The sequence below is a fragment of the Acidisarcina sp. genome (assembly GCA_035539175.1).
GTDB lineage: Bacteria > Acidobacteriota > Terriglobia > Terriglobales > Acidobacteriaceae > JANXZS01.
This window is the reverse complement of the sequence record DATLIY010000007.1, coordinates 115,343-346,028: the sequence shown is the minus strand read 5'-3', so window position 1 is coordinate 346,028 and position 230,686 is coordinate 115,343. Positions and strand designations below refer to the sequence as shown.

195 protein-coding genes, 2 tRNA genes and 1 pseudogene (2 of these 198 cut by a window edge) are annotated in these 230,686 nt (G+C 57.5%); 89 read left to right on the top strand and 109 right to left on the bottom strand.

Annotated features, from left to right (window positions below; translation table 11 throughout):
• From VM554_04155 to VM554_04120, 8 genes are all read right to left on the bottom strand, one after another.
• Positions 1 to 1,242, bottom strand: partial view of a dipeptidase gene (locus VM554_04155; GenBank protein HVJ07551.1) — the 5' portion only. Its footprint begins 72 nt before the window's first position; only the first 1,242 of its 1,314 coding nucleotides appear in the window; the start codon lies at positions 1,240 to 1,242; its stop codon lies beyond the left edge, outside the window.
• A 213-nt stretch (positions 1,243 to 1,455) separates the two neighbouring features.
• A complete protein-coding gene (locus VM554_04150; protein ID HVJ07550.1) occupies positions 1,456 to 2,082 on the bottom strand; it encodes an SDR family oxidoreductase in 627 nt (208 codons plus the stop codon).
• A gap of 166 nt (positions 2,083 to 2,248) precedes the next feature.
• Positions 2,249 to 2,998: a succinate dehydrogenase iron-sulfur subunit gene (gene sdhB / locus VM554_04145; protein ID HVJ07549.1), complete on the bottom strand. Its 750-nt coding sequence runs from the start codon at positions 2,996 to 2,998 to the stop codon at positions 2,249 to 2,251.
• 20 nt (positions 2,999 to 3,018) lie between these two features.
• Entirely contained in the window at positions 3,019 to 4,800 is a 1,782-nt protein-coding gene (gene sdhA, locus VM554_04140; protein ID HVJ07548.1) for a succinate dehydrogenase flavoprotein subunit, read from the bottom strand.
• A 61-nt stretch (positions 4,801 to 4,861) separates the two neighbouring features.
• Positions 4,862 to 5,638 (bottom strand): succinate dehydrogenase cytochrome b558 subunit, encoded by a 777-nt coding sequence (locus tag VM554_04135; GenBank protein ID HVJ07547.1) that lies wholly within the window; start codon positions 5,636 to 5,638, stop codon positions 4,862 to 4,864.
• A gap of 153 nt (positions 5,639 to 5,791) precedes the next feature.
• Positions 5,792 to 6,427 (bottom strand): non-canonical purine NTP pyrophosphatase, encoded by a 636-nt coding sequence (locus tag VM554_04130; protein ID HVJ07546.1) that lies wholly within the window; start codon positions 6,425 to 6,427, stop codon positions 5,792 to 5,794.
• A gap of 63 nt (positions 6,428 to 6,490) precedes the next feature.
• Positions 6,491 to 7,219, bottom strand: coding sequence for a hypothetical protein (locus VM554_04125; protein ID HVJ07545.1), 729 nt, complete (start codon positions 7,217 to 7,219; stop codon positions 6,491 to 6,493).
• Positions 7,216 to 7,608: a tetratricopeptide repeat protein gene (locus VM554_04120; GenBank protein ID HVJ07544.1), complete on the bottom strand. Its 393-nt coding sequence runs from the start codon at positions 7,606 to 7,608 to the stop codon at positions 7,216 to 7,218. The genes VM554_04125 and VM554_04120 overlap by 4 nt, the downstream gene beginning before the upstream one ends.
• A gap of 37 nt (positions 7,609 to 7,645) precedes the next feature.
• Here VM554_04120 and VM554_04115 point away from each other — a divergent pair, with 37 nt between their 5' ends.
• Positions 7,646 to 8,062 carry a secondary thiamine-phosphate synthase enzyme YjbQ gene (locus VM554_04115; GenBank protein ID HVJ07543.1) on the top strand — a complete coding sequence of 139 codons (417 nt, stop codon included), beginning with the start codon at positions 7,646 to 7,648 and terminating at the stop codon, positions 8,060 to 8,062.
• On the opposite strand, the gene VM554_04110 is transcribed toward VM554_04115, so the two are convergent.
• From VM554_04110 to VM554_04100, 3 genes are all read right to left on the bottom strand, one after another.
• Positions 8,034 to 8,879, bottom strand: a complete 846-nt coding sequence (locus VM554_04110) for a flagellar motor protein MotB (GenBank protein ID HVJ07542.1) — start codon at positions 8,877 to 8,879, stop codon at positions 8,034 to 8,036. The two genes, VM554_04115 and VM554_04110, sit on opposite strands and share 29 nt — an antisense overlap.
• Complete coding sequence (locus VM554_04105; protein ID HVJ07541.1) at positions 8,876 to 9,649, bottom strand: flagellar motor protein; 774 nt, start codon at positions 9,647 to 9,649, stop codon at positions 8,876 to 8,878. Before VM554_04105 ends, VM554_04110 begins: the two co-directional genes overlap by 4 nt.
• A 67-nt stretch (positions 9,650 to 9,716) precedes the next feature.
• The gene (locus tag VM554_04100; GenBank protein HVJ07540.1) at positions 9,717 to 10,067 is read right to left on the bottom strand and encodes a flagellar FlbD family protein; all 351 of its coding nucleotides are present in this window, start codon (positions 10,065 to 10,067) and stop codon (positions 9,717 to 9,719) included.
• A 348-nt stretch (positions 10,068 to 10,415) separates the two neighbouring features.
• Between VM554_04100 and VM554_04095 the strand changes: the two genes are divergently transcribed.
• The 3 genes from VM554_04095 to fliS all read left to right on the top strand — a co-directional run bounded on the left by VM554_04095 (position 10,416) and on the right by fliS (position 13,277).
• Positions 10,416 to 11,231 carry a flagellin gene (locus VM554_04095; GenBank protein HVJ07539.1) on the top strand — a complete coding sequence of 272 codons (816 nt, stop codon included), beginning with the start codon at positions 10,416 to 10,418 and terminating at the stop codon, positions 11,229 to 11,231.
• A gap of 149 nt (positions 11,232 to 11,380) precedes the next feature.
• On the top strand, positions 11,381 to 12,754 hold the full coding sequence (fliD, locus tag VM554_04090; protein ID HVJ07538.1) for a flagellar filament capping protein FliD: 1,374 nt from the start codon (positions 11,381 to 11,383) through the stop codon (positions 12,752 to 12,754).
• Positions 12,755 to 12,776: 22 nt separating this feature from the next.
• Complete coding sequence (gene fliS, locus VM554_04085) at positions 12,777 to 13,277, top strand: flagellar export chaperone FliS (protein ID HVJ07537.1); 501 nt, start codon at positions 12,777 to 12,779, stop codon at positions 13,275 to 13,277.
• 34 nt (positions 13,278 to 13,311) lie between these two features.
• Here the strand turns inward: fliS and VM554_04080 are convergent, their stop codons facing one another.
• The 8 genes from VM554_04080 to VM554_04045 all read right to left on the bottom strand — a co-directional run bounded on the left by VM554_04080 (position 13,312) and on the right by VM554_04045 (position 23,335).
• Positions 13,312 to 15,078, bottom strand: coding sequence for an ABC transporter ATP-binding protein (locus VM554_04080; protein ID HVJ07536.1), 1,767 nt, complete (start codon positions 15,076 to 15,078; stop codon positions 13,312 to 13,314).
• 41 nt (positions 15,079 to 15,119) lie between these two features.
• Positions 15,120 to 17,441, bottom strand: a complete 2,322-nt coding sequence (locus VM554_04075; GenBank protein ID HVJ07535.1) for an LptF/LptG family permease — start codon at positions 17,439 to 17,441, stop codon at positions 15,120 to 15,122.
• Between the two features lie 242 nt (positions 17,442 to 17,683).
• On the bottom strand, positions 17,684 to 18,043 hold the full coding sequence (locus VM554_04070; protein ID HVJ07534.1) for a metal-sensitive transcriptional regulator: 360 nt from the start codon (positions 18,041 to 18,043) through the stop codon (positions 17,684 to 17,686).
• Positions 18,040 to 20,325 (bottom strand): heavy metal translocating P-type ATPase, encoded by a 2,286-nt coding sequence (locus tag VM554_04065; protein HVJ07533.1) that lies wholly within the window; start codon positions 20,323 to 20,325, stop codon positions 18,040 to 18,042. Before VM554_04065 ends, VM554_04070 begins: the two co-directional genes overlap by 4 nt.
• Positions 20,322 to 20,534: a heavy metal-associated domain-containing protein gene (locus VM554_04060; GenBank protein ID HVJ07532.1), complete on the bottom strand. Its 213-nt coding sequence runs from the start codon at positions 20,532 to 20,534 to the stop codon at positions 20,322 to 20,324. Before VM554_04060 ends, VM554_04065 begins: the two co-directional genes overlap by 4 nt.
• 42 nt (positions 20,535 to 20,576) lie before the next feature.
• A complete protein-coding gene (locus tag VM554_04055) occupies positions 20,577 to 21,332 on the bottom strand; it encodes a response regulator transcription factor (protein HVJ07531.1) in 756 nt (251 codons plus the stop codon).
• Positions 21,332 to 22,267 carry an ATP-binding protein gene (locus VM554_04050; GenBank protein HVJ07530.1) on the bottom strand — a complete coding sequence of 312 codons (936 nt, stop codon included), beginning with the start codon at positions 22,265 to 22,267 and terminating at the stop codon, positions 21,332 to 21,334. The genes VM554_04055 and VM554_04050 overlap by 1 nt, the downstream gene beginning before the upstream one ends.
• A gap of 108 nt (positions 22,268 to 22,375) precedes the next feature.
• Positions 22,376 to 23,335, bottom strand: coding sequence for a fatty acid desaturase (locus VM554_04045; GenBank protein HVJ07529.1), 960 nt, complete (start codon positions 23,333 to 23,335; stop codon positions 22,376 to 22,378).
• A gap of 267 nt (positions 23,336 to 23,602) precedes the next feature.
• Here VM554_04045 and VM554_04040 point away from each other — a divergent pair, with 267 nt between their 5' ends.
• Positions 23,603 to 26,428, top strand: a complete 2,826-nt coding sequence (locus VM554_04040) for a hypothetical protein (protein HVJ07528.1) — start codon at positions 23,603 to 23,605, stop codon at positions 26,426 to 26,428.
• 116 nt (positions 26,429 to 26,544) lie between these two features.
• Here the strand turns inward: VM554_04040 and VM554_04035 are convergent, their stop codons facing one another.
• From VM554_04035 to cutA, 5 genes are all read right to left on the bottom strand, one after another.
• Complete coding sequence (locus VM554_04035; GenBank protein HVJ07527.1) at positions 26,545 to 27,567, bottom strand: diguanylate cyclase; 1,023 nt, start codon at positions 27,565 to 27,567, stop codon at positions 26,545 to 26,547.
• A 142-nt stretch (positions 27,568 to 27,709) separates the two neighbouring features.
• The gene (locus VM554_04030) at positions 27,710 to 28,609 is read right to left on the bottom strand and encodes an MqnA/MqnD/SBP family protein (GenBank protein ID HVJ07526.1); all 900 of its coding nucleotides are present in this window, start codon (positions 28,607 to 28,609) and stop codon (positions 27,710 to 27,712) included.
• A 77-nt stretch (positions 28,610 to 28,686) separates the two neighbouring features.
• On the bottom strand, positions 28,687 to 29,292 hold the full coding sequence (locus VM554_04025; protein HVJ07525.1) for a biotin transporter BioY: 606 nt from the start codon (positions 29,290 to 29,292) through the stop codon (positions 28,687 to 28,689).
• Between the two features lie 34 nt (positions 29,293 to 29,326).
• Complete coding sequence (locus VM554_04020; GenBank protein HVJ07524.1) at positions 29,327 to 29,497, bottom strand: hypothetical protein; 171 nt, start codon at positions 29,495 to 29,497, stop codon at positions 29,327 to 29,329.
• 63 nt (positions 29,498 to 29,560) lie between these two features.
• A complete protein-coding gene (gene cutA, locus VM554_04015) occupies positions 29,561 to 29,902 on the bottom strand; it encodes a divalent-cation tolerance protein CutA (protein HVJ07523.1) in 342 nt (113 codons plus the stop codon).
• A 223-nt stretch (positions 29,903 to 30,125) separates the two neighbouring features.
• Between cutA and VM554_04010 the strand changes: the two genes are divergently transcribed.
• Positions 30,126 to 30,512: a septum formation initiator family protein gene (locus tag VM554_04010; protein ID HVJ07522.1), complete on the top strand. Its 387-nt coding sequence runs from the start codon at positions 30,126 to 30,128 to the stop codon at positions 30,510 to 30,512.
• A gap of 261 nt (positions 30,513 to 30,773) precedes the next feature.
• On the top strand, positions 30,774 to 31,856 hold the full coding sequence (locus VM554_04005; protein ID HVJ07521.1) for an acyltransferase family protein: 1,083 nt from the start codon (positions 30,774 to 30,776) through the stop codon (positions 31,854 to 31,856).
• A gap of 251 nt (positions 31,857 to 32,107) precedes the next feature.
• Here the strand turns inward: VM554_04005 and VM554_04000 are convergent, their stop codons facing one another.
• The 3 genes from VM554_04000 to VM554_03990 all read right to left on the bottom strand — a co-directional run bounded on the left by VM554_04000 (position 32,108) and on the right by VM554_03990 (position 36,588).
• A complete protein-coding gene (locus tag VM554_04000) occupies positions 32,108 to 34,690 on the bottom strand; it encodes an HD domain-containing protein (protein ID HVJ07520.1) in 2,583 nt (860 codons plus the stop codon).
• 64 nt (positions 34,691 to 34,754) lie between these two features.
• Positions 34,755 to 35,093: a P-II family nitrogen regulator gene (locus VM554_03995; protein HVJ07519.1), complete on the bottom strand. Its 339-nt coding sequence runs from the start codon at positions 35,091 to 35,093 to the stop codon at positions 34,755 to 34,757.
• A gap of 61 nt (positions 35,094 to 35,154) precedes the next feature.
• A complete protein-coding gene (locus tag VM554_03990) occupies positions 35,155 to 36,588 on the bottom strand; it encodes an ammonium transporter (protein HVJ07518.1) in 1,434 nt (477 codons plus the stop codon).
• Positions 36,589 to 36,912: 324 nt separating this feature from the next.
• Here VM554_03990 and VM554_03985 point away from each other — a divergent pair, with 324 nt between their 5' ends.
• The 5 genes from VM554_03985 (at position 36,913) to VM554_03965 (ending at position 45,352) form a co-directional block, all read left to right on the top strand.
• Positions 36,913 to 39,855 (top strand): diguanylate cyclase, encoded by a 2,943-nt coding sequence (locus tag VM554_03985; GenBank protein HVJ07517.1) that lies wholly within the window; start codon positions 36,913 to 36,915, stop codon positions 39,853 to 39,855.
• 145 nt (positions 39,856 to 40,000) lie between these two features.
• The gene (locus VM554_03980) at positions 40,001 to 40,606 is read left to right on the top strand and encodes an NADH-quinone oxidoreductase subunit B family protein (GenBank protein HVJ07516.1); all 606 of its coding nucleotides are present in this window, start codon (positions 40,001 to 40,003) and stop codon (positions 40,604 to 40,606) included.
• A gap of 562 nt (positions 40,607 to 41,168) precedes the next feature.
• Positions 41,169 to 42,677 carry a hypothetical protein gene (locus VM554_03975; protein HVJ07515.1) on the top strand — a complete coding sequence of 503 codons (1,509 nt, stop codon included), beginning with the start codon at positions 41,169 to 41,171 and terminating at the stop codon, positions 42,675 to 42,677.
• 162 nt (positions 42,678 to 42,839) lie between these two features.
• Complete coding sequence (locus VM554_03970) at positions 42,840 to 44,825, top strand: hypothetical protein (GenBank protein HVJ07514.1); 1,986 nt, start codon at positions 42,840 to 42,842, stop codon at positions 44,823 to 44,825.
• Positions 44,826 to 44,830: 5 nt separating this feature from the next.
• The gene (locus tag VM554_03965) at positions 44,831 to 45,352 is read left to right on the top strand and encodes an N-acetyltransferase (GenBank protein ID HVJ07513.1); all 522 of its coding nucleotides are present in this window, start codon (positions 44,831 to 44,833) and stop codon (positions 45,350 to 45,352) included.
• Here VM554_03965 and VM554_03960 read toward each other — a convergent pair.
• The gene (locus VM554_03960; GenBank protein ID HVJ07512.1) at positions 45,349 to 45,909 is read right to left on the bottom strand and encodes a hypothetical protein; all 561 of its coding nucleotides are present in this window, start codon (positions 45,907 to 45,909) and stop codon (positions 45,349 to 45,351) included. The two genes, VM554_03965 and VM554_03960, sit on opposite strands and share 4 nt — an antisense overlap.
• Before the next feature lie 125 nt (positions 45,910 to 46,034).
• Between VM554_03960 and mqnE the strand changes: the two genes are divergently transcribed.
• Entirely contained in the window at positions 46,035 to 47,186 is a 1,152-nt protein-coding gene (gene mqnE, locus VM554_03955) for an aminofutalosine synthase MqnE (protein ID HVJ07511.1), read from the top strand.
• A 64-nt stretch (positions 47,187 to 47,250) separates the two neighbouring features.
• Here mqnE and VM554_03950 read toward each other — a convergent pair whose 3' ends face one another.
• The 10 genes from VM554_03950 to VM554_03905 form a co-directional block, all read right to left on the bottom strand.
• Complete coding sequence (locus VM554_03950) at positions 47,251 to 48,429, bottom strand: acyl-CoA dehydrogenase family protein (GenBank protein HVJ07510.1); 1,179 nt, start codon at positions 48,427 to 48,429, stop codon at positions 47,251 to 47,253.
• Positions 48,430 to 48,563: 134 nt separating this feature from the next.
• Positions 48,564 to 49,397 carry an ATP-binding cassette domain-containing protein gene (locus tag VM554_03945; protein ID HVJ07509.1) on the bottom strand — a complete coding sequence of 278 codons (834 nt, stop codon included), beginning with the start codon at positions 49,395 to 49,397 and terminating at the stop codon, positions 48,564 to 48,566.
• Between the two features lie 13 nt (positions 49,398 to 49,410).
• Complete coding sequence (locus tag VM554_03940; GenBank protein HVJ07508.1) at positions 49,411 to 50,190, bottom strand: ABC transporter permease; 780 nt, start codon at positions 50,188 to 50,190, stop codon at positions 49,411 to 49,413.
• A gap of 115 nt (positions 50,191 to 50,305) precedes the next feature.
• Positions 50,306 to 51,742 (bottom strand): sigma-54 dependent transcriptional regulator, encoded by a 1,437-nt coding sequence (locus tag VM554_03935; protein ID HVJ07507.1) that lies wholly within the window; start codon positions 51,740 to 51,742, stop codon positions 50,306 to 50,308.
• Positions 51,735 to 54,569 carry an ATP-binding protein gene (locus tag VM554_03930; protein ID HVJ07506.1) on the bottom strand — a complete coding sequence of 945 codons (2,835 nt, stop codon included), beginning with the start codon at positions 54,567 to 54,569 and terminating at the stop codon, positions 51,735 to 51,737. The genes VM554_03935 and VM554_03930 overlap by 8 nt, the downstream gene beginning before the upstream one ends.
• Positions 54,570 to 54,954: 385 nt before the next feature.
• Complete coding sequence (locus VM554_03925; protein ID HVJ07505.1) at positions 54,955 to 56,334, bottom strand: NAD(P)(+) transhydrogenase (Re/Si-specific) subunit beta; 1,380 nt, start codon at positions 56,332 to 56,334, stop codon at positions 54,955 to 54,957.
• Between the two features lie 14 nt (positions 56,335 to 56,348).
• Positions 56,349 to 56,666, bottom strand: a complete 318-nt coding sequence (locus VM554_03920) for an NAD(P) transhydrogenase subunit alpha (GenBank protein ID HVJ07504.1) — start codon at positions 56,664 to 56,666, stop codon at positions 56,349 to 56,351.
• Positions 56,667 to 56,682: 16 nt separating this feature from the next.
• Entirely contained in the window at positions 56,683 to 57,843 is a 1,161-nt protein-coding gene (locus VM554_03915) for a Re/Si-specific NAD(P)(+) transhydrogenase subunit alpha (protein ID HVJ07503.1), read from the bottom strand.
• A 295-nt stretch (positions 57,844 to 58,138) separates the two neighbouring features.
• Positions 58,139 to 59,587 (bottom strand): DUF4147 domain-containing protein, encoded by a 1,449-nt coding sequence (locus VM554_03910; protein HVJ07502.1) that lies wholly within the window; start codon positions 59,585 to 59,587, stop codon positions 58,139 to 58,141.
• On the bottom strand, positions 59,584 to 60,285 hold the full coding sequence (locus VM554_03905) for an alpha/beta family hydrolase (protein ID HVJ07501.1): 702 nt from the start codon (positions 60,283 to 60,285) through the stop codon (positions 59,584 to 59,586). Before VM554_03905 ends, VM554_03910 begins: the two co-directional genes overlap by 4 nt.
• A 46-nt stretch (positions 60,286 to 60,331) precedes the next feature.
• Here VM554_03905 and VM554_03900 point away from each other — a divergent pair, with 46 nt between their 5' ends.
• From VM554_03900 to VM554_03890, 3 genes are read left to right on the top strand one after another with little or no spacing between them, the layout of a single operon-like run.
• Positions 60,332 to 61,354 (top strand): M20/M25/M40 family metallo-hydrolase, encoded by a 1,023-nt coding sequence (locus VM554_03900; GenBank protein HVJ07500.1) that lies wholly within the window; start codon positions 60,332 to 60,334, stop codon positions 61,352 to 61,354.
• Complete coding sequence (locus VM554_03895) at positions 61,351 to 61,833, top strand: hypothetical protein (protein HVJ07499.1); 483 nt, start codon at positions 61,351 to 61,353, stop codon at positions 61,831 to 61,833. Before VM554_03900 ends, VM554_03895 begins: the two co-directional genes overlap by 4 nt.
• A 38-nt stretch (positions 61,834 to 61,871) precedes the next feature.
• Entirely contained in the window at positions 61,872 to 64,031 is a 2,160-nt protein-coding gene (locus VM554_03890) for a thioredoxin domain-containing protein (GenBank protein HVJ07498.1), read from the top strand.
• Here VM554_03890 and VM554_03885 read toward each other — a convergent pair.
• Entirely contained in the window at positions 64,015 to 65,025 is a 1,011-nt protein-coding gene (locus tag VM554_03885; GenBank protein HVJ07497.1) for a mechanosensitive ion channel family protein, read from the bottom strand. The two genes, VM554_03890 and VM554_03885, sit on opposite strands and share 17 nt — an antisense overlap.
• A 147-nt stretch (positions 65,026 to 65,172) precedes the next feature.
• Here VM554_03885 and VM554_03880 point away from each other — a divergent pair, with 147 nt between their 5' ends.
• The 3 genes from VM554_03880 (at position 65,173) to VM554_03870 (ending at position 68,566) form a co-directional block, all read left to right on the top strand.
• Positions 65,173 to 65,454 (top strand): hypothetical protein, encoded by a 282-nt coding sequence (locus VM554_03880; protein ID HVJ07496.1) that lies wholly within the window; start codon positions 65,173 to 65,175, stop codon positions 65,452 to 65,454.
• Between the two features lie 227 nt (positions 65,455 to 65,681).
• Positions 65,682 to 67,856 carry a dehydrogenase E1 component subunit alpha/beta gene (locus VM554_03875; GenBank protein HVJ07495.1) on the top strand — a complete coding sequence of 725 codons (2,175 nt, stop codon included), beginning with the start codon at positions 65,682 to 65,684 and terminating at the stop codon, positions 67,854 to 67,856.
• A gap of 239 nt (positions 67,857 to 68,095) precedes the next feature.
• On the top strand, positions 68,096 to 68,566 hold the full coding sequence (locus tag VM554_03870) for a GNAT family N-acetyltransferase (GenBank protein ID HVJ07494.1): 471 nt from the start codon (positions 68,096 to 68,098) through the stop codon (positions 68,564 to 68,566).
• Here VM554_03870 and VM554_03865 read toward each other — a convergent pair.
• A complete protein-coding gene (locus VM554_03865; protein HVJ07493.1) occupies positions 68,541 to 69,515 on the bottom strand; it encodes an alpha/beta fold hydrolase in 975 nt (324 codons plus the stop codon). The genes VM554_03870 and VM554_03865 overlap by 26 nt on opposite strands.
• Between VM554_03865 and VM554_03860 the strand changes: the two genes are divergently transcribed.
• Positions 69,515 to 69,739: a hypothetical protein gene (locus VM554_03860; protein HVJ07492.1), complete on the top strand. Its 225-nt coding sequence runs from the start codon at positions 69,515 to 69,517 to the stop codon at positions 69,737 to 69,739. The genes VM554_03865 and VM554_03860 overlap by 1 nt on opposite strands.
• 91 nt (positions 69,740 to 69,830) lie before the next feature.
• Positions 69,831 to 70,142, top strand: coding sequence for a Rieske 2Fe-2S domain-containing protein (locus VM554_03855; protein HVJ07491.1), 312 nt, complete (start codon positions 69,831 to 69,833; stop codon positions 70,140 to 70,142).
• An 81-nt stretch (positions 70,143 to 70,223) separates the two neighbouring features.
• Here VM554_03855 and tpiA read toward each other — a convergent pair whose 3' ends face one another.
• Genes tpiA through gap form a run of 5 tightly spaced genes read right to left on the bottom strand, consistent with a single transcriptional unit; the run spans position 70,224 to position 74,078 of the window.
• Positions 70,224 to 70,973: a triose-phosphate isomerase gene (tpiA, locus tag VM554_03850; GenBank protein ID HVJ07490.1), complete on the bottom strand. Its 750-nt coding sequence runs from the start codon at positions 70,971 to 70,973 to the stop codon at positions 70,224 to 70,226.
• Between the two features lie 7 nt (positions 70,974 to 70,980).
• Positions 70,981 to 71,385 carry a hypothetical protein gene (locus VM554_03845; protein HVJ07489.1) on the bottom strand — a complete coding sequence of 135 codons (405 nt, stop codon included), beginning with the start codon at positions 71,383 to 71,385 and terminating at the stop codon, positions 70,981 to 70,983.
• Between the two features lie 40 nt (positions 71,386 to 71,425).
• The gene (locus VM554_03840; protein ID HVJ07488.1) at positions 71,426 to 72,637 is read right to left on the bottom strand and encodes a phosphoglycerate kinase; all 1,212 of its coding nucleotides are present in this window, start codon (positions 72,635 to 72,637) and stop codon (positions 71,426 to 71,428) included.
• Between the two features lie 4 nt (positions 72,638 to 72,641).
• Positions 72,642 to 73,049, bottom strand: a complete 408-nt coding sequence (locus VM554_03835; GenBank protein HVJ07487.1) for a RidA family protein — start codon at positions 73,047 to 73,049, stop codon at positions 72,642 to 72,644.
• A gap of 21 nt (positions 73,050 to 73,070) precedes the next feature.
• Positions 73,071 to 74,078, bottom strand: a complete 1,008-nt coding sequence (gene gap / locus VM554_03830) for a type I glyceraldehyde-3-phosphate dehydrogenase (protein HVJ07486.1) — start codon at positions 74,076 to 74,078, stop codon at positions 73,071 to 73,073.
• Positions 74,079 to 74,320: 242 nt separating this feature from the next.
• Here gap and VM554_03825 point away from each other — a divergent pair, with 242 nt between their 5' ends.
• The 6 genes from VM554_03825 (at position 74,321) to VM554_03800 (ending at position 79,210) form a co-directional block, all read left to right on the top strand.
• Entirely contained in the window at positions 74,321 to 75,244 is a 924-nt protein-coding gene (locus VM554_03825; GenBank protein ID HVJ07485.1) for an AAA family ATPase, read from the top strand.
• Between the two features lie 162 nt (positions 75,245 to 75,406).
• Positions 75,407 to 76,090 (top strand): ATP-binding cassette domain-containing protein, encoded by a 684-nt coding sequence (locus VM554_03820; protein HVJ07484.1) that lies wholly within the window; start codon positions 75,407 to 75,409, stop codon positions 76,088 to 76,090.
• On the top strand, positions 76,087 to 76,728 hold the full coding sequence (locus tag VM554_03815; protein ID HVJ07483.1) for an ABC transporter permease: 642 nt from the start codon (positions 76,087 to 76,089) through the stop codon (positions 76,726 to 76,728). Before VM554_03820 ends, VM554_03815 begins: the two co-directional genes overlap by 4 nt.
• A complete protein-coding gene (locus VM554_03810; protein HVJ07482.1) occupies positions 76,725 to 77,654 on the top strand; it encodes a glycine betaine ABC transporter substrate-binding protein in 930 nt (309 codons plus the stop codon). Before VM554_03815 ends, VM554_03810 begins: the two co-directional genes overlap by 4 nt.
• A 30-nt stretch (positions 77,655 to 77,684) precedes the next feature.
• Positions 77,685 to 78,257, top strand: coding sequence for a DinB family protein (locus tag VM554_03805; GenBank protein ID HVJ07481.1), 573 nt, complete (start codon positions 77,685 to 77,687; stop codon positions 78,255 to 78,257).
• Between the two features lie 104 nt (positions 78,258 to 78,361).
• Complete coding sequence (locus VM554_03800) at positions 78,362 to 79,210, top strand: hypothetical protein (protein ID HVJ07480.1); 849 nt, start codon at positions 78,362 to 78,364, stop codon at positions 79,208 to 79,210.
• Positions 79,211 to 79,229: 19 nt separating this feature from the next.
• Here the strand turns inward: VM554_03800 and VM554_03795 are convergent.
• Positions 79,230 to 79,306: transfer RNA gene (locus VM554_03795), tRNA-Val, on the bottom strand.
• A gap of 126 nt (positions 79,307 to 79,432) precedes the next feature.
• Between VM554_03795 and VM554_03790 the strand changes: the two genes are divergently transcribed.
• From VM554_03790 to bshA, 3 genes are all read left to right on the top strand, one after another.
• A complete protein-coding gene (locus VM554_03790) occupies positions 79,433 to 79,666 on the top strand; it encodes a hypothetical protein (protein ID HVJ07479.1) in 234 nt (77 codons plus the stop codon).
• 70 nt (positions 79,667 to 79,736) lie between these two features.
• The gene (locus VM554_03785; protein ID HVJ07478.1) at positions 79,737 to 80,648 is read left to right on the top strand and encodes a ChbG/HpnK family deacetylase; all 912 of its coding nucleotides are present in this window, start codon (positions 79,737 to 79,739) and stop codon (positions 80,646 to 80,648) included.
• A 112-nt stretch (positions 80,649 to 80,760) separates the two neighbouring features.
• Positions 80,761 to 81,900 carry an N-acetyl-alpha-D-glucosaminyl L-malate synthase BshA gene (gene bshA / locus VM554_03780; GenBank protein HVJ07477.1) on the top strand — a complete coding sequence of 380 codons (1,140 nt, stop codon included), beginning with the start codon at positions 80,761 to 80,763 and terminating at the stop codon, positions 81,898 to 81,900.
• A 42-nt stretch (positions 81,901 to 81,942) separates the two neighbouring features.
• On the opposite strand, the gene VM554_03775 is transcribed toward bshA, so the two are convergent.
• Positions 81,943 to 83,256, bottom strand: coding sequence for a histidine kinase (locus VM554_03775; protein HVJ07476.1), 1,314 nt, complete (start codon positions 83,254 to 83,256; stop codon positions 81,943 to 81,945).
• Positions 83,257 to 83,389: 133 nt separating this feature from the next.
• Here VM554_03775 and ribA point away from each other — a divergent pair, with 133 nt between their 5' ends.
• Positions 83,390 to 84,049, top strand: a complete 660-nt coding sequence (gene ribA, locus VM554_03770) for a GTP cyclohydrolase II (GenBank protein ID HVJ07475.1) — start codon at positions 83,390 to 83,392, stop codon at positions 84,047 to 84,049.
• 90 nt (positions 84,050 to 84,139) lie between these two features.
• Here ribA and VM554_03765 read toward each other — a convergent pair whose 3' ends face one another.
• The 3 genes from VM554_03765 to VM554_03755 form a co-directional block, all read right to left on the bottom strand.
• Positions 84,140 to 84,844 (bottom strand): pirin family protein, encoded by a 705-nt coding sequence (locus VM554_03765; GenBank protein HVJ07474.1) that lies wholly within the window; start codon positions 84,842 to 84,844, stop codon positions 84,140 to 84,142.
• Positions 84,845 to 84,886: 42 nt separating this feature from the next.
• Positions 84,887 to 85,354 carry a MarR family transcriptional regulator gene (locus VM554_03760; GenBank protein HVJ07473.1) on the bottom strand — a complete coding sequence of 156 codons (468 nt, stop codon included), beginning with the start codon at positions 85,352 to 85,354 and terminating at the stop codon, positions 84,887 to 84,889.
• A 232-nt stretch (positions 85,355 to 85,586) separates the two neighbouring features.
• Entirely contained in the window at positions 85,587 to 86,018 is a 432-nt protein-coding gene (locus VM554_03755; GenBank protein ID HVJ07472.1) for a cytochrome c, read from the bottom strand.
• A 213-nt stretch (positions 86,019 to 86,231) separates the two neighbouring features.
• Here VM554_03755 and VM554_03750 point away from each other — a divergent pair, with 213 nt between their 5' ends.
• Positions 86,232 to 87,326, top strand: coding sequence for a sugar kinase (locus VM554_03750; protein HVJ07471.1), 1,095 nt, complete (start codon positions 86,232 to 86,234; stop codon positions 87,324 to 87,326).
• A 22-nt stretch (positions 87,327 to 87,348) separates the two neighbouring features.
• Here VM554_03750 and VM554_03745 read toward each other — a convergent pair whose 3' ends face one another.
• The 10 genes from VM554_03745 to VM554_03700 all read right to left on the bottom strand — a co-directional run bounded on the left by VM554_03745 (position 87,349) and on the right by VM554_03700 (position 98,271).
• Positions 87,349 to 87,594: a hypothetical protein gene (locus tag VM554_03745; GenBank protein ID HVJ07470.1), complete on the bottom strand. Its 246-nt coding sequence runs from the start codon at positions 87,592 to 87,594 to the stop codon at positions 87,349 to 87,351.
• A 73-nt stretch (positions 87,595 to 87,667) separates the two neighbouring features.
• Entirely contained in the window at positions 87,668 to 88,669 is a 1,002-nt protein-coding gene (locus tag VM554_03740) for an alpha/beta hydrolase (GenBank protein ID HVJ07469.1), read from the bottom strand.
• Between the two features lie 103 nt (positions 88,670 to 88,772).
• Positions 88,773 to 90,698, bottom strand: a complete 1,926-nt coding sequence (locus VM554_03735) for a right-handed parallel beta-helix repeat-containing protein (protein HVJ07468.1) — start codon at positions 90,696 to 90,698, stop codon at positions 88,773 to 88,775.
• 249 nt (positions 90,699 to 90,947) lie between these two features.
• The gene (locus tag VM554_03730) at positions 90,948 to 91,535 is read right to left on the bottom strand and encodes a phosphatase PAP2 family protein (protein ID HVJ07467.1); all 588 of its coding nucleotides are present in this window, start codon (positions 91,533 to 91,535) and stop codon (positions 90,948 to 90,950) included.
• 377 nt (positions 91,536 to 91,912) lie between these two features.
• On the bottom strand, positions 91,913 to 92,467 hold the full coding sequence (locus VM554_03725) for a hypothetical protein (GenBank protein HVJ07466.1): 555 nt from the start codon (positions 92,465 to 92,467) through the stop codon (positions 91,913 to 91,915).
• A 2-nt stretch (positions 92,468 to 92,469) separates the two neighbouring features.
• Positions 92,470 to 94,755 (bottom strand): cbb3-type cytochrome c oxidase subunit I, encoded by a 2,286-nt coding sequence (locus VM554_03720; GenBank protein HVJ07465.1) that lies wholly within the window; start codon positions 94,753 to 94,755, stop codon positions 92,470 to 92,472.
• Positions 94,756 to 94,958: 203 nt separating this feature from the next.
• Positions 94,959 to 95,747 (bottom strand): glycosyltransferase family 2 protein, encoded by a 789-nt coding sequence (locus VM554_03715; protein ID HVJ07464.1) that lies wholly within the window; start codon positions 95,745 to 95,747, stop codon positions 94,959 to 94,961.
• A gap of 45 nt (positions 95,748 to 95,792) precedes the next feature.
• Entirely contained in the window at positions 95,793 to 97,538 is a 1,746-nt protein-coding gene (locus tag VM554_03710; GenBank protein ID HVJ07463.1) for a hypothetical protein, read from the bottom strand.
• A gap of 221 nt (positions 97,539 to 97,759) precedes the next feature.
• The gene (locus VM554_03705) at positions 97,760 to 97,957 is read right to left on the bottom strand and encodes a Flp family type IVb pilin (protein HVJ07462.1); all 198 of its coding nucleotides are present in this window, start codon (positions 97,955 to 97,957) and stop codon (positions 97,760 to 97,762) included.
• Positions 97,958 to 98,073: 116 nt separating this feature from the next.
• A complete protein-coding gene (locus VM554_03700; protein HVJ07461.1) occupies positions 98,074 to 98,271 on the bottom strand; it encodes a hypothetical protein in 198 nt (65 codons plus the stop codon).
• Positions 98,272 to 98,565: 294 nt separating this feature from the next.
• Between VM554_03700 and VM554_03695 the strand changes: the two genes are divergently transcribed.
• Positions 98,566 to 98,877 carry a hypothetical protein gene (locus VM554_03695; protein HVJ07460.1) on the top strand — a complete coding sequence of 104 codons (312 nt, stop codon included), beginning with the start codon at positions 98,566 to 98,568 and terminating at the stop codon, positions 98,875 to 98,877.
• A 178-nt stretch (positions 98,878 to 99,055) separates the two neighbouring features.
• Here VM554_03695 and VM554_03690 read toward each other — a convergent pair whose 3' ends face one another.
• The gene (locus VM554_03690; GenBank protein HVJ07459.1) at positions 99,056 to 100,621 is read right to left on the bottom strand and encodes a pilus assembly protein N-terminal domain-containing protein; all 1,566 of its coding nucleotides are present in this window, start codon (positions 100,619 to 100,621) and stop codon (positions 99,056 to 99,058) included.
• On the bottom strand, positions 100,618 to 101,469 hold the full coding sequence (gene cpaB, locus VM554_03685; protein ID HVJ07458.1) for a Flp pilus assembly protein CpaB: 852 nt from the start codon (positions 101,467 to 101,469) through the stop codon (positions 100,618 to 100,620). The genes VM554_03690 and cpaB overlap by 4 nt, the downstream gene beginning before the upstream one ends.
• A gap of 396 nt (positions 101,470 to 101,865) precedes the next feature.
• On the opposite strand from cpaB, the gene VM554_03680 reads away from it, so the two are divergent.
• Positions 101,866 to 103,404 carry a hypothetical protein gene (locus tag VM554_03680; protein HVJ07457.1) on the top strand — a complete coding sequence of 513 codons (1,539 nt, stop codon included), beginning with the start codon at positions 101,866 to 101,868 and terminating at the stop codon, positions 103,402 to 103,404.
• Positions 103,405 to 103,464: 60 nt separating this feature from the next.
• On the opposite strand, the gene VM554_03675 is transcribed toward VM554_03680, so the two are convergent.
• From VM554_03675 to VM554_03630, 10 genes are all read right to left on the bottom strand, one after another.
• Positions 103,465 to 104,991: a pilus assembly protein TadG-related protein gene (locus tag VM554_03675; GenBank protein ID HVJ07456.1), complete on the bottom strand. Its 1,527-nt coding sequence runs from the start codon at positions 104,989 to 104,991 to the stop codon at positions 103,465 to 103,467.
• A 13-nt stretch (positions 104,992 to 105,004) separates the two neighbouring features.
• A complete protein-coding gene (locus VM554_03670; protein HVJ07455.1) occupies positions 105,005 to 105,454 on the bottom strand; it encodes a TadE/TadG family type IV pilus assembly protein in 450 nt (149 codons plus the stop codon).
• Complete coding sequence (locus VM554_03665) at positions 105,451 to 106,305, bottom strand: PilZ domain-containing protein (GenBank protein HVJ07454.1); 855 nt, start codon at positions 106,303 to 106,305, stop codon at positions 105,451 to 105,453. The genes VM554_03670 and VM554_03665 overlap by 4 nt, the downstream gene beginning before the upstream one ends.
• A 13-nt stretch (positions 106,306 to 106,318) precedes the next feature.
• Positions 106,319 to 106,741, bottom strand: a complete 423-nt coding sequence (locus VM554_03660; protein ID HVJ07453.1) for a DUF192 domain-containing protein — start codon at positions 106,739 to 106,741, stop codon at positions 106,319 to 106,321.
• Between the two features lie 405 nt (positions 106,742 to 107,146).
• Positions 107,147 to 108,058, bottom strand: a complete 912-nt coding sequence (locus VM554_03655; protein ID HVJ07452.1) for a type II secretion system F family protein — start codon at positions 108,056 to 108,058, stop codon at positions 107,147 to 107,149.
• 23 nt (positions 108,059 to 108,081) lie between these two features.
• Positions 108,082 to 109,014: a type II secretion system F family protein gene (locus VM554_03650; protein HVJ07451.1), complete on the bottom strand. Its 933-nt coding sequence runs from the start codon at positions 109,012 to 109,014 to the stop codon at positions 108,082 to 108,084.
• Positions 109,015 to 109,074: 60 nt separating this feature from the next.
• Positions 109,075 to 110,355 carry a CpaF family protein gene (locus VM554_03645; protein HVJ07450.1) on the bottom strand — a complete coding sequence of 427 codons (1,281 nt, stop codon included), beginning with the start codon at positions 110,353 to 110,355 and terminating at the stop codon, positions 109,075 to 109,077.
• Between the two features lie 25 nt (positions 110,356 to 110,380).
• Positions 110,381 to 111,574, bottom strand: a complete 1,194-nt coding sequence (locus VM554_03640; protein ID HVJ07449.1) for an AAA family ATPase — start codon at positions 111,572 to 111,574, stop codon at positions 110,381 to 110,383.
• Positions 111,575 to 111,650: 76 nt separating this feature from the next.
• On the bottom strand, positions 111,651 to 112,166 hold the full coding sequence (locus VM554_03635) for an A24 family peptidase (GenBank protein ID HVJ07448.1): 516 nt from the start codon (positions 112,164 to 112,166) through the stop codon (positions 111,651 to 111,653).
• A gap of 119 nt (positions 112,167 to 112,285) precedes the next feature.
• Positions 112,286 to 113,875: a DUF2723 domain-containing protein gene (locus tag VM554_03630; protein ID HVJ07447.1), complete on the bottom strand. Its 1,590-nt coding sequence runs from the start codon at positions 113,873 to 113,875 to the stop codon at positions 112,286 to 112,288.
• Between the two features lie 392 nt (positions 113,876 to 114,267).
• On the opposite strand from VM554_03630, the gene VM554_03625 reads away from it, so the two are divergent.
• The 9 genes from VM554_03625 (at position 114,268) to VM554_03585 (ending at position 126,179) form a co-directional block, all read left to right on the top strand.
• Entirely contained in the window at positions 114,268 to 115,521 is a 1,254-nt protein-coding gene (locus tag VM554_03625; protein HVJ07446.1) for a sigma-54 dependent transcriptional regulator, read from the top strand.
• Complete coding sequence (locus tag VM554_03620; protein ID HVJ07445.1) at positions 115,518 to 117,029, top strand: hypothetical protein; 1,512 nt, start codon at positions 115,518 to 115,520, stop codon at positions 117,027 to 117,029. Before VM554_03625 ends, VM554_03620 begins: the two co-directional genes overlap by 4 nt.
• 232 nt (positions 117,030 to 117,261) lie before the next feature.
• Entirely contained in the window at positions 117,262 to 117,735 is a 474-nt protein-coding gene (locus VM554_03615; protein ID HVJ07444.1) for a multiheme c-type cytochrome, read from the top strand.
• On the top strand, positions 117,732 to 118,469 hold the full coding sequence (locus VM554_03610) for a 4Fe-4S dicluster domain-containing protein (GenBank protein ID HVJ07443.1): 738 nt from the start codon (positions 117,732 to 117,734) through the stop codon (positions 118,467 to 118,469). The genes VM554_03615 and VM554_03610 overlap by 4 nt, the downstream gene beginning before the upstream one ends.
• Positions 118,470 to 118,511: 42 nt before the next feature.
• A complete protein-coding gene (gene nrfD, locus VM554_03605; protein HVJ07442.1) occupies positions 118,512 to 119,699 on the top strand; it encodes an NrfD/PsrC family molybdoenzyme membrane anchor subunit in 1,188 nt (395 codons plus the stop codon).
• A 43-nt stretch (positions 119,700 to 119,742) separates the two neighbouring features.
• Positions 119,743 to 121,440 carry a hypothetical protein gene (locus tag VM554_03600; GenBank protein HVJ07441.1) on the top strand — a complete coding sequence of 566 codons (1,698 nt, stop codon included), beginning with the start codon at positions 119,743 to 119,745 and terminating at the stop codon, positions 121,438 to 121,440.
• A gap of 295 nt (positions 121,441 to 121,735) precedes the next feature.
• On the top strand, positions 121,736 to 123,472 hold the full coding sequence (gene poxB, locus VM554_03595; GenBank protein HVJ07440.1) for a ubiquinone-dependent pyruvate dehydrogenase: 1,737 nt from the start codon (positions 121,736 to 121,738) through the stop codon (positions 123,470 to 123,472).
• A 50-nt stretch (positions 123,473 to 123,522) separates the two neighbouring features.
• Complete coding sequence (locus tag VM554_03590) at positions 123,523 to 124,788, top strand: MFS transporter (GenBank protein ID HVJ07439.1); 1,266 nt, start codon at positions 123,523 to 123,525, stop codon at positions 124,786 to 124,788.
• A gap of 161 nt (positions 124,789 to 124,949) precedes the next feature.
• The gene (locus tag VM554_03585; protein HVJ07438.1) at positions 124,950 to 126,179 is read left to right on the top strand and encodes an amidohydrolase family protein; all 1,230 of its coding nucleotides are present in this window, start codon (positions 124,950 to 124,952) and stop codon (positions 126,177 to 126,179) included.
• Positions 126,180 to 126,215: 36 nt separating this feature from the next.
• Here the strand turns inward: VM554_03585 and VM554_03580 are convergent, their stop codons facing one another.
• Positions 126,216 to 127,097, bottom strand: coding sequence for a transporter (locus VM554_03580; protein HVJ07437.1), 882 nt, complete (start codon positions 127,095 to 127,097; stop codon positions 126,216 to 126,218).
• A gap of 546 nt (positions 127,098 to 127,643) precedes the next feature.
• Here VM554_03580 and VM554_03575 point away from each other — a divergent pair.
• Both VM554_03575 and VM554_03570 read left to right on the top strand, forming a co-directional pair.
• Positions 127,644 to 128,759, top strand: coding sequence for a hypothetical protein (locus VM554_03575; GenBank protein ID HVJ07436.1), 1,116 nt, complete (start codon positions 127,644 to 127,646; stop codon positions 128,757 to 128,759).
• 586 nt (positions 128,760 to 129,345) lie between these two features.
• Positions 129,346 to 132,306, top strand: a complete 2,961-nt coding sequence (locus VM554_03570) for a serine/threonine-protein kinase (GenBank protein ID HVJ07435.1) — start codon at positions 129,346 to 129,348, stop codon at positions 132,304 to 132,306.
• 126 nt (positions 132,307 to 132,432) lie between these two features.
• Here VM554_03570 and VM554_03565 read toward each other — a convergent pair whose 3' ends face one another.
• Positions 132,433 to 135,615: a hypothetical protein gene (locus VM554_03565; GenBank protein HVJ07434.1), complete on the bottom strand. Its 3,183-nt coding sequence runs from the start codon at positions 135,613 to 135,615 to the stop codon at positions 132,433 to 132,435.
• A gap of 771 nt (positions 135,616 to 136,386) precedes the next feature.
• On the opposite strand from VM554_03565, the gene VM554_03560 reads away from it, so the two are divergent.
• Positions 136,387 to 136,647: a hypothetical protein gene (locus VM554_03560; protein ID HVJ07433.1), complete on the top strand. Its 261-nt coding sequence runs from the start codon at positions 136,387 to 136,389 to the stop codon at positions 136,645 to 136,647.
• A gap of 177 nt (positions 136,648 to 136,824) precedes the next feature.
• Positions 136,825 to 137,274 (top strand): hypothetical protein, encoded by a 450-nt coding sequence (locus VM554_03555; protein ID HVJ07432.1) that lies wholly within the window; start codon positions 136,825 to 136,827, stop codon positions 137,272 to 137,274.
• Positions 137,275 to 137,276: 2 nt separating this feature from the next.
• Here the strand turns inward: VM554_03555 and VM554_03550 are convergent, their stop codons facing one another.
• The 4 genes from VM554_03550 to VM554_03535 all read right to left on the bottom strand — a co-directional run bounded on the left by VM554_03550 (position 137,277) and on the right by VM554_03535 (position 140,272).
• Positions 137,277 to 137,969, bottom strand: coding sequence for a recombinase family protein (locus VM554_03550; protein HVJ07431.1), 693 nt, complete (start codon positions 137,967 to 137,969; stop codon positions 137,277 to 137,279).
• A 95-nt stretch (positions 137,970 to 138,064) separates the two neighbouring features.
• Positions 138,065 to 138,316: a hypothetical protein gene (locus tag VM554_03545; GenBank protein HVJ07430.1), complete on the bottom strand. Its 252-nt coding sequence runs from the start codon at positions 138,314 to 138,316 to the stop codon at positions 138,065 to 138,067.
• Between the two features lie 508 nt (positions 138,317 to 138,824).
• Positions 138,825 to 139,064: a hypothetical protein gene (locus tag VM554_03540; protein HVJ07429.1), complete on the bottom strand. Its 240-nt coding sequence runs from the start codon at positions 139,062 to 139,064 to the stop codon at positions 138,825 to 138,827.
• A gap of 1,085 nt (positions 139,065 to 140,149) precedes the next feature.
• Positions 140,150 to 140,272 (bottom strand): hypothetical protein, encoded by a 123-nt coding sequence (locus tag VM554_03535; GenBank protein HVJ07428.1) that lies wholly within the window; start codon positions 140,270 to 140,272, stop codon positions 140,150 to 140,152.
• 475 nt (positions 140,273 to 140,747) lie between these two features.
• On the opposite strand from VM554_03535, the gene VM554_03530 reads away from it, so the two are divergent.
• From VM554_03530 to VM554_03495, 8 genes are all read left to right on the top strand, one after another.
• Positions 140,748 to 140,972, top strand: a complete 225-nt coding sequence (locus VM554_03530) for a helix-turn-helix domain-containing protein (GenBank protein ID HVJ07427.1) — start codon at positions 140,748 to 140,750, stop codon at positions 140,970 to 140,972.
• Positions 140,973 to 141,356: 384 nt separating this feature from the next.
• Entirely contained in the window at positions 141,357 to 143,774 is a 2,418-nt protein-coding gene (locus tag VM554_03525) for a hypothetical protein (GenBank protein HVJ07426.1), read from the top strand.
• Positions 143,775 to 143,784: 10 nt separating this feature from the next.
• A complete protein-coding gene (locus tag VM554_03520) occupies positions 143,785 to 144,855 on the top strand; it encodes a hypothetical protein (protein ID HVJ07425.1) in 1,071 nt (356 codons plus the stop codon).
• Positions 144,856 to 144,879: 24 nt separating this feature from the next.
• Entirely contained in the window at positions 144,880 to 145,278 is a 399-nt protein-coding gene (locus VM554_03515) for a hypothetical protein (protein HVJ07424.1), read from the top strand.
• 98 nt (positions 145,279 to 145,376) lie between these two features.
• Entirely contained in the window at positions 145,377 to 145,748 is a 372-nt protein-coding gene (locus tag VM554_03510) for a hypothetical protein (GenBank protein HVJ07423.1), read from the top strand.
• Complete coding sequence (locus VM554_03505) at positions 145,739 to 147,589, top strand: bifunctional DNA primase/polymerase (protein ID HVJ07422.1); 1,851 nt, start codon at positions 145,739 to 145,741, stop codon at positions 147,587 to 147,589. The genes VM554_03510 and VM554_03505 overlap by 10 nt, the downstream gene beginning before the upstream one ends.
• Positions 147,590 to 147,958: 369 nt before the next feature.
• The gene (locus VM554_03500) at positions 147,959 to 148,264 is read left to right on the top strand and encodes a helix-turn-helix domain-containing protein (GenBank protein HVJ07421.1); all 306 of its coding nucleotides are present in this window, start codon (positions 147,959 to 147,961) and stop codon (positions 148,262 to 148,264) included.
• A gap of 28 nt (positions 148,265 to 148,292) precedes the next feature.
• Positions 148,293 to 149,375: a site-specific integrase gene (locus tag VM554_03495; protein ID HVJ07420.1), complete on the top strand. Its 1,083-nt coding sequence runs from the start codon at positions 148,293 to 148,295 to the stop codon at positions 149,373 to 149,375.
• Positions 149,376 to 149,471: 96 nt separating this feature from the next.
• Here the strand turns inward: VM554_03495 and VM554_03490 are convergent.
• From VM554_03490 to VM554_03470, 5 genes are all read right to left on the bottom strand, one after another.
• Positions 149,472 to 149,548: transfer RNA gene (locus VM554_03490), tRNA-Asp, on the bottom strand.
• A 277-nt stretch (positions 149,549 to 149,825) separates the two neighbouring features.
• Positions 149,826 to 150,554, bottom strand: coding sequence for a class II aldolase/adducin family protein (locus VM554_03485; GenBank protein ID HVJ07419.1), 729 nt, complete (start codon positions 150,552 to 150,554; stop codon positions 149,826 to 149,828).
• Positions 150,551 to 151,549: a radical SAM protein gene (locus VM554_03480; protein ID HVJ07418.1), complete on the bottom strand. Its 999-nt coding sequence runs from the start codon at positions 151,547 to 151,549 to the stop codon at positions 150,551 to 150,553. The genes VM554_03485 and VM554_03480 overlap by 4 nt, the downstream gene beginning before the upstream one ends.
• Positions 151,550 to 151,638: 89 nt before the next feature.
• Positions 151,639 to 151,914 (bottom strand): hypothetical protein, encoded by a 276-nt coding sequence (locus tag VM554_03475; protein HVJ07417.1) that lies wholly within the window; start codon positions 151,912 to 151,914, stop codon positions 151,639 to 151,641.
• 149 nt (positions 151,915 to 152,063) lie between these two features.
• Complete coding sequence (locus VM554_03470) at positions 152,064 to 153,326, bottom strand: glycosyl hydrolase (GenBank protein HVJ07416.1); 1,263 nt, start codon at positions 153,324 to 153,326, stop codon at positions 152,064 to 152,066.
• A gap of 585 nt (positions 153,327 to 153,911) precedes the next feature.
• Between VM554_03470 and VM554_03465 the strand changes: the two genes are divergently transcribed.
• The 6 genes from VM554_03465 (at position 153,912) to VM554_03440 (ending at position 162,949) form a co-directional block, all read left to right on the top strand.
• A complete protein-coding gene (locus VM554_03465) occupies positions 153,912 to 155,384 on the top strand; it encodes a sugar transferase (protein ID HVJ07415.1) in 1,473 nt (490 codons plus the stop codon).
• A gap of 62 nt (positions 155,385 to 155,446) precedes the next feature.
• Positions 155,447 to 156,667: a glycosyltransferase gene (locus tag VM554_03460; protein ID HVJ07414.1), complete on the top strand. Its 1,221-nt coding sequence runs from the start codon at positions 155,447 to 155,449 to the stop codon at positions 156,665 to 156,667.
• Positions 156,668 to 156,867: 200 nt separating this feature from the next.
• Complete coding sequence (locus VM554_03455; GenBank protein ID HVJ07413.1) at positions 156,868 to 159,198, top strand: polysaccharide biosynthesis tyrosine autokinase; 2,331 nt, start codon at positions 156,868 to 156,870, stop codon at positions 159,196 to 159,198.
• On the top strand, positions 159,191 to 160,225 hold the full coding sequence (locus VM554_03450) for a polysaccharide biosynthesis/export family protein (protein HVJ07412.1): 1,035 nt from the start codon (positions 159,191 to 159,193) through the stop codon (positions 160,223 to 160,225). The genes VM554_03455 and VM554_03450 overlap by 8 nt, the downstream gene beginning before the upstream one ends.
• A 42-nt stretch (positions 160,226 to 160,267) precedes the next feature.
• Positions 160,268 to 161,593: an O-antigen ligase family protein gene (locus VM554_03445; GenBank protein ID HVJ07411.1), complete on the top strand. Its 1,326-nt coding sequence runs from the start codon at positions 160,268 to 160,270 to the stop codon at positions 161,591 to 161,593.
• A gap of 312 nt (positions 161,594 to 161,905) precedes the next feature.
• The gene (locus VM554_03440; GenBank protein ID HVJ07410.1) at positions 161,906 to 162,949 is read left to right on the top strand and encodes a hypothetical protein; all 1,044 of its coding nucleotides are present in this window, start codon (positions 161,906 to 161,908) and stop codon (positions 162,947 to 162,949) included.
• A 41-nt stretch (positions 162,950 to 162,990) separates the two neighbouring features.
• Here the strand turns inward: VM554_03440 and VM554_03435 are convergent, their stop codons facing one another.
• From VM554_03435 to VM554_03405, 7 genes are all read right to left on the bottom strand, one after another.
• Positions 162,991 to 164,088, bottom strand: a complete 1,098-nt coding sequence (locus VM554_03435; protein HVJ07409.1) for a glycosyltransferase family 4 protein — start codon at positions 164,086 to 164,088, stop codon at positions 162,991 to 162,993.
• 352 nt (positions 164,089 to 164,440) lie between these two features.
• Positions 164,441 to 166,396, bottom strand: coding sequence for a hypothetical protein (locus tag VM554_03430; GenBank protein ID HVJ07408.1), 1,956 nt, complete (start codon positions 166,394 to 166,396; stop codon positions 164,441 to 164,443).
• Between the two features lie 324 nt (positions 166,397 to 166,720).
• Positions 166,721 to 166,948 (bottom strand): hypothetical protein, encoded by a 228-nt coding sequence (locus tag VM554_03425; protein HVJ07407.1) that lies wholly within the window; start codon positions 166,946 to 166,948, stop codon positions 166,721 to 166,723.
• A gap of 223 nt (positions 166,949 to 167,171) precedes the next feature.
• Positions 167,172 to 167,942 carry a phosphotransferase gene (locus VM554_03420; protein HVJ07406.1) on the bottom strand — a complete coding sequence of 257 codons (771 nt, stop codon included), beginning with the start codon at positions 167,940 to 167,942 and terminating at the stop codon, positions 167,172 to 167,174.
• Between the two features lie 419 nt (positions 167,943 to 168,361).
• On the bottom strand, positions 168,362 to 169,780 hold the full coding sequence (locus tag VM554_03415) for a hypothetical protein (GenBank protein ID HVJ07405.1): 1,419 nt from the start codon (positions 169,778 to 169,780) through the stop codon (positions 168,362 to 168,364).
• Positions 169,781 to 169,922: 142 nt separating this feature from the next.
• A complete protein-coding gene (locus VM554_03410) occupies positions 169,923 to 170,471 on the bottom strand; it encodes an outer membrane beta-barrel protein (GenBank protein ID HVJ07404.1) in 549 nt (182 codons plus the stop codon).
• A gap of 177 nt (positions 170,472 to 170,648) precedes the next feature.
• A complete protein-coding gene (locus VM554_03405) occupies positions 170,649 to 172,865 on the bottom strand; it encodes a hypothetical protein (GenBank protein ID HVJ07403.1) in 2,217 nt (738 codons plus the stop codon).
• Positions 172,866 to 173,682: 817 nt separating this feature from the next.
• On the opposite strand from VM554_03405, the gene VM554_03400 reads away from it, so the two are divergent.
• From VM554_03400 to VM554_03380, 5 genes are all read left to right on the top strand, one after another.
• Positions 173,683 to 177,885: a choice-of-anchor D domain-containing protein gene (locus VM554_03400; GenBank protein HVJ07402.1), complete on the top strand. Its 4,203-nt coding sequence runs from the start codon at positions 173,683 to 173,685 to the stop codon at positions 177,883 to 177,885.
• 236 nt (positions 177,886 to 178,121) lie between these two features.
• Positions 178,122 to 178,883 carry a class I SAM-dependent methyltransferase gene (locus VM554_03395; protein HVJ07401.1) on the top strand — a complete coding sequence of 254 codons (762 nt, stop codon included), beginning with the start codon at positions 178,122 to 178,124 and terminating at the stop codon, positions 178,881 to 178,883.
• Positions 178,884 to 178,962: 79 nt separating this feature from the next.
• Positions 178,963 to 179,811: an SDR family oxidoreductase gene (locus tag VM554_03390; GenBank protein ID HVJ07400.1), complete on the top strand. Its 849-nt coding sequence runs from the start codon at positions 178,963 to 178,965 to the stop codon at positions 179,809 to 179,811.
• 161 nt (positions 179,812 to 179,972) lie between these two features.
• Complete coding sequence (locus tag VM554_03385; protein ID HVJ07399.1) at positions 179,973 to 180,776, top strand: class I SAM-dependent methyltransferase; 804 nt, start codon at positions 179,973 to 179,975, stop codon at positions 180,774 to 180,776.
• Positions 180,777 to 181,101: 325 nt separating this feature from the next.
• Positions 181,102 to 181,734 (top strand): Ig-like domain-containing protein, encoded by a 633-nt coding sequence (locus VM554_03380; protein ID HVJ07398.1) that lies wholly within the window; start codon positions 181,102 to 181,104, stop codon positions 181,732 to 181,734.
• Between the two features lie 70 nt (positions 181,735 to 181,804).
• On the opposite strand, the gene VM554_03375 is transcribed toward VM554_03380, so the two are convergent.
• Positions 181,805 to 182,623 carry a hypothetical protein gene (locus tag VM554_03375; protein ID HVJ07397.1) on the bottom strand — a complete coding sequence of 273 codons (819 nt, stop codon included), beginning with the start codon at positions 182,621 to 182,623 and terminating at the stop codon, positions 181,805 to 181,807.
• Positions 182,624 to 183,125: 502 nt separating this feature from the next.
• On the opposite strand from VM554_03375, the gene VM554_03370 reads away from it, so the two are divergent.
• On the top strand, positions 183,126 to 185,687 hold the full coding sequence (locus tag VM554_03370; GenBank protein HVJ07396.1) for a glycoside hydrolase family 2 protein: 2,562 nt from the start codon (positions 183,126 to 183,128) through the stop codon (positions 185,685 to 185,687).
• Positions 185,688 to 185,826: 139 nt separating this feature from the next.
• Positions 185,827 to 186,123, top strand: a complete 297-nt coding sequence (locus tag VM554_03365; protein ID HVJ07395.1) for a hypothetical protein — start codon at positions 185,827 to 185,829, stop codon at positions 186,121 to 186,123.
• Positions 186,124 to 186,128: 5 nt separating this feature from the next.
• Here the strand turns inward: VM554_03365 and VM554_03360 are convergent, their stop codons facing one another.
• Positions 186,129 to 186,731, bottom strand: a complete 603-nt coding sequence (locus tag VM554_03360) for a DUF4126 domain-containing protein (GenBank protein HVJ07394.1) — start codon at positions 186,729 to 186,731, stop codon at positions 186,129 to 186,131.
• Between the two features lie 185 nt (positions 186,732 to 186,916).
• On the opposite strand from VM554_03360, the gene VM554_03355 reads away from it, so the two are divergent.
• On the top strand, positions 186,917 to 188,833 hold the full coding sequence (locus tag VM554_03355) for a CocE/NonD family hydrolase (protein ID HVJ07393.1): 1,917 nt from the start codon (positions 186,917 to 186,919) through the stop codon (positions 188,831 to 188,833).
• Positions 188,834 to 188,936: 103 nt separating this feature from the next.
• Here the strand turns inward: VM554_03355 and VM554_03350 are convergent, their stop codons facing one another.
• The 7 genes from VM554_03350 to VM554_03320 form a co-directional block, all read right to left on the bottom strand.
• Complete coding sequence (locus VM554_03350) at positions 188,937 to 190,373, bottom strand: glycoside hydrolase family 125 protein (protein ID HVJ07392.1); 1,437 nt, start codon at positions 190,371 to 190,373, stop codon at positions 188,937 to 188,939.
• A gap of 154 nt (positions 190,374 to 190,527) precedes the next feature.
• The gene (locus tag VM554_03345; protein HVJ07391.1) at positions 190,528 to 193,737 is read right to left on the bottom strand and encodes a protease pro-enzyme activation domain-containing protein; all 3,210 of its coding nucleotides are present in this window, start codon (positions 193,735 to 193,737) and stop codon (positions 190,528 to 190,530) included.
• Between the two features lie 203 nt (positions 193,738 to 193,940).
• Positions 193,941 to 194,540: a recombination mediator RecR gene (gene recR / locus VM554_03340; protein ID HVJ07390.1), complete on the bottom strand. Its 600-nt coding sequence runs from the start codon at positions 194,538 to 194,540 to the stop codon at positions 193,941 to 193,943.
• Positions 194,541 to 194,572: 32 nt separating this feature from the next.
• The gene (locus tag VM554_03335) at positions 194,573 to 194,896 is read right to left on the bottom strand and encodes a YbaB/EbfC family nucleoid-associated protein (protein HVJ07389.1); all 324 of its coding nucleotides are present in this window, start codon (positions 194,894 to 194,896) and stop codon (positions 194,573 to 194,575) included.
• A gap of 24 nt (positions 194,897 to 194,920) precedes the next feature.
• Entirely contained in the window at positions 194,921 to 197,038 is a 2,118-nt protein-coding gene (dnaX, locus tag VM554_03330) for a DNA polymerase III subunit gamma/tau (protein HVJ07388.1), read from the bottom strand.
• 151 nt (positions 197,039 to 197,189) lie between these two features.
• Positions 197,190 to 197,456 (bottom strand): hypothetical protein, encoded by a 267-nt coding sequence (locus VM554_03325; GenBank protein ID HVJ07387.1) that lies wholly within the window; start codon positions 197,454 to 197,456, stop codon positions 197,190 to 197,192.
• Between the two features lie 65 nt (positions 197,457 to 197,521).
• Positions 197,522 to 198,157 carry an SET domain-containing protein-lysine N-methyltransferase gene (locus VM554_03320; GenBank protein ID HVJ07386.1) on the bottom strand — a complete coding sequence of 212 codons (636 nt, stop codon included), beginning with the start codon at positions 198,155 to 198,157 and terminating at the stop codon, positions 197,522 to 197,524.
• Between the two features lie 68 nt (positions 198,158 to 198,225).
• Here VM554_03320 and VM554_03315 point away from each other — a divergent pair, with 68 nt between their 5' ends.
• Complete coding sequence (locus tag VM554_03315) at positions 198,226 to 198,933, top strand: tetratricopeptide repeat protein (protein HVJ07385.1); 708 nt, start codon at positions 198,226 to 198,228, stop codon at positions 198,931 to 198,933.
• 263 nt (positions 198,934 to 199,196) lie between these two features.
• Positions 199,197 to 199,823, top strand: coding sequence for a DUF1569 domain-containing protein (locus VM554_03310; GenBank protein HVJ07384.1), 627 nt, complete (start codon positions 199,197 to 199,199; stop codon positions 199,821 to 199,823).
• On the opposite strand, the gene VM554_03305 is transcribed toward VM554_03310, so the two are convergent.
• Positions 199,765 to 200,622 (bottom strand): prepilin peptidase, encoded by an 858-nt coding sequence (locus VM554_03305; GenBank protein HVJ07383.1) that lies wholly within the window; start codon positions 200,620 to 200,622, stop codon positions 199,765 to 199,767. The genes VM554_03310 and VM554_03305 overlap by 59 nt on opposite strands.
• 57 nt (positions 200,623 to 200,679) lie before the next feature.
• On the opposite strand from VM554_03305, the gene mazG reads away from it, so the two are divergent.
• The 3 genes from mazG to menC are packed head-to-tail and all read left to right on the top strand — an operon-like array spanning position 200,680 to position 203,543.
• Positions 200,680 to 201,585 (top strand): nucleoside triphosphate pyrophosphohydrolase, encoded by a 906-nt coding sequence (gene mazG / locus VM554_03300; protein HVJ07382.1) that lies wholly within the window; start codon positions 200,680 to 200,682, stop codon positions 201,583 to 201,585.
• Positions 201,582 to 202,385, top strand: a complete 804-nt coding sequence (locus tag VM554_03295; protein HVJ07381.1) for a hypothetical protein — start codon at positions 201,582 to 201,584, stop codon at positions 202,383 to 202,385. The genes mazG and VM554_03295 overlap by 4 nt, the downstream gene beginning before the upstream one ends.
• A gap of 33 nt (positions 202,386 to 202,418) precedes the next feature.
• Positions 202,419 to 203,543 (top strand): o-succinylbenzoate synthase, encoded by a 1,125-nt coding sequence (menC, locus tag VM554_03290; GenBank protein HVJ07380.1) that lies wholly within the window; start codon positions 202,419 to 202,421, stop codon positions 203,541 to 203,543.
• Between the two features lie 5 nt (positions 203,544 to 203,548).
• Here menC and VM554_03285 read toward each other — a convergent pair whose 3' ends face one another.
• Positions 203,549 to 204,448 carry a hypothetical protein gene (locus VM554_03285; GenBank protein HVJ07379.1) on the bottom strand — a complete coding sequence of 300 codons (900 nt, stop codon included), beginning with the start codon at positions 204,446 to 204,448 and terminating at the stop codon, positions 203,549 to 203,551.
• Between the two features lie 313 nt (positions 204,449 to 204,761).
• On the opposite strand from VM554_03285, the gene VM554_03280 reads away from it, so the two are divergent.
• The 3 genes from VM554_03280 (at position 204,762) to VM554_03270 (ending at position 206,634) form a co-directional block, all read left to right on the top strand.
• Positions 204,762 to 205,172, top strand: a complete 411-nt coding sequence (locus VM554_03280) for a polymer-forming cytoskeletal protein (protein HVJ07378.1) — start codon at positions 204,762 to 204,764, stop codon at positions 205,170 to 205,172.
• A gap of 163 nt (positions 205,173 to 205,335) precedes the next feature.
• The gene (locus VM554_03275; protein ID HVJ07377.1) at positions 205,336 to 205,893 is read left to right on the top strand and encodes a methyltransferase domain-containing protein; all 558 of its coding nucleotides are present in this window, start codon (positions 205,336 to 205,338) and stop codon (positions 205,891 to 205,893) included.
• A gap of 30 nt (positions 205,894 to 205,923) precedes the next feature.
• A complete protein-coding gene (locus tag VM554_03270; protein HVJ07376.1) occupies positions 205,924 to 206,634 on the top strand; it encodes a metal-dependent hydrolase in 711 nt (236 codons plus the stop codon).
• Between the two features lie 77 nt (positions 206,635 to 206,711).
• On the opposite strand, the gene VM554_03265 is transcribed toward VM554_03270, so the two are convergent.
• Both VM554_03265 and VM554_03260 read right to left on the bottom strand, forming a co-directional pair.
• A complete protein-coding gene (locus VM554_03265; protein ID HVJ07375.1) occupies positions 206,712 to 207,047 on the bottom strand; it encodes a hypothetical protein in 336 nt (111 codons plus the stop codon).
• A gap of 129 nt (positions 207,048 to 207,176) precedes the next feature.
• Entirely contained in the window at positions 207,177 to 209,549 is a 2,373-nt protein-coding gene (locus VM554_03260) for an APC family permease (protein ID HVJ07374.1), read from the bottom strand.
• A gap of 322 nt (positions 209,550 to 209,871) precedes the next feature.
• On the opposite strand from VM554_03260, the gene lnt reads away from it, so the two are divergent.
• The 4 genes and pseudogenes from lnt (at position 209,872) to VM554_03240 (ending at position 215,319) form a co-directional block, all read left to right on the top strand.
• The gene (lnt, locus tag VM554_03255) at positions 209,872 to 211,530 is read left to right on the top strand and encodes an apolipoprotein N-acyltransferase (protein ID HVJ07373.1); all 1,659 of its coding nucleotides are present in this window, start codon (positions 209,872 to 209,874) and stop codon (positions 211,528 to 211,530) included.
• 57 nt (positions 211,531 to 211,587) lie between these two features.
• Positions 211,588 to 212,670, top strand: a pseudogene (gene prfB / locus VM554_03250) (peptide chain release factor 2).
• 51 nt (positions 212,671 to 212,721) lie between these two features.
• Positions 212,722 to 213,135 (top strand): CoA-binding protein, encoded by a 414-nt coding sequence (locus VM554_03245; protein ID HVJ07372.1) that lies wholly within the window; start codon positions 212,722 to 212,724, stop codon positions 213,133 to 213,135.
• Positions 213,136 to 213,249: 114 nt separating this feature from the next.
• A complete protein-coding gene (locus VM554_03240; GenBank protein HVJ07371.1) occupies positions 213,250 to 215,319 on the top strand; it encodes a thioredoxin family protein in 2,070 nt (689 codons plus the stop codon).
• On the opposite strand, the gene VM554_03235 is transcribed toward VM554_03240, so the two are convergent.
• Positions 215,320 to 216,657, bottom strand: coding sequence for a replication-associated recombination protein A (locus VM554_03235; protein HVJ07370.1), 1,338 nt, complete (start codon positions 216,655 to 216,657; stop codon positions 215,320 to 215,322).
• Positions 216,654 to 217,499, bottom strand: coding sequence for an RNA methyltransferase (locus tag VM554_03230; protein HVJ07369.1), 846 nt, complete (start codon positions 217,497 to 217,499; stop codon positions 216,654 to 216,656). Before VM554_03230 ends, VM554_03235 begins: the two co-directional genes overlap by 4 nt.
• Positions 217,500 to 217,604: 105 nt before the next feature.
• Between VM554_03230 and VM554_03225 the strand changes: the two genes are divergently transcribed.
• Both VM554_03225 and VM554_03220 read left to right on the top strand, forming a co-directional pair.
• The gene (locus VM554_03225; GenBank protein ID HVJ07368.1) at positions 217,605 to 218,249 is read left to right on the top strand and encodes an L-threonylcarbamoyladenylate synthase; all 645 of its coding nucleotides are present in this window, start codon (positions 217,605 to 217,607) and stop codon (positions 218,247 to 218,249) included.
• A 2-nt stretch (positions 218,250 to 218,251) separates the two neighbouring features.
• The gene (locus tag VM554_03220) at positions 218,252 to 218,899 is read left to right on the top strand and encodes a YdcF family protein (protein HVJ07367.1); all 648 of its coding nucleotides are present in this window, start codon (positions 218,252 to 218,254) and stop codon (positions 218,897 to 218,899) included.
• Here VM554_03220 and VM554_03215 read toward each other — a convergent pair.
• A complete protein-coding gene (locus tag VM554_03215) occupies positions 218,896 to 219,783 on the bottom strand; it encodes a DUF92 domain-containing protein (protein ID HVJ07366.1) in 888 nt (295 codons plus the stop codon). The genes VM554_03220 and VM554_03215 overlap by 4 nt on opposite strands.
• Positions 219,784 to 219,986: 203 nt before the next feature.
• Here VM554_03215 and VM554_03210 point away from each other — a divergent pair, with 203 nt between their 5' ends.
• Genes VM554_03210 through VM554_03200 form a run of 3 tightly spaced genes read left to right on the top strand, consistent with a single transcriptional unit; the run spans position 219,987 to position 223,022 of the window.
• Positions 219,987 to 221,351, top strand: coding sequence for a YncE family protein (locus VM554_03210; GenBank protein ID HVJ07365.1), 1,365 nt, complete (start codon positions 219,987 to 219,989; stop codon positions 221,349 to 221,351).
• 15 nt (positions 221,352 to 221,366) lie between these two features.
• Complete coding sequence (locus VM554_03205) at positions 221,367 to 222,116, top strand: TlyA family RNA methyltransferase (protein HVJ07364.1); 750 nt, start codon at positions 221,367 to 221,369, stop codon at positions 222,114 to 222,116.
• 48 nt (positions 222,117 to 222,164) lie between these two features.
• A complete protein-coding gene (locus VM554_03200; protein HVJ07363.1) occupies positions 222,165 to 223,022 on the top strand; it encodes an NAD(+)/NADH kinase in 858 nt (285 codons plus the stop codon).
• Positions 223,023 to 223,085: 63 nt separating this feature from the next.
• Here VM554_03200 and VM554_03195 read toward each other — a convergent pair whose 3' ends face one another.
• A complete protein-coding gene (locus tag VM554_03195; GenBank protein ID HVJ07362.1) occupies positions 223,086 to 224,165 on the bottom strand; it encodes an alpha/beta hydrolase in 1,080 nt (359 codons plus the stop codon).
• Between the two features lie 266 nt (positions 224,166 to 224,431).
• On the opposite strand from VM554_03195, the gene VM554_03190 reads away from it, so the two are divergent.
• Together VM554_03190 and VM554_03185 are read left to right on the top strand one after the other, a co-directional pair.
• Positions 224,432 to 226,006, top strand: a complete 1,575-nt coding sequence (locus tag VM554_03190) for a hypothetical protein (GenBank protein ID HVJ07361.1) — start codon at positions 224,432 to 224,434, stop codon at positions 226,004 to 226,006.
• Positions 226,007 to 226,193: 187 nt separating this feature from the next.
• On the top strand, positions 226,194 to 226,979 hold the full coding sequence (locus VM554_03185; protein HVJ07360.1) for a hypothetical protein: 786 nt from the start codon (positions 226,194 to 226,196) through the stop codon (positions 226,977 to 226,979).
• Positions 226,980 to 227,076: 97 nt separating this feature from the next.
• Here VM554_03185 and VM554_03180 read toward each other — a convergent pair whose 3' ends face one another.
• Together VM554_03180 and VM554_03175 are read right to left on the bottom strand one after the other, a co-directional pair.
• Positions 227,077 to 228,333 carry an ABC transporter permease gene (locus tag VM554_03180; GenBank protein HVJ07359.1) on the bottom strand — a complete coding sequence of 419 codons (1,257 nt, stop codon included), beginning with the start codon at positions 228,331 to 228,333 and terminating at the stop codon, positions 227,077 to 227,079.
• A 10-nt stretch (positions 228,334 to 228,343) separates the two neighbouring features.
• The gene (locus VM554_03175; GenBank protein ID HVJ07358.1) at positions 228,344 to 229,603 is read right to left on the bottom strand and encodes an ABC transporter permease; all 1,260 of its coding nucleotides are present in this window, start codon (positions 229,601 to 229,603) and stop codon (positions 228,344 to 228,346) included.
• Between the two features lie 277 nt (positions 229,604 to 229,880).
• On the opposite strand from VM554_03175, the gene VM554_03170 reads away from it, so the two are divergent.
• Positions 229,881 to 230,686, top strand: the 5' portion of a protein-coding gene (locus VM554_03170; GenBank protein HVJ07357.1) for a glycoside hydrolase family 172 protein. 331 nt of this gene lie beyond the right edge of the window; the window shows 806 of its 1,137 coding nt (coding positions 1-806); the start codon lies at positions 229,881 to 229,883; its stop codon lies off the right edge, out of view.

The following is a 230,686-nucleotide window of genomic DNA, read 5'->3' as shown; positions in this document are numbered from 1 at the left end:
TTCCACCTGGCGGAAGACGCGAAGCAGGTTGCCGCCCAGCATCTTGTCGCAATCGGCAGCAGTATACCCGCGGGCCATGAGAGAATGCGTGATCTTCGGCAGGTCGGCGGCGGAGTCCAGTCCTTCCGGGAGCGAATCCACACCGTCGAAGTCGGATCCAAGGCCGACGTGATCCACACCCGCGACTTTGGCGATGTGGTCGATGTGATCGATAAGAATGTGGAAGGGCGGGCGCGGGATTCTGGCGGCGTACTCCTTGTTGAGGGCATCGAGAGCCTGTGTATCAATCGGCTTGCCCTCGGCCTTGTACTTCTCCTTCAGCGCGTTGATCGCCTTCTCCCGTTCCGGAGCCTGCGCCTGCATGGCGTTGCGGAAATCCTGGCTGAGAAAGGCTGAGTAAAAATTCACCATCACCACGCCATCGTTGACGGCGACCGCACGCAGCATCTCGTCCGTCATGTTGCGTGGCGAATCGCACAGCGCGCGCGCCGAGGAGTGAGAGGCGATAACCGGGGCGCGGCTGATGACAAGCGTGCGGTAGAAGGTTTTGTCCGCTACGTGGGAGATGTCCACCATCATGCCGAGGCGGTTCATCTCGTAGACGACATCTTTGCCGAACTCGGTGAGTCCTTCCTTCGTGTGAGGAATTTTCGCGTCGGTGTAGTCACCGGAGGAGTCAGCCCAGTCGGTCGAGTTGGCCCAGGTGAGCGTCATATAGCGCGCACCGAGCCGGTAGTAGTCGCGCAGCAGGCCGAGGTTGTCCTCAATGGAGTGGCCGCCCTCGACCCCCATCAGCGCGGCTAACTTGTGCTGGCGATGCGCAGCTACAATGTCGTCGGCGGAGTAGGCCATGCGCATCTGCTCGGGATACTTTGCGGTTTGTTGATAGACGGCATCCATCAGCGCCAGCGTGCGGTGCGCGTACTGCCCCTTGAAGGCCTCTGGATCGACCCAGATCGAGAAAAACTGCGCACCCAGGTTGCCTGTTCTGGCAGACTCCAGGTTCAGGCTGCCGCCCTTCAGCGGATCTCCAAAATTCCAGCTCTCATCGAGGAAGCGCTGCGTGGTATCGGCATGCGTATCGATGACGATGGCGGCGTGATGTACTGCCAGCGGATCGGCTATCACGGACGCATGCGTCTTCGGCATGGATTCGCTAGGGGTTTTTGGCATCATGGCGGTGTTCTGTGCGTTTACAGAGAGCAGCGAGGCAGCGGCGAATGCGAGCACAAGAGTCTTCATGGTCTTTGGCGAAAGCAGAAGGATCGGTTAGCGGGATTCTAGCAGGATGCCTGGTTTATCCAAACGAACGCCCCGTCGGGAACGTGCGCGCAGGCAGCCTCCGTGCCTCGGCCTGCAACTCAGCCGGCCTATCGATGCTTCGGTATATTCAAACGCCTCGTTGAAAAATTCCCGCGCCGCGTGTGCCAGGAGGCCCGGATTACGTTGTCGCATTTAGTTCTCGTGTCCGATGAATGGTATCTGGCGCAGATAGCGTCCGGACTCAAGTTCGTCAAGCACAAAGCTGGCCACCTCGGCTCGCGAAACCTTGCGGAGGACCACATTTCCAACTTCGGTGACGGCTCGGAAATCGCTGTGCGGCATCTTCTCGCTGAACGGAGCTGGGCGCACGATGGTCCAGTCTGTGCCTGAATCTTGGATTAGTTGCTCTTGCCTTTCCTTGTCAGCGTAACGGTTCTTCGTGAATAGCGGAAAGATGATGCGATCATAGAGAAAGCCTCCGTGACCTCTAGTCTCCCCGGCCCCAACGCCGGTAATGCAGACGAGGCGCTTCACTCCCTGCTGCTCCATCGCCGCGAGTAACAATCGCGTCGATTCGGAGAACAATGTCGTCGGTCCAGTAGACTTTACACCGATTGCATACACAACTGCATCCTGGCCTGACAAAGCGTTCGATAACGACTGGCTGTCTAGAACATTTCCTGCAACCACCTTTGCCCCATTCGGTGAAGGCCCGGCAGGGTTACGCACAAATGCAGTTACGTTGTGCCCACGCGCTGCCGCCTCCTTAACGATAAGGCGGCCGACTCCGCCATTAGCTCCGAGGAGCAGGATTTTCAATGCCTCATCTCCATCGCTAACGCGCTTGCTTGTCGTGAACTCAAATCCGTCTTTTAGAGTTCATACCAGGCCACTCGTACGCTCCGGCAAAAAAACATGTCCGGCGGCTTGAGAGAAAAGAAGCTCCGCTGGGGTGTACGCGCGGCCCTGGAATCACACAGCACGCTTAAGTCGTGAACAAGTCCTTTGCGGTTTGGAGGATGACATCGCGGCCCACGTCTGAAATGGCCCGGGTCAACGGCACCTGCTTGGGGCAGGCATTCACGCAGTTCTGCACATAGCTGCATTCCTGGATGCCGCCATCGCCCATCATCGCGTGGAGCCGCTCTTCCTTGAGCACCTTGCCGAGTGGGTTTTCGTTGAACAGCTTGGTCTGGGCGATCGTGGCAGCGCCCACGAAATTCGTAGACTCGTTGAACTGCGGGCACACCTCCATGCAGATGGTGCAGGAGATGCAGCGGGACAGGGGATAGTTCTCCTCCTGCACCTGCGGCATCATGCGAGGTCCCGGTCCAAGATCGTAGGTGCCGTCAAGAGGCACCCATGCCTTGACGCGCTTCAGGTTTTCAAAGAGAACATTGCGGTCTACGGCCAAATCGCGCACGATGGGGAATTTCGAAAGCGGTTCCAGTTTGATCGGCTGCTCCAGTTGATCGATGAGCGCGGAGCAGGCCATCTTTGCCTTGCCGTTGATGAGCATGGCGCAGGAGCCGCAAATCTCCTCCAGACAATTGGAGTCATAGGTGATGGGCGTTGTTACCTTGCCTTCGGCGGTCGTGGGGTTAGCGGCGATCTCGCGCAGCGACGAAATGACGTTCATCCCAGGGTGATAGGGTAGTTCGAATTTATCCCATACAACGGCCCCATCGGGGCCGCTCTGACGCTTGATCTCAAATTTGACGGTACGTTCTGCCATTCTCTTTCTCCCCTGGATGTCTACTTGGCTGCGTCGTAACGGCGCGGACGTGGCTTGATGAACTGGGTATCGACCGCCTCATATTCAAAGCGGGGCTCGTCGGCGTCGGGCGCGAAGTGGGCCTTGGTGGTTTTCAGGAAGCGCTCATCATCGCGCTCCGGAAAGTCGGGCTTGTAGTGTGCTCCGCGAGACTCGTCCCGCAAGATCGCGCCCTGGGTCACCACTCGGCTGAGGTGCAGCATGTTGTAGAGTTGCCGGGCAAAGGCAAAGGTGGAGTTTGCCCAGGTGCTCCTGTCGCTGAGGTTAATGTTGCGGTAGCGCTCCAACAGTTCGTAGATCTTGGCGTCGGTCTCCTGCATGGCCTTGTTGTAGCGGATCACGGTGACGTTCTTCGTCATGGTCTCGCCAAGTTCGCGCCAGATCTTGAAGGGATTCTCCGAGCCGTCGGCCTGCATCAGGCGGGCGTTGATCTCCTCCTGCCGCTTCTTCTCCGCCGAGTGTCCGCCATCGCCCTGTATCGCGGGCAGGCTCTTGGCGTATTCGATCGACTTGGGACCGGCAACGAAGCCGCCATAGATGCAGGAGAGCAACGAGTTGGCGCCCAGGCGGTTTGCTCCGTGATACTGATATTCGGCCTCGCCCGCAGCAAAGATTCCAGGGATGTTGGTCATCTGGTTGAAGTCCACCCAGAGACCGCCCATGGTGTAGTGCATGCCGGGGAAGATCTTCATCGGTACTTCGCGCGGATCATCGCCGACAAATTTTTCGTAGATTTCGAGAATGCCTTCCAGCTTGTGGTTGAGAGTGGCGCGATCGATGTGAGTCAGATCGAGATAGACCATCGGCTGGCCGTCGATGCCGAGTCCCAATTCGTAAACCACCCGGTGAATTGCGCGTGTGGCGACGTCGCGGGGGACAAGGTTGCCGTACTTGGGATACCACTCTTCCAGGAAGTAGAAGCGCTCCGCTGCCGGGATGCTGTTCCACGGGCGGCTGTCTCCGGCCTTGCGGGGTACCCATACGCGACCACCCTCACCGCGGGCCGACTCCGACATGAGACGGAGCTTGTCCTCACCCGGGATGGTGGTGGGGTGAACCTGAATCAACTCCCCATTGGCGTAGTAGGCGCCCTGCTGGTAGAGTGCCGAGCTTGCGGATCCGGTGCAGACGACGGAGTTGGTGCTCTTGCCGAAGATGGCACCGATGCCGCCGGTGGCCATAATGATGGCATCCGCGGGAAAGGTGACGACTTCCATCGTGCGCAGGTTCATCGCACAGATGCCGCGGCAGACCTGGTTATTGTCGAGCACCGCGGAGAGAAACTCCCACGCCTCGAACTTGCGTACCTTGCCTTCGGATTCATAGCGGCGAACCTGTTCATCGAGCGCATAGAGCAACTGCTGCCCCGTGGTGGCGCCGGCGAAGGCGGTGCGATTGAAGAGCGTACCACCAAAGCGGCGGAAGTCCAGCAGACCCTCCGGCGTCCGGTTAAAGGGGACGCCCATGCGGTCCAGCAGGTCGATGATGCCGGGAGCTGCTTCGCACATGCCCTTGACCGGGGTCTGGTTGGCGAGGAAGTCTCCGCCATAGATGGTGTCGTCAAAGTGATGCCAGGTGGTATCGCCCTCACCCTTGAGGTTCTTAGCAGCATTGATGCCGCCCTGTGCGCAAACCGAGTGCGAGCGTTTTACCGGGACTACAGAGAAGAGGTCAACCGTGCCGCCCGCCTCGGCAATCTTGATGACGGCCGAAAGTCCGGCCAGTCCGCCGCCGACGACGATGATCCTGGGATTTGCTGCCATGATTCGATCTTGTCCTTTCTTGCTTTAGAGCCTGATGCCTGCCAGATCGTGCTCGTCCTCGCTATTGCGAAGGAGGGAGCTCGCTGCCGGGTGCGCTGGAGGGGTTTTCGCCATTGGTGATTTGTGCTGGCGTTAAATCCGCAGGAGCATTCTGATATTTGGGGCCAACAAAGGCATACAGGCTGCTGAGCCCGATGGCGATAAGAACGATACCGAGTGCTGTGCAGACATATCCCATCTTGCGGCGTGCCTTGTCGCCCGGGGTGATGCCCCACTTCGCGCAGAACAGCCAGACGCCGTAGGCGAAGTGCCAGCAGATGGCCACAATCGCAATGCCATAAAAGGCCAGCATCCAGGGGTTCGAGAGTTCCATCTGAACCTTGTGGAAGGCTGCTCCCGGATTCTCCGGCAGGGAAACGCCGCTGAAGCGCTGCCGCCAGACATGCTGCGCAATGTAGACGAAGGCGATGATCCCCGTCCAGCGCTGCATCATGTACATCCAGTTACCTGCCCACGGGTAGTAGACGACATTGCTCTTGCCGCGTATCCAGATAAACAGACCATAGAGCGCGTGGTAAAGCAGCGGCAGAAAGATGAAGACCCACTCCAGCACCCGCACGAATGGCAGGCCGTTGAGGAACCGGACCTGCTGCGCGTATGCCGCCGGTCCTTTCAACGCCTCGAAGTTGGAGATGAAGTGCTCCACCAGGAACGCCCCGATCGGAACAATGCCACTCAGGGAGTGAAGCCTGCGCAGCAGAAAGGAGTTACCCTCTCCAGCTCGGAGTGGTTGCACGCCACGAATGGGAGGGGTGGCGGGGCTTACAGTGGTGGCCATGTGCGATTGACTCCTTTGATTTCGTGGATTAAAACGCGAGAAGCTCTCGCGGGAACGAATGTGATTATAGTCACGATACCGATCATTATTGGTGTGCGAGAGAACCACAGTCAAGGAAGCGCCGTTGCAACCTTGAAAATATCCCGAATCGGGTTATGAAATTTTGTGCTTCCATTGCCCAAGGAGAGCGCGAAAAGCGCGGCCACGGTGACTGAGTTGGTGCTTGGTATCGAGATCGATCTGCGCCATTGTTTTTTCGAGTGATGGCAGGAAGAAGAGCGGATCGTAACCAAATCCTCCGGTTCCACGAGGCTCTGTGAGTATCTGGCCTTCCACCGCGCCTTCTCCCGTTACCAGGCACTCCCCATCGCGCGCCAGCGCCAGCACACACCGATACCGCGCCGATCGGAGGGCAGTGGGGACGCCAGCCATCTCCCGCAGCAGCAGGCGGTTATTCGCTTCATCCACGGAGCCGGTCTCGACGGGAACTCCGGCATCCTGCGCAAAGCGCGCCGACCGCACGCCCGGAAGGCCATGCAGCGCGTCTGCTTCCAGGCCGGAGTCGTCGGCAAGAACCAATTCTCCGGGTAAAAGCCGGCTGTAATAGATGGCTTTCGCCCGGGCGTTGCCCTCGAAGGTATCTTCGTCTTCCGGTGCCGCTGGAATCGTTGCGAGACCTGGAAGCGGGAGAAGCGCGATAGTGCCGAGTCTATCCAGATCTCCGGCTGCTACGCGGAAATCCCGAAGCTTGCCGGGGTTGGTGCTGGCGACATAAATCCTTGTGGGCATACCACGAGTGTACGGCTCTCGGAACGGTGCCGGCGAAGATCACGGCCAGACCGGGAAGCTGCGCTAGCCCTTCTCGGGGCGCACCAAATCAAATGCCAGCGGGCACCCTTCGCATCTTGCTGTTGGTCCACAATGCCGCTTGCCCACCTCCACCATCAGGGCGTGAAACTCGTTGAAGTGCTGCAGATGTTCAGCGGAACTGTCTTCCGCAAATGCTTTTTCCGCGAGCTGCTGCAGCTCCATGTAGCGCGGGCGATCGTGTGTCAGATGATGTCGCGATGCGACTCGGCGCAGATACTCATCCACAACCATGACGGGATGCCCGAGTGCATAGAGCAAAATAGCATCTGCCGTCTCCGGGCCAACGCCGGGGAGCAGGAGGAGTTGAGGCCGAAGCACCGCGGTAGGCACGGCCGCCAGGCGCTTGAGAGAGCCGGCGTAGTCCCTGTCGAGGAACTCCACGAACGCCCGGATAGCGGCAGCTTTGCGCAGCATGTAGCCCGAGGGGCGGATGAGCTGGCGAAGCTCTTCTTCTGAAGTTCTGCGCAGCCCCGGCAGGCTGAGAGCGCCCGCGGCGCGCAGATTTTCGATGGATCGCTCAACCGAGCGCCACGCGGTATTCTGCGTCAGGTACGCGCCGACGATGACTTCGAGCGCGGTCCTGGCGGGCCACCATTGCTGCGGACCATAAGCTTCCACAAGATGTTGGTAGAGGACCCGCAATCGTGCCGCGGAGGAATTGTCTGGCGCTGACGGAGAGGTTGAGCCGGAGATGCGGGGAGGTCGGGTCACAACTGCGTCGTTGGCTTGGTTCCTTGCTGCAATTGGCGCTTCCAGTCGAGCAGGCGGGCCTTGGTGGCCTCCGCTTCGGCTTCTTTGATCATGCCCTTGTGCTGGTAGAGAATCGAGAGACTGGTGTGCGCCAGCGGATCGGACGGATCGTGCTCAATGAGCTGTTTTGCCCAGACAATGCCTTCATCCAGACGTCCGCAATCCTGCAGCGCGCGGATCAGGCCGTGCATGGCATCCAGTTTCTCCGGATCGAGCTTCAGGCAGGCCTCAAAGCCCTCCGCTGCTGCACAAGGATCGCCCTCAGCCACCAGATCGATGGCCTGCTGATATTGTTCCTCTGCCGCAGCGAGGATCTGTTCATGAGTCAAATTGGACGATGCTGAATCCATAGGGATGTCCTTATGATACTTCGGAGCGGGGAATTTGATGAAGGCATATACGGAATACCTTTCGTTTGAGACGAAGAAGCGGCGTGAGATGGTACACATCACGCCAAGGATTGAAGAAATTGTGCGTCGGAGCGGCATTCGGGATGGGCTGTGTCTCGTCGCTCCCATGCACATTACCGCGGCGATTTATGTGAACGATAACGAGAGCGGCTTGATTGAAGATATCGGGAAGTGGCTGGAGGATCTGGCTCCCGCCCGCCCGGAGTACAAGCATCACCAGACCGGGGAAGACAATGGCGATGCGCACCTGAAGGCTCTGCTGCTGCACCCCGAGACAACCCTGCCGGTCACCGATGGCCGCCTGGATCTGGGAACCTGGCAGCGGGTCTTTTATGCGGAATTCGATGGCCAGCGGAAGAAGCGCGTCATCGTAAAGCTGTTGGGGGTTGCGTAGCCGGCGGTACTCCTGGCGAGCTTACCGGGCCCGCGAGGATGGAGGCTGCGTTCCTTTCGAGCGTGGGGCGCATGCTGGAGCGAGGCAGAACGATGACGTCCACGCGGCGGTTCTGCCCTCGGCCTTCGGCGCTGGCGTTCGATGCTACGGGATGGAACTCCGCATACCCGGCTGCGGAGAGCCGCTCGGGAGCGAAGTTGTGATCCACGACGAAGATGCGCGCAAGCCGCGTGGCTCTTACGGCGGAGAGCTCCCAGTTCGATTCGAACTGGTCGGTATGGATGGGCACGTTGTCCGTGTGCCCCTCAATGCGCAGGTCATAAGGAGTGCTGCGCAGGACATCGGCAATGCGGTTGAGGATGGGGACCGTGTTGCTGTGCGGAACGGCAGAGCCGCTATCATAGAAGCCCGCTTCCCGCAGAGAGATGACCAGTCCATCATGCCCGATATGAATCGAAACGGTGTGCTGGGCGATCTGCGCCGACAGGAGCCCTTCCAGGTTCTTCTGTATTTTCTGGAAGTCCTGCCGCACCTGCGGCGGAATGAGCAGCTCATTTTCAATTTCGATATTGGCTGGCGTTTCCTGTGCCTGGGCCATGGCATTCAACCTGTTTTGGGCCGCTTTATCGCCGGCGAAGAGCCCAAGGGAACGAAATGCAGAGTCAATCGCCAACGCGAATTGCACTTGCTTTTTGGTGTCAGCCTTCGACGCCGCGTACAGCACGACGAAGAATGCAAAAAGCAAGGTAATGAAGTCCGCATAGGACACCAGCCAGCGATCATGACTGACATGCGCTTTCGCGCGACGACGCCTCATGCAATCTCCTTTGCGGGAATGGATTTGGTCTCGGTGAGAAAGCTGTTCAGCTTGATCTCGATCATGCGCGGGTTCATCCCCTCAAGGATGGAGATCACCCCTTCCAGCAGCATCTCCCGGCGCATCTGCTGCTCCCGCATGCGCAGCTTGAGCTTGCCGGCCGCAGGCAGAAAGAGAATATTCGCTGCTCCTACGCCATAGATGGTTGCGACGAAAGCGACAGCAATGCCCTTGCCCACCTCATCCATCTTGTCCAGATGCTGCATCACCTGGATCAGCCCCATAACGGCGCCAATGATTCCGATCGTCGGCGAAAATCCTCCCGCGGATTCGAAGACAGCTGGAATTCGCTCTTCCAGTTCGTTGTTGTTGTCGATTTCAAGCTCCATGATCTTGCGAAGCTCGCTCGGTTCCGTGCCGTCGACGGCCAGCATCAGGGCCTGCTTGAGAAATGGATCCGTCACTGTGGCAAGATCCTGATCGAGAGAGACAATGCCGCTGCGGCGGGCCTTGTTGGCATACACCAGTAGCTGCTTCAGCGTTGCATCGCCAGTATCCGGCTTCGTCCAGAAGACTGAGAGTACCTGCCGAAAGGCAGAGAGAACCGTCTGCAGGGGGAACTGCAACATCACCGCGCCGATCGTGCCTCCAAAGACGATCATCGCCGCCGTAGGCTGCAAAACCTGACCGATGTTGCCGCCTTCGAGAAGCAGTCCGGCAACGATTCCGATGACCGCCAGCGTAAGTCCAGCAAAGCTGCTCTTATCCATGTCTTTCCATTCAGGAGAATAGGTTCAATAACTGCATACTTGGGGCTGGTGGCTGCATCCGCAACCCTCAGTGCTCTGGACGGCGCCTTCGCTGTGCTGCGTCGTCTGTTATGTCAGCGGCATCGCCCTTGATCCGGGCGAGAGGTTCTTCCATATAGGCGCGCAAAGCCGCAGCCGCACTTGAGGTCACCGCCCGTTGAACTCCATCCTGGGCTCCCGGTGAGACGCGCATGCTTTCACCGAGAAGCCGCGCACGATAGGCGATCACCCGCTCGATCACTTCCGTGCAGCTTTCGCGCACCATGATCTTCTCCCCGTTGATTAACGTGAGCATGGTATCGGGAGAGCTCTCTGCAAATTTAATAAGGTCGCTGTTGATGACCAGCGCGTTTCCATTCAGCCGTGTCAACTCGATCATTCGCGGTCTCTGGCCTCCTGATGCATTTATCGGCAGGACGCGAAGAATATTCACGGGAGAGAGCGCGTGTGAGAGAGCACGTGGAGATTGCTGCGGACAGAAAGAAGAAACACCTCGTTAAAAGATCTTAAGAAATTTGCCCCATTGGAGCATTTCTCGTGCCATACGCATAAAGTCTTCCGCAAGGACGCCGATGAAGGCAGTGGGCAAAACGCGGTTCCTTCCGCAAGGTGATCCGGGGCTGGGCGATGACAACAAGCCCTCCGCTTCCGGTCAGGCACCCGAAGCAGGGAACCCAGAGTTCAACGATTCACCAAACGGGATCTATCAAACAATAGGAGCGATATCATGGCATTGGGTGTCCTGAATAACATCACAGCAATCTATGCGCAGAATAACCTGGCGAACACACAGGCTTCTCTGCAGAAAACCCTCCAGCAGTTGTCTTCTGGTTCGCGCATCAACTCCGGCGCCGATGATGCCGCCGGCCTCTCGCTGGCCAACGGCCTGCAGGCCGCTTCCTCAGCACTCTCGCAGTCCGCGAAGAACGCCTCCCAGGGCGTAGACTTGCTGCAGGTTGCCGATGGTGCGCTCTCGCAGGTTACCAATCTCCTCAACCGCGCCGTTACGCTGGCAACAGAGTCCGCCAACGGTACGATGAACTCTACCCAGATCGCCGCAGCGAACGCGGAGTACACAAATATCCTGGGCGAGATCAACAACATTAACAGCAACACGGAATACAACGGCATCAAGTCTTTCGGTACAACCGCCAAGATTTACACGACCGACGGAACTACCAGCCAAACGGACAACAGCGCAGCTCTGAAAGCTGTTGATGCCACGACATTGGCTCTCACCGCGGCGGGTTTCACGGACCAGACAACAGCACAGGCAGAGTTGACGAAGATCACGGCTGCAATCAATACCATTGCGTCAGATCGCGGTACGGTCGGCGCTAATATCAATACTCTGAGTGCAGTTGGCAATGTCATGAAGACCGAGTCGACCAACACCTTGGCGGCAGAGAACGACGTGACCGCAACCGATTACGGCCAGGCCACCTCGGATATGTCGAAGTTCCAGATCCTGAGCCAGACCGGCATTGCCGCTCTTGCACAGGCCAACCAGTCGCAGCAGTTGATCACCAAACTGCTCCAGTAGCAGCCGGCAGCGAGAAATCCCAAATAGGGGAAGGCATCAGGTAACAGCTGCCTTCCCCATTTGGCGTAAGAGGGAGCATTCCCAGATTTCTCTAATCTTCCGGCCCTGCCTGGCCGTCCACCTGTTCCTAACCCCTCGGAGGAGACGCGATGGGTAATGTTGGTCTCAATTTTGGCTCGGCAACCAGCGGTGCTGGCTTTGATGTAACCGCGACAGTGAATCAGATCGTCACGAATCTGCAGGCAGTGGAGATGCCCTGGAAGACTCAGTTGACGAACCTGGCAAATCAGGACGCGCAACTCTCCAGCCTGGGGACGCAACTTTCCACGCTTACGACGGATCTGCACAATCTCACCGACTTCTCCGGCATCTTTGCGGCCAAGCAGGGGTCCAGTTCCAACACCAACGTGCTGAGCCTTACTTCGGCGAGCACCTCGGCGGTTGCAGGGACACACACGGTCACAGTGCAGAGCCTGGCCCAGACCTCGACCGCGGCATCCGGTGTTGTGGCTGCTTCCGACGTGCTCGCAGGAAGCGTGTCGATCCAGGTTGGGTCTGGTGCGGTGCAGACTGTGAACGTCAATGCGTCCAATCCCACGCTTGCGGGCCTCGCGGCAGCAATTAATGCGGCCTCCATCGGGGTAACTGCAACCGTGCTGACGGATACAAATGGTGCACGGCTTTCAGTGGTGAGTTCAACTCCGGGTGCAGCGGGAACCTTAACCGTCTCAAGCGGTCTTACGGATACCACCACTGCGTCGAGTGCCGTCTCTTTCTCCCAGATTCAAACCGGGCTAGACGCCAGCATGCTGGTGGACGGCGTGCAGCTTACGAGTGCATCGAATACCGTCACGAACGCGATACCGGGAGTGACCTTCCAACTGCTTTCGGCGCCTTCGCCCGCATCGAGCATACAAGTTGTGATTACCAATGACACAACCAGCGTAGCCTCGGCGATCCAAACTTTTGTCACTGACTACAACAAGGTGATGAAGGCCATCAATACACAGGAGGGCAAGGACTCCTCAGGCAATCCCGAACCGCTCTTCGGTTCGACGGTATTAGCCCAGTTGCAGCAATCGTTGCAGGGGGCGCTGAACGCTACCTTCGGCAGTGGTGCTGTCTCCTCCGCCTATTCACTGGGCATTACCGCCAACCAGGATGGAACTATCTCGCTCAACACCGATACGCTGACCTCGATGCTGAATACGAATTACTCGGATGTGTCGGCTTTCTTCCAGAACGCGGGAAGTTTTGGCGCGAGCTTCGCGAACACCCTGAATAATTTGGGGAGCAGTTACAGCACGGGTGCGATCACCCTGGCCTTGAACGAAAACAAGAGTCAGGAAGCAAACCTGAATGACGATATCGCCCGGCAGGAAGCGCTGATCGCGACCCAGAAGACGAATTTGACCGCCGAACTGAATGCCGCCAATCAGATACTGCAGTCGATTCCCGCGCAGATCAATCAGATTAACGAAATGTACAGCGCGATTACCGGTTACAGCAAGACACAGGGCTAGCCAGAAAGCGAAGGAGAAGCAGGTGAATCTCTACCAGCAGCGTGCACTTGAGGGGGCCTCCGGCGTAGAGCTTACGGTTGCGCTCTACGACGGCATCATCCGGTTTATGCGCGAGGCAGCAGCCGCCGTGGATCGCGACGATGTCTCTGGCCGCAGACGAGCGGTGAAGCGCGCCATGGATATTCTGGTTCATCTGCAGGGCACGCTGCGCATGGACCTTGGCGGCAAGACTGCGGAGACCCTCGCCGAGTTCTACACCGCTTCCTTTGCCCTGATGCTGCAAGGCTCGATGGAGTGCTCAAAGGCAAAGTTCGAGCGTGTGATTGCGCAGGTGTGGGAGGTTCGCGAAGCGTGGCGCAAGGTAGCCGCCGATCCGGATCTTGCCGAGAAGACTGCCGCCGAACTGCACCGCCTGCAACAGGCCTCCGGTGCAAACCCGCGCCAGCAAGCCATGCAATCCGTGGTCAGACAATCCGTGATGGTTCCGCAGGAGAGGGAAGCGTCGTCGAGTTGGACTGCATAAGGAAACATGAGAAAAAAGAGAGCAGTGGCCGATTTCAGTGCGTGACGGCCAGCTCTTCTTCCAACTGCTGCTTCTGAAACAGATCCGCGTAGTAGCCGTTTTTCTCCAGTAGCTGCTCATGCGTGCCCAGTTCGGCGATGCGTCCTTCGACGAGGACAGCAATCCGGTCTGCATGGCGCACCGTCGAAATACGATGCGAGATAAAGATCGTCGTGCGCCCCTGCATGATGCGGCGTAGTTCTTCGAGAATCTGTTCCTCGGTATAGGTGTCGACGCTGGCCAGGGCATCATCGAGAATCAGGATTCGCGGATTGCGCAGGATGGCGCGAGCGATGCTTGCACGCTGTTTCTGGCCGCCGGAGAGCGTGACGCCGCGCTCTCCCACCATGGTGTCGAAGCCCCGGGGAAAATCCTGAAATTCTTTGCGGATGTGGGCGGCCTCGGCGGCTCGCATGACATCCTCTTCGGTTGCATCTGGCGTACCGAAGGCGATGTTTTCGCGAATCGTCTCGCTGAAGAGGAACGTCTCCTGCGGCACGACTCCGAGATTGGACCGAAGGACCGCGAGCGGATATTCGCGGATCGGCCGGCCGTCGATCAGGATGCTTCCTGGCGATGCGTCATAGAATCGCGCGATCAGATTTACCAGCGTCGATTTTCCCGATCCTGTAGGCCCGACAATAGCCAGGCTCGTTCCAGCGTCAATCTTTAGGGAGAGATCCTTGAGAATGGGGTAGGATCGCTCTTCTCCGGTGTCATAGGCGAAGGTGAGATTGCGAAACTCAATCTCGCCCTGCATGACGAGATCCGCTGGAATGGAAGGATCTGCATCGTGGTTATCAATCGTCGGCTCCTCCGAGAGAAGCTCGTCAATACGTGTGACTGAGGCAGTGCCGCGCTGGAAGAGGTTGACGACCCAGCCTAAGGCGATGATCGGCCAGGTGAGCATCAGCATGTAGGTATTGAATGCGACGAAGTCACCCACGCTGATGTGGTGCGAGAGCACCTGATGTCCACCGACAAACAGGGAGATCGCCATGGCCAGGCCAAGAATGAATTGCAGGGTCGGCCAAAGCATTCCCATCAGTTGAACAAGTCGCAGGGATCGCCGGATATTTTCCTGGTTGGAACGCTCAAAGGCGGCGATCTGCGGCTCTTCCTGGGCGAAGGCGCGAACCAGTCTTGCGCCGGAAAAGTTCTCCTGTGCCTGGGCGGAGATCTCGGAGAACATGGCCTGAATCCGCTCGAAGCGGTCATGAATGCGGCTGCCTAGAAACTGTACCAGGACCGAGGCCAGCGGTAGCGGAACGAGCGCCACCAATGTCAGTGATGGACTGATGCGCAGCAGGAAGAACAGTGCACCAAGCGAGAACAGAATCGTGTTCGCGCTATACATAATGGCGGGGCCGAGCAGCATGCGTACGGCTGCCAGGTCATTGGTCATGCGAGCCATGATGTCGCCGGTGCGGTGCTGCTGATAGTAGGCGGCAGGCTGGCGCTCAAGCTGGCGAAAGAGATCGTTGCGCAGGTCGTACTCAATTTCACGGGAGACGCCGATGATGATCCAGCGGGTCAGAAAGAGGAAGATTCCCTTGAGCACAGAGACGCCGATCAGCAACCCGGCATAGAGCAGGATCTTCTGCTGCGTGATGCCGTGGTTCAGGTCGTCGATTGCTCTGCGCACGACCTGCGGAAACAGGATCCAGATGGCGTTGCTTAAAACGACCGACACGCCTCCCCAGAGGTATTCCCGTGAGTAACGGCGCATATAGGGGAAGAGCGGGCGCAGGCGGCTGAACATGCTTCTCCTATCTTAACCGAGCGGTGTGCAGTCCGGGGGAATCAGGTGGGTGTTCGCAGCAGCAGATACCCACCGGCGAGGCCGAAGAGCAGGTCAGGCGACCAGGCAGCCATAAACGCCGGCAGCATATTGACGTTTCCCATCGCTTCAAAGGTTCCCGCCACGACCGAGTAGGCAATCGCCACCCCAATGGCCACAGCCACTCCGGTGAGCGACCCCCGCCTCCCCATGGAGAGCGCAAAGGGAACGGCGAGCACGGCCATCACCAGGGTGATCAATGGATAGGCGAGTTTGCGGTTGAGCTGGACGCGCAGCCGCATGGTGTCAAAGCCGCTCTGCCTCAAGTCGCGAATATAGCGGCTTAGCTCGACGAAGCTCATCTCCTGGGATTGGCGGCTTTCCTTTTTAAAATAAGAGGGTTCCTCGCCGATGTCCGGAAAGGTCTTTACATCGAAGGGCTGGTAACTGGTGATGACGTCACCCTGGAAGCTTCGGTCCCAACCCTTTTCAAAGATCCAGCGGTGAAGCTGGGGCTCCCAATAGGCGGTGGAGGCGAAGATTCGGCGCGAAATAGCGAAGCTCTCAGGATCGAATTCAAAGACGCTGAGGTTGGCGAACTTGTCGTGATCCGGGTCGAAGAACTGATAGTAAAAGATGCGTCCGGGCTTTCCCGGCTCCTGATGGCCAAACATCCACTTCTGATCCGGGCGCAGAAAAGTCTGTGCGGGCTTGCCTTTGATGACGCTGCGCAAAGCCTCCTGGCGGCGGTTCGCGCCCGGCAGGTAAAGCTCGTCGAAGGCAAAGAGCGCGACGGCGAGAACGCAGGCGATTACCAGCACCGGCAGGACGACGCGATAGAGGCTGATTCCCGTGGCCTTCATCGCGGTGAGCTCGTTGGAGCGGTTGAGCCCGCCAAAGGTGACGAGTACCGAAATCAGGACGCTGAGTGGCGTAATGATGTAGATCATGCTGGGCGTGAGGTTGATCAGGTACTCACCTACGGTGACCAGCGCCGTGCGATTGCGGATGATATCGCCGAGAAGCTCAAAGAATGTGAAGACGAGCAGGAGCAGAACAAAGCTGACCAGCACCAGACCCAGGGTTGCAAGAAATTCGCGCAGCACATATTCGTCGAGAATAAGCGGAAACCTGCTTCTTCCTTCGCGGTCCCGGCGGGAGAATGACGAGGCTGTCTCCCGAACCTTCTGTTTGCCCGGCAAGGTGGATTTGAACCACGAGCCAACTGACGAAAAGGCGGTGAGGAAACCTCCGCCGAGCGCCATTTGGCGCAGCAGAATCAAGCCGCACACGGCGAATACGATATTTGCCATCCACACTGCTGCGAATGCAGGAAGCTTATCCTGGCGTCCGAGAGCCACCCCGATCGAGGAGAGGAAGTAGTAGACAAAGACCAGTCCAATGGTCAGGACGAAGCCAGCGCTCTTGCCTCCCCGTCTGGAAGAGATGCCAAGAGGAACGCCAACCAGCATCAGAACCAGGCAGGCTGCGGGGTAGGCAAAGCGCTTGTTGAGCTCGATGAGATACCACTTGCCGCCAGGCCCGCGTGACTTGTTGAGGAGCTCCTGGTTTGACATTGCCAGGATCGGGGTCTCACTCCGGCTGACTCGCGCATCATTCTGCGAGCCGACGGCCAGGGGCAGGTCCGTATCGCTGAAGGTGGAGATGCTGTATTGGCTCGGGTCTCCGGTTGGCGATTCGTGCTGCGAGCCATTTCGCAGGCGCATGCGGACGGTCTGGTCCTCGCCATTGACCACCGTGGCCGATTCCGCCGTGGTCACCTTGGGCGATGCGGGATTGCTCAGATCTGCCAGAAAGATGCGGTGCCAGTTCGCGGATCCGGCAGCCGGCTTCACATCCTGCACGTAGAGCACGAATGTCTTGAAGTCTTCATAGAAAACGCGGGGCTGCACTTCAAAGGATGCCTGAGAGTTCCTCAGCGAATTCTCAAGCCTGAGCAACGCCTGTGCAGCTCGTGGTGCGAGGAAGACTGAGTTGCCCAGTCCGATTAAGAAGGCCAGAACAGCAATTCCGGAAATAATCCGGACAAAGGTCCATACGCCAATACCGGAAGCCCGCATGGCGATGATCTCGCTGTCCGCGGCAAGCCTGCTGAGACCAAGCAGGATGCCAACCAGGACTCCCATCGGTATCGTGACGGTAAAGGTGTTTGGCAGCGTGAAGAGAAACACCTCCATCACGCTGGTGAGCGATGCACTATTCCTGACGACCAGTTCAAGAATCTGCCCGAGGGGGCGCATGAACAAAATGAAGGTGAAGAGCGCCCCGCCAATCAAGGCGTACGACAACACTTCTCGCAGGATGTATTTCGTCAGAATCCGCACAGGCTTCGGTCCAAATCCAGTCTACAGGACGGAAGCCACTGCAAGTAGAGGAGCGCGTTTCTCCTGAGCCTCATTTAATTTTGTCATCCTGAGCGAAGCGAAGGATCCGCTTCATAACGCAAAATCGCGCCATCCTGACGTGGTCGTCCCAGGGCAGCGGACCCGCCACAGCCGTCGTCCTCCGCCTCGTCTGGCGCATTTTCCCCTCGCAACGCCCTCCGCTCAGCTAGGGTTAACAGTCGCTAACGCGCATGGAGATAAACGAGGTCCAGCAGTTCGTCATACATCGCATCCGCGGATTCCGAGCCCTTGCGTATGGCGTCGGCAGCGCAGTTCTTCAGGTGATTGCGCATCAGTTGGCGGCTGACTCCACGCAATGCCTGCTGCACGGAGCCGATCTGCACCAGAATATCGGCACAATACCGCTCGGATTCCACCATCTTCTGCAGCCCGCGCACCTGTCCTTCGATGCGGGCCAGGCGCCGCAGCGAGGCGGCTTTGATCTCGGGGTCGACCGCAACGGCCTTTCGCCCCGCAGCACAGGCGCAGCTGCTTGCAGGCTCGCTGGCCGCGTGTTTGTGAGCAGTTTTCGAGGTGGTCATCGGCTTCTGAAGCTCCTTAGACGCAAGCTGTTCGTAAGCACACTGACGGAGCTGAGCGCCATGGCCGCGCTTGCTACGGCAGGGCTCAGCAGGATGTGGAGCGCAGGGTAGAGCGCACCGGCTGCAATCGGAATCCCAAGCACGTTGTACCCGAGAGCCCAGCCAAGGTTCTGCCGCATCACTCGCAACGTCTGCCTGCTCAACTGAAATGCGGTGAGGATGGACTCCGGCTCGCCACGCAGAAGAATTGCATCTCCCGCCTCACGCGCAAGATCGGTTCCCGTTCCCATGGCAAGCCCGGCATCGGCCTGGGCCAGAGCGGCAGCATCGTTGATGCCGTCACCCACCATCGCTACCTTGCGCCCGCTTTGCTGCAGGGTGCGAATGCTTTCCAGCTTCTTGTCAGGAAGCAACTCCGCATAGACCTCGTCGAGGCCGAGATCTTTGCCGATTTGTTCTGCAGCCTCCCGGCGGTCGCCGGTCAACATTACGGTCTTGAGGCCCATCCGCTGCAACGACTGGATGGTGGCATGAGCACCGGGGCGAACCGTATCCTGCGCAGCCAGCCATCCATAGAGTTTCCCATCCTCTGCAACATAGAGCAGGGTCGCGCCCGATGGTGAGCCTTCCTTAAGAGGCTCAATGTCAATTCCCGAGGCTTGCATGAGGGCCTGATTGCCGGCGGCGACCCGTCGTCCCGCAACCACTCCTGTAATGCCGGTTCCGGGATGCACCTGGACTTCGGTTGCCTCGGCGGTAGACATGTTGGCTTGTCGCGCCTTCTCTAGAACGGCGTGCGCGAGAGGATGCTCCGACCGCTGTTCGAGCGAGGCGGCGAGGGACAGCAGTTCCATCTCCGAAACGTCCGTGGCAGGGCGCAGGGCAACAATGGCTGGCTTCCCGTAGGTAAGTGTGCCGGTTTTATCGAGCGCGACCGTATCCACGCGGGCAAGGCGTTCCAGAGCCTCTCCACCCTTGAATAGAATTCCTAACTGCGCGCCGCGCCCGATCGATACAGTCAGCGCCGCTGGAACAGCCAGGCCCATGGCGCACGGACAGGCGATTACCAGGACCGCAATCGAGACGGCAAATGCGCGGCTGACTCCCCCCACCGGATCGAACACCGCCCATGCAGCAAAGGTAATCGCGGTAAGCGCGAGCACGAGGGGCACGAAGACGGAGCTGACCCGATCCGCAAGCTGCTGCATTGGAGCCTTGGAGGATTGCGCCTCCTGCATCAGGCGCAGCATCTGGCCCAGAACGCTCTGCGATCCGACAGAAGTAGCCTTGTACTCCAAAGCCCCGTCGTAGTTGAGCGATCCGCCAATCACGCGATCTCCGGGCACCCGCGGCACAGGGACGGATTCGCCGGTGATCAACGATTCATCTACTGTGCTTTGTCCCCCGGTAACGAGGCCGTCGACGGGGATTCGCTCGCCCGGCCGCACGACTACCGTGTCTCCCGCAATCACGGATGCGAGAGGGACTCGCACCTCCACGCCATTGCGAAGCAGAACAGCTTCCCGCGGCTGAAGCTGCGCAAAGGACCGCAGCGCATCCACTGTGCGGCGCTTGGCGCGTGCATCGAGCCAATTGCCCATCAGCAGGAATCCCAGTATCAACAGGACGGATTCAAAGTAGACATCGGGAGCGAGTCCATGGCGGAGAAATGCACCGGGAAAGAACGTCGCTGCAGCTGAATAGAGAAACGCGGCGCCCGTGCCGAGCGCAACCAGCGTGTTCATATTCGTGCTGCGATGGAGCATCGCTTTCCATGCCCGCGCATAGATGGCGGCTCCCGCCCAGAACATTCCCGCAATGGTGAGAACCAGCAAGCCAAGCTTGAGAGTCTGCGCCGGAATGGAATAGAGCGCAGGAAAGACGCGCATCAGCCAATGGTCCACACTGGAGTGAGTCCCCGAAGACATCAAGGGCATGGAGAGAATCATCGCCACTGCGCCGGCGAACAGCGTCGCAAACGCTTTCGCCTTGAGGGTTCGTTCCTCGTGCGAGCGTTCGTCTTTGTTAGAGGCCGTTTCCCCCGGCACCGGCAGGGAAGCCTCGTAGCCTGCATCGTGTACGGCTTCGATGAGCATCTCGGGCCGTGTGACTGCGGGATTGAAGACAACCCGCGCGGAGTTGGTCATCAGGTTGACGGCAGCTTCTTTCACGCCAGGCGTGGCCTGCAGGGCATGCTCTACATGCACCTGGCAGGCCGCACACGTCATACCCGTCACAGGAAGTGTAACCGTCTCTGTGTCGTGTGTGGAAGCAGTGCTCATTGCTGCTCCACGTGGGTTGGATAGCCCGCTTTGGCGACCGCGGCGACAATCGTCTCCGGTGTGACCGTGTCGCCGGTTACGTGCACGCGAGCTGCGCCAATCTGGACATCATCGACCTGAACTCCAGGAATGGAGTTCAGCGTTTGTGTCACGCGGCGGACGCACGCCCCACAATGCATGTTGTCAATTCGCAGGTTTACTTCGGACATAACATATACCCCCTCCCCCTATAGTACCTCTGCCGGGTGGAATTATTCCAGTTCGGGGGACGCCGTGGTCTCAAAGGGTAGAAAACGATAGCCGATTCCGCGCACCGTTTGGAGATATACGGGCCGGGATGGCTCCTCTTCGATGTAGCGCCGGAGCCGGACCATGAAGTTGTCAATCGCCCGCGTATCCGTGTCCTCGTGCACGCGCCATACCTGCTCCAGCAACTCCTTGCGGGAGATGATCCGGTTCTGATTCTGCACCAGGTAGCGCAGCAGGTCGCCCTCCATCAGTGTCAGGTGGATGGTTTTGTCCGGCATGGTCAGCTCCAGCGTGGCAAAGTTGATCGTCCTTCCCGCAAAGCTAAAGCTGGCGACTTCGTCTGTCGTCTGAGGTGCGGGCTCGGCAGACTCTTTGCGATGCCACCCCATGCGGCGCAACAGGCCGTTCAGCCTGGCGATGAGGATGGAGAGATCGAAGGGCTTGGCAAGATAATCGTCCGCGCCGGCAGCGAATCCCTGCAGCACATCTTCGGGACGACCTCGGGCGGTCAGCATCAGGATGGGAATGTAATTCTGCTTGGCGCGCAGCTCGGCGGCTACTTCAAATCCGTTTTTCCCAGGCAGCATCACGTCGAGGAGCACCGCATCAAAGTGTGATCCATCCGACAGGCGGCGCAGCGCCGATTCGCCATCGCTATCAATCTCGACGGCATATCCTTCCGCCTGCAGGTTGAAGGCAAGCCCCTGGGCGAGATGTGTTTCGTCTTCCACGATGAGTACGCGCAAGGATTCGGGCATCAGTTTTTCTCCAGGGACGCGGCCATCGAGTCCTCAAAGTAGCGTGGCAACTGAAGGGTAATCGTCGTTCCCCGGCCTTCTCCGGCGCTGCGTGCCGTCGCGTCTCCTCCATGTTGGCGCGCAATGGAGCGCACCAGAAAAAGCCCGAGCCCGGTACCTTTCACTTTCAGCGTGCTGATCGTCGGGACGCGATAAAAGCGTTTGAATACGCGTTTGATGTGCGCGGCGGGAATACCGACTCCTTCGTCCGTCACGCTGAGGAGGATCCAGGCGTCGTTCTCCACTTTCAGGCGGATGCGTACCTTCACTTCTTGCGGCGAGTACTTCACCGCGTTGTCGAAGACGTTGAGAATCGCGGTACGCAAATCGTCGTGGTTGCCCCGTACCAGGATGGGGCCCGTTGTTGGGTTTACATCAAACTGCAGCGTCGCGTCGGACAGATGATGCCGCTGCAGAGTCGTGGCGATACATTCGCGGGTAAGGGCCAGCATGTCCACGGGGAGACGTACCTGGTTCTTTGCCCTCTGGCCTACCTCTCCGGCCTTCAGAATCTGCTCCACCATTGCCAGCAATCGTTCGCTGTCGGCGAGCATTATGCCATAGAACTGTTGCCGCTGCTCCTCGCTCAGCGCGCGGCGCTGCAGGGTTTCAAGATAGAGCCGGATGGATGCAATGGGGGTTTTCAGCTCGTGCGTTACGGCATTCAGAAAGGTATCGTGGCGTTCGTTCCGGCGCACTTCGCGCACCAGGAAGATGGTATTCAGGATGAGGCCGACAATGAGAACACCAAAGAATGCCACGCCCAGAATCAGCGGCACAATCTCGCGCCAATTCAAAATGACCCACGTCACATTGAGCGCGATGGCCAGGGCAACCAGGCATACGCCGAGCGTGACGAACAAGACGATTGCGGGTCTGCGTTGAGTAATACGCATGGAACACAAGGATAACTCGGAGGAGAACTCGGCGCTCGCGGAGGGAGGGAAGCGGAGGCTACTGGTTCGGCGAGCCTGCTATAGCCGTGGCTACAGCAGGCCGTAAGGTTAGGCTACGCCAGCAGGACGTGGATCCTGGGGATCGTAATGCGCCACTTTTACATTTTTAGCCAGGCCCAACGCCTTCAGCAGCAGAATGCCGTAATAGTTCGGATCGAACTCGTACCACGCTAAACCGTGGCGTGCAGAAACCGGGTGTGCGTGATGGTTGTTATGCCATCCCTCGCCGCCGGTCAGCAGGGCTACCCACCAGTTGTTGCGCGAGTCGTCGCGGGTGGGAAAACGCTTGGAACCCCACATATGCGTAGCGGAATTTACCAGCCAGGTTGCGTGCAGGCCAACGACCACTCGGAAGAAGATTCCCCAGAGAACAAAACTCCAGCCACCCAGCGCGAACAGCGCAACGCCGAGAATTGCCAGCGGAACCCAGTGATACTTGCTCAGCCAGAGGATGAAGCGGTCCTTTACCAGATCTGGTGCGTAGCGCGCCAGCAGGGATGTTTCGGAATGAAGACCCGGTCCGCTCATGATCCAACCCATGTGCGACCACCAGCCTCCATCGTGGGGAGTGTGAGGATCGCCGGGACGGTCTGTAATCTGGTGATGGATCCGATGGGTCGCCACCCAGAAGATCGGCCCTCCTTCGAGAGACAGCGTTCCGCAGACTGCGAGGAAGTATTCCACCCATTTGGGCGTGGTGTAGCCGCGATGCGTCAGCAGGCGGTGATACCCCATTCCGATGCCCATATTAATGGCGAAGACGTAGAGCACCGCGGAGACAGCCAGAGCCTTCCACGAGAAGAAGAACAGCGCGGCCGCCGCGAGAAGATGGAAGACGATCATGAACGACGTTGTCATCCAATTGCGGGTCTGTCCCTGGGTTGCGCGGCCGAGAATGGTTGTGGGCTGCATCTGTGCGCCGCGAGGCGCGGCATTGGCCGGGCGTGGATTTGGGCTCTTCGCCGGTGCTTCAACCATTGCTGGCTTTTCAAGGAGTTCTACTGGCATAAAGATGTGATCCTTCGGAAAAACTCTTCCTGTATCCAACGTAACAGGAGGATCACCCGCTGCACCGTAACACTTTTGTAATGGTAGCGAACGCCGATTCGCGCTTTGATTGGGGCAAATATTCAGAGCTGGTCGGGAGCAAGCTGCACGGTTACGTTTCGGACTCGCGAGACGCGGGCTAAGTCCTGTGAATAATCAATGAAAGAAGGTTGGAGCTGTCGTCGCGCTGTCGTCGGGCGGCTCGTTATCTGGTCAAATGGAGTCACTATGATGAAGCGGTTCCCCTGGATCTGGCCTGTCTGCGCTGTTTGTGTCTCCACCCTTGCCATTGCTCAGCAAAGTGAAAAGAAGGCGATCGATCTGCCCTCCAGCAAGCAGATTCTTGCGCCGGTTCCGGGCTCCCTGGAGAAGCTGAACAGCCTGCCTATGGCCTCGGCCTGGTCTCCCGATGGCCGCTATCTCGCGGTGTTGAATGCGGGCTACGGCACCTTTGAGTCCAATTACCAGCAATCGATCGCTGTTCTCGACACCCAGACCGGCAAATTGACGGATTATCCAGAAGCGCGCACGCGGAGTTCGCTGCCCCAGACCATGTATCAGGGACTGGCATTCAGTTCCGATGGCGCGCATCTCTATGCCAGTTTCGATTCGCTTACCGAGCCGGAGGGCGACGGGGCAAAGAAGACCGGGAATGCCATCGCGGTCTATGCCTTTCGCGGCGGGGTTCCAACGGCGGAGCGGCTGATTGCGATTCCGCTGCAAAAGCTGGCCAAAGGCAAGGCGCAAGGATCCATCGGAGCCAGGATTCCGCAAGGAAACGCCATCTCTGCACCGGCGGGCCTTGCGGTGGTCAAGAGCAAGGGCGGGAGCGAGCGGATCCTGGTCGCCAATGAATTCTCCGACAATGCGTTGCTGCTGGACTCCGCCAGCGGACAGGTGGTCCATAGCTTCGATCTATCGGACAACGCCGTCGTTCCAGCCGCGTTTCCGATAGCGGTTGCGGCGACAAGAGATGGCCGCCGTGGCTTTGTCGCGCTTTGGAACGGTTCGGCCATTGTAGAGCTTGATCTGGTGAAGGGAACCGTCGTGCAGCGCCTCCCGCTGCTACCGCCGCAGCGCGCTACTTCAGCCAGTTCGCACCCCACGGCCTTTGCCTTTAGCCCGGATGAAAAGATGCTCTACGTGGCTCTGGCGAATCGCGATGTGATTGCCGCAGTGGAGATCAACGGCAGAATGCACGTGGCCGGAATGTTCGATACGCGCCTGCCTGGCCAGAGCTACTTCGGCGCAATGCCCGACGCGGTTGCCGCCTCGCCCGATGGCCGTCGAATCTACGCCGCCAACTCCGGTTCGAACGCAGTCGCGGTCTTCGACGCGCTCGCCATCCATGGAAAGTCCCAGGGTGAGAAGCCTCCGGTAAAGGCCCTCGGCTTTATCCCCACGGAATGGTATCCCACAGCTGTCGCAGTACGTGGCAATCAGCTTTACGTGGCCACGGCCAAGGGCACCGGTACAGGACCCAACAAGGCGATGCAAAGACGCGTGGACGGGGAGCAGCGCACACACCGCGAACACACCTATATCGCCACGCTTCTCTACGGGTCTCTGGCGACCATAGATCGCGCCGATGCTGAACAGAACCTGAAGTCTCTCACTGCGGAGGCGCTGACCAGCAACCGCATGAATGCGGAAGCCAGGCATGTCGTCTTCCGCAACGGCGCCAATCCCATCCGTCACGTCATCTACATCATCAAGGAGAACCGTACCTACGATCAGATCCTGGGCGATCTTGGCGTGGGCGACGGCGATCCTTCGCTGACGATGTATGGCCGTGCCATCACGCCCAATGAGCACAAGCTGGCAGAGCAGTTCGGCGTCATCGACAACTTCTACGACTCGGGAGAGGTTTCGGGAGACGGCCACGTCTGGTCTACCGCGGCCATCACCAGCGATTACACCGAGAAGACGTGGCAGCAGAGCTATCGCGGAGCGCAGCGCCACTACGATTTCGAAGGCGTAAACGAAGAAGGCTATCCGCTGGCGGAGGGGATACCCGACGTGAATGAGCCGGATAGCGGCTATCTCTGGACCAACCTCGCGCGAAATCATAAGAGCCTGTATCACTTCGGGGAGTATGTCTCTACCCGGTTCTGCGACGACTCCGGCGAAGCTCCCCGATCGGCCTCTCCGCTGGAAGGCACGCCGGAACCGGTGGGAGCACCTTGCCCCATCAGCCGGATTCGCAAGGGCGAGCCCGTACCGCAAAACTATGGCGGAGGCGTCAGCCCTTATCCCTGGGCGGTTCCGCTGATCCAGGAAAACACGGCTACCAAGCCGGAGCTGCGGGGGAACTTCGATCCCAGGTTTCCGGACTTTAACCTCAGCTTTCCCGATCAGTGGCGGGTGGAAGAGTTCCTGACAAAGTTCCGCGGCTGGGTAGAGACGCGTGAGAAGGGCACCGACGAGATGCCTTCCTTCATCCTTCTTCGCCTGCCGAACGATCACACTGCGGGGACCAAACCCGGTTCTCCGCGCCCCCGCGCTTCCATTGCGGACAATGATCTGGCGGTAGGCCGCGCCGTCGAGGCGGTTTCGCACAGCCCCTACTGGGACGACACGGCATTCTTCGTATTGGAGGATGACGCCCAGGATGGCGCCGATCACGTGGATGCCCACCGCAGCATCGCCCTGGTGGTCAGCAAATATGCTCCGCACGCGCAGACCCCTGTCGTGCACCACGACTTCTACTCGACGGTGAGCATCGTCCGGACGATGGAGGACTTGCTGGGACTGCCGCCGATGAACAACAACGACGCATTTTCGTCTCTTCTGTCGCCCTTGTTCGCAGGCGAGGGCGACCAGCCTTCGTTCCAGGCCGACTACAGCAATCGCGACAATGGAATGATCTACGAGATGAACACGGCATCCTCTCCGGGAGCGAAGGAATCCAGCCGCATGGATTTTCGTCATGCCGATCAGGCGGATGCACAAAAGCTGAACGTGGTTCTTTGGCGCGACGCCATGGGCAGCAAGCCGGTGCCGACGATGCTCACCCAGCCGCATGCGCACCACAAGGACTCCGACGGCGACTGATTCCGCGCGAGAGGTGCTCTACCGGGCCTGCCAAAGCTGGAGCTTGGCAGGCCCATCTTGCCATCTCCGTTTGGCCAGACTCCCGTCTTGCCCAGACGCTTCTTTTCTTACATTTCTTATCGGAGAGGCTGCCCTTCGGTTTGGCTCGAGGGCGCGACGTCGCTGCCTTCTGCCGCATCCGCAGGGAGTTGTTCCGGCTGTGCGAGCGGCGGAGCGTCGCCAAAGCGGAATACGCAGTCGCCACCGGCGAGCTTCGCCTGGCTAAGCGCATGCTCTGTCTCGCGGAGAACCACCAGAGGCGAGCGGCCCTTGCTATGGCCAATGCCAAAGCTTCCGGTCAGCTTGACCGGTTCTACCCCCACAGTGAAGGTTCTGCGAAAGATCATGCGGCGCAGGCGCTCGCCGAGCGCAACGGCATCGTCGGAGGAGCATCCGGGGAGGGCGATGAGGAACTGGCCTTCGCCATACCGGCCGATCAGGTCATAACTGCGCAGGTAGCGCCGGAAGCGCTCCACCAGTTGCCGCAGGATCTCGTCGGAGCCCTTCATGCCATACTGCTGAACGACCGCGGGGAAACCGTCAATGCCCAGAAGCATGAAGCAGAGCGGAGTCTGCATGCGCTGTACGCGGTCCGTCTCCTGGAAGAGCATTCCCAGCATATGCTCGCGATTCCACAGGCCGGTCACGTTATCGTGGGCAGATTGGAAGCGCACTGCGGCGATGGATTGGTGGAGTTCGCAGTGAAGGGCATGGACCCGCTCCGCGGTCTTCAGCCGCACCTGCAATTCCATGGCGGCAACTGGCTTGACGAGAAAGTCGTCAACCCCGGCGTCTTTCGCCACCATCACCTGTTCCACGGAAGCATCATCACTCAGGATCATGGTCCAGACGGGCATTGCATGGGGGTGCCGATGCCACTCCTGGACGACCTCAATGCCGGATAGCTGCGGAAGTCTGTTTTCGAGGAGCGCCACCGCCGGAGGGTTGGCTCCATTCAGGCGGGCCAGGGCCTCGGGTCCACTACATACGACTTCGACCGAGTATTTCCACGATTCCAGCAGAGCCGTAAGCGCACTGGAGGACTCCGGGTTGTGGTCTGCCAGCAGGATAAGCGGACGCGTCGTGTTTTCAGGGCTCATAGGGCTTCCGCTCTCTTGGACATCGTTCCTCTTGTCTATCGGCAAACGGCACGATTTCCTGAGATGGAGCAGGCAAAGAAAACGGGCGGCTCCGAAGAGCCACCCGTGTTGATCCGGATCGGTCTTCAGCCCGAATTGATCTTTAGCCGATGAACTCGACCTTGGTGGGCATGGGGATGACGCCGCGTTCATAGCCCAGCTCAAGGAGCTTGCGGATCGCTTCCTTGCCGTCGTCGCCGTAAGCCAGGGTCCGCTCGTTCACGTACATGCTGACGAAGCGGTTGGCGAGGTTCGGATCCAGATCGCGTGCGAACTGCATGGCATAGGCCAGAGCCTCCTCGCGATGATCCAGCGCGTGCTGGATGCTCTCGCGCAGCGCCTGCGTCACCGTCACCATGGTCTCCTGCCCCAGGCTGCGGCGAATCGCGTTGCCGCCCAGCGGCAGAGGCAGACCCGTCAGGTCGCGCCACCAGACGCCGAGGTCGATCACCTTCTGCAGGCCGTTGGTCGCGTACGTAAGCTGGCCTTCGTGGATGATCAGACCCGCATCGAAGTTGCCGGCCACGACCTCCGGAATAATCTTGTCGAAGGGAATGTTCACGGTCTCGATCTTGGGATCGAACAGCTTCAGCGCCAGGTAGGCCGTGGTCATTTCTCCGGGAACCGCAACACGAATCTTGCCCAGCTCTTCCGGCTTGATCTTGCGGCTGGCGACGACCATCGGGCCGTAGCCCTCGCCAACGCTGCCGCCGCACGACATCAGGGCATAGTTCTCCTGCATGTAGGGGTAGGCATGGAACGAGATGGCGGTGACATCGTAGAACGGCTCGGAGATGGCCTTGCGATTCAGCGTCTCAATATCGCAGAGCGTGTGCGTGAATTTAAGACCGTTCACACGAACCTTGTTGGTAGCGAGCCCGTAAAACATGAAAGCGTCGTCGGAGTCCGGGCTGTGCGCGATCTTGATCTCGCGAGCGCCTGTCGCCGAAGCAGCAGCTTTGTTGCCTGTATCGGGCTGTGGGGATGATGAAGTTGCAGTCACTCTCTACTGGTCCTTTCTACTGCGGGGAGAAGGAGTCGTACATCAGCCTTATCCTTGTCGGTTGCTATAACAATCTATCAGTCGGCATCGCCTTGTGGCTGTCGTCCGCGGATACGGAACCAGGCCGTAGCCAGTGCGGCAGCAGCTACCACCTTGAGCGTATCGCCGGGAACGAAGGGAAGTACAGCGGTATTCAAAATCGTTTTGGGCTGAGCATGCGTGAGCAGCGTCAGCCAGGTGGCTCCGCAAAGCAGAATCAGGATGCTGCCGGCTGCCGCGGAGTACGCCCGGGTGGAGAACTTCGGCTCCGCCTGGCGCTTCAGCCAGGAAACCATCGCCGCCACAAAGGGATACGAGAGCAGATAGCCGCCGGTTGGTCCCAGCAATTGCAGGATTCCACCGATTCCGTTCGGAGTAAAGACGGGGAAGCCTGCTGCTCCCTCAGCCAGATAGAGCGCCAGCGCGGCAAAGGCAGTGCCCGGACCCAGTAGCAGACCTAGCAGCAGGACGGCAAAGGGTTGCAATGTGAGCGGCACAGGGCTGAAGAGGAGCGGCACCGAAATGTGGGCGCAGATTGCTACAAACAGCGATCCGGCAATCGCCAGACTCACAGGGCGGAGAGCCGCCCCTGCTCGGGTAGCACCTGCCTCGATCCAACCCGCCTTTGCCAGACTACCTGTCATCCCGCTATCCAAGTGCGCCATCTGCTGGAAGCCCTCATTCTCCCTCCGGCCGATTGGCCGAAGATGCTATCTCTGCGTTGCCCTGCGAAGGCAGATTCCCGGTATCGCTGGTTACCGTCTGGTTACCTTTGTGCTCGTTGTCGTGGCGCCGAATATGCCGGGCCACGGAGAAGACCGCCCAGAGCAGCGCAACGAGGCAAGCCAACAGGACTGCGAAGAGAATATGCATCACTGGAGCCAGCGTCAGAATAACAAAGATGCCGGAGATTTATCTCACACTTGTCGTAAGCCACTGTAAATATGCAAGGCTGCCACCCACCACCGGCAGCACTACAAACTCCGGAAGTTGATAGCTATGCAGGGTCTTAAGGGTCTCTTCCACAGCGATCAGGTGATCTTCGGTGGTCTTTATAAACAGCATGACCTCGTCCGCCTCTTCCACCTCTTCCTGCCAGCGATAGATGGAGTGGATGTGTTCCACGATATTGACACATGCAGCAATTCTGGCCTCCAGCAGCGCATGAGCGATCCTATGGGCCTCCTCTCGGGTCGCCGCACTGCTGATGGCGATTCTTGCGCGTATCGGGTGGGAGATTGCTTCTGGATTCATCGTCTGCCTCCTGCAAATTCAGGAAAATTGTGGAACCATATTGGAATCTGCTTGCCAAAGCTGGTTCCTCCACGCGAAATCAGGGAAAGTTCCCCTTGACTCCACGCGCCAGGAAAAGTCCACTGAAGGGGAGGGGGTTCCTTGGATGGCGAAGCGTCCGTTCTCCTTCATGTACCTGACTTCCCGTGTATGTGACTTCTAATAGAACCGAGGCCTCAAAGTTTTGCAGTCGAAGACTCCCAATCCCGCTCCTGCCGTGGGCATGCCGACACGAACGTTGCGGATGCTGTTTGAATCGCGGCGCCGTATCGCTACGGTGCTGGCCATTGCCTTTGCCATTCTATTGGGATACCACGTCATGGTGGGCCATAACGGCATCACCGCATATCAGCAGAAGCGGAACGAAGACAAGGCGCTGCAGACGGAGATCAATTCGCTGCAGGATGAGAACGAAAAACTCAAAGACCACGTCGAACGCCTGAAGGCCGATCCCAAGACGATCGAGCATGAGGCGAAAGAGCATCTTCACTACACCCGCCCGGACGAGATTATCTACACGTTGAATGACAGGTCTCCGGACTCTGCTCCTGCACAGAAGCCTGCCAAATAAGGCCGCCCCTGTCTTTTCAGCCATAATCTGACCGAATCAAGCATAAGCTGGCCAAGAAATAGGGGGAAGTTTGCTCTCGCCACTTGTCCGAGATGGCGATTGTGCAGACAAGAAGTCGTCAATGGGCGACTCGGCGATTTATCATCAACGGGTAGCATTGGGCACAACGCGGTCTGTCAACTTCTCACGCAGCTTCCCATTACACCGTTCTCACCAACGAGACTTTCACTATCATCTTCAAATAACTGGAACCCGCATATCTTGAAAATCTCAGCTTCTCCCGTCCACACGCGGCATCGCGGCTTCGATCTCTTGCGCGTTATTGCGATTTACATGGTCATGCAGATCCACGCCGGCGAGTTCGAGTACATATCACCAGACGGAACCGTACTGCACACGGCTGGGTCCTGGGCCGTCGGATGGACAAACTCGCTCCTGCGCGTCTGCGTGCCGCTGTTCGTCATGATTACCGGATTCTTCCTTTTTCCCATCGAAGATGAGCGTAAATTCTTCCGGAAGCGCTTTACACGCGTATTGATTCCCTTCGTGATCTGGTGCGCAGTCTACGCCTTCTATTACTACGCGCAAGGAGCGATCACTCTTCAGACCGCATTGCTCAACATCGCCAAAATCCCCGTCAACTACGGCACCGAAGTCGGCCATCTATGGTTCGTCTACATGCTGATGGCGATCTACCTTATCGCACCCGTGTTCTCGCCGTGGATCGTATCGGCAAGCCGCAAGAGCATGGAACTCTTCCTAGCGCTGTGGGGCTTGACATTGACGCTGCCCTTCATTCACCTTTTCTTCGCAGAGGTATGGGGCGAATGTTATTGGAATGCAACGCCAACTCTCTACTACTTCTCAGGCTTCATTGGCTATGCCGTACTGGCCGCCTACATTAAGCGATTCTGGATGGCGCCTTCGTCGCGTATTGACTGGCTCGCAATCGGCATGATTGTGGTGGGTTACTCCGCTACCGCCGGAGGGTTTCTCTACAGACTTGGTTACGAGCACGAAGTAAAGAGCCTCGAGCTGACGTGGAACTTCACCACGCTGAACGTTGCGATCATGACAGCAGGACTTTTCCTGCTCTTCCGAAATATTCATGCGAATCGCGGCAACAGCCTCCTATGGCGATTGATAGACGATCTTTCGCGCATGAGCTATGGCATGTACCTGGCGCACATCATCGTACTCAACGCCATCCATACCCGCATGGCGCCCATGATCGGGAATGCGTTTGTGCGCATTCCAGCGATCGCATTCACTACTTTCCTTATTACATATCTCGGGCTCAAGCTGCTCTCGCTGTTGCCGGGGAGCAAATACCTCATCGGCTAAAGACCCCAAACATCGGTCGCTCGGCCTTTTTGGCGAGTTTGAGAAGCACCGCAAGGGATTCTGCTCCCAACCCGGTCTTCACCATTTTCCTGCCTCAAAAGCGCTCCCCCACCAGAGCAGTTGATCAATCTCAGGGCCAATGACACTTTCCACGGACCGTCTGCACTTCGAGATTCTCTATTTACGCCAACAGCCCAATTCACTCATTGAGATTCATCTGTTAGCCCCTTCCGCAAGAAAAATAGAACCAGCTATGCGTGCAGCGCTTCCAAGGCATCGGTAAGGGAGGTTGCAAGTTTGCCGCAGAGATCGTCTTCCAGCTTTTGCCCCAAACTCGTGAGGTAAAAGACGTCGATGGCGATCTCGCCTTCGGTGTCGATCAGGGCCACCTCGATATTGCAATGATGCTCCGCGAGCGAGCAGGCGACGGTGCGCAACAGCCCCGGTCCATCCTGTGCCACTACCTGCAGCAGGGTGCTGTGCTGGGAAGCAGCGTTGTCGAAGCTCAGGCGTGTTTGCACGTCCAGCTTGCCCCCGCCATAGCGGTTCGTGGCACGGCCCTGCATCAGAACTTCGACCGGCATTTCGCGCGAGACTACCTGGCGAATGCTTTCCTTGAAGCGCTCGATCTCCGAGGGGTTCAACTCCAACGTGCGGAAGCTGTCGGTGAAGTGGAAGGTATCCACAATCACGCCGGCATCGTTGGAGAAGGCGTCCGCCTTGATGATGTTCATGCCCCAGGCGGAGAGAGCGCCAGCCATATCGGCGAAGAGCATGGGCCGGTCGCGGGTAATCACCGTCAGTTCACAGAGCTGGCGTCCCAGGCGGAACCCTACCCGCACCGGATGCACGTCCAGTTCTGCGGCCATCAGGAAGTGCTTGCGAACCTGCTCCGGCAGGCGGGTCTGCAGGTAGCGCTGCGGAAGGCCCTCCAGAAACTGCTTCAACTCTGCTTCGCGATCGGGAACCATGGAGCGGATGCGATAGAGCAGGGTGGGGTCAATATCGGAGTGGTAGCGGACCTCGTCGACGCTGCGGTCCATGAAGTTCGATGTCGCGATGTAGAGCTGCCAGAGCGTCTCCGCCTTCCAGGGAGTCAGTGCGTCCGGATGAACCGCCTTGATATCGGCATAGGTCATCAGGGTGAGCATCTTGAGCTGCATCGGCGTGCCGATCTTTTCGGCGAAGTGGCGAATGTTGTCCGCGTCGAATATATCCCGGCGCAAGGCGAGCGACATCTCCAGGTGATTGCGGATCAGCTTGCGGATTGTGTCGCGTTCCTCGGAGTCGAAGTCCAGGCGGGCCAGCAGGCTCTCGGCCAGTTCCACGCTCTGCTGGGTGTGTTCGCCGGTGCGGCGGGCCTTGCCAATGTCATGCAACAGCAGCGCCAGCAGAAAGAGATCCATGCGATCCAGCTCCGGCAGCAGCGTGGCGAGGCGTTTCTCCCACTCCTGAGTTGGCTGGCGCAAGGTGTGGATGTTGTCGATGACGAGGAAGGTGTGTTCGTCGACCGTGTAGCGGTGGTATGCGTCGCGAATCACGAGAGCATCGATGCCATGAAACTCCGGAATCAGCAGCTCCAGGATGCCGAGTGCGTGCATGGTGCGGAGGGCGTGGGCAGCGTGCGGCCCGAGCAGGACTTCGCGGAGACAGTTCCACAGAAACGGCCCTTCGGGCATATGCACTGCCAGAACCGGCAGGGCGTCGGTAATGCGGTCCTCGGCGTTCTGGCTCAGGCTGTAGCCGTGGGTCGCGATCAGTGCAAAGAGGCGAAGAATCGCATCGGCGTCATTGACCTGGGCAGCCTCCGCAAGATCGACGCGGCCGTTTTCCACGTAAAAGTCGGTTCCTGCGAGCGGAGTACGACGACGGCGTAAATGGCGGTAAAACGAGGCCCGGACGGGCGGCAGGTCATCCATCAGCAGCATGGCGCGGCGATAGATGGTGCGCGCGTGGCGATAGTAGGTTCGCATCCAGTAGGCAGGATCGGCCGTGCCGCGCGTCTCCAGGCCGATGCTCAAAGCCGCGGCTTCGTCCTGGGAGTGCCAATCCAGCGTATTGTCATCGCGGCCACAGCGGAAGTGCAGGAAGCAGCGCACCGCACTGAGAAATTCAAAGGCCGATTCCGCATCGCCATGTGGGCTGGGGAAGACGGTGCTCCGCGGCCACTCTTTACTCTCACGCAGAGCGAACAGCAGCGCGAACCACTGCGCAAAATGATGGTCGCGCAGCCCTCCGGGACAGTCCTTGATGTTCGGTTCCAGATGGAAGATGGTGTTGCCGTACTTGGCATGGCGATTGCGGGCGATCTCCGCCAGCTTTTGCGCGATTGTGTTCCACTCGCGCAGAACGAGCTCAGGAATGAGATCGTCCTGCAGCTTCTTGTAGAGAGGGAACTCACCGGTCAGGAATCTACGGTCCAGCAGCGAGAGCGTGAACTCGATGTTGTCTGGATCGAAGCGGTCACACTCCCGCAGATTGCGAGTGGCCGGGCTGGCGCGTAGTCCAATGTCCCACATCGCCTGGTTACAGGCGCGGATCGCTTCCCTGGATGTCCTCTCCGCCTCTTCGTCGCCGCACAGGTAGAGCACGTCGATATCCGAGCAGGGGAAGAGCTCCTTGCGGCCATAGCCTCCGGTTGCCACGACCGCGATGCGTGCCGGTTCCCCGGCCAGCCCGGTCCACAGCCTGCGGAGGATCTCATCGACCAGTGCGGTCCGCCGGTGGATGGCAGAGATGCCGTTACTGTTGCGCTCAAATGTTTCGCGCAGGGCGAGGGAGTCTTGCTGATATTGTTCGCGAAGCTCAGGAATCAGTATGGACTCAGGTATCATGCCCTGCACTTTCCGGAAGTTGGGGATGCGGCGCGGCGTGCGCACCGCATCCGTGGGAGAAAGGCTAGAGGGCCGAAGGTCCTCTTTCGTCGTTGCGGATGCGGATAGCCTCGTCGATCCTGGAGAGGAAGATCTTGCCGTCGCCGATCTTGCCTGTTCGTGCCGCACCCAGAATGGCTTGCAGAGCCTTCTCGACCAGCTCGTCGTTGATCACCAGTTCCAGCTTTATCTTAGGCAGGAGATCTACCGTGTATTCCCGGCCGCGATAGAACTCGGTATGGCCCTTTTGACGGCCATGACCGCGGGCGTCGAGGATCGTCATGCCCTCGATCCCTACCTCCATCAGGGCGTCCTTCACAGCATCCAGCTTCGACGGCTGGATGATTGCTTCTATCTTTTGCATATCAAAGCCTCAGGCAAATCAGAGTATCAGCTTGACATATCCGAAGACCGCTTGGCGGAGATCAGGATGCCCAGTCGTAACCTTCCTCACCGTGCTGCGTCAAGTCGAGGCCTTCATCCTCTTCCTCGGGCGAGACGCGCAATCCGATGACTAAATCCACCAGCTTGAGAAGCACCAGGGTGCCTATGATCGAAATGACCCAGGCTATGGTGACTCCGGCAAGCTGATTGAGTATCTGGTGAAAGTTGCCTTGGATCGCTCCCGAAGGCAGAACGGTTCCATCGGCTTTCTTGAAGATCGGGTTGATTGCGCTCGAAGCAAAGATGCCGGTCAGTACCGCACCCAGCGTCCCACCCGCTCCGTGAACGCCGAATGCATCCAGCGAGTCGTCGTAGCCGAAGATCTTCTTGACCACAGTCACCATCAGGAAGCAGAAGATGCCCGCGATGATTCCAATGACCAGAGCGGACATGGGCTGGACGAAGCCAGCCGCGGGAGTAATAGCGACCAGGCCGGCCACCGCACCGGAGATGGCTCCCAGGGCGCTTGCCTTGCCGTTCCGCACGTACTCGGCAGCACCCCAGCCCAGAGCGGCGGCAGCGGCGGCCAGGTGAGTGTTTACAAAAGCGCTGGTTGCCAGCCCACTGGCACTTAGCGCGCTGCCGGCATTGAATCCGAACCAGCCAACCCACAACAGGCAGGCGCCAATAAAGCTGAGGACCACGGCATGCGGCGTCATGGGTTCGCGGGGATACCCCAGGCGCTTGCCGAGGTAGATCGCGCAAACCAGCGCCGAGACGCCGGAAGTGACGTGTACAACTGTGCCGCCGGCAAAATCCAGGGTGGGGAAGTGGCCTCCAAACGAGGCATTCAGCAGACCCCCTTTGCCCCAGACCATGTGGGCCATCGGATCATAGACGAACAGCGACCAGAGGATGAGAAAGACCGCCATCGCGCTGAACTTCATACGCTCGGCAAATGCGCCGGTGATCAGTGCCGGAGTGATTACGGCGAACATCATCTGGTAGATCATGAACGTCTGCTCGGGAATCGTTGGCGCGTAATCCGTATTGGGCGCCAGACCTACCCCGCGAAGAAAGACATGGTGGAGTCCACCAATAAAGCTGTTTCCCGAATCGAAACAAAGGCTGTAGCTGACCAGTGCCCACAGGATGGAAATGATCGCCATCATGGTAAAACTCTGCATCATGGTGGACAGCACGTTCTTCTTGCGGACCAGACCGCCATAAAACAGGGCAAGACCGGGGCCGGTCATCATCAGAACCAGGGCGGAACTTACCAGCATCCACGAGTTATCCGCCGACGAACGCGCATCGGCAACCTGGCTCTCGAGCTTCGCAATGCGGTCTGCCGGGCCGGTGGCGGAGATATCCGCTCCTGCGCCAGCAGGAGCCGGGCTTTGCGCCAGCCCGCTGAGAGGGAACAAGGTACATAGGAGTAGTCCAAGAAACAACTGTGCTGTAAAGCGACGCAATGGCCCTCCAAAGGAGTGTTGAAAGTTCAAAAGGTGCAGTTATTACCGTGTAAGATGAGTGGTCCCCGTCGATTCGCCCGAAAATCGGCTTCGAGGCGGGATCAGAAGTCTTAAAAGTGACGATGGGTTGCCCTTATGCTTTGCGTTTTACTTTTACACACTTTTCGCATTTAGAAAATGGCGAAAACCATCGGACCGGTGGCGCGGCGTGTTATCTATGGCAAACGCAAGTGGGTTGCGAACTTACGATTGGGTGAGTGCAAGTCTGCCGATGGCAGTGCAAGGTGTATCTACAGCGTCCAAGTGATGAGAAGGATCACTCAATTGCGCCGCCTCGTGGTAATCGCCGTACTGATCGGCGTCGGCACACTTGCGTCTGCACAAAGCGTGACCTTCAAGGAGTATGGGCAGAGAGAGGGACTTGAAAATCTGGCGATTCGGGGCATTCTGCAGGACCGCACTGGTTTTCTGTGGATTTCCACCGAAAATGGTCTATTCCGCTACGACGGGTCCCGATTCGTAGCGTATGGGCGAAAGGAGGGGTTGGAGAATCCCTTCGTTATTTCGGCCCACCTCGACTCCCGCGGAATTTTCTGGGCTGGTACACCAACGGGTGTCTTTTTCCTGAAAAACGATCGCTTCCGTCCTCTGGTGGGCGGCGCCAAGTCTCTGGAGATGGACGATGCCTCATCGATAACCTCGACCCGGGCGGGAGAGGTCCTCATCAATGCAATGCACGATCTCTATTCCGTCGAGCCAGCCGGCGATGGGTGGAGCGTCCTGCCGTATGAGGCTCGTCATCCGCAGGTTCCAGGCAATCTGCGCATCAACAGTATTCTGGCAACGGCGAGCGAAGGGGTTTGGACGGGCTGCGATCAGGGAATATGCCAGACCACGGACCAGGGATTCCGCAAGCTGGGTGTCCACGATGGCGTGCCCGGGGACCGATACATTGCCTTGGCAGAAGATGGCGCAGGGAACCTATGGGCTCGGGGCGACCGACATGTGCTGGAACGCCGGGCTGGTTCCTCCGTGTTCCGCGATGCCTCGGCTGGATTTCTCTTTGATCCTCGGAACGCGTCCAACGCGGCGCTGATTCAGGACCCGAGCGGCAGAATCCTGACTCCTGCGTTGCGCGGCATCGCACGCTTTAACGGCAAGTCATGGGATCGGATCGATCCTTCTCGTGGCCTCCCGGACTCGAACATCACCCAGCTCTTTGTGGACCGGGAGGGTATTGTCTGGGTTGGCAGCCACGGACGCGGATTGTTCAAGTGGCTGGGATACGGCGACTGGGAGCACTGGTCCACGCCACAGGGGATTCGCGATCCGTCCGTCTTTGCCGTCGCGATCGATCGCCAGAAGCGTATCTGGGTGGGGAATGGCGACACGATCGATGTCAGCGACAGCGGCCGTCAGAAGTTCCGGCCGTTCGCTCGCCCACTCCCTCCGCATCTGGTGGGCCTGCAATCGGCAGTCAGCGATCTGGATGGCAGCATCTGGTTCGGGGATTTTTCCGGGGTGCTGCTCCATATTCATCCTGAATCCAATACCTACGAGACAGTAAAGGTGGCGTACGGGGTCCACAAGATATTCATCGACTCCTCCGATACGCTCTGGGCCATCACGCGTGGGGGCCTTTACAGTATTCCCGCAGCGCCGCATGGGCAGAGTAAACCGGTGCTCGACGATTCTCCACTCCTCAAGCGCGCGCGACTCAGAGATATCACCGAGGCTCCCGATAAAACCCTTTGGCTTGGCACCGCGAGCGGCCTGTTCCATCGCACCGCAGGGCTTTGGCATCGGGTGCAGATGCACAACGAGGAGGTTGGTGGCTTTATCTCCCTTGTTGCTGTCAGCACCGGCGGCCAGGTATGGGTGGCAGGAAAATTCGGAGGTGTCGCGCGGCTGCGCGTCGAGAACGATACAGTCGGAGCAGTGCAGATTTTTACCACTCCCACACTCTCTTCGGAGTATGTGAATGGAATCGCCATCGACCGGCGCGGCTGGGTATGGATCATCAACGATCAAGGCATCGATCTGTTGCAATCCGGGCGCTGGCGGCACTTCGACCAGGACGAAGGGCTGCTTTGGAACGATACCAATGAAGGCGCCCTGTTACTGGCATCCGATGGGTCTGCGTGGATCGGTACCAGCGCCGGGCTCTCGCACCTGGTTTATCCGGATACGCCTTCCACCGTGCGCCCCCTGACAACCACCATAACGGATGCCTTCTGGGGCAGCCATCAGCTCGATCCTGCGGCGAAAAGCAGCCTGCCGTGGCAGAGCGGCGACCTGAAGGTGAACTTTGCCGTCTTCAGCTATCGCAACGAAGGCGCCATCTCCTTTCGCTACCGACTGGTGGGCTTAGAGGAAGATTGGGTCTCCACACGAGACCGCTCGGTGCGATACCCCAAGCTGCCTCCAGGAAAGTATCGCTTCGAAGTTATTTCGGCTGATTCCGGGCTCCACCGGGTTTCTCCGCCCGCTGTTCTCAGCTTTGAAGTCACTCCCCCGTGGTGGAGAACCCCAACCGCCTGGGGCCTGCTGGGGATCGGGATCGTGTTCCTTGTGGCGCTGCTGCTGCGCTGGAGATTGCGAAGTCTGCTGGAGAGGCAGAAGCGGTTGGAGAAGCTGGTCGCCGAACGTACCCATGCTCTCCAGGCAGAACGGCGCGAACTTCTGGCGACTCGGGAAGTGTTGCGGCAGCAGGCGACCAGAGACGGCCTGACGGGCCTTCTGAATCGCACCGCGATTCTTGAAGTGCTGGACCGTGAGTGGAAGAGGGCGGACCGCGAAAGAGGCGGCTTGGCGGTCATCATTGCCGATGTGGATCATTTCAAGCAGTTCAATGACACCTTCGGGCATCTGGTAGGCGATGAGATTCTGAGCGCGATCGCTACACGCTTGAAAGATGCCGTGCGGGAGTATGACGCTGTCGGGCGGTATGGCGGAGAGGAGTTCCTGATTGTGCTCACCGGCTGGTCGCGCGAGGGCGGGGAAGAGAGATTGACCCATCTCTGGCAATCAGTCTGCGCTGCACCATTGCGGGTTGGCCAGCGAACGGTACTTGTGACCTCGAGTTTTGGCATGGCCGGATTCTCAGCAGGAGACGAGGCAACTTCTGTCAATGATCTGCTGATCCTCGCGGACCAGGCCCTCTATCGCGCCAAGGCCCAGGGACGAAATCGAATCGAATTATCGCCACCCGCCGGCACGTACCGGGAAACCACGATTGTCACGACAGGAGAAGGATCGCTTCCCTGAGAGGTATGTCTGAAATCCATGCATGAGAACCATGCCTGTGGTTTCCAGGCACACCCATCTCCCTGCAAACTCGGTAGTAAAAGATGCGCGCGACGGAACTCCTCTGTGGTATAGCTCCTTTAAGATTTCGAGGTATAGTAAGGATATGAGCGACAGGAACCAGGACCGCTATCTTTTCGGAGCACTCGAAAGCAGCGCGCAGAATCGTGAGAAGATTCGCGAAACAAGTTACGGCTATGAGCAACCGGAGGGGATCATCATGACCTCGCTGGATCTCGCCGTGAACTGGATCCGAAAAAACTCCGTCTGGCCTATGTCGTTCGGCCTGGCGTGTTGCGCCATTGAGATGATGTCCATGGGAGCCTCGCGCTTTGACATCGCCCGTTTTGGCGCCGAAGTGTTTCGCCCATCCCCGCGCCAGTCGGACCTGATGGTCGTGGCCGGCCGCGTCTCGCAGAAGATGGCGCCCGTGATCCGTCGCCTGTATGAGCAGATGACCGAGCCGAAGTGGGTCATCTCCATGGGAGCCTGTGCGACGTCGGGCGGTGTTTTCAATAACTACGCGCTGGTGCAGGGAGTGAATCAGTTCATACCGGTAGACGTGTATGTGCCGGGATGCCCGCCGCGCCCAGAGCAATTGATTTACGCGATCAATCTTCTGCAAGAGAAGATTCTGAATGAAAAAGGCAGCCTTCGCCGCACGCTGAATCTGCAGCCGGAATATGCGTCGGAACGGCACTACCAGGGCTAGGTTGCTTCGCTGGCGTAGCGCGAGCTTCGGTAGTTCGTCCCAGGGACTATCTTAGAAAACTGTCGTTGTAACAGTTACCTATTAACCAAGAAGACATCGCAATGAGAGAGAGCCGCCCCATAAGTCTTTCTAGATGCCCTCTTTACTGATTCGCTTCCCCCTGCGAAATTGTCGCCGAAGGCAACTCATCCGTGAAAAATGTGCACTAATCTAAATAGAAGTATGGTAGTTTTGTTAATGCTGTCAGCAAGTTGCATAAAATCACCATGCTTTCGAGAGAGTGGTTCGCAATAGTACGGCTCACTTCTCTAAATTAGATCTCCAAGTCTACGTAATGGTTGCGGAGGATAGACGCATGTTAGCTCGTCCGATGAGTTCTCTGAGCCGGATTCTGTTTGTTACGTGTGCCGTTGGGCTCGGATCGTTGAGTCTCTACGGGCAGGATTCGTCCAGTAGCAGTACACCCAGCAGTACCCCCTCAAAGCCGGCCGCCCCAGCAGAGCCGTCTGCGTCTCGGGTCGATATTTTTACAGGTTATTCTTACCTCGCCCCAAAGGGCACAGTGAATGTTCCCGGTATTAACCCGGACGGTTCGGCGTTGCCGGTTAAGTATTCGTCGATTGATTTAGGCGCTATAGGAAGCGTTGCTTACTACTTCAATCGGTTCATCGGCATTCAGGGTGAGTTCGGCGCACATCCGGATGGCAGAAACGATGGTATCTACACCGCCCAGGGCGGGTTGATCGGGCGTTATCCAAACGCATCGACGGGCGTTACGCCTTTCGTTCATGCCCTGGCTGGCGGCGCAAGAATCGGAGGCCCCCTGCACGAGCCTTATACGTGGGGTCCGGCGCTGACTGTCGGTGGTGGTATGGATTACGACACTCCGCTCTTCAATCACCATCTCGGACTGCGTCTCTTCCAGGCGGATTACGAGTATATGCACGCGAACTTCGGGCCGCAGGCGCCCGTGGCTCCGCACTACATCTTCGGTGGCCGCGCGAACATCAACGCTGCCCGTTTGAGCACGGGACTTCTGTATCACTTTGGCAATATCGTGCCGCCGCCGCCGGTAACGTACTCCTGCGCGGTTAGCCCGAATTCGGTCTTTCCCGGTGATCCCGCGACCGTGACTGGCACTGCAGCAAACCTGAATCCCAAGAAGACTGCGAAGTATTCCTGGACCGCGACCGGCGTCAAGGTAACGGGCGATACGGCGACGGGAAACATCGATACCGCAGGCGTTGCTCCTGGAACCTATACGATCAAGGGCAATGTCAGCGAGGGCGTGAAGGCTGGCCAGTTCGCCGATTGCTCGACTGACCTGACGGTGAAGCAGTTCGAGCCGCCGACAGTCAGCTGCTCGGCGAATCCATCCACCATCAAGCCGGGTGACTCTTCCACCATCACAGCTCAGGGTGTCAGCCCGCAGAATCGTACTCTGACCTACAGCTATACAACCTCGGCTGGTCAGATCAGCGGTGCGGGCAACACGGCAACTCTTACCACCACCGGTGCACCGGCGGGCGCAATTACCGTCACCTGCAATGTGGTGGATGACAAGGGCCAGACTGCTTCCTCAACGACCAACGTGAACGTGGAAGCGCCACCGCCGCCGCCAGTTGCGAAGACCCAGACGCTCTGCTCGATCAACTTTGATCGCGACAAGAAGCGTCCGGCTCGTGTAGACAACGAAGCGAAGGCTTGCCTGGACGATGTGGCCCTTAACCTCCAGCGGCAGTCGGATGCAACGGCTGTACTGGTAGGCAACAAGGCTACAGAAGCGGCACCCAAGAAGGGCAAGAAGAGAGTCAAGGTATCCGATCTCGCAGCACAGCGCGCGGTCAATACCAAGAATTACCTGGTAACCGAAAAGGGAATCGATCCATCAAGAATTTCGGTCCAGACTGGTACTCAGGATGCCAACCAGGTGCAAAATTATCTTGTTCCTGCAGGTGCCACGTTCAGCAACGACGTGCAGGGTACTACGCCGCTTGATGAGTCAACGGTGAAGGCGCAGACTCGCACTGCTGTCAAACACAAGACCCACCACAAGAAGGCCGCTAAGTAAGCAGGTGGTACCGCTTGTGTTCTAAACTAGAAAGGGCTGGCCGGTAGTTACGGTCAGCCCTTTCGTTTCGCACCTTCGGATCTGGCCGTCGAAAGTTGCACGGAACAGTGGTAGCCGAACTTTCAAGAAATACCGAACTGGATCACGGTGTAAAAACTTACTATGACGCAACGGAAACAACGCAATCTTCTGCTCTTCTTCCTGCTCTTCGCTGTCTTCTCTGGCCGTTTTGTAATGGCCGCCTCCGCGGCGTGGCTGCCTGTTGGCCCCGACGGGGGAGACGCGCGAAGCTTCGCCGCAGACGCCTCCAATGCCAAGCACATCTATCTCGGAACGACGAATAGCTGGGTCTATGAGTCGCGGGATGGAGGATCAACCTGGAAGCGATTGGCGAAGCTGGCCAAGACGGACGATCTGATTGTCGATAACATTCTCGTCGACCCTACCGATACAAAGACATTGTTCGTTGCCGCCTGGGTGGTCGACCATCCGGATGGAGGCTTGTTCATCAGCAACGATCAAGGGGTTCACTGGAACTCTGTGCCCGATATGCAGGGGCAATCGATCCGCGCTCTGGCGCAGTCTGCATCGAACCCGAAGATCCTGGTCGCCGGAACGCTGAAAGGCGTGTACCGCAGCGAGGACAAGGGACTTCACTGGAAACTGATCAGCCCTGCCGGAAGTATGGAGCTGCATGAAGTGGAGTCGATTGCCATTGATCCCGCGAATTCGCAGACCATCTATGCGGGGACGTGGCACCTGCCCTGGAAGACGACGGATGGTGGCGTGAGCTGGCACAACATCAAGGAAGGCGTGATTGATGATTCCGATGTCTTCTCAATCATCATTGATCCCAAACAGCCGACAACGGTTTATGCCAGCGCCTGCTCCGGCATCTACAAGAGCGATAACGCAGGGGAGCTGTTCAAGAAGGTGCAGGGTATCCCGTCGACTGCGCGGCGAACCCGCGTACTGATGCAGGATCCCGTGAACCGCAACACTGTATATGCGGGGACAACGGAAGGTTTGTATCGCACGACTCTTGCAGGCATCAACTGGCAGCGGGTAACCGGTCCCGATGTGATCGTCAACGACGTGTACGTCGATCCGTCCAATCCGCAGCATGTCCTGCTGGCCACAGATCGCAGTGGTGTTCTGGAAAGCGTCGACGGAGCATTCTCCTTCCGCAGCTCCAATTCTGGGTTCTCGCAGCGCCAGGTGGCATCGATCCTGCTGGATTCCCGGAATCCGAAGACCATTTATGCAGGTGTGGTCAACGATAAGGGCTATGGCGGCGTCTTCGTTTCTCAAGACAATGGACTGGACTGGCAGCAGCGCAGCAGCGGGCTGAATGGGCGCGACGTTTTCAGCTTCTCCCAGTCGAAGGATGGCACCGTACTCGCCGGCACCAGCCACGGCGTTTTCCGCTGGAGCGGGAGTGACTGGCAGGCGCTGAGTAAGGTAACGAATTATACCGAGCGCAAAACCTACATCGGTAAAGGCAAGAAGCGAGTCACCAAGACGGTGCAGGTTGCCCAACCTGCTACTGTCCTGGACGCCAGGGTGAACAAGATTGACGCCACTGGCGATACCTGGTTCGCGGCTACCTCGGAGGGCGTGTATCTAAGCGTCAATCAAGGAGCGACCTGGCAGGGACCGGTTGTGAAGCAGTCCGTGCTCGGTGTGGCGGTTGCCGGGAACACTGTACTCGCGGCACGCCGAGACAGTCTGGCCGTATCCGAGAACAGCGGCAAGGAGTGGCAGCCGATTCCGCTTCCTGCCAAGCTGACGTCCATTCGGGCGGTTGCCGCTTCTCCCAACGGAACCTTGTGGATCGGGGGCAGAGAGGGACTCTTCTACAGTGAAAACCGGGGACAAACCTGGCAAGCCCTGGAGAGCCTTCCTTTCCGTGATGTGAACGGCCTGAGTTACGATGCCGAACTGCAGCGTATTCTGGTCACATCGTGGCGTTCCACATGGGTGCTGGCGGTCTCTGAGTCCGACAAGAAGTTGAAGTTCTGGGACGCGGGCTGGAGCGTTCACACCGTGCGCTCTTCGGGGGGAAGGTTGATTGCTGCCTCACTCTTCGATGGGGTGGTGATGCAGCCGCCGACAGAACCCGCTCTGGCTTCCACGGCAACGCATTAACTCCGGTGGAGCAAGATCATCCTCACACTGCGCAGGCGAACCGCGAACCGGTTCGCCTGCGCAGTTTTGTTCCGGATGACCTTCCGGCGATGCACTCTCTCGATCAGATCTGCTTCCGCAGGGGCATCTCCTACTCGTTTGCGGAGTTCGAGTTTCTGGCTGAGAATCCGCGCAATTTTACCTTGATCGTAGAAGCATCGGGCCATCGGCTGGCCGGCTTTGCCATCACAGAGCTGACGAGGCGCGGCGGAGCAGTTGTGGGCGGCCATATCATCACCATCGACGTGGATCCTGCGTACCGCAGGCAGGGAATTGGCCGTATGCTGATGCAAGCGCTGGAGAGGGAACTGATCGCCCGGGGAGCACGGAAGTGTGTGCTGGAGGTTGCGGTCGACAATCCCGCAGCGCAGGAATTCTACAGCGGACTCGGATACCAGACTACGGCGCGCCTCCGCAGGTATTACCTGGACCGCATCGATGCCATGGTCATGGAGAAAAATCTGCCTGTTGCAGGGACGAGGACCTAGCGGCCTGCTTTGTCGGATGCCATCAACGCCTCCTGCAGTGCGGCACGTTTCTCTTCGGTAAGCGCTCCCGTCGTCCGCCATAGGATCTGGCCGCTCTTCTCCACCAGCAGCAGCGTAATCTCCTGATCGGAGGCAATTTGCAGCTGCTTGAGAAATCTCTGGCGGTTGAGGTAAAGGGGGATCGTCCACTTCCGCTCTTCATTCGCGGGCAGGCGGCTGCGCAGGGAGGAGTTCATCCACCAGCGGGAGAGAAAATTCTCCCGCGAAAAGACGGGAACAAGGTAGTGGCGAAAGCCGGGGCGGGAAGTTTCGACCTCTTTGACAATGGGTTTCCAGCTATCAACGTCCTTCTGTTGTTCAGGTGCAAACGACAGCATGAGAAGGTTGATCTCTCCCTGCAAGTCGCGGGGCAGAGTCACTTTGGTCTTGTCGAGGTTGTAAGAAGCCACGACGGGAAAGTTGCTGTTGGCAGCGGATGCCGCCCCCGGCTGTGCCAGGGCGGTGTGGCAGAGAAAGAGTGCGAGAGTATAGCAGGCGAGCTTTGCAAAGAAGCGCATGGGAAGACCCTGGTTTGCTTTCTTAATTCCACGATAGTATCAGCGTCGCGGCCCCGGCGGGTCCTGCTGCATAGGAGGACGGCCTCCTCTGCACCGAAGCCCGGCTCCGTTTATGATGGAAGAGTATGACAGTCGAGACAATGGCAACCGTGGAACGCCATCCCTTCAGGACCAATGACCCGCGCCTCAACCCCATAGCGGAGCGAGTCCTTGCCCGCGAACGCCTGAGCTATGAGGACGGCGTAGCCCTCTATCAATCCAGCGATCTGCTTGCGGTGGGTTGGCTTGCCAACTGGGTTCGTGAGCAGATGAATGGCAATGTCGCTTATTTCAATGTCAACCGGCATATCAATCCGACGAATGTGTGTGTGGCCGCATGCCGCCTTTGCGCCTTTGGCCGCAAAAAGGGAGCCGAGGGCTCGTACACCATGGCGTTGGAGCAGGCCTGGGAGACAGCGGCTTCCGGTTACACCGAGGCGGTGACAGAGTTTCACATTGTCGGCGGATTGCATCCCGACCTGCCATTTGAATATTTCCTCGATCTTGTTGCCGGCTTAAAGCAGCGTTTCCCCAAGGTGCACATCAAGGCATTCACCATGGTGGAGGTGGCCTTTCTGGCCAAGCGGGCGAAGCTTTCCATCCCGGAGACGCTGATGAAGATCAAGGCCGCCGGTGTGGACTCCATGCCGGGTGGCGGAGCGGAGATCTTCGCCGATCGCGTCCGGCACATCATCTGCGATCACAAGATCAATGGGGATGAGTGGCTGGAGACGGCCAGGATCGCGCACGGGCTTGGGCTTCGCTCGACGGCGACGATGCTCTACGGGCACATCGAGAACGATGAAGACCGCGTGGACCATCTGCTGAAGCTGCGCGCTGTGCAGAACGACACCGGCGGCTTCCAGACCTTTATTCCACTGGCGTTCCATCCGGCGAATACGGCTCTCGGGCACCTGACTACGACTACTGGCATGATGGATATTCGCCAGATTGCGGTGAGCCGTCTGATGCTGGATAACTTTCCTCACATCAAGGCGTACTGGCAGATGATGACTCCGAAGATTGCCCAGATATCGCTACGCTTTGGTGCGGACGATATCGATGGCACGGTGGTGGAAGAGAAGATCTACCACGATGCCGGGGCGAAGACTCCCCAGGGATTGCGCCGCGACGGCCTGATCCGCCTGATTCGGGAAGCGGGCCGCGAGCCGGTGGAGCGGGATACGATGTACAGGCCGGTCACAAGGACAGAAGACTCCTTCACCGTGGCGGTCTAGGACAATCGAGGTCAGGCCAAGCGGGTGTGCTCCCTCGTGCCCCGCGTTTCGGTTCCAGAGTGCGTTAGTACGCCGCAATTCCGGTAATCTTCTGGCCAATGATGAGGGTATGGATGTCCTGCGTGCCCTCATACGTCTTCACCGACTCCAGATTCATCATGTGACGCATGACTGGATAGTCGTCCGTGATGCCGTTCGCGCCGAGCACATCGCGAGCCATGCGCGCACACTCGAGCGCCATCCACACGTTGTTTCGCTTCGCCAGCGAGATGTGTTCATAGCCTAGTGTGTCGTTATCCTTGAGCCTGCCGACGTGCAGCGCCAGCAGTTGCGCCTTGCTGATCTCTCCAATCATCCAGGCTAGTTTCTCCTGCACCAACTGGTGGCTGGCAATGGGCTCATCGCGGAACTGCTTGCGCAGCAGCGCATACTGCCGCGCCGTGTCGTAGCAGGACATGGCTGCGCCGATGGCGCCCCAACTGATTCCGTAACGTGCCTGGTTCAGGCACATCAGCGGAGACTTCAGGCCGCCGCTTGCGGGCAACAGATTGCTCGCTGGAACATAGACATCCTGCAGAGAGAGGCCGGAGGTGACCGAAGCGCGGAGGGACCATTTGCCGTGTACATCGTAGGCAGAGAAGCCGGGGCGGTCCGTCTCTACCAGGAAGCCGCGGATGCTATCGTCCTCGTCGTCAACTTTGGCCCACACAATGGCGATATCCGCGATGGAGCCCGAGGTAATCCACATCTTCTCGCCGTTCAGAATGTATCCTTCGCCAACGTGGCGCGCGCGGGTACGCATTCCGCCCGGATTCGATCCGAAATCCGGCTCCGTCAGTCCAAAGCAGCCAATCTTTTCTCCGGTCGCCAGCCGTGGGAGCCATTCATCCTTCTGTTGCGGACTGCCGAAGGTGTAGATGGGATACATGACCAATGCAGACTGCACGCTGACGAAGCTGCGCAAGCCAGAGTCGCCGCGCTCCAGCTCCTGCATCACCAGGCCATACTCCACATTGGACATCCCGGCGCAGCCATATCCTTCGAGATTCGCGCCGAAGAAACCGAGGCGTCCCATGGGCGCAACCAGCTCTTGCGGGAAGCGTCCATCGCGGTTGCACTGCTCAATGATGGGAATGAGATTGTCTTCGACGAATTGCCGCGCTGTATCGCGAGCCATACGCTCGTCCTCGCTGAGCAGAGCGTCGAAACCGATGAAGTCCACTCCTTGAAACGTGAAGCCCATGGCAAGTCTCCGGGGTTATCAATCGCAGACTGAAAACCAAGACAGGAAAGCCTAGCAGAACGGTGCAAAACGGGCAAAGCAAGGGTCAGCGCCGGGGCAGCGACCAGGCGGCTAGCGGCTCAGGACAGATATTCTCAGGACAGGTATTCCTTGATAAAGGGATCGTCGGAGGTCACCAGATCGTGGGTCGATCCATCGAAAATCAACTCTCCATCTCGAAGCATCAGGAAGCTGGTGTGAAGGGTGGCCTCGTCTCCGGATGAAGGCTCTGCCTGATTGGTGGCCTGATTAAAGGTGTGGGTCGCCAGGGTGTACGCGTCCTGCAGGCGATGCGTCACCAGCAGGGAACTGGTGTGGTACACGTCTCTCTGTTTCATCACCAGATCAATAATCGTCGTCGAAGTCACGGGGTCCAGCCCGCCTGTAGGGGAGTCATAGAGGATCAGGTCGGGATGGGAGATTACGGCTCGCGCGATCGCGACACGGCGCCGCATGCCTCCGGAGAGTTGCGCCGGAAACATGTCGATGGTGTGCTCCAGCTCTACAAATCGAAGCGCCTGCGAGACGCGGGCATCGATCTCTTCCTGAGGAACCTTGTCCTCCAGCAGGCGGTACGCGACATTATCCCGAACGGTAAGGGAGTCGAATAAGGCACTCTCCTGGAAGACCATGCCGATGCGGGAGCGAAGCTTGAAGAGATCGCGTTCCGGCATGCTGCTTACTTCCTGTCCAAAGACCGTGATTCGTCCCGAGTCCGGACGAAGCAGCCCATTTGCCAGCTTAAGAAGCACGCTCTTGCCCACGCCTGCCGGGCCCAGCAGAATGCGTGTCTCTCCCACGGCGACGCGAAAAGAGATGTTCTTGAGAACGGGTTTGCCGTCAAAGCCGATGGAGACGTCGTCGAACACAACCACCGGTTCCTCGGCGCCTAGGGCGGGAACGGGGACGGGGAGAGTCTGCGTCGCCATCAATTTTCCATCCTTACCGCCCAAAGATGCCGATCATAAGACGGCTGATGACGAAGTCAATGGCGATAATGAGCACAGAAGATACGACCACCGCCTGCGTCGTTGAGCGCCCGACTCCCTGCGTGCCTCCGCGCGTGTTCATGCCGTAATAGCAGCCGATGGTCGCGATGATGAATCCGAAGAAAATGGGCTTAACGAGTCCCTGCAGGACATCGGCATAGACCAGCGACTGGTAGGCCGTATGGTAATACTGCGAGCCGTCCTGGCCCAGCATGAAGACCGCGACAAAGGCGCCTCCAGCGGTTCCGACACTGTCCGAGACGATCGTCAGGAAGAACAACATGAAAATCGTGGCCACGACGCGCGGTGTAACCAGCTTCCTGAGCGGGTCAGTACCAAGAGCCCGCATGGCATCGATCTGTTCGGTGACCATCATGGAACCGAGTTCGCTGGCCATTCCCGATGCGTTTCTGCCGGAGACCATGAGGCTGGTCAGGACTGGACCAAGCTCCTTGATCATGGAGAAGCTGACCAACTGTCCGGTTACGGCAGTGGCCCCGAATTGAGAAAGTGTGGAGGCCGATTGCAGGGCGAGCACGCCACCAGTAAAAAAGCCAGTGAGGATGACGATGGGTAGTGACCCGATCCCGATCCTGTCTGCCTGCATTGCAATGTCGGACCAATACAGCCGGCCACTGAACAGATTTGCCAGGGCAGACGCGGACAGGATGGCATAGTCCTGAACGGAGCCGACTATTCGCTTTGAAAACGTCTCAATCGATCGTAAGGGCATGATTCCCAATTCAGAGCTTAGATGCGGGACGGGGATTATGGATTCAGTTCGAACGCGGCACGGTTCTTTTCATGCCGACTGCACACAGAACCAATCCCCTCTAAAGTTCTGCCTCTTATTCTTTCACGCGCTTCTTGATTTCTATATTGAGGCGTTTGATTTTCTGGTTCAGGGTGGAAAGCGGAATGCGGAACTGCTCGGAGGCCTCCGTCTGGTTCCAGTTGGAGCGCTCGAGCTTGTCCATGATGATTCGCCGCTCGATGTCCTCGAGGATATCGAAGAGGGATGCGTCAGGATTGTGTTCGAGCAGGCTGGAGGAATAGCTGCTGCCGGTCAGATGGCCGGGCAGAAGGTCCGAGGTGATGCTGGTTCCGGATGAGAGCACGACTCCGCGCTCGATGACATTCTCCAGCTCCCGGACGTTGCCAGGCCAATCATAGTCCACCAGGGCACGCATGGCCTCGGGCGCCAGGTGACGCAACTCCAGCCCGTTTTCGTCTGAGTAGCGCTTGAGGAAGTGTGTCGCCAGCAGAGGAATATCTTCGCGGCGGTTCCTCAGTGGCGGCAGATCGATCGTGATCACGTTCAGCCGGTAGTAGAGGTCTTCGCGGAACTTGCCTTCGCGTACCGCCTGGCGGAGATCGACATTGGTAGCCGCGATGATGCGGACATCGACCTGCAACTCCTGCACTCCACCGAGATGCATAAAGCGCTTGTCCTGCAGGACGCGCAGGATTTTAGCCTGCGTATCCATCCCCATGGTTCCAATTTCGTCGAGAAAGAGTGTGCCGTTATTGGCAATCTCGAAGAGCCCCTTCTTGGAGGCGATAGCAGAAGTGAATGCACCCTTGACGTGCCCGAAGAGCGTGGACTCCAGCAGATCCGTCGTCATCGCTCCTGTATTCACGGGCACAAACGGCTTATCGCGGCGCGGCGAGTTTGCGTGCAGAGCTTTCGCGATGAGCTCCTTGCCCGTGCCGCTTTCTCCCTGGATCAGTACGGTGGAGCGGCTCGGGGCTACCTGTGCCACCAGATCGAAGATGCGCAGCATGTTCTCGCTCTTGCCGACGATGTTCTCAAAGTTATAGCGCTGCTTGAGCGCCCGCTTCAGTTGAACATTTTCTTCTTCCGCGCGATGGCGTGCGATTGCGGAACGGATGTCCGCCAGCAGCTTTTCGTTATCCCAGGGCTTCTGGACGAAGTTTTGCGCACCTGCGCGGATGGCATCCACCACGTTGTCCACGGTGCCATAGGCCGTGATCATGATGACGGGTAACTGCGGCTGCCGTTCGCGGATATGCCCCAGGATCTCGATGCCGTTTTGTCCGGGCAAGGCGAGATCGAGCAGGACCAGGTCGAAGGACTTTTCATCGATCTCGATCAGTCCGGCTTCTCCGTCGTTCGCGGATTCCACTGTGTAACCTTCCAGTGTCAGCAGCGTTTGGAGCGACTCCCGGATGCCCGCTTCGTCGTCGATGATCAGAATTCGATTCGGGGCTTCTGCGAGCGATATGGATGACCCAGGACGCAGGGTCAAAGTGCCTTCAGACATGTACGGGTTTCCTTACCATGGGGAATTCCAAGTGAAATGTTGTTCCTTCGCCGACGCGGCTTTCGACTAGTATTTTGCCGGCGTGTTCCTGAATGATGCCGTAGGTGACAGCCAGTCCGAGTCCGGTACCCCGCCGCTGTCCTTCCTTCGGAGCACTCTTGGTTGTGAAAAATGGGTCGTAGATTCGCTGCATATGCTCGGGCGCGATCCCCGAGCCGTTGTCGCCGATCAGTACCTCGACATGACCGTTGGAAATCGTCCTGACGCTGAGGACTCCGCCACTCGCCATGGCATCCTTAGCGTTGAGAAAGAGATTGAGGAAGACCTGCTGCAGCTTGCCCGGGTTGCCGAGAATGCCAGGCAGATCCGGTTCGAGGGCAATCTCCAGTTGCACGCGCGAGGTCTTCATCTGGTGCTCCAGCAGCGTCAGCGTGTCCTGGATGATCTGGTTCAGGTCCAGTTCGCGGAACTCCGTTCCGCTGGTGCGCGAGAAGTTCAGCAAGCCGTTGACGATCTCCGATGCACGGAAGGTCTGCTGGGTAATCTTGTCGAGCAGCGGCCCCAGGCGCTCGTCTCCCCGCACCTGTTTCGCCAGCATCTGCGCATAGGAGGAGATCACCGCAAGTGGGGTGTTGACTTCGTGAGCGACCCCGGCGGCAAGCAGGCCGATGGAGGATAGTTTCTCCGCCTGCATCAACTGCGCCTCCAGTTCCACGCGGTCGCTGAAGTCGTCCACCAGAATGATTCGTCCGACGGTCTGGAAGTTGCGCGAGACCAGGGGCGCGATTGCGATATTGGCAGTACGGGTTTCGCCGGTGCGCGTGGTCAGGCGGAATTTGTAAAGGTTATGTACGCCCGGCTCTTCGCGCACGCGATGGAATTCGGCGATGAAATCCTGGGGAAAAATCTCGGCGAGCGGCTGTCCAATCGCCTCTTCGCGGGAGAGTGCGTACATCGCCTCCATCTGCGCGTTCCAGCTTTCGATGCGATCGGCCAGATCCACGGCAAAGATGCCGACGTTGATGGATTCCACGATGTTCTCATTGAACTCCTTCAACCGCTCATATTCGGTGATCTTTTCTTCCAGCCGGGCGTAGAGTCTCGCATTCTGTATGGCGATGCCGATGTAGCTGGCCAGCGACTCCAGCAGTTCCACGTCCTCGCTGGAGAGGAAGTCTCCGCCAATGGTGCGGCCCAGCCCGATCACTGCGATCGTCTTCTCCTGCAGGCGACAGGGAAGGTAGTAGTTGAGATCGAGCAGCGCGGCAGTGTTGCGCTGGCTCACTGGGAGATGCAGTGCCTGCTGCGTATTTTCCAGAAAGATGTGCGAGCCGGCATCGGGCAGGTCGAAGTCGAGAAAGCCCATGTCGAGCTGCATGCCGGACGAATCCAGGTCCTGCGGAAGTCCGTGTCCGGCGCTGAGCATGTAGTGGGATTCGTCGTCGGCGAGGAAGACGGCAACGCGTGCAACCAGCAGCGTTCGCGGGAGGCGGTCCACGATCGAGTTCAGCAGCGTCCGGAGATCGGTCTGCGAGCTGAGGCCACGCCCAAAGTCGATCAGCGTCTGGCGGTAATCATAGCGTTTGCGGTCGAAGACGCGATCGACCCACTCCTGAATGGCGCGCTTCAGCGGGTCGAATAGCTGCGCCGTCACGATGATGGCGACAATCAACCCCCAGACACGCAGTTGGGGCAGGCGGGTGTGCACCACTTCGGAGGCGACAGCCACCACTCCAAAGTAGAGGCCGACGATGCCCGCCGTGGCCAGGGTATAGGTCACGCCCCGCTTGAAGATCAGGTCCACATCCATCAGGCGATAGCGAACGATGGCCCAGCTGAACGTGAGCGGCAGAAACACCAGCGAAATGACGGCAACTTTTGTCAGCAGCGCCGGGGCGGGCAGATCCAGCAGGAACGGAATCACGTGGAGCAGGGTGAAGGGCGCCACCGCAAGCACGGTTCCGCGGGTCAGCCACTTCAGTTGCTGGCGGCGCAGCGGAATGTTGGTGCGCCGATAGCTGATGAAGAACAGGAGCGCGGCCAGCAAGTAGTAAATCGCCAGATAGCCGGTTGCGATCTGATCCAGGCGGTGAGCCAGTTTCTCCGTCGCCGACCACAACTCAATCGCAGCAATCTGCAGTCCCACTACGATGAATGCCGGCACATAGGTAAGTGCGATCAGCCAGCGCTTGCCTTGGGTCCAGGGCCGTTCTTCAGGAAAAGCCAGCGCGAAGTGCAGAAATAGTGCAGGCTGCAGGGCGCCCGCGATGATCTTGCCCCAGTAAATCGTCCAGTCGAAGGAGTTGAATTTGCCGGTGTAGTTGAAGGAGTACAGAACGAAAGAGAGCAGGCAGAAGACGTAGAAATGCGTCGACCGGGGTGCGGTCCAGCGGCGGAAGAGCACATACAGCCCGATGAGCAGATAGACCGTCGCGATGAGCCGGAAGCCCTGGTTGATGCTGCGATCCGGCGCCTCCAGAATCACAGGCACATCGACGCGCACACCGGAGCGGATCAGCGTGTAATTGGCCTTTCCGTAGACCCCGGTGCGATACATCTGCCGCACCAATGGTGCCAACCGGGGGGTGGGATGATCGTTGGCGGTAATCAGCAGATCGCCGGCCTTAATGCCGGCGCGCTGTCCTGGTCCGTCCTGGAGAACGCGCTGTGCCTCCAGCCCGCCATGCGCCTCGACCCACCAGACGCCATCTGTGGGCTTTTGGAATTTGCCCTCCTGGATGAAGTTCAGCGTGGCGAAGACGGCTGCGAAGATCGTCGATATCGCTAAAACGATCACGGCAAGCCGAATTTGGAATGGCTTCTGCATGGATGAGCGAAGAATCGCGTGCTCTATGGACCTTAACTCAACCGCTGGTGCACGTCACCTGCCATGACATCAGCGCTCAGGACTCAACTGGATAGATGTAGATATCTCGCTCAAAGTAAGGGCGATAGAAGGACTGGTCCAGGAAATCTCAGGGGATCATCCTGAGCAAAATGTCCAGTTTTTCACAGATTCTAGATTTGAATATGTATATCCATATCTATACATCTATTTTCTCATAGATGCGATTCAGCTTTCGGCTCATCCTCGGGCGTGGAACTCAAGATAGATTTAGCCGCTCAGGATTTACCGAACCGATCTGGGATCTTGATCGTAGCCCGAAACGAAGGCTGGATCAAGACCCCGATTTATAGACGTTAGGAGCGGTCTATACGTGCTGGACCGCCTGGGAGAGCTGGGTCAGAGAACCCTTCGCATCGCCGTAGAGCATGTGGGTGCAGTCCTTGAAGAAGAGGGGGTTCTCCAGGCCGGAGAAGCCCCGCCCCTGGCCGCGCTTGAGCACGATGACCGACTTGGCGCGATCCACTTCGAGGATCGGCATACCAGCGATAAGGGAAGTGGGATTGTCGCGGGCATCCGGATTGACGACGTCGTTGGCGCCGATGACCACCACAACATCGGTGGAGGGGAACTCCGGATTGATCTGGTCCATCTCATAGAGAGAGGAGTAGGGAACATTCGCCTCGGCCAGCAGAACATTCATGTGTCCCGGCATACGGCCAGCCACAGGATGGATGGCGTATTTCACCGTGACGCCGCGCGCTTCGAGCAGCTCGGCGAGTTCGCGGACGGCGTGCTGTGCCTGCGCCGTGGCGAGTCCATAGCCAGGAACGAAGACGACGCGAGTAGCATAGGCAAGCTGCACCGCGGCATCGTCGCTTGAGATTTCGCGCATCACTCCGCCGGAGCCGGCCTGGGCATGGGTGGCCGCCGATCCGAAGCCTCCGAAGAGGACATTCACGATGGAGCGGTTCATCGCCTTGCACATCAGGATGGAGAGGATCAGGCCGGAGAATCCGTCCAGCGTACCGGCGATGATGAGGACGTTATTCGAGAGGACGAAGCCGGTTGCTGCTGCGGCCAGCCCGGCATAGGAGTTGAGGAGCGACATAACCACCGGCATATCCGCGGAGCCGATGGGGATGACGAGCATAATGCCGAAGAGGAAGGCGGTGCCCACCATGACGTAGAAGGCGATGGTCGCCTCAGGATGGATGAGCGTGTAGAGAAAACTTCCTACCGTGGTTAGAAAGACAGCCCCATTGAGCAACTGCTGACCGCGAAACTGAACCGGGGTGCCGCGAATGATGCCTTGCAGCTTACCCGAGGCAATCAGCGATCCGGTGGTGGTGAGCGCGCCCAGCATGACCTCGAAGCCCAGGGCGCTGCGGGTGAACAGGCTCATCGAGCTGCCGCGAAACGAGAACTCTGCGATACCCACCAGCGCTGCGGCGATGGCTCCAAAGGCATGCGACAGCGCAGTTCGCTGGGGCATGGCCGTCATGGGAACCCAGATGGCCATCAGCGCGCCGATGATCGAACCGATCACCAGCCCGGCGATGATCCACTCATAGCTGACGATCTCCTTGTTGATCAGCGTGCCGATGATGGCCGCCAGCATGCCTCCCTCGGCAAGAAACATTCCGCGCCGCGCCGACTCCGGGTGGGACATTGCCTTGAGGCCCAGAATGAAGAGGACGGAGGCAACCAGATAGGTCGCTTCCGTAAAGTACGACGAAGTCGTCATGATCTCGGGCCCGGTCACTTCTGCACCGCCTTCTCCAGCTTGGCGGGGGTCCGCTTCTGGAACATCTTCAGCATGCGGTCGGTAATGCCGAAGCCGCCCACGACGTTGATGGTTGCGGTGGTCACCGCGACAAAGCCGAGAATGGTGGAAAACCGCGAGTGGTGCGCCCCGGCGATCACAATCGACCCAATCAGCGAGATGCCGGAGATGGCATTGGTCGCCGACATCAGCGGTGTGTGCAACAGCGGAGGAACCCGTGAAATGACCTGATAGCCAAGAAACGCGGCCAGCGCGAAAACGTAAATAGATGCAATCAGAACGGCAGGATTCATTTTGATCTCGCTTCGTCTAGTTTGAAGTCTGGTGGGCGGCGGTGGCGGCCTCAAGCACCGCGGCCACACGTGGATGGGTCACTTTGCCCGCGTGGGCAACACAGGAGCCGGAGAGAATTTCGTCGTTGAAATCCATCGTCAGCACTCCCTTATGCACGATCAGGCCAAGGAAGTTGACGATGTTGCGCGAATACAACTGGCTTGCGTGTACTGGAATCGTGATCGCCAGATTGAGCGGGGCCAGGATCGTGACTCCGTTGATGAGCGTTGTTTCGCCCGGACGGGTTAGCTCGCAGTTTCCTCCGGCAGGTGCGGCCAGGTCCACGATCAGCGAGCCGGGGCGCATGCCTTCGACGGCATCCTTGCGAACCAGGAGCGGGGCGCGGCGGCCCGGAACCTGCGCTGTGGTGATGATGACGTCGGAATACTTTGCCGTCTTTGCAATCAGATCGCGTCCGCGGTCCAGAGCTTCTTCGCTCAGTTCCTTTGCATAGCCGCCTTTATCTTCGGCGTTGATTCCACCCAGATCTACATCGAGAAACTTTGCCCCGAGAGAGCGCACCTGCTCGCCGGCTGCGGCCCGAACGTCATAGGCCTCGACCACGGCTCCCAGCCGCCGCGCGGTGGCGATGGCCTGCAAGCCAGCGACTCCAGCGCCAATTACGAAGACTTTGGCGGGAGGCACGGTGCCTGCGGCGGTCATCAAAAGCGGGAAGAGCCGCGGCAGGGTGTCGGCGGCGAGCACCGCGGCCTTGTATCCGGCAACGGTTGCCATGGAGGAGAGGGCGTCCATCGCCTGGGCGCGGGTGATGCGGGGCACCAGCTCGGTAGCGAAGAGGGTAGCTCCCCGGTCCACTGCGGTTGTCAGCTCCTGCGGTGCGTCGAGCGGACGCAGAAAGCCGGTGAGGACAACTCCTTGCTTCAGCAGCCGCTGGTCGGCGGCGTTGGGCGCGTTGACCACGGGCAGCAGGTCCGCGTTCGCCAGCAGTCCGGCGCGATCGGCGGTCACGGTTGCTCCCGCCTGAGCGTAAGCCTCATCCAGCGCGCCGGATGCGACGCCTGCGCCTTGCTCCACCACCACATCGATGCCCTGGGCCACCAGCGTCTTTATGTAATCCGGCAGCAGGGCAACGCGAGTCTCTCCGCTCGCTGTTTCTTTCACTATGCCAAGAAGCAATCTGTCCTCCTCGTCACTCAACAGAGCCTCAGTTGTGACATCTACGGACAATTCACGCGTAGCGGGGCGTCCGGGTCGTGATCTGCGTCACTAAAGATCTGTGCAGATAGACGAAACGGTAGAGCCCTTTCCTAAGAATCTTTGGTCCGGGATGCAACCTTCTACTGTGTGTGAATGACAGAGCCGTTATATCACTTTGGGTGATATGCGGACTACCGTGTTTTGTGAGGGGCGCGCCCGGTCGGAAGGTGTTGCGCAGATCGCCTGGGGTGCCGCGAAGGAGTGCCGCGGGGGATCAGCCTCGCGGAACAGCCAGAAGAAGCCGGAGATCGCGGAGATTGTGCGCCGTTGGTCCGGTAACTACCGTATCTCCAAGAGCCGTAAAGAGGGGGCAGGCGTTGAATTGGGCGAGCGATTCCTGTGGATCGAATCCGAAGGCTCGTGCCCGGGACACCGTGGTGGTATCCGCAATCGCCCCGGCGGCCTGGCTGTTCCCGTCGATACCGTCGGAACCGGCACTGAAGACGACAAGCGGATCTCCCTCCCACTTTGCCAGGTCCAGGGCACAGGCGAGGGCGAATTGCTGGTTGCGTCCTCCCGTACCGGCGGGGCCGTCGATTCTGACGGTTACCTCGCCGCCCGAGATAAGGCAGAGGCGCGGATGCTCCTGCCGCAGGGCATGGAAGCGCTCCAGCAGGTAGCGAGCGGCGTCGGCATAGTCCCACTCGTCGCATGTATTGTCGATGACGACTTTAAAGCCCAGCGAGCGGGCGTGGTCGCGCGCGGCATTCACCAGGTCATGGCCCGAGAGCAAGGTGTCAAAGCCGATGCTGCCAGCCCCGAAGGGATCGGCGGCTGTGGAGTTGGCAAAGATGCTAGTCCGCGCGGCTCCTGCCTCAAGTGGGCGGCTGGTCCAGGCGTGAGCCACCTTGGCTCCCGGAGTCTCTGGCAGGTCCTCGCGCTGGAAGAAGAAGCGGACACTCTGGGGAAACTTCTCCAGCAGGTGGTAGCGCTGCAGAATCTCGCGAGTCTGCTCCACGGTGGTGCGGTCCGGCAGGGTCGGCGAGGAGGCCAGGGCGTCCATGTGACGCAACGGCACGTCGGGCAACAGCAGGGAGAGCTTGGTGGAATCCGGAGCCGCCATGGCCAGCCTTCCTCCCTTGACGGCAGAGAAATGCTTCCGGACGGTGTTGACCTCGGCGATCGCAGCGCCGCTGGAGATCAAGGCTTCGTGAAAAGCCATGGTGTCTTCGAGCGAGATTGCGGGATCGAGCGGAAGCTCGAACATTGCGGAGCCGCCGCCGCTGATGAGGAAGAAGATGAACGTATCTTTCCTGGCGCGGTGCAGCATGTGCAGCGCGGCGCGTGCGGCATCGAAGGAGCTCTTGTTGGGCAGCGGATGCCCGCCAGCGAAATAGCGGATGCGCCAGTTGCGCTTGCGCGGAATTTCCGGCGCGCAGCAGATGCCGCGAACTCCCTTGCGGCGCGGCATGCGCGACAGCAGCGTCTCCATCAACGGCCGTGCCGCCTTGCCAATCGCGATGACCAGGATGCTCTTGAATTTGTTCAGCTCAATGCGCGAGGGCGGCAGCAGGGGAGAGACGTGGCGAATCAGCACGTCCCCTTCGAAGTGCAGATGCCGGTCGAAGGCAGCTTCAATGCTGCACTCTTCCAGGGCATGCAGAAAGATCGCCTGCGCAGCTTCGTGCAGGCCCTCCAGGGGAGTACAGATTTGCGCAGTCATCGACTCCCCAATTCAGGCGTGGCGCCCTTATCTCCGAGAGCAAAGTTCGATTCCAGCCAGGTGCGGATCGCCGCTTGCAGCGCATCCAGCTTGCCGGTAAAGAAGTGATCGGCACCCTCGATCCATACCAATTGGACGGGGGGAGCAGCGGTATGGACCACCGCCTCCACGCCATCCTTCGGCCCGTACTGGTCGCGGCTTCCGCTAACGAAGAGCTTCGGTTGCGTACAGTGGGGGAGGAACCCGTACGTGTAGTCGCGGCCCTCGGCGTGGACCGGCAGGCCCAGCCCCACGAGACCCTTGACCCGCGGGTCGCCACAACACGCCTCCAGGCCAACCGCGGCGCCGAAGGAGAATCCCGCGAAGAGAATCGGCCGCGCAAACTCGTGATCCAGCCAGTCCAGCGCAGTCCGGACGTCATCCCGTTCGCCGCGCCCATCATCGTGCGTCCCCTCGCTCAGGCCGGTACCGCGAAAGTTGAAGCGCAGGACGGGAAGTCCGAAGGATTGAAATGCCTTCATCGTATGAAAGACGACCTTGTTGTGCAGGGTGCCGCCGCCCAGGGGGTGGGGGTGGCAGACCAGCACGCAATAAGGGGCATCTTCGCGGCCAGCGTTGAGCAACGCCTCCAGCCGCCCCGCGGGGCCTCGAAGCTCTACCGAGCGCAATTGAGCCGAACCGATGTGAGTCGTCGTCATGCTTCCTTCTATTGTATTGAAGTGGCTCAGGTATTCTGGGAGTCTGATGAATTTCGATCCCATTCAGTTGACCAGGCAGCTTATTGATATCGACTCGACGACCTACCATGAAGGTCCTGTGGCAGCGTTTCTGGCGCAGTTTTTGACGGCGCAGGGCTATGCCGTGGAGACAACCCCGGTTCCCCAGCCGGCGGATAGCAAGGATACCGCGGAGCGAGCGAATCTCTACGCGGGCCGCGCCGGCGAAACTCCCGACCTGGTGTTTTCCACCCATCTGGACACGGTGCCTCCCTTTTTCGGCAGCCGCGAGGATGCGGATTTCATCTATGGACGGGGCGCCTGCGACGCTAAGGGAATCATCGCCGCGCAGATCGGCGCGCTGGAGCGGCTGACGAAGGCGGGCTTCAAGGTGGGCCTGCTGCTGGTTGCCGGTGAGGAGCGCGATTCGGCGGGAGCGAAGGTCGCGAATCTTTCGCCCAAAGGGAGCCGCTTTCTGATCAACGGTGAGCCGACCGACAACCGGCTTGCCCTGGCCTCCAAGGGTGCTCTGCGCGTGGTTCTCCGCACCTCGGGAAAGATGGCGCATTCTGCTTATCCTGAGCTGGGCGACAACGCGATCAACAAGATGATCGTGGCGCTGGGACGCGTGCTCCAGTTAGAGCTGCCGGCAACCGAAGACGTGGGCAGCAGCACGCTGAATATCGGTGTGATCGAGGGTGGTCACGCACCGAACATTGTTCCGGATTCCGCCGAGGCTCAACTGCTGGTGCGTCTGGTGGGAGACTCCGCATCGACGCGCAAGGCCATTGAGGATACGGTTCGGGGATTGGCGGAGGTCGATTTCACGCTGGAGCTTCCCTTCGTGCGCATGCGCAGGATTGATGGCGTGCCAACCATGGTGGCTGCTTTTACCACGGATATCCCTGCTCTTTCGAACTGGGGAGAGCCTCTGCTGCTCGGGCCAGGATCGATCCATGTGGCGCACACCCCTGGGGAGCGGCTGGCAAAGAAAGAACTGCTGCAAGCCATCGACATTTATACCGAGGTGGCCCGGCGGCTTCTGCAATGAAGACTCGGCTGGCGCATGCGGTGCTGGCGTTGCTCGCGGCCTGGGCCGTGGCCATGCTTACCACGATTCCGTTCCAGGTATCGGTGTGTCTACGCAACACCGATGGCGATATGCACCTCTTCCGGCAAATGATTCCGCTGGTGGTGATGGTGTGGTCCGTCTGGACCTTTGGCCTGGCCTTGCTGGGATGGCTCCTGGCCGCTTTGCCGATCACCCTGCTGGTGAATCCAGCGTGGATCTATCGCATGCGCCGGTGGGTGGTGGGGGGATGCGTGCTCCTCTCCGTTGTGGTGAACGTGTTGAAGTTTGAAGTCTGGCAGCTCCTGCTTTTCCGTCCGCACCTTCCCGTCGATCTTCGTGGCTTCAGCCTCTATACGGTCTTCACCGTGAGCTATTCCGCGACCATGGCTGCGGCTTATGCGTGGCTGGCGGGTCGAGCCGCGCGGCGATATGACTTCCATCCTCCGGTGTATGGCTGACGCTTTCTGCATATGTCGTTTCCAGATAGACTTTGCAGATGAGCGAAGGCGAGAAGCAGCATAACTCCGCAGTCGGAAACAGCCCCGTCCACCCGTCGAATGCGCTGCAGCATGCAGCCTCGTCGTACCTTCGTTCGGCGATGCACCAGCCTGTGCGGTGGCATCAGTGGGGCGAGGAGGCATTCGCCCTGGCTGCGTCCACTGGAAAGCCCATCCTGCTGGATATTGGCGCGGTGTGGTGTCACTGGTGCCATGTGATGGACCGCGAATCCTATGAGGACGCGCAGCTTGCCGGCGTAATCAATGAGCACTTTATCGCCATTAAGGTGGATCGCGACGAGCGTCCCGACGTGGATAGCCGCTATCAGGCAGCCGTCTCCGCAATCAGCGGGCAGGGAGGCTGGCCGCTTACCGCGATTCTGACTCCCGATGGAAGGCCCTTCTTTGGCGGAACCTATTTCCCCAGGGAGGATCGCTATGGCCGGCCGGGATTCGAGCGCGTCCTGCGCACGATGGCTGGAGCATGGGAGACGCGCCGCGAGGAAGCATTGGAGTCGGCAGCGAGCGTAATGGAGGCAATCGAGCACGGCGAGAGCTTTGCCGGAAGGCGGGGGCAGTTGAGCTTGTCGTTGGTGGAGAAGCTGGTGGCGTCGGCGGTCACGCAATTCGATTCCCGCTATGGCGGTTTTGGCTCGCAGCCAAAATTCCCTCATCCCGCAGCACTCGATCTCCTGCTGGACGTGGCCTCGCGGACGGGAAACGAGGAGACAAAACGCGCCGCCGTCTTCACACTGGAGTGCATGGCGAAAGGCGGCGTCTACGACCAGATCGCCGGCGGATTCCATCGCTACTCGGTCGATGAGCGCTGGGTGGTTCCTCACTTTGAAAAGATGCTTTACGACAATGCCGGCCTGCTGGGGAACTACGTGCACGCATTCCAGAGCTTTGTCGATCCGGCGCTGGCCGGGGTGGCGAAGGACATCATGCGGTGGATGAATGAATGCCTGAGCGACCAGCAGCATGGCGGCTTCTATGCCTCGCAGGACGCAGACATCACGCTCGACGATGATGGCGACTACTTCACCTGGACGCGCGCCGAAGCCGAGGCGGTGTTGAGCCCCGACGAATTCGCCATCGCCGCAATCTACTACGACATTGGCGAAGTGGGGGACATGCACCACAACCCTGCAAAGAATGTTCTGCATCGTCGCCTGACGCTGGAGGAGACTGCCGCACGCGCGAAGATCGCCGCCAGCGAGGCCAAAGGATTGCTGGAGTCCGCGAAGCAGAAGCTTTACGAGGCAAGGATGCTTCGTCCGGCTCCGTTCATCGATCGCACGATTTATACCGGCTGGAATGCTCTTGCTGTTTCGGCCTATCTGGACGCGGCGCAGGTGCTGAGCCTGAGCGCGCCCAGGGGCTTTGCTCTGCGCACGCTCGATCGCATTCTGGCCGAGGGATGGGATAAGACCACCGGGTTGGCGCACGTGATCGCCTATCCCGATGCTGCGCCGGGGCCACGAATTGCCGGAGTGCTGGACGACTACGCATTTCTGGCTTTGGCCTGCACCGATGCGTGGATGGCAAGCGGGGACCTGCGCTACTACCAGGCCGCGGTGGAGATTGCCGATGCCATGATTGCACGCTTCTACGACCGGATCGGAAACGGGTTCTTCGATGCGGAGGCAACGGCGGAAGGGCAGAAGGCGCTGGGTGCGCTATCGGCGCGTCGCAAGCCGCTGCAGGATTCGCCCACGCCGGCAGGGAACTCCGCTGCTGCTGCGGCGCTGCTGCGGCTGGAGGCTCTGAGCGGCAGAGAGGAATATCGTGAAATCGCCGAGGATACGCTGGAGTCCTTCGCCGGCGTTGTGGAGCACTTCGGCCTCTACGTCGGCATGTATGGGCTGGCGCTGGAGCGTCTGATGCTGGACCCGATCCAGGTGGTGGTGGTGGGAGAAGACCTGCTGGCGCGGCAGTTGCAAGTGACTGCCACTGCCCGCTATGCAGTGAACAAGAGCGTCCTCCACCTGCGCCGCGATCAACTGCGTGCGGAGACCCTGCCGCCAATGCTGGCGGAGACGCTGCCCAACCTGCCACAAGTCGAGGGAAGCTTTGCCATCGTTTGCAAGGGACGCACCTGTCTGCCGCCCCTCACCAGTCCGGAAGCACTGCTGGAGGCGCTTAGCCCTCACCAGTGAACGGATTTACCTCCTGCGGCGGGTTCCTTGTGGGGTCGGCCGCAACTACTGCAGGGGACTTGCCGGGGAGCGTCAGCGCCGGGGATTGACCCTGTGCGGCAGCAGAGGCCGTCATTACCCGGTAGGGGCTTCCGGGCAGCATCTTTTTCTCTTCCAGTGCCAGGCGGATGCGACGGTGAATTTCGCGCACGGCGGCAAATTGCTTGCGTGCGCGGGTCTTCAGCTCGATGGGATACAGAACCTCGGAACCCTTGATCGCATCCACACCCTGCACCTGCGGGTCGGCGAGGAAGACGTCCTTATATGCCGGGTCGTTGCGCACATCGTTCGCAATCTTCTTCAAAAGAGCCACGACCTCATCGGGAGGTGCGGAAAAATCCACTGAGACGTTCAGCGTCGTGACGGAGAAGTCGCGGCTCATATTGGCGGTGTTGGTAATCTGCGAGTTCGGGATCACGTAGAGCGTGCCATCGAATCCGCGCACCGTGGTTCGCCTCAGGGTAAGCTCCTCCACCGTGCCGGTGATGCCCGCCAGGGTCACCACGTCGCCGACGTGAAATTGATCCTCCACCACCAGTACGACGCCATTCAGAACATCCTTGACGATCGTCTGTGCGGCCAGGCCGAGAGCCACACCGGCAACGCCCGCGGAAGCCAGCAGTGGCTTCAGATCCACTCCGAGCAGAGGCAGAATCTCCAGCGCAGCCAGAAAGGTGATGATGCCGATGCCGGTAGCGCGCACGACGGAGGCCAGCGTCCTTACCTGGTAAACGCTGGTGGTCCCATGAGCCCCGTGGGCGTGTCTCTCAGCCAGTGCGGTGATGCGCCGGGTGATCCCGGCCAGCAAGCGGATCAGGATCCACGCGCCGAGGCCGATGATGATGAGCTTGGGGACGGTTGTACGGACGAAATCTGCGCTATCGTCAAGCCATTTGTCCGTGATGCGGGCAAAAAACTGGGCCGAGCGCGGAATTGCGAGAAGCAAACTTTGCATAGGTTAAGAGACTTTCCGATAAGGCTGCTGTGATGTTTCTATAATGAACCGATGCGATGCGCGCTAAAGAAGTTGTGCCTGACTGCTCTTCTGGGATTGTGCACGAGCTTTCTGTCCGCTGCGGGTGTGGCTCAGGAGTCAGGACAAATGTCTGCTCCGCGTCGCGATAGTGCAAGCCCCTTGACTGGGCCCCAAGGCGAACTGGACCGCCTGGGGGCAGAGATGCATGAGAAGCAGATAAAGAAGCTGAACGCGACTCGGCAGAAGCGGCTGGAAGAGGATGCAGACAAACTTCTCCGCTTGGCCACGGAGTTGAAGGCCGAGGTTGGCAAGCCGGGGAGTGCTCCTTTGTCGGCAGATGCCGCCGCGAAGGCTGATCAGATCGCAAAACTGGCAAAGAGCGTACGGGAAAAGATGAAGGCCAACTGATCCTTGAAATGAATTTTTGCGTCGACCGGAAGGTTGTAAGTCGCTCAGGCAAAGGGGATAACCGTAGGAGAACCCTCTACCTGCCGGGGGAGCGAGTCGGCGGGCCAGGGATTTCCATAGCCTCGGAAGTTTCTATGCTCAGAGCAGAAGATTGTTACAATTCCCAGTTGGGCTACCCCGGAATCATCCGGGGTTTTTGTGCGAATGTAGTTCTGTAGGGGAGTGAGATGGGTCGAACGGCAGGGTCCACGGTTGAAGGTACGAAGAGCAAGGCGGAGTTTCCAGTCGATCCGCAGCAGATGATTCGCATGTACCGGTTGATCTATATGTCCCGCCGTGTGGATGACCGGGAGATCATGCTGAAACGCCAGCAGAAGATCTTTTTCCAGATCTCCGGAGCCGGGCATGAGGCCCTGCTGGTAGCGGCCGGCATGGCGATGAAGCCCGGCTACGATTGGTTTTTCCCATACTATCGGGATCGCGCGCTTTGTCTGACTCTGGGAGTTACCGCCGAAGAGATGTTCCTGCAGGGTGTCGGCTCGGTGGACGACCCGGCCAGCGGCGGACGCCAGATGCCCTCGCACTGGAGCAGCACGAAGCTCCATATCGTCTCTCCCTCTTCTTCCACGGCAACCCAGTGCCTGCACGCCATTGGCTGTGCGGAGGCGGGCCGGTACTTCTCCCGGCATCCCGAAGCTGCCGTCAAGCCAGCCGGAGAGGAAGATTATCGCGCATTCCACGATGTGTCCTTCCATGGCGATGAGGTTACATACGTCTCGCTGGGCGAGGGTTCAACCAGCCAGGGCGAGTTCTGGGAGGCATTCAGCGCAGCCTCCAACCGGAAACTGCCCGTCGTCTTTGTTGTGGAAGATAACGGCTATGCAATCTCCGTCCCGGTCGAGGTCAATACGCCGGGGGGCAACATTTCACGGCTGCTTCGTGAGTTTCCCAACACGCACTTTGAAGAGGTCGATGGCACCGACCCCATCCTGTCGCTGCACGCGATGAGCAGGGCGGTCGCGCACTGCCGCTCCGGCAAGGGACCGGCGCTAGTGCATGGGCACGTAACGCGGCCGTATTCGCACTCCCTCTCCGACGATGAAAGAAATTACCGCTGCAAGGCTGAGATTGAGGCCGACGCCCTGCGCGATCCGCTGTCCAAGATGCAGATGCGCCTGTTGCGCGACGGCATCCTCAGCGCAGAGGAGATTGAAAAGCTCGAGCACGATGTCGATGAGGAAGTTCGCCTGGCTGCCGAGCGCGCCATCCACGCACCGTTGCCGGAGGTCTCCTCCATTCCCCGGCACGTGCATTCCGAGCATTGGGACCCGACTCGGGAAGACCTTGTTTCCCAGCCGGCGCAGTCGGAAGATACGCAGAAGCGCACCATGGCAGACCTGATCAACCTCTGCCTGCGCGACGAGATGCGTCACGATCCGCGGATCGTGATCTACGGCGAAGACGTTGCGGATTGCAGCCGGGAAGAAGCCATGAAGGAGGTTAAGGGCAAGGGTGGAGTGTTCAAGCTCACCGCCGGTCTGCAGACGGAATTCGGATCGGATCGCGTCTTCAACTCCCCCCTGGCCGAGGCGGCCATTGTGGGCCGTGCCGTGGGTTACGGGATACGCGGCATGAAGCCCGTGGTGGAGATCCAGTTCTTCGACTACATCTGGCCGGCGATGCACCAGATTCGCAATGAGCTTGCCGTAATGCGCTGGCGGTCCAATGGCACCTATGGGTCACCTGCGGTGATCCGCGTTGCCATCGGCGGATATCTCAGCGGGGGATCGATCTATCACTCGCAGTCCGGAGAAAGCATCTTTACCCACATTCCGGGCCTCCGCGTCGTTTTTCCCTCGAACGCGCTGGATGCGAACGGATTGCTGCGCACCGCGATTCGCTGCGACGATCCGGTGCTCTTCCTGGAGCACAAGCGGCTCTACCGCGAGACGTATGGCCGGGCAGTGTATCCCGGTCCGGACTACACCATCCCCTTCGGCAAGGCAAACGTGGTCCGCAAGGGCAAGGACATGACCCTCATCACCTATGGAGCGGTGGTGCCCCGCGCGCTGCAGGCCGCCCTAAAGGCCCATCGGGAAGACGGCATTGAGGTGGAGGTGATCGATCTGCGCACCTTGAGCCCCTATGATTGGGAGGCCATCGCCTCCTCGGTCCGCAGGACCAGCCGCGCAATCGTCGCCTACGAGGACATGAGGAGCTGGGGCTATGGCGCGGAGATCGCCGCTCGCATTGGAGACGAACTGTTCGAGCACCTCGATGCTCCGGTCAAGCGCATTGCCGCTATGGACACCTTCGTGGCGTATCAGCCGATTCTGGAAGATGCAATCCTTCCGCAACCGGAGGATTTGTATCGCGCTATGGTGGAGTTGAAGGCGTACTAGCGGATCGCCATCAGCACACCAGTATCCACACCTGTATCCGTGGACCGCTGCTGGCGATTCTCCTCAGAGTCGCCCTCAGCGGCATCGAGGCATCATCGCTGCTCCATGTCTCCAGTGAACTCTTGCTGAGGCGTCCTGGGGCCTCTGCGTGCGAGAGACGAGCATCTGGGGTCTCCGTCTCATGAGCGCGCCCGTGCAAGGAGCTTCTTCGATTCGCGCGCTCTTGCTAACTTGGAAGAATGGCAATCTCAGTACGGCGATTTGTGAGCGGCGATGAAGAGGCCTTCCGCAGGCTGAACGAGGCATGGATTGAGCGCTACTTCGGCATGGAAGACGCTGACCGGCGAATCCTGGGCGATCCCCAGTCGCAGATCCTCGCATCCGGCGGACAGATCTATCTGGCTCTGGATGGCACGGAGCGCGTCGGTGCCTGCGCCCTGGTCAAGATAGGCGACGGAGAGTTCGAGGTCGCCAAGATGGCCGTCGCGGAAGAGCGGCGCGGGCAGGGAATAGGGCGGCAGCTTCTCTCCTTTGTGATTGCGGATGCGCGCCAGATGGGAGCCCGGCGCCTCTATATCGAGAGCAACAGCCGGTTATCCAGCGCTCTTCATCTTTACGAGTCGCTCGGCTTTCGCCACTTGCCGCCAGAAACCATGCAGGGGCACTTCGCGCGCTGCGATGTTTTTATGGAGCTGCTGCTTCCGGCTTAGGCGGCGCGGGGGAGTCTTTTCGTAGCGAATCGTCGAGGAATCGCAGCATTGCCTCAAAATACCGGGTGCCCTGTGCCGGGACAAGCCGCTTGGGTTCCGAGGCCACCTTGTACAGCGAGAGCAGGCGCTCCTGCGCAGTGTGGCTCGAAGCGTCGGGCTGCGTTTGCAGGAAGAGCTTTGGCGTCGCCAGGGTGCTCAATTTGGGCGCCAGCTCAAAGCGATCGGCAAAGAGCATCCTGACGGGCAGCATGCCGGTGCGGCGATCCCCTGCAATCTGCTCAAGCGCAGGCGGCATTGGATTCTCCAGCACGAGGCCCGCAGCCAGCGGATGGCGCCGGGCAGCTTCCGCTGCGATGGTTGCGCCAAGCCCCTCGCCGTAGATCACGATCCTCTTTGTGTCCAGCTTGCGGGTGTCGCTGAGATATTCGATGGCAGCATCCGCATCCTCGTAGACGCTCTGTTCCGAGGGATGCGCCGCCATGCTCTTCCCAAAGCCGCGATAGTCGATCGCAAAGAGGTTGATGCCGAGCGCATGCAGCATCCTGAGCTGCGGCAGGGTGTCGGAAAGCGACCCCTCAGCGCCGTGCAGGTAGAGCATCGCTGCGCCGTCATATCGGGCGGGCGGCTCTGCCGAAATCCACCAGCCTGTCAGTTGCAGTCGCCCCGTCTCGGTCGCGTCAAAATGAATATCCTCGTAGCGCATTCCCACATTTGCCGGGGTCGCGGTGCCAGCATGCGAGGGATGGAAGAGAAGCTGCCAGCCTCCCTGATAAAAGAGCAGGCACAGCGCCAGGTAGGCGCAAACCAGGGCGAGGCCGAGAGCGATTCCCAGGGCACGGAGCAGCCAACGGTGCGAGACCAGCGGCTGTTGCTGGCGCAGCGGGTCCTGCCATCCGGGCGGGGGGTGTTGCCTGCTGTGATTTCGTGACCGGGAGGGCTTTTGCGTCATTGCGCGTTCAACCGAAGGCCAGCTCGTCGGGATTTTCCAATGGCGTGCCGCAGACCCGGCAGATCACGGCAGAGCAATCGCCGCATACCAGGGGATCATCCACGGCGCGGGCGCAGTTCGGGCACCAGAGCTTTCCCGAGTCTGGCGTGGAGTGCGATGACTCGGGTTGCGGAGGCGTGGGTTCCGGGGGCTGGGGTTGTGTAGGCATTCCGGACCCAGCGTAGCATGTGCGGCTGGCTCATTGCAGCCCTGCCGTCTATAAGAGGGGGTACGATAAAGCCACGTCTACTGCCCGCTGAGGCAAAGAGGAGAGGAATGGGGCAATTCGTGCGGATATGCGGGATCGCCGATCTTCCCGCCGAGGGCACTGTGGCAGAGATTCGAGCGGGCAATCTCACTCTATGCCTGGCCAATGTGGGAGGCACAATCTCCGCGTTGAACAATGTGTGCCCTCATCGGCAAGGTCCGCTGGGCCAGGGAACGGTAGAGGAGGGGCATGTCATCTGTCCGCTGCACGCCTGGGCATTCCATGCCGCGACAGGCGCTTATGCCCATAAACCTCAGGAATCGGTTCAGGTATATTCCGTCAAGATATTGGGACAAGACGTGTTAGCGGATATTGGCTGAAGCGAATTGCGGAGGGCGAGCCAAAGAAAAGCGCGGCTTCCTGATTCCGAAAGCCGCGCCGCGCTATGTGTCTGATCGTGCTTAGTACTGGACGATTTTGGCGAAGGAGTCTGGCTTGAGGCTCGCGCCACCGACCAGTGCTCCGTCGATTTCGACCTCGTTGAGCAGGGAGGTTGCATTCTCCGGCTTCACGCTGCCGCCGTAGAGGATGCGCATTGCGTCTGCCACGGGCTGGCCGAGCAGCTTGGCAACTTCCGCACGAATGATCTTGTGAGCTTCGACGGCCATCTCCGGCGTTGCCGTCTTGCCCGTGCCGATGGCCCAGACAGGCTCGTACGCAATGACGATGGTCCTGGCCATCTCGGGAGTGATGCCGGCGAGCGCTCCCACGGTTTGCGTCCGCAGGACCTCTTCGGTCTTGCCCGCTTCGCGCTCGGCGAGAACTTCGCCGATGCAGACGACCGGGACCAGGCTGTGCTTCAGAGCCGTGTGCAGCTTCTGGTTCACGATCTGGTCGGTCTCGGCAAAATACTGGCGGCGCTCGGAGTGCCCAATGAGAGTGTGCGTTCCCCCGACGGCGATCACCATGTTGGCTGAGGTTTCGCCGGTATAGGCGCCTTCTTCTGCGAAGTGGATGTTCTGGCATCCCACGGCGACGTTAGAGCCCTTGGCGGCTTCAATGACGGTGGCGAGCGAGGTGGCGGAAGGGAACAGCGCGATCTCGTCGCGGGTATGGTTCTTCACCAGGGGCAGAAATGCATCGGTGAAGGCCTTGGCTTCGGCAGGTGTCTTGTACATCTTCCAATTTGCAGCGATCAATACCTTGCGCATGATTTTTCTAGTCCTGTTTCTTGGTTTTTAGAACGGTATAGAGCGTTTTCAGTGTGTTCGCGCGATCCAGCCTGTGGGCCACGCGAACCGCCAGCCAGCAGCCCAACGCTCCGAAAATGAGGTAGCCGAAGAGGTAGATCAACAGGCTGATGAGCTCAAAGTGAGGGCTGAGGAGCGGGCTGTTGGACAACCAATCGGAGAGGTACTCAACTTTAAAACGAACCGTAGCAAAGAGCCCCAGAACCCCCATGAATGCGAAGGAGAAGGGAGCCACCGTGATTCTCCAGCGGTAGCCCTGGAAGCTCCTGGTGAACATACCGACGAGCCAGAATCCGACCGAGAGCAGAAGGCCCAACGCGAGCAGAAGGAACGGTAGTTCGAATTCGAGATCCAAAAGCCTCGTATCTTGCACCGTATTCCTCTTCCGCTCGCGCCGCCTGGACGGTTTGAGGCTACTTGTTGCTCAGGGCTTCGACGCCGGGGAGTTTCTTGCCTTCCAGAAACTCCAATGAGGCGCCGCCGCCGGTGGAGATGTGGGTGACCTTGTCCGCCACTCCCGCCTTCTTTACAGCAGAGACGGAATCGCCGCCCCCGATGATGGAGATGGCGCCGGAGCTGGCGACGGCCTTGGCAATCTCTGTGGTGCCGACGGCAAACGCCGGCATTTCAAAAACTCCCATGGGGCCGTTCCACACGATGGTCTTGGCGCCGGCGATTTCCTTCGAGAAGAGCTCGATGGTCTTCGGTCCGATGTCCAATGCCATCCAATCCGCGGGGAAGGCACTGTCGCCGGAGAAGATCTGCGTGGCAGCGTCGGCGGCGAACTTGTCGGCTAGAACATGGTCGACCGGAAGAAGGAAGCGAACTCCCTTGGCCTCGGCAGCTTTCAGGGCTTCCTTTGCGGTCTCGATCTTGTCGACTTCCAATAGCGACTTGCCGACATCCTGACCCTTTGCCTTGAGGAAGGTGTAGGCCATGCCGCCGCCGATCAGAAGCGTATCGACCTTTCCCAGCAGGTTTTCGATTACCTGAATCTTGTCTGAGACCTTGGCACCGCCGAGGATGGCTACGAAGGGCCGCTCCGGGGCTTCGAGGGCCTTGCCCAGGTAGTTGAGTTCCTTGTCCATCAGCAATCCAGCCGCTGACTGCTTGACGAAGTGGGTAATTCCTTCGGTGGACGCGTGGGCGCGGTGGGCCGAGCCGAAGGCGTCGTTGACGTAAATCTCGCATAGCGAAGCCAGTTCTTTCGAAAAGGCCGGGTCATTCTTCTCTTCTTCGGCGTGGAAGCGCAGGTTCTCCAGCAGCAGTACTTGTCCGGACTCAAGCTGGCGAGCCATTTCGGAGGCAACGTCTCCGATGCAGTCCGGCGCAAAGGCGACATTGACGGACTGGCCGGCTTCCTTGTCGAGCAGGATACGCAGGCGATCCGCGACCGGCCGGAGGCTGTACTTCGGTGTGGGCTTGCCCTTGGGGCGGCCCAGGTGCGAGGCGAGAATCAGCTTCGCATGATGCCGCAACGCATACAGGATTGTTGGCAGGGTAGCGCGGATGCGGGTGTCGTCAGTGATCTCCGAGCCGTCTTCGGTGAGCGGCACATTGAAGTCCACGCGCATAAAGACACGTTTGTTGTTGAGATCGAGATCCTGAATCGAAAGCTTGGGCATAGGATTAGCCTTCCTCTGGAATGATGGCGTCCGCTTCCACTTCCACTCTCCATTCGGGGCGCAGGAGCGCCGCTACGATGACCATGGTGGAGGCTGGACGGCATAGGGCAAAGTACTTGCCGTGGACACGGCCGACTGGTTCCCAGTCTGCCGCACGGGTGAGATAGATGCGGGTTCGTACGATGTGTTCGAATCGGGCACCCGCGGAATTGAGGGCTTCCCGAATGATTTCCAGACAGGATGCCATCTGTAGCGCGGGGTCATCCCCTCCTGCTGAACCGCCGTCGGGATTTACCGGGCCGGTGCCAGAGACACTGATGAAGCGTCCGCAGCGCACAGCCCGGGAAAATCCGATTACCGGTTCATAAGGAGACTGGCCCGAAATTCTCTGCCGGTCGTCTCCTGATTGCATCCTGAACCTCTCGTCGAGTGACTACAGACCCTTCTTCGCAAGGAAGCCGACGAGGTCAACGACGCGGTTGGAATAGCCCCACTCGTTGTCGTACCAGCTGATGATCTTGCCCATGTGGGTTCCGACGACCTTGGTGAGAGGCGCGTCAAAGATCGAGGAGCGGGCGTCGCCCTTGAAATCGCTGGAGACCAGCTCATTGGTGTCGTAGCCGAGGATGCCCTTCAGGGCGCCTTCGGAAGCAGTCTTCATGGCCGCGTTGATGCTCTCGACCGTGATGGGCTTCTCGCTGACGAAGGTCAGATCGACGACGGAGACATTGGGGGTTGGGACGCGGATGGCGAAACCATCCAGCTTGCCGGCCAGCTCGGGAATGACGAGCTTGAGGGCCTTGGCGGCACCGGTCGAGGTCGGAATCATCGACAACGCAGCGGCGCGTGCGCGGCGCAGGTCCTTGTGCGGGAAGTCGAGGATGACCTGATCGTTGGTGTAGCTGTGGATGGTCGTCATGATGCCGGAGACGATGCCGAAGGTGTCCTGCAGAACCTTGGCGACAGGCCCAAGGCAGTTGGTGGTGCAGGATGCGTTCGAGATGATGTTGTGCTTGGCCGGATCGTACTTGGAATCGTTGACTCCGAGGACGATGGTGATGTCCTCGTTGGTGGCCGGTGCGGAGATGATGACCTTCTTGACCGTGGGGCCGAGGTGAGCCTTCGCCTTGGTTGCATCGGTAAAGCGGCCGGTGGACTCGACGACAACTTGCGCGCCGACGGAAGCCCAGGGCAACAGGGCAGGATCTTTCTCAGAGAAGACCTTGATCTTCTTGCCATCGACCGAGATGAAGTCGTCACCCGCAACGATATCGTTCTTCAGGTTGCCAAGGATGGAATCGTATTTGAGGAGGTGCGCGAGGGTTTTCGGACTTGTGAGGTCATTGACGGCGACGAAGTCTATCTCGGGGTTGCCGAGCGCAGCGCGAAGAACGTTACGGCCGATGCGGCCGAAACCATTAATGCCAACCTTGACTGCCATGCTGATTACTCTCCTGTTTAGTAGGTAAATCGTTTTGATTCAGCCGTTATGGCGACACTCCGGGCCCCCTGCCCGGAAACCACCAAACAAGCGATATTATCATCGTTGTCAAGCACAACCAAGAGAAAACGCGATGAAGCGCACTGTTTCCATGAGCAAGAGAGGAACGATTTAAGGGCGGATTTGCGACAGGGCTTCGAGTGTGTTACATCCTCAACATGCGCGAATGGATGCGCGAACAAATGAGAAAACGCTCCAAACGTGGACCGAATACTTCGGAGTCTACGGGCAAGATAGGGCAGGAGATCCCAGCAGACCAGCCAACACCGCTGCGTCCGGTTTATCCCGAGGGTCGACCTGCAAGACTGGCACAGGCAGAAGCCCAAGAGCCAGAAGGTAACGAAACCAAGACCCCGGTGCATGCACCAGCTCCGGGGCAGGATACGCAGTGGGCAGAGACTGGCGCGGAAGACGCCGCTCAAATCTCCGTGGCCCAGCAGGCCCCGGCCGCAGTGCATCCGGATGATTCCCATGTGGAGGATCTGGATGCGGAGGGGCCGGAACTAGGTGGGCTGGAGCCGGAGGGCGATAGCCGGGTGGAAGTAGAGACACAGCCCGACTCGCTGGGCATGCCGCCGCCGGAAGCCCCGGCAGCCAATTCGAAGAGTCCGCGTGGTTACGTGGTGCTCGCCATCGGGTTGCCCGGTTCCGGCAAGACGACGTGGTTCAAGCGCCGCGGAGTTATGCCTCTGTCCAGCGACATGCTGCGCAGCATTCTCTTCGACGACATCACGGAGCAGCGCTACCAGGGGCTGGTCTTTTCCACGCTGCGTTCGCTGCTGCGGGCGCGGCTGATCGCAAAGATGCCGTGGAACTATGTCGACGCAACGAATCTTTCTCCGCACGAGCGGCGTCAATGGATCAAGATGGCGAAGAGCTTCGGCTACGAGGTGCAGGCCGTGTTCTTCGACGTGCCATTTGAAGTCTGCATGCAGCGGAACAACCGTCGCGAACGCGTGGTAAGCGCGGAAGCGATGCAGAAGATGGCGGAGCGGCTGCGGCCGCCGAGCTTCCGGGAAGGCTTCTCGAAGATCACGGTGGTACGGGTCAAGGGCGCGCCTGCTCCTCAGCCAGAGGCTGCGCTGGAGAAGGCGACGGATGAGTAATTCGTAGTTCGTCATTAGAGAAAGCCGGGAGGTACGTGCCCGGCTTTTTCTATTGCAGCTACTACCCTGCGAGGTGAAGTCATCGCGGCAATTGAATTCCGGGCAATCGAATTTCAGGGGGTTGGATTCAGGACCGCTGAGGGGCGTTCGCTACTCGAGGGAGTGAACCTCTCGCTCGAGGCCGGCACGACAACCGCGGTGCTGGGCCGCAGCGGTTCGGGAAAGACGACTCTCCTGCGCATGGTGAACCGGTTGCTGGAGCCAACCAGCGGCACCGTTCTTGTCGAGGGCGTGGCGACCATAGCCTCCGATCCTATCCAGTTGCGGCGCGGCATCGGATACGTGATTCAGGAGACGGGGCTGTTTCCGCATTTCACCATCGAACGAAACATTGGCCTGGTTCCTGAGCTTGAAGGATGGCAGAAAGACGCGATCCGCGCTCGCGTAGCGGAAATGCTCCAACTGGTGGGGCTGAGCGAGGCTGGCCTGGAGAAGCGCTATCCTCACCAGCTCTCCGGTGGGCAGCGGCAGCGTGTGGGCCTGGCGCGGGCACTGGCTGCCGATCCTGCAATCCTGCTGATGGACGAGCCGTTTGGCGCGCTCGATCCGCTGACGCGCGCGGAGATGCAGGAGATGATGTGCCACCTGCTGCTGCGGCTGAAGAAGACGGTGCTGCTGGTGACCCACGATCTGGACGAAGCGCTCTTCCTGGCTTCGCGCCTTGTGCTGGTGGAGAAGGGCCGCCTGGTTGCGGATCTGGCTTCCGCGGAGTTTCTGCGGTCTGACATTCCAGCTGTGCAGGCCTATGTGCGCGCCTTTCGCAGGCGGGAGGCGGCATGCTCATGAGTGGCTTCATCGCGGAACATGGAACAGAGATCCTGACGCTGACAGTGGAGCATTTGTGGCTTACGGGAGCAGCTATGCTGTTCGCCATCGCCATTGGAATCCCAACCGGGATCTGGCTGACGCGGCATGCTCGCTGGGCCCGCTGGGTGATCGGGATTGCCAATATCATTCAGACCATTCCAAGCCTTGCGCTGTTTGGGTTGCTGCTGCCGCTGCCGTGGCTGGGGGAACGCGCTGCACGCATCGCGATCGTCGCGCTGACGGGGTATGCGCTGCTGCCGATCCTGCGCAACACATACGCGGGAATCCGGGGGCTGGAGCCGGCGGTGATCGACGTTGCGCAGGCGTTGGGCATGACGGGCTCGCAGCGGCTTTTCAAGGTGGAGCTGCCGCTGGCCGCAGGCGTCATCCTTGCCGGGGTGCGCACGGCAACGGTCACCTGCGTTGGAATTGCGACCATTGCGGCAGCGGTCGGCGCAGGCGGGCTAGGCGAATTTATCTTTCGCGGAGTGGCTTCGGTGGATAACCGGCTGGTGCTGGCGGGGGCTTTGCCCGCTGCGGCGCTGGCGCTCGGCGCGGATGCATTGCTGGGACTGGCGGAGCGCTGGTTGCGTGTCCCTGGACGGGAGCAGGCGTGAGGCTGAGTATCAGACAGACCATCAGGCGCACCATCAGGCGGACCGTTCGGATTGCATGCCTTGCCGGGTTGCTGTGCGGCCTGATGCTCGTGGGAGCCTGCAGCCCACCGCGCCCGGATCATCCCGTTATCGGGGCAAAGAATTTTACGGAGCAGGTAATTCTTGGGGAGTTGCTGGCGCAGCATATCGAAGCGACGACAGGGCTGCGGGTGGAGCGGCGTTTCTATCTCGCCGGAAGTTACATCGCGCATCAGGCGCTTATCTCGGGCCGCATCGATGGATATGTGGAGTACACCGGCACGGCGCTGACGGCGATTCTCAAGCAGCCGTTGCAGCGCGAAGCTGCGAGGACGAGAGAAACCGTTGCGCGGCTTTATCGTGAAAAGTATGGAGTGGAGATGACTCCGCCGCTGGGTTTTGAGAACACGTTTGCGATGGTCATGCGCGGCGACGATGCACGGCGACTGGGCTTGCGCACCCTCAGCGATATCGCAAAGGTTGCACCAACGCTGCGGCTCGGGGTGGGCTATGAGTTCCAGGAACGGCCTGATGGACTGCGAGGAATGTCAGCGACCTATGGACTGCATTTTGCAGGGACGCCGAGGGTGATGGATCTCGGCCTGCTGTACCGCGCGTTGAATGCAAGGCAGGTGGACATTGTTGCCGGAAACTCGACGGATGGCCCCATAAGGGCCTTCGGACTGGTGGCGCTCGAAGATGACAAGCATTATTTCCCTCCGTATGAGGCGGTTCCGCTGGTGCGGGAATCTGCGCTGGAACGCTGGCCGCAGTTGCGTAGTGCCCTTGCCGGTCTGGGTGATAAGGTAAGTGCGGAAGAGATGCAATCCATGAACAACGCGGTCGATGGAGAGCATCGCGATCCGGCCGATGTGGTTCGGGAATTTCGCGCACGCAAGGGTTTGTAACAGTATCGATTACTTTAAGGAATGGAAGCCATGGCAGAGAAGATGAGCGACGAAAAGAGCACTCAGCTTAAGGGTACGGAAGCTGCTCCGGTACCGCCCACAACAGGGCCGGAGCCGTGGCTGCGCGGAACTCATACCGAGACTCCCGCCGTGTTGCGTGCCGTCGTGCATGCCCTTGAACTGGCTCAGGAAGACCTAAGGCGTTGGTGCGGGAACCTGAGCGACGATGAGGTGAATGCGCGCCCGCATGGTCTGCCACCGATAGCCTTTCATCTGCGCCACATGGGACGCAGCGCTGACCGCTTGCTGACCTACGCAGAGGGCAGGGAATTGAATGCTAATCAACTGCTTGCGCTCAAGGCGGAGATGGACCCCGGGGCCACTCGCGACGGCTTGCTGGAGGAAGTTACCCAGGCCCTCGAGAATGCCATGCATCGTGTTCAGGCAATTCGTGGCGGCGGGTTGGAAGCGCCTCGCACCGTCGGCAGAAAGCAACTGCCAACTACAGTGGCTGGATTGGTCGTCCACGTAGCGGACCACACGCAACGCCACGTCGGGCAGGCCGTGACCACAGCGAAGATACTGCTGGCGCAGCGGGGGTAACTCGCTCCGCGGGCCACGCCGGCTCGGCGTAACGCAGGAGTGCGGTGCGAGCGGCAAATTACGATTCCGGAACCAGCTTATTTCTGCACTGCATGGGGAGACATTTGTTCCAACACTCGAAGTATTTGCTGTTCCTCTCGCTTGCGTGTGCGGCGCTGCTCCTGCATGTGGAGACGGCCCACGCCCAGGGTAACTACGAAATCCAGGTTTATGGATCGGACACCGTGGAGAGTGGCACCACGATGGTTGAGATCCATAGCAACTTTACGGTGGAGGGCAGCAAGCCACTCCCCGGAAGCCACCTGGCCGCCGATGGCACAGAAGCGACAAACCATGCACTCCACGAGACGCTGGAGATTACACGCGGCATTACTCCATGGTTTGAGACGGGATTTTATGTGTTCAGCAGCGCGCACTCTGGCGATGGCTGGGAGTGGGTTGGGGATCACATCCGGCCACGTGTCCGCGTGCCGGAGTCATGGCACTGGCCGGTGGGTGCGAGCCTTTCCGGTGAGGTGGGGTATCAGCGAGCGCGCTTTTCGCCGGATACCTGGTCGCTGGAGCTGCGTCCAATCCTGGACAAGCAAATGGGGCGCTGGTACGTGTCGTTGAATCCGGTATTCGACCGGTCGCTCCATGGCCCGGGAACCAGCCAGGGATTCACTTTTTCTCCTAACGCAAAGGTCGCTTATGACGTCCTCCGTTGGAAGAAAGAGGGGCAGGACAAGTCTATCTCTGCCGGGTTGGAGTACTACGGCTCGGTGGGCCGCCTGAGCAATCCGGATCCCTTCCGGGACCAGCAGCAGCAGTTCGTGCCTTCCGTCGATCTCAACATTTCTCAACAATGGGAATTCAACTTTGGCGTGGGGATTGGAGCTACGCAGGCCACCGATCACCTGATGGTGAAGGGGATTCTAGGCCGCCGCTTTAATTTTGGCCGATCGCGGAAATAGAAGGCGGGAGGAATACGGTTGGTGGGCGGTGAGGGATTCGAACCCCCGACATCCTGCGTGTAAAGCAGGCGCTCTAACCAGCTGAGCTAACCGCCCCTTGGGGAGAAATAAGAGTGCAGGAGTGATTCGCTGCGTTCTCTAATGCCAGTCTATCAGCTTCTTCTATTCTGCTTTGCTGCGAGGGGGTGAGGGAGTTGTATTTCGTGGTCCGAAGGGCAAAACATGGTTCGTCCGCGCTTTCGGCATTGCGCGATTTGGCTCGGGTATCCAACCCCGCTGGTGTGCCAGGCGCTCGAACCGGAAGACTACCGCGGACGCCAGAACCGCTGCAGCGAGGAGGAGCACAGACCCGATACCGATGCCCAATGCGAACTTGAAGCCTTGAAAAATCATCTTCCAACCTCTAGAAACGGATATCAAAAGCCGAATCCAATCTATTTCAATTTTGAATTCTGATTACCAGACAGGAATGGGTCAGTGACCTTGCACACGCATGGTCTAATTTTCTCTTGATACACTTTCGCCAGTGAAGCGACTTATTGTCAATGCGGATGATTTTGGTCTAACTCCGGGCGTCAACCGCGCGATCCTCGATCTGAATGAGCGCGGCGTGCTGCCTTCGACCACCCTGATGGCGACGGCGGAGTGCTTTGAGCCGGCTGCCCTTGCAGCAGTCGCGCAGTCCAGTCTTGGGACAGGGTGCCACGTGACCCTGGTTGACGGCAGGTCCTGGCTCGCAGGAGATCAGCTTCCGCGGCTGACCGTGGGCGCGACGGGCCTCTTCCGGAGGACGCTGGGGAGCTTCGTGCAGGATCTGCTTCGGAATCGGATTCCGGAGGCTGAGATCGAGGCCGAGGCCACCGCGCAGATTCGCCGCCTGCAGAGCGCAGGGGTGCGGGTGACGCACGTCGATACGCACAAGCACACGCACATGTTTCCCGGGGTCTACCGGCCACTGCTGCGCGCTGCGATCACGTGCGGCGTTCCGGCGATTCGCAACCCATTTGAGCCGGAGTGGAGCGTGCGGCTGACATCGAATGCCGGGCTGGTGCGCAGGCTGCAGGTCAGGGGACTGCGGTGGATGCGGAGAGGCTTTCTTGATGCGGTGCGCCAGGCGCGAATCGCGACAACCGAGGGCGCGATCGGCGTGCTGGCGACCGGAACGCTGAATGCTTCCATCCTGCGCGCCTTTGTCGCGGCTATGCCGGAGGGGGTTTGGGAGCTCTGCTGTCATCCCGGATATCAGGATGCGGAGCTAGCCGCGGTTCGAACCCGCCTGCGGGAATCGCGGGAGATCGAGCGGGAGGCACTGCTGGAGGTTCTGCCCCACGCTGCGGGAATCTCGCTGATCCACTTTGGGAACCTGGCGGGTGGGAGCGCAACAAACGGAGACGTGACCAGTGGAAATCTGGCCGCGGCTCCCGCCAAGTCGCACTGATACCGCAAAAGAATTTCCGCTCCCGGCGACTTGCCGGTTCATCGAACCATTGACCATAGAAAAAGCTCGTGGCCATACAAGAATCTCGAATCCTGCGTTCAGGGAGTCAAAATTGAAGATAGGAATTACCTGTTATCCAACCTACGGCGGTAGCGGCGTGGTTGCCACGGAACTGGGGATTGAACTTGCGGTCGCCGGACATGAGGTTCATTTCATCACCTATTCTCAGCCCTTCCGGCTGACCGGGCGCGAGCGGGGCATCTCGTATCACGAGGTGTCGGTGTCGAACTATCCGCTCTTCGAGTATCCGCCCTACGACCTGGCGCTGGCGACGCGCATGGCTGAGGTGGCGGAGTATTACGAGCTGGATCTGCTGCATGTGCACTATGCGATTCCGCACTCCGTCAGCGCGCTGCTGGCCCGTCAGATGCTGGCTGCGCGCAATCGCAAGCTGCCGTTCGTGACGACCCTGCATGGTACCGACATCACCCTGGTGGGCCTGGACCGCTCGTATCTTCCCATCACGCGCTTTGCGATTGAGGAGAGCGATGGCGTGACGGCAATCTCCAGCTATCTTCGCGAGAAGACGGTTGAGGAATTTGAGGTCCAGCGCGAGATCGAGGTGATTCCCAACTTTGTGAATTGCGATGTGTATGCTCCGCTGGACGAGAGGCGGGAGGCGGCACGCAAGGTATTCGCGCCCAACGGCGAAAAGATTTTGTTGCATCTTTCCAACTTCCGGCCGGTGAAGAGGGTGGTGGATGTGGTGGAGGTCTTTTCGCGGATTGTGCATCGCATGCCGGCACAACTTCTCCTTGTTGGCGACGGCCCCGATCGCTCGGCAGCGGAGTGGCTGGCGCACAGCAAGGGGATTCAGAACTCTGTCCATTTCCTGGGGAAGCAGGAGAGCGTCAATGAGCTGCTGCCGGTCGCGGATCTTATCCTGATGCCCAGCGAGATGGAGTCCTTCGGACTGGCTGCGCTGGAGGCCATGGCCTGCCAGGTTCCGGCGATTGCGACCACTGTGGGCGGCGTTCCGGAGCTTATCGACGACGGCAGAACGGGACGATTGTTGCCTGTGGGAGACGTGGATGGCATGGCCGAGGCTGCGATTCATCTGCTCAGTCATCCCGAGGAACTAAGGGAGATGGGGCTGGCGGCACGCCGTACCGCGCAGGATAACTTCTGTGCTTCACGCATCGTTCCCAGGTATGTGGAGTATTACGAGAAGGTGCTGGCCCAAACCAGATAGCCCAGACGACCGAACGAGGAACCAAATGGGACAGGCGGAGAGCTAGCTCCGCCGGACAGCTTCGCCGCGCTCGGCTACGGGCAACTCGATTACCACAAGTGTGCCGCGGCCGGGGCGGCTTCTGACGGAGAAGAGAGCCTCGTTGCCGTAAAGAACCTCCAGGCGCTCCTGCACATTTCGCATGCCGATGCCGGAACCACGCGGAATGATGCTGTCCTCGGGGCGCTGGCTGATTCCGACACCGTCGTCTTCCACCTCGACGACCAGCCTGCCACCTACCAGACGGCTGCGAACCGTAATAGTGCCTCCGCCAACGCGTGGCTCCAGCCCATGCTTGATGCTGTTCTCGATTAAAGGCTGCAGCAGGATGCTGGGAACCAGGATTCCCAGCGTTTCGGGGTCAATCTCCTTCACCACCTTTAGCTTTTCCGCGCCAAAACGCACGACCTCGATGCTCAGATAGTCGTCGGTGAAATTCAGCTCTTCGTGAAGAGGCACGTAGGAATCGTGGTCGCGCAGGAGGGCGCGGAGAATGTTGGCCAGCTTCACGATCATCTCGCGTGCGAGCTCGGGCCGGAAGCGAACAAGGGAAGCGATGGAGTTGAGAGTATTGAACAGAAAGTGCGGATTGATCTGCCGCTGCAGGGCATCGAAGCGAGCCTCCAGGAGCAGGCGCTGCTGCTCTTCCAGCTTCTGCTCGATGCGGAGCGCATTCCATATCTTGAGCGGAATGCCGACAACCATCGCAGCGCAGGTATAGATCAGCAGCCGGATTCCCCAGCTATCCGTTGTGAGTGCGAATAGAAGGTGGGGATAAAGCGTGTTGAGCCATTCACGGCCAATTTCCAGAGCCACAATCAGGATGAGCAGCAGAATCTGCCGGTCGAAGCGAGGCTTTCGCAGGTTTCTCCGAATCCAGCGATAGATGCTCAGATCGACGAAGGGAGAGAAAGACCACACCTCATCCCGCTCCACGAAGCGCCCGAAGATGCCCGAGACTACCGCCACTGTCAAGTTAAAGGGAAGGGTGAGGTATTCGTGGTAAAGCATTGCCGGGATAGACAAAATGGCCGCAGACATCAGTGCTGAAAAAGGTCCGATGAGGACCGCGATAATGATGACTGTTTCAAACGCGATATCACCGGCAAGAAAGTTGGGCACCCACCGCCGCATCCCTACGCCAAGAGTGAGGGGAACCAGGATAAAGGCCAACAGGCCCATCGTTTCTCGCGTGGTTCTCCTGTCGGAGAAGAGGAGGCGCTTGAAGACGCGTGACCTGGCCAGACCGGCCGACACTGCAGCGGCGACACCCAGCTTCACCAGCAGTGTGCTCAGGATGAGTTTTGTCTCAATCACGTTTCTACTGTACCCCGGTGAGCCGCCGGCGGGGAAAGTATAGATAGGGCGGCCATTGTAAGCAGAAGTGCGGGACGCTGGTGCGTGCCAGATCGGAAGATTTCGAGGGCGCCGATCCCGGTATAATCAAGATATGGCGTTCGTTAAAGTTGTCCAGGTAGCGGATGCGGATTTTCCCAGCCGCTGGGGTCACTTCCGTATTCTCGGTTTCGAGGGGCTGCTCGATAAGCCGCGTCCCTGTTCCGCGGACTTCCTGAATAGCGAGAAGACAAAGGAAGGGCTGGTTGCGCTGGTGATGGGGGATATTCACTCCGCACCGCCAATCGTCCGTATCCACTCACAATGCCTTACCGGGGATGTCTTTGGCTCCCTGCGCTGCGACTGCCGCCCGCAATTGGAGCTGGCGCTCGAAACCATCTCGCGGGAAGGTGCGGGCATTCTGCTGTATGAGCAGCAGGAGGGCCGCGGCATTGGCCTGATGGCAAAACTCAAAGCGTATGAACTGCAGGACAATGGGCGCGACACGGTCGAGGCAAATCTCGACCTGGGCTTCAAGGCGGATTGTCGCGAATTTGAGCTTCCTGGCGAGGTACTGAAGAAACTGGGTGTTTCCTCGGTTCGCCTGATGACCAATAATCCCGAGAAGGTTGCAGCTCTGGAAGCACTGGGCATCCAGGTGGTGGAGCGTGTCTCCGCTGAGGTTGAGCCGCTTGAGACGTTCCAGCGCTACGTGCAGACCAAGCAGGACAAGATGGGCCATATCTCGGATCGATCGCTCGAACCTGCCTCATAAATTTCAAGGCTGTAATTCCAGGCTATGCAGTGTGAAAAAAGTCCGGGCGCAGGAGGATTCCCGCGCCCGGCGTAGAAATGACTTCGCGGATTATGCGAGGTCGAAGACAAGAACCTCGCTGTTGTTCGAGCCCTTTGCCGTAATCTCCAGCTTCTGCTCGTTGTCCGCCGCGACGGCATCTCCGCTGCTGAGCGAAACTCCGTTGACGGTGACCTCGCCGCGGATGATATGAACCCATGAGTGACGATTCTCGGCCAGGTCATACGTCAGGCTGTTGCCGGGCGTCAGCTCTGCCACGGAGACGCTGGCGTCCTGATTGATTGTGGCCGCTCCCGCTACCTTTCTGGGAGATGCAAGCAGCTTGAAGCGGTTCAGCTTCTCTTCGGGTGCAAACTTCAGTTGCTCGTAGCTGGGCACAGTCCCTGTCGTTTTCGGCTCAATCCATATCTGCAGGAAGTGAACCGGCTCCGTGTTTGAGCCGTTGAACTCACTGTGCACCACGCCGGTGCCTGCGGACATGCGCTGAATCTCATTCGGTCCCAGCAACTCGATATGGCCCATGCTGTCTTTGTGTGCCAACTTGCCTGCAAGCACATAGCTCAGGATCTCCATGTCGCGGTGAGGGTGAGCGCCGAAGCCCTGTCCCGGCTGAACGCGATCTTCATTGATCACGCGCAGGTCGCGATAGCCCATGTGTGCGGGATCATAGTAGTTGGCAAAGGAAAAGGTATGGTGTGAGTCAAGCCAGCCATGCTGGGCATGACCCCGGTCGTTACTTTTACGGATGGTAAGCATAATCGTTTCTCTCTTCTGGAAATAAGCTCGTAAATCTCTGGATCAGACGGTGAGCTGCTTCTCTCTGGTCAGGGCCATCTTGGCCGCAAGTCCCAGCTTCTTCAGGCCCGCATAGAGCGCCTTGCGTTCCGCGGCGGACAGCTCGGTGGTGATGAACTCAAGGTCCTGCCGATGCTGCACATAGATTTCGGAGATCAACTCTTCTCCCTTGGGCGTCAACTGCACGATGCGGATGCGGCGGTCTTCCTTGCTGCTCTTGCGCTGGACGAGGCCGCGTTCTTCCAGACGATCGATGGCCGAGGTCATGGAGGCGCTCGCGAGAAGAACCTTTTCGCCAATCGCGGAGATGGTCAGCGGTCCCTTATGCAGCAGAACTTCCAGAACCATGAAGTCGCTCAGGCATAGCCCTTGAGCGGAGACGCAGCTCTCCACATAGGAGGCAATCGATCCATAGGCCCGGGCAAGAACCAGCCAAAGGCGTGGAGCGGTGATAGGGGCGATTTTACTCATCTCTCTGAACTTCTAATATCACGATATAAGATATCTCGATATCGAGAAAAGATTCAAAAACTGATAGAAAGAGCGGGCGGAAAGAAAGGGCGGGAAAAGGCGGCATGAAGGGGGCAGCGGTGGGATGCAACTGAAGGAAGATTGCGAAGACTGTTGTTGCTATACGCACGGAAGCGGTGCCGCTCCTTGACGGAGGCTGCACCGCTTCTGGTTAGATTCGGCTACGTGGTCGCTACTTCGGCAGTACGGAGGGGTCGGAGAAGGAGCGCAGGTAAACTACCAGGTTCCAGACCCGGTCTGGCTTCGCGCGATCTCCCTCTGGCGGCATTTTTCCCTTGCCGTTGACGATGATGTAGTAGATCTCTCCATCGGTCATGCCCTTCAGCGTGGCGGGATCGTGAAGGTCCTTCATCGGAAGCTTCATGTCTGCTGCTGTTTCTCCCTTGCCGTCGCCCTTCTCACCATGGCACATGGCGCAGTCATATCCGTAGGTCTTCTTTGCAGCCGCGATGGATTCCGTTGTGGGCTTTATGGGATTCACCTGGTGTATGGCGCTTACGGGAATCTGGGAGGAAGTGCTGGTGGAAGGCGGGGTGCTCTCCTGCGTGAGCGCAGTGAGCCCCGCGCCTAACAGAGCGGTAATCAACAAGACAGGTTTCAACATAAATAGCCTCCATTTCAGAAGCGGAAAGCGTTATGGATTCGGACACGCCAATAGTACTCCCGCTCGGTTCCAGCGGATGCGGGAATTATGGCCCCATCTGGCGGAGTTGTGATGGAAGACACACCGGAAGTATCGAGGCGAGGCTCGTTCGCGCAATCGCGGAAGGAAGGGTAATCTGGTTACATTTCCCAACGGAAAGGCACAGCAGAAACCATGGAAGAACTGGTATTGAAGGCAGCGCACGATGCGAAGTGGGACTGTGTGAGTCTGGGCGAGGTGATGTTGCGGCTCGATCCGGGCGAGGGGCGCATCCATACCACACGCAGCTTTACGGCATGGGAGGGCGGCGGCGAGTACAACGTGGCGCGGGGCCTGCGGCGCTGCTTCGGTCTGCGTACTGCCATTGTGACGGCCCTGGCGGAGAATCCCGTGGGTCGATTGCTGGAGGATCTGATTTTGCAGGGCGGGGTGGATCCTTCGCTGATTCGCTGGGTTCCGTATGACGGCGTAGGTCGCGCAGTGCGCAACGGATTGAATTTCACCGAGCGCGGTTTTGGCGTACGCGCTGCCGTGGGATGCTCCGATCGCGGCAACACGGCTGTGTCATTGCTGAAGCCGGGCGAGATCGACTGGAACGCCATCTTTGGCGCGGGCGTGCGCTGGTTCCACACGGGAGGAATCTTCGCCGCGCTGTCGGGCGGCAGCCGGGACGTGTGCGCGGAGGCCGTGCTTGCGGCGCGCCGTCATGGAACGGTTACCTCTTACGACCTGAACTATCGCGACTCGCTATGGAAGGGAATTGGGGGGAAGCAAAAAGCGCAGGAGGTGAACCGCGAGATGGTTCGCCACCTCGATGTCCTCTTCGGAAATGAAGAAGATTTCTCTGCCATGCTGGGGATTGAGTTAGACGGCGTGACGGAGGATTTTGAAGAGCTTCCTGGCGCGGCTTACGAAAGAATGCTGCGCGAGGTAGCGGCGGCGTATCCCAATCTGAAGATTATTGCGACAACCTTGCGGACGGCGCGCACCGCGTCTCGAAACGCGTGGGGCGCTATGGCCCTGTACAAGGGAGACGTGGTGCACGTGCCCCAGCGGGAGGTCGACATCCTGGACCGCGTCGGAGGTGGGGATTCCTTCGCCTCGGGCCTGATCTACGGGTATCTCGCGGGTAAGCCTGCACGGTGGGCAGTAGAGTGCGGCGTGGCTCATGGTGCGCTGGCGATGACTACGGCCGGGGATACCAGTACGGCATCGCTGGCAGAGGTGGAACGCGTGATGAAGGGCGGATCTGCCCGGATTACGCGATAAAAACCGTTATGCGCGATCCGTCTCAACGAGACGAGGCCGCGGGATAGTTGAGGATTCGACGAGCTGAAGTGGATTTGGGGGAGGCGGCATGGGCCTCCCCGCAGCGGTGGGTTCTCAATTGGCGGATGGCTCCCACGAGCGAGCCGGTGAGACGCGGATTGAATTCGACCTCATACAGGCAACTGGCATCTCCGCGGTCACACTGCAGAACGCTCAGGTTTCCAGCAAGCTCGACGACGCGGAAATCCATTTTCAGGTGGACAGCCATCTCTTCCTCCATTGCTGCAAGCAGCGTAGGCGAAGAAAAGGAGAAAGTCAAGCGGGCAGTCGAGATTTTGCCTCTAACGCTCTCCCCGATGTCCTCTGGCGCTGGCAGGCGGACGGGCCTTACGTGGTGCCGCAGCTTGTGCAGCGGGTGTTTCAAGGACGTGGATGGTATGGAGCCAGGTCTCCATGAGAACCGGCCAGTGTGTAACGGGGAGCTCCGTAGGACGCAGCCCATAGCCGTGGCCACCCTGCGCGAAGAGGTGGAGTTCGGCGGGGACTTTGGCTTCCTTAAGGGCCTGGAAGTAGAACAGCGAATTCTCTTCGCGGACGAAGTCGTCCTCCGCCTGAACCAGGAATGTGGGGGGCGTGTGTGCGCTCGGCTCCTGCCCCGGAGCCAGACGGGTGACGGGGGCGTCAGCCGGACCCTTCATATCCTCCGGGCTGGAGGGATAGGCGAGATAGCCGGGGTAGATTAGAGCGGCAAAGTCAGGCCGCGCGTCGATAGCATTGGCCGAGGAGCCAGCCGGTGCGTAATCGTCATGATTGCTGATGATGGCGGCGAGATGGGCCCCGGCGGAAAAGCCGAGAACGCCAATCCTGTGAGGATCGATATGCCACTCCGCAGCATGCGAACGGGTGAGGCGCATGGCCTGTTGCGCGTCTTCCAGGGCGATGAAGCTGTCAGGGTAATGTTTCTCAATCGGAACCCGGTACTTGACCAGCACACAGGTGACTCCGATGGAGTTGAGCCAGTCGCAGACCTCGGTGCCTTCCAGGTCCCAGGCGAGCCTGACGTAGCCGCCGCCGGGAAAGACAAGGACGGCGGCGCCGGTAGCTTTGGCAGCAGGCGGCTGATAAAGGGAGAGTGTGGGCACGGCTACATCGGCAATTCGCACCACGGGTCTCCCGGCGACGAGATGGTCCGAAGGCGTGGTGACGTTGCGCTCTGGCCCGTCGACGTGCCAGGGCTCGGGGGTGCCTTGCGGCCATAAGGGGAGCGTGGTTTGCTGAGCCTGGGCTGAGGAAAGAATCGCTGTGGCGAGGAGAGCGGTGGCAATCGACAGGTGTATTCGCACGCGACAATAGTAATCCATCGATGAATGAGGCCGGTCTTAGAGAATGACAAAGAGGCCCGGGGGTAGTCCCGCGAGCCTCTCTGCGGATTCATACTGCTTATTTCTAGAGAGTCGTTGTGGTTGTGGCTGGAACAACGTGCACGTAGACCGTGATGGTATGCACGCGGCTTCCACGATTGACGATGATGGTAATCGGCACGGTCTGGTTGACCGCGGTCGAAGCAGCGGCCAGCGTGAGCACGGGATTGCCGCTGATGAGTGTGTTGGTGGAGAAGGATGCGGTGACGCCGGATGGCAATCCCGCCACCGCGAGGTTCACCGTTCCGAACGAGAACGAGTTCACCCATAGCTGGATGGTGCCGCTGCCTGCCACCATCGTGTATGTATGGTTGTCAGCGTTCACCGAGAAGTCCGGGTAGGGGGTGCTGGGAACCGCGCAATTGGAGGTCTGGCTGTTGCTCGACCAGATGGATGCCATATCCTCCGCCGTGTTCAGTTGCCAGCCGGGGAGGTCTACCTGCTTGCCATTTACGATCGAGAATCTCTTGGCGGTGTTCGGATCAAACCAGTAGTTATTGTTGGATGCGAGGGTGGAGGTGAACTGGGTCCAGTCGGTTCCAGACAGGTATGTGGCAAACACAAACTGTCCTGCTCCAGCATCCTCGAAGGTATTGTTACTGAGCGTCGTGTTCTGGGTATAGAGAGTGTAGGTCTGACCGGTTTCCCAGTCGGTGATCACGCGGCCTCCGGGTTTGCCGGCAAGGAAGAACTGCCCTTGCCACTTGGCAGTTCCACCGTTGTTGTAGAAGGTATTTCCGGTCGCGGTGAGACTTGCCGTATTGATGACGTTCACTCCCAATCCGCCGGAGCACAGGGTGCTGTTGGCAAGGGAGATCGGTCCTTCACTGGCCTCAAGCTGAAGATTGCCGGCGAAGTTTTCCGCGAGCGTTGCGTTGTTGATGGTGATCTGCCGGTTATCCGTATCAAACCATAATCCCTGTGCCTGATTCCTATAGGCATGAATCTGATTGACGGTGGCTCCGTGCATGGCGAATAGCTTGGTTCCGCCCATGCCCCAGTTGTAAAAGGCTCCCATTGCGCCGCGCCAGTTGTTGTAGTCGCTCTCATCGAACTGATAGAGAGCATTCCGCGTCCGAAAGCCCAGGAACCCTGTGCCTCCGTTATAGTTTGCGACTGAATTCTGCACCGTGACGAAGTTGCTGGAGTTTATCGCCAGGCCACCCCAGTTATTCCAATTCGCCTGAACCTGGTCAAACAGAATATTGGTGCTGCTGCCGACGGTTGCACCGCCCTGCATAAGGCAGGAAGCGGCGTGGCGGAAGACCAATCCGCGAAAGACCATGTTGGTGCGCCCGGAGACGTTTAGAGTCTGGGGGCGAACTGCCGCTTCCACGACTGCTGTTGCCATGCTCGCAGTTGGCGAGGGCCAGAGGCTGATGAGATTGGCCGTCTCATCGATATAGAACGTTCCGGAGCGGATGAGCGAAGGATCCATGACCTGCGTCAACGCCTGCCCATTTACATAGACCATCTCTGTTCGCTGGATTACAGGCGCAAAGCCGGTTGGCCAGCCAGAGGGTATGGGACAGAAGCCGAAGCTGTAGTTCCAGGGGTGCGTATAGATGCTTGGATTGGCCGCTGATGGGGACCAGCCAGTGAGGATATCCGATCCTGCGATGACCGCTGTACCGGTCTGGGTGGCCTGGAATGTGATGGGTGCTGCTGTCTGCTTATAGGTTGGCTGGATGTTCAGGAGTTCCCGATACACGCCTGGATTTATAAAGACTTTGGTGCCAATGCCGTTGACATTATTTGTTTTCGCCTGGCTGGCGGCTTTTCCTATGGTGAGGAAGGGTAACGCCTGGGTTCCAGGGTTGAGGTCTGAGCCGGAGTTGGCATCGACATACAGATAGGTTGTCTGATTTTCAATCACGTTTGACTGAGCAAGCGCGCATACAGATAAAGCGGCCATTGCAACGAGCGCAATGAGGACCTTTGGGAACTTCATAGGTACCTCGAAAGGAGGAGCAAAAAATTGGATTTCGTAGTTCCATTGAACGACGTTTCGCCTCGCAACTCGATCCATCTGGAGTCGTAGTCGTGACTGTTACGTTTGTGCTATTGGCAGCCGCGCCGTTTGGGAATCAGGCAAGGCAGGCTCTTCCTGGCGGAAGGACGCAACATCGGCGGATGCCAGCTCTTCAGAGTGGCAGTAACGGGAACGAACCGGGTTTCGGTCCAGATCGGCGAGGGCGCTCTAGTGAGCGGTGTGTTTGTGGTGGGCGCGATAGACGTAATGGCCAATCAGCCATCCTGCCGCGCTGCCCAGCAATACATCTGTGGGGAAGTGCTGCTGGCCGAGCACGCGGGTCACGCTGACTCCGGTAGCCAGGGAATATACGCCGACCTGGCTCCAGATAGAGGGATACTCGGACGCGATGACGGCAGCGGAAGACCACGCCAAGAGGCTATGCGATGACGGCATGGAAGAATCTGCTCCGGAACTTGATTGAAAGAACAGACCACGCGCGTGGTCGTCGGATGGTCTTTCGCGCCAGAAGATGAACTTGAGTCCCTGCTCGACAACGACTCCATCGACCAGCGCTTCGGCGCCCAGGATGCCTGTCTCGCGAGCGTGCGGATTGTCCTTGAAATAGCCGAATCCATAGGTGGCTGCCGGTAGTGCGATAAGGCTTCCAATGAGCGCGTTGGATGCATCGATGTTGTGCTGGTTGAAGCCGGCATCGTGGCTGACTACTGAAGACATGACGTGATGATCCGTGGCGATGCCCGCGCCGGTTGCACCGGCAAAAGGCAGAAGCCATATGAGGTCATGAGGACGCATGCGGAGAGGACTGGTCCAGATAGCTGCCTGATCCTTGAGAATGTGGACGGGCGTGTTGCGAAGGGTGACTGCGTCGCGATCCTCTGTTGGACTGGCGGACGTGCTCTGAGGCCGAGTGGCCTGGGGCTGAGGCGCCTCCGGCAGTGAGGAAGAACTGACGGAAGAGCCTTCCTGCGGGGCTGAATCTGAGTTTGCATGCGCGCTGGAGGAAGGCAGGAAGAACAAGATCAGTGCGCAAGCTAGAAGCCCGCGCCGAGGCTGTGTTTTATGGAGCCGCGATGCTATGGGAGACAGAGGAAACATTAGGGAAGACTATTTGACCCGTGTTGGGGATGCAAGCGGTGAAGCATATGGGCGCCAGCGACAGCGACGAATTTTTAGAAACGAGCATGGTTTGGATGCTGCTGTGGCATACCAGGTTGTGGCGTACCAGGAGGAAGCCCGGAGAAGAGGCGCATCCCAATAGCGCAGAAGAGAACCAGCACGGCGAGTAGGAGGGCGCGTGGGTAGAAGCCGGGCGTGCGCAGCATCTCGACGATGAGGATGAGATTGGCCAGGGTGAGCAGCATGAGCGAAAGGCCCCGATGAAAGTGTTGCATGCCATATTTCAGGCTGGGAGTGCTCTTGTGTACGATTTCCCGGCCGGAGGAAGAGTCGGTGCAGGAGGGCTTGCAGTGGCATGCGTTGCAGGTGGCGGCGTGTGCACGGTAGGTTACAGACCCCTTGAACGGATCTGTAAAGACGGGGAAGAGGTGCTGGTTCTCGGGGCACTTCCAGATGTTGCGTTCGGGATGGTAGGTGAAGCCCATCGTGCTGGTCTGGAGTGATCGGCGATAGGCATAGCGGGAGGCCGCCTCAAGCAACAAGGCGGCCGCCAGCAGAAAGATCGCATACCCGAGGGCCAGAACGTATTCGATGGGTATGTTGCTCATCTTCAGTTCCGTTGACTTGGAGTGACTACTTCGGTAAAGAGTACGCCTTCCGGTTCCTTCAAGGCTGTTGGCTTGTTCATGTAGCGAATTCCCAGAAAAGTAAGGTAGAGAATTGGCAAAGTGCCGCCGACGATGAAGACAACGTCTCCGGGCATACGCATCCACTCCAATACAGAGTTGGCGTGGCTGCCGATGTAGGACAGGGTGCGGGCATCATAATAGCTGACGTTGATGGAGTGATAGAGCTGGAGCACACCAAGAGGGAAGAGGGTGGCGAAGACCATCCACGCGAGCCCGAGATTCAGCGACCAGAAGCTGATCTTCGCGGCGTTATCGGACCAATGTTTCTGCGGGATGATGTAACGCAGGCAGAAGAGCGCGAGACCTACGGAGAGCATTCCATAGACGCCCATCATGGATGCGTGCGCGTGATTCGCTGTGAGTGCGGTGCCGATTTCGTAGTAGGAGACTACGGGCAGGTTGATAAGGAAGCCGAAGATTCCGGCGCCGAGGAAGTTCCAGAAGCCGACGGCAGCGAGGAACATGACGGCCCAGTAGTGGGGGAAGGGAGTCGCTGAGTTGGACTCCTGAACGACGCCGAGTTGGAGGAAGCTCCAGGATTCCAGTGTGAGGAAGGTGAGAGGTATGACCTCCGCAGCGGAGAAGAAGGCGCCGAGGGCCATGTGGAGAGCGGGTTCGCCGGAGAAGTAGACATGGTGCATTGTGCCGACGATGCCGCCCGCTGAATAGAGAATGATGTCGAGATAGATCAACCGCAGCGCCATGCGCTCGTGCACGACTCCCAGAAGCACGAAGATGTAGGCGACGAGGATTGTGGTGAACAACTCGAGAAAATCTTCGACCCAGAGGTGAACTACCCAGAAGCGCCAGAAGTCGGTCGTTGTGAAGTGCTCCGCGGGATGGGCGAGGAGGCCGACACTATAGAACGCAGGGATGGAGAGCGCCGAGAAAAAGAAGAGCCAGGGCATGTTCCCCAGATGCTCTGAGGCGAGGCGTCCTCGCAGTCCGCGATAAAGAATGACAGCCCAGAAGAAAAGGCCAATGACCAGCAGGATCTGCCAGAGGCGTCCAAGGTCGAGCCACTCAAATCCCTGGTTTCCAATCCAGGCATTGCGGATGAACCCCTGGATGCCACCGAACTCGCCGACAAGGCTTCCCACGACAACGATGACCAGAGCACCGAGCAATCCATAGGCTAGAAAGTTTTGTCCGTTAGGTTCGCGTCCGACGATCATTGGTGCGAGAAAAATTCCCGCGGCCAGATAGGAGGTGGCGACCCAGAAGACAGAGAGTTGCAGATGCCAGGTTCGAACTACGTTGAATGGCAGCAGGCGGCCAAGATCAAAGCCGAAGAAGGTCTGCAGGTCGGCACGATAGTGCTCGGTTGCGCCGCCGAGAAGCGTCTGCACAACGAACAAGGCGGCCATGACGAAAAAGAACCAGACGCATACTTTTTGCGCAGGAGTGAGGAGGACATCATCTGGTGCGCGGAAGTTCATACTTTGCATCTCGCGCCCGTGCCATCCGAGAAAGTTCCAGCGGCCAAATGCAGCGAGGAGCAGGCCGGTGCCACCAAGCAGCGCGGCGAGTGAGAGCACGCTCCAGACGATAGAGTCCGCGGTGGCGTGATTATCGACGAGCGGCTCCGGCGGCCAGTTGTTGGTGTAGGAGTAAGAATGGCCGGGACGAGCTGTAGAACCAGACCAGGCTGTCCAACTGAAGAAGGCCACGAGTTGGCGAATCTCTTCCTGATTGCGAATAGCCCCGGGCCTGAGCCCGAAGCGGGTAGTTGGTTCTCCAAAGAAAGTGGAGTAGTAGGCGCGGCATTGCTCAAATGCGTATACCTGAGCTTCGGTATAGGTAAGTACGCCGGTGCCCGGGTCATAGCGGTTTGCCTTGAAGTCCTGGATGGTGCGGGTCTTCGCGGTGTCGGAGTTCGTTCCGCCATAGAAGGCGATGCTGGCGATAGCGGCGCGATGGAGATACTCAGCGGTGAAGTCGGGACCGAGGTACGCGCCATGGCCAAAGATCGAACCGTATTCCATAAGGCCGTTGCGCAGAAAGATGCTCTGGCCCGCCATGACATCCGCACGTGTAAAGAGGACACTGCCGTCTGGCGCTTTTACGACTTCAGGAATGGGGGGTTCATCGCTATAGGTGTAATAGGTAAGCACTCCCATGATGAAGAAGCCGATGATGAGAACGATGACGGCCGCTTGGATCCAGCCGCTGGAGATCATGAGGTCCCGCTTGCTGCGAGCAGGCATGTGTCGCTCCTCGGAGGCGTGGTGGTGGAACACGGATCAAGGTCATCCGGGGCGTCGATCATACAAAGATCGGAGACGTTTGCGCAAGAGAGACTTCGGAGGCCGGGTGTCAGGGGTGGGTGCGGCGGTTGGGAGCGCGAGCAACGCGCATATAGATCGAACTTCTCGATCGAACTTCGGGGGCACCGTTCGGCCGGGGATGCTTACGATCCCTGGGTAACTTCCGAATAGTACTTGAGGGTGACTTTTCTCCCGGTTGCGTCGAACTTCGGATCGCGAATGATCCCGACTTTATGGGCGACAAAGGCTGCCGTGGTGGTCACGACGCCCAGTCCGTATTTCATGCTGCGTTGGAAGTTGATCGAGGAGGCTTCCTCAAAGTACTTGGTTGGACAGGATATTTCGCCGATCCTGAAGCCGAACATCAGGGACTGAGCGATCATTTGATTGTCGAATACAAAGTCATCCGAATTTTCGAGCAGGGGAAGGGTTTGCAGCAGCTCGCGTGAGAAAGCGCGAAATCCGGTGTGGTATTCGGAGAGCTTTGCCCCTAGAAACAGATTTTGAAAGGCCGTCAGCAAGCGATTGGAGATGTACTTGTACAGCGGCATTCCGCCTGTGAGCGCGCCTCTGCCAAGGATTCGTGAAGCAAGGACCATGTCATAGACTCCACTGGCCACCATGCCTGCCATCGGCCCAACCAGGGATGGAGTGTACTGATAATCCGGATGAACCATCACGACTATATCCGCACCTGCCGCAAGAGCTTCGCGGTAACAGGTCTGCTGATTGCGACCATAGCCGTAGTTCGCGTCATGGACAAATGTCTGTACGCCAAGGCGCTCGGCAAGAAGCGCGGTCTTGTCTTCGCTGGAGTCGTCCACCAGTATCTTGATGTCGACGATGTCAGGCAGCTCTCCTACAGTTCTTTCGAGGGTTCTCTCGGCGTTGTAAGCCGGCATCACGACGGCTATGCGTTTTCCGTTGATCATGGTCTCCTCTTAACTGTTGCCTGCTTCCGAGGAACTCTTACGCGTTCAGCGCAGGGAAGCAGTCTCCTGTTCTGATACGGCATAGGGAGTTACTTCCACTGGCTCTTTATCAGGCTGCACGAGCCATACCTTGCGATCCTTGTAGTAGTGCATGAGTGCGAGATTGTTCGCGGGGTCCATCTCCCGCGACCAGACGACCTTGGAGTTATCGATGTCCGCAGCGTTGTAGACCCACTCATCGAATGGGAGGTGGCTTGGGGGATAGCGGACGATGACGAGCTGGCGTCCGGGTAGTTGCTCCAATCTGGCTTCAATCTGCGCTCGGCGCTCGCCGAAATCTCTCGATCCATACCAGTAGGAACTGGGGTTACTGGCTTGGGCAAGTGTGAGGTGAAGTGGCTGTGCGAAGGCACGAAGTCCGGTCAACACAATACATGTCATTACGATGAGCCGCACGATCTCAAGTCCAACTGGCTGCCCGGCGGGGCTCCAAAGGCGCAAGTGGCGCATCGCCTGCAGACCAAGCGCATAGAAGGCTGCTGTGAAGGGTGAGAGGTAATGGGGAATGAGCCATGTTTCTATCAGCATTCCCGCAGCCAATATGAATACGCACAGAACCAGAAAACGCGTCCGGCGATCCGCAAGAACTCGCTTGAGCATAAGTAAAGGTGGGAGCAGGACAATGCCGGCGAAGAAAAAAGTCGCCCTCATGAGTTTGTAGAGGGTCTCCGTGAGAAAGCCAGAGAGAGTGTGAATTCTCAGGTAACCGTCGAGTTCCCACCCTGCATAGAATTTGCGCATGACCGGATGTCTATAGACTGGTTCCGGATGTGGAGCTTGCCAGACAAAGTGAGGAGCCACAGCGTACGTAGCCCGGTTTATTTTATAGGGCTGGATGAGCGGGTCTCCGAAGGCACGATAGTCGTAGTAGGCCATCCACGCGCCGGCGGCGAGGATGAGCGCCAGCGGCGCCGCGGTGCAGCGACGAAATACAGCAGCAGTCGGCCTGTTCTCTCCGAAGAGCAGCCAGCGTCCTAAAACAAACGCTACGGGAAGACAAAGCAGCATGCCCTCATAAGGGCGGCTCATGGCGAGCATGATTATGCCGACGGTCATCAAGAGACTGAGACGCAGTCGTGGAGTTCGCATGAGTCGCGGAAATGATCCCAACACGAGCGCTCCACCAAGCGCTGCGACAGAGCCACCACCGGTATAGCTGTTGATCCAGTAGCTGAAGAGGCCCAGGCGCAGAATTGCGAGCATGCCTCCGAGAAGCGCCCAGGTTGGCGGCAACCATGCCTGCAGCATCCAGCAGATGGCAGCGCACATCAGGGAAGTTACGCCTAAGATGCCAAACCAGGGATGTCCCAGCAGCAATTTGCCCGCGGCCATCACGAGACCCTGCGCGGGAAAGTACATCGACATGTAGGTTGGTGTCATCGTGATATGGAAGCTTTCAAAATGCATCCACATCGCGGGAGTGGGATTGGTCAGCCTTCCGGATGCGAAGGTATCCGCTGCAAGCAGAAAGCTGAAGTCATCGTGGATGAATGGGTGGGGAATTGGATTCAGCGGAAGCAGCGCCAGACGCAGAAGGAGCGCTGTGATGCCGGTAGTTGCGACGGCCAGACCCTGTTTGCGCGCCAATCGCGTGAAGGCGCGCTCGATGCGCGAAAAGAACCCGGAGCCAAGCCTGGGGCAGCAGAACGCTACAGCGATCGCAATCGCAGTAAGGCCTCCTTCAATCAGTATCAGTGAAGCGCCGCGTTCTGGAGCAGGAGACAGGATCATAACGGAACGATTTGCATGGAGGTCTCCCTCATGCCGACTGCCGGTGATAGATTTGGTTGCTTCTCCGCTGCGGCAGGAGAGCACAAGAGAACCACGGATCCATTTCCATCAAGGCTTTGTGAAAGAGCGAAGGGAGAGTACGCGAGGGCTTCGACTTGCTCCATGTGCCTCTCCCCCAAAGAAGAAGAAACAAGTTGATTCGTGTGGTGCTGTCGTGATGATTAGCTGGTATAGGTATTCAGCTTGGTGCCGATATTCGTGAAGGCCGCATTGATGTCATTGGCTATTGTGCCCATGCCCGCAGTTGCGGCAAATGCAATCAGAGCAACTACCAGCGCATACTCGATCAGGTCCTGACCTTCTTCGCGCTTCAGCAGGTTCTGTAGTTCGCTATAGAGTTTCCACAGTTTGAATTGCAACTTAGTCCCTCCTGGTGAGTTGGTGCTCATGGCGAGCAACATGCCGGGGGCTTGTCTCTCTGCGTCCCCCAGCAGAAAAGTAACGCGTTGGTTGTGGACCCGCCGATCGGCAGCGATTAGCTGGTATAGGTATTCAGCTTGGTGCCGATATGGGTAAAGGCTGCGTTGATATCATTGGCCACAGTGCCCATACCGGCGGTTGCGGCAAATGCAATCAGAGCAACTACCAGCGCATACTCGATCAGGTCCTGACCTTCTTCGCTCAGCATCAGGCTCTGCATCCTGGCAGACAGTTTGATCAACTTATCGTTCATTGAGGTACTCTCCTGTGGTGGATTGTGATCCCAGCTGATAACTGGGCGTGCTATCTATATGGCATGTGAAGCACCACTTTTGTGTTATGGCGCTAACTATAGAAATCAATGACTTACAAGCTATCTCTGCACGGAATGTGTGAACATCCGTATACAGGGCGCACTCCACAGATGCGTCGCGTAGACATGCGATCCTCAATTCGGATTCTCCATGGAGGCAGGAGAGAATTCGAGAATGTCTCCGGGCTTTGTCTGCGTTCTGAGAACTTCGCCTGAGGCGAGCTCGAGGATGGAATGCGCGGAAAGGCACGCAGAAAGCCGCCACGGAGTCACATTGCTTCTGACTTTTTTTACCCGCTTGTGGCGATCGAGATAGACGAGGTCGATAGGGAAGCGCATTGCGAAGGTATGTACGGCTTCGCAGGGGACGATCCACAAACCCTCACCAGGGAAGAGACTCTCGCGCCCCAGCAGGCCCTTTCTACGCTTTGCGCCGCGATCGGCTACGACTACACAGCAGGCAAGTTCGGTGTGACGGGTGATATTGCAGATCCTCAGACGGAGATCGGGCTTCGCTTTGCGCGGCTGTGTCAGATGTTCCGGTAGCCATCGAGAGATTTGGCGAGTCACATTCATTGCGAGCATTCCTTCATCGGGGCAATGGAAGCTATCTATGCAATGGCAGAAGGCAGAGAAGAATTTCACAGCAAATTCCAAAGGTGCTCTCAAGAAATACAGCATTGCGAAACGGGATCAGGAAGTTCCTGATCCCGTTTGGAGTGCATCATGGGGTGGCTGTGGTCGGGGAGGATCGGGCTGCTCCTGCTCCGTAGGATCCAGATCCCATTCCGGCGCTATCTTCTGACAAGGGCTTCTCGGACTGTATGCTCTGGATCAACTGTTCGACGGGTATTGTGGGCGGTGGTGTGGGAATTGGCTTCGCACCGGTTATATTTGCACCGGGATTCGTCATGGGGATACCGGAGTTCGATTGCAGGAACGCATCGGGATACTTCAACTGAGGCAGCGACGCGCCAGCGGGTATGGGAGCCACGATCTCTGGTGTGACGAGGACAATCAGCTCGGTATTGGAGCGGGTCTTGGTCATCGACTGGAAGAGCTTGCCCAGCACCGGAATGTCTCCCAGGAAGGGAATCTTGTCGAGGTTTTTGGTCACACGGTTGTCGAGCAATCCGCCGATCGCAAAGCTCTGGCCTTCACTCAACTCCACATCCGTTTTGACCTTGCGGACCTCCAGCGCCGGAACCTGAAATCCCGAGATCGATACACCGTTGGCATAGTCCAGAGAACTGACTTCAGGTGCGACCTGGAGATGGATCGTGCCGCGTGGAGTGATGGTGGGAATGAAGCGCAAGCGAACGCCGAACTCCTGGAACTGAATGGTGACGGCTGCGGTGCTTCCGCCAGTGACCCCTTGAACGACGGGATACGGATACTGACCGCCGGCGAGGAAGCTTGCCTCTTTGCCATTCGCCGTCAGCAGGTTGGGCTCAGCCAGCATTTCCACGAGGCCCTTTGCTTCGAGGGCCTTGAGTGTGGCGCCAAGGTTCAGGTCGGGGCGGAAGACAAATATGTTGAGCAAGTTCGACAGGTTGGCTGTTGTCGCGGTTGTTGTCGACGTGCTCGAGCCGCCAGTAATCCCTGGCGGAGAAAACTGCTGCGTCGTGACGGAACCTATCGTGTTTGTTGCTCCCAGGCTGAAGACGTTAAGGCCAAGCTCTTTGGTCTGCGAGCGGTCCACACTGGCAAAGCGCACCTTCAGGAGAATCTGGGGCGCCGCAGGGGGAACATCGACGTAGAGCAGGTTCACCACCTTGCCAGCGGTAGATGCGATCTGCACGGCGCGATCGGAGCTGTTGAGATCCTTGACGGTGCCACGAAGAAAGATGAGGCCGTTTTCCGAACTGAGCTTGAGGGTTTGTCCTGGAAGCTCCGTCCGAAGCTGGCGACGGAGAGCATCCATGCGGTCATTTGCCACATAGGTGCTGGCGCTAACCTTCACATTGAAGAACTGGCGGCTGCCGCCTGCTTCCCAAATGATCAGGCTTGTTTCTCCGGGAACCTTGCCGTTCAGCAGGATCTCCGTTGGGCTGACAGCACTGGCTTCGGCGATGTCGCTGGAGCCGACGGAGACCCGCACGATCTTCCCGACACTGTCGACCAGCACGGATTTGCCAACCGCAACGAAGAGGTCGTTCGAGGAATCTTGAGTCGTGGCCGCGGCAGGTTGAGGAGGGTTGGCAGCTTGAGCCGAAAGGGCTGACTCTGCGGATGCTCCAAAGAACAATGCTCCGAAACAAGCGATGATAAGGCCAGTCTGCGCGCTCAATGTTTTTCCTCACCAGAGACGAATTTTTCTTCAGTCCGCTTCGATCCGTTGAAGACCTGGATCAGATAAACCTGAGAAGCAGGTTTTGAAGCACGATGACGCGGCTCCATGGATTGGGGCTTTGCAGGTGCGTCATGCTTGCCCGCGAAAAGGCTGGACATAGCGGTTCCAGTTGTCTGAGCCACCTGCGTATCGAGCGGATTGCGTAAGACGAGCTGGATCTTCGTCTGATTGCTGGCGAGGCTTAGTGACTCGGCCTGTTCTGGCGTCACGAGCAGGTTGACTACCTGCACCTGCTTGGGCTTGCCTTCCGCGTCCTTCTGAATATCTGTGCCCGCCGATAAGACTTCGATGTTCTGCAGCAGAGTCTTGACCTGCGTTCCTTCTGTAGCGCTGTTTGCTCCCGGAGGAGTGCCCGCAATCAGCACATCCACACGCATACCGGGAGTTGCAAATCCCGCGACTCCCACGACATCGTCTACTTTGACGGCGCAGGCTCGCATGCCCTGGCGAATGGTCGCTGCGAGTCCACCGCCGGAGCCGACGGCCGCCAGGCGGTTCTCCATGATCGGCTCGCCCTCATAGAGGTCGGAGACAACACCGCGGCCCACTGCGTTTTCCTTTTTGAGGATGGCGCCTTTGGGCGCAGAGCCAGCAATTTCCGTGGTCGTCAGGTCGCCATCGCGAAGGACGCTTCCGAGTTTGATGTCGGAAGCTGCGACGATCACGCGCGTGGTCCTTGATTGCGCAGCTAGAAGACGGGTGCCAATGACGCGGTACACCAGATAGCTGCAGCCAGCGGCAACAACGAAAGCGGTCAGGAGAATACTTAGCAGTCTTCGATTCATTGAGGGACCTGTTGGACCTGGCAATGCAGCCGGTCATGCCTTGTTGTATGGCAATTGTTGTGCCAAAGAACCGGCGACCAGTTTTTCCGCCAAATCACGACTTTAAAGAAGGAAGCCAAGGCCAAGTGTGAACGTGTGTATACCAACACGCTGCTCTGTGTCGCTGCGTAGACACTGCGATGACTGCCGGGTTCCTTTTTGCGGGGACTTATCGATGAACTGGTTGGCCGGGAAATTGCAGTCTATCGGGTGGATTTTCGATCACCTTAGTAGTTCGCTGTCTGCAATGCAGAGCAAGGCAAGGTCTGGTTTTGTAACTAGATTCGCAGCAAATGCAAGATGCGGGTGTAAAAGACGCGGGCCAACGGTTCCGGGCCGTGGGAGTGGACACGAATTATGAATTCTTCCCGAATGATCACGCTCTTTGCCGAGTTGCCTGTCGCGCGCAGGGGCCCGTCTTCCTTTGTGATCTCCATGCTGCTGCATGGCGTAGTTGTTGGTCTGGTGGCTCTCGGACTAAGGCATATGCCGCGAGTCGACGATCGACCGATCGCCGAGCGCTATTCGATGCGGCTGATGAATCTGCGTTGGGAAGAGCCGCAGATACGACGTGCTGCTGCAGGAGGAGGTGTGGCCTATCCTGGCCGGAGAGCGCTGGCGCATGCGATTGCATCCAGCGGCGGCATGTCGCCTGCCTCCGCCTCGCAAGAACTCGCACCCCTGATTGCTGCGCCACAGACGCTGGTGCAGCCGGATGTTCCTCCCAATCTTCTGTTGCCGAAGGAAAATCCGCTGCCCTCTGTTTTGGTGTGGTCTCCGGAGAACTCGCCGGTCAAGAGAATTATTCCGCCCCCGCCGCAGGAGGCAATGGTGACAAATGTTCGGCCCGCCTTTATCCGACCTAATCATGAAGTGAACCTGGCGGATGTGAAGATTTCGCCGACCGCCTTTGTCACGGAGAGGCTGACGCTCCCGCCGAGCACGACTTCTCCCATTGTTATTCGCGGTCCGGAGTTGCCCAGGCAGGTTCCGCAAACTGCATCGAAGCCCGCGGAGCCGCCGACGCCTGCGCGGGTAATGTCTCTCTCCGATCTCCAGGTGCGCGAGGGAATGATCGCATTGCCGCTCGCGAATCAGGTTACGCCTGCGACTTCGTTGGGAGTGCTGGGACCGGGACGGTTGCATGGTTCGGCGCAGGCGGGCAGCGGAGACTCGCAAAGCGGCAATGGCAATCAGGCGAGCAAACAAAATGGAACTGGTGCAGGGCAGGGCTCCGGCGATAAAGGAGAAAGCCTGGCCGCTGACGGAGGATCTGGCGGGAACACAGGCGCGAATTCTGGTAAGGGTCAGGGATCAGGTCAGGGACGGAATCAGGGGCTGGGATCCGATGCTGGATCGGGCACGGGATCTAACGCTGGTGGGAATGCAGGATCGAGCGCAGGCGGAGGTTTGGGAAGCGGGCCCTCGGTCTCCCGCATCACTGTATCGAAAGACGGCAAATTTGGAGTTGTTGTGGTGGGTTCTTCACTGGCGGAGAGGTATCCGGAGACCGTCGGGTTGTGGGGCGGCAGACTTGCGTACACCGTATATCTCCACGTAGGTCTGAACAAGAGTTGGATTCTGCAGTATGCAGTGCCGCGCGCAGCGGAAGCAGCCGCCGCAGGCAACGTCGTGCGCCCGGATGCGCCGTGGCCATATGACATCGTGCGACCCAATCTCACAGAGAATGACTTCAATGCGGAGGCCATCATGGTTCACGGCATTGTGAGTCTGGCAGGGCGCTTCGAGCAATTGTCGGTTCTATTTCCGGCAGAGTTTGCGCAGGCAAAGTTCGTAATTGACTCGCTGCGGCAGTGGCAATTCAAGCCCGCCATGCAGAATGGTCAAGCTGCCGCGGTCGAGGTGCTGTTGATTATCCCGGAGCAAACGGAATAGAGTCTGCTCCGGAAGAATCGCTTTGCTCGGGGCCCGAAGCCCGGTTCGTGACATTTCCGATCAGTTGACCAACGCGACCTCGCTGACGATCGCACTGGGGAACGGATCCAGATTCATCTGAATGGTGCCACCGCCACCTAGTTGAAGGACATCCACAATGATCTCGCCCTGGATGAGCGTTCCGCTTCCCGAGTTACCCCAGACATCAACCTCCTGGTAGTGGGTCGGGGCGGTGAGCATAGTATCTCTTGTGTTCGTCAGGTAGAGGGTGCCGATCAGAGTCATTGCGCCGCCTCCCCCAAGAGAGTGCGCTTTCGAACCGGTGTTTGCACCGGAAGTATGATCCTGAAAAAACAAGATGCCCTTATAAATAGAGGAGTCTGGCGAACCTATCAGGTAGGTTGAGCCATTGGCCCCGATGTTGATCTGGCCAACCCCCGTGTTGTAAATCAAGACTCCTCCGTTCAAGGCCGTCCCATCCCATCCAGTGTTGGTGCCGGTTGGGCCGTCAACGAATCCCGTAACCGTGGTCAGGTTGCAGTTGGCTGTGCAGGTGAAACCACCATTCTGGATGTAGTAGATTCCCGGTTTCATCAGGGCCGTCGTATCTTTAAGTGAGATCCCGGTTGGAAACTTTCCCGGAGTTAGAACCGTGCAGCCATGCGGGCCAGCCGTTGCCGGGCAAATTCCTTGGCCAGCGTTAAGCGTCTGGTTCTGCGTGCCTGTTACGCCGGGGATCGGCGGCGCATCAACTTTGGCCAGCGGATCCTTCATTGGCGAGGATGGCTGCACATAATGTCCTGTCGTGCCCAGGCTTATGGCACTTGGCGCCGGTGGAGCAGGGTATCCATAAACTCCGAAATCCGCACCAGTCCCGGAACTACATTTCCCATCATCCTTTGGGCCAGCCTTGGAGAGATCTACCTTCGCGCTGCCCCCGAAGTGGGCTGCCCCGCCGCCGCCGCAAGCACCACCGGAGCAGGAGTTTACCTGAATGCTCTTGGGCGGACCACCGCAAATCTGGACCGTAGGATTGCCCTGCAACGAAAGAGCGCTTGGCAGCGAGGGGTGATTGATGATGATCGGGACCGGGGAATAGACATCGACGATTCCCGCCATGGCTGTGGCTTTCACCGTGGTTGCGGTTGCACCGAGCAGGCGCATAAGTGTTGTATCCACATTTCGCTGCACCGTAGCACGAATAAGGTTGACTGGATAGCCGGCCGAGAATGCCACGCCCGGCGCGGCGGTGTCAGGAGGGAAGTCGATGGTCACGGTGTCGCTGGTCGAGCTGCCAAATCCGTTCAAGTTCGCATAGGCGCACGGAGTCTTTGCATCCGTCGTTCCGCAGGTGAAGGTCGATGTGGGGAAGGCGGCGGCTCCGCTGTTGTTGGTGGAATCGAAGATACTCATAATCCCGGCTTGTGCAGCAGCGTCTGCGGCAGTCTGCGCCATCTGGCGCTGCGCGTAGATGTGAGCGCCATCGACTCCGAGTCCTACGGCGGCAAGCAGAAAGATGCTCATCGCAAGGACGACAAGAATGACGGCCTGACCTTCTTCTCCATGACCTACTGCCTGGTTGCGCATAGGATGAAGCTCCTCAAAACGTGATAATTCCTTTGCTGATGCTCCCCATTGTTGTGCTCAACATCGTATTGAAGAACGAGACGAGGGGATCGTACGGATATGTAACCTTGACAGTGACAGAGGATCCCGCGGTGTTGGTGCTGTCTGGATAGGAAACGGTGATCGTGAGCCTGCTGGTATCGAGCAGGCCGGCGCTGGCGAAGTTTTTGACTACGGTTTCCACCTGCGTGGTGCTGCCCGGTCCGCTTGGTCCGTTCACTCCGCTGCCGGTTCGCTCTCCGCCGTGGACGATCGCGTACCTGGCTCCGGCGCGCGCCGCGTTGGCCACAGTGGTATATACAAGGACCATGCGGCCCATCTCCACGATGCTGAGGAGCACTACAACGAACATGAGAGCGACCAGGCTGAATTCGATCAGACTGCTGCCCTGGTCCATTTTCAATCGCCCGGCGCGTGTTCTCATTGGATCGACCTCATCACAGCCCGCCGGTGAACCGTAGTCGGCGGTATGGTCGCGTAGATGTTGAGGTTGGGGAATTGAAATCCTGCCGGGATAAAGGGCCGATAGGTATAGGTCACGTCGACGGTAGTCAGCACATAGGCTCCGGGCTCTGGATCGGCAGGAACCGAAGCGCAAGTTCCCTGAAGCGTGGTGATCAACCCATTGTTCTGCTGGCAGATGCTCACCACAAGGCTGGAGCGATTCAGCAGAGAGGAGATGTCCTGGGTGATCAGGCTGTTGATCATGCTTGCACTTGGCGTCGACACGGGGCCGACCGAGGCGCCACCGAGGATTCCGTAATTCACCCCCGCGCGCGCGGCGTTTGCGACGGTAATCCAGGCGAAGAAGAATCCCCCAAAGTTGACCACGTTGACGACCAGCAGGAATAACAAGGGCAGAAGGAGGATGTATTCAATCAGGGCCTGGCCTTTGCACTCCTGAAGATGTTGAAGGAATTTGCCGAGAGTTTTCTTATCCGTTTTGTTGGGCATCGTTGGTTTTTCCGCTACGACAAATGCGAGGCCTACGCCATCCTCGCCAAATCGGACAACCTTCGCGTCCACGGCGATGGCTTGTTCTGATCCGACGACGGGGGTGCCGGTTTGCTGCAGAGTCATGGTGACCAGCGTGCCTGGGTACCAGCGATCTTCCGTCTTCAGATAGAGTCCTGTCGAACTGATATCCCGAACGTCGTGCCCCAACGGGGGTGTGCCATTCCAATAGAACGCAACCAGCTGTGGCGACTGGTGTCGCTCGGCACGGCGCCGGTCTGGAGTCAGAAGTTTTTGAAACCAATTCTTGAATGACACCATTGTTTACCTGCGTTCACTCGGTCACGCCGCTAAGATTCGCCACAGTACTTTTTTTTAACCGATTCTCTATTTCCTCCGCTCTGCAGATCACCAACTGATCGCCGGCCTGAGTCTGTGAGGAATAGATTGTGTGCGTCGGCAGTTCCAATACACTGGCGGCCTGCGTGCGCAAGGGAGCGATGCGAAATGTAGGGAAGTACTCGATGATGTGGATGACTCGATGATCTTTGTCCAGATAGATCAGATCCAGAGGGAATAACACTCCCAGGGTGTGGACGCCACGCGACGGCACCACCCAGATGCCCTCATCGAACTTGAGCCGTAGCCGTCCAATCAACCCTCTAAGGCGTGCGAAGATGGTATCGGCAGCAGCAACCTTCAGGCCGAGGAAACACTCGCGGGTCTGGTTATATACGCAGTACGTCGGTCTATCCATCTTGGTCTCCCGCGCTCGGCGAGTGCCCTGTAATCGGGCGGAGTTTTTAGATACCTCTTCATTGCTGAATTCAAGTCGTCATGCATTCCTTTCTCGGACATCGTCGGGCGGCCAGTACGCCTTACGTTGGTCAGGAACGGAGGGGGCCCTACACCGGCCGAAATTCGACTTGGGCAAGACACGTGTCAGGTGAAACCGACAGCGCAAGCACCGGAGCTCCCCAGCAAGCAAGCCTGCTGGGGTAGAAGTCGGATTTCGTTTAGCGTCCAGGACCCACCAGCCAACGGTCCGGTTAGCGAACCCGTGTGCGACGGCGCTGGATCAGAATGACCAGCACGACGACGAAGAGCACGCCAGCAACAACTCTGATGATCGTGACATTATCCACGTCAATTCTCCCTTCTTTCAGTGGTTGAGATATTTCTGAAACGACTCGGACATAATAATGAGCGCAGGACCCAGGGTGACCAGAAACAGCGAGGGGAAGATGAAAAAGACCAACGGAAAGATCAGCTTGACCGTGGTCTTTGCGGCTTGCTCCTCCACTCTCTGGCGGCGCTGGGTTCTGAGGGTCTCAGAATGTATGCGTAGCGTTTTGGCGATGCTCGTTCCGAACTGCTCGGATTGAGCCAGGACGGACACGAGATTGCGTACGCTTTCTACGCCGGTTCGGTCCGCAAAGTTTTTCCAGGCATCGGAACGCGGGCGTCCCGCGCGCTGCTCCAATACAACGACGGTTAGCTCATCGCAAATATCCGGGTGAGCCTGCTCCAATTCTTCGGTTGTGCGCGCGGTTGCCTGGTCCAGACCAAGCCCGGCCTCAATACAGATCACCAGCAGATCCAGGACATCCGCCAGGCCGGTTCGAATTCGCGATTGCCGGCTAGAAATCTGCCGGCCCAGCCAGAAATCCGGTGCCAGAAAGCCGAACCCGAGAGCTGCGGCATAGGCGAACAGAGGGCTCTGGTGCCCAATCCCAGTGATGAGAACCAAAAGGCAGAGAGCCAGAGGAAGCAATACCTTGACGCCATAGAAATATCTCATTGCCGCGTCGCTGCGGAAGCCGGCACGGATCAAACGTTGTCGCATGATGGAGACTTCTGCCTGGCTCTTCGGCAGAATGCGCTCGGCCTGTTCGACGACGCCCCGTAGCGAGGAACTTGTGTGCTCAATGGTGTTCTGCAGCAGGCCTCGCTTCTCGCGCGGTGTGATCACCAAGGCGATGCGCTGAAGCATTGCCTCCCGGTAGAAAAGGAGCAGACCACCGCTCCCAATCAGCAGGAAGACCACTAAGAATGCGAAGAACGCCAATGCCATAACTCACCTTGAAAAACCTGGGATCAAACTTCCATGTTGACGATCTTGCGAATGATGAGAGCGCCGGTGATCGTCATGCCCGTCGCGGTATAGAGAAGCTTGATGCCAATCGGACGCTTCCACAAAAGGCTCATGGTGTCCGGGTTCACGAGATACAGGGCTACTCCGAGCACGAGCGGCAGAAAAGAGAGAATCCATCCGGTTAAGCGACCCTGTGCGGTATACACGCGAACCTGTTGTTTCAGACGGAATCGCTCGCGAATCAGCTGGGCAGCCTTATCCAGCACTTCGGCAAGATTTCCTCCGCTCTCCTTCTGAATCAGGATGCCGGTAGTGACGATTTTCAGATCCTGTAGAGGAACACGTGTGACCAGGTTCGCCATGGCCGTTCTCAGTTCCAGGCCATAGTTTTGCTCGTCGAAACAAATGCGGAATTCGGTGCCGACCGGGTCGGGACACTCACGCGAAACCAAACCCAGGGAAGATACAAGGCTATGACCGGCACGGAGTGCGGTCACCATCATATCCAGCGCCTCTGGCAGGCCCTGTTCAAATTTGTGGAAGCGCTGGTTGCGCTTGTAGAGCAGGAACGCAAAGGGCGCGAAGCTCAAGAAGAAGCCAACGAGCAGTCCAAAGAGGACGCTTTGCGTACGCAGGTTTATCAGATAGGCAGGGACAACAAAGCAGACGGCAGAACCGAGCAGCATGCCTCCAACGGACCACTTGAGGTTGGCTTGATAGAGCAGCTGTCGCATGCGCGATGCGATCTTCATCTTCAGTAGCCAGCGATGAATCCACGGCACGGCGCTGAATAGTTCATCTTTCCGAACATTCACGATCTGATCGCGCGAATTTAACGTGTCGGTAGCTAGCGCCGACTCGAGCGCCGCTAGCGTTTGCTTGGCTTGTTGCGTGGTGCTCGTTCCGCCTGCCAGCAGAAGCAGCGAGAGAACCACGAAACTACCTGAGAATACAAGCACCAGAACCAATAGCATCTTTCTTAGCCCTCGACTTTCTCAGTTCACCTCGAGCGTTTGCTCGAAGAGATTCGGTGACAGAAAGATTCCCGATATACGAAGTTGTTCGAGGAACTTCGGGCGAATACGGCTCGGCTCAAATGCGCCGATGACCTTGCCATCCGGCCCGATCCCTTTCTTCTTGAAGCTGAAGATTTCCTGCATGCTAATGATGTTTTCTTCCATGCCAGTGATCTCGGAGATGCTGACTACTTTGCGCGTGCCATCGCTCATGCGGGAAGCCTGAACCACGATGGCGATCGCCGAGGTCATCTGCTGGCGGATCGTTCGCTCAGGAAGATTAAAGTTGGTCATCGCCACCATCGACTCAAGTCTGCTCAGGGCATCGCGCGGCGTGTTGGCGTGAATCGTGGTCATGGAGCCTTCGTGACCGGTGTTCATTGCCTGCAGCATATCGAAGGCTTCTTCTCCGCGGACCTCGCCGATGATGATGCGGTCAGGCCGCATGCGGAGGCTGTTGATGAGCAGTTGACGCTGGCGGATCGCTCCCTGTCCTTCTACATTCGGAGGCCGAGTCTCCAGGCGCACGATATTTTTCTGTGCGAGCTGCAGTTCGGCAGCATCTTCAATCGTCACCAGACGTTCGTTCGGCGGGATGTACTGCGACAGAATGTTGAGCAATGTGGTCTTTCCGGCGCCAGTGCCACCGGAGATCAGGATGCTGATGCGTGCGCGTACCGCAGCAGCCAGCATCTCCAGCATCTCCGGCGAGACACTCTTCAGGGCCACGAGTTGATCCGCGCCGACGGGGCCGGTGCCGAAGCGGCGAATGGACAACGCTGGGCCGTCGAGGGCAAGCGGTGGAATGATGGCGTTGACACGAGAGCCATCCGGCAGCCGGGCATCGACCATCGGAGAGGACTCGTCCACTCTGCGGCCCACACGCGACACGATGCGATCGATGATCTGTAGTAGATGGCGGTCGTCGCGAAATGCGGTGTCAACTTGCTGCAGGATACCGCCACGCTCAATGAAGACGTGGTTCTTGTCGTTCACGAGGATGTCGGAGATCTTTGGATCGCTAAGCAGCGGCTCCAATGGGCCAAGGCCGAAGACTTCATCGAGCAATTGCGTCTGGATTTTTTCTTGTTCGCCAAAGCTGAGCGGCACCCGCTGGCCGTTGATGATCTCGTGAACCATGGAGGCGACGGCCTGCCGCGCCTGGCTGGAATTGACAAGGGAGAGCTTCTCCAGATCCAGCTTCGAGATCAGGGCTTTGTGTATGTCGGCTTTGAACTTATCAAAATTCAGTTGTTCCACGCGATCCCATCCGTATAGTTGGACTTCATCCGAATAAGGTGAACCGGTTCTTCTTTTCCCCATGCGCAGGCATGCCACAGGCGGTTCTTGCCATCTGCCGGATGATTCGTGATATTGGCGAATCCCCAAGTGCCAGAGGGGTGGCAGTGTTCTGCGCCCGTCGAGCTGCAGGGAAATCTCCCGGAATCTTCCATTCGGCCGGACGTGTAAGCGCCTTCGTAATATGTTCTTCATCGATGCCCAGTGTGCGCGGTGAATAGCGGTTGAGCACGATCTGGAGTTTGTTTTCGCCGGTGTTGAAGAATTCCGAAATCAGGCGATTGGAGTTGCGCAGTTCAGGGATACTGATCTGCGTCACGAGGTAGATGGCGGCGGCTTCGTTGAAGATGGCTTTGCTGATCATGCCCAACCTCGATCCGGCATCGACAACCACGTAGTCAAAGTCCTGCCGGGTTACGGCCAGCAGTTTCTCGACAGCCTCCTCCGGCGCGTGGATCTCGGTGTATCTATCCGGAGCCGCGAGCACAGACAGCCCCGAGCCATGCTTGGTTAACAATGTCGAGAGAAAGTTGGAGTCCAGACGATTGAAATTCTGCAGGGCATTTACGGTGGAGTACTTCGGAGTCAGCCCGAGATCCAGGGCGGCGTCCCCCAGCGGAAGGTGGAGGTCAACCAGCAAGCTGTTGCGGTTGCACTCCTGAGCAAGAGCAACGGCAAAGTTGCTGGCGATGGTGGTAACTCCAGAGCCTCCTTTAGCGCCGACAAATACCAGCAGCTTGCCTGGTGCCTTCTTTGGCGGCCGGGCGGCCGGACGGCGAACCGAGGCGCGAACCAGGGCCTCTGCGATTGTGCTCGGAGCGATGGGCTGGGTGAGATACTCACGCGCACCGGCACGCATGCAGCGCACCAGCATCTCCGAATCGGACTGCGCTGAATAGACCATGACCGTCGCGGAGCCATTGCCGCAGATAGATTCGACGAGGTCGAGGGCGTGCTCTGGATTACTATCCAGGTCGACGATAATGACGTCGTAATCGTTCTCCAGCAACCGGGGCACATCGTCCAGGCCAGGGTAGGAAGAAAACTCTCGCGTCACGCTGGCCTGTGGTCCTGCCAAAGCTCGGGCCACCGCCTTGCGGCGGTGTTCTTCTGGACCAATCAACGCAACAGATAATACGTTGGTACCTAAGGCGTCGGGATCTTGTGTAGGGGTTGACATCACGAAATTCACTCCGCCGGGTTGAAGATGGTTAGACTTATTGCCGTTGTAGTCGCCATGCTGCATCTATAGGTCCTCAACGCGAGAAAAAGGAAACGAGTGTGCCGATTGCGATTGCAGGAGCGTACGGCATTTTGCGCGCCACGGGGTTATCGAGCACTAACTCCGGATGGGGACGCATACCGCGTTGCTTCAGACCAAAGATGAGATCGCCGGTGCCACTGAACAGGTCGCCGAGAAATCCTCCAGCGGCGGCCCAGCATAGCGCCATGATGCCTCCAGTAATGCCGGTGACGACCAGCGCAGTCGTCAATTGAGCAGGCCCAATCCAGGCGCCGATCGCCGCGCATAGCTTCACGTCGCCCATTCCCATGCCACCCATCCAGGCAAGAACGCCGAGGAGCAGTGCGCCTAATGCCAGCCCGAAGAAACTCTGCACAACCCCCGGCCATCCGTGGAGCGTGCCGGAGACAATGACTCCCGCGATCAGGAAGGGGAATACCAGCCAATTGGGGATGCGGCGGCTCCGCAGATCCGTGAAGGTAGCCACTGCGAGAACGAGCAACGTTGGCCACCAGGCAATGGAGTGCATCGGCAGTCCCTTTCTCCCCCAATCAGGGAATAACTCTTTCCCCTTTCAGGGAATGTTTGGAGGGAATGCAATTCTCCATCCAAATCCAACGGAAGCAGGGAAAGCCTGAATTCAGGACGTTAAGGAGCTTCAGCCTCGGGGAGGTGTGTACGGCTGTTTACACGGGGCATTGCGGAGTGAAGCGGCGCATACACAACCTGGCGGGATTGCGATGCCAGCACAGGGAACAGTGGCGGCATATACGAGAGGGAGCCGATGAGGAAGTCCTGTCCTTGTAAGCGGACGGTGCGCAGACTCTCTGCCGGCAGTTTCTGCTTCACCTGTTGCAGGTACTCCTGGTAGGCAACATCTCCGCCGGGAAGCGGGAAGAGGATGAAGCGGGAATATGGCGCACCAGGCAATCCAGTAAGGAGAGATGTGTCGCGTTCGTGCATGGAGAAGATGCGGGTTCCTTCTCGCAATTTAACTTCGGGATACTCAACGGTGAGATAGCCGGGAAGATAGTAGCCTGCGTGGCGGTAGCCGAGGAAATGCGAATCGAAGCCGAGGAGCACAGTGTCTTTGGGCGATCCAAGCTGAGGAACCGCCGCCTGAATTCTCTCTAACTCGGCCTCAAAGCGGCGCACCGAGCTATAGGAGCAATAGAGCGGGGACAGAAGAAAGATGAGGACATTGATCGAAGCACATAGAGCAACTGTTGCCAGTTTGAACGGCTTGCGAAGAGTAGCCCTGTCATACCACTCCGAAGACCACAATCCCAGCCAGATGCAGGCTGGAGGCACGAGCAACAGGAGATAACCGCTGTTGACGAATTTGAGGAAGATCAAAGTGAAGAAGCAGAGTGCTGGAGTTACCCACACCGCGGTGAAGACCTTTTTGCGGCGGGCATCGGGGAGGGGGCGATGTGTGCGCCCCAGAGGGGCCAAGGCCGCGGCTCCGAAGTATAGGAAGTAGATAAAGACTATGGTGCAGGCCCGCGCCACAGAGGTAGCAGGAGAAGAATTGAAAACCGTGTCCTTCGAAGGCACCAATTGCCACAGAGATAGCAGTGCTCCGAAGTAGGTCGCGAATCCATGGCTGGCGCGGATCATGGGGAAGAACCATGCGGCGAGAGTCACAACGCACGCTGTTAACCCAACAAGCTTCCTCTGTAGTGGAGCCTCTCGGAGCGAGAAGAGAAAGAGCGGACCCAGAAAGAGAAGGGAAGACGGACGCACTCCGGCAGAGATTCCCAAAATAAATCCGGCCGGTGCGATCAGGGCCAGGTTCCCGCAGATCACGCGCCAGCATAGATAGCCCAATAGTGCGGAAAAGAAGGCTTCGACACTGTAGGTCAGTGCCACCGTCCCATGAAACCAGGCGAGGGGAGACAGCAGGAACAGGACTCCGGCAAAGCGCGCTGCGCTAAGTCCAAACCAGTCCAAAGTCATTCGGTAGACGAGAAGGGCCACCCCGCAACTCGCAGCGATGCTGAGCAGAACGAGCGCGAGATTGGCATTATGGACCACGGTATTCAACAAGCGCCCCAGATAGATATAGAGCGGATATCCGGGAGGATGGGGCTGGTGGACGCGAGGATCGAAGCGTTGGATCGCCAGCGCAAAATTTACGGAGTCAATGTCATAGAGATCGTGGCTGCGAAAGAGGTAGCGAGAAACGACAACCGCGCTTGCCAGAAGCAACGGCTCCGGGTGACTTCTGGAGATCATGCTGGAATGATTGCAAGCGAGTGGCCATTGCTATGGAAGTCAGGGATTGCGATAACTAAAGTGTAACTATCGTTGATATATATGATAAGTAACTAGGAAGTTTGTCTCAAGGCAAGTTACTGAAAATGCACTATAAGTTACGAAAAATACATCGACATTTTCATTTGGAAGGAACAATATCAATTCTCATTTCGTTACGTAGGCTTGACTCACGGATATGGAATGCGAGCCACGACGAATGGAGAGTCCGAATGATTCGCATTGGACTATATTCTGAAGACCGTACTTTGCAGCCACTTCTGTCCTCTGCCTTGGGGAAGGAGTTCCAAATACTTCTCGAATCGAGTGAGGAAGGAGTCCATCGCCTGCTCTCTACAAGGAGCTGCGATGCGATGATTCTGGATCTTGATTCGAGTCAGCCCTCGTTGGTGGAGCGGATAGCATGCTCCCGGAGGATCGCGTCTCAAATTTCCTCGGTCATCATGGCCGACGATGGCGTTCGTTCGACAGCTGTCGAACTGGTTCGGCAAGGGGCTTTCAGCTATTGCCGCAAGCCGCCATCCATTCGGGATTTGAAGACACAATTGCGTCGTGCGTACGAGAACTCCTCGCTCAAGCGAGAGTTGGAGACAGTGCAGGAGCGCCTGAAGGTAGCCAGCCGCTGCGACGGATTATTGGGATCGAGCCCGCAGATGCGGCAGGTCTATGATCTCGTTCGGCGTGTGGCGAACCTGAATGCCTCGGTGCTTGTAACCGGGGAAAGCGGGACCGGCAAAGAGTTGATCGCGCGCGCCATCCACAATATGGGCTCTCGTTCGGAGCGGCCGTTTGTGGCGGTATCCTGCGGTGCCATCCCTGAAACGCTAATCGAGGCTGAGTTATTCGGCCATGAGAAAGGCGCATTCACCGGTACAGTTGGCGCACGAGAGGGCTACCTGGAGCAGGTCGGCGACGGTACGCTTTTCCTCGACGAAATCGGGGAACTCAGCTTATCGACGCAAGTGAAGTTTCTGCGTCTGCTACAGCAGCGCGAATTCAGCCGCCTGGGCAGCAACCGGCTTATCCCATTGCGGGCACGGCTGGTTTTCGCCACCCACCAGGATCTGTGCGAGATGGTGGCTCAAGGTAAGTTCCGCCAGGATCTCTATTATCGAATTAATGTAATGCGGATTCAGGCGCCGTCTCTCCAGGAGCATGTGGAAGACATTGAGGAACTTGCCACGCATTTTCTGTTGAAGTACTCCGAGCTATATCAAAAGCCAATGACGAACATCGAGCCGGATGCGATGGCGTTGCTGCAATCCTATCCATGGCCTGGGAATGTCCGTGAGTTGGAAAATGTAATTCAACAGTCCATCATCCTCGCGGATGGAGAGAGCCTGCGGGCGGAGGATCTTCCCCCACACCTGCAAGAGGAGAGTGTCGTCAGCATCGGCGACTATCAACCTGCTGGTTCCTTCGAGCGGCAGCTGAGAGACTACAAGGTGCAACTGGCGATGACCGCCGTGCGGGAGAATAACGGGAACAAGACGCTGGCAGCTCGCAGCCTGTGCATTTCCAGGGCTTATTTATATCGGCTGATCCGGTTCGCTGAACCTCGTTCAATATTGGATTTGGATGAGGGCCGTCAAGTCGAGTCAGCATGAGCACGGCATCCCTGGTTGACGAGCGCGCGGCGATTCCAGTGCACGTTCGCATGATGCGGCGAGTATTCTCTTTTCCGGTCCTGCTGGCCGCGCTTCTGGTCGTTCTTGCTGTGCTGACGGTGCGATCGCGTTTTGATGACCCGGATCTATGGTGGCATCTAAAGACCGGCGAGATCATCTGGGCGACCCATACGATCCCAACCACGGATTCTTTCTCCTACACGACGAACCATCATGCGTATATTCCCCATGAATGGCTCTCGCAGGTGCTTATCTATGGCGCCTACCGTGCGGGTGGATACCGTGGCCTGATGCTTTGGCTTTGTTTTTTCACTTCCTCGGTGCTCGTCGCCGGATATGTGCTGTGTTCTCTCTATGGAGGGAACACAAAGGTGAGCTTTGTTGGGGCTGTGGCCCTTTGGCTCTTTGCCACGGTAGGGTTCTCCATAAGGCCGCAGATGATCGGCTATTTCTTGTTGATCGTCGAATTGCTGCTGCTACACCTGGGGCGAACGCGCAGCGCGCGCTGGTTCTTTGGACTGCCGGTGCTGTTTGCCGTATGGGTGAACTGTCACGGCTCCTTTTTCCTCGGCCTGATTCTGGCGGGGACTATCCTCTTCGCTTCCTTTTTCGATTTCCGCTTGGGCTCCCTTGTGGCGTCTGCCTGGAATCCGCGGCAGCGACGGATGCTTATGCTGGCGTTGATTCTGTCAGTTGTGGCGTTGTGCGTGAATCCCATTGGGGTACGACAGATTTTCTATCCCATCGACACCATGCTGCATCAGCCGATCAACCTGAGCGCGGTGCAAGAGTGGCATCCACTGCAGTTGACGAGCATACGCGGCGTTGCCTTGATGGCAGTGCTGGCGTGCATCTTTCTAATCGCGATTGTGCGACGATCGGAATTGTTTTGGCATGAACTTCTGATATTGGCCATGGGGACCTGGTTGGCTGTCAGCCATGAACGTATGCTCTTTGTGTTCGGAATATTGGCTGCGCCTATTCTGTCGCGCTCGCTCTCGACCTCGTGGGAGGGATACAACCCCGAGCAGGATCGCCCTCTGGTCAACGCGGCTCTTCTCGCGGCATCCCTGGGGATCGCGTTCCTGATGTTCCCCAGCCGGCAGGATCTGGTTCGTCAAGTGGATCAGCAGAGTCCTGCGAAGGCAGTGGAATTCATCAAAAGCCATCACGTTTCCGGCAGGATGCTGAATGAGTACGTCTACGGGGGATACTTGATCTGGGCCGCACCGGAGCATCCTGTATTTATAGATGGGCGTGCCGACGTCTTCGAATGGACGGGCGTCCTGGAAGCATACGGAAACTGGGCGACTCTGGAGAGCGATCCGAATGTGCTGCTCGATAAGTACAGAATCGATTTCTGCCTGTTAACCAGGCAATCGCCCATGGCAAGAGTTCTGCGGCTGCTGCCTCCATGGCGGGTCGTCTACTCAGATGACCAGTCGATCATTTTTCTGCGATCCGCAGCCTTAAGTCCTGCTTCCTAAGTCTCTATCGGTCACCAGGAGTGACCTTGCGCATCGAGCCGAGAGGCCTCTCTGACCGACCCCTCCTGCGATGAGTGTGATGTGTCTCTCCACAAAAATCACATTCAAATGTGATGAGGCACACATTCAGCCTCGATGTTTCCTCTGTATGTATATATCAGCACTGCACATGGTGCTCTTCAGGTGAATCCGTAAAAGCCTGCTGCCAGTGGTTCAGGGGAATGTAGGTTCCATGAGTGTTTTCAAAGATGCAAAACATCTATTTCGATATGCTGGACTCTTTGTGATCGGTACCCTGACGTTTTTGGGGATACGCGGTTACATGGTCCCCCGAAGCTTTGGGCAGTATGGGCACTATCGCGGGAACGCAATCGGCGAGATTGCCGCACGCCCCGTTCACTTTGCCGGTCACCAGACCTGTGAGACATGTCACGCCGATGTCCTGGAGCAGAAGAAGGATGGCAAGCATGCAAAGGTGAACTGTGAGGCATGCCATGGCGCCCTGGCAAAGCATGCCGACGATCCGTCCTCCATGCAGCCTGCCAAGCTCGACACCGCCGTGCTCTGTGTTCGCTGCCACGCGGAGAGCGCTGCCAAGCCAAAGGGTTTCCCGCAAGTAGCGGCTGCAGACCACTCCAACGGTGTACCCTGTGAAACCTGTCACCAGCCGCACAGTCCGGCCATAACCGCTGGAGGTGCGAAATGAATATCACGCGACGCCACTTATTACTCCTTTTACCTGCGGCAGCAGTCGCGTGGGAGTCGGTCCTCGCCGGAAATCCGGAGGATTCTCCCAACTATAAGATGACCGAGCATTGGTGGGGCATGCTGATCGACATCCCTAAGTGCATCGGTTGCGGGAATTGTGTTCGCGCATGCCAGACCGAGAATGATGTACCGGATGGCTACTTCCGCACCTGGGTAGAGCGCTACCGTGTGTCGGACTGGAACCTGGAAAATCATCTTGACGTTATTTCGCCCGATGGTGGCAAAGAGGGATTTCCTTCCGCCAGCAAAGAGGATGACGGAAAGTACTTCTTCGTTCCCAAGCTCTGCAATCATTGCGCAGACTCTCCCTGCACGCAGGTTTGCCCGGTAGGCGCAACGTTTATTAGTCCAGATGGCGTCGTACTGGTGGATCAGAAATACTGCATGGGCTGCGCCTATTGCGTTCAGGCCTGCCCCTATGGCTGCCGTTACATCCATCCGCAGAAGCACGTCGCAGACAAGTGCACGCTCTGTTATCACCGCATTACCAAAGGACTGACAACCGCGTGCTGCGAAGCCTGTCCAACTGGCGCACGTCAACTCGCGGACTTGAAGAACCCGAACGATCCGATTCACGAATTCTTGAAGACCCACAACGTGCAGATATTGAAGCCGCAGATGGCCACTGGCGCGAAGGTGTACTACAACGAATTGGATGGTTCGGTACGTTAGAAATTTGCATGGTTGGGCGCAACAAGGAGATTGGTGACCATTATGCCCGGTGTTGAAGGTTTCATGTATCCGAACGAAATCGCTCTGCAGTGGAGCGTGCTGATCGTTCTGTATCCGTACATCACGGGCCTCGTTGCCGGCGCGTTTATTCTGGCATCTTTAGAGCGCGTGTTTCGAGTGGACGCGGTTAAGCCCATCTATCGCGTGGCACTGCTGATAGCGCTGGCCTTCCTGATTGTTGCTCCGTTGCCATTGCAGTTTCACCTTGGCCACCCGGAGCGCTCTTTTGAGATGTATTTCACGCCTCATCGCACGTCGGCGATGGCGATGTTCGGGTTTGTCTACCTCTGGTACCTGATGGCGGTGCTGGTCACAGAGATCTGGCTGGAGTTCCGGCGCGACATCGTGCTGATGTCGCAGACCGCGAAGGGCTGGAAGCGCTTTCTCTATCGCGCGATGACTCTGGGCTCGACCAACATCAGCGAGGGGGCTCTCAAGATAGACGATCGGGTGGGCTGGATCATCACCGTCATAGGTATCCCTTCAGCCTTCCTGCTGCACGGATATGTCGGGTTCATCTTTGGTTCGATCAAGGCGAATCCCTGGTGGTCTTCTCCGATGATGCCAGTGGTATTCATCTTCTCGGCCATGGTGTCTGGGATCGCGGCCGTGATGGTGCTGTACATGTTGATGATGCGGTTACGCGGCAGGCCGATCGACATGCGATGCGTCGATACTGTTGCGACATACCTGTTCTATATATTCATCATTGACTTCAGCCTGGAGATGATCGATCTGATCCATCGAATCTATGAGGCGGATGAATCTTTCCGCAGCCTCAACTTCATGGTTCATACCAAGCTCTACTTTTCGCAGATTATCGTTCAGATCTTTCTCGGCACAGCCGTTCCCATGTTCCTGCTGGGGTTGACGCAGCTGTTCAAGCTGTCTGAAGTTGCGCGGAAACGGGTTTACGCGGTGTCCGGAACTCTGATTCTGATCGGCATCTTTGCGATGCGCTGGAATGTTGTGATCGGCGGGCAGCTCTTTTCCAAGAGCTTCCTTGGATACACAACATACAAGATGGCGCTGGCGACACGAGAAGGCCTGTTGATGGCGATTGCATTGACATTGCTGCCCCTGGCGATCTTGTGGGTACTGGTGAGGATTCTTCCTCCTTTCTCCGAAGATGCACATGCTTCCGCTCCGGCAATTGCATCGGGTGACTAAGCACGAGAGAAGTCTGGAAAGTCTGGCTAAGTGAGTTGGGGTCATGGAGAATCTACTCGACACCTCAGAACGGCTCAATGCACGGCTGGAGGATCTGGAACGTCGTGTCAGTGCTCTGGAACATACCTCCGAGGTACCGCGACTCGCTGCGGCACAACCAACTAGCTCAAATGGAACATTGCTTCCCGCCACGGATGCCCTCCCACTCACGCAAGTGGGAGGACTCACCGTGGTGGGTCGAGCGATGCTCGGCATGGCTGGCGCATATTTGCTGAGAGCTGCAGCGGAATCCAGTTCCTTTCCCAAGCTGGCGATCGTCATTCTCGCATTCGCTTATGTAGGAATGTGGTTGGGATGGGCAGCATGGGTGCCTGTCGAGGCGTGGTTCGCACGCGCCACTTATGCCAGCACCTCGGCTTTGATCCTTGCGTCCATGCTCTGGGAGCTCACGTTAAGCTTCAAGGTTTTGCCCACGTGGGGAACAGCAGGTGTGCTCGCGGCATTCGTCATCGCCGGCAACAGTCTGGCGTGGAAGCGCCACCTCACATCCATCGTCTGGGCCACGAATCTTGCCGGCGTACTGGCTGCTTTTGGTCTCTTCATCGGTACGCACGATATGGTGCCTTTTCTATCGGCTCTTTTGCTCATGTCGCTTATCAGCGAGTATGCGGCGGACAGAGATCGATGGCTCGGCGTCAGGCCCTTGGTGGCATTGGTAACCGACGTTGCGATATCGGCGTTGATTTATATCTACTCGAATCCGGAGGTCGTCCACACGGATTACAAAAACATCAGCAGGGGAGTGCTGCTGGCTCCCGGTTGTATTCTGCTTTTGATCTACGGATCAAGCATCTGTTATCGGACGATGCTGCGCCGGCAAAGGGTCAGCTTCTTCGAGGTTGGCCAGGCAATGATCTCGTTTCTGCTGGCGGCCATGAGTGCGCTGTATTTTGGATCGAGCTTCGGGTTAACTGCGCTGGGTGTGGGCTGCCTGCTTTTTGCCGCGATAGGTTACTCAATCGTCTTCTTATATTTTGATGGTATTCCCGATCACCGGAACTACCAGGTATATGCTGCTGGCAGTGTAGCCCTTGCCGTAGTCGGCGCATTCCTGTGCCTCCCGCACTACTGGCTTCCACTGTGCCTGAGTATCGCTGCGGTTGCTGCCATTTTTCTAGGGGCTCGAAGGGTTCGCCTGACTCTGGAGTACCACGGGCTGGTGTATCTGGCGGGAGCCGCGTACGCATCCGGATTGCTGTTTTATGCCACCCGTGCACTGGCGGGAACTTTTCCCGCACGGCCGCCATGGATCGTCTGGGTGGTCTCGATAGCGGCGATCCTCTGTTATGCCGTGGCCGGGCGCTTCCAGGCGGAGCAATGGAAGCAGAGGCTGCTCGAGTTGCTTTCGGCAGCGTTGGCGGTTAGCGCCACAGTTACGATTCTGGTAACCATCCTTGTGTGGGTGATGGCGGTGGCTCTCACTATCGATATCACGCACGTTGCGGTAATTCGTACGCTGACGACGTGCGGGGTTGCGCTGGTGATTGCCTTCAGCAGTTCCCGCTGGCGACGGATCGAACTGGTATGGATTGCCTATGCAATACTCGTTTTCGTAGCGGCGAAGCTGCTGTTCGAGGATCTGGCGCATGGCCACCCAGGATTTATCGCTGCCTCGTTCTTCCTCTATGCGGTTACCTTGATCCTGGTTCCTCGCATGGTGCGCCTCGGCCATCGCGTATAGTCATGAGCCAATTCGCAAAAATCAGTGGATAGGATTTTCTTGCGGACTGTCATGGGAGTGGCCCAAAGGCGGCTCCGCTCAGAGCATTCATAGCATGGCGGGATAGGCGAAATAGCCCTCTATTAGGAATGCCGCAAAGCAGTCCAGTGCCAGCCCGAGCGCGCTTTGCCTCCCGGGATTACAGTGCGAAGGCTGAGCCTATATAAATTTCCGAAAAGACAACCTAACAGAACGCCGACGACTTCTCAGGACACGTCAGGACAGGCCATTCCAGGCTGATTCCGGGAGGGAACTAATGGCGAGCGTTGGAGAGGTTCTTTTTGATACGTTGCTCTTGAGTGGCGTGAAGCGAGTCTATGGGCTTCCGGGGGATTCGCTCAATGCGTTTACCGACGCGATCAGCAAACACAAGGAAATGGAGTGGGTGCATGTGCGCCACGAAGAGGCGGCTGCTTTTGCGGCCGGAGCGGAAGCGCACCTCACCAATCGCCTCGCAGTCTGCGCCGGAAGCTGCGGCCCCGGTAATCTGCACTTTATCAACGGCCTCTTCGACTGCCATCGCAGCCGGGTTCCAGTGCTGGCGATTGCCGCGCAGATTCCCAGCACAGAGCTTGGTACCACGTATTTTCAGGAGACCTACCCAGAGGTTCTTTTTAAGGACTGCAGCCACTATTGCGGTGTGATCTCCGAGGTGGATCAGATGCCCCGAATTCTTGCGATTGCCATGCGAACCGCAATCGCGAAACGAGGCGTCGCCGTCATCGTTCTGCCCGGAAACATCGCGACCAGGGATTGTCCCACGGCAGCCGTGTCGCTGGGGTTTCTCAGTAACGATTCGAAGGTGGTTCCGCCGGCGCAGGACCTGGCAAGCGCAGCGGCGCTGATGAACGATGCGAAGAAGGTTACGATTCTGGCTGGCGCGGGCTGCGAGGGGTCGCATGCGGAGTTGCTGCAGATCGCCGAGCAGCTTCAGGCTCCCATCGTGCATGCATTTCGCGGCAAGGAGTTCGTCGAGTATGACAACCCTTACGATGTCGGCATGACCGGCCTGATTGGCTTTGCGTCTGGTTACCGGGCGATGATGAATTGCGATATGCTTTTGGCCCTGGGAACGGATTTTCCTTATCCCCAGTTTTATCCGGAAAAAGCCAAAAAGGTTCAGGTGGACATTCGGGGAGAACAGATTGGCCGTCGAACTGTGATTGACGTGGGTTTGATCGGGTCAGTCAAGGAGACGATCAACGCGTTGCTGCCGCTGCTCGGCCCGAAGAAAGATGGTGCACATCTTAAAGAGAGTATCGAGCACTACCAGGCAACCCGAAAGGATTTGACGGATCTTGAAATTGGCAAGCCGGGAGCATCGCCACTTCACCCGGAGTATGTGGTGCATCTTGTGGATGAAATGGCCGCCGAGGATGCAATCTTCACTGTGGATGTTGGCGCGCCCTGTATATGGGCCGCACGCCATCTTCATTTTAATGGTAAGCGCCGGCTGCTTGGCTCCTTCTCCCATGGATCGATGGCGAATGCGCTGCCACAGGCGCTGGGAGCGCAAGCTGCGTTTCGTAGCAGGCAAGTAGTTTCCCTCTCCGGCGACGGTGGGCTGGCTATGCTGATGGGGGAGTTGCTGACGGCGGTGCAGAACAAGCTGCCTGTCAAGATTATCGTCTTCCACAACGACGCGCTCGCTTTCGTAGAAGTCGAGATGATGGCCGCGGGTATAGTGCCGTTCGGAACGGATCTACAGAATCCCGATTTCAGCATGGTCGCACAAGCATGTGGCCTCTTCGGAGTTCGCGTCACGAAATCGGAGGAGTTGAAGCCCGCGCTTCAGGATGCCTTTGCGCATAGTGGTCCCGCACTCGTAGATGTGCTCGTACACCGGCAGGAGATTTCCATGCCTCCAACGATCACTGCCAAAGAGGTGCTGGGATTCGGTCTCTACCTGACGAAGAGCATTCTGAATGGACGTGGGGATGCCATTATCGATCTGGCGAAGACGAACCTGTTAGACCGTCTGTTGGGAAAGTGAGATCTTGCGACTGTAGGTAATCAGGCAGCATCTGCAGAAGAGGAGCTTACGTGAAAACCAGTGTCAGCATTCCCTCGGGCAGCGGCATAGCGCCAGGTACTGAACAGAAGCGCTATATCGTTGCCTGGCTCCTCTGCCTGGTCTTCTATTCGATTGAGTACGCTTCGCGGTCGGCACCGAGCATCATGGTCCCGGAACTCGCTAAAGCCTTCTGGACGACTTCGATCGGCGTCGCCGCTCTTCTGGGAACGTATTACTACACCTACTCCCTGACGAGCCTGATCGCGGGTGCCTCGCTCGACTGGGTAGGCGCCAAGCGGGCTCTTCCTGTCGGCCTTCTGCTTTTCGCGGCAGGCTGTCTTTTGTTTCTCGTTCCGTCGATTGGCGTGGGATATGGAGGCCGACTGCTGCAGGGAGCAGGGTCTGCCTTTGCGTTTACCGGCGCAGTGTACCTGGCCTCTCGTGGACTCCCATCCCGATGGCTTAGTACTGCGATCGGCACAACCCAATGTCTGGGAATGGCAGGCGGTTTTGCAGGCACGTTTGTCCTGGGGCCGATGCTGCAACGAGGAATGAACTGGCAGACGGTATGGCTTGGTCTTGGCATCGGCGGATTGCTTATCGGAGCTCTCCTCTTTGCCTTCACACCGTCTGTAGCTCCGTGGGCTGCCGAGGGCGGCCTCATGCAGTCGTTTGTTTCTCCCTACCGCATCGTCTTTCGTAATCCGCAGTCCTATCTTTGCGGCATCATCGCGGGACTTCTCTTCGTGCCCACCACGATTGGAGCCATGACCTGGGGGGTGTCCTTCTTTCAAAAGGACCGTGGCCTTACCTATGCCAATGCGGTGACAACAGCGTCTCTGATTACGATGGGCTGGGTCGTCGGAGCTCCTGCGCTCGGCTGGTTGGCGGATTGGCTGGGACGCAGAAAACCCGTACTGCTCCTGGGCATCCTTACGATGATCCTCATGATGCTTCAGATGATTCTGCTCCCGGCCCGTCTACCCATCTCGATCAGTTGTTTCCTCTTTGGATTTGGTTCCGGAGCCGCCATGATTCCGTACTCCATCATCAAGGAAGTCAATCCAGACAACGTGAAGGGAAGTGCCACTGGAGCGATGAACTTCATGACCTTCGGCGTCAGCGCGATTGTCGGTCCTGTTTTTGGCAAACTTGTCGGTCCAGGTTTCCTCCATCCCATCAACCAGCTCCAGCACTTTCAGGACAGCCTGTGGTTCTGGATCGGGGGTGCTCTGCTTGCGCTCCTGTTGACAATTCCACTTCGCGAAACTGGGAGGGCGCTTGCTCGGGCATAGGGTGGGCTCCAACGCGACCCTTGCAGTCGCTACAATAAGGCATTGCCTGGCATCGACCGTGTGCTTGTCTAGCCGCAATGTCAGGCTCATATTCATAGTGCTTGGCCTTGCCATCGTTTTCATGTTTCTGCACCTGGTGGGAGCACATTCGCGGAGATGCAATGACAAAGACAGTCGTAATCTGCGGGAATCTATTCGATGGTCTCAGCGACACGTTGCTCGGTCCAACGGAGATTTTGATTGAGGGCAATACGATAGTCGAGCTTTCCGGCTCGGTTGGACGCCCGGCCGGCGCAAAGATATACGATCTGAGTGACCGTACCGTATCTCCCGGCTTTATCGATACCCATGTGCATCTTTGCGTGGATGGCATGAATCTTGCGCGGCAAACCCTTCAGTGTTCAACGGCCAAGGCGCTTGCGGGGCTTCACCATGCTCAGCAGTACATGCGCTACGGGTTCACAACTCTTCGGGACATGGGCACACTGGATCCGGAGTGGCCCACAATCGAGCTGCGCAATGCAATTGATGGAGGCCTGGCTCGGGGACCGCGCCTGATCGTGGCTGCCCACATGATCAGCTCGACCGCGGGACACGGAGACTTGCAGGGGATGCTCCCGTGCCGCTGTCACATGGGAGTGTCGAGGGTTGCGGATTCTCCTGCAAAGATTCGCGAGCTGGTTCGAATGGAGCATGCATTCGGTGGCAATTGGATCAAGACCATGAATACCGGAGGGTACATGAGCGCCGGTGACGATCCTGCGAAGGTCACATGGTTCGAAGATGAAATGCAGGCTCTTGGACAAACGGCACAGCAACTCGGCATGCCACTCGCTGTACACACTGGAGCGGCAGAAGGGTGCAAGCAGGCGCTGCGCGCAGGTGCCCGCAGCCTGGAGCACTGCTATCTTATCGATGACGAAGGCATCGCCATGGCGGAGAAGGCCGGGGCGTTCCTCGTGCCTACCATGCAAATGACGCGGGAGGACAAGGCGCTGCTGAAGGCAGGCAAGCTTCCTGATCAGGCAGTCTGGAAGTTTCGCCGCGACGTCGTGGCGATCGAGGAAGCGCAAAGGCGCATCGCGCAAAGCAATGTGAACGTTGCGTTCGGAACAGATTGCGGCATGTTTCCGTTCAGTGAAGGAATTCTCGAGTTTCAGGCGATGGTAGCGGCTGGCCTCACGGCAGCACGCGCGTTGAAGGCAGGTACCAGAAAGGCCGCCGAATTATTGCAGCGTGATGATCTGGGTATACTCGCGCCGGGCAAACAAGCCGACATAGTAGCCATGCCGGGGGATCCTTTCAAAGATATTGCAGTGACCGGTAAAGTCGATTTCGTCATGAAGGCTGGCCGAGTCTATCGCCACGGCCCGTTTGATCTTTTTCAGTAGCAGGCAGTTTTCTGCGGAGTAGAAAGACCAGCCTTATTAAAACGTCTTGGAAACTCTGAGTGTGACCTTGATCCCGCTCATTCGATTCCGAACGCCGGTTTCGATGTAGCTGTTTGCCCGAAGCCAAAGTCCCTGGCCCCCAAGCTGTATGCCTGGGCCAAGACCAATCGTTCGCTCCCTGGAACTTCGCACATCCTTTTCATTGATCCTGTGATCGGTTATCTGCTGAAGCCAATAGCCATTGAAGCCAAGCCGGAAGTCCTTTCGGACTGCATACGATGTAGCGTAGTTGGCATGAAACGCTTGCCCTGCCTGGATATCCTTGAAGCCGAGCCCTTCGAATGGCTCATTATTTTCCGAGTTCCACAGATAGTGAAATCTTAAACTTGCTTCCAATTTCGAATTGGGAGCATAAGTCACTGCGTAGTAGGGATTCAGAGCAACGGAATGGCTGCCTATATTTGCGGGGCGTTGGGCGCTGTACTTTCCGGTAGGCAATACAATGTCGAATACGAAGCGCTGCGCGATAATTCCGTGGCTGAGTGTTTTCGATGGCCACTCCAATATAAGCGGACTTACCGTCAGATCGCCGAGGCCACGAACTCTTTCACTTGGGCCATTCGCGAGATTGACATCGAGATCGACGAGCGGCAACAGCACCTCGCCACCATACAGGCCACCCCAGAGACGTTTTTTACTTAGGAACACAAGATGCGTCGTGGTGCTGACTGCGGTTACACGGTTTCGTCCAGGGAGGGTGTTCCCGTTTGCATCTTTCATTTCGCTTGCGGTGTAGTAGTCTGGAAACTCTTCTCCAAAAAATCCCGAACCTGCATAACCGTCCTCGAAGTTTGTGTCCCCTAAATTCACTGTAGGCAGCGAAACCTGTGCTCGGCCGATATGCGGGAACGCTAACATGCATCCAGTCGTGCAGAGAAAAATCATCCCCTGTCGCGACTTTTGACTTCGCAGAATGAGGATCGTCGCCACGTACGCAAGTAAGACAACACAAGGCGGTCCGAAAAGGAGCAGGGAATGAGGGGCCATATTTATCTCCAACCAGCGTTACTCATCATAACGACTCTACGGCCCCGAATTATCGCATTGCGCTCTCGATATTCCTGAAATGTGGATCTTGAAGCGCTTAGTTTCTCCAACCAATACTTCATGGTTGCGATTCAAATGGTTCGTTGGATCTTAAAAAAAATCAGATTATTTAACTGACGTGCGATTGGCGTAAGCAACATGTCTAGCATCTGTCTGCCTCTGCAGAGGATGATCCATCACCCCAAGTGAGCTATTTCCGAAGACGGTCACGAAAGAGACGCCGCCCATTTATATCGATCTACATGGTCTGACATTTAAATGACAGGAGTTTGACTTTGTTATGACAAATCTTGCCCATGCAAAGGTCAGCCTTCATTGGTATGGAGGTTCTTTCCTATGCAGCATGTATGGAGCAACATGAAGACTGAAACCAATCGTCGTTCGTTTGTAAAGAACGGGATAATCGCGGCAGGTGTCGCTACTGTCGGCGTTGGGTTCCCGGCGAGTGGTTCGCCCCTTTTGGCTGAAGAGGGGCCAGAGGAACACAGCGGTTCTCTAACACGTGGGGACGCAGCTTTGCTTCGCTTCGCGGCGGCAGCAGAAATCCTGGAAACGGACTTCTGGGTTCAGTACAACGAACTCTGCGGCATTCCAGATAGCGAAGTTCCAGGCGGAACCGGGAATCCCGCCTTTACTGCCGCCCTCACGGTTTTAGATTCCGATATGGCCCAGTACGTCCATGACAATACGGACGATGAATTTACGCATCAAAACTTTTTAAATGCCTATCTGGTCTCAAAGGGCGCTGAGCCAGTGAACCTTGAGCCTTTTCGTACCCTGCCTGGTAGCGCTGCAACCGGCTCCAGCGGAAAATTACGACTCACCAACCTGATGGAACTCACACTCGATACCAGTTGGTGGACCCGTTACCGCAGCAGTTCTCATAACCCTGATCTGGATCCGGCCTTCACTTTTCCGCAAGCGATCCCAACCCTTGCCGTGGGAAAGCATACGGCTATTCCCAGGACCGACGCGGACACCGTTGATCCCAACTTCCTGCAGGCGATTGCGAATACTGCCGGCTTCCACTTCCCGACAATCGAACAAGGCGGCAACAGTCTCTATCCGGCGATGGCCCAAAGAGCGACCAGTACGGAGGTTCTGCGCATCTTGATAAGCATTGGACCGACTGAAACCATGCACTTCCAAACCTGGGCTGACAAAGCGGGCAATGCTCCTCCTCTGACCGCCAAGGATCCCGTGACAGGAGTATCTGTAACCTTCCCCGACTTGAATTCTTCGCCGTTTGGTGGAGAGGACTTTCAGACCAACTTAATCATGCCTGAACCGTGCCCCTTTCTCAGCCGTAAACTCCCGCCATGTTCCATAATCAGGCCGACAGCAACACGGGGGATCGCCATGGGGGTGGTCAACTTCTTGACAGCCATGGGGCTTTTTATCGGCCATTCACCGGCTTTCTTCGCGCTCATGCACGATCTGGCCGAGGATGCCGATGAAGCCAGACGTGGCTGATCCAACGAAAACGGATGCGCCGACGAACCGTCAGCTCATCGGCGAAACCGACGCAAAGCAACAATACGGAGATGGGGAAGTGAGGGGGCTCTTGGTCGCTTCACTTCCAACATCGCTTGGCAAGCTCGTGCGCTGCCGTCTACCATCCTTCCTCGATCACGGCGGCGAGTAAATACCCGCCTAAGTCAAAATGGCGCATCAATCGGCACGCGTGCCGCTCATTGGCTCACCATTCCTTGGGTGAGCGTGCACTTATCCCCAAAATCGATGCCTATCGCCTCGATCCTGAATTGTCTGTGTGTCTGGTACGCGGATCGTTCTCTCGATCCGTTGCAAGAGGGGCCAGCATAAAGCCTCAGACGACATTCCGTCGCCCGTGCTTCGATAGAAATCGACCCGACTGGGTGTAATTTCGTGGAATCGATGAGGATTATGGCGAAGGGAATAATGTTGCAATGTAATGCACATTTGCAACAGAAATAAAAGGATATACATTAAAGAACTCCAAGCTACCTGTTTCCAGGTCCTGGCTTGGGAGAGCAGTCGACGGCCTCATCGGACAAATTTTACACAGTCGGACCACTGCATGGGCGAAGGTATGAACAACGCACGCCATGTACCCGGAAGCAAGACTGCTGTGCAGACGCCAGCGCCGGTGTCGGCCAACGGCTCCCCTGACTCAGGTGCGCCTACCACGCTGGGCAGTGCATCGCCGACAATCGCGCCGGTCATAGGTCGAGAGTTGTCGCCTCCGGGCACGCTGTTTGAGCCGGGAACGGCCCTGACGCAACGCTATGAGATCCTCGAGATCCTCGGTGAAGGGGGCATGGGTGCTGTATATAAAGCGCGGGATCTGGAGTTGGAGCGAGAGGTTGCACTCAAAGTCATTCGGCCTGAGCTGACTAGTAATCCTGAGATACTGCAGCGATTCAAACAGGAACTGATCCTTGCTCGCCAGATCACGGATCGGAACGTCATCCGCATCTTCGATCTTGGAGATGCAGGGAATATCAAATTCATCACGATGGAGTTTGTTGAGGGTGAGAGCCTTCACAAAATCCTGCAACAACGAGGCAAGCTTGAAGTCGCGGAAGCCGTCGACATCATAGAACAGGTAGCCAGCGGGCTGGCTGCAGTTCACCGGGAAGGAGTCATTCACCGTGACTTGAAACCGGGCAACATCATGCGCGACAAGAATGGCCGGGTCGTAGTCATGGACTTCGGGCTGGCGCGGTCGTTCGCCGGCGATGGAATGACACGAACCGGCACCATGCTGGGCACGATCGAATACATGTCTCCAGAGCAGGCGCAGTGCCAGGAACTGACCGCGAGTTCCGATATCTTTACGGTCGGTCTTATCTTGTATCAATTGCTGTCGGGGACCATGCCTTTCCACGCGGAGAGCGCGATTGCCAGTCTGGTAATGCGGACGCAGCAGCGGGCTATCCCCCTGGTGAATTCAGACAAGAAGATTCCGGTCCTTCTGAGCAACATTGTTTCCAAATGTCTGGAGACGGATCCGGCGCGGCGCTATCAAAGTGCGGAGGGACTGGTCGCGGATATTCGCGCATATAAAGGCCAGAGAGGCTCGAAAGTCTCTGCTTCCACGGCTCGCCTGAGAATGAATCGCATCCGGGAACTGCCCTGGAAGTGGATTCCGATGACTGCCGTTCCGGTGATTCTCGCGGTGACCGGAGTTGTTTATTACATGAACAGCAGGTCACAAGCCGCGAAAGGGTTAACTCATACCCCGGTCTCGGTTCTGGTGGCTGACTTTCAGAACAACACAGGGGATAGCCTGTTCGACGATACTCTGGAGCCCATGTTCAATGTGGCTCTGGAAGGAGCCAGCTTTATCAACGGCTTCAACCGGGGCTCAGCACGGAAGGTGGCTGCGGCACTTCCAAATCCCGCTCATACGCTGGATGAGCAGACCAGCAGACTGGTAGCCGTCAAAGAGGGTATTGCTGCGATTGTTACCGGCTCTTTGAGCAAGCATGGTGGCGGCTATGACCTGTCAGTAAAAGCGATCGATGCTGTGACAGGGAAGACCCTTTCCGATGCAAGTGTCACTACCTCAAACAAAGACGCACTGCTGTTGGAAATACCCAAACTCGCAGTACCGATTCGTCAGGCGCTGGGCGACACGACGCCAAAATCGGTACAACTGACTGCCGCGCAGGGAACTTTCTCCACCGACAGCCTGGAGGCAGTGCACCAATACAGCGTTGGAATGGAACAGCAATTCCAGGGGAAGTGGACAGATGCACTGCAGTCATTCTCGAAAGCGACACAGCTGGATCCTAACTTTGCCCGCGCCTATGCCGGGATGGCTGCCGCTTCTGGAAATCTTGGTCAACTGCAGGACGCCGAGAAGTACGCAAAGTTGGCGATGGAGCATGTGGACCGGATGACCGAGCGCGAGCGCTATCGTGTTCGGGGCCTCTACTACATCTGGACTCAGAACTGGCAGAAATGCACAGAGGAATATGGCGATCTGATACGAGAGTTTCCTGCCGACAACATTGGGCATAGCAATCTCGCGGCTTGCTATGCGCGCCAGCTTGATATGCCGAAGGCAATGGAGGCGGCGCGAGTAGGGCTGAAGATTATGCCCAATAACGTCATGGCGCGCATGAACTCCTCGCTGTACTCGTGTTATGCCAACGATTTCCCGAGTTGTGGCCGCGGCGGCCGCGAGGTGCTTCAACTGAATCCCACGTACGAAGAGGCATTTCTCGTGATTGCGCACGCCGACATGGGAGAGGGACAGCTATCGCTGGCTGCAGCAAGGTATCAGAGTCTCGAAAAGATCAGCCCCCGGGGCGCTTCGCTTGCCGCCTCGGGCCTGGCAAATCTAGCGCTGTATGAGGGGCGATATCAGGAGGGGATCCAGATTCTCGAGAAGGGGATTGCCGCTGATTTGGCAGCGAACAATCCTGCCGCTGCGGCGGATAAGGTCTTAATGCTTGCCTATGCGAATCTATGGCGGGGTGACAAGCAGGAGGCAGCGGCTGCCGCACGGCGCGCAATCGCGCTCCGTCAGTCTGCAAAGGTTCGTTTTCTGGCGGCTCGTGTTCTGGCCGAAGTTGAGGAAACCGTTGGGGCGCGCCAACTCGCCAGCGGCCTTGGTTCCGAGATCCATGCCGAACCACAAGCCTACGCCAAACTGATATTGGGAGAAGTTGCGTTGAAGGCCCACAACCCAGGTCAGGCGATCCAGTTGTTTACCAGCGCCAAGGCCCTATTGGATACGTGGATTGGCCACTTTGATCTAGGCCGCGCCTATCTGGAGGCTGGAGCCTTTGAAGAGGCGGATTCAGAGTTCGATCGTTGCATCAAGCGGCGAGGAGAAGTGCTGGAACTCTTCATGGACGACATGCCCACCTACAGTTTTCTACCGGCAGTTTATTACTATCAAGGCCGGGATCGCGAAGGGCTGAAGAGCAATGGCTTCGCTGATTCCTATCGCACCTATCTCAGCATGCGCGGTCAAAGCACGAACGATCCGCTGGTGGCTGAGATTCATCGACGGCTGCACCAATGAGTTGGTGAAGCCGTCGATGACGAGAGTCTGGAATGGGTGCGCTCTCTTATCGTTCCTGTATCGCTCCTGCATGCACAGCAGTTTGAGGAGCGAGCCGAATCTCCGGACCGCTCCTCTCGCGCTGTCTCAGAACTTCACCGTGACCACCACAAGACCTGAAGGGCCGCTCTGAGCACCCTGCTTATTTGTGTCGGTTACGAAGTAGGTGTACGTCACCCCATTTTTCACGGTGGTGTCGATGTAGGACGGTGAGGGGGGCATGCCCGTCAGCGTCTTAAGAACGCTGAACTTGCCCAGGTTCAGGAGAACCTGCGAAGGTCCATACGATCCGACCGCGCGCCATATAGTGTAAGTGCGAGTCTGACCAAAGGCGGGTGCCGTCCAGGTGAGCGGAATGTTCTTCCCGTTTTCCAGAAAAGCTCCAGAGGATGGTACGCAGCCGGGAACGCCGCTCAAGGCCACGGTGCAGACTAGTCCCGTTGGCACGTCCGCGGTGGATGTGGCGGTCTCCTCGTTCTGATCGATTCCGCCGCCTGCAAAGTTGATTCCGCCACCGGCAAAATTAATACCACCACCGGCAAAGTCAATTCCGCCGCCTGCAAAGTCTATGCCACCGCCAGCGAAGTCAATTCCGCCACCGGCAAAATTGATGCCACCGCCAGCAAAGTTGATGCCGCCCGATTCACCGAATGCGCTGGTGCGGGCGCCGATTTGCTGTAGATTCATCGTCTGCGAGTCGTTGGATCCGGAGAACGGCGCATCGCCAATGATTCCGTTATGGTTCAGGTCTTCGGCCGAAAGCACCTGATCGGGCACGATTAAGTCGTTATTCCAATCGAGCGCCCCGGGGAAAGAACCATCGACCCGAACGGCCGGCGGTTCATTCGGCAGCAGTGGAGTGCCGTCGCAGTGCGCTGCCGCATATCGCCCACCGGAGGTGTTTTGAAGCAGAACATCGAGCGTATTCGGAGGTGCATACCAGCGCGTGGCATGTGCGGCGGCCTGGCCGGTGTTGATATCTGTTCCGATTCCCGTGGATTCGTTCGGAGAGGCCTCATTCAGCGGCGCGAGCGTCTGGAAGGAGTAGTCGTATCCTCCGTCGCCAAACCCGCGAACCTGAAACAGGTAATTCATTGCGCTGAGGTAGTTTGGAGCGCAGTTCAGTCCATCGGTGGGTACGCTGGGATTGTTAGGATCCCTATAGAACGTACCGCCGTGGGTAAGAGCCAGTGTGTGACCGAGCTCGTGCAGCAGCGTGCCCGTCTGTTCCGCGGCTGTACCCGTTGCATTGCTGCAATAGGCTTGTCCCGAGGACAGCGGCTGGCTGGGGTCGGGCTGGCAGTTGGCGGGATCATCCGCCCCCCACAGACCGAAGGTAATCGCAGAGTCCGCACCGCCTCTAAAGTCGGAATGCCCGGAAGAGCTGCTTGGCCCGAGGTAGGTGACTGCAAGCTGCGGCTCGTTGCCGGAGTTGTAGGTGCCATCCGCTACGCCCGCCGTGGTAATGGTAAACGTCGTCGTGTAGACGTTATTGACGAGGTTCGAGCTCTTCGTATTGCTGAAGAAGTAGGTGCCGTTGAGAGACGTCTGGCCGAGCGCTCCTGCGATGTGGATGCGATTGCTGCTCCCATCACTGCATCCGGAGATGGCAGCATTCGGGCAGTCGCCGGGCTTAATAGCTCCCGGAGGGGATTGAAGCGTGATGGTTGCTGTATTCCCGGAGTTCACAATGGACACGAGCTGCGGGATCGCCGTATTCGCGAGCCTATAGCCCAGAGTGCTCCAGTAGGACCTGGGCTCGCCCAGAGAATGACCGAAAAGAACGTAGTGGTAACTCTTCGTTCTGCCGGACTGGAAATTGCCGAGTCCCGTCGAAGTCTGAATTGCAGCGAGGCCGCCTTTCCAGCCAACTGCCGGCTGACCCGGAAAGGCGCATAGTGTGGCTCCGTCGGAACACAGAAGCTGACCCTCAGAGATAGCATTCCCTCCAGTCCCTGCCGGGACGACGTACGGATCACCCTGATAGATGCCTGGGCCAAGGTCGAAATGGACCCCGATGTTCTGTTTGGCAAAAGTCGCGCCTACTGCGTCCAGCGCGTCCTGCTTTGGCAGGTGGGAGTGCAGATGAGGTCCTGCGGAGCCATCCAGATTTGTGAGGTAATCGAGTTCAACAAAGATGTCTTTTCGATTCGGATTGGCATTGGGAAGCGCAACCCACTGACCGCTCACCGCATCGGTATATCCCTGATTGTTCTCCCAGGTATCAAGCAACCCGTCCCCATCAGAATCCTGGACGGTTGTGCTAAGAATCATGGCTCCCCAGGACACACACCCGCTGTTGCTCTGCGATGGTACGACCGAAGTCGTCTCAGAGGTATCAGTCGTCTTGACATATCCGTAGTTACTCAAAATCCAGGTCGGATTGTCCCACGAGCCATAGATGCCCGGAAAGGGTGGTAATGCCCCATAGAGCGATGGAAGAGGCTGCAGAGCATTGTTCAGATAAACTTGTTCGCTCTTATTGGCCTGTCCATTAGCGACGATGTGTGTAATCTTCGCCTGTGGATTTACAGACGGCTCATAGAAGCCCGCCAGCGATTGGCTGATGGTCTGCGCCGTATTACTGGGAGCAAACGAGCCATCGTAGAGAACGATAGAATTCAGCGGAAGCTCGGGCGAAAGTACGCGGTAAATAATTACAAGAGTCGCGCCCAACGCAACGGGTACTCCGTTGCCGTTGCTCCCACTGTCCACCAGGCGGACCTGAAACTTACCATTGGCGACGGTTGCGCCGAAAGTGGATGAAGCCGGGTCTGTATCCAAAGGCAGGTATGGACGAACATCGGCGCGATACGTGCGCATCGTCTTCGATCCCTGCGACGAGCCGGAACATCCACCGGTACTCCAGGATGTGGGCGCATTCGGATTTCCCAGCACAGCTCCGCTGACGGCATACCCATTGAAGTAAGCGCTCTTCCCGGCGAAAGACGATTGGTTGCCTTCTACAGTTGCCCAGTAGAGGTAGGCCGCGACGATGGAGGCTCCTTTGGGTACGGAAGCCGATACTCCATTTTGAATGGGTTGCAGTGTGTCCGGAACGCTGATGATGCCAGGGGCGTAACCGCTCCCGTCTGGTGCTCCCTTTATCCAGCCACCAACAACGTAATCGCCCGTCACAAAGTAGTTCTGAAATATTGTGAGAGGATTAGTTCCATTCTGCGCTAACCCTGGCAGGCACCCTGCGATCAGCGATCCCACCAGCACCATTACAAGTGCCGCTCGGCGCGGCAGGCGAAATGAACAGGACATTTGAGCACAACTTTCGGCTGCTGAATTTGTGGGGGGAGTTCGAATGTAATGACGAACGCTCTAAGTGTCAAGGTAGGAGTAGAGGATATTCAAAGTTTTTCGCGCGCGACGAACGTTGCACATTTAGCGCATTTTTTAACATTGATGCGCACCGATGAATGTTGCATTTATTTTCACAGTCAGCGCGAACTAGAGAACTGGATAGGCTGCAAGACAGGATGGAGGGGATGTCAAACCGTTCAGGAACTCTCACGGCATGCCAATAGCAGGATCAGGGATGTGTCTATCGATAGAGTCTCGCGGTAGGGTCTCGCGATAGACGAACCCTGCGAATGGAGCGAACTCCCACGCCATGCGACTGTTTCAAAAGTTCTGGTTTTGAGAGTGGATCTTGAGAAATTTCTGTGCTGTCACTATCGATGCCGATTGACTCATTTGGAATCAATGGCGGGGACGACGGGGCTCGAACCCGCGACCTCTGCCGTGACAGTTAGACCCACGGTCGTAACCTGTTGATTCTAGGAGCATCGGTGGCACCGAAAAGCATCTAAAATCACCCAAAATCCAAGTTCCGTACCGTCGTCCGTACCGTCAAAATACAGCCTCAGACTGTTGCCCCGCACGGGCACAATGACGGCAGAGGTCTACCCGCGCAAATGCCTAGAAGGTGCCCTCCTGTGGCCGCGTGCGTCCCGCTAGCAAACGTCTGTGTTTTCCTCATTCGCAGCAGCGTAAAATAGGCACATCTCTTTTCAATCGCCAAGGTGAATCGTGATTGAAGACAACGGCAAATCGCGTCCTGTTCGGACTCGGGACTCCCTTACCACTCAGCACCTTAAAGAGGCGGTAAAGCAAGAGGCGCTCACGTTGACCACGGGACACCTCCAAGAGATGCTGGCAGCCGAATCATTGACCACGGCCCACCTGAACCAAACGCTAAAAGCTGCGGAGGCGCAAGGCGTCACGGTCAAGCCCGGCATTTCGCCCACCAAGAATAGAACCATTTCATCACCCAAAACGGAGAGTAAATGAGCGACAAAAAGGCAATAGCGAATGACAGCCTAACGACATCGCATTTGCAAAGAACGCTAACAACCGCCCACTACAAACAGCAAGTCCAAAACCAGCAATCTGGTCAGAGTCAAGGACAGGGACAAGGCGGACAATCGGGGAGCACCGGACAGTCCTCAAGCCAAGAGAAGTGAGGCGTTGCAAACATCTGACCAAATTGCGCTCCTGGCTCTCATCGTTGCGATTCTCGCCCTTTTGGTTGCGCTCTTAGCGATCTACAAGGGCAACAGAAACGCATCGGTCGCAACGCTTGTCACGCTCTATGAGGCGTCCCGCCAAGCGTTTCAACGGTTCCTTTCCGCAAAGACGGAAGATGCTAAGCGGTACGAGTTGTGTGAGCTGATGAATCTTCTTGAAATTGCCGCCGCGATTTTGAACGAGCGATCATTTGCGGGTGTGTCTAAAGAGATTCAGAGAGAGTATCTAAACGAGGTGCTCGAATTGCTCATTAGCGACCAATACGCACGCGAGACAATTGACAAGATGCTGAGCGCCCCCACCACCTTTGCGCACATTCGCAAGTTCTACAACGCAAAGCGCAGTCAACCGTTGAGCGTGGTTACTCCACGGCAGTGGTTTCAGCTCTAGTCCTAGCTCATCACCGCGATATGACTGGTGCCCTGGAGCCTCTTAACCTGCACCGCACTCCACTGACCGCCCCTAGCTGTCGTGATGCCGCGCCGGTTTAGTCCGTCCGCAATCTGGCGAAGTGAGACCCCACCTTCTGCTTTGATGGCCTCAACAATCGGGGCCAAATCGTTGGCCCGCTTGTGTGCCTGTTCCGTGCGGACTTTGACGCTTGCCGCGTTAGCCTTGTTCGCCACGGTTTCTACGGCCCAACGTCTCCCACCCAATTTCGTGCCTCTGGCCTTGGCTGCTCCCAAGGCGGCCTTGGTGCGGTCTGAAATGGCCTTGGCCTCATACTCCGCAAGCGCGGCCATAACATGCAGTGTGAGGCGGTTCGCCTGTGGCAAGTCAACGGCCTCAAACTCTATGCCCGCCTCCATGAGATTAGCGATGAAGGCCACGTTGCGGGCGAGACGGTCTAACTTGGCAATCAGCAGCTTGGCACCGTGAACGCGGCACAAGGCCAAGGCGCGGGCCAGCTCCGGGCGGTCGTTGCGCTTGCCGGATTCCACCTCAACCACTTCCTCCACCAGCTTCCACTTTCCACCGTTGAGGTAGCCCAACACAGCGGCCCGCTGTGCTTCCAAGCCAAGACCCGAGCGGCCTTGCTTCTGTGTTGAAACCCGAAGGTAGGAGATGAATTTACCGTTTGCCATGGTCTTGCCTCACCCGTAACGATAACCACTATGGACGTAGTTGTAAATGTAACACGCACCTCAGCAGGATTCAAGACCGATTCTCACGGCGTCAATCAGTTCTTTTCATGGACGGATTGGATTGAATAGCGCACGGTCCCCTTGTTGGGCACCTGGACGGCCATCTCCCCGCTACCCGCTTCGATGTGCGCCGGGAAGTCTCTGCCCACGTCCGGTACGTCTATTGGCTCGTAATATGCGACGTAAAGCGGCACGCCCTTTCGATCAACGCTCAGCTCATACACTTTGCCGTTGAGCGTCCCTGTCACATCCACGGCGGCATCCGGTGTCACGGACGTAATATGCAACGCGTTCTTAGCCACCCGGTGACAGCCAACGCATAAAGGAACGAAGGTGCAAAGCACCACGACTCTTTGCCAACTGCTTGCTCTGTTGACCACGTACATTCACCTCGTACCGGCTTTAACGCTTAATCGAGCAACAACGCGCTCATAGATAGCGCGTGGTATGCGGATGGTTCTGAATCTCCGCTTGTGGAGTTTCTCGGGACGCTCCAAGATGATGACTCCGGGCTCACGCTCAAACGTGCGGATAATGGTACCTCGGGATAAGCCGGTCAACGCGGCCACCTCATCCACGGTGTACGGCGTTCGGATGTTTCCAACTCCCCGGTTGCCGCAGAACGGGCAGAATTTCCAGCGACTCAGCAGACGTGTATAGGACTCATTGCAGTCCGGGCACCGAACCTGTTCTAGCTCCATGCTGAAAGGATGCTGCGAATATCCAGAAATGTCAATTAAGTCTTCTTGAATGTGATCGTTACACGTTACGCTTAGTAGCCGTTATGATGTCACGTTATGAAGTCACCAGAGGGTTGGCCTTGCAGCAAAAAGCCCCTCGGGGATCATTGAGCGCGAACAGATGTTCTGCAAACCGCACGAAGTCATCTTTCGGCGCACTGCCGGACATCATTGACGGGGAGCCGTGGTGTAGAAGGTAGTCTGCAAGAATAGCGACGGGAATTTTGGGCTCCCGGCCATTGGCTAGGTTGCGCAAGGACGCTTGTGCCTTGGACGGCGTGATTTTGACGTACATCGTTTTCTCCATTTCTGACGCATCACAACTCGCCTTAAAATAGAGAGGCCAATTGCAATACGACACTCGCGTGTTTCGATTTGGCTAACGGGCCGGTGTTGGTAGCACCGGCCCACTTCTTGTTACTGCTCTTTGCTGTCCCGCTGCCGCGCTATTTCCTCTTCCTCTTCCTCGCTGCAATCTCGGTGGCTTTCAGCTCTGCCCTTTTCTTTTCACGTGAGCGGGCCGTCCGATACGCGACCCCATGTGCGGGCTTGCAATAGTCCACGTTGTCTTGTTTAGAAACGAATGGGACTCCGCAATGCGGGCAAACGCGCACGCTCTTGATGAAGAGTGCCGTAGCAACCGCCGTGCTCATCTCAGGGCAGTAGACGCCCGGCGTTGCCTCATGCTCGCCACTGAAGGGCCACCATGCGACCCAACGGGCATTCTTGATTGCATGGCTCATTGCTTCTGAGTAGAGCCACTGAGCACCGGGCCAAATCTTCTCTCCCGTCCAATCCTCAGTCATCTTTCCGAATTGTGGTTTCGGGAGTAGCGGGCGTGCTTGCTCAACAGCATTCCGGAGCTTCCAAGCGTCTCTCCTTTCATAAGCGCGGCGCAACAGCCCAAGGCCTCTAAGCGCACGGGCAAGACCCGAGCGCGTACCCCCTTCAAGCCACCGCACAAGGCTGTCCGGGCTAATCGTGCGCACCTTTTGCAGCCTCATCCTGCCTTGGCTTGTAAACACGGCGCATTCACCCTCAGCGCATCCATTCTCCGCGTCGTCCAGAGTGTCCGCGTCCACCAAAAGCGGAAGTGTAACGGTTTGTAATAGGTCACGTGACATTGCATCAACGATAGCACTATCTTGTGGACACTGCAAGAGCGCCCGTCAACTGCCGACAGCAAGCGTTAACGGCAACAGGACGGAGCCCGAAAGGAGCCACTGTTTGAGACGCCGAGCAGGCCGCCCGCCTGCCGCGTTAGACCTCATACCCCACAGTGAAATTGCCGCCAAACTCGGCGCTTCAGAAAGCACAGTAAAGCGTGAACTGAATAGCGCCCTAGCCAAGTTGAAGGCAGCGGGTCAGCTTGAGGGTTTCCTAGCCATTGCGCAGCACGTGCAGGCGACCCGCGAACTGAAATTCACGGGCGGGGTACATATCCCATGCGGCAGCATCGAATGCCGCCCGGACAAATGGGTCTTCTACGCGGAAGGATGACATTGACAGGCGCAGCTATCCGTTAACGGTTTGTAACGGATGGCTGTGACTGCAAAACGTGACGTATTAAGGCTTGGAACTGAAGAGGGGAAGATGTCCACGCAACCGCAAACGCTCAAGCCAATGCCCATCCTGCCGGACGGGAAGAGCGTTGTGTAACGGCTGGTAACGGCCCGTGTGCAAGCCGGTCACCAAAACGGTAAGGCTCATAAGTGAAGGGGACATTGATGACCGCTGCTAACCATCAACGGGACTACACAGCTTGTAACGGCCTGTCATGGTCCGCGTGCGAGCGGGTCTGCAAAACGGTAAGGCTTTGAATTGAGGGGAGATGAAACATTGGCGCACAACACCTCCCGTCAATGGCAAGAGAAGTAACGGTCTGTAACGGCCCATGACCTGTTAGGGCTTCAAAAGGATAATGCTTGGAATTGAAGAGAAGAAACGTTGAGGCCCATCAATGCCCAAAGGAGTCCGTATGAGAACACTGAAGATTGCAACTGAGGACAAGCTGCACAGCGCGGAATCTGCTGCTGAGCTGCTTGGTGTCCGGCCCTCCACAATCCGGTGGTGGTGGTCAATCGGGCGTCTGCCAAGACTGAAAATTGGACGGCTGTCACGGGTGCGTGAATCTGCGCTCCTTGCCCTGATTGGGCGCGAACAAACAGCAAGCCCGGAAAGCGTGGAGGCGGCCCGTGGATAGATTGAGTGCGTTACTTGAGCGTGCCCACCCGTGTTATTTGCTTGTTGGCAATCTTGAGACAAGCGACTTCACCGTGATGGCCTTCCCTTGTGGGCCGGTTCCGGAAGACTACTTGTCACGTGGCCTTCGGATGATCGGGGGCGCTGGAATTGTCGATGGGAAACCGGCATCAGTTTTCCTAATCCCGCTAGACCCCAAGGCCGTGGATGTTCTTGCCGCTCAGGTCTCGGAGCGGCTGGACGCGGTTCTCAAGCGCCTACTAGACACGCCCGAGATTGCGGAGCGTGCAGAGGCCGCCGCGTTTTCTACGTTCATGCAACACCTGACCTCACTCCCGGACTCGCGTTCACAGAGCGCGGGTGAAACCGGAGCAGAAAGGTAAATATGGCACAGCCGGTATGGATTCTCTCTGTTGATTTACAGGCGAAAACAGCCACGTTTCAAACGGGCATGGCAGATGCCGCCCGTTCCGCCCGTGGTGCCTTCAATGACATCGGCAGCGGTGCGGAGGGCATGGGTCGCCGTATGGGGTCTGGTATGACGGAAGCCCGCCACAGCATCATGCTGCTTGGTGAAGAGTTCGGTATTCACATACCGCGTGCCGTTGCCAGCTTCCTTGCAAGCCTTGGCCCTGTGGGAGCTGCGATGGAGGCAGCTTTCCCGTTCATGGCTATTGCCGTGGGCGCAACGCTCTTGATTGAGCACTTGGTCAAGATGCGTGAAGCCGGTGAAAAGCTGACGGATGACCAAGTGAAGTTTGGCACCGCTGTGAACAGCGCCTTCAACACGCTGGACGAAAAACTCATTCAGGCTCAAATCAAATCGGATGAGCTGAAGAATGACCACCTTGGTGCTCTGAAGCTGCAACTTGAGTTGATCGACAAGCAGAGCCTACAGGAATTGGTTCACTCGTTTGAGGAAGTTGCCAAGGCCGCTGACGTGGTAATGAAGGACCTTCAGGGCCATTGGTATACGTTTGGCATTGGCTCTGACGGTGCCAACCACGCGCTCCAGCAATTCAAGACAGAGTATGAATCCCTTGCGGCCCAAGGCAAAGCGGATGAAGCCTCCGGGCTGTTGAAGGGCACATTGGACCAAGCCATCAAGGTACGTGATGCGCTGAAGGCATACCGCGAGAATAGCGGCGGCCTACTGACGGCACCCAAAGACGGTGCGGACACCGGCGCGGCTCTTCGGGCGTATCAGACGTTGCACGCGGCCAATCTCTCCGGGACAGAGAAAGAGCTACAGGCGCAACAGCAGTTGGTTGAGACGCTCCAAAAACAGGTGGGCATTGAAGAGCGCGTCAATGAGCTGAAGAAAGCGGATAGCGCCAACACCACGCGGCAAACGGGAAATGAAGAAGCATCCCGGCGTGCGGCGGCAGCACGGGAAGCGGCTGAGAGCCAATTGCGGATGGGTGAGCAGTCGATTGCCGCTGATAGGGCAACGGCTGATGCACTCTTGACCGTCCACCGTGCCTCCCTTGAAGAGCGGCTTGCTTCTGACCTGGACTTTGCCAACCGTGACCGTGATGTCAAGATGGCGGCCAACGCTGCCGAGATTGCCGCGTTGGATAGGTCGGGGAAGGACTACACCAATCAGCTCCAAGCCTTGAATGACAAGGCTATCGAGATTCAGCAAGAGTATGACACCAAGGTTGCCACGCTGAAGGCTACGGAAACCGTGGCGGCATACAACCGGGACCTACAGGCGTTGCAGCAATCTATCCGGGAGCAGATTGAGGCCACACAGAGCGGCACAGCGGCCCGGCTTGCGGCCATTGACGCGGGACTCCGTGAAGAGGAAGCCCGCAATCTTCAGGACACGCAGTTTTACCGTGACCTTACGAATCAGCGCATTCAGGAAGTCACACGGGAGGCTGAGGAAGAGGGCAAACGCCGGGAACAGGCTGGAATTGAAGCGGCGGACAGTGACCTCAAGATTGGTGAGTTGCGCATTGCAATGGAGCGTGCCCACCAACAAATATTGGAGAGCACCCGCTTTCAATCGGAGGCGCGGCGTATCTCGGAAGAAACAAGACTGGCGGATGAAGAGTACCGCATCCAGACTGAGGCACTGGAGAAGAAAATTGCCGCGCTCGACAAGTCCGGCAAGGACTATCTCAACAAGCTGAAAGAGCTACAGGACAAGGAAAAGCAGCTCACCCAACAGCATGACAACACCATCGCAGAGCTAAACGAAAAATCCTCAACGGCGTGGATGCAAAGCCTGAAGTCCGCCTATCAGCAATTCACGGATGACATGTCCCGCAGTCTCACGCAATCCATCATGGGACACCAGACGTGGGCAAGGATGATTCAGAACCTTGGGGACCAAGTTGTTTCCGGCATGATTCAAAACGCCTTGAAATCCATGATGACCCTGGACATGGATAAAGAGAAACAGGCAGCGGAGGCGGCCCGTTGGGGTTTTGTCACCGGCATGAAGCTGCCCTTTCCGGCCAACATCATTGCCGCGCCGGTCTTGGCCGCTGGAGCCTTTGCCGCTGTCATGGCCTTTGAGGGCGGCACGGATAGAGTCCCCGGTATTGGGAGCGGTGACGTGGTGCCCACGATGCTGACTCCGGGTGAGGGCGTTGTACCTGGAGGCGTCATGGACGGGCTTAGGAGCATGGTGCGCAACGGAGGCTTTGAGCAAGGTCCACGCAACAACGTCACGATGCACGTACACATGCACGCATCAGCTCTTGATGCGGACGGTATGGACACAGTGCTTGAGAAGCATTCAGACAAACTCCAGCGGCACTTTGAAAACACACTCAGACGGATGAACAGGTAGGGAGGACGCAATGTCTCTAGTAATCAGTGCATGGGATAAACACACGGGCGTGGCAGTGTGTGAGGGCCGCGTAGGTAAATGGGCTGACGGAAAGTATGTGCCAACTGAAGAAAATTACTCAAAACTCACCCGGTTGCCCAACGGCGGCATTTTGGGCATTGCAGGGCACTCCCGTGAGGGCTTCTCTACCTATGCTTCACTGACAGACGTGCTTGCAAAGCAACTACGCCCGGCCATTGTCCAAGCGGCAGAGACGCGCGGCTTCTGTGAGCTGTCAGAGTTGATTCCCGAGCTGCTTGCCGACTGCAACCGGGCGCACCCGGAGCTGTTCTTTTGTGTGTCGTTGCTTGGCACGGATAGCGGGACGGTTCGCGGCGGAGCGTGGGACAGTGACGGCAAGGCAAGCGTGCCAACGGAAACAGATGGTGCTTGGCTGATTCTTGGTCCATCGGCTGAGATGGACGCGGCAGTGAGCACGGCGGTGGGCGGGTGCTTGGGTGCCATTGGCTTGCAAGATGCGGATACTACCAGCAAGGCGCTCGAATGCCTAATCCGGGGCTTTGCCGCGCATTGCCCGGATATTAACGACCACACCTTCTCGGAGATAATCTCCTCATCTCCGCGTGAGTGCATGAACGCCAACAACATCACCACGGGCACCTTGGCCGCGTCTAGGGTGCAATTCCCGGATGGCTCCGCGCTCACCACGGCGGGCGTGCAGACATTTAGTGCCAGCGCGTCTACATCCGCACTGCTGTCACAGTCGGGCTTTGCAACAATCCCCGGCCTCAGCATTTCGGTCACCGCTGCCAGCACTTCAGACGTGTTCAACGTGAGTGCCTCACTGATACTCACGGCAACGGCATACGCCACGGCAGAAATACGTGTGATGGCCGATTCCACCAGCAGATTTGACGTGACATACACCGTGCCGAGTGCGACTGGATACATAGTCATTCCCGTTCTGTGCAGCATAACCGGCCTGTCTGCGGGCACGCACACAATCTCAATGGCGGCCTATGCACCAAACGGTGTTGACATAGGCTTTGGCTCACAGATGCAAGTGCAGCGCATCTTTTGAAAGGACGCCATGAAGACCCTTGCATTGTTCGTTCTCTTGCTTGCATCCGTGGCGTCCGCACAGACCAATACGCCACGGTTTGACCAGACGGAGTGGGCTCTGTTGACCGCTGATGTTGCCGCCCGTGGCCTTGATGTGTACAGCACGCATCGGGCGCTATCGGGAGGCAATAGAGAAGTCACACTTCCCGGTTGGGTTGTTAACCACCCGCCCGTGATGGCTGTCTATTCGGGCGGCATTGTCGTTGGGCAGTATTACGCGGCCCGCAAGCTGTTTCCGCGTCACCGCAAGTTGGCGCATCTCATCACAGCGGCTGACGTGTCTATCACCGCGCCGTTTGCCGTTCGCAATCTCTACATGCCGTTGTGCGCGTCCGGGTACGTTGACACACGTTACGGATGCCAAGCGCCACTAACCCACTAGCACATTGCAATTGCAACAAGCGCGACCAAGAGCCGTGTAGCGCGGCTACGGGGCCTTGTGCGCTCAACATCAACCTCAAGAGCAGAAAGGAATTTCCTATGTTTGTGAATGACAACGGAGAAAAAATCTTTCAGACGTTAGCCGGGCAGGGATGGCGTGCCCTCATCCAATGGAATCCATCCCCACAGGATGCCGCTGAAGGCTTCCCCGCCGTGACACTGGAGCCTGTTGTTGCGTGGGTGACTGCAAAGATTTCCCGCGACCAACCAAAGGGCCAATTGTATGAGGACGTGATTATTGCGCCTCTGGTGCGGTGGCCGTCTGGTGATGAGCTTTTGCTTCTGGACACTCGGGACGACTCTGACCGTAAGTTTGTCTTTCTCGCACCCGGAGAGGAATTGGCACAACAGCACTTTGACCAACTGCGCGACGGCAAGTATGCCAAAGAGGTGACCGCCCCATGCGTCTAATGGAAATTGCTCTTGATTGCATCCGGCGCGGATGGCACGTCTTCCCGTGCTGGCCTAAGTCCAAGAAGCCCATGACTGAGCGCGGCTTCAAGGACGCCACGACTGATGAAGAGATTGTCCGGGCGTGGTGGGAGAAGACGCCGGACGCCAATGTTGCCATTGCCACAGGCGCAAGCGGCCTGTGTGTGGTTGACATTGACCACGGGCTTGAGAGCGCGGACAGTCTTGACGGATGGCTTGCCGCCCATGGTCTGCCGTACACATACGCGGTGCGCACAGGCCGCCGTCCTGAGTTTGGCGTCCAGCTCTATTACTCGGGTGAAGGTCTGAAGTCAACCGGCTGGAGGCTTGAAGACGGCAGCGGTGACATCCGTTGCTCAACTGGCTACGTGATGGCAGCCGGGAGTATTCACCCGGACAGCGGTGAGGCGTATGAGGTCCTGTGCAATGACGCACTCAGCCCGGTGCCGGATTCTGTGCGCTCACTCACCACTAGGGCCAATGACCCAAGCATGGTCACCACTGTGGATGATGACACGGCTGATGACTGGAAAACGTGGCTCTTGGAGTACATGGACCGCAACAAGCTGGAGGCGCGTGACTATGAGAAGCGTGTCTCCAACGGCTATTGGCTTGGCGTTCACTGCCCATGGGAAGCACAGCACGGCAGTGGTGCCGGAGCTGAGAGCAGCACCGTGTTGGGCATCCTTGACGGCAAGATTGCCTTTGAGTGCTCACACGGCACGTGCAAGGCCAACAAGCGTGACACTGCCGCATTTAAGCAGCTCATGACGCTGATGCACGGTGAAGCTGAGCGAGAGCCGGGAGCTGAGCCGGAGATTGTGCTTGGGAGCATGACCCATTTGCCAATGCCCAACGCGCTGTCAACGGATTGGCGTGAGTTGTTCCACACCAAGGATGAGGCGCTCCATGCTCCGCCCGTTACGTTCCTGATTGATGGCTTTTTGCAGCGTGAGGGCGTCACGGCCATTGCCGGGCCGGTGCGTGAACGCAAGAGCCTTATTGCGCTGAATCTCGCACATGCGCTGCTCACCGGGGAAAAGCTGTTTGACCATTTTGCCGTGGTGAAGAGGCCGGAGCGTGTGCTGTACCTGTGCCCTGAAGTTTCACTTGGTCCTTTCACAGACCGGCTCAAGAAGATTGGATTGCTGGACTGTGTGGGTGAAACGCTGTTTTACCGAACCCTCAGCTCTGACGGCAGCTTAACGTTGAATGCGCCGGAGCTACGGCCCGCACTGCCCGGCTCCGTTGTCATTCTCGACACGGCAATCCGTTTCCTAGAGGGTGACGAAAACAGCTCAAAGGATGTCCGTGCATTTGCAGACAGCATCTTTGCGCTGTTGCGTGACGGTGCGGAATCCGTCGTCATGTTGCACCACTCACCCAAGGACAGCGGTGACAGCATGACCTTGGAAAACGCCATGCGCGGCAGTGGCGACATGGGCGCGTTCCTTGCGTGTTGTTGGGGTACGCGGTTGCAGGACCCTACGCATCCGTATGAGTCCGCTTCATTCATGTCAAACCTGAAGCAGCGTGACTTTGAGAGTAAGGACTTTGAAGCCACATGCACACCTGATTGCCGTATGCACGTTGTTGGAGACCCTGATACACAATCCGTTACGTTGCAGGGCCGCAAGGGATTCAGGGGCAACAAGGACGGTAAGGATGATGCGGCCATCGCAATCATGAAGGCCAACCCCATGTTGAAGAATCCGGGGCTGTCCCGCTTGCTCTTGGACCATGGGATTGAACGGTCACCGGAATGGGTGCGGCGTCACCGGCTTGGGCTGCTGCCCGGCAATCAACTTGTGGCGACATAACACACGCCAAATAACATCACCATCTACCACCCGTTAGGGTGATAGTGGTGTGTTTGGTTGTGAACGGTAAACACCACAACACACAAGATACTATGGTGCGTTGTGGTGTTTTGCCGCCCCATCAGCCCGGTCATGGGCTGCCGCCACACCACACCACATGCGGCACAGCCCACTGATTCAAAGCCACGGACTAGGGTAGGGGGCTGGGGTCAAATCTCTAAAGGCATCGCCCTGTAGAGCGCCGCAATCCTTTTATTTACACAAACAAGTAATTCACAGAAAATAGTAGATTTCGACTGAATACCTATGACTTTTGGTATTCGCGGCTTTTCGCTTACGCAAATCTAAGAAAGCAAAAGGTTTGCACTCATGGAAACGCGACTTCCATATGACAGAAGACCGGCTGCCTGCCGTCACAGGTTTCTGACGCCTGTTGAGGCGTCGGAATTCCTTGGCGGTATCAACAGCCGCACAGTGACCAGATGGGCGCGTGAAGGCTATCTCCCCGCGTTCCCGGTTGGTGAGGGCAAGCGGCGGCTCTGGCGCTTCCTGGAGAGTGACCTTGAGGCGTGGATGCTCTCCCGGCGCACGGGAAAGACTGCGGCGGCACTTTCCGCGAGTACACTACTCGCAGCCACCGATGCTCCCACAAGGAGACGCCTTGAGGGAGAGTAATCGATTTCAGAATGGAAGTCTGACTTTGGTGAAGAACAAGAGAGCCGATGACAGTTGGTTTTTCCGCTATTACGAAGACGTGAGCGGAAAGCGCGTTCATCGCAATCTCAGAATCGGGACGGTGCGGGAACTCCCACGGCGTCGCGATGCTGAGAAGGCCGTCTTGCCGCTTCGCTCAACCATCAACAGCGGGGTCCGTGCGCCGGAGACGGTGCGTGACCTTGTAGCCCACTATCGGAAGCATGAATTGACATTGGAGCGCAAAGCCTACGCGACGGTTGAGGCGCATGAGTCGTACTTGACTCTGCACATTCTCCCAAAGTGGCAGGACCACAGGCTCTCCGAAGTCAAGACCGTTGCCGTTGAGCAGTGGTTAGAATCGATGAAATTCGCCCCGGCTACCAAGACGAAAATCCGCAACATCATGTCTGCGGTTTACAGTCACGGAATCCGGCACGAATGGATTACTTTCAACCCGGTCAGCAAAGTACGCTGCTCGGCAAAACGGTTGCGTGAACCTGATGTGCTTGCGCCGGGAGAGTTTCAGGCGTTATTGGCGGAGCTGCCCTTGCGTGAGCGTGTGATGGTCATGATTGCAGGCTCAACCGGCCTTCGCCGCTCCGAGCTATTCGCACTCAGATGGAGTGACGTGAACTTCTTCACCATGGAGATTGCTGTCACCCGGTCTTGCGTGCGGAACCACTTCGGAGAAACGAAGACAGAAGCGAGTCACAAGCCGGTCCCGTTGCACGAGTCCGTCTGTGATGCCTTGGCAGAATGGAGGGGCGCGTCACCGTACAAAGGTGATGACGATTTTCTCTTTCCTTCGCTTCGAATGAACGGTACTCAGCCGCTAATGCCGGACATGGTGCTCAAAAAGGCCATCCGTCCGGCTCTCACGCGGGCGGGCATCACCGGCAAGGTAATTGGCTGGCACAGCTTTCGGCACAGCTTGGCAACCAACCTCCGCAGCTTGGGAGTGGATGTCAAGGTTGCACAAGAGCTGCTCCGGCACGCAAATTCACGCACCACGATGGACCTGTACACGCAAGCAGTTTCCGCAGACAAGCGGAGTGCGAGTCAGAGGCAAGTTGAGATGTTGTTGGGATGAGTGCGGTACGGTTTAGAAGTTCCGTACCGTTGTGTACCGTGGATTTTATGCTGTCACTTTGATCTTCGCCGTAAACCTTTGTATTTTTTCGGTTTATGGCGGGGACGACGGGGCTCGAACCCGCGACCTCTGCCGTGACAGGGCAGCGCTCTAACCAACTGAGCTACGTCCCCAATGTTGCCTACTGCGGTGACTTATAAGGCAGGTGGATGAGCTACCTGCAGCGAGAACAGCTGTCCCTGTTCCGTTAAGCAATTGTAGCAAACAACTCACGATAGGTCATTTCCTATGAGAAGCCAGTCGGCCGGCGCATGGAAATGTTTCGCTTACGGGTTATTTTGCTGCAATTCATGGCTGGAAGTATCGACCCGACACCCCGATGAATTCCTTCCGGCCGCCTCGCAAGATAACCAAGCGCCATGAGGCAAGGGAACCGGAGACACCGGAGCCTTAGTATCTGCAGGCTTCTCCAGAGTTCTGCCTATATCTGCCACGCGCATGATGCAGCTTTTCAATATCTACGCTGCTGAGTGCACGGGCTCCGCCGAGCTGATGCGCTGCGAGGCACACCTGGGCGAAGTGCTCGGTGGTTTCCATCTTCATGAAGGCGTCGAGCAGGCTTCCCCCATAGGTGAGGACACCATGATTGGCAAGAAGAATCGCATCGTACATGGGTATGAAAGGTTCGAGGCTTGCACTCACTTCTTCCGTGCCTGTAGTGGCATAAGCGGCGAGAGGCACTGGACCGGTGGTCATGAGAATCTCAGAGCAGATGGGCTCGTCGAGTGCCTTGCGGCAGGCGGCGAATGCTGTAGCGATCGGTGGATGAGCGTGAACGATGGCCTGCACATCGGGGCGCATGCGATAGACGGTGAGGTGCATGCCGAGCTCGCTCGTGGGGTTGTGCTTGCCGCATAGCTTGTGGCCATCGGGATCGACCACGACCATGTCGGAGGGGCGCATGAGCGACTTGCCGCACCCTGTGGGGGTTGCCAGGATTCGCTGGCTGTCGAGCCTAACGGAAATATTGCCCGAGGTTCCGGGCGCATAGCCCATTCGATACATCCGCTTGCCGATGCTGACAAGCTCTCTTAATAGCTCACGTTCGGATGCGCAGGCGGTAAACGCCAGGTGATCGCTGGTGGTCTGCATGGTGTCTTCGGTCCAGTCTCGGATCATCGGGCAGCAGTCTCCTTCGGCTTGTTCATCAGCATTCTCACACCTTTTCCAACAAATTCGGAAGCAGTATACAGATGACCTGCGGTGAGGGGACCAACGACCTTGTAATGGCCAATGGCGGCGAGTCCCATGGAAGCAATACATCCGCATTGCGAGCAATCCGGATTGCCACCGAACTGGCAGGGGGAGATGCGTGTCTTGAGATCAGCGGAGATCGTCTCTGTGGTGCGTGCGAAGATGCACTCAGCAGGGGAGCGAGGCGGATGCTCTAGCTCGCGGATCAAGGATTCGCGCATATCGAGAATGGGATACAGCGGCCGTAGGCGCCGAAGTTCGGCAATGACCTCACTGCGCGCTTGCGGGCTCAGGATCTCAGGTCCAACAGCGCCTTGTTGTGGAGTAAAGATGCTCATCCATACTTTGCGGGCCTCGGGCCTCTGGCTCCAGTAGCGGAGGAACTGCTCCAGATAGTTGGGCTTAGCCGTCATCTGGCCGGTGATGGTGCAGTGGATCGTCGCTTTGACGCTGCCCTGAAGATTTTTCAGAATTCGTTCATACGTAGCAGGTTTCCGACGCTCATCGTGCTCGGGCTGCAGCCCATCGACGGAGACAACGAGATTAAAGCGCGGAAAGCTCGCCCAATGGCTGGGGATGGGGCGAAATGCGCTGGTAACAACCTGCACAAAAATTCCGCGTGCCACGAGCTGCGGCAGCAGAACCTCGAGTTCCCGGTAGCGCACCAATGGGTCTCCACCGACGAGAGAAACGTGGAGAGGGCGGTGGAAATCGACCAGGCGCAGAATGCCCTGAACTAAAGCATCCTCCTTGTAATCAGCTAACTGGCGAAGGGTGATGCCGCCGCCGCCGAGATGCGCTGGATCGAAGGCATAGCATCCCGGACAGCGAAGCGGACACTCGCGAGTGATTTCAATGGAGAGCGACGGGCGTCGGCCCGCCAGAGTGGAGGACCATGCCTTGAGTACTGAATCTTTCATTTGACTACCCCGCATAGCGCGACGACCGTGAAGCGTTCGAAATCAGGACTTTCCGAGACCGGGGAGAAGAACCTAACGTCAATTGCTACTTAGCATTGCAGCATGCAGCTTCTTTCGATGGGGAGCGCAAGGAAAGGCCAGCCAGGCGACGGGTTATTGAGGAAGACGGGCCACCTTGCCAGCAGCGGTTCCAGCGCGGATGAGGTGGCCAGGGATGCGGTTGCAATCAGCCATACCATCATCAGGACGACCATCTGATACGACCTGAGGTTTGCGTAGGGAAGATCGACAAGCGGCGCAATGCAGATGGCCAGCACGCAGACCAGGAGCACGAGCGTCGTGACGATTTGTAGCCATCGCAACATGTTGGTTGTGATTGTATCCCCCGTTCCCCGATTGATCCAGACGCAACACAACACCAAGGTGATTTATGACGTAACGTCGGCCAAACGAGAGAGCCGACAGCGTGAACCATGGCACCGGCCACGATTCGGAAAAGGGAATTATCTCGCATTCAATTCATGCGGAAGAAAGTTGGCCGAGTCCCTACAGTGATGGACTTGCCTTCGATTGGATGTTGAGTGCCATCCAGGTCGACTGCGGATCGAAATCCCTGGGCGTCTGAATAGGAAGTCGTTCCGGCGGCATTCCACATGACGCGATAGTGGGCATCGCCTTTCATCAGGTCGCAAGCCCAGACGGCGTTGTTCTGCTGCTGGCAGGGGCTGGCGGCAGTTACATCCTGCAGCCAGTTGCGGACCTGCCCCAGGGCCGTTCCGGCAGGGGTCACTCCAGAGCCTTCTCTCCATAGGGTGCCCCATTCAGGGCCATCCCATTGATACCAATAAGCCCGAGCGATGCCGTTGGTGAACTGTATGAGATACCACTTGACCAGAAACGAGGCCTGCTGGTCTGGATCTGGAAGTTGGGTGTTCCTGCCCCATCCGCCTTCTGTATTCCAGACAGGCAAGTTCACATGATGCTTCGCGAGGACGGAATGCAGGACAGCGATCTGTCTGGCGAGATCTTCGGGAGGAAGCGCGGGTCTGTCATTACGGCCGGCGTAGCCATGCCAGGCAATAACATCGGCATACTTGGCGCCGCCTGCGGCTAGATACTGGTCCATCCAGACGTCGTGCGGCTGAGGCCAGCCAGAGGAAGAAGGCGAGGGGCTTACGACAATTGCGTGGGGATCAATGGACTTGATGATGCGATAGGCTCGGGCAGCCATATCGACCATCTGAGCCGGAGTTCCGGTCCAATAGCCCGGAGCATTGGGTTCATTCCATAGCTCATAGCTCGAGATGCGTCCTTTGTAGCGCGTCACCAACGCAGTTACAAACTCCTCCCAGTCCGCTGGATTGGGTGGCGCTGCGCAGCCGACGGGACCTCGAGTGCAACGTTCATTTGGCCGGGTGCTGGCCCACTGCGGAGTATTCAGGAAGAGGTAGTCGAGCTCCACGCCATGAGACTGCGCGACGGATACATAGGAGTCCAACCCATGCCAGTCATATTTACCTTTGGAGGGTTCAACGTAGGGCCAGGAGGTTCCCGTAGGGCGTAACGCGCCGAAGGGTATGGTGGGCCAGTGACGGGTGGGGGATAAAACGTGCATCCCCACGAATTGCGGCGTGAAGACTATTGGCTGCAGATTCGTGCTTGCCTGCACTGTTGCAGATGCGGGTTTGCCTTCACGCAAGTCCGGCATCGTCATCACGAGCAGCAAACCGCATGAAAGCGAAAGACCATAGGTCATCAGTCTTTGGAGTGGTTTCATATCTTGGCACCTATCCAGTAATTGGAGATGGCAACGAACATGCACTTGCTAAAGTTCGTGCGCTGTATGGACCGAGGCCTCATGCTATGCATAGATGCAACGATGGTCGAACTGTAACTGCAAAAGTTCCTGTTGCTTCAGCATCCTACGGTTCCACGTTTCCATGACCGAGGTTCTTCCCGGAAAGAATCCCAGTGATGAATTCGATTACATAACTGGGAAGGGTGAAAAGGCTGTTTGTGAGGTATGCAAAACAATGCGTACTCCATTCGAAAGATTGCATAGATCGCCGGGGCCCCATAATTCCATGTGTTCCCGAGGGATAGGACGATCACCCGAACTTAGAGGACGATTCGAAGGGTTACTAAAGTCCGTAAAGGATGATTACGCATCCACCAGTCTGCGTAACAAAAATAACGCAAGATTATTGCTGGCTTAATGATTCGTGAAAGATTAATTGGACCAATCTAGGGCGCTTGCATGGCAAGGTTCCCATTTTCTGCATCCTACCGTTTGGTTGCTTGACTCATTTGCGTACAAGTTGTGCCGCTTCCCCGCGGATTCATTGGCTTGGAGACCACGTTTATGAGTACGGACGCAATTCCCCCACAACCGCATGAAAGTCTTGCGGGCAGATATCCAGCCACTCTTGAAGTGCGTAGTCGCCCTTCCGGTCTTTCAACGCTCTCTCTGCCCATTGTTGAGGTGGCATGCGATTTTCTGCTGTTGGCCGTTGGCGCTGTCATAGGCGGAATGCTCGGTCACTTTCTACAGCGCTCTCACGCCTTTGCTGTAACTTTGGATCAGCTTATTGCAGGCGGGATACTTTACGCGGTGTTGTTTCTCTCGCTGCTGCAGGGAACCGGCGCGTATCAGCCTGTTTCGAGCCTGCTACATGTAAAAGAGACCGAAATCCTGCTGCGCACGTCGATCAAAGCGATCATGATCTGCGTCGCAGGGCTAGTGCTGGCGCGCTATCCTGTGCCGCGAATGACGGTGTTGAGCGTCTGGGTCGTGAGCACCGGAACACTGATTGGTGGTCGCCTCTGGCTGCAGGATATTGTCAGAAATTATTGCAGCCCTGCCTTTCCCAAGCGACGTACGCTTATCTACGGATCGAAACGTACAGCTCGCCGATTCTTCACAGGAGCCATCCATTCTCCCAATCTCGGTATAGATCCTATAGGCTTCGTATCCAGCGATGGCGATGGGAGCTATTCCATCTTCAGCAACGACTACTATGAGCGGGATAGCAAACCGGTCTTCCACGAAACCGTTACCGCGGAGATGCTGGAGCGATTGGCAGTTGAGGATATCTTCGTCTGCGATCCCGATATATCGGACCGGAATCTCGCCACCGTGCGGGATGCGGCGCGCGAGGCAAACTGCACCATATCCTTTGTAGGCAATCATCAGGCACTCGCGGAGAAGTCGCCGATGTGGGTCTGGGAGATGGACGGACTGTTAGTGGCGACCTCGCTGTTGAAGGGGCCTGGCGTGGCCTATCACGTGGCGAAGCGGAGCCTGGATATTTTGCTTTCCGCGGTACTGATTTTGGTGAGCGCACCGGTGTGGGGCATTCTTGCGCTTCTTATCCGGTTGGAATCCAAGGGGCCAATCTTCTTCCGGCAAAGCCGGGTTGGCCGCGACGGCGATCTGTTCGAGATCTTGAAGTTTCGCAGCATGAAGGTGGACGCGCCAAAGTATGCCTGCTCGCCGGCACACCAGGCGGATCCGCGTATTACGCGCATGGGGCGCTTTCTGCGAAGGAGCAGTCTCGATGAGATTCCTCAGCTAATCAATGTGCTCAAGGGAGACATGTCCCTGGTGGGGCCGCGGCCGGAGATGCCGTTCATCACCGAAGGCTATGGTCCGGTCGAGATGACTCGCTTGACTGTTCCTCAAGGAATCACAGGGCTCTGGCAGCTCAGCGCAGATCGACAGTACGCCATCCACGAGTCGATTGAATACGACCTCTATTACATTCAGAACCGCACTCTGCTTCTGGATATCGCAATCCTGCTGCATACGCTTGTTTATGCCGCGAAAGGTGTGTGAGGTCAGGCCGCCAATTTGAATACGGCACCTTCACGCGTGCGAAGGTTTGGCCAGAGATCACGATGAGAGTGTTGATTCTTCATAACCGGTATCAACAACGAGGGGGAGAGGACGCCGTCGTATCGTCAGAGGCCAATCTTCTGGCGGCACATGGTGTTGAAGTAGAGACTCTGATAGAAGATAACGACGCAATTGCCGGGCTCCACGGAAAGCTTACTGCGTCTATCTCGGCCTTCTATGGAGTGCGCAGTCAGGGACGCGTTTCCGCTGCTCTGGCGCGATGGAAACCAGACGTCGTTCATGTTCATAACTGGTTTCCAACTCTGTCACCCGCTATCTTCTGGACCTGCAAACGCGCTGGAATTCCAGTTGTGAACACGCTGCATAACTACCGACTTCTGTGCGTGGGTGCGACGCTGTTTCGCAACGGGGGAGTGTGTGAGGACTGTATTGGCAGCCGGTTGCGCCCCTCCGGGGTAATCCATAAATGCTATCGCGGCAGCCATGCGGGAAGTGCCATCGCAACCGCGGCAATGCTGGCACATTGGAGTGCGGGTACGTGGCACCACGCAGTCGACAGATTTATCGCACTCTCATGCTTCGCAAAGAACAAGCTTGTCGAGGGTGGTTTGCCGGAGCAGAAGATTGTTGTGAAGCCGAACTTTATCGATCCAGACCCAGGCTTCCAGGCAGGCGGAGGAGGCTACTATCTCTTCGTGGGGAGGCTGACGGAAGAGAAAGGAATACGCACACTTCTCCAATGCTGGAAAAACGGTCCTGACTTACCTGTGTTGCGGATACTTGGTTCTGGCCCGTTGCAAGACGAGGTGAGGGAAGCAGCCGCGAACCTTACCAATGTTGCGTGGCTGGGAAGCAAGAGTGGCGACGAGGTTCTGCAGATGATGGGATCGGCCAAAGCGATTCTATGTCCCTCGTTGTGGTATGAGGGCATGCCGCGAGTCGTGATTGAAGCCATGGCAGTGGGTACTCCGGTGATTGCCTCCCGGATGGGAACTTATCCGGAGATGATCGAGGACGGTGTAAGTGGTGTTCTCTTCGAAAGCAATAATTCGAGCGCTTTACTCGAGCGAATTCGAGAGCTTGAATCGAGAAACGCACTTCCAGATATGCGATGCGGTGCTCGACACAAGTATGAGTCCGACTATACGGGGAGCAGAAATGTCAACTTGCTCTTAGATATCTATCGCGGGGTTCTTCCTTTGAACGAGAGAGATTCTCCGCTCTCTACCGCCGTTTCACTCGAGGAGAGAACGGTCCCATAAGTTGAGGAATCATGAATGTGATTCCAGGGGGAGAGCCTATACAAGTTGTCCCGAAGTGACGGCGGATAGTTACAAGGAATCCGCGGTAGTCTGCGCAGTGTATTGCATGCTTCTGGTAATTGAATTGCAGCGGTTTATAGATGAAGGTGAAGGCGGTCATTCGGGCCACGCTAAGTCTGATTCAGGGAGGATTCGAAGCAATGTCTTTTATAGGGGAACCACCGAGAGGAACACTTGCACGCTATCTTCCGCAAGACGCAGAGAAACGATATGTCGAAGGCTCTTCCTTTCGCCTGGGTGAAGACGAATCTCTGAAGGGTGTCTGGCGAGTCATGCGGAAGCAGAAGATGGTGATCGCGGTTGGCGGTCTGTGCGGCTTGTTATTGGCGCTCTTAGCATGTCTCGTGATCTCCCGGCAGTATGCCGGCGTGGCGACCATCCAGGTTGGTAAAGAAGATGCTTCGCAAACCAGCCTGCTCCGAAATGTGGTTCCTGCTTCACCTTCTACCGAAGAATTGAAGACGGACATTACCACAGACGTCGCGATGCTTCGAAGTGATAGCGTCCTGCTTGCGGTCGTCAAGGATCTGGATCTGCAGAAGCATCGTCCGTTTGCGTATCGTCCGACTTTGCTGGGATTTCTGGATGGTGCGAACTCACGGATTAAAGCTGAACAGGGCCTTCCACTTGAAGAGGCACCGGCAACGCGCGACCGCATTCTCAAGATCTTCTCTAGAAAACTTCAGGTTCAAAATGTTCCTGATACCCGCCTGATTACCGTGACCTACCTGAGTCCCGACCCCAAGTTAGCAGCGGATATTTCAAATACGGTCGTAAAGGAATTTGTAAGTTTGCAATCGCGCACACAAGCTACCGCAGATGCGGATCGATGGCTCGCAAACCAGTTGGCGGAACTAAAGAAGAACGTCGAAACGACACAAAGCCGGTTGGCCGATTTTGAACAGCAGACGGGGCTGAACAGCATGTTGCTCGGGGCCATTGGGCAGGGTGCTGGCGGTGGTTCGACGCATGTTCCGGCGCTGGATAGGCTCGACGTGCTGAACCAGGAATTGACAGCCGCGCAGTCCAACCGCTTGACGAAGGAAGCCATCTATCACCTCACGCAGACGCAGAATCCAGAGGTTGTCGCGGGTCTTTCCACTTCTCTACCAGCGAATACTGATGCAGCAGTTGCAGTAAAAGGATCTGGGCTGGAGCTGCTGCAGAGCCTTCGTCAGCAGCAATCTGCCTTGCGGCTTACCTATGCAGATATGGCGACCAAGTATGGAGCGAAGAACCAGCACATGCTGGAAACGCAAAATCAACTGGTAAGTCTAGACAAGCAAGTTGCGGAAGAGTTGGTGAAGATTAATGCAAGGGCGCGCAATGACTTTCTGTTAGCTCGTCAGAATGAAAATGATATTCGTCAGGCGTTCGAAGAGGCACAGCGGGAGGCAGGAAAGCTGAATGCGAGCACGGTACAGTTGCAGGTGCTGACGCAGGAGGCTGCTGCCAGCCGTCAGTTATATGACGCGCTCTATGGAAAGCTTAAGGAGGTCGATATCCAGGCAGGGCTTCGCGCCACGAATATTGGCATCATGGATCCTGCAAATCCACCGGCGTCACCGACGCGGCCCAATCCTCCTCTGTACCTGGCCATTGGTTTGGTTGCTGGATTGTTTGCTGGTCTCTCCTCAGCATTAGTACGCGAGCATTTCGACGACACCGTAAATAATGCGACGCAGCTGAATTCTCGTATTCGGCTTCCAGTTCTCGGCAACATCCCATACGCAGAGGAGCTTCGCTGGTTATCGGACGGAAGCGGTGGTGGAAAGATCTCTTCAGAGACGAGTCCGCTGGTTACAGATCGCAGGTCGGTAGGTGCGGAAGCGTATCGCGCCCTTCGTACTTCCATCATGATTTCGTCGGCAGCCGGCCGGCTGCGCTCTCTGCTGGTTACCAGTCCTGTTCTTGGTGAAGGAAAGACCACGGTTGCCTATAACACTGCCGTGGCGTTTGCCCAGGCAGGGAAGAACGTGGTCCTGGTGGATGCGGATATGCGCAAGCCTCATCTACACGATATCTTCAGCGTGCCAAATGCGCCTGGACTGAGCGATGTGCTTACGGGTGCAGCGACTGTCGATCAGGCGATGCACAAGCATCCCTCGGTGCCTTCTCTGTCGCTATTGACGGCAGGGTCAGACACCAGCATGCCTGCAGAACTGCTTAGCTCAAAAGCGTTGGATGAACTACTGGTTTCCCTGGGCCAGAAGTACGAACTCATTATTGTAGATAGTCCGCCGATGCTTCTGGTGACGGATGCACGGATTCTGGCTGGCAAGTTGGATGCGACTCTCGCCGTAATCCGAGCAGGAAAAACAAGCGGCGCAGTTCTTCAGCATCTTTCAGAGATGTTGGAGTCGAGTGGCAGCAGGGCGGTGGGCCTGGTGCTCAACGGGATCGATACGAAATCTGTCGACTATTACGAAGCGTATGGTCACGATGCAGGAGGCGACTACTACAATGCATGATCCAGACTTTTCTTATCATCGGTTGATCGTTTGCATGGGTGTCGGCGGTGCGATTCTGCTGGGCATAACCTTCGCACAATCGTCACAGGCCACGGCACAAAGTAGTCCGGTTCCTGCGAAGACAGCCACGGGAATGCAGGAGGGAAGAGGTGCAGCGACTCCCCGTCCTCAATCGCTCGCCGCGATTCCGGACGATTTCTCCAGCCTGAAACTGGCCCCGGGATTTCTGCTGAGTGTTGATGTGTATGGAGAGCCGGAGTTGTCAGGTCGCGTTCGCGTGGACAACGACGGCAACATCAGCTTTCCGTTCCTGGGTGTTTTGCACGTGGCGGGAGATACGATGCCGGAAGCCCAGAAGAAGCTTCAGCAGCGTTTTCGCGATCAGGAGATTCTGACAAATCCTCAAGTTACTCTCAACATCGAGCAATTCGCGGCGACCGGGGTAACAGTTCTAGGCGAAGTTCAAAGCCCAGGGAGGATTGAGCTTCTCGCTCCTCACACCTTGCTGGACGTGATTGGTATGGCTGGCGGAGAGACCCAGACGGCCGGGAAGGTAGTGGAAGTGAAGCATGCTGATGTAGCAGCAGGCCAGCCGCCAACAAACATCTACGAATACTCCCGAGGCAGCAATGGGGATTCGATTCGAGATGTGATGGTGCGTCCCGGTGACACGGTGATGGTGAAACGAGCGGGGGTCGTGTATGTCCTGGGAGCAGTCAACCGTCCCGGAGGGTATGTGATGCAGGAGGATGGCGAACTCGACGTGGCGCAGGCGATTTCGCTAGCCCAGGGGCTTTCCATGCAAGCAAAGACCAGTGGCCTTAGGGTGGTGAAACGGCTTCCAGATGGTCAGCTCAAGGAAGTTCCTGTTTCGTATAAGCACATGATGGAAGGAAAGGCGACTCCAATCAAGCTTGAAGCCGAAGACATCGTCTACGTTCCTGTGAGTAAGGTGAAAGCTATGCTTACAGGAGGTGCTTCGATCATCGGACAAGCTACTTCCGCAACTATCTACGCTGTGCGATGAGTTCGGCGAATGTCGACGGAAAATTGAGCTGAGGAATGAAGTATGGGCATTACCATTTATCCCTGGGACCTGAAGGCATGGCGTGCGGCATTTCGCGTGGCGGGATTTCCGGGTATCGCGTTATTCAGTCTCCTGCTGGGTGCCATGCTTCAGGTTGGAGATATAACGGGCGGGGGAGCGGGGCATAGCAGTACCAAGCTTATGCTCCTTGTCCGAGCCCCAGCGCTGTTGCTGGCTTTTCTAGTTCTGTTATATCGTCCTCGGATTGCAAAGATAAGGGCGAACGAACTGCGTTTTGCATATGCGTCTTTTGCTCTCTTATATTTTGCGTCTGCGTTGTGGTCGGAACAGCGATTTGCAACAGTAGGTAAAAGTGCGGAGCTCTTGTTGGCAGGCGTGGTTTTTCTTGAGGTCAGCAGCTCTGAGAATCCCCTAAAACGACTGGAAGCACTTCGCCAGATTATTCTCTTGACGATGTCTTCTATTGCGCTGGTTACCGTTGCAGGTTTTCTGCTGCGCATTCATATGTTTGTTCAGCCGAGGCCCGGCATTATCTCCCAAACCACTGCCCAGGCTCCGTTCCTTTCAGGCAATGGACTGGGCTATGTCTCCAGCGCTTTGTTTCTGGTGGTTTTGGCAGAATGGCAGGCGCATCGACTAGAAACAACCGCAGCTATGCGTGAGATGGTATTTGCCCTGGCACTCTTCAGCTTATCCGCAAGCCGCACATCTTTTGGGATTCTTCTTCTGACTATCCTGATCGTAATGTTTAAGCGATCCAAGATTCTGGCCGCAATGGCGATTGGGGCTGTATCGATCGGTGGATGGATTTTCTGGAGTGGCATCCTGACGCGCTTGCAGGGGCATCAGCGTTCGGAAGACTTTATGACCCTGAGCGGCAGAACTGTGGTCTGGACAGCCGCATCGCGTCAGTTTGAACTGCACCCCCTCTTAGGAGTAGGAGGCGGAGTTGGTGGCAAGGAAGTCATTGGACATATCGGAAACATGTATCTGGAACAAATGAGTTCTCTTCACAATGGGTTTCTGGAGTTGCTTACCGGCCTTGGCCTTGTTGGATTTGCTATTGGCACTTCGATGCTTATACTAGCGACCTTGCGTTCGTGGAAGGCATGGGAGACGAATCCAGAGTATGGAGGGACCTATGTGTTAATTGTCCACGTATGGATGACCACAATCATGTCCACTGGAATACTGGGATGGATGGGGTATGAGGTGGCGCTCTTCCTTTGCATCATCACCAATGTTGATTTAGTCCGGCGTCGAGCTCAGATGGCTCAGGTCGTCGCACCTATTCCTGCTTTTTGGCCACGGTTTTTCGTCAAGAGAAAAGAACCGCAGTTAGGCTAGATTCTCTGATTGTTCTGCACCTAAGATTGCGCGAGCTTCTATAGCTACGGGAGAAATTCTATAGTGAGGCTTCTTTCAAGCCTTCAATTCCTATTTCAAAGCAACCGCCGAACGCAAACCATTCTGGATCAACTTGTAGTGAGTGGATCGAACTTTGCGACTGGTATCCTGTTGGTTCGCGGTCTTGGTTTGTCTGAATTTGGCAAGTTTACGGTAGCCTACGCAATACTTCTTTTAGCGAACAGCGTGCAATTGAGCTTTATCTCATCGCCAATGTTAACGCTGGGCGCGCTCTGCTCGACTCCGGAGGAAATGCGGTACTTCGTTCGCGGCATGTATGGTGTGCAGCTAATGTTTTGCGCGATGGCTTCGTTCGTTGCTGCCTTGGCCGTGCTTCTCTACATTTTGCTGCATCCAGGAGCTGTACCCCTGGGGCTTGTCCTGGCATTCACCACCGCGGTAGTTTTCTTCCTGATGCAGGATTGGTTGCGCCGCTATTACTTCACGGTAGGGAAGGCAGCCTCGTCGATATGGAATGACGCGATTAGTTACCTTGGCCAGTTGGTTGTGTTGGGTCTGCTGTTGTGGGCGAGACGGTTGACGGTGGAGACGGCATTCTGGGCCATTGCCTTAACGTCGGCGCTGGCGTTCGGCATCGGTGTAGTCGCGGAGCAATTGAGCAATACCCTCGCGGAGACGAGAGCGGCGTGGGGGAAGGCGCGAAGGATTTCCCTGGATCTTGGAATCGCAAATCAGTTGCAATGGTTCGTATATCAAGGCGCAATACTGGTAGGCGCGAGCCTCGTTGGACCGCAGGCTGCTGGAGGTGTGCGTGCCACACAGAATGTAATTGGTCCGGTAAATGTTGCGTTTCAGGCGATGGAAAATATTGTTCCCATTCGCGCTGGCGAAGAGATGCGGCGCGGGGGCATTCGCCAGGCATCCAGATTCTTATTTCGGTTTGGCAGCGCGGGCGTCCTGGCTCTTCTGATCGTGTTCTCTATCGCTTCGTTGTTCTCTGCTCAATTTCTAACATTGTTTTATGGGCATCAACTCCGCGACTATTCCAGCGTTCTGAATCTACAGTTCCTATATTTCCTGTTGGCGTGGCCAATCCGTCAACTTAGTTTTTTGTTCCGTACGATCCGCAAGACCTCACCGATTCTGATCTCGTCGATTGTTGCGGCTACGCTGAGCATGCTGCTTGTGTACCCGTTCGTTAGGCATCTGGATGCATTAGGCATTGTGATGGCTGCGGTTGCAGGGCAGGTCGGAAATCTTGGCTATCTAATCTTTGCCTGGGTGCGTATCCGCGCGAAGGCGGGAGCGGAACCGTTGGAGATCGCAGCAAAATAAATCTCCTTGCTTGTCGAGCATGAAGTACAACCTGGCAGCGGTCAGCGAGCGGATTGGACCGGCGCGCGATCCAGGCATGCTGAGGAGTGGATCGCCTGTGCAGCTCTCTCCCAGGTGAGTTCGCGTGCGCGGGAAATAGCGTTCGCTGACAGGTTGTTTCGGGTTGCAGCATCTGTTGCGAGCCTTATCATAGCCTGTGCTAGAGATGCTACGACCTCTGCTTCGCCTTGTTGGTGCGCATCGATAAGTATTCCGCAGGATGGAGTTACTATGGCTCCCGGCCCACCTAGATTGAGGCAAATTACAGGGAGTCCACGGGCAAGGGCTTCCAGCACGACCATGCCTCCAGAGTCGTGCAGGCTGGGAAATAAAAAGGAAGTATTGCTCGCATATTCGCGCAGAATTTCGTCATGCGGCATCGAGGGAAGCCACTCCACAGCATCGGCAACGCCACAATCTGACGCGATATTTTTCAGCCACTCGGCATCTCTCCCATCTCCAATCACTCTTAGAGAGGCCAACGGTACTGACCGTCGAACCTGTGCCAATGCGCGGAGGGCAAGATGCACCCCCTTCCAATAGATGAGACGACCAACGAAGAGGAATCGTGGCTCGCTGACCGTATTGGAGGAAGGTGCCGCGATCTCCGCTTCCTCGATGCCGATCGTGGGCAGCACGATGCACTTCCGGTGAAAGCGGGCGGGAATCCTCTTTAAGGTATCGCTGGTGGTGCAAGCCACGAGCGAAGCGCTGGAAAACGTGGAGAGCATCAGTGGATCGATGAAGGTCAACCGATTCCCAATGTTGCGTAAGGCTTCAAGGAGCCGTCCCGTGAGAGGAATTCCTTTACGGAAGATGCGAGGCATCTCCTCGCCACCGCCAACTGGTCCAAAGATAAAGGGAATTCCCAGCCGGCCCATAAACGAAGGCTGGCGAAATGACGCGAAGGTGATGTGGTGAACGCGTTCGAATTTCTCAGTCGCATGCAGCATTGCAGCGCGACGATATGCGCCGATCTGCCAGAGTAAGTAATAGAGATAAATGCCGCCGGGCCAATGCTTCCAGCGCTGGCACCAGCGCGGTAGGTCGTAGTAAGCCGTCGTGGGCTTTACCTGCTGGAGAGATAGAGCAGCTTCCACGGAAGCGCGATTGTTACTACGCGTAAGAAGATGAACAGCATGTCCTTGCTTGAGGAGCGCCTGAGTCCAATTCCAGCCAACGCCAGGTTCAGAGCCTTTGTTTGGCTCACAAGCATATGCGGATAAGAGGATCTTCATGGCCAGTGGCTTCGGAGAATATGGGATGCAGCGATTGTGCTCGCATTTCATTGCGGCATGACGACGCAATCCTCAATCTCTAGAAGAGCATACCATCCGGGGCGTTATCGGGAAGGGATATGGTTCGGCAGGTGCTTCGCTTGTCGCACTAGAAAAAGCGGCTCACGGGGAAGATCCCCATGAGCCCTGGTTACGAGTGCAGACTCGACTAGTTTTAGTTAAGGACCGCCTGCAAGTCCGTAGGAGCCGCCGCAGCGGCAACGGTCGTAGACGGAATGATATGTACATTAACCGTGACCGTATGCACACGGCTCCCACTGGTGCCGATAACCGTTACAGGCACGGTCTGGTTGGTTGCGGTCGAAGATGCAGTAAGGGTCAGCACAGGCGCACCGCTGATCAGGGAGTTTTGCGAGAAAGCGGCTGTCACACCCGAAGGCAATCCCGCCACGGAGAGGGAAACCGTTCCATACCCAAACGAGTTGACCCACATCTTGATTGCGGCCTTCCCCCCGGACATGCTGTAGGTGTAGTTATCCAGATTTATGGCGTAATCCGTGTAAGTTGGAGCAGGAACGCCGCAAGTATTTGACAATGTCGTATTGGTAGTCCAGACAGAAGCGAGGTCCTCGCCTGTGTTCCCTTGCCAGCCGGGAAGGTCTGCCAGTTTGCCATTGGGAAGAGTAAACTTCTTGGTCGAGGTGCCATCGTACCAATAGTTGTTATTGGAGGTAAGCGATCCCGCGAAGTAGCTCCAATCCGTCCCGGATAGAAACGTAGCAAATACAAACTGCCCAGCACCAGAATCCTGGAAGAGATTGCCGTGCATGGTTGTATTTTGGGTGTAGAGATAGTACACCTGACCAGTTTCCCAGTCAGTAATCTGACGGCCTCCGGGTTTTCCTGCGAGGAAGAACTGGCCTTGCCATTTATTTGTGCCGCCGTTGTTGTAGAAGGCATTCCCGGTCGCGGTCAATTTCGCCGTGTTGATGATGTTCATTCCAATTCCACCGGAGCATAGCGCGCTGCCGGAAAGGGAAACGGGTCCTTCATTCGCTTCTAACTGGAGATTCGCAAAGGTGTTTTGTACGAGTCTCGCGTTGCTGATGGTGATGTTCTTGTTATCGGTATCGAACCACAATCCTTGCGCTTGATTGCGGTAGGCATGGATCTGATCTGCCGTGGCGGTGTGCATTCCCATGAGTTTGGTGCCGCCCATGCCCCAGTTGTAAAGCGCTCCCATTGCACCGCGCCAGTTGTTGTAGTCGCTCTCGTCGTACTGATAGAGAGCATGGCGTGTTTGAAGACCGGAAAATCCTACGCCGCCGTTATAGCTTGCAACAGAATTCTTTACCGTGATGTAGTTGCTGGTGTTGATCCCCAGGCCGCCCCAGTTGTTCCAGTTTGCCTGAATGCTGTCGAACAGGATGTTCGTACTGCCATAGACGTTCGCACTCTTCTGATTGATGCAGCTTGCTGCATGACTGAAGACAAGCCCACGGAAGACCATGTTCGTGCGGCCTTGGACCTGAAGAGTCTGTGGGCGAACCGCTGCTTCCACCAGAGCCGTGCTCATGCTTGTGGTGGAGGAGGGCCAAAGGTAGATAAGGTTCGCGGCCTCGTCCACGTAAAACGTCCCGGCACGCATGAGGGAGCGGGACATGACCTGCGTATAGGGGATATGGTTCACAAAAACCATCTCAGTACGTAGAACTACAGGTGCGAATCCCGAAGGCCATCCGGACGGTACGGCACAGGTGCCGAAGTTGTAGTTCCATGCGTGGGTATAGACAGCGGTGCTTCCCTTAGACCAGCCGGTAAGGACATCAGAAGCCGAGAGGATCGCTGTGCCGGTCTGGGTAGCCTGAAAGGTAATGGGGGCCGATGTCTGCCCGTAGGTAGCCGAGATGTTAAGAAATTCCCTATAAACACCGGGATTTATGAAGACTTTCGTTCCGATGCCGCTGACATTATTTGATTTCGCCTTGGCGGCGGCTTTCCCTACGGTGCGAAACGGCTGGGATTGTGTTCCCGGGTTAAGATCTGAGCCAGAGCTTGCGTCTACATATAAGTAGGTGGTCTGGTTCTCTGTGACGTTCGCCTGTGCGAGCGCGCATGCTGGCATTGCCAGAGTTGCAAGAAATGCAATGAGAACTTTAGAAAACTGCATAGTGCCTCAGGGGAGGTAAGGATTTGCGTTTGTCATTCTTGTTCATCGTCATGTAACGTGCGTGCATGTGGCAGACGGGGAAGCACTTTCCCCGTTTACCGTGATTGTCAGAGGGCCTCTATTGGGTCTTGTCTGACCACGTTAAGCGATGCCAAGGATGTTACCGAGTAAACTCAACGCATATTATCTACTTGGTAAACACAAAATCCAGGGATTACAACAAAACAGCCGGATTGCCAGGAGTCTTCGATTTCTTTTATTTTGTGAAATCCTAACATGACGTACTCCCATATCCACTATTTTTTGGACTCGGGACCCTTTTTTTTATCGCCAGTGCAGAAGAAACGCCGCCAGCCTCCAGGTTCCATACCATGTGGCAGAGCCGCCAACAGCGGCTAAGAGTATGGCCCTGAAAACCTTGTGCGAACTTGACGAGCCCTTACGGAGGGGGATGAGTTCCTCGACCGAAGCGAACGTCTGCAGTCGCTCGACGTCGGTAATCTGTGTCGAAGTGCTTTCCATCGGCTGATTGGCTAGAGAGGATGTGCTCATACGGCCCCTTCCCGCTTTTATCGTGCTCAAAATGTTGCCATCGGCAGGATAAATGCGAAACTGCACAGAAGTGTTAGATTTCCATTACTTTAGTCCAAAAATGGAACACTTATTGGGAATGAGGAGAGTCATACAGGAGGGAATAGGGCCATATACGGTACTAAAGTACCATATTGATCAAAAATGGCCCTACTTTCGGGACCGGGTATCGAATCTTGCCGTGTCAGATCCGGGATTTGCTGGAGATCCTAGCCTTGGTATCGAGGATGGCTTCAATCTGCTGCACGGTATATTCCACGGCTGCAGTATCGAAGCTCGTCGTATCCATGTGGAGAACCCTAAGGCATAGATTTCGCAGGAGATAGTGCATTGTCAATCCAGGTAGGGTATCGGCCGGTATGTCAAAACGGCGCAAGTAGGTGCGCAGCAGGGGATGGCTCGAAAGCGTCTCCCAAACCTTGCCGGGCCCTTGAAAAAGGAAGTCCTGCTCATAGAAGAAGCGGCAGATGTCTTGCCATGGAAGACCTTTTTCGACAGCCCATTCCCAGTCAAGAAGACCGAAATGGCCGCTGCGAAGCCGCTTCAGGTTCCACGGAGTGAAGTCGCGATGTTCGATGAACGCGGGCAATTTCTCCTCGGAGTCCATGAGATCGAGGGCCTGACCGAGACGAGAACGATCCAGCGGCAGGTCAAGTTTGTCCAGGTTGGCAGCAATGGAACTCTGGAAATCACAAAGGCGGACTGATTCATCCTCCTGCGCGAGCCGGCTTAGAAGGTCAATGTGTGCCACTTCGAATGTCCGGGAGACTGCTTTTCCCTCCAGCCAGGTCTGTGCGGCGATACCGTGTTGTTCATCTTGAAACAGGACTTCGGGCAAGTCTCCTAAGGGATGGAGACGGCGAAGGATAGTGGCCTCATTGAGAATAGCTCCGCTTGCTTCCTCAGCAAGTGGGACCTTCGCTACAGCCTTGACGGCTGCGTCCTTGCCAAGCATGAAGAGGATGGCCTTCCGCGTATGGGATGCGTTTCCCACATGGATGACGTACGTCCAATCCTGCGAACACCCGGGTAGCCGGCGCTGCCAGTAAGTGAGATCGAGGCGGACTGTCTCGCAAACCGTGCCGCGCAGATGGGTTAATGCGTTTGCGGAAGAAGCCAGGACAACCAGCTTCCATTTCAACTGGGATTGGAGCTTGAATGGACGCCAGCTTCGCAATACTGGGATGGCCCTGCGCGGATCTCCGAGAATGATCCAGCGAGGTTCCTCGGCCTGAGGAATGACGCACATCTTGCGGTCCAGCGAGGCCGCAGGCTCAGACGAGTGGGCCGGGAAGACAATGCCAAGTACCTCGGATGTGGTGACGGTGTCCAGTGCAATCCTCGAGCTTTCCAGTCGTCGATTTTATTCCGATTCTATTTCCTTGGGGCCGTCAGCTCTAACGAACTGGAGTGGCTGTTGAGTCCAAGTCGTATTGCAGTGCGGTCCTCAAAAAACGAGACGATTGCCGCAGCGGTGTCGTGAATAACGCCTGGCAATGGCTGGGAAGCATTGATAACGACGGCAGAAGGAAGCTGTTCGATCAATTTGCGAAAGCTCATCTGCTGACGAACGACCTCTTCGAAAGGAACCTCCTGCTTTCGTGACCATAGGACTTCGGGCGATGCATCCAGCAGAAGGACAAGCTCTGGGCGCGGAATAAGCCTGGCTGCAAAGCGTAGCAGCCATGTGGGGCCTCCGTAGCGGACACGCTTGTTATCGACAAGCAGGTCATAAAAGTATCGGTCGAAGACGACGAGACGGGTGCGAAGCATCGCTGGCCGGATGCGAAGGAGATACCCCAGCGCATAATCGGCAATGTAGTAGAAGACCTTGGCGATGGAAGCAGCCAGGCCGCGCGGCGGCTGTCCGTGGGGCGCTGTGACATCGCGGAGTGCGGGATTGCCTTTGCGCAGAAGTTTGGGTGTCATGTGGAATGGATTGACTCCACTGAAGGCCGGGGCAAACTCGGCTGTAATGGCCTGGATGACCGAGGACTTTCCGCACCCATCCGGGCCCATGAACGCAATCCAGCCACCGGTTGGGCGCAGAACGCGGTCTAGAAAATGATGAAGATGTTCTCCCAGGGAGCCCAGCTTTTCGAGAGGCGATTCGATGGAGTGAAGCATCAGCTCGCGGCGAAAGGATTCCAGGTTGGAAGGCATGGCATCCCAGTTTCCAGACGCAGCCATCGAGCGAAGCGCCTCTTTGTGACTGCCGGTCCAGTAGCGGGCCAGCATCTGGTCCGATCCCTGCGGATCCTCCGTGTACAGACGATGCAGTCGTTGGCCTTGCTGAGCGGTAAAGTCCCGCTTGTTCATCCGCTTGATGAGGTAGTAGAGAAACTCATAGGAGGCGCCCGGTATCCAGAAACCATTGGGATGCCGGCGGCGGCTTGCAAGGACTTCATCGGCGCGGAGCCACAATCGGCCATAATGACGGTAGTCTGCACAGCAATCAGCAGATATGAAGATGAGGTTCGCACCCGATTGTGCGGATAGAAGATAGGCGCAAGCGCTGATCTCGTGTTGCGTGGTGCGAAACAAATGCGTGCCAGTGCCGCTTGCCAGATCCTGAATGAGCAAGGGCATATGTTGAAAGTCATTGGCGTCGACCATCAAGTCGATGTCGGAGTCGAAGCTTTCAGGAAGCTGGTCATAGCCGCTCAGAATGCAGTAGGCCTTGCACTCGGTAGAGAGCCGGGCAATGAGATTGCGGGCTACCAGTGACGGTACATTCCGGAGTGTTGTGTCTTCCGTGCTCATCTTGACCAGGTTCTTGTCATCCAAATTCACCCTCTGTTGCTCCGGAATCCCTATAGCCTGTGCTGGTTCTGAGCGCGCCAGAGCCGGGAGCGAGCCTCTGATCCTAACGGGAATCGAAGCGAGCCGGGGGCCCACGTAGCGTGGCGTTAGTTGGTTATGGACCAGTCTGCTTTTAATAGATGCGATAGGAGAGTCCCACGCTCACTCCATTCGGTTTGAGCATACTGCTGGAGATGCCCGGAATCCCGACCGCTGTTGGCCAGAACTGATACTCGTAGTCCGCACGCACTCGCCAGTGCCGCTGGAGCCGGTAGTCGATTCCGCCCCCAGGTGCGACGGCGAAGTATCCGCCATGCGCAAGGCTATAAGGAAAGTTAATCTCACCTGCACCGAGCAGCACCTTGACGTAGGGCGTGAGATGATGGCCGCGACGGAAGGAGTAACGCGGGCCAATCAGGTATGTGTCCTGGTGAAAGTCGTGTGGGGCGTTGAAGCGAAGCCAGCGGCCTTCGGCTTCGACTCCAAGGTTGCGCAGCGGCATCCAGTCCACCCAGGCTCCGAACCCTGCCATGTGATTGGAAGCATAGTCAGTATTGAAATACGAGAAGTAACCTCCGACGGTGAGCGGGGGCGCTCCTCCGCGGGCTGCAGGCACCACCTGGCTGAACATGCAGGCGGGCCCCAGAAGCAGCGCAGCGGCAATCAGATATTTTTGAAACACGGGGTACTCCTCCAGGAGTATTCAAAAATGCAGGTTGGAAGCACTCGAGCTTCGTAACTGGACTGTCCAATCTGCGTTCACTGTGCGTTGTAAAACCTTGTTGCGAATCCGAACCTGGCGTTCCAGAGAGATCGAGAATTGCCGGCTTTTTACAACCGGCAATTCTCGAAGAGTCCGCTACGGTGCTGTGCTGGTGATAAATGGACCGACGAGGATATAGACCCCTCCAGAACTGGTAGAGCAGGGGGAGAATGCGCAGTTAGCGATCTTGGATGTACTGAAGGCCAGACCGTTGACTGTGCTCGTTCCAGTTGTCGACCAATGGACCATGTGCTGAGGCGCGCCTTGAATGTTATAGAGCGGGATGCCCTTGATTGCATTGGTAGACGCGAGGTTGAAGGATTGGAGCAGGTAGCCCACGGTGCCAGATTGAGCCGCGGGTTGTCCCAGGAAATAGGCCAGCCCCAGAGTGGAGTCGGGAGTCATGATTCCTCCGGCAACAAAGCTCTTCAATTGGGTGGCACTTACAGGATCGACGACGGCACCATCATCTCCATAGAGCTTCCCCGTATCGAAATGAATGCGGAGATCAGGAGGCGGGAAGTAGTTGGGGTGATCGCTGACAAAGGTTACGCCAGACGGAGACACCGCCAGTTGGTAGAAGTCGCCACCGGCGTTCTCATAATCTGCAGCATAAAGTATGGTGCTATCGGCTCCCCACTGAATCGTATCCAGCAGCGCCGTAACTCCGGGCTGGCTGGTAGGTGTGACAACAGAGGGGCGCTGGACCGCGTCATCATATATCGCGACGCCGCCTTGCGCCTGATAGATGGAAGCTGTGCCGGGTATTCCTCGAGATACCGCGATCGTATGCGGTGCTCCCGGCGCGACCTGGAGATCGAGCGCATAGTACGGGCCCAGGTTAGGATCCGCACCTAGCGACACACTGATATCCGGTGTAAAGCTGGGCAGACTATAACGCTGAACCGTTCCTTTTGCGTCGAGCCCAACATACAAATACTGCCCGTCGCCGGAGATCGCGAGGCGATCGGGATCCCCCGGGACCGGGTGGAATGTAGGTTTGCCCGTTGGTGTGAGCGCCACAACCGTATTGGGGCTCCTGGTGGATTCGTTCGGTACCGAGGCATAGAACAACTGGTGCTGCGGATCCCAGACCAGATCCTTCACCTCTCCGAAGTAAGTGACAATGCCGACATAAAGAGGTCTTGGATTCGAAATTCTCGGGCCTGGGTTCTGGACGGTGATCTGATATTGCCCTATATCCGTAAGCATCGAGGCAGGAATCTGTGCGGTAAGTTGCGTGGGGCTGACGAAAGTCGTCGTCAGATTTGTCGTCACATTCGAATTCGTCGATTGCACGACCGCTGCATTATCAAAGTTCGTTCCAACCAGCGTCATCGTGAACGCAGGACTTCCTGCGGCGACGACGGATGGGTTGATAGAAGTAAGCGTCGGGGAGACATCCGGGTTCGCAGAGATTTCAAAGGTCAAAGAATTGGAAATTGTGCTGTCAGGATTCAGCACAGCCACGTTTACATTCTGTGCTGCAACGAGGGAGGTTGCTGAAATCACAGACGTGAGTTGCGTTGCCGACACAAAGGTCGTGGTGAGGGGGGCGCCATTCCATGTAATCTGGCTGGCATTTACGAAGTTGGTCCCGGTAGCGGTCAGCGTGAAGCCAGGATTTCCGGCCACTACGGTGGATGGATTGAGCGAAGTGAGCGTAGGTGGCGCGGTGGAGCCTGTGCCGGTGATAGTGAAGGGAAGTTGATTCGACAGGGTGTTGGTGGAGTCGAGGATGCCCACGTTGACGGTGCCGGGAAGCGCGACCTGTGCGGCGGAGATGGTGGCGTGAAGTTGAGTCGCCGAATCGAATGTGGTGGTGCTGATGGAGACGCCGTTCCAGGTGATCGTGCTGCCCTTTGTGAAGTTCGTGCCTGTAGCCGTGAGGGTGAAGCTTGCACTGCCGGCGGCTATGGTGGAGGGAGAGATTGAGGTGAGCGTGGGACCTTGTGGGCCCGTTCCGGTGATCGTTAACTTGAGCACATTGGAGGAAGTGGTATCCGACTTGAGAATGCTGATGGCGATGGTTCCAGGAGATGCAATCTGGGCTGCAGAGATGGTAGTTGTCAACTGGGTGTTGGAGACTACCGTGGTCTGTTGCGCGACACCGTCCCACACAATCTTCGTTCCGCCGGTGAAGTTACTGCCATTGGCTGTGAGCGTGAAACCGGCGCTGCCCGCAGCGATGGTTGAAGGCGAGATGGAGGAGAGAGTTGGTGTAACTACTCCTTTGAATCCTCCACACCCCACTAGCAGTAACGCTGAGAGATACACAAGGAGCAGAAGAGTGCGAGACCGTTGCAAGCCCATACATTCGATCCTTTCGTCAGAGCTTTTTAGACGACGCAGGAACAGTTGAGACAAAGTACTTACCTTAAGAGATGCTAATTACGTCCAGCTAGTGTGCAATGTTCTGCACTATTTATCCCAGAAAGCGTGCCTGAGACGGTGACATATACCAAGGAGCCATAGGACGCACTCATCTAAATTGCCTTCTTAACAGCAGCCGCAATCCTGAAATGGCGGTGCGAAAATCGGTTCCACACGCAACACCTGCAATTACAAAGTAATGACTTGAAGCTGAAGCCTCCAGCCGGAAACTTCAAAATCGGCGCAATCTATTACGAAAGTAAGTGGTCCGCTCTTATCGTCCAATAGCTAGAGGTAACCCGCTAGCCGAAGTATGCAACGTACTGCCGATTCCAGCCCTCTTTGCTGCAATCGAATATCCATTACTGTTACAACCCAGCCTTACTCATCCACGTCTAACAATGGGATTGCAGGAGCGTTATCTCAGAGCGGGCCTGGCTTTCCAACTGCGATTCGTCCTTTAAAGAAGAGCGATGTGCTGGAAGTGGCCCCTCATTTGCACAGAACCATGACGCGAAGATCTTCCGCCCCGCGTACATCGACGCGAGAGCTTAGGCGATCCTCGCGACAGAATATGAACGGGGAGGGCGTTGGTATCTTCCTTCAACCTACTCGCCCGGGACCCCTTCAGCGCCACTGCGACGTATTGCGACGTATGAAATGTGCTTGTCCATTCAGAGAACCGGGGGAAGACGTGCAACTTTTTGAACGAAAGACTAAGCTCCTTCCTAACAAGCTTCACTTCATGTTGTGCACAATGTTTCCGTTAATGGCCGCCTTTGCAGCGGCGCAGGACGTGACACTCTCCCCAACCAGCCTCTCGTGGAATACAGTGCAGATCGGTCAGGTCTCGGCAGCAAAGTCCTTTACGCTGACCAATAGTCAATCCGTCCCTCTGACGATCTCGAGTATTTCTGTTCCTTCAGGCTCGGATTTTCTTGTGAGCGCGACCACGTGCCCAGTCTCTCCGTCCACGCTGGCTGCGGCGGCTTCCTGCACCGTCTCCATTCAGTTTCGTCCGCTGGCCTCGGGCACTAGGACGAATGCAGTCACAATCACGGATGATGCCCCTAGCGCGACGCAATCCCTGCCGCTGTCTGGACTTGGTGCCGTCGGGCCTATCTTGTTTTCGCCTACATTACTGAGCTTTACGGGCGTTGCTGTTGGCACGACGAGTACGCCGCAATCTGCTACATTAACGAACACCACCTCCAGCGCGATTACCCTGACAAGCATTAAAGTGAGCGCGCGCTTTGGAGAGACGGATAATTGCCCGATCAGCCCCAGCACCCTGGCCGCTGGAGCTACCTGCACCTTCTCTGTGACCTATAGTCCGATTGCAGCAGGCTCTTCCAGTGGTGGCGTTACGGTGGGCTTCACGACGCCGACCAGCAGCAGTGTGTTGCAGCTTTATCTTTCGGGATCGACGCCGTCGAACTATGTGACGCTCACGCCCAACAGTGTTGACTTTGGTAGCGTGCAGGTTGGTGCTTCAAGTTCTCCGCAGAGCCTGACGTTAGCCAACACCTATACCCAGCCGATAACAATCTCTTCGATAGCAACTAGTCTGACGGACTATACAACTTCGTCAAACTGCCCGGTGAGTCCGAACTCGCTTGCAGCGAATGCCACATGCACAGTGACGGTCACGTTGACACCAACGGCCACTGGTACCAGGCAGGATACGCTCACGATCTCCCATAACGCGCCGGGGTCGCCGACAACAGCATCTCTGACCGGTACGGGGACATCGGTATCAACCGGTGTTTCGTTCTCACCTGCGTCACTCTCCTGGGGCAACGTACAGATCGGCCAGATATCGTCCGCAAAGACGGTGACCGTGACGAACGGAACATCCGCGGCATTGGCGATCGCCTCAATCGGCGTTGGGGCGGATTATGCGATCACCTCGACGACTTGCCCCTTGTCGCCATCGACGCTTGCAGCCGGTGCGTCGTGCACCATCTCGGTAGATTTTCAACCGCTGGCCCAAGGGGTCCGCTCCGACACCATCACAATAACGGACAACGGTCCTGCAAGCCCACAACAGGTACCCTTGAGTGGTACGGGCGTGATTGGCCCGGTACTCTTCTCGCCGACGTCTCTTACGTTTTCGAGTACGGCGGTTGGGAGTACCAGCGTTGCTCAGACCGCAACGTTAACGAATGAGCTGACAACATCGCTCACGATCAGTGGCATTACCACGACAGGGAATTTCTCTCAGACCAACAACTGTCCATCGACTCTATTGGCAAATGCGAGCTGCACGATAACTGTGAATTTCGTTCCCACGTCATCTGGAACGAAGACCGGCTCCGTGATTGTCAACTATGGTTCGGGAACCCAAGTCCTATATCTATCGGGCTCTGCAAGTGGTGGAACGACTTCGAGCGGAGTGACGACGTCGCTCAAGAGCTACGCATTCCCCAACCAGGCGATTGGAACGAGTGCATCCCAGAATCTCTCGCTGACCAATGGACAAACAACGCCGTTAACGATCTCCAGTATTCAGATCGGTGCGCCGTTTTCACAGACGAACAACTGCGGAAGCTCTTTGGCGGCGGGCCAGACTTGTACGATTACAGTTACCTATTCGCCGACAGTGGTTGGATATACCACCAGCAATCTCGTCGTTACCGATGATGCGCCGGGCTCGCCACAAACCATTTCGATATCGGGAAATGCAGTGTTAGCCGTATCGACGGTTCCGGTAGTAGGAGGTTTGTACTTTTATAACCAGATTGTCCTGACGCCGAGCACCCCCTTGCCGGTGACGATCACCAACAACCAGTCCGTAGCGCTTACGATCAACTCGATCAAGACGTCGGCAGACTATCCTTTTACCACCGACTGCGTTGGAAGCAATGGCAGCGGCACGCTGGCTGCGAATGCAACCTGCACGGTTTCCATCATCTTTAACCCCCAGGCGATTGGCACGCGCTCGACAACTATGGTTGTCAATGAGAGCGCAATGGGGAGCCCGCTGAATATTCCATTAACCGGCACAGGAATCGCTGGAGATCCCGGACCTATGGTTACCGTCGGTCCATACCTGCCGTGTTCTCTGCCATCGCAGACGATGCAGTTCACGGCCATCGTAACGGGAATGACCAATACCGCAGTGACCTGGTATGTGGACGGAAAACTCAACGGAAACAGTACAGTGGGCACCATTACTTCCGGAGGCTTGTATACGGCGCCGGCAACCACCGGAACCCATAACATACGTGCGGTTAGCCAAGCCTCAACCAGTGTTACGGGATCGTCTACCATCACCATCTCCAGCAGCCCGTCATTTGGAATTTATCCCTACACCTCTTACATCCCGCCATCCGGACAGCAGACATTCCAGCCTCAACTCTGTGCCGTACCGGACGCAGGAACGGTGACGTGGACGGTGGATAACATCGCAGGCGGCAATTCTACCGTTGGAACCGTGACCAATAACGGTGTATACACGGCTCCCGCCACTCCTGGAAAACATACCGTGAGAGTTACAGATACGACACTGAATAAGACAAGCGGTGCAGTCGTCACCGTGATGTCTGGTATCTCAGCGGACTTTGGTGGGCGCACCTTTACCAACTACCCGATTGCCGCCGATATATTTGGTGCGGGCCGGGGTGAGGCCATGCATTCTACGGCGGACAGGACGTTGATTACTCAGGCGGGTGTGACAGTATCTCGCTTGTATGCGCAGGTTCCATTGGTCTTCAGTACCACGACGCCGGACTGGACGAAGATCGACCCGATGATCGCCTCAATCCAGGCGGCTGGACAAAAGGTTCTTCTACAGATCTCGTTGACGCCGCCATGGCTGCAGCCGAATCCTAATCCTTGCGGAACGGGGAATACCACGGTTGCTCCAACGGACGTAAATCAATGGGGACAGATGGCTGCGGCTTATGTGGCTCACATGGATGCCAAATTTCCAGGCTATGTTCAGGATTATGAGATCTGGAACGAGCCGAATGCGACAGGTCTCTGCACGAACAATCACTTGAGTACCTACATGTCTATCTATGCCGCTGCCGCTCCGTTGATGAAGCAGCAGGCAGCCGCGGATGGCGCAACCATCCGTGTCGGTGGCCCTGTGCTTTCGGGGTATTCGCAGCTATGGATCAACACACTTCTCAGCGGTTCGACGACTGCACCCTATGTGGATTTTGTCAGCTATCACCACTATCTGTTTGGCAAAGTAGGCTTGCAAGCCCAATGGGATAGCTATAACGGCACTAATTCCGTCTATCAACAGACACAGGATCCAAATAATGGGGCTTATGGCGTCTATAACAAGGTCTATCAGCAGGTAAAGCTGGGTAGCCAGCCGTTGGGGGCTAACACACCGATTTATGTGACAGAGTTCAACACAAATTGGGCATTCTTTAAGGACTGCTGCCGGAACGATGCGACCTATGCGCCCGTCTGGAATGCACTGTATGCCAGCGACATGCTGAATTCGGTGTACAGCGGATTACCTCTACCAAGTAAGCTTGTCTATTTTGCGAGTTCTGCGTATCCATGGTTCTGCATTGTGGGGGTTCTGGACGAGAACTCCGATTGCCTCTACTCCGCAGGCGCAACGCCTGCGCCCTATCCGCAGTACTATGCGTTCCAGTTGATAGGCGCCAGCAATTACCTGGGACTTGCCGCTGGTGGTTACATGGCTAAGTCTGTGACTCCACTGTCTGGTGGTGGTGGATTGGCGGCGACGGCGTTTTATAACGCGACTCAGGATGCCATAGTGATCACCAATCCGACATCCACGGCTTACTCACGCATATCAGTGAGCCTGCAGAACGTCGGCTTTGGGACACCTCAAGCTACGCTCTACCAAATTGTGAATGGAGCGATGATTAATTCCTCCTCCCTATCGTTAACGCAACAGGGAACAGGTTATACAACTACGATCGACGTTCCGGCTTACTCGGTGCAAGGCATTTCAATCAAGGCGCAATAGGAGAATTCTGGATAAAGAGGTTGTCTCTTTGCTCTTTCGTCGGTGCCTGCGGAAACAAGTTGCCAAACGAAAGTTTCAATCGGATAATCACTGGCGTAAATCGTATCTGGGCAGGAGTTTGTGTAGTCGCTCCTGGCTTGCTATCATCTCTGCCCATCGCAACACTTCGAGGCCCGGGTTACTTAGAACGCTCGAAGTCCATTGGCAGTAACAGGAAGAACTGTGTGGGGGCATATATGAGGGATCTTTCCGTACCGATTCATATTCTCGCGAGTTACTCCCAGAAGGCTGCCATCCCTCTTGATAGCAGAGTGCTGGTGATTGGCGGAGCGAGTGACGATGTAGCAATTCTGGAAGGTGCCGGCTTCCACAACCTGACCCTGTCCAACCTGAATACTACAGGCCTACATCTGAATGCGGAGGCGATTGCGCTGCCAGATGACAGCTACGACCTGGTGTTTGCGCACGCGACTCTGCATCATTGCCGCTCTCCCTACAAGGCACTGGCGGAGATGTTGCGGGTTGCGCGGGGATGGGTCGTTTTCTTTGAACCGAACGACTCGATGACGGCTCATCTGGCGGTGTCGCTTGGCCTCAAGCAGCCGTATGAGATCGTTGCGGTCATGGATAACGAGAATGTTCGCGGGGGCGTGATGCATTCGGATGTGCCGAATTTCATCCACCGCTGGACACCGGCGGAGTTGAAGAAGACGGCACTGTGCGCTGTTCCGGAACGCAAGCTCGCTTGCTACAGCTTTCGCTACTGGGACTTTAATCTTACGGAGCACGAGCGCGAGATTTCGACCTCGTCGTGGGGAAAGCTTACCCAGGCTGCGCAGAAGTGTCGCGGGCTATTAAACCTCGTACCGCCGACGCGCTCGCAGGGGAATCACTTCTTCGGCGCCGTAGCGAAGCTCGGGTACCAGCCCTGGATAAAGAACGGCCACTTCGACCCCGAATATGCACAGAACAACAAGGCGCGTGCTACCGCTGCTTAAGATAAATTCAGCATCGCGATAGAATGGCGTAAATGGCTGCCGCAGATAGCGGCGGTCTTACGCATATTTTTGAGATCTGTTGAAGCAGAGTACAGCCGAGTGCGAATACGGCGAAGGGCTAGCTGCGATTCGCGCCGGCATTGCCACGCGTACAGAGATAGGAAGAAGAGATATGGGATTGCTGGAGAGGAAGCGGGTACTTGTAGCTGGTGCGAGCCGGGGAATCGGTTTGGCGATTGCGACGAAGATGGCGGAGGAAGGCGCACATGTTGTTCTGGCAGCGCGTTCGATGGATGCTTTGGAGGCCGCCGCTGAAAAATTGAAGGGCAGCGCAGTGGAACTGGATGTGACGCAGGACTCCTCGATTGAGCGTGCAGCCAAGGCAGCGGGTGCGGTCGACATACTGGTGAATGTAGCCGGGATGAATATTCGCAAGGCTTTCGAGGATTTCACTCGGGACGAGATGGAAGCCATCCTGCAGACGAACCTCGTGGGGTTGATGCGGCTAACCCAGTTCGTCGGACGCGATATGATCGCCCGTAAAGCTGGCGGGAAGATTATCAATATAGGAAGTCTGACTTCACTGATCGGCATTCCATATATCACTATCTATGGAGCTTCCAAGGGGGCGCTTGCCCAATGGACGCGGTGCCTTGCGGCCGAGTGGGGGCGGCATAATATTCAGGTAAATTGCATCGCTCCAGGCTTTATCCTTACGGATCTAAACCGCGAGATGTGGAAGGATGAGAAGCTGCAAAACTGGTTGAAGCAGAGTCAGCCGTCTCCGCGTCTGGGGACGCCGGAAGATGTCAGTCCGCTTGCGGTGTATATGGCGAGCAGTCAGTCGGACTACATGACCGGGCAGGTGATTCCGGTGGACGGTGGGCACACGGTGACTTCGATGTGGCCTTTTGTGCCAGGCGAGTAAGAAAAAATCCTATACGCTGCACACCTGACCGGTTGGAAATCCGCATCTAAACTAACGCATTTGAGATCGAGACTCTCAAAATGAAGTGGCGCGAATATCCGGCGTCGGCGCAATTCTTATATTGCCCACCATGTTCGGGTGCGTGCGGAGAAGAGGATTCCATGAGCGTCACCCCCTCCAAGGCTTTGCGGTTGCTTTCCTTGCTCCCAACGCACCCGGTGGAGTTTTACGACCGAGTGATGACGGTTGTAGAGGTCAAAAAGGAGCGCGGGATTTCCTCAACCAAGACCTGCGAGTTTATGTCGGTAATGGATGCGCTCAGCGCGGCACTGAATGTATCGCAGGACGACATCGCGAAGATTCTTGCAGAGAAGGATCTAGCAGCGATTGAAAAGGCCGTGTCGGAGAGGATTGCGGAAGCCAGCGCAGAAGACTCGTTCAACCGGAATCATAACGGAGACTTCGCGCTGGCCAGATCGATCTATGTCATCTGCCGGCTCCGCATGCCGGATGTGGTCCTGGAGACGGGAGTGGCGAATGGAGTCTCAAGTGCCTTTGCGCTCCAGGCACTAGCGGTCAATCGGAAGGGAAGACTTTTCAGCATTGATTTTCCGCCGCTTGGGAAGGAAGCTGATCAGCATGTTGGCGCGCTCGTTCCTCAACATCTAAGAGGCCGCTGGAAGCTCTACCTCGGGCCTACCAAACGAGTTCTTCCCGACATTCTTGCTTCCATTGGTGAACTGGATGTCTTTATTCACGATAGCCTCCATACGTTTCGCAACATGACGTTTGAATTTGAGTCGGTCTGGCCGAGGTTGCGTCCCGGTGGAATTCTGCTATCAGACGATGTGGGGATGAATGATGCGTTTGCGGATTTTGCCGCCACGGCGAAACCGTTGATGCCCACGTTCATTCAGGAAGAGAACAAGGACGCCCAGTTTGGAATCATGGTCAAGGCGGCCTGATAGAGGGGGACTCGCCGGGCATACGACGAGTGCTTGCCGCGGCGGGAGCCTCTTCTGTTTCCTTTTGACCACACTCAGGCCCGGACGATGATCCTCCTGCGCGTCCGAGCGCAGAGTGATAAGGTGCGTCTATCGGGCAGAGGCAAAGAGAGAAATCGGTCGCAGCGTCTCTCACGTCAATCGATGCGATACAAGCAGGTGCTGCGGTATATAGGGATGGGAAATCCGCTGTAGCATCGCCTGACGGGGCTGGAAATCGAAGAGACGGGCACAGACAGACAGGGAATACCGCCGCAAGCCGGGGGGCAGCAGATCTATGAGAGAAATGGGAGATAGCCCGAGGGAGCACCGGGAAAATAAGTTAGCGGCCTTTGCGAGTATCCTTGCGGCCAGCCTGATTCTGTTGGCGTGCACTGCGTGCAAGGGCTTTTTTGTGGATCCAACGCTGTCGTCGATCGCGGTGACGCCGGCAAGTGCGACTGTCACTATTGGGGCAACGCAGCAATACCAGGCCGTGGGAACCTATAACGACGGCAGTACAAAGGTCATATCGCCGGTGTGGACGTCCTCTTCACCGACCACGGCCACGATCAGCAGCGGAGGACTGGCAAAGGGCATTGCCGCGGGAACAGCCACCATCACTGCAACCTCCGGCGGGGTGAGCGGTACAACCAGTCTCACGGTACAAAGTGCCGCCCTGCAGTCGATTACCTTGGCTCCGCTGAATCCGACGATTAGCCTGGCAAAAGGAACGACCCAGCAATTTACTGCTACAGGCAAGTATGCCGATGGAACAACCCAGGACATTACCAAAACGGCTACCTGGACTTCATCGGTGACCACTACAGCGACAATCGATGCCAACGGGCTGGCGACAGCCATCGCGACAGGCAACACACAAATCCAGGGCAGCTCGGGCGGAGTGAACGCCACCACCACGCTAACGGTAACGCAGTAGCAAACAGCAGAACTGAAAAGGGCACCGCCAGAACTCTGGAGGTGCCCTTCTGCGTGTGCCGGCTTACACGTTACTGAGCCGGTGCTGCTGTTGCATCGGCTGCACTCTCTCTGGAAGTGATGCTGACCGGAGCCCTGAGGGTGAAGGTGATGGTCGACTCAGCAGGAATCGAGATGTTCTTATTTCCCGTAAGTGCTGCGCCTGCCGTACCTGCGCCGGCACCGAGCAATCCACCAATCAAAGCGCCCTTACCACCGCCGGCGAGACCGCCAATCAGCGCGCCACCACCGGCGCCGCCGCCGATCATTGCCGTACTGCGCTTGCCCTTGCCACCCGCGCTCTTCTCATAGGTGGAAGTCGATACGGGATGAGATGCGATGGACTTGAGGGTTACGCCCAGGTCGCCGGCTCCCTTGAATCTGCCCTGGCCATGAGCGGCCACTACGGTGCCGGAAACGGGAGCACCTGCCCGGAAGAGCAGCTTGCCTTCAGAGGAGAGGGAATTCACCAGCGTTCCCGAGAAGGGATCACCGACATTGGCAGTCTTTGCGCTGATTTCCGAGCCGGTACGTATGGTGACAGCAGTGCCGGAAGGAATGGTGTAGACCTTAGGTGGTGCTGGAGGCCGTTCGATAGCCCTTGGAGCGGCTGCTGCAGCGGGCGCCGAGTTGGAAGCGGCCATGTTGGAGCCGGGCTGTGCCGACTGATACTGATTGGGCGCGGTGGTGCTGGAGGTTTGCGGACTCGCGGCTGGCGGGGTCGTCTGGGGAGCGGGCTGTTTATTGCAACCTGCGAGCAGAACCAGCCCCGTGAGACCGATGGACAGGATCCTGCCAGGGGTGAGAGCGGTAAGGGGGTGAGCGATCTGGCTACTCTTTATTTCCATCATGTAATCTTCCCTTCGGTTAAACTGCGTCCTACATCTCGTTCCTATGATCCACAACAGGGCATCGCCTCCAATGGACGGCATCGCACCCTCACATCGTATCCCCAAATGTAACCACAAGTGCAATCACAAAGGAATAACACGAGCGTGCTGAACGTTGTGTGCGATAGAGACGATCCAGTCGGTCATCTTATGGATCAACGCCGTGGTAACCTTTCCATCGCTGCAAGTAGCCTGATGTATGCCGGATTGACATGCAAGGGGCCATAAGAATAAAAACAACAGGTTCATCGATTTATCTATATCCGCGCTCCATCCATTGGGAGACGGGAAAAGTGTGTGCATCCATGGGGCGGTTTGGAGCGTCATCCAACCCTGTCTACCTGGGTTGACAGAATCGAATCATGTTTTCATTCACTTGTCGAACGGAGCTCGGAGCATGTTCTCGTGGCAAAGGAAGTCCCTCATACCATTGCTGTGCCTATTCTTTTTCGGTGTTGCAACCATGAATCTTCCTGCGCAGGAGACCCAGCAGAGCGTTTCGCTGGATTCGGGATGGGAGTTTCGCGAGATTCCCACGGCGGCGCCTGCACCCGGAGACATGCCATCGGAGTGGAGGCCAGCAAAGGTTCCCGGCGATGTGCATCTGGATCTGATTGCGAACAAGCTGATTCCCGATCCTTTCTACCGGGACAATGAGGCGAAACTGCAATGGATCGAGAATGCCGATTGGGAGTATCGCAAAACTCTCCAGGTGACCCCGGAGATGCTACGCCACCAGCATTTGGACATGGTATTTGACGGCCTGGACGCATATGCAGAGATCTACATCAACGACAAACTGGCGCTGACCGCGGACAACATGTTCCTCGGCTGGCGCATCGATGCCAGGCCGTTGTTGAAGGCGGGGGACAATCAGCTTCGCATTGTCTTTCCGTCTCCTATACGTGCGGCGGAGAAGATCGCGGTGAAGGATCCGTGGCGTTCGCGGACGAAGGTGGAAGCAAAGACCTATATTCGCAAAGCTGCGTATGAATATGGCTGGGACTGGGGCCCGCGTTTTGTGACCAGCGGAATCTGGCGTCCGGCCCGCATGGAGATGTGGGATAAGGCAAGGATCGCCGATCTTTACATCCACCAGAAGGATGTCAGTGCGTCCGTTGCACACTTGTCGATTGAGGCAGAGGTCATTGCCTCCGGCGATGGTGGGGCGACCCTTGCCGTGGATTACGGCACAGGGGAGAAGCGCGCGACAGTCTCCCGCAACGTGGTACTGGCCAAGGGAGTCAACCACGTGATTCTGCCGCTGGACATCAACCAGCCGGAGCGCTGGTTCCCAATTGGCTATGGCGCCCAACCTATTTACAAATTCAATGCCAGGTTGAGTATCGGTAAAAAACTGGAGGCGGAGCGGCAGGCGCGCGCAGGATTGCGCTCGATCGTGTTGCGGCGTGATCTGGACCAGTGGGGCAGATCGTTTGAGATAAACGTGAATGGGATCCCGATCTTTGCCAAGGGTGCAGATGTGATTCCATTCGACTCATTTCCCAGCCGTGTGACAACGGCGCAATACCGGCAGGTACTTGAGTCGGCTCGCGATGCCAACATGAACATGATCCGGCACTGGGGCGGCGGCTACTACGAGACGGACGAGTTCTATGACATGTGCGATGAACTCGGCCTTATGATCTGGCAGGACTTCATGTTTGGGAACGATTGGCAGCCCGGCACATACGCCTTCAAGCAGGGGGTGGAGAAGGAAGCCGAGTATCAGGTGACGCGTCTGCGCAACCATCCAAGCATCGTGCTCTGGTCGGGGAACAATGAGACCGAAGCGGCGATGTCCTGGAATGGACGCCAGAGTCTGCCCGCCGATGTGAAGCTGCAGATGTGGCAGGACTACCTGACCATCTTCAGCGGGATTCTGGATCGCACTGTGAACCGGCTCAACCCCGAGACACCTTACTGGCCAAGCTCTCCTTCAGCGGATTATGAGGAACTCTCGGAGAACTTTCAGTCCGGGGACATGCATGACTGGAGTGTCTGGCATGGACGTGTTCCGTTTACCGAATATGAAAAGCATTTTCCGCGATTCATGACGGAATTCGGTTTCCAGTCATTTCCGGAACAGCGCACGGTGGATGCTTTTACACTGCCGGAGGATCGAACCAGCATTTTTACCCCGGTGATGTTGTCGCATCAGAAGAACAACGCAGGGAATTCGATTATTCGCGATTACATGCAGCGGTATTACGGCACGCCAAAAGACTTCAATAACTTTCTTTATGCCAGCCAGGTATTGCAGGCGGAGGCGATGCGGATTGGCGCGGAGCATTTGCGCCGGACAAGACCGCGCGCGATGGGTGCGATCTACTGGCAGTTGAACGATTGCTGGCCTGTGGCATCCTGGGCCAGCCTGGATTCTTATGGACGCTGGAAGGCTCTCCAATACTATGCGAAACGGTTTTATAGTCCACTGCTCGTCTCTCCGCACGTGGAGAACGGAGTGCTGGCCGTATACGTCGTCTCGGACAAGATGACGCCGACGAATGCACAGCTTCGGCTTCGGCTGATGAACCTGGATGGCACAGTGATTCGCGACGAGCAGCAAACGGTGGAGATACCGGCGCTTTCCAGCAAGAGCTACATGGTGTGGCCGCTGACGGAATTTGTGAGCAAGGACGGAACCGACTCCGCGCAGATTTATGGCGCTGCGGAGTTGCTGGTTGGCGGTCAACGAGTTTCCAGCAACATCGTTTACCTTGCCCCACCGAAGCTGGTGCATCTGCCTGTAGCTGCCATCGAGGCTACGCTGGCGCAATCGGGCGATGCATACACCTTGCGGCTTGCATCGAAGGCGCTGGCGCGGAGCGTCTACGCATCCTTCGGGAACCACGACGTGAAGATGTCAGATAACTACATCGATCTTCTTCCAGGAGAAGCACAGGAAATCAGGATCACCAGCAAGGCATTGTTGGAGGATCTACGTTCGAGCCTGAAAGTAATTTCTCTGGTAGACGCCATTGGTCCGACAGCCGAGGCTGTCGAGCCCTCCGTAGCACATTAACGAAGGGCACGCGACAAGGGGCAAGACAAGGGGCAAGAAGAGGGGCCACTCGATAATAGGGTGGCCCCTGTCGCTGTCCAATAATTCTCCTGCGAGTCGCGCGCTCTTCAAGCTTGATCCTTGGTTATACTTGCGAGGTATGACACGCGCAGAGATACTCATTGAAATCGAAGGCGAGATTGCGAAGCTCGTCCAAGTCCGTCGCATGCTGGTCGAGAGCGGCAGGGGATTAAGGAAGATTGATTCGTTGACCCGGCGCGCGCTCGCCAGCCATGGCAAGGTTCGGGGAACGGCGACGAACGCGGCGGCAAATCGCAGCAAGTCCGCGAGCAGCATACCAGCGAAGCGGGTGTTGAGCGCCGAGGGTCGGCGAAGGATTGCCCTGGCGCAGAAGAAGCGCTGGGCTCGTCAGCGCAGGGCGCAAAAGGGGATGTAGTGCTTTCAGGCAACCGGTGCCTGCGCCGTACGATGCCACAGGCGGCGCAGTGTCTTCACCATCCATCGAGTCATCAGGATCGCAATCAGGGTAAGCGCCGCGGCAATGGTGGCAGCAGTCCACGGGTGTTGCGTCACGAGCCATGTCAGGCCTATGGCAACTCCGTCCTCGGTAGTGCTGAGGGCGATATTAGAAACAGGCTCTGGACTCGGTGTGAGAACGGCGCGCACCGCCGTCTTCGATCCATGGGCTGCTAGAGCAATCGTGGCGCCAGCTGTGGTGGCGAGCACCTGCATTCCAGGCGAGAGGTGCGAGGTGGCTCCGTAGGCGATCAGGGCCGCAACTGGAACACGAATGAACGTGTGCATGGTGTTCCAGACCATGTCAAAGCCGGGAATTTTATCTGCGATGAATTCCGCTGCGAAGAGCGCTCCGCTGATGCCGATGACCCACCATCGCGAGAGTACCTCCAACCCCTGCGGCAACTGGACCCAGTGCGCATGCGCAAGCAGGCCGAGCGTAAGCACAGTGGCATAGACATTCAAACCGGCAGCGAAGCTTGCAGCGATCACCAGCGCCGCGATCGTGCTTGGAGTGAAGGCGGTCATAAGGTACTCTCCCGTGATGGCTGATTCTAGTACATTTCGACGAAAGGCAGTAACTCTCCTCCTGCGGCAGAGAGGCTTGGCTCCGCGGTGAAATGCTTCTTTGTGAGAAGCGCAGGGAGTGGGATGATGAAGGAGCCCATAAGGGATAGCAGGGAAGCTTAAAAGATGGAAGGTGAACCAGAAGAATGCGGAAGACTGAAACTCAAATACTTGTCACGCTGGTAGCAATGTTCTTTACGCTCCCAACCGCAGGGATAGCGCAACAGAAGCCTGCGGCACCCGCCGAGGACTATGTCAAAGCGCACTACACAAAATATGAATACCGCATTCCGATGCGTGGCGGGAAGAAGCTGTTCACCTCGGTCTACGTGCCGAAGAATGCGTCGGAGCCCTATCCGATTTTGATGGATCGCACGCCCTACAGCGTCGCCCCTTATGGAGAAGATCAGTATAAGTCGTCGTTAGGACCATCGGATGAATTCGAGAAGGCTGGTTACATCTTTGTTTACCAGGATGTGCGTGGCCGCTTCCTGTCGGAAGGTGAATTTGTCGAGATGCATCCGCACATCGACGTGAAGAAGGGACCGCAGGATGTGGATGATGCGTCGGATACCTACGACACAATCGAGTACCTGTTGAAGCATGTGCCGAATAACAACGGCAAGGTCGGTATCTGGGGAATCTCGTATCCGGGCTTCTATACTTCGGCCAGCATGATTGATTCCCATCCGGCGCTGAAGGCCTGTTCGCCGCAGGCTCCGATGACGGATCTCTTTCAGGGCGATGATTCCTATCATGGGGGCGCCTTCATGCTCTCGGCAAGCTTTGGCTTCTATACATTCTTCAAGCCGTTTCCGGAGCCGAGCCTGCCACCACGAGAGCCGTCCTTTCAGTTCAGCACACCGGACAGCTATGAGTTTTATCTCAATGCCGGTTCGCTCTCGAATCTGAACAAGACGTATCTCCAGGGAAAGAACCGCCTCTTCACCGACCAGATCTCTCACGATACCTATGACAGCTATTGGCAACAGCGAGACTTGTCGCGCCACCTGAAGAACGTGAAGTGCGCGGTAATGACCGTGGGAGGATGGTTTGATGCGGAGGACCTCTCTGGTCCGTTCAAGGTGTATCACGCTGTCGAGCACAACAATCCAGGGACTCCGAATGCTTTGGTGATCGGCCCATGGGTTCACGGTGGCTGGGCGCGCTCGGAGGGAGATCATTTGGGCGATGTGCAGTTCAACGCGAAGACGGCGGAATTCTTTCGCGCAAATCTGCAGTTTCCATTCTTTGAACACTATCTGAAAGGGAAGGGCGAAGCGCCAGCGGAGGCGGAGGTGTTTGAGACGGGCACGAATGTGTGGCGCAAATATGCAAGCTGGCCGCCGAAGGCAGCGCAGGCAAAGATGCTCTATCTGCGTGCCGGAGGAAAGCTCTCCTTCGATCCTCCCACAGAGAGTGGCTCGGTGGATGAGTATGTGAGCGACCCGGCGCACCCGGTGCCGTTCGTCTCCTACACGACAGACACCGTGCCGCAACGCTACATGGTGGACGATCAGCGATTCGCCTCACGCCGCACGGATGTGCTGGTATACCAGAGCGACGTGCTGGAAGAAGACGTGACGATCGCAGGCCCGGTTTCTCCAAAGTTAAAGGTTGCGTCATCGGGGACTGATTCGGATTTTGTCGTGAAGCTGATCGATGTGTATCCCAACGATTATCCCGATCCGGAAGAGGACATGGTGGGTAAGCGGGTGCTGAGTGCTCCGCCGCTGCGTATGGGCGGATATCAGCAGCTGCTGCGTGGCGAGCCGATGCGCGCCAAATTCCGCAACAGTTGGGAGAAGCCTGAGCCTTTAAGCCCCGGCAAGATGACAGAGTTGGACTTCACCATGCCGGACTTGAACCACACCTTCCGTAAAGGACACAGGATTATGGTTCAGGTGCAAAGCTCCTGGTTTCCGCTCGTGGATCGGAACCCGCAGAGCTTTGTCGACATACCGAATGCCAGGCCGGAGGACTTCCACAAGGCTACGGAGCAGATCTTTGTTGGAAAGGGAAGCGCCTCGGGAGTGGAAGTGATGGTGCTGCCTCAGCCGTGAGCCAGCCAGGAAGCTGTGAGGTGGCGAAGTTGTGGTGATTGATACAGTCCGCTGATTCACCCGAATCAGCGGACTGTATCTGTAATAGTTACGAATATCTTTTCTAAATGGACGAGAGCAGGTCGGGGTGTTGGTCGGCCATCGTGGCGATCATTTCACCGAAGAGGGAATTGCACCAGGCAAACCAGGACCGTGTAAACTTCCCGGGGTTATTGGGATCGAGCGACTCGTGCATGAATCCTGTGCCTGCATCGGTGCGCATCAGCATCTCGATGCAGTTCTTGATTTCGGCGGAATCGGTGCTGGTGAGCGCGCGCATGATGATCGAGAGTGGCCAGATGGTTCCCGGGCCGGTGTGCGGGCCGCCTACACCCTCGGCATACTTGCCGCGCATGTAGTAGGGATTGTCTTCGCTGAGGGCGAAGTTGCGGGTGTTCTGGTAGAGCGAATCCTTGCGATCGAGACAGCCCAGATAGGCGAGGGATACAAGGCCGGGAGCATTGGCGTCGTCCATCCACAGGCGGTTTCCGTAGCCGTCGATTTCGTAGGCAAAGATTCTGCCGTGCTTCGGATGTTCCGTGATGGCGTATTCTTCCAGAGCCTTCGCCAGTTGCGCGGAGAGGCTCTTCGCAGAGCTTTCGAGCGATGCATCGTGCAGGACCTCACGCGCGATCACTGCCAGTTGATCAAGCGACGTCCGGGCGAACATGTTCGACGGCACGAGAAATGGGAACAGGCAACTGTCGTCCGAGGGACGAAACGCGGAGTGGATGAGGCCGATCTTGCGGGTGGGATTGCCGCGGCCGTCGTTGGGGGCGTTGTCCGTAAAGCTGGTGGCCTTGCGCGCAAAGCGATACGGAGAATCGGCGGTGATGCGCTGCTCGACGCGGAAAGTTTCAACGATGCGATGCGCGGCCTGGCTCCATTCGGCAGTAAAGGGAACCGGGTCGTGCGTCTGCTGCCAGTAAAGATAGGCGAGACGGATGGGGTAGCAGAGCGAATCGATCTCCCACTTGCGCTCATGGACGCCGGGCTTCATGGTGGTTTCGTCATCCTTCCATTCGCCATAGCGGGCGGATGAGTAGAAGGCATTCGCATACGGATCGATCAGGATACAGCGAGCCTGGCGGCGCATCAGCCCACGGTACATCTCGCGCAGGTGGGGATCCAGATGGACCAGAGATAGATAGGGAGTGGTTTGCGCAGTGGAGTCGCGCAGCCACATCGCGTCGATATCTCCGGTGATGACGAACGTATCTGGCTGGCCATCCGAGGTGGAGAAATCCACGGTGGTGTCCAGAGTGTTGGGATAACAATTCTCAAAGAGCCATGCTAATTGCGGATTGCGAATCTTTTTCTTGACCTGGGCTATGCGTTCGTCTACCGCGGTCGATACAAACTTTCGTTTGCCTGGCTCGGGTCTTTTGGAGGGCGGAGCGGCTGCGCTCTGTGCAAAGGCTCTATCGGAAGAGAAGAGTGATGGCGTGGCCGCGGCGGAAGCCAAGGCAATTGATCCAGCTACAAAACTACGGCGATCCATGGACACCTCGGATAAGGATTAATTTAGCGATGTTTTGATGACCTACCAGAGTATCAACTTGGGCCGCGTGGCGTGGGGAAAGATTGAGGCAATTCTTCCGAGGCATAAGGAAGGGCGGCCCTGGAGAGCCGCCCGTTCGAGAGATAAAGGAACTTTAGTTTACGGTGACGGGAATGTCGAGTTTGTGCATGACCGATCCGTTGGTGGAGCTTGTCACAGTTACGGTGTAATTTCCTGGAGTGGTTCCAGTTGTACCGCCGCTCGTGCTGCCAGTCGTGCTGCTGCCTCCTCCACCGCATCCCGTCGCGGAGATGACACCCACGAAGAAGAGGAGTGACACTATCGCGCGCCAGCTGCTGCGCCGCGCCGGGATACCGAAGAAGAGAAGGCATGCCAGTACCGCGCCTCCGCCGCTAGTAATCCAGCCGGGATAGTGCACCGCTCCAGATTTGGTGGTGCTGGTTGCAATGGTAAGCGTTGCGCTCGCAGAGGATGTCCCACTGATTGCGACGGTCGCAGGAGAAATGCTGCAGGTGGGGATGGAGACCGCGTTGGTGGGGCCAGCGGTGAAAGCACAACTCAGGCTGACCGTTCCGCTGAAGCCATTGGATGGGGTGAGTGTCAGGGTTACAGGCTTACTTTGGCCTGCAGAGAGGGCAAGGGAGGTGGACGCCGCAGACAGTGCCGCATCCGTGACGGTGAATGCTACCGGGCCCCCGCTGCTTCCCGTAAAGCTGGCATCTCCTGAGTAGACGGCGCTGATGCTATGCGGGCCAGGGTCATAAGAATAGATTGGCAGTTCGGCGCTGCCATTGGAGTTGACAGCCACCGTGCTGGCAGTGACAGGCGCGTGAGTATCCGTAAAGGTGACGGAACCAGTTCCCAGTGGAGTGGGAGATGTCTGTCCCTTCTGCGACTGGCCAATGGGCGTGGCGTCGACAGAGACGTAGGTTCCATAAGGGAAGCTCGTGTTAGCGACGCTGACCAGGTTGTTGCCTACGATGGTTTGGGCGGTGAGCTGGAGAGTACTGGCCTCCGGGGCTACTGTGATCTGGACTGCAGGAGAAGCGCTGCCTGAGAAAATTGTATCGCCTCCGTAATTTGCAGAGACCGAGTAACTACCGCCGGGGAAGTAGCTGTAGCTGGTCGAGGCGGTCCCGGACGTGCCCAGGGTTAGGAAGCCTAATCCCCCTGCATCCGCACTGGTGTTGCTGCTGACGAGACCTACATCTCCGGTGGGCGTGCCGCCGCTGCCGGAGACGCCTATATTGATCGTTACTGGCGTGCCATGGGTGAAGGTTGTCTGACTAAGGCTGAGCGTGGTTGTGCTGGCGCTAAGGCCCGCGCTGGCCCAGTTCTTGATCATCGCAGTGGCATCGACACTGCCGAGACCAGAGGCGAGATCGTAGCCCGTGCCTGCGTCATAGCCGGTGAGGAAGCTGTTGGTGCCGCAGTTCGCGGCCGTTCCCCCGCTGCAATAGACAGAGATATTGCCCGTTGTGACGTCATGAAAGACGGCGGGAGCGGTCTGTGAGAGTTTGTAAAGCACGCTGTTCGCCTGGCCCAGCCTGTGGCCAACGCTCTGTTGCACCAACGCCAGCATTCCTGCGAAGGCGGGGGCGGAGGTCGATGTGCCACCGAAGCCCGAGAGGTAATAGGTGTTGGTGGAGGTGTTGGGTACGCAGTCTGTAATCGTCACTCCGGACGAGTTGACATAGGGAGAAGCGCAGACGGCCCACGTTGCAGAGTAGAGGCCATCCGCGGCCAGCAGGGAGACATCGGGCAGGTCTCGCACCCCATCCTGAGGCGTGACGTTCTTCTGCCATGCCGGCTTGGTGTAGTAGATGCTTACTCCGCCACCACCACCCCAGATATTCTTGGCTCCGTTTTTATCGGTGAGCGGCGAGTTCTGCGCGAGCTTTCCGTCAAAACTGGTGGAGTCATTCCAGGGACCCTCAGGAATGTACTTCAGGGCTGAGCCGCGAGTGCCTTGACGGTTCGTTGTGCTGGCATAGGTAAGAAAGTTGGTGGGGAGAGTGGTATAGTCCGTTCCGCCGACGGCGATATTGTACGGCGAGGATGCCAATCCGTTTACCCCAAGGCCCTTCGAGGCGACTGTTACCGCGTTAGGATCGTCGCAGCCTGCCGATCCGGAGTCTCCGGTGGATACCGTGACGGAGATACCCTGCGCCGCGGCCTGCTCCCACAGGCTGGAAATGTACTGATTCCCGCTGTTGCCAAAGGCAGCTTCGCAGTTGCCGAAGCTGACGTTGAGAATGCTGGCGGTGTTGTCCTGCAGCGCTCGTGTAATGGCGAGGAAAAGACCATCCTGCAGGGTGGTGCTAGCAGCGGTGTAGAGAATTGTTTTTGCGCCCGGGGCAAGTGCGCCTGATATTTCAAGGTCGAGTAGCGCCTCGTCTTCAGCGTCATTGTGGCCAGGGTCGGTGCCATCCACGATGACCTGTGGGGTATTGGCTGGTAATCCGAAGATCGTGCGGTAGTGGTCCACGTCGGAGGTGTTGATCTGAGAGACGCCGGCGACCGCGATCGTGATGCCCGATCCGTCGTAGGACGGCGTAGTGGAAGAATAGTTGAGGTTCAGAGATGCGTTGGGTGTGTTGTAGATGGTCGCTGCATCGGCTGGGCCCACGTAAAGAAAGTTGCCGCCCGAGGTCGAGGTAAGCAGCGGCGTAACCGTATGCGTACTGGGATCATAGGTGGCGCTGGGGGCTCGCGTGCTGTTTGGCCGAGCCGTAAAGTTGTTCAGCGGGCTGAGGCCTGCAATGACTGGCGCGAGCGCAGTTGGAATACTCGGGTCCGTGGTGTTGGCCCAGTGTTGTTGTCCGTGCACGATAAAGCTATGGATTGAGGTCTGGAATGTCCCCTGAACCTGGCCGACACTGCCGGAGAATTCCAGCGCGGTGCGACCTTTCGATATCTGGTTGACCTGGAACCCGTGACCCTGTAGCCAGTTGGTGACGGTCTGGATATCCGCGTCCGCTGGCCCGTAGAGCTTGCCGAACTCTTCGGGTGTGATGAATTTGTGATAGCTCGGGGACGTGGGATCTTGAAGCGCCCGGAGATACTCATCGAGCGCCTTCTGCTGCTCCGGCGCGCGCTTGAGGAGGAGGAGCATGCGTTCCGCAGGCAGGGAGACGGGAGCCGCGCCGCGATCGAACTCTGCCCGCGCCAGGGGATGAACATTGCCGCGCAGGCGAACCGGCGCGTTCTCGTTGATCGGCGCTGTTATGCGTGAGGGGATGATTGTCTGTGCGTGAAGGCGGGAAACGCCGCCGAAGCCGGTCGTGAGCAGAGCAACTAAAAGGAAGCGCGGAAACGAACCAAGGGCAGAGCGGATCTTCATCAGCATAATGGTCCTGTAAGGGAAGATTCTTATCGTGTGTGCAGCAGCTTTACAAAAAACAAAACGGGATGGAACCATCCGAATCGATCCTGGTAACGGATCCTCCGTGAGGGTACCACCTTGCGCGAATTGCCGCGATATTTTCAGAACTGCGAAAGAATGAGGAGTCGAAAGGTTGTTGCCGGTTGGCGGCGGAATTGTTTTTATATCTCGTGACGGCCTTCCATCGCTCGTGCCATCGTGACCTCATCGGCGTACTCGATGTCACTTCCAGCGGGAACCCCGGTAGCGATGCGCGTTACTTTGACGTGAGTGGGGCGCAAAAGGTCGGCGAGATACACGGCAGTTGCTTCGCCCTCGATGGTGGGGTTGGTGGCCAGAATAACTTCATCGACCTCGCTTGCCTGAACTCGCAGAAGCAGATTGGCGGTGCGCAGATGCTCGGGGCCTACTCCGTGGAGCGGAGAGAGTGTGCCGTGCAGCACGTGATAGACACCACTGTAGGTGCGTGTTTTTTCCACGGATGAGATATTCGTCGGTTCCTCGACAACACAGACGAGTCGCTGATTGCGAGTCGGGCTGGAGCAGTAGATGCAGGGATCGACATCGGTGATGTTGTTGCAGATGGAGCAGAGGCGCAACTTCTCTTTCAACTCGCGGACCGCATCTGCGAGGGCGCTGGCATCCTCCTCGCTGGAGCGCAGAATATGAAATGCGAGGCGCTGGGCGCTCTTGGAGCCGATGCCCGGCAGCTTCTTCAATTCGTCGATGAGCCGCGACATGGGCTCGGCAAATCTTGACAATCGGAACTCTCCCAAAACCGCTCTGCAGAATCTTACGTCAAACCCGGAAGATTGAGGCCGCCGAGCACTCCGCTGAGGTTGGACTGGACCACTTCATCCGCCCGCCGTCCTGCCTCGTTGAAGGCCGCGGCGAGCAGATCCTCCAGCATCTCGACATCGGCGGTGCTGCCACTAAGGCTCATGACGGCAGCAGGATCAATTCTGACCTTCAGCACCTGCTTGCGCCCGTTCATGGTGATCGTGACGGCACCACCGCCCGCAGTGCCCTCGACAACCGTCTGACCGAGCTTCTGCTGAACCTGCTCCTGCATCTGGCGGGCCTGTTCCAGCATCTCCTGCAGTTTTAGTGGATTCATCTCGTGTCTCCGTCGAAATGTGACCTAGCTCTTCTCGCTAAGGTCGAGAACGTTGCGTACCTCAGCCTGAAAGAGGTCCTGCGCCTGCTGAACCAGTGGGTGCTTGAGCGCGCGGCCATGGGCGCTGCCCTCGCTGGCCTTGCGGGGGGGAGCCTTTGTTTCGCCGCCTTTGCTGTCTCCGTTGCCGGGAACGACGGAAAGCTTCTGTGTCCAGCCACCGGCGCGCATGGCGTTTCGCGCAATCTTGTCGGCCTCGGCGTTCATGGTGAGGCCGAGCATGGTCTTCTTAATAGCAACTTCCGCCTGGATCGTACTTCCCGAAAGAGACCATGTACCGGCGGCCAGCAAAGCCGCGGCGGTGTGATGACCGCCATTCTCCAGTGCGGCGGAGACGGCTTCGCGGATTGCATCGAGATCGATCCCTGCGTCTGGGCTTGCGGGTTTGGCCTCGGGAGCCAGGGCGAGAGCCCCAGAGGTTCCGTTCCCGGTAATGGGAGCCGCGGCAGCTGGCTGTCGCGATGGGGGAGTCTCAGCCTCGGGCGCAGTGGCCACGACGGGTTGGGAGGCAGCTTCGATCGGCGCGAGCGGGCGTGGCGATGCCGGACTGGGCATCGGTCCAGAACTGGCAATCGGTGGGGGGCTGGAGATTGGCGCAGGACTGGGAACTGAGACAGGGCTGGGGACTGGCGCAGGACTGCCCGAGGCCGCGAGATCAACCATGCCTTTGACAGCCGGCGTGCTCTGCAACACTTCTCCGCCAGACTTGCGATTGCGGTCCGCCTCAAACGGAGAAAAAGAAGGCGCCGCCTTGGCTGGGGCGGGAGGGGCAGCCGGGCTTGCTGGAGCCGTCGTGCGCGCTGACGTGTGTGCCGTCTCCGTGTGTGCCGTCTGCGTGTGCGAAGCTGCCGCCGACGGGGTGCTGCTGCGGCCAGAGGACGGCAAGGTCGCGGCTGGACGGGACATTCCGGACTTTGCGCCGCCCACGGGCAACTGGCTCAGCAATTCCTCGATAGGCAACAAGCGTTGCAGATGGACCAGCTTTATCAGGCCGAGTTCCAGGTGGAAGCGCTGCTCCTGCCGGTAGTTCAGCTCGTCGAAGGTTCGCAGCATCATTTGCAGGAATCGGGACAGGTCTTCTTCGCTAAAGAGGCTGGCGGAGCGTACCGCGCGTGCCCGTTCGTCGGGAGAGAGCTGGATGAGCTCCGTCGCCTCTCCACCCAGCCGGGCCATGAGGCAGTTACGCAGGTAGCGGACAAACTGGCGGGCCAGCTGCGAAGGGCTGTGACCGGCGTTGAGCAGTCGATTGATCTCTTCGATGACGGTGGCGCTCTGGTTGTCGCTGACAGCCTGCAGAACGTGCTCAAAGACGCTGTTGGGCACGGTTCCCATCAGCTCGCGGATCTGCTCCGCATCGAGGCGGGCGCGTCCGTTCTCCATCGGGGCGCTGGCGATGGCCTGGTCCATGATCGACAGTGCATCGCGCATGGAGCCGTCTCCGGCCTCAGCCAGCAGAGCGAGAGCCGCATCCTCCGCGAGAATATCCTCCGCGGTGGCGATGCTGCGCAATTGCGCCAGAATGTCGTCGAAGCGGACGGCATGAAAGCTGAAGTGCTGGCAGCGGGAGCGGATGGTCTGCGGAATGTCTTCCGGCTGCGTTGTCGCCATCATAAAGATGACGTGGTCCGGCGGCTCTTCCAATGTCTTGAGGAGCGCATTGAAGGCCGCATCGGTAATCTGGTGAGCCTCGTCAAGGATGTAGATCTTGTAGCGGTCGCGGGCAGGGGAGTAGCGGGCTGCGTCCCGAAGTTCGCGGATCTCGTCGATGCCGCGGTTGGTCGCGGCGTCGATCTCGATGACATCGACGGCATTCCCGGCGCGAATCTCGGTACAGGATTCGCATATCCCGCAGGGCTCCGGCGTGGGGCGCTGCTCGCTGCCGATGGCGGTTCTGCAATTCAGGGCCATGGCCAGGATGCGGGCAATGGTGGTTTTGCCGATGCCGCGGTGGCCGCTGAAGATGTAGCCATGGGCGATGCGTCCCTGCGACAGGGCATTCATCATGGTGCGGGTAACGTGGTCCTGTCCCGCAACGTCAGAAAAGCGCTGGGGCCGGTATTTGCGAGCTAAAACGAGGTAAGCCATTGTCTCTCGGTGTGTTGCATGCAGGGTAGCTTCGGCAGGCGAAAACAATCCCTAAAAAACTGATTGTATCCGCTCGCCAGCTACCCTGCTTGCGATGCAGTTGCCTCGGCGTCCAATTACGCCAGAATGGCTGTTCGCGATGCGATCTGGATCAGCGCCGGTACCACATCCAGGCGAGAAAACAGGCGAGGATGAGCAAGGCGAAGGTGATCAGCAATTGCAGGCGTTCGGGGCGGCCTGTGGTGTCCCGGGAGAGATGGGGTCCGAGAAATGCGATTGAGTTTCCCAACCCAAAGGCCAGTGCCGCGGTTACGAAATAGACGCTGCGGGGTACGTGGCCCGGAATGAGAGACAGCAGCAACAGGCAGCCGCCCACCGCTACTACGTTCATCAGAACGAGCTTCTGCCATAAACGCATCGAGTCACCGTCTCCCCGTTCCCGATACTATCGCTCTGGATACTAGCGTTCCCGAATCTGCAGAGTCAGGCGCGCGTCCGATTTTGCTTCCCGGCTTGCTTTCCGGGGGCAGTGGTGTGCTGAACCCGGTCGCCGGTAGCAGGCTTGCGGCCGACCATTTTCTTGCCCGATTGCGCCTTTTTGCCTGGGTCCCGTGCGCCCTTCGTTTTGGCCAATGCTGCCTTGGCTGCCCGGCGGCGACGGCGGATTTCCTCGCGGGAATACATGGTTCCGCGGCAAGTTTTCGCGCCACAATTGCAGAAAGCCTCGCTCTCATCTCCATCGTAGAGGTTGTAGTCGTAAGTGAGCTCTTCGCCCGCCGCGATATCCCGGATCGCTTTGATCCAGACGCGCCCCTTCTTTTCGTCCGTTTCGCAATTGGGATCGCAGGAGTGGTTGATGAACATCGCGGTCCCGTGCCCATCGATCACAACGGAGCCGTCGCCGATGCCGAACAGGTAGGTGACCGGCAGGTTCTGATACCTCTCGTCGGCAATTTCTTTTGAAATACGCGGCCCGGTGTACTCGACCACACGGGTATTCGCGCGGATGGGTGAGGTCGTGTAACAGCCGGCTGCATGGATGGCGGAAGAACGGATAATAAGGGCCATGGATTTCAATAGTTTCTGGCCGAGTATAGCAATACGCGGCGACGGCTGCATCCTGCCGGGAACAAAGGCGGAACCAGGCATCTCCATCCTGTGGCAGATCGTCTAGACTGAAGAGGACTATGTTGCGTCCTTCGACTCTCGTCTTTCTCCTTGCCGTGCTGAGTGGCGTTCCTTCGGTGATTCTGGCCCAGGAACAATCCCACCCAGCGACTCCAGAGAAAACCGCATCCACGCCAGCCCAGGGGCCGGGGAGCGATAAGGCTGCCACTGAGTCGGGTCAGCCCCAAAAGAAATCGGGTGCGGAAGAAAATCCTTTTCCAGAGGCGCAGTCGGAGAGTGCAGCCAGGGAAGCGCGGTCAGGACAGGTTCGGGCAGCGCCGGCGGATGAGGCTGGGGAAGGCTCGTCGAGCGCCGCTGGGCAGCCCCCGGATGGCCAGGGTGCGAACTCCACCGATGAGGGGGTTAGTTCCAGCCGAACGCGATTGGAGGGGCTGGACGACAGCGATCCCGATGCCTCCCGAAAAGAACAGAAATCGATCGCCCAGCCCGTACACAATCCCAAGATGGCAGCCGAGGATATCGGGATCGGGAAGATGTATTTCCAGACGGAAAACTATAGGGGAGCCTATATCCGCTACAAAGAGGCCCTGTCGCTGGACCCTGAGAACGCAGACGCTGCATTTGGTATAGCCGAGTCGGCGCGCAAGATGAATCAGATGGACGAAGCAGCGCAGAATTACAAGCTCTACCTCAATCTTGATCCGGATGGACGGCGGGCGAAAGCGGCGCGCAAGGCACTTGCGGAAATTGCAAAATCTGCGCGCTGAATCTCACCACGTGAAGGAAATGGCATACATATTAGGGACGGGCCGGGTCGCGTACTAACACCTTTGTCGCACCAGATAATGCGATGGTATGGTTTGCAATCGCGATCTCAGGTGCTAGCCTCTGCGTGGTTGTTACATTCCGCCGGGAAGGCCGGACAGGGGTAGCTAGATAGGGACTACCAAGTTCTTGGTTGGAGGTCTATCGTCCACGAAAGTGCGTATTGAGGAGCACTTTCGATATCAATTTTGGGTGAAAGAATCGAATGCATCCCATACTTCAGAACGTTGAAAATCTGTTTCATTCCGTCCTGGGTTCGGTTGACGCCGAGGAGGCGCAGGTGCATCCCGGCGGCAATCTGCTGCGCTGGAATGTTCAACAGGTTGTGGAGCATCTGATTCTCACGTATCAACTTACGAGTACGACCCTGACGACCCGGCTGGAGAAACGCCGCCCGACGGCTGCCAAGTGCACTTCGCTGGAATGGTGGCTGCAGATGGTGGTCCTGAGCCTGGGACGGATGCCCAAGGGGGCCTCTGCTCCTCCTGAGACCGTGCCGCCGCAGTCTTCGCTTCCGCTGAGTGGCCGCGAACTCGCGTGGAAGCTCTCCAGTGAGGCCGAAAAGATGGATGAGCTGTTGAGCCAGTGCCGGACGATGTTCGGGCTCCAGAGAGTGGCAAGCCATCAGATTCTGGGGCCGCTCCGGGTGGACCAATGGCGCCGGTTCCACGTGATTCATGGACTTCACCATCTGGACCAGATACAGCGCATTCTGGCGGAAGCTCCCACAAGCCATCTTCCCCGGCAGGCTACGCCTGTGCTTCCGAATGGGGTCAAAAGAAGCCCATATACCAGTGAATCGTACGCCAGCCCAGGAATAACGCGTAGATAGCCGCACAGGCTAGAAATGTGCCAAAGGGAAGCCGCTCTTCGAGCCACCCTTCTTTGCTCTGCTGCGAAGGCTGCAGCAACCGTCCAGCAATTCCTACCAACGCCGCGGCAACCACTGCCACAAAGAAAACCAGTATCGTGCGCTCGACGCGCAGCCACGCCGCGATCATTGCCAGCAGTTTAGCGTCGCCCAGTCCCATTCCTTCCTGGCCGCGGATCCATCGATAGAGCATACGGATAAAAACGATGCATGCGGCGGCGAGTACAGCCGAGGCTGCCGACGCGCCCATTGCGCTCCACGGCGAGGCTGGCGAGGATGCCAGGGATCCGGCTTGCGGTGCGACCAGCGCACGTCCTATCAGTGCACTTCCAGATTCGGCAAAAGCGAAGGCTATACCCAGAACTATTCCAGGCAGCGTGAAGGCATCTGGCAGGCGCATTGTCTCCGCGTCCATCACGGCCAGCCCGAGCAGCAGAAAGCAGAATACGGCGGCTCCGGCGAAGCTCAGGGTCCACCCAAAGGTGAAGTAGCAGGCGATCCAGAGCGCGGGCAGGGCGGCTTCGACGAGTGGATAGCGCAGCGATATTTTGGCGCTGCAGGTGCGGCATCGTCCGCGGAGAAGAATCCAGCTAAGGAGCGGTATGTTGTCGGAAGCCGGAATAAAGGCTCCGCATCGGGGACAGTGGGAACGCGGGGTCACAACCGACTGATGCTGCGGCAGCCGGGAGATGCAGACGTTCAGGAAGCTGCCGAAGGCGAGACCGAAGAGCGTTAGGAAGACGGACGCGAGCAGGGTCATCTCTGGATACTGGCAGTATACGGGGTAGCGCTGCGGAGTTCGGTTTAAAGTGTAGGCATGGATAGCCCGGAATTTCAGCGAAAAGAACAGAATCTGCCAGAGGCCGCATTTGCGGAGGCGGTTGCAATCATGGCGCGTTTGCGAGGTCCCGGTGGTTGCCCGTGGGACCGCGAGCAAAACTTCGACACGATACGAAAGTACACGCTGGAGGAGACCTACGAGGTTCTGGACGCCATCGAGCGCCGGCATTGGACGGACCTGAAGGAAGAACTGGGCGACCTGCTGCTGCAGGTGCTCTTCTATGCGCAGATGGCCACTGAGGCAGGCTACTTCACGATTGCGGAAGTAATCGATGGTTTGAATCGCAAGCTGATTCGCAGGCACCCGCATGTCTTTGGGGAGGAGGCAGCGGCAGCCGCTGGAAATTCTGCGCAACGCTTGACGACGGAGGGTATCGATGCGGCGCAGGTTCTCCGTAATTGGGATGAAATCAAACGGGCGGAGAAGATTGCGCGCGTCGAGGAAGAAGAGAAGGAGTCGCGGCTGGATTCCATTCCGCGTGGGATGCCCGCTTTGTTGGAGGCCGCCAAGCTGGGGTCGCGTGCAGCCAAGAGCGGCTTTGACTGGCCGGAGATAGAAGGACTCTTTGCCAAACTGGATGAAGAGACAGCCGAGCTGAGGGAGGCAATAGCCGAGAGTGCGACATCGGAGGCAGGCTCCCATGCGGCCGTCGAAGCAGAGGTCGGAGATCTGCTGTTCACCGCGGTGAATCTAGCCCGCCGTCTGAAGGTAGATCCCGAGATGGCGCTTCGTGGCACGAATGCGAAGTTTCGAAGGCGATTCCGCGCAATGGAGTGTGCCGCGGCGGAGCCACTGGAATCGCTGCCGTTGGAAGCGCTCGATCACCTGTGGAACGATGCCAAGGAACTCGAGAGGAATGTGGATGGAGGGTTGAAGCCGTGAATGATACTTCAACGGTTACAAATCCTATTTTGATTCGCTCCTGCTCGGGGCTGGAGGAACTTGCCGCCTGTGTCGATCTGCAGATTGAGGTCTGGGGTTACTCCGGCGGAGACGTTATCCCCAGGCGCGAGTTTATCGTGATTCAGAAGATTGGCGGGCAGGTCTTCGGAGCATTTGATACTTCGATCCCGGGAAGTGCTCCGGAGGGAGAGGCGCGCAACCTGATCGGTTTCGCAATGGCTCTTCCCGGTATTCGTAACAGTAAAGGTTACTTACACTCGCATATGCTGGCGGTACGGGCGCCATATCGTAATCGAGGCATTGGCCAGAGGCTGAAACTGAGCCAGCGAGCCGATGCTCTTAGCCGGAAAATTGTCCTGATGGAATGGACTTTCGATCCGCTGGAGATTAAAAACGCTCATTTGAACATTCGCCGGCTGGGAGCGATTGTTCGTCGCTATACGCCGGACTTTTATGGTGTATCCTCATCCCAGTTGCAGGCGGGCATGCCTACGGACCGTCTGCATGCCGAATGGTGGATGGATTCTTCTCGCGTTTGGAGGGCGCTCTCGGGTAATCTCCCAACGACAGAGGTTGTGGAAACGATTCTGATTCCAGCGGCAATCGGGGAGTGGAAGCAGGCGAAGGATCTGACGCAAGCTCTAGCGGCGCAAAGGGAAGTACGGGAGCAGTTTCAGCATGCGTTCGAGCGGGGGCTTGCCGTGATGGACTTCGAAAAGGATGCTGAAGGCAACGGAGTTTTCCAACTTGGAATCGCAGGGGAAGATGCCTTCTGCTGAACGGTTCCTAAACTGTATTGAGACACGGGTTTTATGAAGATAGAGGCTATTTTTCTTCGCGAACTTCGTATCCCGCTTGTGCGGCCTTTTGAGACCAGCTTTGGGCGCACGACAGAGCGGCGCATTCTGCTGGCGGAGATTCGCGCAGACGGATTGAGTGGATGGGGAGAGTGCACTGCTGGAGAGCATCCCTACTACAGCGATGAGACAGTGGATACTGCCTGGACCATAATGCTGGCCGAACTGGCGCCCGTTCTCGCTGCGGCTGAGGTTGCGCACCCGGGAAAGATTCCGCACCTCTTTGGGCGAGTGCGTGGGCATCGCATGGCAAAGGCGGCGCTGGAGAATGCGGTCTGGGACCTGCAGGCGCAGATGGAGGGTGTGCCGCTGGCACAGTTGCTGGGCGGAGTTCGGGAAGTGATTCCGTGCGGGGTTTCGATTGGGATTCAGCCGAGCATAGAACTCCTGATGGCGGAAGTGGAGAAGGAACTGGCCGCCGGATATCAACGGATAAAGCTGAAGTGCAAGCCGGGCTGGGATACCGAGGTTTTTCGAGCAGTACGCCAGCGCTGGCCGGAGATTTTGCTGAGCTGCGACGCCAATTCTGCATATCGTGTGCGGGATTCCAATCATCTGTTGAGCTTCGATGAATTTGGATTGTTGATGATCGAGCAGCCTCTATGGGCAGACGATTTTTATTTCCATTCGATGTTGCAGAAGCAGTTGGAGACGTCAATTTGCCTGGATGAATCGATTCGTAACCGGCGCGATGCTCTGGCGGCAATCGACATGGAATCATGCCGCATCATCAACATCAAACTGGGCCGGGTGGGTGGTTTCAGCGAGGCCATCGCGGTGCATAATGTTGCGCATGAGCGGGGAATCCCTGTGTGGTGCGGAGGCATGCTGGAGACGGGGATTGGCCGCGCCCACAACATCGCTCTTTCTTCCCTGGAGAACTTCTCCCTGCCAGGAGATGTCTCGGCCTCCAAGCGGTATTGGGCTGAAGACATTATCGAGCCGGAGGTGACTGTCTCTTCCGCCGGGGAGATTCAAGTGCCTACGACACCAGGGCGGGGCTTTGAAGTAAAGACAGAGCTTGTGGAGCGCCTCACCGTACGCAAAGAGACTATCCGCGCGCTGGAACTGGTGTCCTGAGACGGCTATCTCCCCGACGCCGGAACCAGAGGGTATGAGTTGGATTGCAGCAGGTGAACCGCATCCTGATAGGTTAATTCTCTTGGGACGGGTTGAAAGCCGCTCGCAGTTTCCGTGATGTGGAAGGTCAGCGTTTTGAGCATGAGGGCCTTTCCCACGAGGTCCATCTTCATGTTTACCAGTTGCCAGTTGTGATTGCCGATGTCGGCATTCTCAATGTGAATGTCGCCTCCCTTGTAGAGCCGCCCGAGGATGCCCCATCCAAAATCCACATCCTGAAAGAGGTGAGCATCGAGGCGCACCATTCGCTCCTGCGCCTGGTCAATCCACAACTCGCCTTCGATTCCGGTGGCCACGCGAGATTCCTGATCGGGAGGGACAAAGTTAGGGTTGGGTTTGAAGTGGAGCTTGATCGCCGGACCGCTGGGTGCTTGCGCCATGCCAGCGTAGGAGTAGAGAAACGCGTCGGGCATCACCTTGATGAGCTTATTGGCGCGGTCTGCGTCTTCCTTTTCCCGCCTACGCCGATGCTCCTGTATCTCTGGCTGATCGAGCAGCCGCTGTAAACGGGCGTGTTCAGCCTGCTCCTGTTCTGGAGAGAGAGGCATGTCATTGACCGCGATGAGGCGGGCGACGCTGCCTTCCCGTGTCTGTATGATCTCCTTAGTCGTGGCCCCCTTCTGATCCCTTTTATGGATCGTAAACCGGACAGGACTTGGGTTCTGTGTTCCCCGGCTCTGGTTTGCCTGCATCTCATTGGCCGCGGCGCGGCGGACGAGGGCCATAACATCGCCGGTAAAGTCGTTTTTGCTCTGTGCTGAGGTGGCCGGTGGCGCAAAGGCGGTCACCGCTAGAAATATTGTAGTAAGAAGGCGCCATAGCAGCGCTTGTACAGTTGGTCGCATCGAAGTTATATCTACCAAAATACTCGCATAGGAATTCTTCGTGGGAGAACTCACCGATCGGCTATCACAATCATTCTCCTGTTTGATTAGACGCAAGTTGTCTCGAAGAGGTTCAACCGGCAAGTATGTTGCAGTTGTGTTGTTGTAGCGACGTGTTGATGGGCGGCCACAAAGATACGCCGAGCGGGAAAACGACGGGCAAGGGCGTATCGCTGATGGTTCAAAGGGCTTCTTTCATGTGCCGGGCGATTGCGGCACGCTTCAAGTGTTTCGTATAGTTCGATTGAGTCCCAGATGGATTGAGGAGAGATAAATGATTCCAGGTGAGAACGCTGCAGCGGTGATAGGCAAATCCGTGGAAATCCGCGGAGAAGTGAAGGGCAACGAAGACCTGGTGGTTGACGGGCATATTGAGGGAACCATTACGCTCTCGGATAGCCGGCTGACCGTTGGCGCGAACGCCCGTGTACAGGCGAATGTCTCTGCACGGGATGTAATTGTGCAGGGCGTGCTTACTGGGAACATTCTTGCGACTGGCAGAGTGGAGCTTCGGCAAGGTGCAACTTTGCTGGGCGACATTCGGGCAGCTCGTCTTTCCATTGAGGAAAATGCAAACTTCACCGGCAAGGTAGACTTAGTGTCAGCACCCTCCGCAGCCAAAGTTGAGGCGCCTGTAACCTCGGCAGCGCAGGGCGCCCACTCCACCCTGCCGGTCCGCGGCTAATTGAGCGGGGACCAGCAACAGTTGCCAGCGTGCTGTCGACTGGGAAGACGGGAACGTGCTGCGTAAGATATTCCAACGAAGTCATTCTGGCGATCGCCGCTCAGAGAGCCCCACATTGCTCTCAGGTCCTCGTGTGCCTCGGCATTCGAGCGGCTGGTCCGCTATGCTGAAGCACCTGAAAGCCGAGCCAAACCTGCGCATTCTCGACATCGGCCCGACGTCTCCCTCGAATATCAACTTCCTCACCGGCCTTGGCCATAGTGTCTACATGGCGGACATTGTGCATGAAGCGATGAAGCCAGACTGGGTGAAGCCAGCGGCTGAGGGCGAAGAAGGGGCCGCTGAGCAATACGACACGGAAGCATTTCTGGCACAGAACCTTGAATTCTCAGGACGGATGTTCGATGTCGTTCTTTTATGGACAACGCTGGATTATCTGCCCGAGCCCATGATTGCTCCTGTGATCGAGAGATTCCATTCCTGCATGCAACCCGGCGGGCGGATTCTTGCACTGTTCCACACGAAGAAGGCAGGCGCGGAGACCGCGTTTTGTCGCTACCATCTTACGGATTCGGACAGTATTGAGATGCAGGAGAGCGAACACTATCCGGTGCAAAGGGTTTTTACCAACCGGGGTATCGAGAAGATATTCGAGGCGTATAGCAACTACAAATTCTTTCTCGCGAAAGATAACGTCTACGAAGTGATCATTACTCGATAGCCGGGAACTCCAGGTGGAGGGAATTTCTTTATGAGCAAGTTGCGCGGAACAGTAGTTACGTGGCTGGGACACGCTACCGTTCATGTTCTTACCGGCGGTGGAACATCTATCCTGATCGATCCGTTTATCGAGCAGAATCCCAGTTTCCCAAAGAACTATAAGCTTCCTGAAAAGCTAGACCTGATCGTGGTCACACATGGGCACTTTGACCACATCGCAGATGCGGCGACGCAGGCGAAGAAGCACAACTGCATGGTTGTGGCGATCTTTGAAGTCGCGAGCTGGCTTGCTTCCAAGGGAGTTACCCAGACGAATGGGATGAATATTGGAGGATCGGTTCGCTTCCAGGATGTGGTTCTGACGATGGTCGAAGCAAAGCATTCTTCTGGTATTCACGATGGGGATAAGACGATCTATGGCGGCGAGCCGGCGGGATTTGTGCTCACCATCGATAATGGACCCGTGCTCTATCACGCTGGAGATACCGCGGTCTTCAGTGATATGAAGCTCATCCGCGAACTGTATTCTCCTGAGGTAGCCATGCTGCCGATTGGAGGCCACTACACGATGGGACCGCGAGAGGCGGCGCTGGCTGCGAAGTATCTAGGCGCCAGGATAGTTCTGCCGATTCACTATGGAACATTTCCGCCGCTAAAGGGTACACCGAAAGAGTTGGCAGAGCATTTGAAAGATAGCGGGATTGAAGTTGCAAAGATAAAGGCCGGAGAAACCTTACAGTAGCTTGATGTATAAGAACAAACAAAGGGCAGATCGCTATTCGATCTGCCCTTTGTTCTTGGGAGCTTTTGCAGGCCCGACTACTTTACGGCTTTCGCCGCCTGTTGCTTCTTCCGTTCGGCCCAACGCCGCTTCATAGCATCCGCAATTCGTTTGCGGCCTTCTGGACTTAGCTTTCTCTTGGTTTTTCCAACCGTCTTTGCTGCTGTTGAAGAGCTGGTCACTACCTTTTTCTTCCGGCCACGGCGCCTGGGAGCCTCATTCGCAGTATCTCCCGCCAAGAGGGCTCTAACTTGCTGCAACCTGGATATCTCTTTGTCGATTTCCTGTAGGATCTCTGAAACCTGCACTCTTCCTCCTCTTAAGCCTTCTCTCGTTGCAAAGCCTAAGACTTGCCTTAACTTCACGATACGCAAAATACTCCTTCTTTGACAAATGTCAAAGAGAATAACTCGGGAGTTAGATGCTAATTGTGGAGGAAGGTGGGATATGGGAGAGCAAGAGAAATGGTATCGAGCAGGGAATTGCAGTGCAGCATCTAGCTTCTAAGGTTCCGTATCGTTGGGATCATTAAAGCCCTTGGGAGCAGGCATGGATACATTGGAAGGTTGCTCAGTTAGTTCTGGATAAGAAGAACCTAGACTTCTCACCTGGTGGCCGCTAAGGGCGGAGCGGCGCATATCTTTCAGTGTCTCCTCCTTATCGCGTGCATACTCTGTGGCCAGACGGGTTAAAGCATAAGTGACGATATCGCTGTGATGCAGACTCTGCATATCCGGATCACGGTGGAAGTTTAGCCATAGGCGATGGACAAGCTGCACGTCATCGGCCTGTAGCGTGGGTACATGCGGACCAATGTGAAATGCCTGTGCCTCGCCATCAGGGGCAACTACGTAAAAGGTGAACTGACGTTTGGGATCTGGGATCACTTCCCACGCCTGGCCGACATGAAATGCCTGGTCTTCCGCAGTCATTCGACTGGATAGTCCAGAGACTACAGCGTCGGCTTCCAGCGAGTTTGCGGTCTGAACCAGAGCTGCGAAGACATCGCCGGCAGGTACTACCAGCAGGGAGATATGCTTTCCAAAGCTCTCCGCTACGGACACGGCTTTGGTGAAGACCATCTGCTCATGTTCGCTGAATAACTGCTCGGACGCTTCGACATATTCCGGTCCGCCAACGCCCATGACGCGAGCGGTAAGAACGACGATGTCCTGCACGTCTGTGTCCGTACGTGCCAGCGCCCATTTGAGTGCAAACGGATTCGCCGCATCGCGCATGGTGACCATTACACTGCCGGTCTTTATCTTCAGCGCTTCACGGCCCACCGTGTCTTCATGCTCAAGCTGGAAGTGCTCCTTCATCTGCTGGGTAGTTATGGCATGGCGCCGTTTAATCTGCCGTTCCGAGAAGCTGAATATGCAGAAGAAGGTGGCCGCAAAAGCGACCCCGCTCACCGTAGCGACCGTCTTGGTAAAGAAGTTCACGATGGCCGTACAGACCAGAACCATGAAGACGGAGGTCAGGCCGACCGGAATTTCCAGCTTGCCGATACGGAAGTTTGGTGGCACCTTCCATCCGCGCTCGCCCTTGTACTTGTAGCGCAGGACGAGCATTGCCAGGCTGTTGAACGTAAAGCTCCAGATGACGCCAAAGGCGTACGCTTCGCCCAGGGTGATGACATTGCCCCGGCTGGCTATGATCGTGAAAAGTTGGAGGAGCGCAACCATGTTCACGATGCGGTAGCTGGTGCCATAGCGCTTCTGCGGTTTACGGAACCAGTCCGTAAGAACGCCATCCTCTGCTACCCGCATCAATACGCCGGTCGAGCCAATCATGGAGGTATTGATCGCGCCAGAGAGGATGAGGAATCCAACAACAACGACAAAGACGCGGAAGGCAATCCGCAATACCTGCGGGCCTACCATATACATCGCCATTCCAGCGATCAGGTTATCGCGATAGATGGGCACGCGAACCGCGTCGGGAATCAGCATTACGGCGAGCATCGATGCCATGCCGGTGAACACGAGGCTGTAGATCGCGATCACAATCGCGGCACGCTTGAGATTCTTCAGCTTGGGGTGTTCGATTTCACGGTTGACCTGGGCAAGGGACTCCTCGCCGCTCATCGCCAGGACGGAGTGGCCAAAGGCCATGATGACGCCGAAGAGGCCGAGAGCTCCGGCGGCCTTCGTATGCCGAAAGAGACCAAGGGCGTCACTGCTGAAATGCAGATGAGATGGAGTGGGGAATGGAGGGAGTTTTGCGCCAAGGTGGATGGCGGAATAAATGCCCCAGACGAGAAGGATGACGACCATGACGGTCGTGATCTTCATAGCTTCCATCGCCCGGTCGCTGGATTCTTCAATGCCCTTGATGTTCTGCCACCAGTAAAAGATGGTCACCGCCGCTGCCAGCACAGCAGAGGTTCCATTCATGGGCAGTTGCGTTGCCTGTTGGTTCGCGTTTAGAAGAGCATGGGGCAACCACCCATGCATCGCGCTTACCGACATCATTTCATTGAGCAGGCCCGTAATATACTGTCCGGCAGACACGCCGGATATTGGTCCCGTAAGGATGTAGTCAAACATCAGGGCGGAGACGCTGAGCTTAGCAAAGGTTCCGCCAAGTGCTTCTTTGACCACGCGGTAAACGCCGCCGCGCGTGAACATGGAACAACTCTCCACATAAACGGCTCGCACCGCGAAGGAGAAGAGCATAACTCCGAGGATGAACCAGGGGGCGGACTTGCCGACGGCTTCTTCCGAAATGCCTCCGGCGTAGAAAGCGGAGGAGCCCAGATCATTGAGGACGATAGCTGCGGCTCGCCAGAAGGAGATGAAGGTGAGCATCACCGAGGACGCCACTACCAGCCGTACACGATTTGAAGGAGCCTGGGTGGTAGTTTGATCCATGGATAAGGTTTGTTTCAAAGCTAGCTAATCGAAGATTCTGTAACTGTTTGCCGCCCAGGGCTGAGTGTATGTCTGAATTTCGATGCAGTCAACAACGTCTTTGGTGTGGAGGGCGGTCATTCTTGTCCAAAGAGTTCCACGAGGTCCTCAACAAAACTGATGACGACAACGATGGACGAGCCAGCCATTCCAATAAAAAAGGTGATGGTTAGTACATGCATCGCGAAGTGGAGGAGTTCCTGTAGCATGATGCTGAATTGTAACCTGAAGAGAGGCACGTGGAACGAATTATGATGCGACGGAGAATGGTAGACTCTGCCCGATGAATACGCTCAAGAATCTGCCTTGGGTCCATGCAGTCCTGTCCGCGTTTCTTCTCTTGCTGCCGTTTCCGATCGCCGGGCCAGTGCCCTGGTGGCGTACGGTCTTTGGCTGGGCGGCGCTGGTACCGCTGATTTTTGCGTTGCTGCATGGCAATCGTGTGGCCGAGCCGCATTATCTGCGCCGTAGCGCGCTGCTTGCATACCTTACGGGTGTGCTTTGGTATCTGGGGAATTGCTACTGGATCTACCAGACGATGTTCTACTACGGTGGAATTTCAGCGGCTGCTTCCGCGGCGATTCTACTGGGATACAGCCTTGTTCTCGGGCTTTACTTCGCGCTATTTGGATTTTTTATCGCGCTCATGCGCAAAAGCTTTGGCCGGAACCTGCCAGCCTTGCTGGCGGTTCCCATATTCTGGGTGGCGCTGGAGTTTGCCGCGTCCCGCATCACCAGTGTTCCGTGGGACCAACTGGGCTACTCACAGGTAGAGAACTACTGGCTGACCCGGATTGCAACCATCACAGGCGTGTATGGACTATCTTTCCTGCTGGCATCCGTTAGTGCGCTGCTGGCGGCGGCGCTTCTGGCGGGCACTCGCAAACTCCAGCTACAGCTTGGCGTTGTGGGGTTGCTGCTTGCAGTCTGCCTGCAGATGGGGCATTTCTTCCCCCCGCCTCAGCAGCCTACGCAGGCAACCGCCGTTCTCATGCAGCCTAACTTGAGCGTAAAGAGCAATCAGGACTGGGTAGGCGCAGACTATGACGCGCATGCCCAGGCTTTTTCAGCCTTGAGCAAGCAAACCTGCGGCACCTATATCGCCGGGATGCCGGAGACGGGTGCGCCATCGATCGAGGTTCCCTGTACGCAACCTGCGAAATTACCAGCGGTGATCGTCTGGCCGGAAGCACCTACTGCATTTCGAGATATAGATCCGCGCTTTCAGGACGTGATGCGCCGGCTTGCAACGGAGACCGGCGCTTCGGTGATTGCCGGAATTATAGGGATCGATGTAAAGCCGGAGAGCTACCAGATATTTAACTCGGCACAGATAGTTGCGCCCAGCGGACAGTTTGTCGGGCGCTATGACAAGATTCACCTGGTACCGTTTGGCGAGTACGTGCCCTTCAAGAATCTGCTCACGTTCGCGGGCCACCTGACCCGGAATGTCTCTGACTTTGGGCGCGGGGAGTATCGCAAGGTCTTTCGCACCAGCGGGCACCGCTACGGAGTCTTTATCTGCTACGAATCGATCTTTGCCGACGAGGTACGCCAGTTTGCGGTGAATGGAGCCGAGGTCTTCGTGAACATCTCCGATGACGGATGGTATGGAGACACCAGCGCTCCCTGGCAGCACCTCAACATGGCGCGCATGCGTGCCATTGAAAACCGGCGCTGGATCCTTCGCGATACCAATAACGGCACGACAACCATCATCGATCCCTATGGCCGGTTGACGGTAAGCATCCCGCGGAATCAGCAGAGTTCGCTCTATGGCAGCTATGGGTTCCGTGACGACCTGACCTTCTATTCGACCCATGGCGACATCTTTGCAATCCTGTGTGCCATAATCGCGATAGTGGCAACGGCACGGGCGGGGAAGTTGTTGTACATTCGCCGCCGCCAGATTCTTCTTGAAAAGACAGGTCTCCTTACGTGATGACAATCAACGAACTCGAATTCGCCTACACCCAGGTGAGCGAAAAAGTTCGCGACCTGCGGGAGTATCTTTGACCCCGCACGACAGCGCAGCGAGCTAGCTTCCGTCGAGGCGAAGCTCTCGGACCCCGGCCTCTGGTCCAATCCCGCACTCTCTCAACCACTTATGCGTGATCGCAAGCGACTGGAGTCGCGTCTGGCGGATGCCGCCGAGTTGACGCGGCGAACCGGCGACATCGAGGCATACTTCGAACTGGCACGGGAGGGCGAGCCTGTCGAGGCGGACCTGGAGCGTGAGATCCACGCACTCGGCGAGTTTGTCGACGAGCTGGAATCGCGCACCATGCTCTCTCAGGAGACCGATCCTCTGAATGCGATTGTCACGGTGCATCCCGGTGCGGGCGGCACGGAGTCGCAGGACTGGGCCGAGATGCTGATGCGAATGTATCTGCGATGGGCAGAGCGTCAAGGCTTCAAGACAGAGGTCAACGACTACCAGGATGGGGAGGAAGCCGGCATCAAGTCGGCAACGTTCACGATCACGGGAGAGAATTCCTACGGGATGCTATGCGGAGAGATAGGGGTTCACCGGCTCGTTCGCATTTCCCCGTTTGACCAGGCCAAGCGGAGGCATACCTCGTTTGCCAGCGTCTATGTATCGCCGGAGATTGATGACTCGATCGAGATCGATATCAAGAGCGAAGACCTGCGTGTGGATACCTACCGCTCCGGCGGCAAGGGCGGCCAGCATGTGAACACCACGGACTCGGCCGTCCGCATCACCCACTTGCCGACAAATATCGTGGTGCAGTGCCAGAACGAGCGTTCGCAGCATAAGAATCGCGAACGGGCCATGAAGATGCTGCGTTCGCGCCTGTACGAATATGAGCTGGAAAAGAAGCGGGCAGTGACCAAGCAGGTGGAAGACGCCAAGCTCGAAATTAATTTTGGTTCGCAGATCCGCTCCTACGTCCTCCAGCCCTATCGCATCGCAAAGGATCACCGGACGAAGGTGGAAGTGGGCGATGTGGATCGCGTATTGGATGGCTATCTGGAGCCTTTTATTCGCGGATATCTGCTGATGCGGCGGCAGGGCGGCGTGCCTGCGGCGGTCGAAGCGGGTGACGATCTGGATGACTAGATCCAGCATCTCAAGGGGTTTGAGCTTGAGCCACTGGGAGGCAACTGACAGATGAACGAGCCAGAGACGATCGAAGAGATTCTACGGAACACCAAAACCATTGCCGTCATCGGATTGTCTGACAAGGCTGACCGCCCAAGCTTTGGAGTTTCCCGCTACATGCAGCAGCAAGGCTATCGCATTGTTCCGGTGAACCCCGCAGCCACGCAGATTCTTGGGGAGACCTGCTATCCCACGCTGGAGGATGCATGCCGGGCCGTCGGAAAGATTGACCTGGTGGATGTATTTCGCGCTTCAGCGTTTGTTCCGGAGATTGTGAAAGATGTAATGCGGCTCAAAATTCCGTATCTGTGGCTGCAGGAAGGTGTGTGCCACGACGAGGCTGCGGGATGGGCCGAGGCTGACGGCATCAAAGTGGTGATGGACCGCTGTATCTTCAGGGAACACGCCCGTATTTACGGTTGATCGGCTCACATTGCACCTGCCAGGCCTATCCTGCGTAGCTTCGATGCGATGCCGATTCCGGTTAGAATAGAAGGCGAAAGCTTTCGGGCGGGACCACTCTTCATGAAGGCACCCTTGCTTAGAATATGGATCGTTGTCGCCATGCTTGCCACTATGGGAGCGGCGATGCTTCACGCTGCGCCCGTGAGTGCTCCCCATCTGACGGTGGAGTTGCTGACGCCAACTCCAGCTATTGCGTCGCCGGGATCCTTCGAGGCGGGTCTGTATTTCAAGCTGGAGAAGGGGTGGCACATTTACTGGGTCAATGCTGGCGACTCGGGACTTCCGCCGACCGTGAAGTGGAACCTGCCGCCGGGATTCTCCGCGAGCCCCATCCAGTTTCCGACGCCTGGCCGTTTGCCGCTCGGACCCTACATGGATTACGGCTACGAGAACGAGGTGTTATTCCCAATCCCCATGAAGGTGAAGACGGCGCTGAAGCCAGGTCAGCATGAGCCGCTGGCCGCGAAGGTGGATTGGCTGGTGTGCCGTGAGGTCTGCATTCCGGGAAAGGCGAATGTATCGCTCGATATTGCAGGGAGCGCAACCACTCCTCCGCCGGTCAATCCGGATGTGGCTGCGTTGTTCGATCGCCTGAGCAAGACCCTGCCGCAACCGCTTCCCGCGTCATGGCAGGTCCGATTCGCGCCCACTGCGACCGGCTTTCGCATGGCGGTGATTACAGGGAAGAGAGAGTCGGGGGCGCAATTCTTTCCGCTTCATCGGGATGAAATCAGTAATCCCGCTCCGGAGCCGGTTCAGTCACTACCTGACGGATTGCTGATCGACCTGAAGAAGGACGAAGATCTGAAGAAGGATCCAGACCGGCTTCGCGGTCTGATCGTGCTGGACGGCGTCGGCTACCTGGTAAATGCCCAGCAGGGAACCGTGCCCACCGCGCCGATGGCGGCTCCCAGGGCGAGCGCAGGTATGGTGCTGCGGATTGCAGGGCTGGCAATGCTGGGCGGACTGCTGCTGAACCTGATGCCATGCGTCTTCCCGGTGCTGTTTCTGAAGGGTCTGGCGCTGGTACAGTCTTCCACAGAAGATCGCCACCGTATGCGGATGCATGGGATGGTCTATGCCCTCGGCATCCTGGTGTCATTCTGGGCTGTGGTTGCCGCGCTATTGCTGCTTCGTGCAGGTGGACGGCAACTGGGCTGGGGATTTCAATTTCAGTCGCCCGTTTTTGTGGCCCTGATGGCAATGCTGCTGTTCTTCCTTGGCCTGTCGCTCGCAGGACAATTTGAGATCGGCCTGACGCTCACGAGTGCTGGCAGCTCCCTGGCGAAGCGCAGCGGATACACGGGGAGCTTCTTTACCGGAGTGCTGGCGATGGTGGTCGCTACTCCGTGCACGGCTCCGTTTATGGGCGTGGCTATCGGTTTTGCGCTGGCCCAACCTGCGGGAGTTACGTTCCTTATCTTTACGGCGGTCGCGCTTGGCCTGGCGTTGCCTTACCTCCTGTTGACGTTCAATCCGGCATGGACGCGGCTTTTGCCTCGGCCCGGGGCATGGATGGAAGTCTTGAAGCAGGCAACCGCCATTCCGGTATTCGGCACCGTGATCTGGCTGGTGTGGGTGTTTACGCAGTCGGCTGGTGTAAATGCGCTGATCGGCCTGCTGGCTGCGCTCCTGATGCTGGCGGTTGCGGGGTGGATCGTAGGCCGATGGCCGGCAAAGCGGATGGCTTCTGTCTTCGCAATCGTGGTCGCGGCAATCGCCGTGGCTATCCCGGTCTATGCCGTGCGTACCGCGTCTCCAATACAAACGACGGCAAAGTCCGGCGACCTTACATGGGAGCCTTTCACTCCGGCGGCCGTGGAGAAGTATCGCGCACTTGGCAAGCCGGTCTTCGTGGACTTTACCGCGAGCTGGTGTCTGAGCTGCCAGGTAAACGAACACGTGGTGCTCGACCGGAGCGACGTGCAGCAGCGCTTGAAGCAGAGTGGAATGGTGCTGCTACGCGCGGACTGGACGCAGCACGATGGGATGATTGCGCAGACGCTGGCGCAACTGGGCCGCAGCGGAGTGCCGACGTATGCCATCTATCCGGCATCGGCGACTGAACCGCCTCGCCTGCTTCCCGAGGTGCTGACCGCAGGCATCGTTATCGATGCGTTGAATGGTCTTCAGCGGCAGTAACTACTCCTCACGCTTGTGCTTTGCAGCGCGGATCCGCTTGATCTCAGCCATCCGCTGCGCCAGCAGCTTCTCCCGGCCTTCCTGCGTCGGGTGATAGTAGCTGCGTCCCAGCAGGCTTTCCGGCAGGCAGTCCATATCCGCAACGCGGCCCTCTTCGTCATGCGCATATCTGTAGCCTTTGCCGTAGTCGAGGGACTTCATCAGGCTGGTCGGCGCGTTTCTAAGGTGAAGGGGAACGGGTTCGGCGCGCGTCGCCTCAATATCGCTGCGAACCGCACCGTAGGCGGTGTAGACCGCGTTCGACTTTGGAGCCAGCGCCAGGTAGACGACTGCCTGCGCAAGCGCGAGATCTCCTTCCGGCGAACCAAGAAAATCCATGGCATCGCGTGCGGAGAGAGTCAGGTTCAGCGCTTCCGGTGAGGCAAGGCCAATGTCCTCCACCGCCATACGAACTACGCGCCGGGCAATGTACATGGGGTCTTCGCCGCCTTGCAGCATGCGGCCCAGCCAATAGAGAGCAGCATCGGCATCGCTGTTCCGCACAGACTTATGCAGGGCAGAGATGAGGTTGTAATGCTCCTCGCCATGCTTGTCGTAAAGTAGAACCCGCTGCTGCAGCGCTTCCCCGGCAATAGCCTTGGTGATCCGGCCATCGCTGGACATGCGTGCGGCCATCTCCAGCGCGTTATATGCGTTGCGCGCGTCCCCGCTGGAGTAGTCGGCGATCATGGCGAGAGCATCCGCATCGGCTTCGAGGTGCAACGAGCCAAGACCGCGGGTCTCGTCTTTCAGAGCGCGTTCCAGCAGCAGGATCAACTGAGGCTGGGTGAGCGGGTGCAGCGTGAAGACCCGACAGCGCGATAGCAAGGCGGCGATCACTTCAAACGAAGGATTCTCCGTCGTCGCACCGATGAGGCGAATGGTTCCCCGCTCAACGTAGGGAAGAAACGCATCCTGCTGAGCTTTGTTGAAGCGGTGAATCTCGTCGATGAAGAGGATGGTGCGCGAGCCGTAGGCTGCGGCCTTTTCGGCGTCCACCATCACCTGCTTGATCTCCTTGATGCCGCTGAGGACGGCGGAGAACTCGATAAAGCTGGCCTTGGTGGTTTCGGCAATGATCTTGGCAAGCGTGGTCTTTCCAACGCCGGGAGGCCCCCAGAAGATCATCGACGCAGCATCGTCGCGTTCAATCTGGACCCGTAATGGCTTGCCTGGAGCCAGCAGGTGCTCCTGCCCGACGTACTCGTCGAGCGTGCGCGGGCGCATGCGCTCGGCAAGGGGAGCGGCCTGGCTTCTGTCGTGGGCGCTCAGATCGGGCGTTTGATCGAAGAGACTCATGGCCGTGTGAGCTCCCGCGAGGCAAGAGCGGTGGAGAGCAAGCTTCGCTGACGAGACGCCTCATAGAGCACGATGCTGGCCGCGACGGCGGCGTTTAGCGATTCCACCGGTCCGTCACAGGGAATGGTGACGGCTGCATCTGCCTTCTCGAGCAGCGATTGTGACAGCCCGCCGCCCTCATTGCCGATCAGCAGGGCGCAGGGCTGGTTCAGGTTCATCTCCCGCAGAGGGGTGCCCCCATTGACGGTAGTGGCCAGCAGAAGAAGGCGATGCTGCCGCAGCAGGGCCACGGCGTCTCCCTCGCCCATGGCGAACACTGGCAGGCGGAAGGCCGATCCGGAAGAGGCGCGAAGGGCCTTCGGATTCCATTGGCTGACGGTGCCGGGCAAAGCGAGAATGCCGGTTGCGCCAAACGCTTCCGCGGAGCGCAGCAGCGTCCCCATATTGCCGGGATCCTGCAGCCCGGCAGCGACGAGGATCAGGGGCTGGCGGCGAAAGAGATCCTGGGGATCGAAGTGGGGAGGGAGAGCAAGCGCCGCGACTCCCTGGGGGGATTCGGTGGTAAGCGCACTGGCAAAAACCTCCGGCGGAAGCGCAAGAACTTCGGTCTCCGACGCAAGCGGTAGGGTATCCAGCAACGGTTCGCTGCCCTGGCGGAGAAAGACCGTGGTGACCTTCAATCCGCTGCGCAGGGCCTCTTCGACCAGGTGCAAACCTTCCAGAGCGACGGGGTCCTGGGAGCTGCGAGGGCCGCGGGAGAGAGCGGCACGCAGTTCTTTCACCCGGCTATTCTGCCGGCTCTGTACAATGCGAATACGCGTCTGGTTTCGAGCCGTCTGCATCAGTGCGATTCTACCTTGTGTTCCTGCATGGAGTTGCAGGGTGCTCGAGCGGTATGATAGTTTCCGGCTTCGCCAAACGTTTACCTTACCCAGTACGGAGAGACCTTGTCTGCGGAAATCCTGCGCGTCCATCCCGATGAACCTGAAGCGAAGCACGTGGAATACATCGTTTCCTGCCTGAGGAGCGGCAAGGTGGTTGGGATGCCCACCGATACTTTTTACGGTCTTGCGGTGGACCCGGTGAATCTGCAGGCGGTGGAGCGAATTTACCAGATCAAAGGGCGTCTGCGTCACAAGCCGCTCTCTTTGCTGCTGGCCAGCGTAGCCCAGGCTTTTGAGCTGGCGCGCGAGATTGATGCCAACTTTGACCGGTTGGCGGAGCGCTTCTGGCCCGGACCGTTGACGATTATCGTAAAGGCAGGATCGCGCCTGCCTCTGCGCAGCACAGCGAATACGGGAAATGTGGCGCTACGCGTACCAGACTGCGCCATTCCTCGGGCGGTGGTGGAGGCGTTCGGATTGCCCATCACTGCGACGGCAGCCAATCTCCGAGGCATGCCGGAGTGCACGAACGCGAGTGGAGTTCGAGATCAGATTGGCGGGCGGATTCCATTGATCGTGGATGGCGGCCCCACCGGCCGCGCTGTCCCGACGACAATCGTCGATCTTACGGGAGACGGAGACTCCTGGCAGATTTTGCGTGAAGGGGCCATCCCCACCCACGAGGTTGTGATGGCATTGCAGCGCTAACCATGATCGTTCCGGATACAAATCTACGAGGCGCAAGAAAGCCGGGGAGATCTCTGCTGCGATGGCTCCTGCCAACTGCAGTGTTTGTTGCGTTGGGTTGGTTTGCATGGGTCTACTCGCAGATTCAATACTTTGCCGAGCACGATGAGGCCCGGACCGCCGACGCCATTGCGGTCTTCGGTGCGGCGGAGTATGACGGCAGGCCCTCACCGGTCCTGCGGGCCCGTCTGGATCACGCTCTCTCGCTCTACGAGCAGGGAATTGCGCCATTAGTGATTACGCTCGGCGGTGCGGGAGACGAAGTGCACTCGGAGGGCGGCGTGGGCCATGATTATCTGCTGGCGCACGGCGTACCGGAGAGCCAGATCATCGCGGAGACGCAGAGCGTCAATACCGGACAGCAGGCGCGCAGGCTGGCGGTGATCGCCCGCGCGAATCACCTGCGGCGCATCGTCATCGTGAGCGATGGAACCCATCTCTTCCGGATTCATGAGCTATGCGCGGCAGAGGGGCTCGAGGTGTACACCTCTCCGCGGCCGCCGGGCAAAAGCATCAGCGGATATGACTCAGCGGAGCGGATGCTCCACGAGATGATGAGCTATGCGGCGTGGCGGCTGCATATCCACTGGCTTACCGGGGCAACGATCTAGAGGTACACAGAGGCGAGCAGTCCCGCCGATGCGGCAGCGGCCAGGGTTGAGGAGAAGTTGACCGCATCGTTGTTCAGCCATCCCCATCGCTCCAGCGTGGCCCCCAGCAGGCTGTCGACAAACAATCCAAAGTTGGCGCCAGCAAAGGCGAGGATGGCGGCGAGTGGCGAGAGGTGGAGCACCGCCAGCGACACCAGCACAACTATCCCGGCCCCGGCAGCCCCAGCCATCGTTCCCGCAATGCTGATGGCGCCGTCCGTTCCCGGTGGAACCCGCCTGCCGGTGGTGATCATCCGTGGCTGGCCGGACAGGGCCTGCCCCATCTCCGAGGAGACGGTATCGGCTGCGGCCTCCGCCAGCGCAGCAACGATGGCGGGAAGCACTGCTGCTCCGCAGAAAAAGCAGGGCAGGACCGACGGGAGCCAGTCGTGCGCCGAAGCAAGTGGCAAGACCGATGCGGCAACACCGACATTGGCGGCGATCTGCGAGGCTGCTCTGCCGCGGCGGGCTTCGGCGAGACCCCGTTTTTCCTTGCGCTCCCGACGGAATCGGGTTGCCACGTGGGTAAGAAGGAAGACCGCGAGCATCGGGACCAGAGGGGAGCGCCACCAGATCTGACCGGAGATAGACAGTGACAAAGCGAGGAGAGCGCCGGTACATGCCGCCATAGGGGTGACGGCATGCAGAATCCAGGCTGCCAGCGCCAGCGCGCAACATATCCCCACGGAAAGGGCAAAGTGGGGGAAGCCCGCCGGTGCATGGGCGACCACAAGAATCCAGAAAGCAGCCAGCGACAGGGTGGTAGCCAGGATTGCAGTAGATTGCCAGACGAGGATTGGCGCGCGTTCCATCGCGACCGGAGCGGGTTGTTCAGGTAGGGTCATCTTCGCGATCTGGAGCCAGTCTCGGCCTCGAGTGCCTTTCGTGATTTACAATCATGCTTCGAGAGTCAATTTCAGTTCTGCCGTTCTGGTAAGAGTAGCGAAGTACGGCGTTTCCTGGCGGATAAACCGCGCGCCCTGGTACCTGGATACAGCCGCGGCGGGAGTTCCTGGAAGGACTGGAAGTTTAAGTGAGGTATTCACGAGTGTTGAGTCTGACAGGGCCGAAGCGCCCTTGGTGGGCAGCCGGTGGGTTGCTGATGCTGGCCGCAGTTTGCGGCTGTGGAAGTACCTATCGCCCGGTGGTAGTCCCGATCAACCCGACCGGCCCGGCCCCGCAACCTGCCACGCTGGTGGTGGCGCTCTCCCAGCAGAATGCTCCCGGTGCTGTTCCCGACCCTAAGACCCCTGGAGTTGCGACTATTCTGAATTTTTCAGGAGATAGCATCCTCGCCCAGGCGTTTACGGGACCCGGCCCCATCGGCCTTGCTTTAAGCCCAAGCGGGGGGGAGGCCTATACCTTGAACCACGACCAGACGATCAGCTCCTTTCCGGTAACCGCGAGCCTGATGACGAAGAACGTGAACGTGACCACGTTGCTGGCAAGCACGACCCCGGCTAACGTGTTGTCCACGGGAAACGCTGTCTTCCTGTCCGACTCCGCGACGAACCAGGTGGATTTCCTGACCGGAAGCCCGGTCGCCCTGAAGCAGGCAATTCCTGTGGAGATGGGGCCGGTGACGGTGGTGGGGAACTCTGGCGCTCAGCGGGTGTACTCGATCAATCAGATGGTGGCGCCGGGAGTCTGCGACACACCATCGCAGAGCGTGAACGGGAAGGTGGACGCGATTGAGGAGTCTACCAACACGGTTTCAGGTGAAATTACGGTTGGCGCCTGCCCAGTGTATGGAGTGGCCTCTTCCGACAATCGTCGCGTGTTTATCCTCAACCGCGGCAGCGGAACAGTGTCGGTAATCGACGGCCAGACAAACCAGCTCAATGCGGCGACATGGGGTCCGGATCACCAGCCCTGCCCCTATAACTGCCAGACGATCTCCGTTGGCGCAGGTCCGGTGTACGCGCAGATCTACCAGAAGGCCAGCATCCTGGTGACCGCGAACTACGATTCGAATACGGTCAGCTTTATCGACATCTCCACCGACGTGTATGGCAATAATTCGTCCACCTTCGGCAGGGTGCTCGCCACGGTTCCGGTGGGCCATCATCCTGCGACGGTGGCTGTGCTGCAGGACGGCACGCGAGCCTATACCGCCAACCAGGGAGATGGCACGGTCAGCGTGGTCGATATGACCAGCTTCACGGTGAAGAAGACGATTACGGTGATGAGTCAGCCGCGCTCCGTGGCGGCAGTATCGAATGCCTTGATTGGGAAGGTGTACGTAACCTCGCCCACCAGTTCTCAGATAATCGTCATTCGTACGGATACGGACACGATCTCGGCGTCAGTGGATTTGCCGGGCTGGGTCGTGGATCTCCGCACAGGTGGTCAGGTCGCAGGAGGCAGCAATTCGATCAACGCCAGCCGCATCGTTGGTTCCGGAACCCCCTAGAGCACGAGTCAAGCCATGAAGACGAGGCTGGACAAGCTGCTGGTGGCGCGGGGAGTTATCGCGACACGAGAACGCGCCCAGGCAATGATCCTTGCCGGGCGCGTTCTCGTGAACGAGCAGAAGATCGAAAAGCCAGGAGCACCAGTATCCGAGGATGCGGTGTTTCGGCTGCTGGGCGAAGATCTGCGCTATGTGAGCCGGGGCGGGCTCAAGCTCGAAGCGGCGCTCGCGCACTGGAAGATCGACCTGAACGATCGTTTTTGCCTGGATGTCGGAGCCTCGACCGGAGGCTTTACCGACTGCATGTTGCAGCATGGTGCGCGGCGGGTGCTCGCGGTCGATACCGGGTATGGGCAGATAGCCCAAAAGCTGCGATCCGATGCGCGCGTGGAGTTGATGGAGCGTACCAACGCGAGGCTTCTCCAGCCCGGGGGACTGCCTGCAGGCATCACCTTTCTCTCGATGGACGTATCCTTCATCTCGGCCACTTTGGTGCTTCCCTCAGTGATCCCCGCGATCCTGAGTGGCCCGTCATCCGCACTGGAAGCGGTGGTGCTGGTGAAGCCGCAGTTTGAGGCTGGCAGGGAGCATATCGGCAAGGGCGGTATCGTGCGAGATCCTGCCGCACATCAGTTGGCAATCCACCGCGTTCGCCAATGCGTCGATGAGCTTGGCGGCGAGGCTATTGAGATCATCGATTCTCCCATCACAGGGGCAGAGGGCAACAAGGAGTTTCTGTTGCACGCATGTTTTGCGAATGGGTGACCCTGCCCGCAGCGAAGAGCGTGCTCCCTCCGTTACACTGTAGTTCTCATGAGACCCGTTGCGATTATCTCCAAGCCGCAAAAGGAAGAACTGTCCACCCTGATCCCCGAGTTGATCTTATGGTTGAAGGCTCATGGCCTCACTCCCATTCTCGATCCGGTGAGCGGCAACTACACGCAGGAAGCGCGCATCCTGCCGCGGTACGAAATGCCCGCCGAACATCCGGAGCTGGTAGTGGTGCTGGGGGGAGACGGGACACTCCTGGCGGCTGCACGAGTCTTTGCCAAGTCGAACACCCCCATCCTCAGCGTCAATCTTGGCTCCCTTGGCTTTTTGACCGAGGTACGGCTGGGGGATTTGTACTCCACGCTGGAGGGCTGGTACAACGACTGCTGCACGGTGGAATCGCGAGCCATGATTCACGCCGAGCTGTTTCGCCACGGCAAGCTGGACCAGTCCCATGAGGCTCTGAATGACGTAGTGGTCTCCAAGGGCGCGATCGCGCGCATGGGTGACTTCACGATCAAGCTCTTCGATCAGGTGGCGGCCACCTTCAGGGCGGATGGAGTGATCGTTTCCACGCCGACCGGCTCGACAGCCTACACCCTTTCGGCGCACGGCCCTATCCTCGTCCCCAATGTGGATGCGATGGTTGTCACTCCGGTGTGCCCGCACCTGCTGACGATTCGGCCGATTGTGGTGCGAGGGGATTCGGAGATCACGATCAATATCGAAGGTGTGCCGGACCAGACTTTCCTGACGATCGATGGCCAGGAGGCCATTCAGCTCCGTGTTGGCGACGAACTTCGTTGCCGCCGCTCCGACTTTAGTGTGAAGCTCGTTCGATTAGGCGCCACCGGCTTCTTCGACGTGCTGCGGTCGAAGCTGAAGTGGGGCGAGCGATAGAAGTGGCAAATAGGCGGAGAACCATTCGAGGCCTCCGCCTCAGCTATCGCCTGCTGCGCGGAGCTACTTCAACTCGCGGTCAAAAAACTCCGCCATAAAGGTGTGTGCCTCCTTCGTCTCCGGAAGGCGGGGATCATTCCAGAAGGCATGAGGCAGCGCCTCAAAGACGATGAGGCGTGCGTCCACCCCGGAGCGAAGGAAGGCACGATGCAGGATGGTTGTGCCGCTGAGCAGCATATCGCGTCCGCTGGTGATGAAAAGCGTCGGGGGAAGGCCATGCAGGTCCGCGTAGAGCGGAGATAGCACCGGATCTTTAAGGTCGGTGTTTCCAGAATATTGCTCCCGCGACTGCATCGACGCCTGCGGCGGGTCCAGATGGCCGGAAAAGCCGTTCAGCGCATAGAGAGCCTGAGAGTCGCCCGGCTGTGTGAAGTCTCCCATTCCGGAAAAGATGCCGAGGGCTCCGGGGAGTGGGAGACCAAGTTGCCGCAGGCGGATTGCAACCTCCCCTGTAAGAATGGCGCCTGCAGAGGTTCCGTAGAGTCCGATCTTTTCCGGCCTATAGGTCTTCAACAGTTCCTTATATACCGCAACTGTATCCTCGACCGCAGCGGGGAACTGGTGCTCCGGCGACAATCGATAGAGCACCGCAACCACCTTGGTCTGCGAGAGATTAGCGATGGGGATCGTTTCACTCAGGGAACCTGAATCCGCATTGAAGCCGCCGCCATGCACGTTGATCAGGACTCGGTCCTGCTTGCTCTGGGGCGTGGTCAGCGGGGTAATCACCCGCGTGGGTACGCCAGCGATGGTTTGCGAAGTGATGTTGACCGGGTAGAGCGCACGGAAGGCCGCACCCGCGCGCGCCTGCCATTCGTCTGTTCCGCGGCGGCGGTCCGCAAGCGATGTCGGAACCGAAGCGTCCGACGCGGGTTCCGCCAAGCGTTTCTGAGCTTCGGAGCTCACCGTTGTGGGCACCGGTATGATCCGCGTGACGTGGGCCGTGCCATCGCTGGAGATGACGCTGGTATCCGAGAAGGGGATGGGCTTAGCATGCTGCGCCATGCACGAGGCGCTGAGAAAAACAACGCCCGCGAAGGCCATCGCCCCCCATGCATTCGAATACCTTCCGTTGTCCTTCATCCCGATCTCCTCTCTCCCGATGACTTGTCCCCATTCCGTACTTACTCTACCGCCTAGGGCCACAATTCTGAAGCGAATCGTAGTGAGAGGTTCCCGTGTGATGGGTGGCCTTTGTGCTGCGGGCAAAGGCAGCTTACCATCGTAGAAAACTATCTGCGTCGATGGGCGTATGAGGAGTGAATGTCCGCAAATCCTGAATTGCACAAGATCAAGCTGGTCCCTGAATATGCATCAACGGTGGATACGAATTGAGGGGCCATCGATCGATGACGTCACCGAGTCTGATGCAAAACCGCTTGCGTGATCCAGGCTTCCTGCTCGCGCTGGTTGCCGCACTTCTGGCATTCGTGGTTCAGTCCGGAGAGTTGGGCACAGCCGACACGATGCATCGGCTGCAATCGACTCATGCGTTCTGGACGTCAGAGCCGCCGGTGTTTCCAAGCGAATATCCCGAATTCGGAGTGCACGGCAGAGGAGGTACTCTGCAAAGCTGGTATGGCATTGGGCAGTCCTTGCTGATGCTTCCCGCCGATGTAATTGGCACTTACGTGGCGCAGCTTCCCGTGTTTTCCAGCTATGACGGCAATGATCCAGGTGTGCGAAACATCCTCGTCAGTTACAGCACAAATATGCTTATCGCTGTTCTGACTGCGCTGCTTTGTTTCCGTTTTCTGCGGCAATTGAAGTTCAAGACGAGCCATGCGGCTGCGGGAGTTCTGGCTCTGTTGTTCGCAACGACGCACCTCCACTACACGCAGAACATGATGGAGAACAACTACATCTTTCTGCTCACGCTGGCCGGATTGTCCTATCAGTATGAATGGGTTTTGAGCGGAAACCGGCGCGCTCTCTTCCTCGGTTCGGCTGCTTTCGGACTCAATTTGTTGACGCGGCTCACCACTGGCATGGATCTGCTCGCCGGGGGACTCTTCGTGTTGCTGGCGATGCGCATGGAAGGGGTTCGCGGGAAAGATCTTCGCCACCGGAGCCTTATCTATGCAATGACGGCGGTTCCTATCTACGCGGTCTTTGGATTGATCGACCGCCTGTACCAGTACTACCGCTTCGGGTCGTTCTTTCACACTTACGTGAGCATGGTGGCAATGGAGGCACGGCAGCGGAATCCATCGCTGCCGGCGAACTATCCATTTGAGACTCCGCTGCACGTCGGCCTTTTCGGGGCGCTCTTCTCGCCGGAGAAGTCGATATTTCTCTTCGATCCTTTGCTGGTTCTCATGATTCTGCTCGCCGTCGTGAGTTGGAAGCGGTTCAGCCCTGCGGTGAAGGCATACCTCATCATGGCAGCGTTTCTGCTGGCGGAGTATCTCGCGTTCTATTCGCGATACACCGTATGGAGCGGCGACTTTGCGTGGGGAGATCGCTATGTCTCTACAACGGTGGAGTTCGCTGCGCTGCTCGCTGTTCCTCTGCTCCTCAACTATCGGCGCGAGCTGGGCAGGCTGGTCTGGACCTCGGGGATAGTGCTTGTCTGCATCAGCATTTTGATCCAGATCGCATCGCTGGCATTCTGGCTGCCGTTGGAGATTTACCAGATGGAAACGCTGGGGCATCCAACATGGGTGATCGCGTTGCGCTTCCGGAATATTGCCGCCTTCGCATTGGGGAAGATGAATGCCTGGGGCCTGACGAATCACGCCATGACAGAGGATCCATGGGACTATGTGCACATCACGACATGGAATTTTCTGCCCTTCCTGTTGCGGCGAGTGGGAGAAGCTCCTGCCTGGGCGGTGCACGCTGCTTTTGCCATCTGGAGCGCGGCGCTGGCTGCTTTAGCGAGTGTTCTCTGGCGGCTTCGCAAAGTGGTGGCAACTTCCTAGATAACGTGGAAAGGCGTTCAACCAATTCCATTCGAGACGCATCTCTATTCCCAACGATCGTCATAAACACGCCAAAATACAGGAAACGGTTGTGGCTTTTCACCTCACTATGGCATAGTCCCGCCTTACCGAAGGATGCCGGCAGGCTGCTTGAAGGAATCTACGAGACAACGACAGGAGAGGTACTATGGCTGACGTCTCAGAGAGAAGAATCTATCCCGCACACGGCGACCCGATTCGAGTCGTGCCACTGCATCAACCGCAGAATGTCATCGACGCGAAGGCCGCGCCAGCAGTACCACCGCACCTGACCTATCGCAATGGCCCGCTGATCGCCAACGTGGAGGTGTTCACGATCTTTTGGGGAGGCGGATGGCAGACGGCACCAGCCAGCGATTTACTGCCAAAGATCAATAGCTTTTTCACCGACATCCTTACCAGCCCGCTCATCGATCAATTAGGGGAGTACAGCGTTCCTGCTTATACGATCGGTCACGGAAAGTTGGCCGGTTCCATCTCCATTGCCAAGCCGGCTCTGCATAAATCCGTCACAGACACAGCGATTCAGCACTTTCTTCAACATGAAATCGCGACGACGGCTGCGATTCCTCAGCCCGGTCCTAACGTGCTGTACTTCATTTACGTGCAACCCGGCGTAACCGTAGTGCAGGGAGGGAGCGCCTCCTGCCAGGCATTCTGCGGCTATCACAACGACATCTCGGGACAGGTGTTCTATGCGGTGATGCCGTATCCCAGTTGCTCCGGCTGCACTGGAGGCCTGGACGTATTCGCGGCTCTGACCTCTACCAGCTCCCATGAGCTATGTGAGGCGATTACAGATCCGATCCCGGGCCAGGGTTGGTATGACGATAGCAATGGAGAGATCGGCGACATCTGCGCATGGACGACAAAGACCGTTGGCGCATACACCGTGCAGTTGGAGTGGTCCAACAGCGCGGGAAAATGTATTTAGGATTTGACCTGCTCGCGACGGAGCGCAACGCCCGAGTGTAACGAGACTGCCTTAGCAGAGGGCGTCCGCTAAATTACATGCGCTGACGCGCTGCTGCTTACTCGTGGCGCAGTGCCGCGATCGGATCCATGCGCGCTGCTCGAATTGCGGGGATCATTCCTGATATAACGCCAACCAATGCGAGAATCAGGAAAGAGGCAACCATGATTCCGAGAGGCGTCCGCAGCACGAGGTCGCCCTCATGATTGCTCGTCTTGTACATTGCCGAGTAGAGCGGCATTGGCGGGACGAGGTGGGCCACAAGAACAGCAAGTACGGCACCGGCAAGCCCGGCGACAATAGTCAGGGTGAGGCTTTCTACTAGAAACTGACGCAGGATGTCCTGCTTGCGCGCGCCCAGCGCCTTCATCAAGCCGATCTCACGGGTGCGTTCCGTGACGCTTACCAGCATGATATTCATGACCCCGACACCGCCCACGCCCAACGTAAGCGCACCGATGACTCCGAGCAGAACTTCCAGCGCGGTGGAGAATTGAAGGATCTGCTGCGCATCTTCGACGGTGTCCCAATCCGGGGCGGCTTTATCGTCGTGAGGATCGAAGTGATGCTTTTCGGCCAACACCGCGCGCACCTGGCCCAGTGCCTGCTTGTGCAACTCCGGCGAAACGGCTTGGAAGACGATCATGTCGGGATCGCGTTGATGGCGCAGATCACGCATGGCGTCGAAGGGGATAAATGCATTTTCGTTGTCGGGGCCATTGTTGGAGGAGTCCTGAATCTTGAGCGCCAGGATTCCGATGACCTGAAAGGAATGGCCTTCGATGGATACCTGCTCCCCAACGGCGGGTAATCCGGAGAAGAGCTTTGTCGCGGCATGCGGGCCGAAGATAACGACATTTCGATGCTGGGTAAAATCATCTGGCTCAAAGTAGCGGCCTTCGGCCACTTTCAATCGCCGCATGGTGCCATACGTATACTCCACCGCCTTCGACGAGATGTTGACCACGCGAGTTCGATATTTGAAGGAGAGGTTGTCATCGGTCTCGGGGCTGACGGCCTTTACCAGTGGAGCGCCATCCTCGATTGCGGCGATGTCCTCGTACTTTAACTTGACCTTCTTTCCTGAGCGTTGTCCCCCGGCTTGCATGCTGGTCTGCCCGCCCCACACCATTTCGACATTGTTGCCAATGCCGAGAAAGGCTGTGAGGATGCCGCTGCCAAGGCTGCGTCCATAGCTGAGCAGAAGGACGACGGTCACCAGTCCCCAGATGATTCCAAGCATCGTCAGCCCGGAGCGCAGGCGATTGCGCAGGAGCGACTGCAAACTCTGCCGTATCATTTCGCGCAATCCCATGCCGTCTCCTCTATTCGTCGCGTAAGCATTCAATTGGACTCAGCGACGCAGCCCGCCGTGCAGGATAGGTGCCCGCCGTCAGCGTGATGAGCGACAGGGTTAGCAGCGAAAGAAAAACGGCAATGGGAGAAATGACCGGGTGCGGAACAAAATCCGGCAGGGGAATAAAGCGCATCAGGATCGCGATACCAACTCCACCGGCGAAGCCAAGCGCGCCGCTGATCAGCGTGATGGTTGCGGACTCGGCAAGGAATTGTCTCTTGATATCGCGTGCCGTGGCCCCCAGTGCCTTGCGCACCCCGATCTCCCTGGTTCTCTCCGTGACGACGACAAGCATAATGTTCATCACGCCAATTCCTCCCAGGCACAGAGTCAACAGGGCTACTGCGCCAAAGAAGAGGGTCATCACGCTAAAGATTCGCTCCAGCAGCTTCGCGCCTTCGAGTGTGTCCCAGATGAAGAGAGCATCCTTGTCGGTGGGCTCAAAGTGATGGCGAACGGCGAGAATACGATAGAGCTGGGCAATCGCCTCCTCGTGCCTTTCAGGACTTATGGGCTCGATAACGAGATTACTGATTCCTCCACGGATCACTCCCGGGCCATCTTCGGGAGGGAAGTCACGCGCCATGGATGTATACGGTACGAATAGCTGCGAGTTATCCGGGCCGCTTCCGTAGCTGCCGTTCTGTTGCTTCTTCGTCAGAACGCCGATGACCGTGTAGGGAAGTCCCTGCATGAGAAGTTCCTGGCCGACCGCGGAGATGGAGCCGGGAAAGAGTTGATCTTTCGATTCCGCTCCAAGGATCACGACTCGGTATCCGTTGTCTTCGTCGGATTGTGTCATCAGCCGTCCGCTGCTTACGCTGAGAGAGCGAAAGCGCTGATACCCCGGCCACACACCGCGAACGGCGCGGTTGGCCGCATTCCAGAGGCTTACTTGCGATACGTTCCGCCGCAGCTCGGGGCTGACTGTCTTAATGAGGAAGCCCTCGCGCTGGACGGCGCGCGCATCGTCGATGGTCAGGCGAATATCACGGCCTGCGGCATATCCGCCGGCCTGCGCACCAGTCTTGCCACCCCACACAATTGCGATGTCGGTGCCGATAGACCGCATGCGGTGCTTCTGATCTACGTTGAAGCCGATGCCCAGCCCGACAAGAAGAATGACGGAGGCGATTCCCCATGCAATACCGAACATGGTGAGGAAGCTCCGCAGCTTTTGCTCCCACAGGGCGCGCACCGTCTGGTTCAGAATTTCAAGTATCGGCATTGTGTTGACTACGTCCCGGATACAAATTCAGGGCTCTCACCTCCTCTATACGATGCGAATCAGGCTTTGGTTCCTCTGTTCGGAGCAACCGGCGGCGCAGGATGCAAGGCGCACTTCGTATTCATTTCACAGGGGATTTGGACTATAAATGCCGTGTTCCAATTTTTCTTCTCTGGGTGGGTTCAAAAGACCGCGCCGCACACGGCAGCGGCGAAGGGCCTGTGAAGCTGTGGCAGGCATGATCCAGATTTGTGTTGCGGATGACAAGGAGATTGAGATGAATCGAGTTGTGAAGGGGTTGGCCCTGCTGGTTCTCGCTGCCAGTGCGCCTTGTTTCGCCCAGTGCAGTGGAGCCGCGGATGGGATGCTTTCTGGGTTGACCAAGCCGCACGACTATACGCAGAGGCGCGTGTCCAGCTATGACCGGACAGGCGCGAACGCGGATGCGCGCCCTATCCCTCCAGGGGAGACCCTGACGCTGATGGACGACGCGGGGCCGGGAGTCATTACCCATGTGTGGATCACTATCGCCTCCGGTGAGATGTACCACTTGAAGAAGCTTGTGCTCCGGGCTTATTGGGACGGGGAAGCAAGCCCCAGTATTGAGACGCCAATCGGCGACTTCTTCGGCCTGGGACTGGGAGATTACGTGCTCTACCAGTCGGTCCCGCTGGCGGTCGCTCCGGATAAGGCTCTCAACTCCTTTTTCCCCATGCCTTTCCAGAAGCATGCGCGGATCACTGTGACGAATGAAGGGAAGGAACGGGTTCACGCGTTCTACTTCAACATTGACTACCAGCATTGCAATCAGCCGCTGGCTTCGGACACGATGTACTTCCACGCACAGTACAGGCAGGCTACTCCCGCCAAAGGCTGGACCAGCGATTGGAAGAGTAACGGAGACCCTCTTGTCAATCAGAAGACAAACCTGAATGGCGAGGGCAACTACACATGGCTGGAAGCCACAGGCAAGGGCCACTTTGTCGGCGTGACAATGTCGGTTCTGCAGAATCAGGATGCATGGTTTGGAGAAGGCGACGATATGTTCTTTATCGACGGCGAGCATACTCCTTCCATCAATGG

Excerpts from the sequence above, each read along its gene's own strand:
- sdhB (HVJ07549.1), bottom strand. The coding sequence starts at position 2,998 with ATGGCAGAACGTACCGTCAAATTTGAGATCAAGCGTCAGAGCGGCCCC.
- sdhA (HVJ07548.1), bottom strand. The coding sequence starts at position 4,800 with ATGGCAGCAAATCCCAGGATCATCGTCGTCGGCGGCGGACTGGCCGGA.
- VM554_04135 (HVJ07547.1), bottom strand. The coding sequence starts at position 5,638 with ATGGCCACCACTGTAAGCCCCGCCACCCCTCCCATTCGTGGCGTGCAA.
- VM554_04130 (HVJ07546.1), bottom strand. The coding sequence starts at position 6,427 with ATGCCCACAAGGATTTATGTCGCCAGCACCAACCCCGGCAAGCTTCGG.
- VM554_04120 (HVJ07544.1), bottom strand. The coding sequence starts at position 7,608 with ATGGATTCAGCATCGTCCAATTTGACTCATGAACAGATCCTCGCTGCG.
- VM554_04115 (HVJ07543.1), top strand. The coding sequence starts at position 7,646 with ATGAAGGCATATACGGAATACCTTTCGTTTGAGACGAAGAAGCGGCGT.
- VM554_04110 (HVJ07542.1), bottom strand. The coding sequence starts at position 8,879 with ATGAGGCGTCGTCGCGCGAAAGCGCATGTCAGTCATGATCGCTGGCTG.
- VM554_04105 (HVJ07541.1), bottom strand. The coding sequence starts at position 9,649 with ATGGATAAGAGCAGCTTTGCTGGACTTACGCTGGCGGTCATCGGAATC.
- VM554_04100 (HVJ07540.1), bottom strand. The coding sequence starts at position 10,067 with ATGATCGAGTTGACACGGCTGAATGGAAACGCGCTGGTCATCAACAGC.
- VM554_04095 (HVJ07539.1), top strand. The coding sequence starts at position 10,416 with ATGGCATTGGGTGTCCTGAATAACATCACAGCAATCTATGCGCAGAAT.
- fliD (HVJ07538.1), top strand. The coding sequence starts at position 11,381 with ATGGGTAATGTTGGTCTCAATTTTGGCTCGGCAACCAGCGGTGCTGGC.
- VM554_04080 (HVJ07536.1), bottom strand. The coding sequence starts at position 15,078 with ATGTTCAGCCGCCTGCGCCCGCTCTTCCCCTATATGCGCCGTTACTCA.
- VM554_04070 (HVJ07534.1), bottom strand. The coding sequence starts at position 18,043 with ATGACCACCTCGAAAACTGCTCACAAACACGCGGCCAGCGAGCCTGCA.
- VM554_04065 (HVJ07533.1), bottom strand. The coding sequence starts at position 20,325 with ATGAGCACTGCTTCCACACACGACACAGAGACGGTTACACTTCCTGTG.
- VM554_04060 (HVJ07532.1), bottom strand. The coding sequence starts at position 20,534 with ATGTCCGAAGTAAACCTGCGAATTGACAACATGCATTGTGGGGCGTGC.
- VM554_04055 (HVJ07531.1), bottom strand. The coding sequence starts at position 21,332 with ATGCCCGAATCCTTGCGCGTACTCATCGTGGAAGACGAAACACATCTC.
- VM554_04050 (HVJ07530.1), bottom strand. The coding sequence starts at position 22,267 with ATGCGTATTACTCAACGCAGACCCGCAATCGTCTTGTTCGTCACGCTC.
- VM554_04045 (HVJ07529.1), bottom strand. The coding sequence starts at position 23,335 with ATGCCAGTAGAACTCCTTGAAAAGCCAGCAATGGTTGAAGCACCGGCG.
- VM554_04040 (HVJ07528.1), top strand. The coding sequence starts at position 23,603 with ATGATGAAGCGGTTCCCCTGGATCTGGCCTGTCTGCGCTGTTTGTGTC.
- VM554_04035 (HVJ07527.1), bottom strand. The coding sequence starts at position 27,567 with ATGAGCCCTGAAAACACGACGCGTCCGCTTATCCTGCTGGCAGACCAC.
- VM554_04025 (HVJ07525.1), bottom strand. The coding sequence starts at position 29,292 with ATGACAGGTAGTCTGGCAAAGGCGGGTTGGATCGAGGCAGGTGCTACC.
- cutA (HVJ07523.1), bottom strand. The coding sequence starts at position 29,902 with ATGAATCCAGAAGCAATCTCCCACCCGATACGCGCAAGAATCGCCATC.
- VM554_04000 (HVJ07520.1), bottom strand. The coding sequence starts at position 34,690 with ATGATACCTGAGTCCATACTGATTCCTGAGCTTCGCGAACAATATCAG.
- VM554_03995 (HVJ07519.1), bottom strand. The coding sequence starts at position 35,093 with ATGCAAAAGATAGAAGCAATCATCCAGCCGTCGAAGCTGGATGCTGTG.
- VM554_03980 (HVJ07516.1), top strand. The coding sequence starts at position 40,001 with ATGAGCGACAGGAACCAGGACCGCTATCTTTTCGGAGCACTCGAAAGC.
- VM554_03970 (HVJ07514.1), top strand. The coding sequence starts at position 42,840 with ATGACGCAACGGAAACAACGCAATCTTCTGCTCTTCTTCCTGCTCTTC.
- VM554_03960 (HVJ07512.1), bottom strand. The coding sequence starts at position 45,909 with ATGCGCTTCTTTGCAAAGCTCGCCTGCTATACTCTCGCACTCTTTCTC.
- mqnE (HVJ07511.1), top strand. The coding sequence starts at position 46,035 with ATGACAGTCGAGACAATGGCAACCGTGGAACGCCATCCCTTCAGGACC.
- VM554_03950 (HVJ07510.1), bottom strand. The coding sequence starts at position 48,429 with ATGGGCTTCACGTTTCAAGGAGTGGACTTCATCGGTTTCGACGCTCTG.
- VM554_03945 (HVJ07509.1), bottom strand. The coding sequence starts at position 49,397 with ATGGCGACGCAGACTCTCCCCGTCCCCGTTCCCGCCCTAGGCGCCGAG.
- VM554_03940 (HVJ07508.1), bottom strand. The coding sequence starts at position 50,190 with ATGCCCTTACGATCGATTGAGACGTTTTCAAAGCGAATAGTCGGCTCC.
- VM554_03935 (HVJ07507.1), bottom strand. The coding sequence starts at position 51,742 with ATGTCTGAAGGCACTTTGACCCTGCGTCCTGGGTCATCCATATCGCTC.
- VM554_03930 (HVJ07506.1), bottom strand. The coding sequence starts at position 54,569 with ATGCAGAAGCCATTCCAAATTCGGCTTGCCGTGATCGTTTTAGCGATA.
- VM554_03925 (HVJ07505.1), bottom strand. The coding sequence starts at position 56,334 with ATGACGACTTCGTCGTACTTTACGGAAGCGACCTATCTGGTTGCCTCC.
- VM554_03920 (HVJ07504.1), bottom strand. The coding sequence starts at position 56,666 with ATGAATCCTGCCGTTCTGATTGCATCTATTTACGTTTTCGCGCTGGCC.
- VM554_03910 (HVJ07502.1), bottom strand. The coding sequence starts at position 59,587 with ATGACTGCGCAAATCTGTACTCCCCTGGAGGGCCTGCACGAAGCTGCG.
- VM554_03905 (HVJ07501.1), bottom strand. The coding sequence starts at position 60,285 with ATGACGACGACTCACATCGGTTCGGCTCAATTGCGCTCGGTAGAGCTT.
- VM554_03900 (HVJ07500.1), top strand. The coding sequence starts at position 60,332 with ATGAATTTCGATCCCATTCAGTTGACCAGGCAGCTTATTGATATCGAC.
- VM554_03895 (HVJ07499.1), top strand. The coding sequence starts at position 61,351 with ATGAAGACTCGGCTGGCGCATGCGGTGCTGGCGTTGCTCGCGGCCTGG.
- VM554_03890 (HVJ07498.1), top strand. The coding sequence starts at position 61,872 with ATGAGCGAAGGCGAGAAGCAGCATAACTCCGCAGTCGGAAACAGCCCC.
- VM554_03885 (HVJ07497.1), bottom strand. The coding sequence starts at position 65,025 with ATGCAAAGTTTGCTTCTCGCAATTCCGCGCTCGGCCCAGTTTTTTGCC.
- VM554_03880 (HVJ07496.1), top strand. The coding sequence starts at position 65,173 with ATGTCTGCTCCGCGTCGCGATAGTGCAAGCCCCTTGACTGGGCCCCAA.
- VM554_03875 (HVJ07495.1), top strand. The coding sequence starts at position 65,682 with ATGGGTCGAACGGCAGGGTCCACGGTTGAAGGTACGAAGAGCAAGGCG.
- VM554_03870 (HVJ07494.1), top strand. The coding sequence starts at position 68,096 with ATGGCAATCTCAGTACGGCGATTTGTGAGCGGCGATGAAGAGGCCTTC.
- VM554_03865 (HVJ07493.1), bottom strand. The coding sequence starts at position 69,515 with ATGACGCAAAAGCCCTCCCGGTCACGAAATCACAGCAGGCAACACCCC.
- VM554_03855 (HVJ07491.1), top strand. The coding sequence starts at position 69,831 with ATGGGGCAATTCGTGCGGATATGCGGGATCGCCGATCTTCCCGCCGAG.
- tpiA (HVJ07490.1), bottom strand. The coding sequence starts at position 70,973 with ATGCGCAAGGTATTGATCGCTGCAAATTGGAAGATGTACAAGACACCT.
- VM554_03840 (HVJ07488.1), bottom strand. The coding sequence starts at position 72,637 with ATGCCCAAGCTTTCGATTCAGGATCTCGATCTCAACAACAAACGTGTC.
- VM554_03835 (HVJ07487.1), bottom strand. The coding sequence starts at position 73,049 with ATGCAATCAGGAGACGACCGGCAGAGAATTTCGGGCCAGTCTCCTTAT.
- gap (HVJ07486.1), bottom strand. The coding sequence starts at position 74,078 with ATGGCAGTCAAGGTTGGCATTAATGGTTTCGGCCGCATCGGCCGTAAC.
- VM554_03825 (HVJ07485.1), top strand. The coding sequence starts at position 74,321 with ATGAGAAAACGCTCCAAACGTGGACCGAATACTTCGGAGTCTACGGGC.
- VM554_03815 (HVJ07483.1), top strand. The coding sequence starts at position 76,087 with ATGAGTGGCTTCATCGCGGAACATGGAACAGAGATCCTGACGCTGACA.
- VM554_03805 (HVJ07481.1), top strand. The coding sequence starts at position 77,685 with ATGGCAGAGAAGATGAGCGACGAAAAGAGCACTCAGCTTAAGGGTACG.
- VM554_03790 (HVJ07479.1), top strand. The coding sequence starts at position 79,433 with ATGGTTCGTCCGCGCTTTCGGCATTGCGCGATTTGGCTCGGGTATCCA.
- ribA (HVJ07475.1), top strand. The coding sequence starts at position 83,390 with ATGGCGTTCGTTAAAGTTGTCCAGGTAGCGGATGCGGATTTTCCCAGC.
- VM554_03765 (HVJ07474.1), bottom strand. The coding sequence starts at position 84,844 with ATGCTTACCATCCGTAAAAGTAACGACCGGGGTCATGCCCAGCATGGC.
- VM554_03760 (HVJ07473.1), bottom strand. The coding sequence starts at position 85,354 with ATGAGTAAAATCGCCCCTATCACCGCTCCACGCCTTTGGCTGGTTCTT.
- VM554_03755 (HVJ07472.1), bottom strand. The coding sequence starts at position 86,018 with ATGTTGAAACCTGTCTTGTTGATTACCGCTCTGTTAGGCGCGGGGCTC.
- VM554_03750 (HVJ07471.1), top strand. The coding sequence starts at position 86,232 with ATGGAAGAACTGGTATTGAAGGCAGCGCACGATGCGAAGTGGGACTGT.
- VM554_03745 (HVJ07470.1), bottom strand. The coding sequence starts at position 87,594 with ATGGCTGTCCACCTGAAAATGGATTTCCGCGTCGTCGAGCTTGCTGGA.
- VM554_03735 (HVJ07468.1), bottom strand. The coding sequence starts at position 90,698 with ATGAAGTTCCCAAAGGTCCTCATTGCGCTCGTTGCAATGGCCGCTTTA.
- VM554_03730 (HVJ07467.1), bottom strand. The coding sequence starts at position 91,535 with ATGCGTCCTCATGACCTCATATGGCTTCTGCCTTTTGCCGGTGCAACC.
- VM554_03725 (HVJ07466.1), bottom strand. The coding sequence starts at position 92,467 with ATGAGCAACATACCCATCGAATACGTTCTGGCCCTCGGGTATGCGATC.
- VM554_03720 (HVJ07465.1), bottom strand. The coding sequence starts at position 94,755 with ATGCCTGCTCGCAGCAAGCGGGACCTCATGATCTCCAGCGGCTGGATC.
- VM554_03715 (HVJ07464.1), bottom strand. The coding sequence starts at position 95,747 with ATGATCAACGGAAAACGCATAGCCGTCGTGATGCCGGCTTACAACGCC.
- VM554_03710 (HVJ07463.1), bottom strand. The coding sequence starts at position 97,538 with ATGATCCTGTCTCCTGCTCCAGAACGCGGCGCTTCACTGATACTGATT.
- VM554_03700 (HVJ07461.1), bottom strand. The coding sequence starts at position 98,271 with ATGAACGATAAGTTGATCAAACTGTCTGCCAGGATGCAGAGCCTGATG.
- VM554_03695 (HVJ07460.1), top strand. The coding sequence starts at position 98,566 with ATGCGCGGAAAGGCACGCAGAAAGCCGCCACGGAGTCACATTGCTTCT.
- cpaB (HVJ07458.1), bottom strand. The coding sequence starts at position 101,469 with ATGAATCGAAGACTGCTAAGTATTCTCCTGACCGCTTTCGTTGTTGCC.
- VM554_03680 (HVJ07457.1), top strand. The coding sequence starts at position 101,866 with ATGAATTCTTCCCGAATGATCACGCTCTTTGCCGAGTTGCCTGTCGCG.
- VM554_03675 (HVJ07456.1), bottom strand. The coding sequence starts at position 104,991 with ATGCGCAACCAGGCAGTAGGTCATGGAGAAGAAGGTCAGGCCGTCATT.
- VM554_03670 (HVJ07455.1), bottom strand. The coding sequence starts at position 105,454 with ATGAGAACACGCGCCGGGCGATTGAAAATGGACCAGGGCAGCAGTCTG.
- VM554_03665 (HVJ07454.1), bottom strand. The coding sequence starts at position 106,305 with ATGGTGTCATTCAAGAATTGGTTTCAAAAACTTCTGACTCCAGACCGG.
- VM554_03660 (HVJ07453.1), bottom strand. The coding sequence starts at position 106,741 with ATGGATAGACCGACGTACTGCGTATATAACCAGACCCGCGAGTGTTTC.
- VM554_03655 (HVJ07452.1), bottom strand. The coding sequence starts at position 108,058 with ATGGCATTGGCGTTCTTCGCATTCTTAGTGGTCTTCCTGCTGATTGGG.
- VM554_03640 (HVJ07449.1), bottom strand. The coding sequence starts at position 111,574 with ATGTCAACCCCTACACAAGATCCCGACGCCTTAGGTACCAACGTATTA.
- VM554_03635 (HVJ07448.1), bottom strand. The coding sequence starts at position 112,166 with ATGCACTCCATTGCCTGGTGGCCAACGTTGCTCGTTCTCGCAGTGGCT.
- VM554_03630 (HVJ07447.1), bottom strand. The coding sequence starts at position 113,875 with ATGATCTCCAGAAGTCACCCGGAGCCGTTGCTTCTGGCAAGCGCGGTT.
- VM554_03625 (HVJ07446.1), top strand. The coding sequence starts at position 114,268 with ATGATTCTGGATCTTGATTCGAGTCAGCCCTCGTTGGTGGAGCGGATA.
- VM554_03620 (HVJ07445.1), top strand. The coding sequence starts at position 115,518 with ATGAGCACGGCATCCCTGGTTGACGAGCGCGCGGCGATTCCAGTGCAC.
- VM554_03615 (HVJ07444.1), top strand. The coding sequence starts at position 117,262 with ATGAGTGTTTTCAAAGATGCAAAACATCTATTTCGATATGCTGGACTC.
- VM554_03610 (HVJ07443.1), top strand. The coding sequence starts at position 117,732 with ATGAATATCACGCGACGCCACTTATTACTCCTTTTACCTGCGGCAGCA.
- nrfD (HVJ07442.1), top strand. The coding sequence starts at position 118,512 with ATGCCCGGTGTTGAAGGTTTCATGTATCCGAACGAAATCGCTCTGCAG.
- VM554_03600 (HVJ07441.1), top strand. The coding sequence starts at position 119,743 with ATGGAGAATCTACTCGACACCTCAGAACGGCTCAATGCACGGCTGGAG.
- poxB (HVJ07440.1), top strand. The coding sequence starts at position 121,736 with ATGGCGAGCGTTGGAGAGGTTCTTTTTGATACGTTGCTCTTGAGTGGC.
- VM554_03585 (HVJ07438.1), top strand. The coding sequence starts at position 124,950 with ATGACAAAGACAGTCGTAATCTGCGGGAATCTATTCGATGGTCTCAGC.
- VM554_03580 (HVJ07437.1), bottom strand. The coding sequence starts at position 127,097 with ATGTTAGCGTTCCCGCATATCGGCCGAGCACAGGTTTCGCTGCCTACA.
- VM554_03575 (HVJ07436.1), top strand. The coding sequence starts at position 127,644 with ATGAAGACTGAAACCAATCGTCGTTCGTTTGTAAAGAACGGGATAATC.
- VM554_03570 (HVJ07435.1), top strand. The coding sequence starts at position 129,346 with ATGGGCGAAGGTATGAACAACGCACGCCATGTACCCGGAAGCAAGACT.
- VM554_03565 (HVJ07434.1), bottom strand. The coding sequence starts at position 135,615 with ATGTCCTGTTCATTTCGCCTGCCGCGCCGAGCGGCACTTGTAATGGTG.
- VM554_03550 (HVJ07431.1), bottom strand. The coding sequence starts at position 137,969 with ATGGCAAACGGTAAATTCATCTCCTACCTTCGGGTTTCAACACAGAAG.
- VM554_03540 (HVJ07429.1), bottom strand. The coding sequence starts at position 139,064 with ATGTACGTCAAAATCACGCCGTCCAAGGCACAAGCGTCCTTGCGCAAC.
- VM554_03535 (HVJ07428.1), bottom strand. The coding sequence starts at position 140,272 with ATGTCATCCTTCCGCGTAGAAGACCCATTTGTCCGGGCGGCATTCGAT.
- VM554_03530 (HVJ07427.1), top strand. The coding sequence starts at position 140,748 with ATGAGAACACTGAAGATTGCAACTGAGGACAAGCTGCACAGCGCGGAA.
- VM554_03525 (HVJ07426.1), top strand. The coding sequence starts at position 141,357 with ATGGCACAGCCGGTATGGATTCTCTCTGTTGATTTACAGGCGAAAACA.
- VM554_03520 (HVJ07425.1), top strand. The coding sequence starts at position 143,785 with ATGTCTCTAGTAATCAGTGCATGGGATAAACACACGGGCGTGGCAGTG.
- VM554_03510 (HVJ07423.1), top strand. The coding sequence starts at position 145,377 with ATGTTTGTGAATGACAACGGAGAAAAAATCTTTCAGACGTTAGCCGGG.
- VM554_03505 (HVJ07422.1), top strand. The coding sequence starts at position 145,739 with ATGCGTCTAATGGAAATTGCTCTTGATTGCATCCGGCGCGGATGGCAC.
- VM554_03500 (HVJ07421.1), top strand. The coding sequence starts at position 147,959 with ATGGAAACGCGACTTCCATATGACAGAAGACCGGCTGCCTGCCGTCAC.
- VM554_03485 (HVJ07419.1), bottom strand. The coding sequence starts at position 150,554 with ATGATCCGAGACTGGACCGAAGACACCATGCAGACCACCAGCGATCAC.
- VM554_03480 (HVJ07418.1), bottom strand. The coding sequence starts at position 151,549 with ATGAAAGATTCAGTACTCAAGGCATGGTCCTCCACTCTGGCGGGCCGA.
- VM554_03475 (HVJ07417.1), bottom strand. The coding sequence starts at position 151,914 with ATGTTGCGATGGCTACAAATCGTCACGACGCTCGTGCTCCTGGTCTGC.
- VM554_03470 (HVJ07416.1), bottom strand. The coding sequence starts at position 153,326 with ATGAAACCACTCCAAAGACTGATGACCTATGGTCTTTCGCTTTCATGC.
- VM554_03465 (HVJ07415.1), top strand. The coding sequence starts at position 153,912 with ATGAGTACGGACGCAATTCCCCCACAACCGCATGAAAGTCTTGCGGGC.
- VM554_03460 (HVJ07414.1), top strand. The coding sequence starts at position 155,447 with ATGAGAGTGTTGATTCTTCATAACCGGTATCAACAACGAGGGGGAGAG.
- VM554_03455 (HVJ07413.1), top strand. The coding sequence starts at position 156,868 with ATGTCTTTTATAGGGGAACCACCGAGAGGAACACTTGCACGCTATCTT.
- VM554_03450 (HVJ07412.1), top strand. The coding sequence starts at position 159,191 with ATGCATGATCCAGACTTTTCTTATCATCGGTTGATCGTTTGCATGGGT.
- VM554_03445 (HVJ07411.1), top strand. The coding sequence starts at position 160,268 with ATGGGCATTACCATTTATCCCTGGGACCTGAAGGCATGGCGTGCGGCA.
- VM554_03440 (HVJ07410.1), top strand. The coding sequence starts at position 161,906 with ATGCGGTACTTCGTTCGCGGCATGTATGGTGTGCAGCTAATGTTTTGC.
- VM554_03430 (HVJ07408.1), bottom strand. The coding sequence starts at position 166,396 with ATGCAGTTTTCTAAAGTTCTCATTGCATTTCTTGCAACTCTGGCAATG.
- VM554_03425 (HVJ07407.1), bottom strand. The coding sequence starts at position 166,948 with ATGAGCACATCCTCTCTAGCCAATCAGCCGATGGAAAGCACTTCGACA.
- VM554_03420 (HVJ07406.1), bottom strand. The coding sequence starts at position 167,942 with ATGCTTGGCAAGGACGCAGCCGTCAAGGCTGTAGCGAAGGTCCCACTT.
- VM554_03405 (HVJ07403.1), bottom strand. The coding sequence starts at position 172,865 with ATGGGCTTGCAACGGTCTCGCACTCTTCTGCTCCTTGTGTATCTCTCA.
- VM554_03400 (HVJ07402.1), top strand. The coding sequence starts at position 173,683 with ATGTTTCCGTTAATGGCCGCCTTTGCAGCGGCGCAGGACGTGACACTC.
- VM554_03395 (HVJ07401.1), top strand. The coding sequence starts at position 178,122 with ATGAGGGATCTTTCCGTACCGATTCATATTCTCGCGAGTTACTCCCAG.
- VM554_03385 (HVJ07399.1), top strand. The coding sequence starts at position 179,973 with ATGAGCGTCACCCCCTCCAAGGCTTTGCGGTTGCTTTCCTTGCTCCCA.
- VM554_03380 (HVJ07398.1), top strand. The coding sequence starts at position 181,102 with ATGGGAGATAGCCCGAGGGAGCACCGGGAAAATAAGTTAGCGGCCTTT.
- VM554_03375 (HVJ07397.1), bottom strand. The coding sequence starts at position 182,623 with ATGATGGAAATAAAGAGTAGCCAGATCGCTCACCCCCTTACCGCTCTC.
- VM554_03370 (HVJ07396.1), top strand. The coding sequence starts at position 183,126 with ATGAATCTTCCTGCGCAGGAGACCCAGCAGAGCGTTTCGCTGGATTCG.
- VM554_03365 (HVJ07395.1), top strand. The coding sequence starts at position 185,827 with ATGACACGCGCAGAGATACTCATTGAAATCGAAGGCGAGATTGCGAAG.
- VM554_03360 (HVJ07394.1), bottom strand. The coding sequence starts at position 186,731 with ATGACCGCCTTCACTCCAAGCACGATCGCGGCGCTGGTGATCGCTGCA.
- VM554_03355 (HVJ07393.1), top strand. The coding sequence starts at position 186,917 with ATGCGGAAGACTGAAACTCAAATACTTGTCACGCTGGTAGCAATGTTC.
- VM554_03350 (HVJ07392.1), bottom strand. The coding sequence starts at position 190,373 with ATGGATCGCCGTAGTTTTGTAGCTGGATCAATTGCCTTGGCTTCCGCC.
- VM554_03345 (HVJ07391.1), bottom strand. The coding sequence starts at position 193,737 with ATGAAGATCCGCTCTGCCCTTGGTTCGTTTCCGCGCTTCCTTTTAGTT.
- VM554_03335 (HVJ07389.1), bottom strand. The coding sequence starts at position 194,896 with ATGAATCCACTAAAACTGCAGGAGATGCTGGAACAGGCCCGCCAGATG.
- dnaX (HVJ07388.1), bottom strand. The coding sequence starts at position 197,038 with ATGGCTTACCTCGTTTTAGCTCGCAAATACCGGCCCCAGCGCTTTTCT.
- VM554_03325 (HVJ07387.1), bottom strand. The coding sequence starts at position 197,456 with ATGCGTTTATGGCAGAAGCTCGTTCTGATGAACGTAGTAGCGGTGGGC.
- VM554_03320 (HVJ07386.1), bottom strand. The coding sequence starts at position 198,157 with ATGCAGCCGTCGCCGCGTATTGCTATACTCGGCCAGAAACTATTGAAA.
- VM554_03315 (HVJ07385.1), top strand. The coding sequence starts at position 198,226 with ATGTTGCGTCCTTCGACTCTCGTCTTTCTCCTTGCCGTGCTGAGTGGC.
- VM554_03310 (HVJ07384.1), top strand. The coding sequence starts at position 199,197 with ATGCATCCCATACTTCAGAACGTTGAAAATCTGTTTCATTCCGTCCTG.
- VM554_03305 (HVJ07383.1), bottom strand. The coding sequence starts at position 200,622 with ATGACCCTGCTCGCGTCCGTCTTCCTAACGCTCTTCGGTCTCGCCTTC.
- mazG (HVJ07382.1), top strand. The coding sequence starts at position 200,680 with ATGGATAGCCCGGAATTTCAGCGAAAAGAACAGAATCTGCCAGAGGCC.
- menC (HVJ07380.1), top strand. The coding sequence starts at position 202,419 with ATGAAGATAGAGGCTATTTTTCTTCGCGAACTTCGTATCCCGCTTGTG.
- VM554_03285 (HVJ07379.1), bottom strand. The coding sequence starts at position 204,448 with ATGCGACCAACTGTACAAGCGCTGCTATGGCGCCTTCTTACTACAATA.
- VM554_03280 (HVJ07378.1), top strand. The coding sequence starts at position 204,762 with ATGATTCCAGGTGAGAACGCTGCAGCGGTGATAGGCAAATCCGTGGAA.
- VM554_03275 (HVJ07377.1), top strand. The coding sequence starts at position 205,336 with ATGCTGAAGCACCTGAAAGCCGAGCCAAACCTGCGCATTCTCGACATC.
- VM554_03270 (HVJ07376.1), top strand. The coding sequence starts at position 205,924 with ATGAGCAAGTTGCGCGGAACAGTAGTTACGTGGCTGGGACACGCTACC.
- VM554_03260 (HVJ07374.1), bottom strand. The coding sequence starts at position 209,549 with ATGGATCAAACTACCACCCAGGCTCCTTCAAATCGTGTACGGCTGGTA.
- lnt (HVJ07373.1), top strand. The coding sequence starts at position 209,872 with ATGAATACGCTCAAGAATCTGCCTTGGGTCCATGCAGTCCTGTCCGCG.
- VM554_03245 (HVJ07372.1), top strand. The coding sequence starts at position 212,722 with ATGAACGAGCCAGAGACGATCGAAGAGATTCTACGGAACACCAAAACC.
- VM554_03235 (HVJ07370.1), bottom strand. The coding sequence starts at position 216,657 with ATGAGTCTCTTCGATCAAACGCCCGATCTGAGCGCCCACGACAGAAGC.
- VM554_03230 (HVJ07369.1), bottom strand. The coding sequence starts at position 217,499 with ATGCAGACGGCTCGAAACCAGACGCGTATTCGCATTGTACAGAGCCGG.
- VM554_03220 (HVJ07367.1), top strand. The coding sequence starts at position 218,252 with ATGATCGTTCCGGATACAAATCTACGAGGCGCAAGAAAGCCGGGGAGA.
- VM554_03215 (HVJ07366.1), bottom strand. The coding sequence starts at position 219,783 with ATGACCCTACCTGAACAACCCGCTCCGGTCGCGATGGAACGCGCGCCA.
- VM554_03205 (HVJ07364.1), top strand. The coding sequence starts at position 221,367 with ATGAAGACGAGGCTGGACAAGCTGCTGGTGGCGCGGGGAGTTATCGCG.
- VM554_03200 (HVJ07363.1), top strand. The coding sequence starts at position 222,165 with ATGAGACCCGTTGCGATTATCTCCAAGCCGCAAAAGGAAGAACTGTCC.
- VM554_03195 (HVJ07362.1), bottom strand. The coding sequence starts at position 224,165 with ATGAAGGACAACGGAAGGTATTCGAATGCATGGGGGGCGATGGCCTTC.
- VM554_03190 (HVJ07361.1), top strand. The coding sequence starts at position 224,432 with ATGACGTCACCGAGTCTGATGCAAAACCGCTTGCGTGATCCAGGCTTC.
- VM554_03185 (HVJ07360.1), top strand. The coding sequence starts at position 226,194 with ATGGCTGACGTCTCAGAGAGAAGAATCTATCCCGCACACGGCGACCCG.
- VM554_03180 (HVJ07359.1), bottom strand. The coding sequence starts at position 228,333 with ATGGGATTGCGCGAAATGATACGGCAGAGTTTGCAGTCGCTCCTGCGC.
- VM554_03175 (HVJ07358.1), bottom strand. The coding sequence starts at position 229,603 with ATGCCGATACTTGAAATTCTGAACCAGACGGTGCGCGCCCTGTGGGAG.